The following is a 196,629-nucleotide window of genomic DNA, read 5'->3' as shown; positions in this document are numbered from 1 at the left end:
CCTCCTCGGGCTCGGCCAGCGCCTGCGTGGCGCTTTGCCGCCAGCAAGCCAGCTCGTGCGGGTACACACCGTTGGCGCGGCACCATGCGCTCCTGCCAGCCTCGTCCATCGCAGCGGTCGTCAGCACGGCGTCGAATCGGGCCGCCGCTGTCCAGGCCCGCTCGCGAGCGGGCCTGGACAGCGCATCATTGCGCCAGCGCTCCAGCGTCCCCACTCCCACGCCAACCTCACGTGCAACGTCTTCCAACGCCGCGCTCTCCGGTGGCAACAACCGCGCAACCGCTCTGTCCTTGAATGCTTGTCCGTATTTTGCCAATTCGTTTTCTCATAATCGCCCCCGGTTCATCGATTCTATCGGGGCGACAAGTATTCTGACGCGAGCGGGAAGTTCGCCTGATCGTGCAGATAGTTGAAGCGCCCGTCCCAGCCGAAGCCGCCGACCGGCGCGTGGTCCGTTTCGCTGAGCCGCTCGGACAGGCTCGCCGCCTGCGCATGCGTCCAGATCGGCGTACGGTTCAGCACGTAGCGCAGGCTCGGCACCGCGCGTCTGCCCTGCTGATGCAAGTCCGCGCCGCCCAGTTGCGCGGCGAGACCGTTGGGCGGCCCGTACGCGTGCTCGGGACTGTGGCAGCTCGCGCACGACATCTTGCCCGAGGCCGACAGCGCCGGATCGAAGAACATCAGTTTGCCGAGCGCGGCGGCGTCGCTATAGACGGGCTTCGCATCGGCGGAAGCCGGTGTCGCATTCGACGCAACAGCGGGCGCCGCACCGGCGCCCCCCAGTAACGCGCCGCCCATCAGGGCGGCGAGCGCTATCCGACGCGCGCTCGCGCGCGCCGTGAATCGCATGACAGCAGACAGCATCGAGTCTTTTACAGGTTCGTGAAGATGTCGCTGCCGAACCCCACCAGACCGGCCTGTCCCGCATAACCAAGGTGGTCGAGCTGGAAGATGTCCTCGATGCTCTTCAGCATCGAATAGTGGTTGTACGGCACCGTGGACACCGTGCCCGGCTTGATGAACTTCGAGATCATCACGGCGCCGGTCTGGTCGCGTAGTTTTCGTTTTCGAGCGTGATCACGAAGACGTGGCGAATCTGCTGCTGTCCGGTCAGTTGCAGCCCGCCGGACGAAGAAGACGAGCCGCAGGCGGCCACGATCAAAGCGATTAAAGCCGCGCAAGTGGCCATGACGAGTGCGCGTAGCCCAATGCGGTGTGACATGTTCGTTGCCCTCCGTTGCTGTCTTTTTGTTGCCCTGTCGGGAATGCGGTTTTATTTGTGGGCAGACTTTATGGAGCGCCTATGACATTGCCGTGAAAGTTGACGTTAGTTCACCGATAAAACCATTGGCGAACCAGCGGGTTGCCGACTCGATTCACGCTTCGCGCCGATTTGAGACAATGCGCGTCGGCCGCGCGCATCGTTGCACACCGCCTCAACGAACAACCGATGTTTTCAGCTATGAGCAAGACCGCGTTTATTCCCAGCGTCCCGGGCACCTCGGAGGACGACTTCGAGATTTCGGCGAGCGCGAAAATGGCCGGCTACCGGCGCTTCTTCGGCGTATTGAAGGTGGTGCGCACGACCGACGGCCGCGTGCTGTTTCCATTCGATGGCGCGCCCGAACTGGGCCCACACGCGAGCCGACTCGAAGCGCTCGCGGCCGCGCAGGTGTATGGCGAACACATCGTCGCGAGCGATCTGGCGCGGCCGGAGTTGTAGGATTCGTCGATCACCCGGCGATATGCCGATACGCGAAAAAATACGGGTGGGTCAGCGCACGCGTACCCGGTTTGCCGCGCCGGCCCCCGCACGCGCGGCGAGCACACCACCGAGCACGCCGCCGACATGGCTCTGCCACGACACATCCGGATAGATCGGCAGTACGCCGAACAGCAGGCTCAGACCGTAGCTGCTGACGACGACCAGGGCCACGAGGATCGACACGAGATTGCGCGTGTAGTAACCACGCGCAACCAGGTGACCCGCATAGCCGAACACCAGCCCGCTCGCGCCGATATGCACCGAATACGGCGCGCCGAATAGCCACGCGCAAAGACCGGCGCCGAGCATCGCGCCGATGGTCGCGCGCCAGAAGCCGGCGATGTTCGGCCACGTACACAGCCAGCCGAGTACGACGAGCCCGCTCGTGTTGGCGGCGATGTGTCCGACGCTCGCATGCAGCCACGGCGCGAACAGGATGCCCTGCAAGCCGTCGAGCGAACGCGGCACGACGCCGTGTTCGTTCAGATGCAGGAACGGCAACGCAACCGACAGAAAGAACACCGCCCACATCGAACCGACGAACAGCGCGATCAGCACGACGCGTGACTTCAGCTTTTCGGTTAGCGTGTTGGGAGATGAGGTCTTCATGATGACGAGGCCACGTGGGATGTCGACAGAGGGTAGTCGATGTGGCGTCGTCACGTCGAGGCATCGTGGCAAGACAGATGCCGATGGTGTTTCGTCCGCCGGAGCGCATGCCGGCGCGGCTGATTGCGTGAGCTTGCGGCCCGGTTTGCCGCTACGTCTTCGTCACTCCACCGTCACCGACTTCGCCAGGTTCCGCGGCTTATCCACATCCGTGCCACGCGCACAAGCGGTGTGATACGCGAGCAACTGCAGCGGCACGACGTGCAGGATCGGCGACAGCAAGCCATAGTGCTCTGGCATCCGGATCACATGCAGCCCTTCGCCGTTGACGATCTTCGTATCGGCATCGGCGAACACATAAAGCTCGCCGCCGCGCGCGCGCACTTCCTGGATGTTCGACTTCAGCTTTTCGAGCAGCGCGTCGTTCGGCGCGACCGTCACCACCGGCATCGCTTCGGTCACGAGCGCCAGCGGCCCGTGCTTCAGCTCGCCAGCCGGATACGCCTCGGCGTGGATATACGAAATCTCCTTGAGCTTCAGCGCGCCTTCGAGCGCGATCGGATAGTGCATGCCGCGTCCGAGGAACAACGCATGTTCCTTGCGCGAAAACTCCTCCGACCACGCGATGATCTGCGGCTCCAGCGCGAGCACGCTGTTGAGCGCCGCCGGCAGGTGGCGCAACTGCTTCAGATAACTCGCTTCCTGCTCGTCGTTCAAACGTCCGCGCAGCTTCGCGAGCGTTGCCGCCAGCATGAACAGCGCAACCAGCTGCGTCGTGAATGCCTTGGTCGACGCGACGCCGATCTCGCGGCCCGCGTGCGTGAGGAACGACAACCCGGTCTGCCGCACCATCGCGCTCGTGCCGACGTTGCAGATCGCGAGCGTGTGCTTGTGGCCGAGCCCCTGCGCGTGCTTGAGCGCAGCGAGCGTGTCGGCGGTTTCGCCCGACTGCGAAATCACCACCACCAGCGACTTCGGATTCGGCACCGACTCGCGATAGCGATACTCGCTCGCGATCTCGACCTGAGTCGGAATCTTCGCGAGCGATTCGAGCCAGTACTTGGCGGTGAGCCCCGAGTAGTAGCTGGTGCCGCACGCGAGAATCAGCAGGCTGTCGATGTCCGCGAACACCTGGCGCGCGCCCTCGCCGAAGATCGATGCATCGAACGCGTCGGCCTGCGGAATCGTGTCGGTGATCGCGCGCGGCTGCTCGAAGATTTCCTTCTGCATGAAGTGGCGATACGGGCCGAGTTCGACCGCGCCGCCATAGGCGGCCACCTGGCGCACCTCGCGTTGCGCGGCCTCGCCCTGGCGATCGGCGATGCGCACGCCATCGAGCGACAGTTCGCAGACGTCGCCTTCCTCGAGGAAGATGAAGCGCTCGGTGCTGCCTGCGAGCGCGAGCGCGTCCGATGCGAGGAAGTTTTCGCCGTCCCCGAGTCCGACCACGAGCGGCGAGCCCTGGCGCGCGCCGACCACCGTATGCGGCTGATCCTCGTGCAGCACCGCGATCGCATACGCGCCGTGCAGTTGCGCGATCGCCTCGCGCACCGCGGCGAACAGATCGCCGCGATACAGGCTATGGACCAGGTGCGCGATAACCTCGGTGTCGGTCTGCGAGACGAACTCGTAACCCTTGCCGCGCAGCATTTCGCGCAAGGTCTCGTAGTTTTCGATGATGCCGTTGTGTACCAACGCCAGCGCATCCCGCGAGAAGATCGGGTGCGCGTTGTCGGTGACCGGTGCGCCATGCGTGGCCCAGCGTGTATGCGCGATGCCCGTCACGCCTTCGAGGTGACCGTCGCGCACCTGGCCTTCGAGGTCGGCCACGCGCGCGACGCTGCGCGCGCGGCTCGGCCCGCGAGCGCCGAGCACGGCGACGCCGCACGAATCGTAGCCGCGATATTCGAGGCGTCGCAGTCCTTCGATCAGGACGGGAACGATATTACGTTGCGCAACCGCGCCGACAATGCCGCACATGGTGTATTCCTTTTCAGTGCCGGATTCAGTGAGCGCGCCGCGTGGGCACGCCGTATCGATCAGCTTTTCTTTTTGACAGGGCGCACGTAGCCCGTCTTGCTCGTCTGGGTTTTATCGTTCAACACCAGCGCGTCGGCGGCGACGTCCTTCCACACTGTGGTGCCGGCCGCGATCGTCGCGCCGCGCTGCACGCGCACCGGTGCGACCAGTTGCGTGTCCGAGCCGACGAACACGTCGTCCTCGATCACGGTGCGGAATTTGTTGGCGCCGTCGTAGTTGCAGGTGATCGTGCCCGCGCCGATATTCACGCGCGCGCCGACATCCGCATCGCCGATGTAGGTGAGGTGGTTGGCCTTCGAGCCATGACCGAGCACCGCGTTCTTGATCTCGACGAAGTTCCCTACATGAGACTCGTCTTGCAGCGCCGCGCCTGTGCGCAAGCGCGCATACGGACCGACAACGGCCTTCGCGCCGACTTGCGCGCCTTCGATGTGCGTGAACGCATCGACGCGCGTACCGGCGCCGATACTCGCGTTGCGAATCACGCAGTTCGGCCCGATGCTGACGTTGTCGGCCAGCGTCACACGGCCTTCGAACACGCAGTTGACGTCGATCGACACGTCGCGGCCGCATTCGAGCGTGCCGCGCACGTCGATGCGCGCCGGGTCGGCGAGCGTCACGCCCGCGACGAGTAGTGCGTCGGCGACATTGCGCTGATGAATCCGCTCGAGCTCGGCGAGTTGCTGCTTGCTGTTGACACCGAGCGTTTCCCACTCGTCGTCGGGCTGCGTGGTGACGACTTCGAGGCCGGCTTCGATCGCCATTTCGACCGCGTCGGTCAGATAGAACTCGCCTTGCGCGTTGTCGTTTTTGAGCGCCGCGAGCCAGCCGGCAAGGCGCGCGGTCGGCGCGACGATGATGCCGGTGTTGATTTCGGCGATCTTCATCTGCTCGGGACTCGCGTCCTTCTGCTCGACGATGCGTTGCACGTTGCCGTGCAGATCGCGCACGATGCGGCCGTAACCGGTCGGGTCGTCGAGCGTGACGGTGAGCACGCCGTAGCCGTCCTGGCCGGCACGCCCGGTCAGTGCGCGCAGCGTTTGCGCACGCGTGAGCGGCACGTCGCCATAAAGCACCAGCGTGGGCAACGAAGGATCGAGCAGCGGCAGCGCCTGCTGCACCGCGTGGCCGGTGCCGAGCTGTTGCTCCTGCACCGCGAACTGGATATCGGGCGCGGCGACGGCTTCGCGCACGGCTTCGGCGCCGTGGCCGATCACGACGATCAGGCGGGCGGGCTTCAGCGCGCGGGCGGTGTCGATGACATGAGCGAGGAGCGGCCGGCCGGCCAGAGGATGGAGCACCTTGGGAAGCGCGGACCGCATGCGCTTGCCGGTACCTGCCGCCAAAATGACGATGTTCATGGCGTCGGCAAATAGACGAGTTTGGAGCGGACGATTCTATCATGCTGCACCTGCAAAAAAGGCCGCAGACGCGGCCTCGGCAGGGCTTGCAAGCCAGTGGAAAAGCGCCGGAATGCCGCCGGAACAGGCACTTTTCGCTCGTTACAGGTCGTCGAACTGGACCAGCGAAATGGTCTTCGCACTGGTGAGCGGCGCGCCTTCGCCGCCGCTCGAGCATGGTTCTTCGTCGAACGCGATGTCGCCTTGCGGGTCGGCTTCGCCGCTCGCGCGCAGCCCCGCGAACGCAAACAGCTGGTGATCCATCAGATGCGACGGCACCACGTTCGACAACGCATTGAACATGTTCTCGATGCGGCCCGGGAAACGCTTTTCCCAGTCGCGGACCAGCGCCTTCATTTCCGCGCGCTTAAGGTTTGGTTGGCTACCGCACAGATTGCACGGAATGATCGGGAATTCACGCAGCTCGGCGTACTTCTCCAGATCGGTTTCCTTCACGTAGGCGAGCGGCCGGATCACGATGTTCTTGCCGTCGTCCGATTGCAGCTTGGGCGGCATGCCCTTCAACTTGCCGCCGTAGAACAGGTTCAGCAGCAGCGTTTGCAGGATGTCGTCGCGATGATGGCCGAGCGCGATCTTGGTCGCGCCGAGCTCGCCGGCGACGCGATACAGGATGCCGCGCCGCAGCCGCGAGCACAGCGAACAGGTGGTCTTGCCCTCCGGCACGAGCCGCTTGACGATGCTGTAGGTGTCCTGATTCTCGATGTGAAACGGAATGTCGAGCTGGGTCAGATACTCGGGCAGCACGTGCTCGGGGAAGCCCGGCTGCTTCTGGTCGAGGTTTACCGCGACGATGTCGAAATTGATCGGCGCGCGCTCGCGCAGCCGCATCAGGATTTCGAGCATCGCGTAACTGTCCTTGCCGCCCGACAGGCACACCATCACCTTGTCGCCGTCCTCGATCATGTTGTAGTCGCCGATCGCCTGGCCGACCTGGCGCGCGAGACGCTTGAAGAGCTTGTTGTTCTCGTACGCTTCCTTCTGCTCGCGGCGGGTGAGCGGCGATTTCGGGGCGCGGGCGGCGCTCGGTGCCGCGGTGGCGTCAGCGGCTTCGTTGTCTGCGCTCAGGATTTCCGGTGCGTTCATCGCTCAGTCCTCCTTGATGCGGAAGACTTCGACGCCGACCGCATCGCAGTCCGGATACACGTCCGGCTTTTCGGTCGACACGCGCGCGCCGCGCACCTGCGGATGTTCGAGCATCGCGCGCACGAGGTCGTCGCACAGCGTTTCCTGCAGATGAATATGGCCTTGCGAGACGCGCCTGGCGATCGTCGAGCGCATGAAGTCGTAGTCGACGACTTCGGTGAGCTTGTCGTGCACCGGCGTGGACATCGCGAGCGGCACGAACAGTTCGACGTTGATCACGACGCGCTGCTCGCCGCGCTTTTCGAAGTCGTGCACGCCGATATTGATGTGCACTTCGTAATTGCGCAGAAAAAGCCGGCGGCAATCGGCGAGCCGGGGGTGCGAAAGAGCGGCAAACATGTTCGTTCCAGTCCAAAAAAGCGTGCGGGGCACGCAAAGGGGCGCTTCGCCACACGCGATGGCCGCCGCGAAGGCCGGCCACGCGCGCGTGTCAGGCGCCCGTCAAAAACATCACGTCGCGCGGCAGCGGCACGAGATGCTGCCCGCCGTCGACCACCAGCGTCGTTCCGGTAACGCCGGCTGCATCCGCGAGATACAGCGCGGCGGCGACGATATCCTCGGGCCGCGACGCACGGCCAAGAGGCGTCATACGGTGAGCGGCCTCGAACCCGTGCTGGGTCTGGTCGCCCGATTGCATGGTCAGCCCGGGCGCGAGCCCGACCACCCGGAGCTTCGGCGCGAGCGCCTGAGCGAGCGCGACCGTCGCGGTCTGCAGCGCCGCCTTCGACAGCGTGTACGACAGATAGTCCGGGTTCATGTTGTACAGCTTCTGATCCAGCACATTGATGACGACGCCGCGCTGGCTTTCGTCGCGCAACGCCGCATCGGGCGTCGCGTCGTAGAGCATGCGCGCGAGCACGAGCGGCGCGCCGACGTTCATCGCGGTCAGCTTCAGCAGCAGCTCGTAGCCGACGTCGCGCGCCGTGTCTTCCTCGAAGCGCGACGCGTTATTGACGATGCACGACGGCCGCCCGAGCGCAGCGGCGCAGTCCGGCAGCAGCCGGGCGACCTGCGTCTCGACGCCGAGATCGGCGTGCAGCGCGACCGCGCGGCGGCCCAGCGCGACGATCTGCGCGACCACTTCGTCGGCGTCCTCACGCGAGGCACCGTAGTGCACGGCCACGTCCCAGCCGCGCGCGGCGAAGCCGAGGGCGAGCGCGCGCCCGATGCGGCGCGCGGCGCCCGTAATCAGCACGACGCGGGGCGTTTCGGGCGGCAGTTCAGCCGCGCGGGCAGCGATGTCCGGAGAAACGGTCATTTACAATGCGGGGATGAATCCCAAAGCTCACCAGCCCGATAGTTTACCTGCTCCCGGCCCGAGCGCGCTCGCGCAGTCCGACGCGCTCGTCGCCGAGATCCGCGCGCAGCTCGACGCGGTCGGCGGCTGGCTGCCGTTCGACCGCTACATGGAGCGCGCGTTGTACGCGCCGGGTCTTGGCTACTACAGCGGCGGTGCGCGTAAATTCGGCCTGCGCGCCGACGACGGCAGCGACTTCGTCACCGCGCCGGAATTGTCGCCGCTGTTCGCCGCGACGCTCGCGCGCCCGCTCGCCGAAGCGCTGGAGGCGAGTGGCACGCGCGATGTGATGGAGTTCGGCGCCGGCACCGGCAAGCTCGCCGCGGGCTTGCTCAATGCGCTCGACACGCTCGGCGCCGGGTTCGACAGCTATTCGATCATCGATCTATCGGGTGAGCTGCGCGAGCGGCAGCGCGAAACGATCGCGGCGGCCGCGCCCGCGCTGCTCGCGAAAGTGCGCTGGCTCGACGCGTTGCCGCAGCGCTTCGAAGGCGTGGTGATCGGCAACGAGGTGCTCGATGCGATGCCGGTGCGGCTCTTCGCGCAAAACGGCGGTGTCTGGCGCGAGCGCGGCGTGGTGTGGCGCGACGGCGCATTCGCGTTCGACGACCGGCCCGTCGCGGCCGCCGCGGACCTCGCGCTGCTGACCGAAATCGATGCGACCCGCGAACCGGCCGGCGACGACTACGTGACAGAAACGCACGAAGCCGCGCGCGCCTTCACGCGCACCATCTGCACGATGCTCGCGCGCGGCGCGATCTTGCTGATCGACTACGGTTTTCCGCGCCACGAGTACTACCACGACCAGCGCGCGCAGGGCACGCTGATGTGCCACTACCGGCACCGCGCGCACGGCGACCCGTTCCTGTACCCCGGTCTGCAGGACATCACCGCGCACGTCGAATTCACCGGCATCGCCGAGGCGGGCGTCGAGACCGGCGCGGACCTGCTCGGCTTCACATCGCAAGCGCGCTTCCTGCTGAACGCGGGCGTCACCGAGGTGCTCAGCGAAATCGATCCCGCCGACGCCGCGCGCTTTCTTCCCGCCGCCAACGCGGTACAGAAGCTGCTGTCCGAGGCGGAGATGGGCGAGCTCTTCAAGGTGATCGCGTTTTCGCGTGGACTCGACGATACGCTGCGCGCCTTTTCGAGCGGCGATCGTTCGCATACGCTGTGACTGTGAATCCGCTCTGGCTCGAGGACTCGCGATGATTCGCTGGCTTTTGACGACCTTCGTTGCCGTCGCGGTGCTGTCGTCGTGCTGGCCGTGGCTGAGGAAGCTCGGCATCGGCCGGATGCCCGGCGACGTGACCTTGCGGCTGTTCGGCCGCGAGTATCCGTTTCCGTTCATGTCGACGCTGGTGCTGTCGATGCTGTTGTCGCTGTTGGCGCGGGTGTTGTAGGCGCCGTCGCGCGCTACTTTACGCCCGCGCGACTTCAAGCCAGCGCAGCCTCTACCGCACGCACGCGCTCCTCATGCACGGCGTCCTTGATGCCGGCCGGCGCATCGGCGAGCCGCTGCGCCACTGCCCCTGCATCCACGCCTCGCGCGGCCACCAGTGCGAGCCTCAGCCGCTCGGCCTGCGGGTACTCGCTCATCTCGAGGCCGAGCCGCCCGCGTGCATCCGACTCGCAGGCCTGCAGCGCCTCGGCGAAGCGCGCCGGCTTCCTGATCGCGTCGCTGCGCTCGAGCAGGCGCACCAGAGCCGCCGCCCCCATCTCCATCACGCGATGAATATTGCCGTGTTCGCGCGCGACCAGCAGCGCCAGATCGCGGCACTCGTTCGGCACGCGCAGCCGCTCGCACAGCGGCTTCAGCAGATCGACGCTGCGGCCCTCGTGGCCGATGTGCCGCGGCAGCAGATCCTCCGGCGTGGTCGCCTTGCCGAGGTCGTGCGTCAGCGCCGCGAAGCGCACCGGCAGCGCGTAGCCCTGCTGCGCGGCATGGTCTAGCACCATCATCACGTGGACACCGGTATCGACCTCGGGATGATAGTCGGCGCGCTGCGGCACGCCGAACAGCGCGTCGATCTCCGGCAGAATCCGCGCGAGCGCGCCGCAGTCGCGCAGCACGCCGAACATCCGCGACGGCTTCTTCTCCATCAAGCCGCGCGACACCTCCTGCCACACGCGCTCGGCCACCAGCGCATCGGCTTCGCCCTCGGCGACCATCTCGCGCATCAGCGCCAGCGTTTCCGGCGCGACCGTGAAATCGACGAAACGCGCCGCGAAACGCGCGATGCGCAGAATCCGCACCGGATCTTCGAGGAACGCTGCGCTGACATGGCGAAAAAGCCGCGCCTGCAAGTCAGCCTGGCCGTTGAACGGATCGATGACGGGGCCGGTCAGCTCGCCGTCCGGGCGCACCTCGCGCGCCATCGCGTTGATCGTCAGATCGCGGCGCGCGAGGTCTTCTTCGAGCGTCACGTCGGGCGCATAGAAAAACTGGAAGCCGTGATAGCCGGCCGCCGTCTTGCGCTCGGTGCGCGCGAGCGCGTACTCCTCGTGCGTCTGCGGATGCAGGAATACCGGAAAGTCCTTGCCCACCGGCCGATAGCCCTGCGCGACCATCTGCTCGGGTGTCGCTCCCACCACCACGTAGTCGCGGTCCTGCACCGGCACGCCGAGCAGTTCGTCGCGGACCGCGCCACCTACTGCATAGATATTCATGGGCATTCGTCTTGATAGGCGATCGCGTGCGTTTCGCGGCGCGAGGCGTCGATCCATGCATTGACCGCGGGCAGCTCGGTGAGCCGCTCGACATAGGCGGCTGCGGTCTCCGACAACGCCGGCTTCCACGTGTTGAAGCGCATCGCGACCGGCGCGAACATCGCGTCGGCAATGCCGAATTCGCCGAACAGGAACGGACCGCCGTAGGTCTCGAGGCAGTCGCGCCAGATCGTCTCGATCCGCGCGATATCGGCGAGCGCGCCCGGCGTCGCGTTCTTGCCCGGGAACGACGCACGGATGTTCATCCACATCTTCGAGCGCAACTCGCCGAACCCCGCATGCATCTCGGCGCTGACGCTGCGCGCATGTGCGCGCGCCGCCGCGTCTCGCGGCCACAGCGCGTGTTGCGGGAAGCGCTCGGCGAGCGTTTCGGCGATCGCCAGCGAATCCCACACGGCCTGCCCGGCGTCGTCGATCAGGCACGGCACCTTGCCCGGTCCGCGCGGCGCCTGAGCGCGGATCTTCGCATTCGTGTCCGCTTCGTACAGCAGGATCAATTCCTCGTCGAACGGAATGCCGAAGTGCGTGAGCAGCAGCCACGGACGCATCGACCACGACGAATAGTTCTTGTCACCAATCAGCAGTTTCATACTGGTTATCAGGTAGAGGGAAAGGCTTCAGCGTCCGGCGTTGGCGCGGAACGTGTCGAGTCGCGAACCCGAGGCAGCACCGGTCAGGTACGTCGGCACGATCGCTTCGATGCTGACCGGTTCGAGTCCGAGCTCGGGCGCGAGCGGCCCGCTCAGAATGTTGGCGACCTTCATCGAATCGAGATTGTCGCGCGAAATCACCGGTTCGCCCGGCGCCATTTCGAAGCTCAACGCCTGCAGGCGCGCGAGCGGCTCGGGCAGACGGATGATGCGCGCATGCTTGCCGATCACGTCGCCGCAGTACGAAACCAGGTCTTCGAGCGTGTAGACGGTCGGACCGCCGAGCTCGTAGGTGCGGCCGCTCGCGCCATCGAGATCCAGCACGTTGACGATCGCCTTCGCGACGTCGCCGACATAGACCGGTTGGAACTGCGCGTCCGGCATCGCGAGCGGAATGGCCGGAAACACGCGCTGCAGGAACGCGAACTTGTTCAGAAACGCGTCCTCGGGTCCGAACACGACGGACGGCCGGAAGATCGTCCACCCGACGTTCGCCGCATGCACGGCTTTCTCGCCGTCGGCCTTCGAGCGCGAATACATGCTCGGGCCGTTCGGATTGGCGCCTAGCGCGCTCAGATGAATCAGCCGATGCACGCCCTTGCCTTCGCAGGCGGCGACGATGCGCGTCGGCAGCTCGACGTGCGCATGCGCGAACTCCCGCCCATAGGGCTTGCCGCGTTTGCCGTTCAGGATACCGACGAGATTGATTACGCAATCGGCGCCCTCGACGAAGCGCGCGAGTTGCACCGGATCGAACACATCGGTTTCGAGCACGTCGATCGGCAGCATGGTCAGATGTCGCGCGTTGTAGCGTCGCCGTGTGGCGACGCGCACGTCCTTGCCCGTCTCGACGAGCGCGTTGACGAGGTAGCTGCCGATAAACCCTGAACCGCCGATGACCGCGATGGCTTGATGTCGCATTTTTCGACTCCCTGATGGAAGCCGCGGCAACGGCTGGCGAAGCGCGCCGCAACCTCGAAGCGAGATTGCGGCGCCAAGGCGCTTACGGTGCGATGTAACCCAGGCGCGCCTTCAGCGATTGCGGACGGCCTTCGAACAATGCCGCGTAGTAGACCGTGTTGGACAACACATTTTTCACGTAGTCGCGAGTTTCCTGAAACGGAATCGCCTCGGCGAAGACCGCGCCTTCGACCGGGCGCTGCAGCGACTGCCGCCAGTTGCGCGGACGGCCCGGACCTGCGTTGTAGCCGGCGGTGGCCAGCACGGCGGACCCGTCGAACTGATTGTAGATCATCGCCAGGTAGTTCGTGCCGAGCAGGATGTTGGTGTCGATGTCGTTCATCTGCTCGCGCGACACCGGTCCCAGACCGATCTTCTTCGCGACCAGTTGCGCGGTGGCGGGCATGAGCTGCATCAGTCCGCCCGCGCCGACGCCGGAGCGCGCGTTGATGATAAAGCGCGACTCCTGGCGAATCAGCCCGTACGCCCACTCGACGTCGAGCCCGCTCGACTGCGCGTCCTGCTCGACGATGTTGCGGAACGGCGATAGATAGCGCAGCGAAAAATCGTGCTCGCTCTTCGTGCGGTCCGCGGTGTTGACGGTGCGGTCGTACAGCTCGATGCGGCGCGCGTACTCGGCGGCGGCGAGCAGTTGCCGGTCGGACATGTTGCGCAACGGCCAGTTCCACTCGCGATTGCCTTCGAGCCGCAGGTTCAGACCATAGAAGCGCTGCGCGAGACCGAAGCCCGGCGTGGTGCCGGCTTGCTGCACTTCGGCGTCGGTCACGGTGGTTTTCGGCGGCACGGTGATCTTCTGGCCGAGCTCTTCGAGCGCGAGCTGGCCGTAGAAGTTGAAGTTCGACGCGATCGACTGGAATTCCTGACTGGCCGTGGCCGTGTCGCCGGCCTCCTTCAGCGCGCGCGCGTGCCAGTACACCCACGACGGTTGCTTGCGCAGCGACTCGGGCATCTGCTCGATCGACCAGCGCACCATGTTCCAGTCGCCTGCGAGCAGCGCGCTGCGTGTGCGCCATTCATACGCGGGATTCGACAGCGGCGCGTTGGCCGACAGCCGGAACCAGTCGACCGCGCCAGGCATCTGCTTGAGCGCGCCCTGATAGCCGATCGTGCCCCAGCCGATCGCGCGCTCCGGCGAATTCAGCGACGGCGCGACCGACGCGAACGTGGCCGCGGCCATGGCCGGATCGTTGCGCGCCATGCGCGTGATGGCGAGCAGCGCCAGCTGGTGCGATTGCGCATCCGGTCCGACGCCGCGCGCGAGCAATAGCGGCGGCGTATTGGTCGCCTGGCTGAACAGCACCGGGTCGGGCGGCTGGTCGCCGAGCGCGTCGACGAGCTTGCTGCCGGTGCTCGTGTAGTTCTGCTCGTACGCGAGACGGATTTGCGCCCAGATGTCGTCGGCGCTGAACTGGTGGTTCACGCCGAGCACCGTGATCAGATCGACGCAGCCGTCGCCGTACCACTTCGGCTCGACGAGCAGCGCGCGCGCCGCGTCCGCGACGTTCTCGCCGCGCGACGCGCGCGATTCGAGCGCGTAGCACTTGACCTGAGTGTCGTCGTCGAGCACGAACTTCGCGTACTGCTGGTCGAAGTTGCGCCAGTCGTGACGCGTGCCGAGCACCGTCAGGTAGTCGTTGCGCATGCGATCGGCGATCGCCTGGCCGTCGTACTTCTGCAGGAACGCGAGCACGGGCGCGTCCGGTGCGTCGATGCGCGCATGGCCGGTCGAATCGAACAGCTGCGGCTTGATCTGGAAGTACTCCAGATACGAGGGCGCCGGATAATTCGGGATCATGCTCGCGAGCTGGGCTGCGCGCGCCGCGTCGTTAGTACGCGAGGCTTCGCGAAGCTGGACGAAAATCTGGTCGTCGTTCGTGAGTTGCGAGATCGGAAGGGGCTTGACGGCCGAGGCAGTGCTGCAGGCCACGAGTGCCGCTGCGGCAAGCGCGACACTGGTCGCGCGATATACTCGAAAAAGGCGTTTTGACATCGTTGTTTCTGGAGCGCGAATTGGACCCAAGCATAGCATGCAACCCTGTCCCGGCAACGAAAAAGGCGCTGCGCCGGATGTTGCTGGAAAGCCGTCTGCAAGCGGCTTCCGAGCCGGCGAAGAATGCCGCGCTCGGGCGTCGGATGCTCGACGCGCTGAAGCACTACGCGGTACGCAGCGCGGGATTCTACTGGCCGCTTGCCGGCGAGTTCGACGCGCGCGGCGCGATTGCGCTCTGGCTTGCCGCGGACTCGCACCACGAAGCCAGTCTGCCAATCATTAAAGAACGTGGCGTGGCGCTCGAATTCCATGCCTGGACGCCCGCGACGTCGATGAAAATCGGCCATCACAAGATTGCCGAGCCCACCTCGGGGCGCGTGGTGCTGCCCGAGCTGCTGTTCGTGCCCTGCGTGGGTTTCGACTCGGACGGCTACCGCCTCGGCTACGGCGGCGGCTATTACGACCGCACGCTGGCCGGCTGGCCGGCGGCGCACAAGCCGATCACGGTCGGCATCGCCTACGAAGCGTGCCGCACCGACACGCTGGAACGCGAGGCGCATGACATTGCGCTCGATCTGATCGTCACGGAGGCGGGGTTTCATCCGGCGCTGCCGGGCTGAACGCGGATGCGCGGCGTGCGACGCGCCGGCGCTTGCGCGGTGTCTCCTCGTTACAGCGAAGCCGCCGCGCGCGCCGCCGTGTCGTACAGGCCCGACGCATTGCGCATCAACTGCGCGGCCTCGCCGATCTGCTGGTTGGTCAGGCCGCTTTCCTTGAGCGTCGATATCAGGCAGTTTTCGCGCACCTCGCGATACTTCAGGCATAGTTCGCGCCCCGCGTCGGTTGCGGAAAAGAACACTTCCTTGCCGGTCTTTTCGCTTTTTACGTACCCTCTAGCTACGAGCTTTTTCAACGCGTACGTCGCGACGTGCGTGTCCTCGATGTTCAGCACGAAGCAGATGTCCGCGAGCTTCTTGCGGCGTTCGCGATGGCTCACGTGATGCAGCAGCGACACCTCGATCGCGGTCATGTCCTTGTCGCCGGCCGCCGACATGCAGCGCACCATCCAGCGGTTGAACGCATTGCCCGCCATGATCAGCGCGTATTCGAGTTCCGAGAGTTCCGCGCTGCTCTCGGAGACGAGATGTTCCGACGAAACGATCTTGGTGGGATGACGCGTCATACGAGGTTCCCGTGACGAAAATGGGCTGGAAAAGTGTCGCAAGTGTACGACGATGCTCGCCGCCGACGAGCCTGGCAAAAACGCTTATTGGTAAATCGTCAATATTTTATTGATAATGTACGCTCCAAACGTCGCCGACTCCGTGCCGCGCTGTCCGCCTCATCCTCCGACTCGATCCGGGCCGCCCAGTCATGAGCCAACCACGAATTTTTCCCCTCGGCGATGCCGCGCTCGTCTGCGAAGCACCGCCGCCCGCCACGCTGGAGTGCCAGCAGCGCGTGTGGGCTGCGGCCGAAGCCGCGCGCGACTGGCCGCAGGTGCTCGAAGTCGTGCCCGGCATGAACAATCTGACGCTCGTGTTCGACCCGCTCTCGACCGACGCCGACTCGCTCGGCGAGCAGTTGCTGACGGCCTGGAACGCAGCGGCCGAAGCCGTCGCGCCCGGGCGCGACGTCGAGATTGCAGTGCAGTACGGCGGCGCATTCGGCCCCGATCTGCAGGCGGTCGCCGAATATACGGGCTTGAGCGCGCGCGAGGTCGTCGAACGTCATGCGGGCGGCGTCTACGTGGTGTTCTTTCTCGGCTTCCAGCCCGGCTTCGCCTATATGGGTGGGCTCGACACCGCGCTGCACACGCCGCGCCGCGCGTCGCCGCGGCTCGAGGTGCCGGCGGGCTCGGTCGGCATCGGCGGCGAGCAGACTGGCATCTATCCGGCGGTGTCGCCGGGCGGCTGGCAGCTGATCGGCCGCACCGAGGTGCCGCTGTTCGATCCGGCGCGCCGTCCGCCCACGCTGCTGCAACCCGGCGACCGGGTGCGCTTCACGATCGCGGGGATGCACGCATGATCGACGTGATCCGCGCGGGTCTCCAGACCACGATCCAGGACCTCGGCCGCCACGGCTATCGGCATCTCGGCGTCGCGATGGGGGGGGCGCTCGACCGGCTGTCGCTCGAAGTCGGCAACCGGCTGGTCGGCAACCGCCCCGACGCGGCCGGCCTCGAAATCACCTTCGGCCCGACCGCGCTGCGCTTTTTGCGCGCGACGCGCGTCGCGATCACCGGCACCGAGTTCGGCGCGACGCTCGACGGCAAACCCGTCTATTCGTATTGGAGTCTGCCCGTGCAGGCCGGCCAGGAGCTCGTGCTGCACGCGGCGAAGCGCGGCATGCGCGGCTATGTCTGCGTGGCGGGCGGCATCGACGTGCTGCCGATGCTCGGCTCGCGCAGCACCGACCTTGCCGGCCATTTCGGCGGACTCGGCGGCCGCGCGCTCAACGACGGCGACCGTCTGCCGGTCGGCGCGCCGCAGCAGCGCGGCCACCTCGGCTTCACGCCCGAGGCGCCCGAGTTCGGCGTGAAGGCGCCCGCCTGGTGCAAGTTCGTGCTGGTCAACGAGCCGCTGCGGCGCGGTCGTCATCCGACGGGCGTGCCGTGGGCCATACCGATCCGCGTGCTGCGCGGCCCCGAATACGACAGCTTCACCGCGGATGCACAGCAGTCGTTCTGGTCCGACGAGTGGCTCGTGACGCCGAACAGCAACCGCATGGGCTATCGCCTTGCCGGCACCGAGCTGAAGCGCACGCACAAGACTGACCTGCTGTCGCACGCGGTACTGCCCGGCACGATCCAGGTGCCCCCGAACGGTCAGCCGATCGTGCTGATGAGCGACGCGCAGACCACCGGCGGCTATCCGAAGATCGGCGCGGTGATTCAGGCCGATCTGTGGAAGCTCGCGCAGGTGCGCCTGAACGGTGCTGTCCGTTTCATCCCGACGACGCCCTACGAAGCGCGCCAGGCTTTGCTGGAAGAACGCACGTATCTGCGGCAGATCGATGCCGCGATCGCGATGCATGAAGAGCGTTGCGCGCGCCGGGTGGCGCTCGCGGCGCTGTGACACTGAGTAAAGGAATCCCCATGGAAATCGATCTGAACGCCGATCTCGGCGAAGGCTGCGGCTCCGACGAGGCGCTGCTCGACCTCGTGAGCTCGGCCAACATCGCATGCGGCTGGCATGCGGGCAGCCCCAACGCGATGCGCGACTGCGTGCGCTGGGCCGTGCAGAAAGGCGTGTCGATCGGCGCGCATCCGAGCTTCAACGATCCCGAGAATTTCGGCCGCAAGGAAATGGAGCTGCCGGCGGGCGAGATCTACGCGGGCGTGCTGTATCAGCTCGGCGCGCTGTCGGCGATCGCGCAGGCCGAGGGCGGGCGCATCGCGCATGTGAAGCCGCACGGCGCACTGTACAACCAGGCCGCGCGCGACGCGAAGATCGCTGACGCGATCGTCTCCGCGGTGCACGATTTCGATCCGTCTGTCGCGGTGTTCGCACTCGCCAACAGCGGGCTCGTGAGCGCCGCGCGCAACGCGGGCCTGACCGCGATCGAGGAAGTGTTCGCCGACCGCGGCTATCGCGCCGACGGCTCGCTCGTGCCGCGCAAGGAGCCGGGCGCGCTGCTCGACGACGAGGACGAAGTGCTCGCGCGCACGCTCGTGATGATCCGCGAGCAACGCGTGAAGGCCGTCGACGGACAGTGGGTGCCGTTGAACGCGCAGACCATCTGCCTGCACGGCGACGGCCCGCATGCGCTGGCGTTCGCGCGACGCATTCGCGGCGCGCTCGCCGACGCAGGCATCGAAGTGCATGCGGCGAGCGCCGCGCGCGTTTGAGCGTTCGCAACACCGCCGTCCACACCGCGCGCGTCTAGCCGATCCAGCGCGCGTGACCGATCCAGCGCCCCGCTTCCCCGCGGGGCGTTCGCCAGCTGGGGCATCGATTGCGATGCCCGCTGCAAACCCACGGGTGCCGACACACGCGGATCCGCGGGGCAGGTAAAGAGAGTTCGACGCGGCCGCAGAGCCGCGGCAGCAAGCCGGCGCATGAAGCCGCACGCGCCGGTTCATAACGGCCGCTACCCGCGGCGAAATTGAATGACCTCCTGGAGATCCTGATGCAGACAACTGTCAGTCTATGGCCGCTCATCGGTGTGGCCGTCATCATCGTCGGCTTTCTGTTGCGCTTCAATCCGATGCTGATCGTGGCCGTCGCGGCGATCGTCACCGGTTTCGCCGCGCAATTCCCGCCGGAAAAAATCCTCGCGCTGATCGGCACCGGCTTCATCAAGACGCGCAACATCCCGCTGATCATCCTGCTGCCGCTCGCGGTGATCGGCCTGCTCGAACGGCATGGCCTGCGCGAACGCGCGCAGGCGTGGATCAGCAGCATCAAGGCGGCGACCGCCGGACGTCTGTTGATCGTCTATCTGCTCGTGCGCGAGCTGACCGCCGCGGTCGGCTTGACCGGGCTCGGCGGCCATCCGCAGATGGTGCGTCCGCTGATCGCGCCGATGGCCGAGGGCGCGACCGAGAACCGCTTCGGCAAGATCAGCGACGCGGTGCGCTTCCGGCTGCGCGCGTTCTCGGCCGCAACCGACAACGTCGGCCTCTTTTTCGGCGAGGACATCTTCGTCGCGTTCGGCGCGATCGTGCTGATGACGACTTTCCTGAAGGAAGCGGGCATCGTCGTCGAGCCGATTCACGTCGCCGTGTGGGGCATTCCGACCGCGATCAGCGCGTTCATCGTGCATGGTTTCCGGCTCTGGCTGCTCGACCGCCGGCTCGAGCGTGAATTGCGCGGCAAGGCGCCGGGCGGCACTTCGACCGCGAAGGCGACCGCCGCATCGACGCCGTCGTCGGCCACGCGTGCTACCGGAGACGAAGCATGACCTTCACGATCACCTATCTGTTCTGGTTGCTCGGCATCGTGCTGCTGATCGTCGGCGGCATGATCGTCACGGACCGCGAGCATCCGCGCCGCCTCACCGCGGGCGGCTTCTGGATTCTTTACGCGCTGATCTTCCTGATCGGCGACCGGCTGCCGCCGGCCGTGGTCGGCGTCGCGGTGGTCGCGATGGCGCTGATCGCGGGCTTCGGCGGCGTCACCGCGGGCAAGCCGAAGACGCTGTCGCTCGAAGCACGTCAGGCGAGCGCCGCGCGACTGCGCAACAAGCTGTTCGTGCCCGCGCTGACGATTCCGGTCGTCACCGTGATCATCACGCTCGCGGCAAGCCATCTCGTGTTCGGCGGTGTGCCGTTGATCCAGAAGGCCAACGTCACGCTGATCGGCTTCGGTCTCGGTTGCGTGATCGCGCTCGCGATCGCCTGTGTGATCACGCGCGACACGGTTGGTCAGTCGATGAAGGAAGCGCGCCGCCTCGTCGATGCGCTGTCGTGGGCCGCGGTGCTGCCGCAGATGCTCGGCATGCTCGGTCTGGTGTTTTCGGACGCGGGCGTCGGCAAGGCGGTCGCGCACGTGACCACGTCGTATATCAGCCTCGAGTACCGCTTCGTCGCGGTGGCCGTGTACTGCGTCGGCATGGCGCTGTTCACGATGGTGATGGGCAACGGCTTCGCCGCGTTTCCGGTGATGACGGGCGGCGTCGGCGTGCCGATCCTCGTCGGCGTGTTCCACGGCAACCCGGCCGTGATGGTCGCGATCGGCATGTTCTCCGGCTACTGCGGCACGCTGATGACGCCGATGGCCGCGAACTTCAACATGGTGCCGGCTGCGCTGCTCGAATTACCCGACAAGAATGCGGTGATCAAGGCGCAGATTCCGACGGCGTTGACGCTGCTGGTGATCAATATCTTTCTGTTGAATTTCTTGATGTTTCTGTAGCGGCGTTTATATCGACGAGGTGCTGCCCATCTGACGCAGTACCTCGCCGCCCGAAAGCTGTTGATGTTGAATCAACGGCGGTGCATATGACGCAAATAACCAACGATCGCTAAAAGAGAAACGGCCAACATCAGCGAGACAAAAAAACTGACGCCCACGGCGATGATCGCCTTCCTGTCAGTCGCTTGCGGAATATTTCTGACGAAGCTAACAGGCACTGGATCCAGCACGAGTCGGACTCCTCCGAGAAATGCGCGAGAGGATCGCCTCCCCGGCCTCTGTCTGACAGCCCGAAAGCGCAACAAGGCCTCCAAGAGGCAACCGCGCTCCCCTTCAGAATGCTCCCCGATCTGCCGTACTCCAGTGCTGAGCCTGCATGACCCCCCTATTTCAGCGCGCAGGTCATGCATAACCAGTAAAAGGAGACAAAGTGCAGAAGCCCCACCTCACGATCAGGATTCGGATCCTGCTGATCTTCGGCAGTTGCGTCGCGCTGACCTTCCTCGCCGGCCTCGCGGGCCTCATCGGGCTGTCCCAGTTGAGCGGGGACGCGGCGTCGGCCAGCCGCACGTGGTTCACGGCGCTGATCGCGATGGCCTGGCTCAGCACGGCGATCGCGCTATACGGTGGTCTGCAGTTGCATCGGATCGTGTGCGGCGGCCTGATCCGGCAGCGCAGAAAATTCGAGGAGATCACCGAGACGCTCGACGTGTCGAGGCGCGCGGCGAGCCCGCGCATGGACGAATTCGGCCGCGGCGCCGTCGCGTTCGACGCGCTGTTGCGTCGTATCGAGGAAAGCATCGTAGTCGTGCGTGCCTCCACCGATTCGGTCAGCACCGCGACGCGCGAGATCGCGGCCGGCAATCTCGATCTGTCCGCGCGCACCGAGGAGCAGGCCGCGTCGCTCGAACAAACCGCGGCGAGCATGACGCAGCTCACGGAAACCGTGAAGCACAACGCCGACAACGCGCGTCAGGCGAATACGCTCGCCACCAACGCCGCGAGCATGGCCTCGAGCGGCAACGACGCGGTCCAGGCGATGGCCGCGACGATCGGCCGGATCAGCGGCAGCTCGAGCAAGATCTCGGAGATCACCGGCGTGATCGAGGGCATCGCGTTCCAGACCAACATCCTCGCGTTGAACGCGGCGGTCGAAGCCGCGCGCGCCGGCGAGCAGGGACGCGGCTTCGCGGTCGTCGCGAGCGAGGTGCGCAGCCTCGCGCAACGTTCGGCGGCGGCGGCGAAGGAGATCAAGGAACTGATCGGCTCGTCGGTTTCGATGATCCGCGACGGCTCGACGCAGGCCGTCGAAGTCAGCACCGTAATGGGCCACGTCACGACGGTGATTCGCCAGGTGTCGGACATCGTCGGCGAAATCGCGGCCGCGTCCGAAGAGCAGAGCCGCGGCATCGAGCAGGTCAACCAGGCCGTCAACCAGATGGACGAAGTGACCCAACAGAACGCGGCGCTCGTCGAACAGGCGGCCGCCGCGGCGCAGTCGCTCGAAGAGCAGGCGGCGAAGCTGGCCGGCGTGGTGTCGGCGTTCAAGGTCGGTAACGGTGAGCCGTCGACGGCGCGTGGCGTCACGCCGCAGATGCCGAAGAAGCGCGCGCCTGCTTCGCCGGCAACGCGCACCGCGCCGCCCTCCGCCCTGCCCGCTGCGCGCGACAATGCGCAGCCGAAATCGGCGCCGCTGCCAGCTGTCAATAGAAACGCCCCCGCCAAAACGCCGGCCGCGAAGCTCGAACCGGCGGTCTCGACGTCGTCCGACGCCGACTGGCAAACCTTCTGATCGATCCCGCCGCTACGGCCGCAGTCTCGAACCGACTCAACCCGCCTCAACCACGAAGCCGTGCTGCCGCAACAACTGCAGCACGCCCTTCGGCCCACCCAGATGCAGCGCGCCGATCGCGACGAACAGCGGCTTGTTCGGCGCGGCGAGCTGCAGCATTCTCGCGACGAAGCGGCGATTGCGCTCGTAGACGATCCGGTTGTCGATCGAATTGGAGACGCGCGGGTCGCGCGCGAGCTTCTCCGATTTAGCAGCCTGCCACGCGGCGATCGCATCGGCATCGCCGACCCGCCACAGCCGGTGCAGCGTGCGCACGTCCTCGACGTTCTGCGCGGGCGTCTGCACCAGATCCTGCGCGAGCATCTCCCGCTGCTGCGCGGCCGACAGTCCGGTGAACGCGCGCATCTGTTGCGCGAGCGTTTCGAGTCCGACGATCTTGCCGCGCGTCTTCAGATAGACGTTCTGCAATTGCGCTTCGGTGCCGTATTCCGTTTGCAGACCCGCAGACAGCGAGTCGTAGGTCTCGACCACCAGCGACGCGAGCCACGGCCGCATTTTTTTGATCGCATCGAGCGCGGCCGGGTTGCCGCGCAGCCGCAACGCGAGCTTGTGCCACAGCGGCTCGGGCAGCAGACGCGGCAGGCAGTCGTGCTTGCATACGCCGTACTTCGACACGTCGTCCTGCGACACCAGCAGCTCGTCGGGCGACAGTTCGAGCGCGAGCGTCGGCGACGCGGCGAGCGCCGCGAGGATCGGCGCGCGGAACGGCTGCCCCGCCGGATAGTCGGCGGGATCGCCGACGTGCAGCGTGCCGAGCACGTAGATCGTCGTACTGCCGCGCGTCGCGACATAGAACGGCATGCGCGCCGGTTGCAGACGCACCGGTCCGCTCGCGGTGGTGCCGGGGACCGGAGGCGGCGCAATCGACGGCGGTGGCGTGGCTGGCACCGTGACGGCAGGACGGGCCGCCTGGGCTGGCGCCTTGGCCGCCGCGCCGGCCGCGTGAGCGATGCAGGGTACGGCCGCGCCGACCGACAGCGCGCAGCCTACGCGAAATAAAGCGGACAGCGACGCGGGAAGAAATACGGAGAAAAAGGCGCGCGCGAGCGCATGAACAAACGCGCAGAGAAACGTGCGAAAAAACTTGCCGGCGAACCTTCCAGCAAATGCGCCGCAGGGCGCGGCGCCTCCCAGCGCACGCGCCCCGCGGCGCCGCACGAAGGCGGCTATCCAGCCGCCCTCACACAAGCGGCGCGCAAGACGACGCGCCGCCATCACATCAGGCATCCACGTCCCCCACCTCTTCAGCGCGGTGACAGGAGACCAGGCGGCCATCCACTTCTCGCAGCTTCGGCTCCTCGCTGCGGCAGCGGTCGATCACGTACGGGCAGCGCTGATGGAACGTGCAGCCCGACGGCGGATTCAGCGGCGACGGCATTTCGCCTTGCAGCTTGATCTTGATCGTGCGGTCGGCCTCGAAGATCGACGGGGTCGCCGACATCAGCGCGCGCGTGTACGGATGGCGCGGCTTCGAGAAGATGCGCTGCTTGTCGCCGAGTTCAGCGACGCCGCCGAAGTACATGACCATCACGTCGTCGGCGATATGCTCGACCACCGACAGGTTGTGCGAGATGAACACGTAGCTCGTCTTGAACTCGTCCTGCAGGTCCATGAACAGGTTCAGGATCTGCGCCTGGATCGAGACGTCGAGCGCCGAGACCGGTTCGTCGGCGACCACGATCTGCGGATCGAGGATCATCGCGCGCGCGATCGCCACACGCTGACGCTGGCCGCCGGAGAACATGTGCGGATAGCGCTTCGCGTGCTCGGGCCGCAGGCCGACCGTGCGCATCATCTGCGCGATGCGCTCGGCGCGCTCGGTCGCGCTCATCTGCGTGTTGATCGCGAGCGGTTCGCCGAGCGTCTGCTCGACGGTCTTGCGCGGATTGAGCGACGCAAACGGGTTCTGGAACACCATCTGCACGCGGCGCCTGAGCGCCGCGATCTTCTCGTGATTCGCGCCGGCCACGTCCTCGCCGTCGATCAGCAGGCGGCCCGCGCTCGGCGTTTCGATCATCGTCAGCTGACGCGCGAGCGTCGACTTGCCGCAGCCGGACTCGCCGACTACCGCCAGCGTCTTGCCGCGCTCGAGCGCGAACGACACGCCGTTCAGCGCCTTCACCGTGCCGTGCGCGAACATGCCGCGCTTGACCGTGTAGTAGCGCGCGAGCTGGTCGGCGACGAGCACGTGATCGCCAGTACGATCCGACTGGCGACGGGTTTCGGGTACTGCGCTCATCGGGCGCCTCCTTGCGTGTGAACGTTGGCGTCCTTCTCGAGGTTCAGCGGCTTGATGCAGCGCACGCGCGTGAGCTCGGCGTGCGCGGGCAGCGGCGCGAGCGCGGGGCGGGCCTTCATGCAGTCGTCGACCACGTACTTGCAGCGCGGCGCGAACAGACACCCCTTGGGCCGGTCGTCGCGCCCCGGCACCATGCCCGGCAGCGCCGCGAGCCGCACCGCGCCGACGTTGTGCTCGGGAATCGCAGCCAACAGCGCTTCCGTGTACGGATGATGAGGCGCGGCGAAGATGTCCGGCACCTTGTTCGTCTCGATCACCTCGCCCGCGTACATCACGGCGACGCGCTGCGCGACCTCGGACACCACGGCCAGATCGTGCGAAATCAGCACGAGCGCCATGCCGCGTTCCTTCTGCAGGCGCATCAGCAATTCCATGATCTGCGCCTGGATCGTCACGTCGAGCGCGGTGGTCGGCTCGTCGGCGATCAGCAGCTTCGGGTTGCAGGCGATCGCCATCGCGATCATCACGCGCTGGTTCATGCCGCCCGACATCTGATGCGGAAACGAGCCGATACGGTTCTTCGCGTCCGGAATGCCGACCTGATCGAGCAGTTCGAGCGCGCGTTTGTCTAGCGCGCCGCCGCGCAGGCCCTCGTGCAGCTTCAGCACTTCCTTGATCTGATAGCCGACCGTGTAGCTCGGGTTCAGGCTCGTCAGCGCGTCCTGGAACACCATCGCGATGTCCTTGCCGATGATCTTGCGGCGTTCCCTCGCGGAGGCCTTCAGCAGGTTCTTGCCGTCGAACGTGATTTCGTCGGCGGAGACCTTGCCGGGCGCGTCGATCAGGCCCATCAGCGCCATCATCGTCACGCTCTTGCCCGAGCCCGATTCGCCGACCACGCCGACCACTTCACCGGCCGCCACGTCGAGATTGATGCGGTCGACCGCCGGCAGGCCGCCGAAGTTGACCGCGAGATTGCGGATGGTCAATAGATTGCTCATGATCAGGCCATCCGTTTCAGTTTGGGGTCGAGCGCGTCACGCAGCCCGTCGCCGAGCAGGTTGATCGCAAGCACCGAGATCAGGATGGACAGGCCGGGCATCGTGACGATCCACCATGCGCTGTCGATGTAATCGCGCGCCGACGCGAGCATCGCGCCCCACTCCGCCGACGGCGGCTGCACGCCGAGGCCGAGGAAGCCGAGCGCGGCGGCATCGAGAATCGCCGACGAAAAGCCAAGGGTTGCCTGCACGATCAGCGGCGCCGTGCAGTTCGGCAGCACCTGCGAGAACATCAGCCGCAACGTGCTCGCACCCGCGACGCGTGAAGCGGTCACATACTCCTTCTGCAACTCGCCCTGGGCGGACGCGCGCGTCAGACGCACATAGCCCGGCAGCGCGACGATCGCGATCGCGAGCATCGTGTTGACGAGACCCGGACCGATGATCGCGACCACCGCGACCGCGAGCAGCAGCGACGGCAGCGCGAGCAGCACGTCCATGATGCGCATGATCGGCGTGTCGGCCCATTTCTCGAAGAACGCGGCGACGAGGCCGAGCACGACGCCCGGAATCAGCGCGAGGACCACCGAGACGAAACCGATCCAGAACGACAGCCGCGCGCCGTACATCAGACGCGAAAGGATGTCGCGGCCCGCTTCGTCGGTGCCGAGAATGAACTTCCAGTTGCCGCCGTCGAGCCACGCCGGCGGGATCTTCACGGAGTCGCGGTATTGCTCGATCGGGCTGTGCGGCGCGATCAGCGGCGCGAAGATCGCGATGAAGACCAGCACCAGCACGATGATGCCCGCGCCGACCGCACCGCGGTTGCGCGAGAAGTTCGCCCAGAATTCGCGTGCCGCGATGCCGCGGCCGCTCGGCGGGGTAACCGCTTGGGGGACGGTGTTTTGGATATCAGCCATCGTGATTTACCTCGTATGGCGAATGCGCGGGTTGAGCACGCCGTACAGCAGATCGACGACGAGGTTCACGACGATCACCAGCGTGGCGATCAACAGGATACCGCCCTGCACGACCGGATAATCGCGCCGGCCGATCGCGTCGATCAGCCACTTGCCGATGCCCGGCCATGAAAACAGCGTTTCGGTCAGCACCGCGCCCGCAAGCAGTGTGCCGACCTGCAGGCCGATCACGGTGACGACCGGAATCAGCGCATTGCGCAGCGCATGCACGACGATCACGCGTCCCGGCGACAGCCCCTTCGCGCGCGCGGTGCGGATGTAGTCCTCGCGCAGCACTTCGAGCATCGACGAGCGCGTCATGCGCGCGACGACCGCGAGCGGAATCGTGCCGAGCACGATCGCCGGCAGGATCAGGTGACTGAGCGCGGATTTGAACGCGCCTTCGTCGGTGGACATCAGCGAGTCGATGAGCATGAAGCCGGTCACGTGCGGAATGTCGTATTCGACCGCGATGCGGCCCGACACCGGCGTCAAGCCGAGCTTGACCGAGAACACCATGATGAGGATCAAGCCCCACCAGAAGATCGGCATCGAGTAGCCGGTCAGGGCGGTGCCCATCACGCCGTGATCGACCACCGTGCCGCGCCTCAGCGCCGCGAACACGCCCGCCGGCAGGCCGACGATCAGCGCGAACAGCATCGCGCAGAACGATAGTTCGACGGTGGCGGGAAAGCGCGCGAGGAATTCGCCCATCACGCTCGTGTTGGTGATGATCGAAGTGCCGAGGTCGCCGTGCACGGCGCGCACGATGTAGTGGAAGTACTGCATTGGCAAGGGCTCGTCGAGCCCGAGGCGGTGCATCGCGGCCGCATGCATGGCCGGATCGACGCCGCGCTCGCCCATCATCACTTCGATGGGGTCGCCCGGGATCAGGTGAATCAGCGCGAACGCGAGGATCGTGATGCCGATGAACGTCGGTATCACCATGCCGATGCGGCGCAAAACGAAGCGGAACATGGTTCGCTCCCATGGTACTGGTGATGAAAAAACGCAACCGGCGACGAGGGCTCGTGACCCCGGTCGCCGGACCATTTCGACCAGTTTTCTAACCGTGCGAAAAGTGTACTGTGTTGCGACGTACTGTATTGCGGCCTACTGCGCGAACTTTACGATTACTTGACGCTGACGCCGTCGAAGCGCGCGTAGCCGAGCGGTTCGATGCGCATGTCGACCACCTTCTTGCTGACCGGCTGATAGACGGTCGAGTGCGCGATCGGCGAGAACGGCAGTTGCTGCGCGAAAATACGCTGCGCGTCGCCGTAGATCTTCGTGCGCGTCGCCACATCCGAAGTCGTGCGGCCCTTCTGGATCAGATCGTCGAACGGCTTGTAGCACCACTTCGAGAAGTTGTTGCCGTTGATCGCCTCGCAGCCGAGCAGCGTGCCGAGCCAGTTGTCCGGATCGCCGTTGTCGCCGGTCCAGCCGATCAGCATCGTGTCGTCTTCGCCCGCGTGCGCGCGCTTGATGTACTCACCCCATTCGTACGTGACGATCTTCGCCTTCACGCCGATCTTCGCCCAGTCCGCCTGGATCATTTCCGCCATCAGTCGCGCGTTCGGGTTGTACGCGCGCTGCACCGGCATCGCCCACAGCGTAAGGTCGAAGCCGTTCGGGTAGCCCGCCTTCGCGAGCAGATCCTTCGCCTTGGCCGGATCGTACGAGGCGGCCGGCAGATTCTTGACGAACGACCATTGCGTCGGCGGCATCGGGTTCGTCGCGAGCTGGCCCGCGCCCTGGTAGACCGATTCGATGATCGCCTTCTTGTTGATCGCCATGTCGAGCGCCTGGCGCACTTCGAGCTTGTCGACCGGCTTGTGCGTCACGTTGTACGCGAGATAGCCGAGGTTGAAGCCCGGTTGCGACGGCATGTCGATATTCGGCTCGGCCTTCAGCGGCGCGATGTCGGCCGGGCGCGGATAGCTCATCACCTGGCATTCGTCGCGCTTGATCTTCTGCACGCGCACGCCGGCATCCGGCGTGATCGAGAAGATCAGCTTCGAGATCTTCACCGCGCCCGGCTTCCAGTAGTCGGGATTGCCGTCGAAGCGGATCGTCGCGTCCTTCGTGTAGCTGCGGAAGATGAACGGACCGGTGCCCACCGGGTACTGATTGATGTCGGCGGCCTTGCCTGCCTTGAGCAGCTGATCCGCATATTCAGCCGACAGGATCGACGCGTATTCCATCGCCAGATTCTGGATGAACGGCGCGTTGACTTCCTTCAGCGTGAACTTGACCGTGTACGGGTCGACTTTCTCGACGCTCGTGATCAGCTTGTCGAGGCCCATGTCGGTGAAGTACGGGAACTGCACCGGATACGCCTTGCGGAACGGCTGGTTCGGGTCGAGCATGCGCTGGAACGAGAAGACCACGTCGTCCGCGTTGAATTCGCGCGTCGGCTTGAAGAACGAGGTGGTCTGGAACTTCACGCCATGACGCAGATGGAACGTGTAGGTCTTGCCATCGGGCGACACGTCCCACTTCTCCGCGAGGCCAGGCTCGACCTTGGTGCCGCCGCGTTCGAACTCGACGAGGCGGTTATAGACGGTGAACGTGTTGGCCGTGAAGTCGACGCCCGTCGTGTATTGGGCCGGATCGAAACCCGCGGGACTGCCTTCCGAGCAGTAAACGAGGGTTTTGTTCGGGATCCCAGCGGCCTGCGCGCTCGTGACGCCAAGCAGGGATGCCGCTGCGGCAGCGACGAGCGTGGATATACGCGCGACGCGCAACAGATTGTTTTGCTTCATGTTTCCTCCAGGTTCGGGGCCGGCTTGCGCCAGCGTAGCGGGATATTACTTGAGCTTGGGCCGGCTACCAAGCGGAGCAAAATCCCTCTGTTGACGACAGGAAACACTTCGTGCAAACGTTTTGCCACGGTTGTGTCACGGGCCGGGCGGGCCCCTTCGAGCCGCCCGGCGACGAATGCGGCGCAAAAAAGCGCGCCGCGCCCGCTTATTTCACCCCAACCCCCAGGAATTGCGTCGGCCCGAACGGATCGATCTTGAAGCCTGTCACGTTCTTGCTGATCGGCTGATAGACGGTCGAATGCGCGATCGGCGTGAACGGCACCTGGTCCTTGAAGATCTCCTGCGCCTGGGTATAGGCCTTGGTGCGATCGGCCATGTTGGTGGTGCTGCGGCCCTGCTTGATCAGATCGTCGTAAGGCTTGTAGCACCACTTCGAGAAGTTGCTGCCGTTGACCGCGTCGCAACCGAGCAACACGCCGAGCCAGTTGTCAGGGTCGCCGTAGTCCCCCGTCCAGCCGATCAGCATCGCCTGATGCTCGCCGGCGTGCGCGCGGCGAATGTACTCGCCCCATTCGTACGTGACGATATTCACCTTGACGCCGATCTTCGCCCAGTCCGCCTGCAGCATTTCGGCCATCAGGCGTGCATTCGGGTTATACGGGCGCTGTACCGGCATCGCCCACAGCGTCAGCTCGAAGCCGTCGGGGTAGCCCGCCTGCTTCAGCAGCGCTTTCGCTTTGTCGACGTCGTAGGGCGCGTCCTTCAGGTTCTTGTCGTAACCCCATTGCGTCGGCGGCATCGGGTTCGTCGCGAGCTGGCCCGCGCCCTGGTAGACCGCTTCGATGATCGCCTTCTTGTTGACCGACATGTCGAGCGCGCGGCGCACGAGCACGTTGTCGAGCGGCTTTTTGGTCGTGTTGTACGCGATATAGCCGAGGTTGAAGCCCACTTCGCTTGGCATCGCGAGCGACGCATCGGCCTTCACGGTGGGGATGTCGGCCGGGCGCGGATAGGACATCACCTGGCATTCGCCGCGCTTCAACTTTTGCAGGCGCACGGCCGGATCGACCGTGATCGCGAAGATCAGCTTGCCGAGCTTCGCGACGCCCGGCTTCCAGTAGTCGGGATTGCCGTCGAAGCGGATCGTGTCGTCCTTCGTATAGCTGCGGAAGATGAACGGACCGGTGCCGACCGGGTACTGGTTGATGTCGGACGCCTTGCCCGCCTTGAGCAACTGATCCGTGTATTCAGCCGACAGGATCGACGCGAACGGCATCGCGATCTGCTGCAGGAACGGCGCGTCGACTTCCTTCAGCGTGAAGCGCACCGTGTACGGATCGACCTCCTCGATTTTGGCGATGTTCTTCGCGAGACCGAGGTCGTTGAAATACGGGAAATTGACCGGATACGCCTTGCGGAACGGGTTCTCGAGATCGAGCATGCGTTCGTAGGTGAACACGACGTCGTCCGCGTTGAATTCGCGGGTCGGCTTGAAGTACGACGTGGTCTGGAATTTGACGCCGTGGCGCAGATGGAACGTATAGGTGAGGCCGTCGGGCGACACGTCCCACTTTTCGGCGAGTCCTGGCTCGATGTCCGTGCTGCCGTGCGCAAATTCGACGAGCCGGTTATAGACCGTGTACGAGCCGGCGCTGAATTCGACGCTGGTCGTGTATTGCGCGGTATCGAAGCCCGCCGGGCTGCCTTCGGAGCAGAACACCAGCGTCTTGTCGGGCAGCGTGGCCGCCTGCGACGCGGCGGGCGCGAGGCCGCTCGTGGCGACCGCGAGCGCGGCGAGAGCCGGCAGGCAGAACTGGTGAAGCGCGAACAGCCGGTGTGTCGCAGTCTTTCTTGTCACTGTCATATCGTCCTCCGCACAGCAGCCGGGTTAGCTGCGTTTCGATGATAGACAGCCCAAAAATGAGCTTCAACAGGGACTTACCACGCTATTTGGGACAAATTTGCGACCCATGCCAGACTGGCGGGGACCGCGCGGCCGTTGCGGCCGCGCGGGCATCGCAATTACACCGCGAGCCGTTCGCAGATCGCCTTGGTCGACGTGGCCGCGTTCAGCGTATAGAAGTGCAGACCGGGCACCTTCGCATCGACGAGCCGTTGACACAGAGCCGTCACCACGTCGAGCCCGAACGCGCGGATCGACTCGCGGTCGTCGCCGAAGCTCTCCAGCCGGCGCGCGATCCAGCGCGGCACTTCGGCGCCGCACATTTCGGAGAAGCGCATCAGCTGCGAAAAGTTCGTGATCGGCATGATGCCGGGCACGATCGGCACGTCGACGCCGAGCTGGCGCGCATCGTCGACGAAACGGAAGTACGCGTCCGCGTTGAAGAAGTACTGCGTGATCGCCGAGTTCGCGCCGGCTTTCACCTTGCGCGCGAAGTTTTCGAGATCGTGACGCGGCGAGCGCGACTGCGGATGGTATTCCGGATAACCCGCCACCTCGATCCAGAACCAGTCGCCGAACTCGGCACGGATGAAGCTGACGAGCTCCGACGCATAGCGCAGCTCGCCGACCGCGCCCATGCCCGAGGGCAGATCGCCGCGCAGCGCGACGATATGGCGGATGCCGTGCGAGCGGTACTCGTTGAGGATCGCGCGCAGGCTGTCCTTCGACGAGCCGATGCACGACAGATGCGGCGCCGCCTCGAGCCCTTCCTTCGCCATGTCGACGACGGTATCGAGCGTGCCTTGCTGGGTCGAGCCGCCGGCGCCGAACGTGACGGACACGAACTTCGGTTTGAGCGGCACGAGTTCCGCGCGCGTCGCGCGCAGTTTGTCGATGCCTTCCTGCGTTTTCGGCGGGAAGAATTCGAATGAGAGTTCGATCGGATTCATAGTCAAAAAGGTCAACCGAGACTGCGGTTGCCGAAAATGAGCGCGGACAGTAGCCACGACACGATGCTGTACAGGATCGAGCCGAAGAACGCCGACCAGAAACCCGACACCTCGAAGCCCTTCAGCAGCGACGCGCACAGCCAGAAGCACAGCGCATTGACGACCAGAATGAAGAGTCCGAGCGTGAGGATCGTGACGGGCAGCGTCAGCAGGATCAGCAGCGGCCGCAGCAGCGTATTGATGAGGCCGAGCACGATCGCGACGATCAGCGCGGTACCGAAACTACGGATATGGATCGACGGAACGATGTAGGTGATGATCAGCAGCGCGAGCGCGTTGATGAGCCAGGTCAGCAGCACGGTCATGTAGAACTCCTTGTAAGCACCTGTGCGGAGAAGATGTCCAGCAAACGAAAAGCCGCGCTGGCGAACAAAGCGGCGCATTGCGCGCCGCCCCGGGATCGGACCGTCAAGCTTTTACCGCCGCCCGCGTGGCCGGGCGCGCGAACGCGCGCATCGAGCCGCGGACGGCCGCGTGCTTAATAGCGGTAGTGGTTCGGCTTGAACGGACCGTTCCTGTCGACGCCGATGTAGCCGGCCTGCGCGTCGGACAGCACGGTCAGGTTCGCGCCGATGCGCGCCAGATGCAGACGCGCGACCTTCTCGTCGAGATGCTTCGGCAGCACGTACACCTTGTTTTCGTACTTCGCGCCCTGCGTGAACAGTTCGATCTGCGCGAGCGTCTGGTTCGTGAACGAGTTCGACATCACGAACGACGGGTGGCCCGTCGCGCAGCCGAGGTTCACGAGGCGGCCTTCGGCCAGCAGGATCACGCGCTTGCCGTCCGGGAAAATGATGTGGTCGACTTGCGGCTTGATGTTTTCCCACTGGTACTGACGGGTCGACGCGACGTCGATTTCCGAGTCGAAGTGGCCGATGTTGCAGACGATCGCGTTATGACGCATCGCCTTCATGTGATCGTGGTTGATCACGTGGTAGTTGCCGGTCGCGGTCACGAAGATGTCGGCCTTGTCGGCCGCGTATTCCATCGTCACGACGCGGTAGCCTTCCATCGCCGCTTGCAGCGCGCAGATCGGATCGATTTCGGTGACCCACACGGTCGCGCCCAGACCGCGCAGCGATTGCGCGCAGCCCTTGCCGACGTCGCCGTAACCGGCCACGACCGCGATCTTGCCCGCGATCATCACGTCGGTCGCGCGCTTGATGCCGTCGACGAGCGACTCGCGGCAGCCATACAGGTTGTCGAACTTCGACTTCGTGACCGAGTCGTTGACATTGATGGCCGGGAACGGCAGGCGGCCTTCCTTTTCCATCTGGTACAGACGGTGCACGCCGGTGGTGGTTTCTTCGGTGACGCCCTTGATTGCCGCGAGGCGCTTCGAGTACCACGTCGGGTCGATCTCGAGGTGCGCGGCGATCGACTTGTACAGCGCGACTTCTTCTTCGTTGGTCGGCCTGGCGATCACCGAGCGGTCTTTTTCGGCCTTCGAACCGAGGATCAGAAGCAGCGTCGCGTCGCCGCCGTCGTCGAGGATCATGTTGGCGAACTCGCCGTTCGGCCATTCGAAAATGCGGTGCGAGAACTCCCAGTATTCATCGAGCGATTCGCCCTTGAACGCGAACACCGGCGTGCCGGCCTGCGCGATCGCGGCGGCGGCATGGTCCTGAGTCGAGAAGATGTTGCACGAGGCCCAGCGTACGTCCGCGCCGAGCGCGGTCAGCGTCTCGATCAGCACGCCGGTCTGGATCGTCATGTGCAGCGAACCGGCGACGCGCGCGCCCTTCAGCGGCTGCTGCGCCTTGTACTCATCACGGGTTTGCATGAGGCCGGGCATTTCGGTCTCGGCGATCGTGAGTTCCTTGCGGCCCCAAGCGGCGAGCGACATGTCGGCGACAACGTAATCCAGCTTCTGGGAATCGATGACTGCGGCGTTCATCACGCCCTCCTTTCTAAGAAATTGACTAGAAATGTGACGTGAGCGCGGTTTGAGGCAGCGTTCGGATTCGCGCGATGCGCATTCCATGCTGCCAATTGAAGCCTTCGAGCCTGGCGGGCGGCCGGCGAATGCGGATTCGCGGTACCCGTCGCAACGCTCCTCGAAGACGAACGGCGATTGTAGCAAATCGAGGTGACTTCGGCGCGCGCCGGATGGTGCGGCAGCGCGCTGGTTCAGATCGGCAGCAGCCCCAGCATCGGCGCGAGCAGCACCATGGCGACACCGGCGATCATCATCGTCAGGCTGGACACTACGCCCTCCTCGCTGCCGAGCTCGCGTGCCTTCGCGGTGCCGACGCCGTGCGCGGCCGCACCGAACAGCGCGCCGCGCGCGAGCCGCGTGCGCAGCGGCACGAACGCGAGCACGATTTCGCCGAACAGCATGCCGCAGACGCCGGTCGCGATCACGAACAGCGCGGTCAGGTCCTTCGGCGCGTGAATCCTGTCGGACACCGCGAGCGCGAATGGCGTCGACACCGAACGCGTCATCAGGCTGCGCTGCAAGTCCGGCGACAGGTGCAGCAGCTTCGCGAGCATCAGCGAGCCGCCGACGCCGACCAGAATGCCCACCGTCACGCCGACGGACAGCGAGATCCAGTGGCGCTTCAACAGTGCGCGGTACTCGTAGATCGGCACGGCGAACGCGACCGTCGCGGGGCCGAGCAGCCACATCAGCCAGCGCGTGTCCTCGAAGTAAAGCGAATACGGAATGTGCGCGAATACGACGAGCGCGACGAGCGCGGCCGGCACCGTCAGCATCGGCGTGAGCCACGGCGAGCGCACGCGCGCATACAGCGCCGTCGACGCGAAGTACAGCGCGATCGTCAGTACGAGGCAGCCGGCCGCGATCAGGCGCGAGGCGTCGTCGGCCAACAGCGAAGCAAACGGGAGCGGGTTCATCGGCGCTCGCGCGACAGACTGCCTGCCTTACGCGCAACCTGCACGCGGCGCAGCGCGAAACGCCGTTCGACGCGCGCGGCCTGATCGACAGCGAACGCCACCGCGACCATCACCATCAGGGTGCCGGCGATCACCACCAGCGCGAGGCGCCAGCCGTCCGCGCGGAACAGGCCGCCGTATTGCACGGCGGCGACCGCCGCCGGAATGAAGAACAGCAGCATGTCGGACAGCAGCCAGTCCGCACCGGCCTTGACCCAGCGCGGCGCGATACCGCCACAGAACAGCAGCGCGAGCAGTACGGCGAGGCCGACCACGCCGCCCGGCACCGGCAGATGCAGCCGCCGCACGATGAAATCGGCGCCAATCCACAGCGCCGCGATCGCGGCGCTTTGCACGGCGATGCGTGCGACACGGCCGAAGCCACCCGCGTCCCCACTCGAGCCGCCACCGGCGGGACGCACGGAACGGGCGAAAACTGGCGCGGACATGACATCCCCTGGCTGGCGTGGAAGGTACTTAGTATGGGGCCCGCCGCGCCATAAACAAAATGACTTACAATCATCGAAATCATTCCAAACTGGAATTCTGGAGACCACGCTCATGGAACTCCGCGCGCTGCGCTATTTCGTCGAAGTGGTCCGTCAGCAAAGCTTCACCGTCGCCGCTGAGCAGATGTTCGTCACGCAGCCGACCATCAGCAAGATGGTCAAGTCGCTGGAAGACGAAATCGGCTCGCCGCTGCTGCTGCGCGACGGCCGCCAGATGGTTCTCACCGACGTGGGCCGGATCGTCTATCAGCGCGGCCAGGACGTGCTCGCCGCGCACGCACAACTGCAGGCCGAGCTGAACGATCTCGACACGCTCGGGCGCGGTGAACTGGCAATCGGCATTCCGCCGATGGGCGGTGCGCTCTTCACCCCCGCAATCGCCGCGTTCCGCCAGCGCTATCCGAAGATCGAGCTGAAGCTGTTCGAGCAGGGCTCGCGCGCGATCGAAGCCGCGCTGATCAACGGTGAGCTGGAACTTGGCGGTGTGCTGCAGCCGGTCGACCCCGACAACATCGACGTGCTGCCGATGTCGCGCGAGCTGTTGTGGCTCGTCGCGCGCGCCGGCTCGCGCTGGGATGCGTTGAACGAGGTGCCGCTCGCCCAACTCGCCGATGAGCCGTTCGTGTTTTACGGCGAAAGCCTCGCGCTGAACGACGTCGTGTTGAACGCATGTCGCGCGGCGGGATTTGCGCCCGCGATCGTCGGACGCAGCGCGCATTGGGACTTCATGGCGGCGCTGGTGCTGGCTGGCGTCGGCATCGCGCTGCTGCCCGCGCCCTATTGCCGGCGGCTCGATCCCGCGCAGTTCACCTGCCGCCCGGTCGTCGAACCGGAGATCCCTTGGGAGATGGCGATCGGCTGGCGCCGCAACGGCTATCTGTCGCACGCGGCGCGCGCGTGGCTCGACGTCGCGCGCGAAACGCTGCCGACACACGCCAGCGACGATTTCATACTCGGACCGGGGATCGGCTTTAACGGAATCACAGCGCCGCAAGGAGCTCTGCCACCCTCGGGCGAGTGACGGGCGGCGGCCGGCCGCCGGCCGCGTTACGCCGCTCGCGTTTGCCGACCTCCTCGCAAACGGCGATCAAACCGCCTGCGCCGGCGTGCCACCTGGGTTCGGGGGCGTCACCGTCGCCGACCTCCCCGCTCCGTCTCGCCGGCTCGTCGCGATCAACTCCGCCGCCCGTTCGCCGATCATCACCGTCGGCGAATTGGTGTTGCCGCCGATCAGGGTCGGCATGACCGACGCATCGACGATCCTCAACCCCGTCACGCCGCGCACGCGCAATTGCGGATCGACGACCGAGCGCGCGTCGCCGCCCATCCGGCAGGTCGCGACCGGGTGATAGATCGTGTCCGCGCGCTCGGCGATCGTCTGGCGCAGTTCCGCATCCGATTGCCCTGGCCGCGTGTACAACTCCTCGCCGCCATGCAGCGCGAGCGACGGCGCGCCGAGAATGCGCCGCGCCATCTTCGCGCCCTCGACGAGCAGATCGAGATCGCGCGCATCGCTCAGAAAGCGCGGATCGATCAGCGGCGCGGCACGCGCATCGGCGCTTGCGAGCGTCACGGTGCCGCGGCTATGCGGACGCAGCACGCATACATGCAGCGAATAGCCGTGGCCCCAGTGCATATGGCGGTTGTGATCGTCGACGATCGCCGCGCAGAAATGCAGTTGCAGATCGGGCCGCGCGAGCGTCGGCCGGCTCTTCAGGAAACCGCCCGCCTCGGCGACGTTGCTCGACAGCATGCCGCGCCCGTGTCGCATGAAGGTCACGAATTGCGGCAGCATCCGCGCGATGCCGCGCACCGAGAAACCGGTGGGCTCGATCGACCTCACGCGCTTGTTGATCGTGAAATCGATGTGATCGATCAGGTTCTGGCCGACCTCGGACGCATCGTGCAGCACCTCGATGCCGAGCGAGCGCAGATGCGCGGCCGGCCCGATGCCCGAGCACATCAACAGTTGCGGCGAGTTGAACGCCCCAGCGGCGAGCACGACCTCGGCGCGCGCCGCGAGCGTTTCGGTGCGGCCGGCGCGCACGATTTCGACGCCGCTCGCGCGCTTGCCGTCGAACACGACGCGCAGCACGGTCGCGTCGGCCATCGTGTGCAGGTTCGCGCGCGGCCGGTCGTAGATGTACGCGCGCGCGACGCTGCAACGGCGCCCGTCACGTTGCGTGACCTGATAGAAGCCGATGCCTTCCTGGTCCGCGCCGTTGAAGTCGTCGTTCGCTTGGTAGCCCGCTTCGAGCGCGGCCTGCACGAAGCGCCTGGAAAACGGATTCCTGAAGCGCAGATCGGACACGGTCAGCGGACCGGCCTCGCCATGCCACGCATCGGCGCCGCGCTCGTTGTCTTCGGCGCGGCGGAAATACGGCAGCACCTCGGCCCACGACCAGCCCTCGCAGCCGAGCCGCGCCCATTCGTCGTAATCGAGCGGATGGCCGCGCGTGTAGATCATCGCGTTGATCGCGCTCGATCCGCCGAAACCGCGTCCGCGCGGCTGATAGCCCTGGCGACCGGCGAGCCCCGGCTGCGGCGTGGTCAGGTAGCCGTAGTTGGTCTTCAGTCTATTCGGCACCACGGCCGCGACGCCGACCGGCATGTTCACCAACAGATTGCGCGCGGTATGCGGACCGGCCTCGATCAGCGCGATGGTCGCGTCGGGACAGCTATCCGCCAGACGGCTCGCGAGCGTGCAGCCGCCCGAGCCTGCACCGACGACGATGTAGTCGTATTGCATGCGCTCCTCCTGATGGGCCGCGTGGCTCGCGGACCCTGTCTCGTGCACACTTGTCTACGTGTGTTTTCTGCGCATTGTAGGGAGCGTATTGGGGCTGCGGCGGGTCCCTGACAGAACGATTCCTCTAAACGCCGGCGGCAGCGCGCCCCTATGATGAAAGGCGCGCACGGCCCGCGCGCGGCTTCCAGACATGGCGCGACGCGCGCCCTCCTTCCGGCATGCGGCATCACGCGCGGCGCTCGAACAGATGCGACGAAGCGCATCGCGGATGCCGTCGGCAAAGCGGCGCACAATAGCGAAAGCACGGAGACAGCAGATGGAACGGCACGGCTTCGGCCAGACTCACGAGGTGACGAATCAGGCACCGCCGCTCGCGGACTACAACCTGTTCGCGAGCGACGCCGCTTTGAGCGCGGCCGTCGATCGCGACGGCGCGAGCTGGCATCGCGAGGCGCTGCTGCGACACGGCGCGACGCTGACGACACCCGACACGCTCGCGCTCGCGGAGCTCGCCAACCGCCATCCGCCGGAGCTGGTCACGCATAGTCCGCGCGGCGAGCGCATCGACGCGCTCGAGTTCCATCCCGCGTGGCATGAACTGCTCGCGCTGCTGCGCCGCGAAGGGCTACACGCGCTGCCGTTCGCCGAGCCGCGAAGCGGCGCGATGGTCGCGCGCTGCGCCGGCTACTTCATGCATGCGCAGATCGAATCCGGCTCGCTGTGCCCACTGACGATGACATTCGCGAGCATTCCGGTGTTGCAGCGCGAATCCACGTTATTCGGCACGCTGCGCGACCAGTTGTACACACGCGAGCACGATCCGCGCGACGTGCCGCTCACGCAAAAGCGCTCGGCGATGATCGGCATGGGCATGACCGAGAAACAGGGCGGCTCCGACGTGCGCAGCAACCGGACGCGCGCCCATGCGTTCGACGGTGCCGGCGGACGCGGCGGCGCCTACCGGCTCGTCGGTCATAAATGGTTCTTCTCGGCGCCGCAGTGCGACGCGCATCTGGTGCTCGCGCGCACCGACACGCACGAGGGGCTGTCGTGCTTTTTCGTGCCGCGCTTCGCGCCGGACGGCAGCAAGAACGCGGTGCAGATCCAGCGTCTGAAGGACAAGCTCGGCAATCGCTCCAACGCAAGCAGCGAAGTCGAATTTCTCGACGCGTACGGTGTGATGATCGGCGACGAAGGACGCGGCGTGCCGACCATCATCGAAATGGCGAGCTACACGCGGCTCGACTGCGTGATCGGCAGCGCCGCGCTGATGCGTGCCGCGCTCGTGCAGGCGGTCCATCATGCGCGGCATCGCAGCGCGTTCGGCCGGCACCTTGCCGAGCAGCCGCTGATGCGCAACGTGCTCGCCGATCTCGCGCTCGAATCCGAAGCGGCTACGGTGCTGTTCATGCGTCTCGCGCGCGCGTTCGAGGAATCCGCCGACGCGTCGTCGGCTTCATCGGCCGAACGCGCCTGGCGGCGCATCGTTACGCCTGCCGCGAAGTACTGGGTCTGCAAGCGCGCGCTCGAATTCACCGGCGAGGCGATGGAAGTCTGGGGCGGCAACGGCTACGTCGAAACCGGGCCGATGGCGCGCTTCTATCGCGAGGCGCCGGTCAACTCGATCTGGGAGGGCTCGGGCAACGTGATGTGCCTCGACGTGCTGCGCGCGATGGAGCGCGAGCCGCAGGCCGCGCAAGCGCTGTTCGCCGCCTGGCAGGACGTCGCGCGCGCGCATCCGGCGTTGGGCGCGGCACTCGCGCGCCTCGCCGCGACGCTGAACGGACCGGCCGAACCGCGCGAGGCGTCGGCGCGACGTATCGCGCAGCAGATCGTGCTGATCGCGCAGGCGACGCTGCTCGCGCAGCACGCGCCCGCCGGGGTCGCCGACGCGTTCATCGCGACGCGTCTCGCCGACGGCTGCGGCGAAAGCGGCCGCGTGTACGGCACGCTGCCGGCCACGTTCGATCACGCGGCGATCGTCGAGCGCGCCTTTCCCGCGTAAACGCGGCGGGCACGCAAACCCCGAGCGCACCGCTCGCAACTCCGACTCAACCTCAAACCAATATAAGTGCGCTCGACGCGCACGGTCATCCATCTGGGAGTGGACTCACATGAAGAACGATGTGCCGGAGGTCGCCGCGCTCGAAGCGCTGTTGCGCGATCAACGTCATGCGTATCTGCGCGCGCCCTATCCGTCGTGGGACACGCGCGCGACGCATCTGCGTGCGCTGCGCAAGCTGATGCTCGACAATCGCGACGCGCTCGCCGACGCGATGCACGCGGACTTCGGCAATCGCGCGAAGGAAGAAGTGCTGCTCGCCGAATTCCTGCTCGTGAAGGAAGAGATCGACGCCGCGTTGCGTCACGGCAAGCGCTGGATGAAAGCGCAGCGCCGCCGCACCAACAAGTGGCTGCTGCCGGCGCGCGCGAAGGTGGTGCCGCAGCCGCTCGGCGTGGTCGGCATCATCGTGCCGTGGAATTATCCGGTGCTGCTCGCGGTCGGGCCGTTGATCAGCGCGCTGACGGCCGGCAATCGCGCGATCATCAAGATGTCCGAGCTGACGCCGCGCACCTCGGCGCTATTCGAGCTGCTGATCGGTCAGACGTTCGCGCGCACTCACGTCGCGGTCGTCAACGGCGATGCGGCGCTCGCGGCCGCGTTCAGCGCGCTGCCGTTCGATCATCTGCTGTTTACCGGCTCGACGAAGGTCGGTCACGAAGTGATGCGCGCGGCGGCCGAGCATCTGACGCCGGTCACGCTCGAACTCGGCGGCAAGTCGCCGGCGCTGATCGGCGCGCATGCGCGTTTCGACAACGCGGTCGACAATCTGATCGCCGGCAAGACACTGAACGCGGGGCAGACCTGTGTGGCGCCCGACTACGTGCTGGTGCCGCGCGGCAAGGAGCAGGCGTTCATCGAACGGGCGCGCGTGCGGATGGCGAGGATGTATCCGGACTTCGCGCAGAACCCGGATTACACGTCGATCATTTCTTCGCGGCACTTCGAGCGGCTCGAACGTCTCGCCGACGAAGCGCGGGCTGCGGGCGCGCAATTGCATGCGCTGACCAACGCGACGCCCGACGCGGGGAGCCGGCGCTTTCCGCTGATCGCCGTGACTGGCGCGCCGGACGAATGCGCGCTGATGCAGGAGGAGATTTTCGGGCCGCTGTTGCCGCTCGTGCCGTACGACACGCTCGACGACGCGATCGCGTGTATCAATGCGCGGCCGCGGCCGCTGGCGCTTTATCTCTATGCCGACGATGCGCGGACGATTGAGCGTGTCACGCATGAAACGATCGCCGGCGGCATGGCGGTTAACGAGACGCTGATGCATCTGGCATGTGAGAGTTTGCCGTTCGGCGGGGTCGGGGCGAGTGGGATGGGGGCGTACCACGGGTACGAGGGGTTCGTTACTTTTTCCAAGATGAAGCCCGTGCTCGTGCAGGCGCGCTTGAATGCGCGCGGGTTGATTTCGCCACCGTACGGGAGACGCGTGAACGCGGTGTTGAAGTTGATGATGAGGTTTTGATTTTGCCCCTGGGCGGGGTGAGGCCTTTTTTGTCGTTGTTCTGGCTTTTTTGGCCTTTCCTTGCTTTCTTGTCGGTCTATTAGCGTTGCCCCTGTGCGGGGCGGCACCTTTTTCCGTTGTTCTGGCTTTGTTGGCCTTTCCTTGCTGACTTATCGGTCTATTAGCGTTGCCCCTGTGCGGGGCGGCACCTACTTTCTTTGCTGCTGCAAAGAAAGTAGGCAAAGAAGACAGCTCAAACCGCAAACTCTTAAGCGGGTCCCCTGGCTTGGAGGGGGTAGTGGTGCATCTGGAATCCGTGCTCTCGCACATTCCGCCGTTCGTGACAAAGCCGTCATCCCTCCCACTCCGCACTACGTGCGTCGCGGACGGGTCTGCCAGGGAAACCAATTCGGCTGCGCCTCGGCGATGCGCCGAAATAACCGGTGGTTTTTGAACGGGGTTTCGGCGCGCGTAGCGCCGCCGGAAAAATGACAGCCTTGTCACAAGCGCGGAATGTGCGGGAGCACGGATTCCAGATGCACCACTACCTCATGCAGACCGAGGGACCCGCTTAAGAGTTGGCGGTTTTAGCTGTCTTCTTTGCCTACTTTCTTTGCAGCAGCAAAGAAAGTAGGTGCCGCCCCGCACAGGGGCAACGCTAATAGACCGATAACAAAGCAAGGAAAGGCCAACACCGCAAAGAACAACGACAAAAAAGCGCCCCGCCCTGCCAAAGGGCAAACACACCCCTTCAGTGATCCACAGTACTAGCGCCGCCAGGCACATCCGTAGCAACAACATCAACCACATCCGGCGCGCCAGCGCCATTGCCCGTCTCAGCATCAACCCCACTCTCGAGCCGATGCAACCAGGCCAGCAACTCGGCGACAGCCTGATAAAGCTGCGGTGGAATCCGCGCATCCAGATCGACTTGCATCAGCAGCGACACCATCTCGGGCGCCTCATGCACATAGAGCCCAGCCTCCTTCGCGCGCTGCACGATCATCTCAGCGAGCAGCCCATACCCCTTGGCGACCACACGCGGAGCGGGCTCGCCTCCATGAGCGTCATAAACAAGCGCAGCCGCGCTGCGACGTTGGGTGCGGCTCATCAGATATCCCAATCGAGGTCGTCGCGCGATGCGGCGCCCGACGCCGTCGACGCGGCCACAGCCGCCGACGCCGACCGTGCATACGCGCCCGCGGCCTGCGCACCCGCCGCCGAGGCGCCCGCCGCGGTGGTACCAGGCACACCGCCGCCGATCTCGCGAATCGTCAATCCCTGTAACTCGAGCCCCGCCGCCGTGAGCCGCTGACGGAAACCGTCCCCCTGCATCGCGAGCCGCGCGGCGCCCCGCGGGCTCGCCTGCACGCGCGCGGTCAGCCGCGTGCCGGTCAGCGTCAGTTCGGCATCGACGGTGCCGAGCGTCGGCAGCGACAGCGTCAGGCGCGTGCGCCACGGCTGGTCGTCCTCGCTCGCGAGGCCGCCGCCGCTGCGGTCCCATTCGTCGCCATCCTGCTCGATCGTCCAGTCCAGACGCGCGCCGGGCCACGCCTCGCCGGTCCAGCGGAACTGTCCGGTCGCAAGCAGATCGAGCTGCTGGCGCACGAGCGGCACCGTCGCCGGATGCACCGCCGCCGCCATCGCCTGCGCGCCCTGCGACGAGCCGGCATCGGCCGCCTGAGACACCGCGCTGTGCAGCCCCGCGTGTGTGGACTGGCCATTCAGGTCGGACACCGAGCTGGCCAGCAGCTCGCCCGCGACGAGTCGCGCGGCCTGCGCGGTCAGGATCGACGGCATCGCGTGGATGGCAGGGTTGTTCTCGGCAACGTTCGGCGTGCCGCGTGGCGTTGCCTCGGGGGCTCCGTTCGCCGCAGCGGACCGCGCGCTCGCGTCGCCAGCGTCGGCGCTCCAGTCGGGAGGCAATTGAGAATCTGCGACGAGCTGGTTCTGCGCCTCGTTCGCCAGTTGGGCCGGCGAACGCTGGCCGACCAGCCACGCCGCGAGATGCGCCTCGTAGAACAGGCCGCTGTCGGCGACCGTCTGTTGCAGCGCGGCCGCGAGCGCCGCGACCGGCACTTCGGTCGCCGCCACGCTCGCGGTGGCGGCCGCGGTTGCGTTGGCGGCAGCGTTGGGATTGGTATTGGTGCTGGCAGCAGCGGCGGCATCGCCGGCAGCGAAATTGACTGTCGCGGCACCCGCCGCATCGGTCAGCGGCAAGCTTTCGATGGCGACGTCGAGCGCCGGCGCGGCCGCCCAGATCGGCGCGCGGCCGAGCACCGCCGGTGTGGCCTCGCCGCCTGAGTGCGCAATCGCATTCAGCGTCAGCGCGACGGCCGAGAGCGCGGTTTGCGCGGACGACTGGGGCGCGGGCGTCACGTTCGCAGGCGCGGCAGGAACCGCGGCATCGACGCCGGCCGCGCCGGTCTGCGAGGTGGTCGCGGTTCCCGGCGCGATGCTGAGCAGGCTGTCGATCCGGCTCGACAGCACCGAAGCGAGGGCCGAATCGATTCCGTTCATGCCGGTTCCTTGGTCGCATCGGCGGCAACGCGCGCGATGCTCTGATTGCTCCGATCCTTCAGACGCGTGCGGCGTGCCGCCAGCTCACGCGCGCGCCCGCTCGCGCTCAGCGCGCCCCGTACAACTCCTTCAGCACGCGCGTCGACCGGCCGGCGAACAGCGCCGACAGATGCGCCATGCACGGATTCGCGAGGTCGCGGATCGCGGCGTCGTCGGCGAGGATCTGGCGGATCAGCGTGTACTTGCGCAGGCGTTCGGCCTCGTCGAGCTTGACGCCCACGTCGGCTTCGCGCAGCGCTTCGACCAGTTGCCGATACTCTTCCTGCAAGTGCACCAGGTCGTTCCACAGTGCACGACGGGCCGCCATCAGCATGCGGCAGGACAGCGCCGCGATCGCCTCGTAGCGGGCAAAATATTCTGTGTTCGATGTCATCTCAGGCTTTCCGCGGCTGGCTGTGCTGCCATCCGCGCGATCTCCGGGGCTATCCCGATCCATGCCTCTTCGAGCGTCGCGAGCAGACGGTCCACCTCCACGAGCATCGCCTCGCTCTGATTGATATTGGCTTGCAACAGTCGACGCGCCATATAGTCGTACAAAGCATTGAGCCGTTCGGCGATTTCGCCGCCCACCTCGAGGTTGAGCGACTGCTGCAGCCCGCTTTCGATGATCCGGATCGCCTTGCTGATCGCCATGCCACGCTCGGCCACGTTGCCCTGTTGCAAATGCATGCGGCTTTGCGCGATCGCCTGGCGTGCGCCCTGGTACAGCAACACGATCAGACGATGCGGACTTGCGCCCATCACGGATGTCTCGATACCGACACGCGCATACGCGTTGGCTCCAGCGTGCCCTTGGGAAAACATCGGCGCTCCTCCTCTTATACTGGCTGCGGTTAAGTCGTGGCGTGGCCGCGCGGCGCGTCGACGCGCCGCTCGCTGACCTGTAATTGGGTTATCGGATGCGCGACGACAAAGCTTTAGTCCGGCGTAAGGAGGATCGAAAGCGCCGCTGGGCGGGCACCGGAAACACGGCACGAAGCCGCCGGCGCAAGCGCCGGCAGCGGCATGCCGGATCGTCGGACGGGACTCGTGTGGACCTTCAGGCGGTCCTTCAGGCAGTCCTTCAGGCAGTCCTTCAGGCGGACACGCGCGATCCCGCTCAGATCGACATCTGCGCGATGTCGTTGTACGCGGCGACCAGCTTGTTGCGCACCTGCAGGCCGAACTGGAAGCCGATGTTGGCCTTCTGCATGTCGACCATCACGTCGTTCAGCGACACGTTCGACGCGCCCAGCTCGAACGCCTGCGACTCGCCGATCGCCTTCTGCTGGTCGCCGCTGATCTTGTCGAGCGAAGCCTTCAGCGCCGCCGCGAAGTTGGTGGGCGTCGCCGCGCCGGATTGCTCCGCCGCTGGGGTCGCGTCGCCAGCCGCCTGCGCCGCCATCGCCTGCATCTGTTGCAGCGCCGACGATAGCGCGTTCACGGGCATGGTCATGTTTTCTCCGTTGGATGTGCGATCGGACCGCCGGACGGTGTACCGATCTGGACGAAAGCATAGCAGCGGCTCCTCGCGGAAAGTCCCGAAACTAGAGGGGAAACCCGGCTCTATTCAAGCAATCGGGTTGAGCGGCGCTGCGGATAATTTCAAAAGTGAAAGTCTCTGTCCGTCCGCCCAGCCCCGGCGCGGCATCACGACAGAACGCCAAGGCATTCCCCGGAGAAACCCGACGCATGGATTCGTCAGCCAACTCGTTGATCAACCCCGATGCCCGTATGGGGCTCGCCGGCGCGCAGCCCGCTGCCGGTCAGGCCGGTAGCGGCCAGGCCGGCGGCACTGCCGACCTCGGTGGCCTCGGCGGCCTGGGAGGTATCGGCGGCAATTTCGGCCAGCGTCTGTCCGGACTCGCGCAGATGCGCGGCAACCCGCGCGCGCCGCTCGTGTTCGCGGTCGCGCTGCTGGTGGCGGTCGTCGCCGGCCTGTTCCTGTGGTCGCGCGCGCCCAGCTACAAGGTGCTCTACAGCAATCTGTCCGACCGCGACGGCGGCTCGATCATCACCGCGCTGCAGCAGGCCAACATTCCGTACAAGCTGTCCGAAAGCGGCAGCGCGATCCTCGTGCCGGCCGAGCAGGTCCACGAGATGCGCCTGCGCCTCGCATCGCAGGGGCTGCCGAAGAGTGGCTCGGTCGGCTTCGAGCTGATGGACAACCAGAAATTCGGCATTAGCCAGTTCGACGAGCAGATCAACTATCAGCGCGCGCTCGAAGGCGAACTCGAACGCACGATCGAAGCGATCTCGAGCGTCAAATCGGCGCGCGTGCATCTCGCGATTCCGAAGCCGAGCGTGTTCGTGCGCGACAAGGAAGCGCCGTCGGCGGCGGTGCTCCTGAACCTGTACCCGGGCCGCGTGCTCGACGAAGGGCAGGTCGTCGCGATTACGCACATGGTGGCCTCGGCGGTGCCGGAAATGCCGGTGCGCGGCGTGACGATCCTCGACCAGGACGGCAACCTGCTCACGCAGCCAACCAATGGCAGCGGACTCGATGCGACCCAGCTGAAGTTCCGCCAGCAGATCGAGCGCAACACCCAGCAGCGCATCGACACGATCCTCGCGCCGCTGTTCGGCGCCGGCAACGCGCGCTCGCAGGTCAGCGCCGACATCGACTTCTCGCACAGCGAGCAGACCTCGGAAAAGTACGGCCCGAACGGCAATCCGCAGCAGGCCGCGATCCGCAGCCAGCAGCAGAGCAGCGCCACCGAAATGTCGCAAGGCGGCGCCTCGGGGGTGCCGGGCGCGCTGTCGAACCAGCCGCCGCAGCCGGCCTCCGCGCCGATCGTGGCCGGCAACGGCGCGAGCTCGGTCACCACGACGCCGGTCAGCGATCACAAGGATTCGACCACCAACTACGAGCTCGACAAGACCGTGCGCCACGTCGACCAGCCGATGGGCGGCATCCGCCGGCTGTCGGTCGCGGTGGTCGTCAATTATCTGCGGGTCGTCGATCCGAAGGGTCACGTGACGATGCAGCCGGTCAGCGCCGACAAGCTCGCGCAGATCACCCAGCTCGTGAAGGACGCGATGGGCTTCGACGCGTCGCGCGGCGACTCGGTCAACGTGGTCAACAGCGCGTTTACCACCGAGCTCGACCCGAACGCCGACCTGCCGTGGTGGCGCACGCCCGACATGCTCGCGCTGTACAAGCAGATCGCGACGTACCTCGGCATCGGCGCGGTGGCCCTGTTCCTCTACTTCGTGATGGTGAAGCCGGCGTTGCGCCGCGCCTTCCCGCCGCCGCCCGAGCCGGTTGCCGCGCTGATGGCGCCCGACGAACCGATGCTGCTCGACGGCATCCCGGCCGAGGAGCGCGATGGCGCGGTGGTCGAAATCGAAGCGGATAGCGAGCAGCTCGCGCTCGAAAACGCGAAGCACAAATACGAGCGGAACCTGGAGTTCGCGCGCAGCATCGCGCGTCAGGATCCGAAGATCGTAGCAACCGTCGTCAAGAACTGGGTGTCCGATGAGCGCTGAAGGCGTAGTGAAGAGCGCGCTGCTGCTGATGTCGATCGGCGAGGAAGAGGCGGCGCAGGTATTCAAGTTTCTGGGCCCCCGCGAGGTTCAGAAAATCGGCGTCGCGATGGCCGCGCTGAAGAACGTCACCCGCGAGCAGGTCGACGAGGTGCTGCAGGAGTTCGTGCGCGAGGCCGAGCAGCACACCGGCATGTCGCTCGATTCGAGCGATTACATCCGCTCGGTGCTGACCAAGGCGCTCGGCGACGACAAGGCCGGCGCGATCATCGACCGGATCCTGCAGGGCAGCGACACGAGCGGCATCGAAGGCCTGAAGTGGATGGACTCGGCGGCGGTCGCGGAACTGATCAAGAACGAGCATCCGCAGATCATCGCGACGATCCTCGTGCATCTGGACCGCGATCAGGCTTCGGAGATCGTCGGCTGTTTCACGGACCGGCTGCGCAACGACGTGCTGCTGCGGATCGCGACGCTCGACGGCATCCAGCCGGCCGCGCTGCGCGAGCTCGACGACGTGCTGACCGGCCTCCTGTCCGGCAGCGACAACCTGAAGCGCAGCCCGATGGGCGGTATCCGCACGGCCGCCGAGATTCTGAACTTCATGTCGAGCAACCACGAGGAAGGCGTCATCGAAAACGTGCGCCAGTACGACGCCGAGCTCGCGCAGAAGATCATCGACCAGATGTTCGTGTTCGAGAACCTGCTCGACCTCGAAGACCGCGCGATCCAGCTGCTGCTGAAGGAAGTCGAATCCGAAGCGCTGATCATCTCGCTGAAGGGCGCGGCGCCCGCGCTGCGTCAGAAGTTCCTGTCGAACATGTCGCAGCGCGCGGCCGAGTTGCTCGCCGAAGACCTCGACGCGCGCGGCCCGGTACGCGTGTCCGAAGTCGAGACGCAGCAGCGCCGCATCCTGCAGATCGTGCGCAACCTGGCCGAGAGCGGACAGATCGTTCTAGGCGGCAAGGCGGAAGATGCCTATGTCTGATCCGAACGCCCCGGCAAAGGAAAGCCTCTCGGCCTACCAGCGCTGGGAGATGGCGTCGTTCGACCCGGCTCCACCGGCGCCGCCGCCGGCCGAACCCGAGTTCGACGAGCGCGCGTTCGAAGCCGAACTCGAGCACCGCCGCGAAGCCGCGCATGCACAAGGCGTCGCGTCCGGTCATGTGGCCGGCCAGGCGCTCGGCTATCAGGCGGGCTATGACCAGGGGCACGCGCAGGGTTTCGCGCAAGGCCAGACCGAGGCGCGCGAGGAAGCGATGCGGCTTGCCGCGCTCGCCGAAACCTTCAAGAGCGCGCTCGATGGCGCGCAGCACGCGATCTCCGAAACGCTGATCGCACTCGCGCTCGACATCGCGCAGCAGGTCGTGCGCCAGCACGTGCAGCACGACCCGACCGCACTGATCGCGGCCGCGCGCGAGGTACTCGCGGCCGAGCCCGCGCTCGCCGGCGCACCGGCGCTGATCGTGAGTCCCGCCGATCTGCCGGTCGTCGAGGCGTATCTGCTCGATGAATTGCAAACGCGCGGCTGGACCGTGCGCACCGACGCATCGGTGGAGCGTGGCGGTTGCCGCGCGCAGGCCGGCACCGGCGAGGTCGACGCGGGCATCGACACGCGCTGGCAGCGCGTCGCCGCCGCGCTCGGCAAGGTGAGCACGTGGTGAAGCCGACGCTCGACGAGATCCGCGCGAGCGATCTGACGCCGCTCGAACGCGAGCTCGCCTTGGCGTCGTTCGGCGCCGAGGCGCTGGCCGATGTCGAGTCGGCCGGTATTCCGGAGCCCCCGGATGCGGCATGGCACGCTCCTGCGAGCGCACATCCGGCGACAGGCGCGGCGGCGAGCCGCGAGTCCGCCGCGACGGACCACGCCGCGCGCAGTGCTTGCGCCGCTCACGCTGCGCACGCGCCGTCCTACGATCCCGCGCTCGACATCAATCCCCACATGCAGGCATGGCGCGGCCAGCTCGACGCGCTGCGCGCGCGCAACGCGATCGCGAAGCCGCTGCGCGCGTGCGGGCGTCTCACACGCGCGGCCGGCCTCGTGCTCGAAGCGGTCGGCCTGCGCCTGTCGGTCGGCGCCGAAGTGATGATCGAGTTGCCGCCCGGCAGTTCGCTGCCGATGGCCGAAGCCGAAGTGGTCGGCTTCTCCGGCGACAAGCTGTTCCTGATGCCGACCACCGAAGTGATCGGCCTGTTGCCCGGCGCGCGGGTCTTTCCGCTCGAAAGCGCGCCGATCGCCGACCCGCTCGCGGGCGCGAAGCGTCTGCCGGTCGGCTGGGAATTGCTCGGCCGCGTGCTCGACGCATCGGGCCGTCCGCTCGACGGGCTCGGCCCGCTCGGCACGCAAAGGGACGCGCCGCTGTCCGCGCCGGTCATCAATCCGCTCAATCGCGAGCCGATTCACAAGGTGCTCGACGTCGGCGTGCGCGCGATCAACTCGCTGTTGACCGTCGGTCGTGGTCAACGGATGGGGCTGTTCGCGGGTTCGGGCGTCGGTAAATCGGTGCTGCTCGGCACGATGGCGCGCTACACCAGCGCCGAGGTGATCGTGATCGGCCTGATCGGCGAACGTGGCCGCGAAGTGAAGGAGTTCATCGAACAGATTCTCGGCGAGGAAGGTTTGGCGCGCTCGGTCGTGATCGCCGCGCCGGCCGACGTGTCGCCGCTGTTACGGATGCAGGCCGCCGCGTACTCGACCTCGCTCGCCGAATACTTCCGCGACCAGGGCAAGCACGTGCTGCTGCTAATGGATTCGCTGACCCGTTACGCGATGGCGCAGCGCGAGATCGCGCTCGCGATCGGCGAGCCGCCCGCGACCAAGGGGTATCCGCCGTCGGTGTTCGCGAAGCTGCCGGCGCTCGTCGAGCGCACCGGCAACGGACCGGCGGGCGGCGGCTCGATCACCGCGTTCTACACGGTGCTCACCGAAGGCGACGACCAGCAGGACCCGATCGCCGACTCGGCGCGCGCGATTCTCGACGGCCACATCGTGCTGTCGCGCTCGCTCGCCGAAGCCGGCCACTACCCTGCGATCGATATCGAAGCGTCGATTAGCCGGGCAATGACCGCGCTGATCGACGATAACCATCTGAATAAAACGCGTATGTTCAAGCAGATGCTGTCGCGCTATCAGCGTAACCGCGATCTGATCAACGTCGGCGCGTATTCGAGCGGGCGCGACGCGGTGCTCGATCGCGCGATCGCGCTGTATCCGCGGATGGAAGCGTTCCTGCAGCAAGGCTTTCGCGAGTGCGCGAACTTCCAGCCGAGCATCGACATGCTGAACGCGCTGTTTGCCTAGGGTCTGTTTACATATGGAACGCACGTGCGAATGCCCGCTATCGGCCGCAGGGCAAGGAGTAAGGAGCGCTGCGTGGCCGCGCCACGTGAGCGACGCACGACGCCGCCATGCGGCCGATAGCGGGCATTCCCCTGGAATGAAATTCAGAACTGGGGTTGCCGCGAGAAGGGCCGCTCGCTGCGTCATGCTCCTTGCGAATACGTCGAGTATTCGCGGCGTCGCAGTCCTTGCGAGCGGCCCTTCTCGCGGCAACGCACGTGCGTTCCATATGTAAACAGACCCTGGGGCCGAGGAGGCTGACGATGTCGAAACATTTTCCGATCAAGACGCTGATCGGTCTCGCGCAGGACGACGTGGACGCCGCCGCGCAGCGGCTCGGCCGCGCGCAGCGCGAGCGCAACGACGTACAGGCGCAACTCGATGCGCTCGTGCAGTACCGCGACGAATACTACGCACGCTTCATGGAGAGCGCGCAGTCGGGCATGCCGGCCGGCAACATGCGCAACTTCCAGGCGTTCATCGACACGCTCGATGCCGCGATCGAGCAGCAGCGCAGCCTGCTGGCGGCGGCGAGCGCGCGCCTCGAGGCGGCGAAGCCCGACTGGCAGCGCCACAAGCAGAAGCTCGGCTCGTACGAAGTGCTGCAGGCGCGCGGCGAGGCGGCCGAGGCGAAGGTTGCGGCGCGGCGCGAACAGCGCGACGCCGACGAATATGCGGCGCGGAGTCTGCGCATGCGAGCCGACGGCGCGTGAGGCCTTGCCTCGCGGCCAAAGCCTGACGGCACACCCGTTCGACCGATTCACAGGATTCTTTATGTCGCTTCTTTCACAGATCGGCTCCCAACTGAGCACGCTGCTCGAGACGAGCGGCAATGGGTCGAGCAGCGCGTCCGCGAACGCCGCGGGCTCGAGCCCGTTCGCGCAGACCTTGCAGCAAAGCATCGACCAGCAGAACAGCGCGAATCAACAGCAGACCAGTTCAGCGACGGCGTCGCATGCCTCGGCGCCGAGCGCGCCCAGTGCGCCGCCGCCCGCTTCCTCGCAGCAGAGCGCGAGCGGCAGCCAGAACGGCAACGGCACAACGAGCAACGCGGCCAGCAGCAGCGCGTCATCGCCGTCGTCCACGGCGTCGACGACACCGACGCAGCAGACATCGAACAGCCAGACGACCGCGACGCAAGCCAGGCAGAAAGACACCAAGGCGCAAACCGACGCTGGCGCGCTCGCCGCCGCTGCGGCTGCCGCCCAGGCTCAGGCGCAAGCGCAGGCACAGGCCGTCGCCAACAACGCCGACTCGAACGCCAGCACCACGACCGATGCCGCGAGTTCCGCCGCCGATGCGGTGAGCGCGCTGGCCGGTACGGCCACGAGCGCGCTCGCGGCCACCGCGGCAAGCAGGAAAGGCGCGCTCGATCCGAAGTCGCTGCAGGATGCGTTGCAGAGTGCGCTGTCCGCGCTGTCGAGCGGCCAGGGCGCGGTGCCCGCGGCCGCGCTTGCTGCCGGCGCGGCCGCAAAAGCCGCGAGCGTGTCGAGCACGGCGGGCGGCTTGGGCAGCACGAAAAACGGCCTGAACGGCACGTCGGCCGACAAGACGCTCGCGAGCGGCCTGTTCGGCAACGGCAAGGGTGCCTCGACGACCCACACGACGTCGACGGCGACGGCCGCCGCGACCGCGCTGGCCGATCCGTCGGCAGCGAAGTCGGCCGCCGATGCGTTGAGCGCCGCGGCTGCGACGAGCGGCCAGGCGGACAACCTCGCCTCGGCGCGCAGCGCGTCCGACTCGGCGAACGCCGCGCTGGCCGCGACGCAGGCGGCAGCGAACGCCGCGAGCACGACGGCGGCAGCGCAGAGTACGGGCAATGCGAGCGCGGCCGCCGCCGCGAATGCGTTGACGCCGCAGGTCGGCACGAGCGACTGGGAAGACGCGCTGAGCCAGAAGGTGGTGTTTTTGTCGAATGCGCATTCGCAGAGTGCTGAGCTGACGCTCAATCCGAAGGATCTGGGGCCGTTGCAGGTCGTGTTGCAGGTGGCGGAAAACCATGCGCATGCGCTGTTCGTTTCGCAGCACCAGTCGGTGCGGGAGGCGGTCGAGGCGGCGTTGCCGAAGCTTCGCGAGGCGATGGAGTCGAATGGGATTGGGCTCGGCAGTGCAAGTGTGAGTGATGGGTTTGCGCGGCAGAGCGGGCAACAACAGCAGAGCGCTGGCGCGGGTGGGGGGAATGGGAAGAGGGGTAGTGGTGGGGGTGGTGCCCTTGCAGGGGACAGCTCCAGCGATGCCATCGGTAGTGTTGCCGTGCGGCAGCAGGTTGGATTGGTCGATACGTTTGCCTGAAGCGAGGCGGGGCGCTTTTTTGTCGTTGTTCTGGCTTTGTTGGCCTTTCCTTGCTTTGTTATCGGTCTATTAGCGTTGCCCCTGTGCGGGGCGGCACCTACTTTCTTTGCTGCTGCAAAGAAAGTAGGCAAAGAAGACAGCTCAAACCGCAAACTCTTAAGCGGGTCCCCTGGCTTGGAAGGGGTAGTGGTGCATCTGGAATCCGGGCCGCCGCACATTCCCCGTTCGTGACAAAGCCGTCATCCCTCCCACTCCGCACTACGTGCGTCGCGGACGGGTCTGCCAGGAAAACCAATGGTTTTGCCCGCGCAGCGGGGGCCGTCGGCGGCGCCTCGGCGATGCGCCGAAACCACCAGTGGGTTTTGAACGGGGTTTCGGCGCGCGTAGCGCCGCCGGAAGAATGACTGCCTTGTCACTGGCGCCGAATGTGCGAGGGCACGGATTCCAGATGCACCACTACCTCATGCGGACCGAGGGACCCGCTTAAGAGTTGGCGGTTTGAGCTGTCTTCTTTGCCTACTTTCTTTGCAGCAGCAAAGAAAGTAGGTGCCGCCCCGCACAGGGGCAACGCTAATAGACCGATAAGACAACAAGGAAAGGCCAACAAAGCCAGAACAACGAAAAAAGCCCCGCCCCGCACAGGGGCAACGCTAATAGACCGATAACAAAGCAAGGAAAGGCCAAAAAAGCCAGAACAACGACAAAAAAAAACCCAAAAACCAGAAACAGCCAGAAATAGCCAGAAATAGCCCTTCTTTTCGACCCATAGCGCCGCAGGCAAATCAACAACAATCACCCTAACCCTTACTAGGCCAGCAACAAGCTGGCAAACCAAATGGCAACCACGACCGCCCCGCAACAAGCCGCGCCCGCCTCGCCGGGCCCCATGAAGCGCATCATCCTGATCGTCCTCATTGCGCTGATCGCCGCGGGCGCTGCCGGTGCCGGCGTGTGGTTCTTCATGTCGAAGCGCGCACCCGTCGCCGTATCGGCCGAAGCCGCGCCGGCGCAATCCGCCGTGCCGCTGTTCTTCCCGCTCGAATCGATGACCGTCAACCTGCAATCGGACGACGGCCAGCAACACTTCCTGCGCATCGGCCTCACGCTCAAGCTCGGCGATGCCGCCACCCAGCAGGCGCTCACCGATCACATGCCGGAAGTGCGCAGCCGCATCCTGCTCGCCCTGTCGAACAAGCACCCCGAAGAACTCGCGCCGCTCGAAGGCAAGCGCGCGCTCGCCGAAGAGCTGAAGACGCTGATCACCGAGCCGATCGACAAGGGCGTCGCACCGATCCGCGTGCAGGACGTGCTGTTCACCGAATTCGTCGTGCAGTGACGTGACGTTGTCAAGCGCTGCCATCATCAATCGCCAAGGGACGCACGAGGAATAAGCAATGGGCCACGAAGAGTTCATGTCCCAGGAGGAGGTCGATGCCCTTCTGAAGGGCGTCACCGGCGAATCCGACACGGAATCCGAGCAACACGACCGCACGGGCGTGCGCCCGTACAACATCGCGACGCAGGAACGTATCGTCCGTGGCCGGATGCCGGGCCTCGAAATCATCAACGACCGCTTCGCGCGCCTGTTGCGCGTCGGCATTTTCAACTTCATGCGGCGCTCGGCGGAAATTTCCGTCGGCCCGGTGAAGGTGCAGAAGTACAGCGAGTTCACGCGCAACCTGCCGATCCCGACCAACCTGAACCTGGTCCACGTGAAGCCGCTGCGCGGCACGTCGCTGTTCGTGTTCGATCCGAATCTCGTGTTCTTCGTGGTCGACAACCTGTTCGGCGGCGACGGCCGTTTCCATACGCGCGTCGAAGGACGCGATTTCACGCAGACCGAGCAGCGCATCATCACGAAGCTGCTCAATCTGACGTTCGAGCACTACGCGGCGTCATGGAAGAGCGTGCGTCCGCTGCAGTTCGAATACGTGCGCTCGGAAATGCACACGCAGTTCGCCAACGTCGCGACGCCGAACGAAATCGTCATCGTCACGCAGTTCTCGATCGAGTTCGGCTCGACGGGCGGCACGCTGCACATCTGCATGCCCTACTCGATGATCGAGCCGATCCGCGACATTCTCTCGTCGCCGATCCAGGGCGAGGCGATGGACGTCGACCGACGCTGGGTGCGCGTGCTGTCGCAGCAGGTGCAGGCCGCCGAAGTGCAGCTGAGCGCCGATCTCGCGCAGGTGCCGGTCACGTTCGAACAGATCCTGAACATGCGCAAAGGCGATGTTCTGCCGATCAACATCCCCGAGCACATCACCGCGAAAGTAGACGGCGTGCCGGTGATGGAATGCGGCTACGGAATTTTCAATGGTCAGTACGCGTTGCGGGTCCAGAAGATGATCAGCGCAGCCGACACGATGAAGGAAGGTGGATATGAGTGACCTGAACGCAAAGCCCGAGACCGATCTCGCGGCGGCCGAGCAACTCGCCGCCGGCGAGCTGTCCGCCGCGGAAGACGACGCGGCGATGGCCGACTGGGCAAGCGCGCTCGCCGAGCAGAACGGCAACGACGAAATCAACCCGGCCGCGGGCGCCGTGTTCCAGCCGCTGTCGAAGGCCGCGCCGACCTCGACGCACAACGACATCGACATGATCCTGGACATTCCCGTCCAGATGACGGTCGAACTCGGCCGCACCAAGATCGCGATCCGCAATCTGCTGCAGCTCGCGCAGGGCTCGGTCGTCGAACTCGACGGCATGGCCGGCGAGCCGATGGACGTGCTCGTCAACGGCTGCCTGATCGCGCAGGGCGAGGTGGTGGTCGTCAACGACAAGTTCGGTATCCGGCTGACCGACATCATCACGCCGTCCGAACGCATCCGGAAACTCAATCGATGAAACGTTTGGCAGCGCGCGGGGTGCTGCTCGCGTCGTTTTTCGCGTCCACCGTCGCGCACGCCGCCGACATGAACGCGGTCAACAACGCCGCGAAGATCGCCTCCGGTGTCGGCGCGGGTAGCGCGGTGCCGGCGCTCGGCGTCGGCGCGGTCCTGCAAACCTTCGTGGGGCTCGCGGTCGTGATCGGCCTCGTGTTCGGCTGCGCGTGGCTCGCGCGACGCTTCGGCCTGCAACCGGGCCAGCGCGGCGGTCTTGTGAAGACGGTCGGCGGCGCTTCGCTCGGTGGCAAGGAACGCGTCGCGGTCGTCGAGATCGGCGATACGTGGCTCGTGCTCGGCGCCGCGCCCGGCAACGTGCGGCTGCTGCATACGATGCCGGCGGGTTCCGTCGCGGCCGATACGGTTGCCGCTTCGCCGGCACCGCTTTCCGGCACTTTTGGTCAACGCTTTCGCGACGCCCTGAAAGGCGAAGTGGGCAAACGTTTCAACGCGCACCGCGGCGGGGATCGGTAATGCAGGTCAGTTTCAGGCAGTCAGCTTGGTTCTTCACGCTTACGCGCCGTGCGGGGCGGGTGCTCCCCGCAGCGCTTCAACTCGCGCTGCCGGCACTGCTGTTCGCGCTGCCGACGCTGTCTTGCGCGCAAACCGCCGGCCTGCCGGCGTTCACGACGAGCCCCGGCCCCAACGGCGGCACGACCTACTCGCTGAGCGTGCAGACGATGCTGCTGCTCACGATGCTGTCGTTCCTGCCCGCGATGGTGCTGATGATGACGAGCTTCACGCGCATCGTGATCGTGTTGTCGCTGCTGCGCCAGGCGCTCGGCACGACCACGACGCCGCCGAACCAGGTGGTCGTCGGTCTCGCGCTGTTTCTGACGCTGTTCGTGATGTCGCCGGTGCTCGATAAAGCCTATAACGAAGGTTACAAGCCGTTCTCCGAAGGCACGATGTCGATGGATCAGGCGGTGGCGCGCGGCGTCGCGCCGTTCAAGACCTTCATGCTGCGTCAGACCCGCGAAAGCGACCTTGCGCTGTTCGCGCGCATCTCGCACGCGGCGCCGATGCAGGGGCCCGAAGACGTGCCGCTGTCGCTGCTGGTGCCGTCGTTCGTGACGAGCGAGTTGAAGACCGGCTTCACGATCGGCTTCACGATCTTCATTCCGTTCCTGATCATCGACATGGTGGTCGCGAGCGTGCTGATGTCGATGGGCATGATGATGGTGTCGCCGGCGACGATTTCGCTGCCGTTCAAGCTGATGCTGTTCGTGCTCGTCGACGGCTGGCAGTTGCTGCTCGGCTCGCTCGCGCAGAGCTTCGTCTGATATTTTTTGACTCCTTGTTCCTCAGGCACTCACGATGACACCCGAAGCAGTCATGACGCTGGCCCACCAGGCCATGTACGTCGGCCTCGTGCTGGCCGCCCCGCTGCTGCTCGTCGCGCTCGTCGTCGGTCTGGTCGTGAGCCTGTTCCAGGCGGCCACGCAGATCAACGAAAGCACGCTGTCGTTCATCCCGAAGCTGCTCGCGATCGCGCTCACGCTGGTGATCGCCGGACCATGGATGCTGACCACGATGCTCGACTATCTGCGCCACACGATCACCAGCATTCCGACGCTCGTCAACTGAGCGCCGCTGGCACGCCTGCCCTCCCCACTCCATGTTCACGGTCACCTACGCGCAACTGAACGTCTGGCTGACCGCGTTCCTGTGGCCCTTCGCGCGCATCGCCGCGCTGATCGCGACCGCGCCGGTGCTCGGCAACATGTCGCTGCCCTCGCGCGTGAAAATCGGTCTCGCCGCGTTCGCGACGATCATCGTCGCCCCGACGATCGGCGCGCTGCCGCAGGTCACCGTGTTTTCCGCGGCCGGCGTGTGGATTCTCGTCAACCAGTTCCTGATCGGCATCGCGCTCGGCGTGACGATGCAGGTCGTGTTCCAGGCGATCGACGCGACCGGCTACTTCATCGGCCTCGGCATGGGCCTTGGCTTCGCGACCTTCTTCGACCAGCAGGCGACCGGCTCGGGCGTCGTGATCTCACGCTACATGACGACGATCGCGACGCTGGTGTTTCTCGCCGTCGACGGTCATCTGCAGATGATCGCCGCACTCGTGACGACGTTCCAGTCGGTGCCGGTGTCGGCTAACCTGCTCGCGCCGCACGGTTGGCAAACGCTCGCGAACTGGGGCGGCTCGATCTTCTCGGCGGGGCTGCTGCTCGCGTTGCCGGTCGTCGTCGCACTGCTGATCGCGAACCTCGCGCTCGGCATTCTCAATCGCGCGGCGCCGCAGATCGGCGTGTTCCAGATCGGCTTTCCGCTGACGATGCTGGTCGGCCTGCTGCTCGTGCAACTGATGCTGCCGAACATGATCCCGTTCTTCGTGCGCTTGTTCGATAACGGCATCGATGAGATGGGACGGGTCGCGGCGGCGCTGAGATAACGCCGAAAATCGCGGACATAAAAAAACCGGCTCGCGCCGGTTTCTTTATTGCCCCGCCGGGAGCGGCATCAGCTGTTGATGTACTGGAACAGCGACATGTTCTGGATCTGCACGAACGCTTGCTGCGAAGCCTGCAAGGCCGCCTGCTCCATCGTGTACTTGCTGATCGTCGAGACCATGTCGGTCTGGGTCAGGTCCGCGAGATCGCTTTGCGTTTGCAGTGAGTTGGTCTCCGTAACCGTTTGCAGCGCCTTGACTTCCTGCTCGCGGCCGCCGACCGATGCCTGCACCGCGGTGACGTTGTTCAGCGTGTTGCCAAGCTGCGACAGGCCCATATTCAACGCGTTCTGCAGCTTCGCCGAGGCCGCGGGGTTGCCGCTCACCGGCTGCTGGAGCGCGGCGATCATCGCGTTCAGGTTCGCGAACACGTTGGTGCCCGCCTGGTTGGCCGGCTGCACCGTGAATTTGTCGTTGGCCGCCGGCGTGCCTGTGATTTCGACGGTCTGGCCCGCGATCGTGATGTCCGAGCCCGCCGTGTACGGCTGCGCCGTACCCGCGACGTTGGTCGTCGTGTCAGTGACCGTGTAGGTGAGCGAGCTGCCGCTGCCGCTGAACTGGATCTGGTACGAGTCCGCGTTCCCCGCGTTGGTCGGATCCTTGACCGACACCGCGCCGATCACGCCGCTGCCGGTATTGGCCGGGTCGCCCGAGGCGATCGGCTGCGCGTTGGTCGCGCCGACGCTCATGAACACCGACAGCCCATTGTCACCGGTCGAGACCGCGTTGCTGCCGGTGACCTGCACGGTGCGCGTGCCCGTGTCGCCCGTATAGGTGACGTTGCCGGCCGCATCGGTCGTGAATGCCTGGGTCGAATTCTGGAAACCGGCGAACAGCGCATTGCCCGAGCTGTCGGTCGCATTCGCGGAGGTGACGAGCTGGTCGCGCAGGGCGGTCAGCTGCGCGGCGATCGCCGTGCGGTCGGCGTCGTTCAAACTGCCGTCGCCGGCGCGCAGGCCTAACGTGTTCGCGCTTTGCAACGTCGTGATGACGTTGGAGAGCGTCGAGTCCTCGGCCTGCAACGACGTGAGCGCCGCGTTCTGGTTCGTCGCGTACTGCGACAGCGCGGACGCCGTCGAGCTGAGCTGCACGGCCTGCGCGGCGCCGAGAGGATTGTCGGCGGGCGTGGTCAGGCTCTGGCCGCTCGAGATTTCCTGATAGATCTGCGACAACTGAGCCTGCTGATTGCTCATGTTCGCGACGTTCATGCTGAAGTACTGCTGGGTCGAAATTCGCATGGTTCCGCCTTACGAGAAGATGCCAAGCAAAGTCTGGAACAGCGTCTGCGCCGTCTGGATGACCTTGCTGTTGGCCTGATAGAGCTGCTGGTACTGAAGCAGGTTGGCCGCTTCCTCATTGATATTGACGCCCGACACCGACTGCTGCGCCGACGTGATCTGCGTGACGAGCGTGCTTTGCGCGGTCGCCGAGGTCTGGATCTGCGTGGTCTGGTTGCCGATGTTGTTGACGTAGCTCGCGTACGCGCCCGTCAGCGTCGAGGTGCCGCCGTCGAGCGCCTGCGCCGAAGTCAGGTTCGACAGCAGTTGCGCGTTGCGGCCGTCGTTGGTCGCGCCGGTGTTCGGTCCGATCGTGAACGAGTCGCCGTTGGCGGGCGTGCCGCTAATCGTGACCGTCACGTTGTTCATCACGCCCGCGCTCGCCGAATTGCTCGGGTTGGTGATCGTCAGCGTCGCGCCCGAGCTCGGCGAGTATGGCACCGCGGTCGTCGCCGAGCTGATCGTGTACTGCGTGGACGGCGAGCCGGCGACTGTCACCACCGTGCCGACCGGGAAGCCGGTCAGGCCGGTGCCCGCGGTGTAAGTGATCGTCGAGGTGCCGGTCGGCGCGCTGTAGCCGGCAGATACCGTGCCTTGCGTGATCGTCCCGGTGCCGGTGTTCGACGTCGACGCCGACGCGAGCACCGGCGCCGCGGCCGCGATTGCCGACGCCGACGTGGTGGTCAGCGCGAAGCCGTCGAGCGCGCCGCGGGTCGGTTCGACCGAGAACGAGTCGCCGGCCTTCATCGTGCCGCTCGCGACCGAGAACTGCAGGCCGCCGATCGGATTGGTCAGGTTCGCCGCCGAACCGACGATGCTGCCGGTCTGGTTGTCGGTCAGCGTGTAGCTGCTGCCGTCGTACGACAGCGTGTAGTCGCCCGTGGTCGGCTGGGTCGCGTCGGCGAACGAGACGCCGAGCGTAGCGTTGCCGGTGTTCTGCGAGTTCGCGTACACGGTCGGCGAGCCAACCGTGAACAGCGGGCCGCCCGCGGTGCCGTTCAGCGTCAGGCCGAGTTCGTTCTGCGCATTGACCTGCGCGGCGAAGCTGGTCGCGATCGCGCCGAGTTGCGCCTCGGCCGGATCGAGCGTTTGCGAGCGGAATTGCAGCAGTCCGCCCAGCGTGCCGCCGGACACGCTCGTGTCGGACAGCGTCTGCGGCGTCGGTGTCGGCTTTGCCCCGGCCTGGCCGAGATACTGGACCGACAACTCGCTCGGATCACCCGACGAAGTCGCCGTGCCGAGATTGAAGCTGTTGCCGGCCAGCACGAGCGGCTGTCCGCTCGACATGAACAGGCTATAGCTGCCGTTGTCCTGCACGACCGACACGCCGATCAGCTGGGACAGGTTCGACACCGCCTGGTCGCGTTCGTCGAGCAGCTGGTTCGGCGGCTGGCCCTGGTTGCTCGCCTGCGTGATCTGCGTATTCAGCGACGCGATCTGCGCGGTGTAGGTGTTGATCTGCGTAACAGAGTTGCTCAGCTGCGTGTTGACGCTCGAGCGCAACTGGTCGTACTGCTGGCCCGCCGCGTTGATCTGGTTCGCGAGCGTCTGCGCGTCGCTGATCGCGGTCTGCCGCGTCGACACGCTCGACGCGTTGTTGGCGACGTTCTGCAGCCCTGTGAAGTAACCGCTGATCGCGCTCGCAATCCCGGCGGTCGGACTGCCGACGAGGTTGTTGAGCTGGGTGATCATCGTGTTGTACGCGGTGAGCGCGCTGCTCGACGACTGCGCGTTGTTCAGCTCGGTCGTCAGGTACTGGCTGTACGCGCGCGTCACGGTGTCGGTGGAGACGCCCATCGGCAGGTAGCCGGAGCCGGTATACGTGCCGCCCGTCTCCGAATACACCGGGGTTTCCATCGTATAGCCGGGTGTCGACGCGTTGCTGATGTTCTCACCAGTCGTCGTCAAACCCCATTGGGCCGCGTTGAGTCCGCTAAGGCCGATATTCAACAGATTGCTGGACATGCGTCATCCTGAAGGGCGGCGTCGCAGACATGCCACCGCGTTAGTGGAACATCCTCTTTAACGGCCCGAGGTGCGAAAAATTGAGGGCCATGCCACTTCGTTTGCGCGACGTTGCCGCGCCGTTGCCTCCGACGCGAGTGCAACGTTTGCTTCGTCGGCCAAAGCGTTCGCGCGGTGCCGGGCGCGACGCGCACGGTACCGCGCGTTGGCTCGCCGCTCAGCGCGCCAGCGAGCGGCGCTTCATTTCGAGCTGCGTGATCAGCCGCTGCAGCGTGTTTTCCGCGCTGCCCGGCAGCGACAGGAAACGGAAGCCGAGCTGATAGCGCTGCGTGCCGTTCGGCAGCGCGAGCGAGCGATGCGACACGAGCTGCAGATCGAGCGACAGACGGCCGAGCGCGCCGAGCGTGAGCTCGCAGTCCATCAGGCGCGAGCCCATCGGCAGCGCGGCGACGCGCAGGTCGGTCGTGCGCATCCCGACGCCGCCGAGCGACAGGTCGTGCACCTCGAAGCGGAACGTGTCGCCCTCGGGCAGGCGGCCCGTACACATGAACGGGTCGAGAATCGGCGCGGCGACGCGGAAGTACTCGCGGCGCTGCACGTAGAACAGCACCTCGGGGAAGTCGGCCTCGAACGCCGGCATTCCCTCGAAGCGCGTCTCGCGTGGCGTCGGGGTCGTGAACTCGACGCGCACGCCGTCGGGCGACGCGTGGAACTGGCAGCGCGGCGCGTTGAGCAGCCCCTTGTTCTGATCGGCGAGCGCGCCCCAATCGAAGGTGAAGGTGCGCTCGCGCACGTCGACGTCGAGCAGGCGCGTGACGATCTGCCCGCCCGCATATTCGACGGTGAGGAAATCGCCGCGATTGACGATATTGCGCAGCTGCACGCCGATTTCCAGCGGGTTGCGGCGGCCGAAATCGGAAGCGCTCTCGTTTTGCGGGACGTGCGGCTGACCGTTCGTGTCAGTCAGGCCGTTCGACTGGTTCATATCCATGGGCTTGCCGGTAAGCATGTTCTTGCGGGCACGTGCCAGGGCCTAGCCATGGACTCTGAGGGTCTTCATGCAAAGCCGCAACACACGCGTTCGACCGGACCTTACAGCGCTATTCCGGTATCGGGTCTAACTCGTTAGCGGCAGCATCGAGCCAAAATTTAGGGGCTCAATTTAAATATTCGCCGGAAAATTTCGCGCAAACGTTAAAAGCGTATCTGCCCTATTTTCCGCGACCTTGCTCGCCCCGGACCCTGCGGAGCTTTTTACCGATGCCGGTTTTTCTGCTGCGTTTATCGCCGCTTTTACCGACACCTTTAAAACCGCTTTAATGCCGGTCGCGTGCGTTATTTTTAATCAGCCCATTTTCTGCATGATCGACAGCAGCTTTTTCGCGTAATGCGGATCGGTTGCATAACCGGCGCGCTGCATGCCGTTGGCAAAACCGTTCACGTCGCGCGACGAATTGATCACCTGCGCGTAACGCGGATTGTTCTTCAACATGCTCGCGTAATCGGTCATCGCTTCCTCGTACGAGTCGTACGCGCGGAATTTCTCGACCGTGCGATGCGGCTTGCCGTTCACGTACTCGGTCGTGACCGTCGACACGGTCTTGCCGGTCCAGTCGTTGCCCGCCTTGATGCCGAACACGTTGTGGCTCGTCGAGCCGTCGGCCTTCTTGATCTCGCTCTTGCCCCAGCCCGATTCGAGCGCGGCCTGACCGATGATGAAGCGCGCCGGAATGCCGGTCGCCGCGCTCGCGGCCTGCGCCGGCGTGGCGAGCTTGTCGACGAAGGCGTCGACCTTCGACGAGCTGCCGTCGCCGCGCACCGGCGGCGTCAGCGCGCTATTGGCCGAGTAGGCGCGGCCGAGCCCGAGCTGACCGTTGGCCTGGGCGTTGCCGTAGGCACGCGCGAGCGCGTTGAGCGCCGCGCTCTGGCCTTCGTCGCCGCCGCTACCGCCGCCGAGCGCGTTGGCCATGCCGGCGAGACCACCCGCCGCGCCCGCGCCGTTCGCGCCACCCACCTGCATGCCCTGGTTGCGCATCAGCTGCTTGAGCATCGCGTCGGCGACGCCGATGCCCTTCTTCGACAGCTGCTGCGCCATCTGCTGATCCATCATCGACGTGAACGTCGCCGTGTCGTGCGAATCGAACGGACCGTCCTGCGGCGTTGCATCGCGCATGCTCTTCAACATCATCTGCGTGAACACGGCGTCGAACTGCTGCGCGGCCATCTTCATGCCGGCTTGCGGCGAGGCCTTCGCCTGCGCGCTGAGTGCGCCGAAGCCCTGCACGTCGAGCGCGAACCGGCTGGTCAGATCGTTGGCGGAGTTGACGCTATTGGTCGTATCGGAATTCATCTCGCGTGCTCCTTAGATGATTTCAAGGTCGGCGCGCAATGCGCCGGCTGCTTTCATGGCCTGCAGGATCGACATCAGATCCGCGGGCGTCGCGCCGAGCGCGTTGAGCGCCTTCACCACTTCGGCGAGGTTTGCACCGGCGTTCACGAGTTTCAGCGAGCCGTTGTCCTGCTTCATCTGGATCTGCGACTGCTGCGCGACCACCGTGCGGCCGTTCGAGAACGCGCCCGGCTGGCTCACCACCGGCTGCGTATTGATCACGACCGACAGATTGCCGTGCGCGACCGCGCAGTTCTGCAGCGTGACCATCTGGTTCATCACGATCGAGCCGGTGCGGGCGTTCAGGATGACCTTCGCGGCGGCCTGCCCGGGCCGCACTTCGAGGTTCTGCAATTGCGCCATGAACGAGACCTGCTGCTGCGGATCGGCCGGCGCGCGCAGCTGGATCGTGCGGCCGTCGAGCGCGGTCGCGGTGCCGCTGCCGAACGCGTTGTCGATCGCCGCGACGACGCGCTGCGTGGTGTCGTAGTCCATGTCGTTCAGGTCGAGCTGCATGGTGCCCGCCTGCGACACCGCCGTCGGCACCGAGCGCTCGACGATCGCGCCGCTGGTGATGCGCCCCGCGGCGAGCTGGTTGACCTGCACCCTGCTGCCGTTCGCGCTCGCGCCCGCACCGCCCACGGCGACGTTGCCCTGGCCGAGCGCATACACCTGGCCGTCGGCGCCCTTCAGCGGCGTGAGCAGCAGCGTGCCGCCGCGCAGGCTTTTCGCATTGCCGAGCGACGACACCGTGATGTCGATCGCTTCGCCCGGCCGCGCGAACGGCGGCAGCACCGCGGTCACCATCACCGCGGCGACGTTCTTCAGCTGGATGTTCGACAGCGACGACTGCGAGTTGCTGGAGCCCGCCGCCTGGTTGTTGATCGAGATGCCGAGGTTCGCGAGCATGTTCGCGAGCGTCTGCGTCGTGAACGGCGTCTGCGTGGTCTGGTCGCCGGTGCCGTCGAGGCCGACCACGAGGCCGTAGCCGATCAGCGGGTTGTCGCGCACGCCCTGGATCTGCACGAGGTCCTTCAGGCGCTCCGCGTGCGCCGGCGTCACGGCCGGCAGCGCCGCGCAGGCGAGCGCGACGAACATCAGTGCGCGGCCCGCGCGCGACAGCGTGTCGAAGACAGTACCCATGATCACCACGGCGCCACGTTGAGGAAGAACCGCTGCAGCCAGCCCATGGTCTCCGCTTCGTTGATGTAACCCTTCGCGGAGTATTCGATTTTCGCGTCGGCGACCTGGGTCGAGTACACGGCGTTCAGACTCGAAATCGTGTTGGGATTGACGACGCCCGAGAAGCGCACGAACTCGTTGCCCTGATTGATCAGCATCTGTTTCTCACCGCTCACGATCAGGTTGCCGTTCGCCTGCACGCCGGTCACGGTCACGGTGATCGTGCCGTTGAACGTATTCGACGCGTTCGCGCCGCCGGTGCCGGCAAAGCCGTTGGCGCCGGTCGCGTTCAGGTTGGTCTTGGCGAACAGGCCGCCGAGAAAGCCCGCGGTCGGCACGCTGAAGTTCGTGCTGCCGTTGCGGCTCGCATTCGCGCCCGAGTTCTTCGTCGCGTTGATGTTCTCGGCGATCACGATCGTGATGATGTCGCCTACGTTGCGTGGCCGCTGGTCTTCGAACAGCGGCCGACCCGCGTAGCCCGGGTTGTAGATCGAGCCCGGCGCCTGCGCCTGCGGCGGCATCGGCGGCACCGCGTTCATCGGCTGCTGGGTGATCGGTTCCCTCGGCAGTTGGGCGCAGCCGCCGAGCGCGGCGAGCAGCGTGAGCTGCACGAGCGCCTCGGCCGTGCGCGAATGAACCGGAGTGCGAGTGGAGTGCGACATCATCGTTTACCGCCTTAAATTTCCAGTCCTCAAACCTGCATCTGGCTCAAGGTCTGCAGCATCTGGTCGGAGGTCGTCACGGCCTTGCTGTTGATTTCGTACGCGCGCTGCGTCTGGATCATGTTCACCAGTTCCTGCACGACGTTCACGTTCGACGCTTCCACGTAACCCTGGTTGAGCGTGCCCGCGCCGTTCAGACCCGGCTGCGACACGTTCGGCGCACCCGACGACGCCGTCTCCGCGAACAGGTTCTCGCCCTTGGCGTCGAGGCCGGCCGGGTTGATGAAGGTCGCGAGCTGCATCGTGCCGAGCTGCTGCGTATTGCTCGAGCCGGCCACGGTGATCGACACCGCGCCGTCGCTGCCGATCGTCAGCGAGGTGGCATTGGTCGGGATCGTGATCGCCGGAATCACCTGGTAGCCGCTCGACGTGACGAGCTGACCCTGCGCGTTGGTCTGGAACGAGCCGTCGCGCGTGTAGGCGGTCGTGCCGTCGGGCATCTGCACCTGGAAGAAGCCCCCGCCGTTGATCGCGACGTCCTTCGAGTTGCCGGTCTGCTGCAGGTTGCCCTGCGTGTACAGACGCTCGGTCGCGACCTGTTGCACGCCGGTGCCGAGCTGGATGCCGGACGGCAGTTCGGTTTGCTGCGTCGAGTTCGCGCCCGGCTGGCGGATGGTCTGGTACAGCAGATCCTCGAACACCGCGCGCGAGCCCTTGAAGCCGTTGGTGCTGACGTTCGCGAGGTTGTTCGAGATCACGTCCATCTGCGCCTGCTGCGCATTCATGCCGGTGGCGGCGATATACAGTGAGCGGTTCACTTATGGTTCTCCAATGTCGGGCGGAATTGGCGCTTTAGCGCTTGCTCCGGGCCCATGCAAAGCGGTCTCGGAGCGCGCCTCGTAGGGCGCCCCGTGGCAATCCGTTAGCTGAAGCTGAGCAGCTGGTTGGCGGACTGATCGTTCTTGTCGGCGTTTTCCAGCAACTGCGTCTGCATCTGGAACTGGCGCGCGTTGGTGATCATCGAGACCATCGCGCTGACCGGATTCACGTTGCTGCCTTCGAGCGACGCCGGCGCGAGCGTCACGGCCGGATCGGCGTCGGCGGGGTTGCCGTCGGCGGTGCGAAACAGACCGTCATCGCCGCGCGCGAGCGACTGCGGATCGGGATTGACCAGCTTCAGCTGATCGACGGTGACCACGGCGGTGGGCGGATCGCCCGGCGTCAGCGCCGACACCGTGCCGTCCTTGCCGATCGTGATCTGCGCGCCCGGCGGCACCGATACCGGCCCGCCGTTGCCGAGCACGACCTGATTGGTCGCGTTCACGAGCTGGCCGTTTTCGTCGATGTGCAGATTGCCCGCGCGCGTGTAGGCCTCGTTGCCGTCGGCGGTCTGCACCGACAGCCAGCCCGGCCCCTGAATCGCGACGTCGAGCGGATTGCCCGTCTGCTGGATCGGCCCCGGCGTATAGTCGGCGCCCGGTGTCGACGACAGCACGAAGGTGCGGGTCGTGTCGTCGTTGACCGTGCTGCCGTCGCCGAACGACATCGGCACGGCGCGGAAGGTTTCGAGCTGCGCGCGAAAGCCCGTGGTCGACGCGTTCGCGAGGTTGTTCGCGACGATCGCCTGCTGTTCGAGCGCCTGCGCGCTCCCCGACATCGCGGTGTAGATCAGCCGATCCATGAAGAGGTCCCGTTCGCTTACAGGTTGATCAGGGTCTGGTCGACGGCCTGCTGGGTCTTGATCGTCTGCGCGTTCGCCTGATAGTTGCGCTGCGCGGTGATCAGGTTGACCAGCTCGCTCGTCAGATCGACGTTCGAGTTCTCGACCGCGCCGCCTTGCAGCACGCCGTGATTGGTCGAGCCCGGCGTCGAGATCTGCGCGACGCCCGAGGCAGCCGTCTGGCCGTACTCGTTGTTGCCGAGGTCGACGAGGCCGTTCTGGTTCGAGAAGTTCGCGAGCACGATCTGGCCGAGCGCCGCGGTCTGGCCGTTCGAGTAGTTGCCGGTCAGCGTGCCGTCGGAGCCGACCGTGAAGCTCGTCAGCGTGCCCGCCGCGTAGCCGTCGGTCGACAGGCTGTTGACGCCGTCCTTGCCGCCGTACTGCGTGGTGCCGGCCATGTTCAGCGTGACGTTCTGCGGCGTGCCCGAACCGTCGGTGGTCGGAAGCGACATGGTGAACGCGCCGAGCGTCGCGGTCGCGAGGCCGGTCGTCGCGTCGGTCGTGCTGACCAGCGTGCCCGACGAATTGAAGTTCGCCGTGCCGATCAGGGAAGCGGTGCCGGTCGACGGGCCCGCGTACACGTTCCACGTGCCCGAGCCCGTCTTCGCGAAGTACATATTGACGGTCTGCGAGCCGCCGAGCGTGTCGTAGACGGTCGTGCTCGTCGAGTAGTTGTAGGTCGACGAGCTGCTCTGGTTGAAGGTGGTCGGGTTCTGCGTGATCGTGTAGCTGTCGCTGGCCACCGGCGTGCCGCTGAACGTGATGCTTTCGCCGTTGCCGAGCGTGATCGCGGTGCCGGCCGTGTAGGGCTGCGACGCCGTGGTCGTGCCGAGCGTGTTGTCCGTGACCGTGTAGGTGGTCGGGCTCGTGAAGTTGATCGTGTACTGGTCGGTGTTGGTGCCCGCTGCCGCGTTGGTGATCGTCGCGCCGGTCGTACTCAGCGTGCCGGCGTTGGTGCCGCCCGGCGTCGCGCTCGGCGCGCCGAGCATGATGTCGTCCTGCGCGTTCAGGTTCAGGCCCGCGGTGATCGAGGTGGTCGCCTGCGGCGCGATGTTCGCGGTCGGCACCGTCAGCGGTACGGTCTGCGCGGTGTTGATGATGCCCGAGCCATTGGCCGCGTAGCCCATCAGATCGAGGCCCTGCGCGTTCGTGATGAAGCCGTTCTTGTCGAGCTGAAACACGCCGTTGCGCGAATAGGTCAGCGTGCCGTTGTTCGACATCTGGAAGAAGCCGTTGCCGTTGATCGCGACGTTCAGCGCCTGGTTCGTCGTGGTGAGCGTGCCTTGCGAGAATTGCTGCTGCACTTCGGAGAGTTGCGTACCGATACCGATCTGCTGGCTCGTCGCGGTCGCGACCGAATTGGCGTACATGTCGGCGAATTCCGCGGTGCCGCTCTTGAAGCCGACGGTGTTGGCGTTGGCGATGTTGTTGCCGATCACGTCGAGATCGCTCGACGACGCCGACAGACCGCTCAAACCTGTTTGGTAACTCATGACGTACTCCGTATCTGTGAAGTCGTAACTGAATGGATCCGGACTACAGGATCGCTGCGACGCCGGTCAGGTCGACCGTCGAGCCGTTCGACAGCACGAGCCCCGGCGTGCCGCTGCTCTGCTGGACGACGCTTTCCACCGTCGCGCCGGTGAGCGTGGTAGCCGTTGCCTGCTGGCCGTTGATCGTGCCTGTCGCGGTGATCGTGTAGGTGCCGTCGGCGAGCGTGTTGCCCGCCGAATCGGTCGGCGTCCAGCCAACCGGAATCGTGCCGGCCGACTGCTTGCCGAGATCGAGCGTATTGACGATCGTGCCGGCCGAGTTCTTCACGACGATCTGCAGGTCGCTGACGGAGTTCGCGAGCGTGACGCCGAACTCGTTCGTCTTGCCGCTCGCCACGGTAATCGAGTTGCCCGGTGCGAGCACGGTCGAACCGATCAGCAACGCGGCCTGCGATTGCTGGCCCGCCGACAGCTGCGTCGACAGCGAGGAGAGCGACGTATTGAGCTGGCTGATGCCCTGCACCGTGCTGATCTGGGCGAGCTGCGAGGTCATCTGCGAGCTGTCCATCGGATTGGTCGGGTCCTGGTTCTTCATTTGCGCGACGAGCAGTTGCAGAAAGGTGTTCTGCAGGTCCGCCGCCGACGTGCCCGACGTGCTGCTCGTCGAGCTGGTCGCGCTCGAGCTGCTGCTCGTGCCGTTCATAGTGTCGAGCAGCGTCTGCGAAACGGTCGTGCCGCTGCCGCCGATCGTGGTGTTGGTGGTCAAGGCTCTCTCCTCAGGTTCCGATCGTGAGCGTTTTCAGCATCAGGGTTTTGGCCGTGTTCAGCGTTTCGACGTTGGCCTGATACGAGCGCGAGGCCGAGATCATGTTGACCATCTCCTGCACCGGGTCGACGTTGGGCAGCGTCACGTAGCCGTTCGCGTCGGCGGCCGGATTGCCTGGCTCGTACGCGGTCTTCATCGGCGACGGATCGTCGACCACGCCCGTCACCTGCACGCCGCCGACCTGCTGGCCGGAGCGTGTGCGCGCGCCGCCGAGCGGGCTCACCGCGAACACGACCTGCTTGGCCTTGTACGGCTGACCGTCGGGGCCCGTCGTGCTGTCCGCGTTGGCCAGGTTCGACGCCGTCACGTTGAGCCGCTCCGACTGCGCCGACATTGCGGAACCGGCGACACCAAAAATGTTCATCAGGGATGGCATGTTTCCTGACCTCTCCTGCCGGTTCGCACCGGCTTTACGTTAAGTCCCGTAGCGTTTCTGTTCCTGCGTGCATGCTGCCTGTGTTCAGCTGCTATGCGCCCTGCCTGGCTGCCGTGCGGCGTGCAGGGCTTACGACGAGCCCGACGTGATCGCCGACAGCATCGTCTTGATCTGGTTCGACACGACCGTCATACCCGACTCGAAGTGCACCGTGTTGTCGGCGAACTGCACGCGCTCGGTGTCGACGTCGACCGTGTTGCCGTCGAGCGCCGGCTGCAGCGGAATCCGGTATTGCAGGTTGCCGTAATCGTCGGGGCTGCCGCCCGTCGCCGTCAGCGTGGCCTTGCCGCTCATGTGGCCGGCCTCGGTCGTGTTCATCGACATGCCGCTCGTCACGCCCGCGGGTTGCGTCATCGCGAGCGTCGAGCTGTTCGATGCGGCTTGGCCGGCGGTGCTGCCGCCCGTCTTCTTCAGCGCGCCGGCGAGCGACGACGCGAAGTCGATATCGCGCGCCTTGTAGCCGGGCGTGTCGGCGTTCGCGATATTCGACGACAGCAGTTCCTGCCGGTATGCGCGCACATCCATCGCCTGCCGGCCGAATGCGAATTCGGCATCGAGCTTGTCCAGCATCGGAATCTCCCGAGAACGTTTCCAGGGCCGTCCCGTGTGCGCATCGTGAGCGACACGCGGCGGGTGCGAAGGCCTTTTTGCATGTGATGCATCTTATGGGCCGCGCGCAAGCGGCAATCGGACGAATAACCGGGAAAGGGGGCTTCTATTCAACGTTTGCGCGAAAGCGGGGCTCACTAGAATGCAAGGCGTACCGATGCATTCGATGGAGACCCGCGATGGACCAGCCCACCAACACCTTGCCGCAGCCGGCGAGCGGCACGACGATGCGTCGCGTGGGGGGTGGCCGGGTCGATGGTTCGGAGGGCGCGCTCGCGCAGCCGGTGCCGCGCTCTTTCTCGCGTGGCCTTGCACGTTGCCTGACGCGGGTGTCCGTCAACCTCGCGGTATGGGTTGCGGGCGGCATCGTGTTGCTGCCGGCTACGACCCAGGCGCAGGATGCGGGCGGCCCGATCGTGATTGCCGGGCCCGCCGAGAAAAATCCCGCCGCGCTGAACGATCTCGTGCAACGGATTCAGACGCCGGCGCAGCGCAGCGCGTCGGCGGCGTCGCTCGCTGCGGCGACCGCACAGTCGCTCGGCCGCGCGAGCGGGTCGCGCGACACCGATACGTTCGGGCGTGCCGCGAGCGCAAGCGGCGCGATCGTCATTCCGGGCGCGGGCGAGCCCGCTGCCGCCGCGCCGGCCATCATCCGCACCAACTTCAAACCGGACGCCAACGGCGTCGTGATGATTCCGCCGGCGTCCGGCACTGGGGCGTCGGGCGTCGCGCGCGTCAATGTCGAAGCGGGCCCGGCCGCCAGCGTCGCGAATCAGCGCGTGGTCGCGGCCAGTGCGCCGCAAGGCGACGGTTTCGACAGTCTCGCCGCGCGCGGCGAGCCACCCGTGTTCGGCGCGAATGGCAAGCCGATCTCGGCCGCTGCGGCGCAGCCGGCGCATCCCGGGATCGCGAGAACACCCGCGACGTCGCCTGGCTCGCGCCAACCGGCGACCGTCATTGCACAGAGAACGCCGCAGACCGCTACCGCCGCGACGGCTGCGCAAGCCGCGCCGCTGCCAGGCCAGCAGGACCCGGAAGCGATTCACGCGAGCGCGCTGGCGTTCCTGCAACAGCAGGCCGTCGGCCTGCCCGGCAAGGCCGACATCACTGTCGCGCCCGCGTTTCCGCGCGGCCTCGCCGCGTGCACGTCGCTCGAACCGTTCATGCCGACCGGCGCGCGCCTGTGGGGCCGGCTGACGGTCGGCGTGCGCTGCGCGGGCGAGCGGCCGTGGACCATCTATCTGCAGGCGCGCATCTCGCTGCATGCGACCTACTACCTCGCCGCCCGCGCGATGGCGCCGGGCGAAGTGCTCACGGCCGCCGACCTCGTCGCGCGCGAAGGCGACCTGACCGGCCTGCCGCAGGCGATCGTCACCGACCCGTCGCAGGCGGTCGGCTCGGTCTCGCTCGCGCGGATCGCGGGCGGCATGCCGCTGCGCCGCGACATGCTGAAGAGCGCGTCGGCGGTGGTGTTCGGCCAGACCGTGCGGGTCGTCGCTGCCGGCCACGGTTTCTCGATCTCGTCCGAGGGCAGCGCGATGAACAACGCGTCGCCGGGCCAGCAGGTGCGCGTGAAGACCGCCAACGGCCAGATCATCTCCGGCATCGTCAAGGACGGCGGCACGGTGGAGATCCAGATGTGAGCGGGCTGGCGGCAACGAGCACCGTCGAAACGGCCGGCGCCCCGGCGGCCAGGTCAGACGGACGGGGATTGAAAGGGGTGGATGGCCACCTGGCGGCGAGCCGGGTGTCGAGCGATTGCGCTAAAGTTTTGATCAGCGGTTGCCGTTATCAGGATCAAATCGTTAGGGAAGCCAATCGTGAAAGTCGATCCCACCACCTCTTCAAATCTGCCGTCGTTGAAAGACGCTTTGTCCCGTTCGCAGCAGAGCGACGAAGCCACGCCGGCAGCCAGCACCACCCAGGGCGCGACGAGCACGGCCGCGCCGGCCGCGAGCAGCGCGTCGGGCGACACGAGCGTGAGCCTGTCGGGTCTGGCGCAGCATCTGCGCAGCCTCGCGGCCTCCGGCTCGGCCGACATCGACACCGCGCACGTCGAGTCGATCAAACAGGCGATCAAGGACGGCAAGCTGCAGATCGACTCCGGCAAGATCGCCGACGGCGTGCTGCAGACGGCGCGCGACCTGTTGCAGAACAAAACCTCGTCGACCGGCAACTGATCGGCATTTCGCCGCGCGGTGATCTGCCGGGCGGCGTCCGACCAACCCGGTTCGCGCGCCGTTCGCGAGCCAGTGTGCGTAGCGAGTTGTTGATATGAAAGACGCCCTCGTTGCTACCCTGATCGAAGAATATTCGACCGTCGAGGCATTCGCCTCGATCCTCACTCTCGAAACCAAAGCGCTGACGGCGATCTCGCCGCTGGAGCAGTTGCCGGCGATCGTCGAGAAAAAAACCGAGCTGATCGGCGTGCTCGCGAGGCTCGAAGCCGCGCGCGACTCGCATCTGGCCGAACTCGGCTTTCCGACCGGCTGGTCCGGCATGGAGTTCGCGGCCAGCACCGACGCGCGCGTCGCGACGCAATGGAAGCTGCTGCAGAAAGCCGCGGATCGCGCGCGGCGAGTCAACACCAACAACGGCGAGCTGATCCGCGTGCGGATGGACTACAACGAGCGCGCGCTAAAGGCGCTGCAAGTCAACGTGCCGCGCAAGACGAATCTGTACGGGCCGGATGGACGGGTTCCGGCTTATTCGGGACTTTGATCGGCCCGCCTGCCCGGCCTGCAATCGAGCAATTTACGAAATGAATGAAAAGCCCGTCATCGACGGGCTTTTTCGTTTTCCGCCGCCGCTTTTCCACCCCCTTCCCTGTCCGTTCCGCGCTGCGTTAGCCGTTCGGCTAGCTGGCGCTAGTCCACCTCGTCACGTTGAAATGGTGACTTCGTTCGAGCTTTCGCCAACGCCGCGGCTTCGACGCGGCCGCAATTCGACGGGCGGAATCTTGTTTGCTCGTTAGTTTGTGTAGGCGTGTGTATAATGGAGGGTATGATGTATGAACAGTGCCGAGGTCGTCAAATTGATTCAAGCGAATGGCTGGCAGCTCGTGCGCATAGCGGGCAGTCACCATCATTTCAGGCACGCGCGAAAACGGGGGCTCGTGACCGTCCCTCATCCGAAAAAAGATTTGCCGGCCGGCACCCTGAACAGCATTCTGAAACAGGCGGGGCTCAAATGAAGCATCTGATCTTTCCGATCGCCATCGAACCCGGAGACAACACGCACGCGTTCGGCGTCGTGGTGCCCGATATTCCAGGCTGCTACTCCGCGGGCGACACGCTTGAACAAGCGTATGTGAACGCGAAAGAGGCAATCGAATCGCATCTCGAAACCTTGCTCGACGAAGGGCTGCCGCTGCCCGAGCCTCTCACGCTAGGCGAGCATCGGCGCAATCCCGAGTTCGCGGGGTTCACATGGGGTTTCGTGACGACGCGCAATATTCCGGCGTTGAAGAAGGCGGTTCGCATCAACATCTCGCTGCCCGAGGTGCTGGTGCAGGAAATCGACGCGTATGCGCAGGCGCGCGGTATGTCGCGCTCGGCGTTTCTCGCGCTCGCCGCCGAGCATGAGATGGCGAACGCCTGAGCAACGGCAGGCGGCACAGGCGCGCATCGGCATCGGCGCACCGCCGCATTTGAAAGCAGCGCTTGAAAAACGGCGTGCGGCGCCGCGCTGGCGTCAGTTCGCTTCGGCGTTCGCCCAGGCCATTTCGCGCAGTCGGGTGCGCAGGCGTGCCACGGCCTGGCTATGCAACTGGCACACGCGCGATTCGCTGACTTCCATCACCGCGCCGATCTCGCGCAGATTCATGCCGCGCTCGTAGTACAGCGACATCAGCAGCTTCTCGCGCTCCGGCAAGCGGTCGATCGCTTCGATGAGCGCCGAGCGCAGGCTGTCGTCGAGCAGCGCCGAGAGCGGATCGGAATGATCGACGCAGTAGCGGTCCAGAAAAGGTTCGTCGTCGGCGGAGCGGTCGAAGTCTTCGTAGTAGATCAGTTGGCTGCCATGCAGGTCCTGCAGCATCGACTGATATTCGTCGAGCGGCATTTGCAGGTGCTCGGCGACCTCCGCCTCGCTCGCCGAGCGGCCGAGGTTCTGCTCCACCTTGTGCACCGCGGATTCCACTTCGCGCGACGTGCGGCGCAGGCTCCGCGGCAGCCAGTCGTTGCTGCGCAGCTCGTCGAGCATCGCGCCGCGAATCCGCTGGCTGGCATAGGTCTCGAACTGCGCGCCCTGGTCTTCCTTGTAGCGGCCGGCGGCATCCAGCAAACCGATCATGCCGGCCTGGATCAGGTCGTCGAGATCGACGCTCGCCGGCATTTTCGCGACAAGCTGCAAGCCGAGTCGACGCACGAGCGGTGCGTACTTCGTCAAAACTTCGGCCTGAGAAATCTTTCCCTGAGCGTTGTACATCGTGCTCCCCTTGTCCTTCGTGCACGCCTTTCAAGCGTGATGCGCGGACGGTTGGTCGGCGTGGTGCGCCGCTGTAACTGTCGCAGGCGCCCGCCAGGGCGTTTGCGACGACATCGCTGGCCGCATCGGCCAGTACTGCAATTCGGCGGCGAGATGGCGGAAGTCGCGCGCGGCCGGTGTCGACGGAAACGCGTCGACCACGCAGCGCGACAGCTCGAGTGCCCGTGCGATGCGCACGTCGGCCGCAATGCAGCCGGCGTTTTCCAACGCGACGGTCAGGTAACGGCCGGCCACGCCGGCGAGATTCGCGAACGCGGCCTGCGCGTCGTTGGCGCTTTGCACGTGATTCGCGAGCACGCGCAACTGCGCGATCGCGTGCGCGTAGTGCAAACGCTTGATGCACGCATAGGCCTCGGTGATCGCCTCGCCCAACATGCGCGCGACGATCATCACGTCATGCGCCTGCTTGGCGAGCGGCGACAGATGCCCTTCTTCGTCGAGCTGCGCGTCGATCAGCACGATATCGGCCGAGCCGCCGAGCAGCACACCGAGTTCGGCCTCCGTATGCCCCTCGCGGTTGTTGCGCGAGGCGGACAGCACCGAAAAACCGAGCGCGTGACGCGCGGCGGCGAAATCGACCGGGCTCTCGCCGCGCATCACCGCCGCGAAGTTGCCCGCGCCGCGCAAGCCGCCAAGCATCGCGCTCACCGATTTCTCACCGACGCATTCGTCGATCACCAGCACGTCCTTGCCCTGCTGTGCGAGCGCCGCGGCGAGGTTGACCGCCACGGTCGTATTACCGACGCCCGACGACGCACCCGCCAACGCGATCACGCGCGCGCCGCCGCGCGCGAGCAGCCGCCGCAACCCTTCGGCTTGATCCGAAACGAACTTATCCAAAGCGAACCTCGTGCAGCTCGGCCGTCGAACGTGCGGACAGCGAGGACAGCAAAGCGGGGATGTCGTCGTCGTGCGGCACGAACGGCGAGTTGTCGCGCGGAATGCAGAAGGTGCTCTTGATCAGGAATTTCTTCGTCGCGACGTAAAGGTTCTCCGGCACCTTCTGTCCGGTCGATACGTAATGCACCGGCAGCTTGTAGCGGATCACCGTATCGAGCACGCCGCCGAGGTTGGTCGCTTCGTCGAGCTTGGTCAGAATGCAGCCGGCGAGCGGCTGCTGGTCCGGCGCGCGCTGATACGCCTGCACGACTTCGTTCAACGTGTCGCCGTGGCTCGTCGCGTTGAGCAGCAACAGACGCTGCACCGGCTGGCCGGCGCGGCTTAGCATCGCGATCTGGTCGGACACGAGCCGGTCGCGCTGGCTCATACCGATCGTATCGATCAGCACGATGTGCTTGTTGCGCAACTCCGAGAGCGCGAGCTGCAGATCGGCGCTGTCCTTCACCGCATGCACCGAAACGCCGAGAATCTTGCCGAAGATGCGCAACTGTTCATGACCGCCGATGCGGTAGCTGTCGGTCGTCAGCAGCGCCACCTTGCTCGCGCCGAAGCGCATCACGCAGCGCGCTGCGAGCTTCGCGGTGGTCGTCGTCTTGCCGACGCCGGTCGGCCCCATCAGCGCGAACACGCCGCCGCGCTCCATCAGCGCGTCTTCGTCCTCCATCACCGGCAGGTTCGACTCGAGCACCGAGCGCACCCAGTCCATGCCGCCATCCATCGTGTCGACCTCTTCGGGCAGGTTGTCGACCAGCATCTGCACGAGCTGCGCGGAAAAGCCGGCGGCGAACAGATGCTTGGTGAGCGCGGCGCGTGCGGGACTGCGGCGCTGTCGATCGCCCCACAGCAGACCCGCGAAGTGCTCTTCCATCATGTCGCGCATCGACGACAGCTCGTTCATCACGGTGTCCTTGACGACCTGCTCCATGCGCCCCTTGATCGCTTCGGCGACGGCGGACGGCGTGCGGCTTTCGTCAGTAGCGGACGGCACGGGCGCGATCTTCTGAGCGGCGCGGCGCGCAGCGGCTTCGGCGGCTTCGCGCGCCCAGTCGGGCGTGTCGATCACCGGCGGCACGGCGGCCGGCCGCGCGTCGACCGCGCTGCCGAGGCCTTTGGCGGTCGCCGCGGCGGGCGTCATCGCGGCCGGACGCGCGCTGTATTGGCCGCTCTGTTGCTGCTGCTCGGCCGCGAGGCGGCGCGCGTGATCGATGAGCCACGGATTCGACTCGGCCATCGTGCGCGGCGCGGTGGCTTCGCTCGATGGGATTGCCGGCGGTACCGGCACGCCGGCAGCTTTCAGCAAATCCGCGCGGATGTCTTTCGACAGGCGCGCGGCCGCGGCGCGGGCGCTCGCGCCGGAAGGCGTGGCGGCAGCGGCGAGCGTGGCCGGTGCGTTGAACGATGTGGCCGCGCCGGACGCCGACTGGCTCACGGCGGGCGCGGGGCCTGTCGCGATGGCCGCGGACGCGCCGGTCGCGCCCGGCATCGCCGGGCCGATTGGCGAATTGCCGGGCAACGCGGCGGCGGACGCTGCTTGATTCGCGGACATGCTGAGCGCCTGGCTGGCCGCCGAATTGAGCGCCGAATTGAGCGCCGTCCTGTTCACCGAGCCGGCCATGAAATCCGCAGCCGCATTCGCCGGCTCGATCGCCGGCGTCGCTTCACCACCCGCTTCCGGGCTCGCGCCGAACACCGACGAAAACACGTCCGGCATTGCGCTCGCGTATGGATTCGTCGGCGCCGCGAACAAGCCGCGCGGGGCCAGCGTCGATGCCGCACCTGAGCCCGTGCCGAGCGCCGCGGCCTGCGCGCCTTCGCGGGCTTTCGGCGTGATCGCGGCGAGGTCGCTATCGGCGAGCGCGACGATTTCGACGCTGCCGTCGTCCATCGTGCGATTCGACAGCACGACCGCATCGGGGCCAAGTGCTTCGCGAACGAGACGCAGCGCGTCGCGACTGGTAGCACCGACAAATTTACGAATGTTCAAGCTGGACCCCCGATGAGGTATACGGACTGACGGACCGGCAATACACCGCTTCCCATTGCGATCAATTATTGCGAAAGGCGTCGGGCGACGATCGATGGATAAAGACCGTTAAAGGTGGGTAATTCGCGCGATGGACACACGGCAGACGCATCGTTCGACGAGCCTGGGAGAGCCGTGCCAACGCAAACCGGCGCCCCATTGGAGCGCCGGTTTGCGTTGTATCGACAGCCGCGAGCGAGCGACCTTCGTCAGCCGTGCGCGCCGATCAGATTGACCACCTTGATGTTGCGTGTATCGGGCACTTCCGCATACGAGAGCACCTTCAGCTGCGGCAGGCTGCGGCGCAGGAAGCGCGCGAGCATCGGCCGCAGTGCGTGCTGCACCAGCAGCACCGGGGCGAGGCCAAGGTTCTGCTGACGCGTCATCGCTTTCTGCGTTTCGGTGAGCAGCGTGTTCGCGAGACCCGGTTCGAGGCCCGGGTTCGGTCCGGTCGATAGCGCCTGCGACAGCACCCGTTCGAGGTTCGCGTCGAGGCCCATCACCTGCATGTCGGCGGTCCCGGGGAACCACTGCTGCGTGATCGCGCGGCCCAGCGCGAGCCGCACCGCGGCGGTGAGGTCGTGCGGGTCGGTGAGCTTGGCCGCGTGTTCGGCGAGCGCTTCGAGGATCGTGCGCATGTCGCGAATCGGCACGCCTTCTTCGAGCAGGTTCTGCAGCACCTTTTGCAGCGTGGTGAGCGGCAGCATCTTCGGCACCAGATCGTCGACGAGCGACGCCGTGTCCTTCTGCATCCGCTCGACCAGCGACTGCACCTCGCGGCGGCCGAGCAGCTCCGACGCGTGCGTGACGACGAGGTGATTCAGGTGCGTCGCGACCACCGTGCTCGAATCGACGACCGTGTAGCCGTATACCTGCGCCTGTTCGCGCAGATTCGTGTCGATCCAGATGGCGGGCAGGCCGAACGCCGGGTCCTGGGTCGGCGTGCCCGGCAGCGCGGCCGATACCTGGCCCGGGTTGATCGCGAGCCACTGGCCCGGATACGCCTCGCCCGAGCCGACCTCGACGCCCTTCAACGCGATCCGATAGCCGTTCGGCCGCAATTCGAGGTTGTCGCGGATATGAATGACCGGCGGCAAGAAGCCGATTTCCTGCGCGAACTTCTTGCGGATGCTCTTGATCCGCTTGAGCAGTTCGCCGTCCGAGTTCTTGTCGACGAGCGGAATCAGCCGGTAGCCGACTTCGAGGCCGAGCGTGTCGATCATCGTCACGTCGTCCCAGCTCGCCTCGGCGTTTTCGACCGGCACCAGCGCGGCCGGCGCGACGTCGACGAGCGCCGGTGCGTTCTTGCGCTCCTCGGTGCGCTTCTTTATCGTGCGGCCGAGCTGGATCAGGCCGCCGCCGAGAATCAGGAACGCGAAGTGCGGCATGCCCGGGATCAGGCCCATCAGCACGAGAATGCAGCCGGTGATCATCAGCACGCGCGGGTTCGTGAACAGCTGGCCGGTCAGCTGCGTGCCGATGTCCTCGTTGGTCGCGACGCGCGAGACGATCACGCCGGCCGCCGTCGAAATCACCAGCGACGGAATCTGCGCGACGAGGCCGTCGCCGATCGTCAGCAGCGTGTAGTTCTTGCCCGCCGCCGCAAAACTCATGTCGTGCTGGACCATCCCGACGATCAGCCCGCCGATGATGTTGATCACCATGATCAGGAGGCCGGCGACCGCATCGCCTCGCACGAACTTGCTCGCACCGTCCATCGAGCCGTAGAACTCGGCTTCCTGAGAGATCTCCTTGCGCCGCGTGCGAGCCTGCTCTTCGTTGATGAGGCCGGCGTTCAGATCGGCGTCGATCGCCATCTGCTTGCCGGGCATCGCGTCGAGCGTGAAGCGCGCGGACACTTCGGCGATCCGCCCCGCGCCCTTCGTGATCACCATGAAGTTGATCACCATCAGGATCACGAACACGACGATACCAACCGCGAAGTTGCCGCCCACGAGGAAGTGGCCGAACGACTCGATCACCTGACCAGCCGCGTCGGGACCGGTATGGCCTTCGAGCAGCACGACCCGCGTCGAGGCGACGTTCAGCGACAGCCGCAGCAGCGTCGAGAACAGCAGCACGCTCGGGAACGCGGCGAAGTCGAGCGGCTTCATCGTGTACATGCTGACGAGCAGCACCATCACCGACAGCGCGATGTTGAACGTGAACAGCAGATCCAGCAGGAACGGCGGCAACGGCAGAATCATCATGCCGAGGATCATGCAGATCAGCACCGGCCCGGCGAGGGCGCGCAGGTTGGTGCTGCTCAGCGCATCCGAGCGTCGGGCGAGGAAACCGGCGCGAGCGTTCATGCGGAGGCTCCGTTGTGGTCGTCGCTAGTGGCGTCGTTGGCGTTGTCGTCGGCCGGGTTCAGCGTGTTGGCGGCTTCCTCGGCGGCGTCCTCGTCCGATACGCCGCCCTTGTCGAGTTCGGGCGGCACGTCGAGTTCGGTCGGCGCGACCGGCACGTCGCCGCCTTCGGCCTTGAAGCGGCGCAGTTGATAGACCCACGCGAGCACTTCCGCGACCGCGCCATAGAGCGGCCCCGGAATCTCACGGTTCAGATCGACGTTGTGATAGAGCGCACGCGCGAGCGGCGGCGCTTCGAGCAGCGGCACGTTGTTTTCGGCGGCGATCTCGCGAATCCGCGCGGCTACGAGGTTCACGCCCTTCGCGACCACCTTCGGCGCGCGCATCTCGCCGTCCGTGTACTGCAGCGCGACCGCGAAGTGGGTCGGGTTGGTCACGACCACGTCGGCCTTCGGCACTTGCGCCATCATGCGGCGCCGCGCGATCGCGCGCTGCTGCTGGCGAATCTTGCCCTTGATGTGCGGATCGCCTTCGCTCTCGCGATGCTCACGCTTCACTTCTTCCTTCGTCATGCGCAGCTTCTTGTGGAACGACCACAGCTGGTATGGCACGTCGAGCGCGGCCACCGCGAACATGCCGGCCACCGTCATGCCGCAGCACACCGCGATCAGATGCACGGAGTTGGCGAGCGCGAGATTGAGCGGCTGCGTCGCGAGCGCGAGGAATTGCTCATGGCGATTCCAGATCGCCGTGCCGCCGATCAACCCCACCACCAGCGTCTTCGCGAGCGACATGCCGAGCTGGATCGGTCCGTTGATCGAAAACATGCGGCCGAGGCCCTCGATCGGGTTCAGCCGGTTGAACTTCGGCTCGAGCCCTTTCCCCGACAGCTGCCAGCCGCCCAGCGCCATCGGTGCGAGCAGCGCGGCAAGTCCGGTGACGCCCAGTATCGGCACGAGCGCGTAGAGTCCTTCGCGACCCGCTGAGCCCGCGCCGATCAGCATGCGGCTGGTGTCGAACGCGCTCGCGTGGTTGAAGGTGAGCGACGCACGCAGCATCTTCTGCAAATGCTCGCCGATGCTGCCCGACATGCCCCATACGCCGTAGAACCCGGCCGCGAGCAGCGCGAAGGTCGACAGCTCCCGCGAACGCACGATCTGCCCCTCCTCGCGCGCCTTCTGCAGGCGCCGAGGAGTGGCGGATTCGGTTTTTTCGAGGTCGCTGTCCTCTGCCACAAAGCTCTCCAGTCGGCCGAGGCACGGCGCCTCTTTCCAGTGACAGCGATTATTCCTGCTCGGCGCAAGCGCCGATCGGCGGATAAGGGCGGAGAAACGGGGGTATTTCGACGGATGAGCGGACGGCTCGCGCGTTTGTCACGCAAGCCGTCCGGCATTGGATCGACGTGCGGCTTCAGTAGCCGACGAAGGGGGCGGGGCCGCCGCTCGCGGTCTGATCGAGTTGGTAGTACACGTAGCGGCCGAAGAAGAACGGCAGACCGAGGTCGAAGCTGGCGTTGCCGCCGATCTGGCCGGCGAGAGTGTTGAACGCGTAGTTGCCGCCGTTGGCGAACAGCGTCTGCGCATTCACGATGCCGATGCTCGCGACCGCCGACACGTTGTTCTTCCCGACCAGCGTGACCGTGCGGGTCTGCGCCGACGACGGGCAATAGAAGCCCGCGAACTGGCTGCCGCACAGCGTGAGCGTGCTATCGCTGAAGAAGTACGCGTTCGAGCCGGAATCGAGGAACGCCTGGACGGTCTTGCCGTTGAAGGTGCTGTTGTTGAGGTCGCCGTATGGGTCGGTCGTGAACACCTGCGCAGCGGCAAGCGGGTTGTTCCCCTGCGTGCCGATGCCGAACACCAGTGTGCCGGTCGCCGACGCCTGGCCGGTGTTCGAGACCGGCGCCATCTGCACGATCACGCCGTTGTTGTCGAGTGGGAATTTCGAGACCGGATTGGCGATCTGTTGCGGAATCGGCACCGCGGTGCGCGTGCACGACGTGCCGTTCGGACAGGCGAAGTAGTTGCTGTAGGTCGCCGCGGTCGTCGTGTTCGCGCAGGTTGCGCCGCAATCGGTCAGCGCGGTGCCGATGCCGAGGATGCCGTTCGCGCCCAGATCGGCGGCCGTGTTTTCGGCCGGGCCGCTGCCGCAGCCGCTTGGAACCGTGCTCGCGGCCTTGTCGCCGATGATCTGCAGCGGGATGCTGCTGGTCGTCGTTTCACCGCCGATCGTCACGATCGCGGTGCGCACCGAGCCCCACGTGTAACCGTCCGCGAAGGTCGCGCACTCGGCGAGCTGCGCGCCGTTGCTGCCAATCGTGCTGACCGGCAGCGCGCCGAGCAGCGTCGAATTGAGCGTGGAGCTGACCACGCGCAAGCCGAACGAGCCGGTGTCGACCTGGATATTGTCGATGGTCTGACAGTTGCTGGTCGAGCCTGGCGCGCAGATCCTCACGCTGACGGTCGGGATGTTGATGACACCGGCCACGCCCCGGCCGACCGTGATCGGCACCGTGTTCGACGCGTTCGCGGAGATCGGCTGCTGGGTCGGGCTGGCCGGCAGCGAACCGCCGTTCAGTCCGTTCGAGGTGTTGCTGCCATTGTCGGAACTGGAGTTGTTGTCGCTACCGCCGCCTCCGCCGCAGGCGACGAGCGTCGCCGTGAGCAGCACGGCAAGCGCGGCCTGCATCCAGCTTTTGAGGTTCGCGGTCGTGAGCATGGTTCGCATCGTGGTCCTCGCCGTTACTGGATGTCGGAACCGCTGACGCCGGCCGGCAGCGCGGAGGGCAGCCACGCGACGCCGCTGAATGCGCCCATGTGGCCGCCCGAACGCACCGCCAGCCCGCTGTCGTTGACGGCGACCGGCCCCCGCGCATTGCCGCGCGCGGCCCGCACGGCCTTCACGCCGGCCACGTACTGCGGGAAATAACTGCCGAGCAGATCACTGAGATCGGGCATTTGCGGACCATGCCACGAAATGCCGAATACCGCGCCGCTCGTGCTCAGGTATTCGCGCACCACGGTGCCGTTGCCGAACGTGGTCTCGCGTACCGTGTAGGAAGCGGGTGTGGAAGATGTTGAAGACGCCGCGCTCGATTCAGAACGCATGACACTTTGCGATGTGCCGCTGGCGGGCTGCACCACGCGGGAGGACACCGACGCGTCGGACGGGGCGGTAAGCGGCGCGCTGCCCAGCGCCGCATGGGCGGACTGCGCGGCCGTCAGGGCCAGTAACGAACATGGCAATACGAGCGCCGTGACTCCGGCGCGACCAATACGACTCCACATGAGAAGCTCCTCCCGAGCCGCGGCACGCTTCGCCGACTGCGCGAAGCGGCCGCTTATAGGCAGATGATATGGCACCGCCGCAGCCGCAACGCTGAGGGATCCCCTCACCGGGCGACTACCCGGCGTCGCGCTAGCCGGGTGCCGTACCGCTTTGACATCGTAGTATGCCTGCGGATTCTTTCAGCCGGCGCAAGGCGCGCCCACGCACGCGACTTGCCGACTATTACTAGCAGGAAAACGTACGGAAGATGGGTAGCCGGTACTCATTGAACGCGTGTTTGTCGCAAATCGCGGAGAAACCACCAGCCCGGCGCGCTTGCCGGGCCGAGTCACTTGCTCAGAAACCGAGGCTCGCGAGCAGATCGTCGACCTGCGATTGATCCTGCACCACATCCGTCTTGCCTTCCGGATTGATCTGCGGACCGTTGAGCAGATGCTCCGGGCTGCCCGTCGACGACACCTCCGCCTTGAGAGCCGCGGCGTTCGCCGCGAACTGCTCGCGCCGCTCGAGCGCGATGTTCTCGACCAGCACGCCGAGCAGTTGCTGCTCGATCAGATAGACGACGTCGGTGATCTTCTTGATCACCTGGCCGGTCAGATCCTGGAAGTCCTGCGCGAGCATGATCTCCATCAACTGCGAGTTGGTCGCGCCGGTCGCGTCGGGCACGCCGCGCAGGAAGGTGCGCGTGTCGTTCATCAGCGCGCGCACTTCCTCGCGCTCGATCGGCGCCGCGTACCACTGCTCCCAGCGCGCGTCGAGCGTGCCCGCGTCTTTCTGCAACTGCTCCTGGATCGGCTTCGCGATGTCGATCGCCGACAGCACGCGCTCGGCGGCCTGCTCGGTCATGTCGGCGATGTACTTCAGACGATCGCGCGCATCGGGCACGGCTTCGGCCGCGCGCTCGACGTGCTTGTCGAGCCCGAGTTCGCGCATCGAATCGCGCAGCGTGCGCGTCAGTTGTCCGATGCGGGCAAGGATGCGGTCCGACGCGAAGTCGCCGCTGTCGTTGCCCGCTTCGGCGCCAGGCGTTTGGGTCGGCGGCGTCACGTCAGCTCCCGGCTTTCGCCATTTTCTCGAGGATCTTGTTGAGCTTCTCGTCGAGCGTCGCGGCCGTGAACGGCTTGACGACGTAACCGCTCGCGCCGGCCTGCGCCGCCGCGATGATGTTTTCCTTCTTCGACTCGGCCGTCACCATCAACACCGGCAGGTGCGCGAGGCTCGCGTCGGCGCGGATTTCCTTCAGCATCGCGAGACCGTCGAGGTTCGGCATGTTCCAGTCGGAGATCACGAACTCGTAGCTGCCGCTGCGCAGACGCGCGAGACCGGCCGCGCCGTCTTCCGCCTCGTCGACGTTCGAGTAGCCCAGTTCCTTCAGCAGGTTGCGGACGATCCGGCGCATCGTCGGAAAATCGTCAACCACCAGAATCTTCATTCCCTTATCCATTTCTTTCCCTTTGCTTGATCCATGTTGCGGCGCTCGGCCGCGTCATCCCATCCGGCACGCATCATACCCGCTGAACGCGGTCACCCATCGACGACAAACGCGCCATCACGCGCCGGCTCATGTCCGGCAGCGCGGCGATTTCGTCGGCCGCGCCGAGCGCGATCGCCTCGCGCGGCATGCCGAACACGATGCAACTCGCCTCGTCCTGCGCCAGCGTGTAGGCACCGGCCTTTTTCATCTCCAGCAGCCCGGCCGCGCCGTCGCGCCCCATGCCGGTCAGGATCACGCCGACCGCGTTCTTGCCCGCATGCTGCGCGGCCGAACGGAACAGCACATCGACCGACGGACGATGCCGGTTCACCGGCGGGTCGTCGGACAGATGCGCAATATAGTTCGCACCGCTCCTCGCGAGCAACAGATGCGCATGGCCCGGCGCGATGTACGCGTGCCCCGGCAGCACACGCTCGCCGTGCTCCGCTTCTTTAACGGTAATCCGGCACAAACCATTGAGGCGTTGCGCGAAAGATTTCGTAAAGCCCGGCGGCATGTGCTGCGCGATCAGCACCGCGGGCGCGTCGGGCGGCAGCGGCACCAGCACTTCGCGGATCGCTTCGGTGCCGCCCGTCGAGGCGCCGACGATAACCAGCTTCTCGGTACTCAGCAGCGGGTTGTTGAAGAGCGGCGCGGCGCCGGCCGACGCCTGCGCGGCCTGGCTGGCCGCATGCTGCGCCGGCGCCGCCTGGCGTACGCGCGCGCGGGCTGCCGCGCGAACCTTGTCGGCGAGCTTTTCCGCGTAGTCGAGCATGCCGTCGCGAATGCCGACCTTCGGCTTGGTCACGAAATCGACCGCGCCGAGTTCGAGCGCGCGCAGCGTGATTTCGTTGCCGCGCTCGGTCAGCGACGACACCATCACGACCGGCATCGGCCGCAGACGCATCAGCTTCTCGAGAAAGTCGAGGCCGTCCATGCGCGGCATTTCGACGTCGAGCGTCAACACGTCCGGGTTGTGCTGCTTGATGAGCTCGCGCGCGACGAGCGGATCGGGTGCCGTCGCGACCACCGTCATGTCCGGCTGGCTATTGATGATTTCGGTCATCAGGCTGCGGATCAGCGCCGAATCGTCGACGCACAATACCTTGATCTTTTGCACAGCGCTCACGCCTCCTCTGTGGTTCTGGCTTTGTTGGAATGAGTCGGGCGCGGGTTCGCGCCGAACAGTTCGATTCTCGGCCGCGCGGCGGCGGCGGCCGGCTTCGCGAACAGCTCGACCCGCTTGCGCGCGGCGGCGAGCCGCTCCGCGCGTGCTTCGGCGCTTTGCCGCACGAGCGCCTGTTCGCGCTCGGCGACGCCCGCTTCCTGTTGCAAGCGCAATTTCTTCACCATCACCTGACCGCTGCGCGGCATGAACGCGACCTTGCGCGGGTGCGAGCCCTGCAGGTCCTCGGCGACGATGCGGATCTTTTCGGTGGCCAGATAGCGGCGCACGAACTCGGAGTTGCGATCGCCGATGTTCATCGTGGTCATGCCCGCGAGCACCGCGCCGCCGCCGAACACCTTGGCCTCGAAGCGCTCGCGCCGCCCGCCCGCCTTGATCAGTTCGTTGATCAGCACTTCCATCGCGTACGCGCCGTAGCGCATCGAGTCCGACGCGGCCTGCGCGACGTCGGCGCCGTCGTCGGGCAGCATGAAGTGATTCATGCCGCCGATGCCCGCGGTGCGGTCCTGGATGCAGGCCGCGACGCACGAGCCGAGCACGGTCACGAGCACCATGTCTTCGCTCGTCGTATAGAACTCGTTGGGCAACAGCTTCACGCCGGGGCGCTGGAAGTGGTTGTCGTAGTACAGGTTCGAAGCGATCGGCAGCGTGCTGCTCATGCGGCCACCCCGCTCGATTGATGCGCGTCAGGCGCGTTGGCGCGCGACGGCGCGCGCGCGCCGCCCGCGTCGCGCGTCAGTTCGTAGACGGTCTGGCCGCGCAGCCGGAACGCTTGCGTCACGTACGTGAAGTTTTCCGAATGGCCGGCGAACAACAGGCCGCCCGATTTCATCAGCGGCTCGAAGCGCGTCAGCACCTGCGCCTGCGTCGGCTTGTCGAAATAGATCATCACGTTGCGGCAAAAGATCGCGTCGAACTGCGTGCGCAACTGGTAATCGCGATTGGTCAGGTTCAGTTGCTCGAAGCGCACGAGCGCGCGCACTTCGGGACGCACCTTGACCATCCCCGCTTGCGCGCCCGTGCCCTTCAGGAAGAAGCGCTTCAACCGCTCGGGCGACAGGTGCTTGACCTGGTCGAACTGGTAGACGCCGGCCTCGGCCTTCGCGAGCACCTGGGTGTCGATGTCGGTCGCGAGCACCGACGCCTGGCGCGCGCCGCTGTCGCCGAGCGCTTCGATCAGCGTCATCGCGATCGAGTACGGTTCCTCGCCCGTCGATGCCGCCGAGCACCACACGGACACCGGTTGCGCACGGCGCGGCACGAACTCGGCGAGGATCGGAAAGTGATGGGCTTCGCGGAAAAACGCCGTGAGGTTGGTGGTCAAGGCATTGGTGAACGCTTCCCACTCGGCCGGATCGTTTTCCGCTTCGAGCAGATCGAGATACTGCCGGAACGTATCGATGCCGCGCGCCCGCAAGCGGCGCGCGAGGCGGCTATACGCCATGTCGCGCTTGTGGTCCGACAGCGAGATGCCCGCCCCGCGATGAATCAGGTCGCGGATGCGGGCGAAATCGGCCGCCGTAAATTCGAAATCGCGGCCCGTCTCGACGGACCTGGCCGGCTCTGTGCGGTCAGGTGCTGCCCGCGCGGGGCGTTGTGTTGCGCGCGTTGCCATCATGAAAATTCCTGTCTGCGATATGAGCCATCACGCTCGCCGCCCAGCCGGACTGCCTGGGAGGTAGGAATTGTCGTCGCGGGGTCGCGCCCTCCCGCGAGTACCATCGACATATGGCCGGCTCGCGACACGCGTGCTGTGCGTGCTTCGATGCTTCGCCCATCCGCGGGCGCGATGCCGGTTGACCACATGTCACTCTGCCGTTGCCTAAAACGTTTCCCAGTCCGCGTCCGAGCTCGCCTTCGCCGTGCCCGGCGGAGCGGCGCGCGTGGGCGTGTCGGTCGCGACGCGAGCCGCGGCTGCGGCCGGCCGGGGCTTCAATGCCGGTTCGACGCGTGCGGCCGCGTCGTGCTGCGTCGGGGTCGCCGCGCTCGCCGCGGTTGCCTTCGATTCCTTGCTCGCGCCCACCGGGTTCACCGGAGTCGCCGCGCTCGCCGCTTGCGGTGCAGCCCTGGCGGGCCGCGCGGGCGTCTGTGCAGGCGTCGCCGGGGCGCTCTGACGCGCCGGTGTGCCGGTTACCTTCCAGCCGCCCAGCACCGCCTGCAACTGCCGCGTCTGATCTTCGAGCGACGCCGCCGCGGCCGCCGCCTGTTCGACCAGCGCCGCGTTCTGCTGCGTGACCGAATCCATCTGCACGACCGCGCGGTTGACCTGCTCGATGCCGCCCGACTGCTCTTCCGACGCCGCGCTGATCTCGCCCATGATGTCGGTCACGCGACGCACCGCCTGCACGATTTCGTCCATCGTCGTGCCCGCGCGGCCGACCAGCTCGGAGCCGCTCCTGACCTTGTCGGCCGAATCGCCGATCAGCTCCTTGATCTCCTTCGCGGCGCTCGCGCTGCGCTGCGCGAGGCTGCGCACTTCGCCCGCGACGACCGCGAAACCGCGGCCCTGTTCGCCCGCGCGTGCGGCTTCGACCGCCGCGTTCAGCGCGAGGATGTTGGTCTGGAACGCGATGCCCTCGATCACGCCGATGATGTCGACGACCTTGTTCGAACTGGTCGCGATTTCCTGCATCGTCGTGACGACCTGGCTCACCACGTCGCCGCCGCGCGTCGCGATGTCCGACGCGTTGACGGCGAGCTGGCTCGCCTGGCGCGCGTTCTCGGTGTTCTGCCGCACGGTGCCGGTCAGTTGATCCATGCTCGATGCGGTTTCCTGCAGCGACGCCGCTTGCTGCTCGGTGCGCTGCGACAGATCGGTGTTGCCCATCGCGATTTCGCGCGCGCCGGTGTCGATCGATTCGGTGCCGCTGCGCACTGCGCGCACCATCGTCGCGAGGCTTTCCTGCATCCGCTTGATGCCCGCGAACAGGCGGCCGATTTCATTGTTGCTGAACACCTCGACGGGGGTGGACAGGTCGCCCCCAGCGATCCGCTCGAAACAAGCGGTCGCGTCGTTCAGCGGCTGCACGATGAGACCGCGCAGCGCGAAACGGATGCCGACCACCACCAGCAGCGCGAACACCGTGGTCACGCCGATCAGCATGATCATCAGCGACGCGCTCGACTGCGCGCTCGTTTCCTGATCGGCCACGCTCTGCCGCAACGCCTGGATCACCGCGGCGGCGGCCGCGTCGTAGGCGATGAACATCGGGCTGATCTTCGTGTCCGCGACCGCGTGATACGCATCGGGATTGTTCGCGTTCAACGCGGCGAATTCGACGTCGACGCCGTCGTGCATCACCGTCGTGTGCTTCGCGAGCACATCGTCGAGCAAGGTTTGCTCGACGCCGTGCTTCGGCGCGTCGAGATACGCCTGCCAGCTCTGCTTGCTCTTGCCGAGCAGCTCCTGCGCGCGATCGAGCGCCTTCTTCGCCTCGTCCGCGTTACCGGCGGCCGTCAGCGTGTTGAAGCGGTCGATCGCGATGCGCGAACGCAACAGATACGCCGACGCATCGTCGAGCGCATGAATCGCGACCAGTTCGCCGCGTGCGATGCGATCGAGCGAGCCGCTCGCGCGATTCAGCGCGGTCAGCCCGAGCGCGCCGACCACCACGGTCAGCGTCACCAGAAGAATCCCCACCATCGTCAGCGACGTGCGGATCGACCACCTGCTCAGCATTTTGATGCTCCTTGTGCCGGGTTCCGTTACTGCCTGCGCTCAGACGCCGAGCGTTTCGGTCAGCGACATCTCGGAGCTGGTCATCAGCTTCTCGATGTCCATCAGGATCAGCATGCGGCCGTCGACCGTGCCGAGACCGGTCAGGTATTCGGTCGTCAGCGTCGCGCCGAATTCCGGTGCCGGCATGATCTGATCGACCGCGAGCGTCAGCACGTCCGACACGCCGTCCACGACCATGCCGACCACGCGATGCGCGACGTTCAGGATGATCACGACGGTCTGATGGTCGTACTCGACGCGGCCGAGATGGAACTTGATCCGCATGTCGACGATCGGCACGATGATGCCGCGCAGGTTGATCACGCCCTTGATGAACTCGGGCGCGTTGGCGATGCGCGTCACGTTGTCGTAGCCGCGGATTTCCTGCACCTTCAGGATGTCGATGCCGTACTCTTCCGCGCCGAGCGTGAAGACGAGGAATTCCTGACCGCCGGCGTCCGCCTGCGCGTCGCGGCGGCCATTCGTACCGCTCGCGTTCGCGACGCTCGAATTGATGGATTGGACTTCTGCCACGTTAGCCCCCAAACGGTTGGGATGAATTGAGTTGAAGTTGTGCTGCGATGTCTGTCAGTGCCGCGTTTGCCGCGTGCGTTACGCGAGGCTCATCGCCTGCGCATGCCCATGCGCATGACGCGATTCGCGGTTCAGCGCCGCGACGTCCACGATCAGCGCGACGCTGCCGTCGCCCAGAATGGTCGCCGCGGAAATGCCGTGCACCTTGCGGTAGTTCGTTTCCAGATTCTTCACGACCACCTGCTGCTGGCCGACGAGTTCATCGATCAGCATCGCGAAGCGCCGTCCCTCGGTCTGCATGATCGTGACGATGCCCTGGGTCGGTTCCTGCTTCGCATCCGACACGTTGAACACCTCGTGCAGCGCGACCAGCGGCAGGTATTCGCCGCGCACGCGCACCACGCGCTCGCCGTTGGCGACCGTGTAAATGTCTTCGGCTCGCGGTTGCAGCGACTCCATCACGAAGTTCAGCGGCAGGATGAAGATCTCGTTGCCGACCTTCACCGACATGCCGTCGAGGATCGCGAGCGTGAGCGGCAGCACGATCCGCGTGGTGCTGCCCTTGCCCGCGTGCGACGTGATCTCGACGTGACCGCCCATCGACTGGATGTTGCGCTTCACCACGTCCATACCGACGCCGCGGCCGGACACGTCGGTGACCTGCTCGGCGGTCGAGAAGCCCGGCAGGAAGATCAGGTTCCAGACTTCCTCGTCGCTCATCGTTTCGCTGACCTGCATGCCCTGCTTGGCTGCCTTCGCGAGAATCTTGTCGCGGCGCAGGCCCGCGCCGTCGTCGCTGACCTCGATGACGATGTTGCCGCCGTGGTGCGCCGCCGACAGCACCAGCTGACCGGTGGAATCCTTGCCCGCCGCGCGCCGCGCCTCGACGGTTTCGATGCCGTGGTCGAGACTGTTGCGCACGAGGTGCGTCAACGGGTCGATGATCCGTTCGATAAGGCTCTTGTCGAGTTCGGTCGCCTGACCGAAGGTGACGAGTTCGACCTCCTTGCCGAGTTTCGCCGCGAGATCGCGCACCAGACGCGGGAAGCGGCTGAATACGTAATCCATCGGCATCATGCGGATCGACATCACCGCTTCCTGCAGATCGCGCGCGTTGCGCTCGAGTTGCGCCATGCCGTTGAAGAGCCGGTCGTGCAGCGCCGGATCGAAGGTGCTGGTGGTCTCCGCGAGCATCGCCTGCGTGATCACCAGCTCGCCGACGAGGTTGATCAGCTGATCGACCTTCTCGACGCCGACGCGAATCGAGCTGCCTTCGCCGCCGGCCGCCGCGGCGGCCGGACGGGCCGCCTTGCGGTCCTGATCGGCGGACGCGGCCGAAGCTGGTTTGGCCGCCGCCTGAGCCGCCGCGGGTGCCGCAGGCGGCGGCTCGATGCTGTCCGCCTGAGCGGGCGGGCTTGCGGCCGCAGCGGTGAGGGCCGCCGGGGTCGACGATGCTGCGGGGTCCGTGTGAAGGACCGGCTGCGCCTGCGCTTGCGCCGCGGGAGCGGCGGGCGCGACCTGCGCGGATTGCGCCGGTGTCGGAGCGGCAGCGTCGGGCGTTCCAGGTTCGCCCTGCTGCGCGTCGTCCGCCGGCGCGGTGCCACGGCCGATCGTGATCTGACTTTCGTCGATCACGAAGCAGCACACGGCGATGATGTCGTCGGAAGATACGTCGCTCAAGAGCCACAGCGTAAGATCGCTGCCGCTCTTGGCCTGCCCGACGATGTTGCCCAGGTTGCCCAGCTCTTCGGTGAGCAGTTCCTGGTCTTTCTCTCCCACGCCCCGTAGCGTAATTTTCAGATGTGGGCCGGCGCTGTCGGCCGTGCCCGCGGCTTGTCCGGTCTGTGCCGGTTCGCCGTCGATCCATTCGCCCGCCGCCTGCACCGCCTGTTCGACGACGTGCTCGGGCGGGGTGCCGCCTTGCTGCTGTACCGCGGTTGCTTGTGTTGTTGTTTGGGTTGCCGTCGCCTGCGCGGCTGCCGGCGCGGGGGCGCTCACGGCCGGCGCGGTTTCGGCGCTCGCCGCCGCTGCCGGCGCGCCGCCCATGCGGCTTTCCGCGTGCAGCTGCTCCAGCTTCGCGCAGATCGCGCGCGCCACCGCCGCATCGGGCTCGGCGCTCGCGCGATAGTCGGCGAGCTGGCCGGACAGCACGTCCTTGGTTTCGAGGAACGTGTCGATCATGTCCTTGCGCAGCACCAGCTCGTTGTTGCGCGCGCGATCGAGCAGCGACTCGAGAATGTGCGTGGTCTCGGTGAGCGCGGTGAAACCGAACGTCGCCGCGCCGCCCTTGATCGAATGCGCGGCGCGAAAGATCGCCGCGAGGTCTTCGGGGTCCGGGTGGGCCACGTCGAGATTGAGCAGCAATTGCTCCATCTGCGCGAGCAGTTCGTCCGCTTCGTCGAAGAACGTCTGATAGAACTGTGTGATGTCGAGTGTCATGCCTGGTTCACCGCGAGAGTGCCTGTCTGGCGTGAGTCGCCGTAGAGGCGCGTCGAGAGCTATCTGTACTGTGTCTAAAGGGTGTTGATGACGCGGATCAAGCCGGGTCCGGTTCGGCCAGCGCCGCCACCAGCTCGGTCAGCATGTCCGGGTCGAGCGGCTTTTCGATCCAGCCGGTCGCGCCCGCCGCGCGCGCCGCCTCTTTGAAGGGTTCGCCCGATTCCGTCGTGAGGACGAGGATGGGCGTCGCCTGATAGGCCGGATTTCCGCGCAGCGCGGTGATCAGATCGAGACCGGTCTTGCCGGGCATGTGCTGGTCGGTCAACACGAGATCGAACGCCATCGCGAGCGCGTTTTCGAGCCCTTCGTTGCCGTCCGCCGCGAGCGTGACTTCATAGCCGGCGCCCGTCAGCGTCGCGGCGAGGATCTGCCGCATCGATGCCGAATCGTCGATTGCCAGGATGTGCCTGATCATGAAAACCTCGCTGCGCTTAACACTGGGTCGCCGGGCGGTGCGCGCCGGGCGGGCGCGCGCCGCGGCCCGGCGGCCGCGGTCTGTTACTGGGCCGGTGGCGCCGCCGCCGGCAACTTCGGTGCAGCCGTCACCGGCTGCGCAAGTCTTTGCAGCAGCGGCTTCGAGCCGGCTGCGTCGTCCGACAGGGTCGTCGTCGTGGAGTCGTCGTGATCGAGCGCCTCCTCGGACCTCCTGTTCAACACGATGATGCTGATGCGACGGTTTTCCGGATCGAGCGGGTCCGCCTTGTTCAGGTTCTGCGTCGACGCGAGACCGAGCACGCGCATCACCTTCGTTTCGTCCATGCCGCCCGCGACCAGCTCGCGCCGCGACGCGTTGGCGCGGTCGGCCGACAGCTCCCAGTTGCTATAGCCCTTCTCACCGCCCGCGTACGGCACGGCGTCGGTATGGCCCTGCACGATGATGCGGTTCGGCACGTCGTTCAGCGTGTGGCCGATCTCGCGCAGGATGTCGCGCATGTACGGCTCGACGACGTCGCGTGCGGTCGCGAACATCGGCCGCTTCTGCGAGTCGACGATCTCGATGCGCAGGCCGGTCAGCGTCGAGTCGATGCGGATCTGCTGCTTGAACTGGCGCAGCACCGGGTTCGCCTCGATCGCGGCCATCAGCTTGACCTGCAGGTCGTGCAGACGCACCTGTTCCTGGCGTTCGAGCGCGCCCGTCAGCTGCTTCACGGAGTCGTCGTCGTTGTGCGACGCGGTGCGCTCGGCGCGGCTGCTGCTGCCGTCGGTCGAGCGGGTCACGCCCTGCGCGTCGGTCGAGATGTCGCGACCGCCGCCCTTCAGGATGCTCGAGTCTTCGGCGCTGCGATCGCCGCCCCACAGCGTGATCTTCAACGGCTGGTTGAAGTAGTCGGCGATACCTTTCAGTTGCACGGTGGAGGCCGAACTCAGCAGCCACATCAGCAGGAAGAACGCCATCATCGCGGTCATGAAGTCCGCGTACGCGAGCTTCCACGCGCCGCCGTGATGACCGGACTTTTTCGGCGCGCTGCGCTTGACGACGATTGCGCGGTCTTTGTCCTTGCTGCTCATCGGTTCGGTTCCCGTCGCCTGCTTATTTCGCCTTGACGCGGCGCACGTGCTCTTCGAGCTCGGCGAACGACGGGCGCTCGGTCGAGAACAGCACCTTGCGGCCGAACTCGACCGCGATCGCCGGCGCGTAGCCGTTCAGGCTCGCGAGGATCGTCACCTTGATGCACTGGAACATCTTGGTCGACTCGGTCACGCGCTGCTCGGCGACGCTGGCGAGCGGCCCGATCAGCCCGTACGAAAGCAGAATGCCGAGGAACGTGCCGACGAGCGCCTGCGCGATCATTTCACCGAGCACCGCGGGCGGCTTGTCGGCCGAGGCCATCGTGTGCACGACGCCCATCACCGCGGCGACGATACCGAACGCCGGCATCGCGTCGCCGACCTTGGTCAGCGCGTGCGCGGGCGCCTCGCCTTCCTGGTGGTGCGTCTCGATCTCCTCGTCCATCAGGCTTTCGATCTCGAATGCATTCATGTTGCCGCCGACCATCAGCCGCAGGTAGTCGGTCAGGAACTCGATGATGTGCTTGTCGGCGAGAATCTTCGGGTACTGCGTGAAGATCGGGCTCTTCGACGGATCGTCGATGTCGGCTTCGAGCGTCAGCGTGCCTTCCTTGCGCGCTTTCGCGAGCAGCACGTACAGGAGCCCCATCAGCTCCATGTAGACGTCCTTGTTGTACTTCGCGCCCTTGAACAGGGTCGGAATGACGCGCAGGGTCGCCCGGATCGTCTTCATCCCGTTACCGAGAATGAATGCGCCGACTCCGGCGCCGACGATCATCAGCACCTCGACGGGTTGCAGCAGCGCGCCGAGATGGCCGCCTTCGAGCGCGTAACCGCCGAAAACGGACAACAGCGTCACGAGTGTTCCCACGAAAATCAGCACTGCCGAGCCCTCACAAAAAAGCGACGGTTACCGTCGTTAGTCAGGTTTACGGCACCGGGGCGGAAAACTTTGGGGAAAAAGACGGCGCTCGAGTCCGGTGTAAACCAGAGGCTTGCGCTGCCTCAACGCGTGCTGCTCAGACTTCGGCGGTGACTACGGTATCGAGCGTGGGGGCGGGGCAGCGGGCCTCGTGAGCTCGCGCGTCGGACACTTGCGGCACCTCGGCCGGGACTCCGGCGACGGCGATTTGCCGCTCGGCCCGCGTTTGCGCCGCCTTCTTCGTCTTGCCCGCGCGCGACGGCGGCTGACACAGCCCGCACACGAACCCGTGCTGCGGATCGTGCGCGTGCGCGACGAAGTGGCCGCCGCAGCGGCGGCAGGTGCTCATCTGCAGCATGCCCGAGTCGAAGAAGCGCACCAGCGTCCAGGCGCGCGTGAGACTGAGCACCGGCTCGTCGTCGTGCAACTGCATGTGCTCGAGATACAGCCGGTAGCTCTTCACGATCGATTCGATCGCGCGGCAGCCGCCGTGACCGGCCATGAAACGGTAGATGTTGTAGAACAGCGACGAATGAAAGTTCGGCTGCCAGGTCATGAACCAGTCGGTCGAAAACGGCAGCATGCCCTTGGGCGGCGACACCCGTTTCAATTCCTTGTACAGCTTGACGAGCCGGTCGCGCGACAGGCTGGTTTCCGCCTCGAGCAATTGCAGACGCGCGCCCAGTTCGATCAGCTCGATCGCGAGGGTGATTTCCCGGACTTCGAGTACGACGCTCTTACTGGCCATCAGCCGATCTGCTCGACCGGCTGGCTCGCCATCAGGATCGCCGAATGAGCCTGCGCCATCGCGCTGGACTTGTCCTTGTCCGCGAGGGCGGACAGCACCGCGTGATCGTCGAAGCGGAAGCGGCACAGCATCTGGTTGGACGCCGCGAGCTTGACGGTCTGCGCCAACGACAGATTGGCGAGCACGTCGGCCAGCTGGTCCGAAATACCCATGCGGAACATGCCCATCGGCTTGTCTTCGCGCAGCAGACGCTGGGCGAGCAGCAGATAGGAAAGATTGACTTCCCTGATCTCACTGAGCATATGGCTAGTCGTGCTCATGATTTCCCCCGTTCGTATGCCCGGCTGGTCAGGCCGATTTTTGCGGAAACGTTTGCTCGAACGCGCGCGCTGAATCCGCGCGAATCCGCTCGTCTCTGGTCTTGCAAGCATTGTCTCGAAAGGGGGCACAGCCGAAAATCGGAGAGACACCCCAGCTAGGTGACGGATTAATCCGTCATTTGTGTAGGAATTATTCCTACAACCCGGGTTGCGGCGAGGCACGAATTGGGCCGAATTGATGCGCGGGGCGGGACTGACGATGCGCGCTGGGAATTTATACGGCTGCGGCGTGTACCGGATGGTGAGTTTTCAGAACTTCACCGCCGCACCGTAAAACGGTGGAAAAGAATTATAAGACGTTTTCACCCGGCTGCAATCTGGCTCGGTCAGAGACCTTTCCCGGCTTATCCGACCCTCGGGTCCGCCGCTTGCTACGGTGCATTTCGCCTGTCGAGCCTGGTTGAGTCGGCGGAATTACGCTTCCCGATTATGAGGACCTGTTTGCGGCTCGACCTTGCGCGGCAGCTGTAACGGTCGATGTTTCGCGCTGTAACAACATTAAGCGTTTGAAAAATAACTCGAATTACCGCGGTCGATCCCGATAATGAAGGCTCAGGGATTACCCGATAGCTATTTCGGAGCACCCTCGGGCGGGGCAAACCGCGCCCAACCGTCCGGTCAGGCTGACGTACCACGCGCCATTCAGCCGTCGTACGAAGCCCCGGTAAGTATCAAAAATCCGCATGGGATCCGGGTCGGCGCCACAGCGCCAACTCTGATCGACACAGGAGAAAACGCATGCGAATCGCACAAGTCGCGCCGCTCTACGAAGCTGTCCCACCGAAACTCTATGGCGGCACCGAACGTGTCGTGTCGTATCTGACCGAAGCGCTGGTCGAGCTCGGCCATGACGTCACGCTGTTCGCGAGCGGCGACTCGGTCACGTCCGCCAATCTCGAGGCATGCTGGCCGCGCGCGCTGCGCCTCGATCCGACGATTCGCGATGCATTGGCGCCGCACGTGCTGATGATGGAAAAGGTCCGCAAGATCGCGCACGAGTTCGACGTGCTGCACTTTCATCTCGACTACCTGCCGTTCCCTCTGTTCACGACGATGGACACGCCGTTCGTGACCACGCTGCACGGTCGTCTCGACCTGCCGGAATTACAGCCGGTGTTCGACGCGTTCTCGCATGTGCCGGTCGTGTCGATTTCGGATTCGCAGCGTCTGCCGCTGCAGCAGGCCAACTGGCTCAACACGATCTATCACGGTCTGCCGGACCAGTTGCTGACGCCGCAGCCGCACAAGAAGCCCGAATATCTCGCGTTCCTCGGCCGCATCTGCCCGGAAAAACGCGTCGATACAGCTATCAGGATCGCCGCGCAAAGCGGTCTGCCGCTGAAGATCGCCGCCAAGGTGGACAAGGTCGACATGGAGTACTTCAAGCGCGAGATCGAGCCGCTGCTGTCGATGGCGCATGTCGAGTTCGTCGGCGAGATCAACGAGGCGCAGAAACCCGAGTTTCTGTCGGGCGCGAAGGCGCTGCTGTTCCCGATCGACTGGTCCGAGCCGTTCGGCCTCGTGATGATCGAGTCGATGGCCTGCGGCACGCCGGTTATCGCGTTCAACCGCGGCTCCGTGCCTGAGGTGATCGACCACGGCGTGACCGGCTATATCGTCGAGGACGTGCACGGCGCGGTAGCGGCTCTGCAGCGTCTCGACGAGCTGTCGCGCATCGAAATCCGCGCCCAGTTCGAACGCCGCTTCAGTTCGAAAACGATGGCGCGGAACTATATCGACGGCTATTCCGCCTTGATTGAAACGTCGCGGCGCCCGGTATTGCGCCAGGTCGCGGTCGGCTAGGCGCGCATGAAAACGGCCGGCGCTTTTACGGCTGGCCGTTTTCGGCCCGCATTGAAGCGGCGCTGTGAACCTTCGCTTATAACGCCGCAATAGCGGCGAGTCCGGCATCGGAATCGTTTGCGCGAGCGAAAAACGAAGTCTTTTGGCTGCCGGACGCGAAAAAGCCGCCCTGTATGGGCGGCTTTTTTAATACAGGGATGGTTGCGCTTCCACGGTGGATTTGCGCGCGGCGAATAAGCCAAACAGCAAAGAAACCTTCAGACCGCCTTCACCTCGTCTCACATCAGGTCGGCCGGGCGTCACGCCGAGCCAATCAGAAATCGCTCGCGATTCTTGCCGACGATCCATTTGGGCGGCTTGCCGCGCCCGCTCCACGTATTGCCCGACTTCGGGTCCTGATATTTCGCCGGCAGCGGCGTCTTCTTGGGCGGGCGGCCGCGCTTGGCGGCGACCGCGAAACCGAGATCCTGCGCGGTCAGACCGTATTCGGCGATCTTTTGGCGGATGTCGGCGACGACATTGTCGATTTCCGTGCGTCGCGCTTCTTCTGCCTGTGCCTGCAATTTGGCAATCTGCGCCTTGAGGTCTGCATATTGAGACATTCGGTTCTCCCCTTTTCTAGAACTCATTCGACCGCAGACTAGCTGCAATTATAAAAATTCGCAATGGCGGCTAATACCGGTTTAGCGAATTTTCCTCTGATAATTATTAAAGAGTGTGAATTGTAAAAGCTGCGCTTTATCTCGCAATAGTTTATAAATTTTGTGCGGATTGACAATCTTTGACACTCGATTTGGCGCTGTCTGCCTAGAATTGCGCGCTCAAGGTACGTACTCGCCCGTTTCGATGCGTGCTTCTGAAGTACCCATTCTTTTTAGGATCACCAAAAATGCAGTTGTCAAAGCGCCTCGTTGCCGAATTGGTCGGCACCTTCTGGCTCGTGCTCGGAGGCTGCGGCAGCGCGGTCCTCGCCGCCAACTTCGCCGGGCCGGTTCACGGATTGGGCATCGGCTTCGTCGGCGTGTCGCTGGCCTTCGGCCTGACCGTGCTGACGATGGCTTTTGCGATCGGCCACATTTCAGGCTGCCACCTGAATCCGGCGGTGAGCGTCGGACTGGCCGTCGCCGGCCGATTTCCGGTGCGCGATCTTCTGCCCTATGTCGTCGCACAGGTGGTCGGCGCGGTGCTCGGCGCATTCGTGCTGTCGCTGATCGCGTCGGGCAAGCCTGGCTTCGACCTGGTCGCGAGCGGCTTCGCGACGAACGGTTACGGCGAGCAATCGCCGGGTCACTACTCGCTCGCCGCTGCCTTCATTTGCGAAGTGGTAATGACTGGCTTCTTCCTGTTCGTGATTCTCGGCGCGACCGACCGCCGCGCGCCGGCCGGCTTCGCGCCCATCGCGATCGGCCTGTGCCTGACGCTGATCCATCTGGTCTCGATTCCTGTCACCAATACGTCGGTCAATCCGGCGCGCTCGACGGGCCCGGCGCTATTCGTCGGCGGCGTGGCGATCGATCAGCTGTGGCTGTTCTGGGTTGCGCCGATCATCGGTGCGGTGATCGCAGGTGTCGTCTATCCGCTGATCGCTGAGGATCGCAGCAGCGATGCGCGCAAGCTGGCGCTCGACTGACGGCCAGTTCGACGCGCCGGTCCCGCGATCGTCGCGTAGTGGGCATGAATGGGCGCCTCGGCGCCCATTATTCATTGCGCTCGCCAATGCGATATGAATGCCGCGCCGGCCGCGTGCCGGTGGGCACCGCTGCTAGAATCGGGCGACTTCCCAGCCTCGCACAGGTGCTTTCGATGAACCGTTTCCGCGGATTCCTGCATGGCGTCGCACTGTCGCTCGGCGGCCTGTGCGCGAGCACGATGGCGTTGCCGGCCGCGTCCGCGGCGACGAACACGGCGACCGTCGTTGCAACCGCTGCCCCCGTCGTTGCGGCGGCGGGCGGCAATATCGAAACCCTCGTATTCGTTCGGCACGGCGAGAAACCCACGCAGGGGTACGGCCAGCTAGACTGCCAGGGGCTCAACCGCGCGCTCGCGTTGCCGGCCGTGATCGCCGCCAAATTCGGCAAACCCGATGCGATCTACGCGCCCGACCCCGGCCAGCAAAAAGACGACGGCGGTCATCCGTACTATTACGTGCGCCCGCTCGCGACGATCGAACCGACCGCGATTCAATTCCAGATGCCGGTCCAAACACCGTACGGTTTTGCGCAGATCGACCAGCTCGGCAACGCGCTCGTCGACCCGGCCAATCGCGGCAAGCTGATCGTCGTTGCCTGGGAGCACAAGCTGATCGAGAAGCTGTTGCGGCTGATGTTGAGCACGCATGGCGGTCGCGCGGCCGACGTGCCGAAATGGCAAAGCGACGACTTCGACAGCATTTACATCGTCCGACTCGACTGGCAGAACGGCACGCCGCGCGCGAGCTTCAAACACGATCGCGAAGGGCTCGATGGGCGGGCAACCGATTGCCCTTGCGCGGCCTTGCCGGGAGTGTCGGCATCTTCGGCAGGGGCCGCCTCTTCCGCAACTTCGGCCGCTTCGGCGCCCGCGGCGGATTAATTGAGCAATACAGATGTAAGCCGTGTTTACGTGCGCCGGCGCGGCAAGCGGCGAGCGTGCGCGACGAGCCGCCTGCCGGCTTGAATTGACCGGCCGCAAAGCCCCGTGCGGCGCGGCTGCAAGCGAAGTAAGGTATTTGCGCGCAACGTCCGCGCGAGCGTTTTTTCTAGCTTCGATGACTTCGACGATGCTTGCAGTCCGTAACATCTGGTCGCAGTCCAGCCCGCCTCGAGTGCGTACATTGGTCCTGTGCGACAAACCTACGTCGCCTCACAGGAGAGACCAACATGAAACGCATCGTCACTCACTTGCTGGTTGCTGCCGGACTCGCGGCGGGCGCATGCGGTGTCGCGCAGGCGCATACGGATCTGAGCGTCGGCCTATCGCTCGGCGCCCCGGTTTATGCCGCGCCCGTGAGCGTCTACGCCGCGCCCGCGCCGGTGTATTACGGCGGCTGGGATCATCGCTACCCGCGTGGTGACTACTACCGCGACTATCACCGCGATGATCGCGGCTGGGGTCACGACAACCGTCGCTGGGGTCATGACAATCGAGGCGAGCACCGCGGCTGGCGGGATTGACGAGCGCAAGCAGAGCGCACGCTGCGCGCTGCGCGAGCAACTTTTGCGGCCCGCATCCACGCGAGCGGATGCGGGCCGCTTTCAATCGCAGTGACTACGGTTCAAGATGCCAGTTCGTCGTTGATCGCAAACAGTTTGCGCAGATGATGCGCAACGCCCGCCTCGAAATTGTTGCCGATGCGCGGCACATGCGGCAGACGGGTGATCAGATCGGGATTGGCGTTGTTCATCATGAATGGATGGCCGGCCGTCTCGAGCAGATCGATATCGTTCATGTTGTCGCCGAACGCGACGCAGTGCGACGCGTCGACACCGAGACGCTCGAGCACGATCTGCAGGGCGCGCCCCTTCGACACATTCGCGGTCATCACTTCGAGACAATCCGGCAATGAATACGTCACGTACAGTCGTTCGCCGAAGTCGCGTTCCAGATTGGCGGCCACCTGCGCGAGATCGGCGGGGTCGCCGATATACAGCGCCTTGGCAATGTCGACGCCATCGTGCTTCGGCAGGTCGGTCACTTCGTACGTGAAGCCGGAATCCTGGTGAAATTCCAGCAGATGGGGCGCGTCGCGGTCGATGAGCCACGCCTCGTCTGCAAACAGACTGACGATCACTCGACCATGCGCGCCGACAATTTCGGGCTGCACGAGACGCTGGACGATCGCCGGCGGCAAATCGTCGGCGTGGATCACCGTGTTGCCAGGCGCGTGAATGCGCGCGCCGTTCGACGTGATCAGATACGGATTGATGCCGAGCAGATCGCGGATGCCCGCGACGTCGCAGTAATGCCGCCCGGTGGCGATGACGAACTGCAGCCCGTCGCTTTCGAGCTTGCGCACCGTGGCGACCGTGAACGGGTCTACCTGGTGATCGGCGTTGAGCAGTGTGCCGTCGAGATCCGTGGCGATGACTTTATACATGGTGAGTCCGGCGGCTGAGCCGTCGAGGCAGCGTCAAAGCGGGTATTTTACAGGTCTCCTCGAGCCAGCCGCTGCGCCTCGCGCCGCGCCAGTTGCAAGCCGCCATGCGCCGAATCCGCCCGCGGCTCGCGCAGGCGCGCCTGATACGCCCGCGGCACGTACTTGCGCAACGGCGTACCGAGGCCTCCGCATAACGCGACCGGCAGCGCGCCCGTCGCGTCCAGCGCGGCGATCATCTTGCCGACTTCGACGCCGGCCTCGCCGAGCAGCCGCGTCGCGAACGGATGTGCGCGGTGTTCGATCGCGATCGGTGCGAGCCGCGCGTAGGCAGTCTGATTGGCCGTGCACAGCCACACGACGAGACTGTCGCGATCCCGCGCGCCGGTATGCGCGAGCAGCGCTTGCGTGAGATCGTCGACGGCAACGCGGCCGTCCAGCGCCTGTTGCGCGTGCACGATCAGCCGGAGGCCGAGCCACGCGCCGCTCGCTTCGTCGCCCGATGGAAAGCCGTAGCCGCTGGCCATGCGGAATTCGCCGTCGCTCGCGAGCGAAGCCGCGACGCTGCCGGTGCCGAGTGCGACGATCACGCCGGGCGCGCCGTCGTGCGCGCCGAGCAGGGTCGTGTAGGCGTCGGTTTCGACGGCCAGTCCGGCGAGCCGCGGCGCCTGCTGGTGAAACTCGGCGAGCCAGTCGCGATTGTTGACGCCCGCCAGTCCGCAACCGAGCACGCAGCGCGACCAGTCCAGCGCGACTCCGGCTCGCTGGAACGCTTCGCCGCAGGCGGCCTGAATGGACTGCCATGCGCGCGGGATGCCGAGCCCAAGGCCCGATGGGCCGCTTGCCGCTTGCGCCAGTTCGCGGCCCTGCGCGTCGCCGAGCACGACGCGCGTGCCGGTGCCGCCGCCGTCGACGCCGATCAGAAAGAAGTCGTGGTTCATCGAATCGAATCAGTTCCGTGGGTGAATAACGCTTAGCGTGGCAGGTCAGTTTGAATCGCGCAATTAGCCGATTGGCCAGCTTGCGGCGCACACCGCTTCCGCTATGCTGGCGAACGACATGACCACGCGGGGGCACGACAGTGACACAACGATGCAACTGGGTATCGAGCGAAGCGCTCGCACGGTACCACGACACCGAATGGGGTGTGCCCTCGCACGACGACCAGCACCTGTTCGAGATGCTCGTGCTCGAAGGCGCGCAGGCCGGTTTGTCGTGGTCGACCATCCTCAACAAGCGCATCGGCTACCGCCGTGCATTCGCCGACTTCGACATCGACAAGGTCGCGGCCTTCACGCCGAAGCACGTGGATACGCTCGTCGCCGATGAAAGCATCGTGCGACATCGCGGCAAAATCGAGGCGGCCATCCTGAACGCGCGCGCTGTGCGGCAGATTCAGGCCGAACATGGCTCGCTCGCGAACTTCGTGTGGTCATTCGTCGACGACACGCCGATTCAGAACGAATGGGCTTCGTATAAGCATGCACCTGCGTCGACGGAAGTATCGGACGCGCTAAGCAAGGCGCTCAAGCGCTACGGCTGCAAATTTGTCGGTTCGACGATCTGCTATGCATTCATGCAGGCGGTCGGCATGGTCAACGATCATGAGACGACCTGCATGTGTCGTGAGCGATGCGTGTCGCTGGGCAAGAAGGGGCGTGGTCGGAAGGCGAGGTGAGGCCACGGCGTCCGCGGGAGGCGCAAACGCGTGAATTGGCGCCCTTTCATGCTCGTAGTCGGCCCTTCGTCGGACGACGCACGGCGGATACTCGTCGCCATGCGCTCAGGCGATGCGCGCTCAACAACAAATAACTACCGCCTCGGACGCGGGAGACCAACCATGAAAACACTTAGCTTCCTGACCCACCAGGACATTTACGATCAGTCCGTCACGCATCTGTTCGAATAGAAACGCGCTGCATTGCTACCGAGGGGCGGCGGCGCTTACCGCGGCTATTGCGGCGGCTGCCCGGTCGGCAACCTGATCAAGCTGCGCGATTACATGACCGCAATGGAAGGCGTTCCGGTGCGCTTCATCGGCAAGCCACTGGCCGAAGTGCCCGCTTACATGGATGTCGGCTTGGCCGCGCTGAAAAAAGCGCTGCTTCGCAGCCCGCATCAACGTATACGACCCGGTGACCGTCGCTTTGCTCAGTTGCATGCAAAACGTGCACGACGTGTTCGGCACATGGGAGTGGCACGACCGGCTGGGCTCGATCGCGCGCGAGTTCGGGCTGTCGGCCGAGCGGCTGAGGAGCGCGGCGTAACGGCTGCACGCAGGGGCAAAATCCGACGCCGCAAAAGCAAAACGGCGATGTGGCTTCTTTCGAAGCTCACACCGCCGTTCGGCGTATGTAAAAAGCGTGCTTAGTGCAGCTTTTTCGGCAGCATCTGGCTGCGCAGACGCTTGTGCAGGCGCTTAACAGCTGCTGCCTTCTTGCGCTTGCGAGCCGTGGTCGGCTTTTCGTACGACTGGCGTTCACGCAGTTCAGCGATCAGGCCATTCTTTTCGATTGCGCGACGAAAGCGGCGAATTGCCACTTCGAACGGCTCGTTTTCCTTCAGAAGAATCGTCGTCATGTAATTCCTAACTCAATCACTAGATACGGGTTTAATTGCATGGCGGTAACCGCTCAGGTCACCACTCACGCGCCGGCCCTCCGGTCGCTCCGATTCATGGCCAGTAACAGGCAAACGCGAGGCTGATAAACAACCCCGGCCAAACCACGAATGAAGCGAGAGGCAAAGCGGCCACGGAGGCCGGAAAAGAGAGGTGGGGAGTTCACCGCGGAACGCGGACAGACGTACTGCAAAAGCCGCGTTTGTTGCCGTTTCGCCAACCTTTCATCAACGAAGAACACTGACGAAACAGGCAAAGATCTCAATTCACTCCCAATCATATCAGGAAACTCTCCATCCTACCAGGGGGTTACCGATTGCGCCAGGCTTTTCCCTGGCGCGGATGCCCCCGCGTTGGCGGCCGAGGTGTCCGCCTGATCAGGCGCTCGCTTCGTCCAGCTCACGAATATCGTCGACGGCGAGGGACAGCTGGACGGCCGCGACCAGGCTCTTCAACTGCTGGACCGAGGTTGCACTCGCAATAGGGGCCGTAACGCTTGGGCGCGCAATCAGCCATGCAAGCGCGATCGCGGCCGGCGTGCTGCCGTGCCGTTGCGCGACGCGGTCGAGCGCGCCGAGAATCCGCAAGCCGCGCCCGTTCAGGTATTTTTCGACCCGGCTCCCGCGCGCCTTGCCGGCCAGATCGGCCTCGCTGCGGTATTTGCCTGACAGGAACCCGCTCGCGAGGCTGTAGTAGACGACCACGCCGAGATGATTCGCGAGCGCCACCGGCTCGCTGTCGCTCTCGTATTGCGCGCGGTCGTACAGGTTGTACTCGGGCTGCAGCAACTGATACCCAGGCAGCCCGTGCTCGCGCGATACCGCGAGCGCTTCCTCGACGCGCGCGCCACTATAGTTAGACGCGCCGATCACGCGCACCTTGCCCGCCTCGATCAGCTTCTGATACGCACCGAGCGTTTCGGCGAGCGGCGTCGCGGTGTCGTCGTCGTGGGAGAAATAGACGTCGATGTAATCGGTTTGCAGGCGGCGCAGCGAGTCTTCGACCGCCGCCTGGATATTTGCGGCCGATAGCCCCTTGCGCTGCGGATGCTTCGACACCTTGGTCGCAAGCACGATCCGCTCGCGCTTGCCGCTCTGATGGAACCACTTGCCGAGGATCGTCTCCGACTCGCCGCCCTGGTTGCCGGGCACCCAGGCCGAGTAGACATCGGCGGTGTCGATGAAATTGAGTCCGGCTTCAACGAACGCGTCGAGGATCGAGAAAGAGGTGGCTTCATCGGCCGTCCAGCCGAATACGTTGCCGCCGAACATGAGCGGGGCGACCTGCAACGAGGAAGTGCCGATCCTGCGTAGTTCCATGATGGCTCCAGGTATGAGTGGGCGAACGCAATGCGGGAAATGGGTGGGCGAACCCGGGACGGTTGAGCATACGCCGCCTTGCACTACGTTGCAGCCCCCGGGCACGAAGGCTACGCCGCACGCCTCGCGCTTGAACGCGGTCGATGCGTGGCGCAAAAGATGGCGCAATAGTTTGCGCGCGTCTTAAGTTTATTCAGAACACCGCTGGTGTTCACGAATGCCGCCGGCGGCAGCGTCACGAACAACCGCGACGCGGGCACGCGCTACGTGCAGGTGTCGGTCCCGCGGCAGATCACGATCATCGACAACGGTCAGACGGTGTTCCAGAGCGTGCAGGCAGACGGCTCCGCCTACGTCGCCGCGCCGGGTCCGTCTTGAGCGTCCCGATCTCGAGTACGCCCGAAGGACGGCGACGCGTTCAGCGTGACGCCCGGCAATGCGAGCGCCAACAGGCAACACGCCTGCGGGTACGGCGGCGCTCGATAACGCGCTCACGACGGGCGAGGCGCGGCTCTCCAACTCGTACTCGAACGTGGTCACGATCCTGGCTTCGGTAGGCGGAGGCGTCACAGAAAACCTTCTCGTCCGCGCAGAACCTGTCGCTCTTCCAATACATCAATCCCTGGTGTGGGCGAGAGGCTGGCACACGCCGCCAGGCACACCAGCCTCCCCGCAAGCGCAGCCGCACAGCGCATATTTTTCAAGCGCGCTTCCAAAGCGCCCGCTCAGCCCCTGGTCGTAGCGCCGCTGCCACGCACCCCAGCTCCTCGACACATGCTCGCGCTGCTCCATGCGCTGCCGCCGGAATTGCGCGTCGGTCTCGTTTGGCGGGGCAAGCCGCAACATCACAACGACGCAAACCGGTCGTTGCCGGCGGTCGCGTTGCTCGCGCCGCTCTGGCGGAAGAGGTGGTCGAGCGGGTGCGGGAGAGGTTGGCTAGTTGGCCCTGATTGAGTGCACGCCCATGGCTACGGGATACCAAGGCATTAGCACCGCCGATAGTCTGTCGCCTGAACTATCGCTCTACCCCACGTGCCCGCAACAAAGCTTTAGCTGACCGACCAGGCGCAATGATCACTTCAGGAACGTCGACCACGCCTGGTGTTTGCGGTAGTACTGATCCTCCGCAGCATCCAGTCCGTTGTCCTTGTACCAGGGCAGATGCCTGCACGTGTACCGTCCACCGAAACGCACTGCAGCCAGATGAGTTTCGCGGCGGAAGTACCGTTTGTTGTAGACCGCAAAGGTCGTATCGATCGGCGCGCGAAAGATCGGGTCACCGTTGGCGCTCGCCGCGATCTGCTGTTGCCAGAAGCGTGCTTCCCAGTCGATCAGCCCATAGTTCTTCACGCCGTCCGACTGCATGATGGAGAGTGCTTTCTCGTCCATCAGCGCGGGTTGCGAGATGTCGAGAGCAAAGCCGGCCTTGCCGATTTTCAAAGCTTCCGTGGCGTCTATCAGGTCGAACAGGAAAGTATCGGGCAACTCGGGATTCAGTTCGAGATCGGGATCGGTAATGCAGAAAATGTCCGGCAGCCGGTGATAGATGACGTCTGAAAGCATGAACGCGCGCGGCCCGACATTGTGGTCGAGCCGTGCGACGCTCACCGTATCCTGGATGCTGGCGAGGTAGTCGAGCATACCGGGGGCGCTCGATGCGTTGTCCACGACGATGAGATTGCGCAATCCTCTGCCTTGGAGCTGCGACACCATCCGGCGCAGATATGTGACGTTGTTAAAGGTCGGGATCAGAACCGGCACGTTGGCGATCAGGGCGCCGACTGGATGCCGGTATTGCCGGCTATCCGCCCTGAGCGCTGCCAGCTCGCTCGCTGGCTCAGCCCGGTTGACCGGCGCGATGCGCTCAAGATCGCTCACGTATTGTGAGACTCGGCTCAGTTCCTGGCGGATGTTCCTGTCGTTCGGCAGCAGAGTATTGGCCTTGCGCAAAGGCTCCAGTGCCTCAAAGGGTTTCCCTTGCTGCCGTAGCGACGTCGCCAGCATGTGCCATGCCTTGCCGATTTCTGGCAAGAGCGTGGTGAACTGGCGGGCTACAGCTTCGGCCTCGGCAAACTGCTGCTTGTCGAGCAGGAGCGTGAGCGTATCGACGAATTCACCGGCCAGCGCGGCGCGCTGCTCGGGCGACAGGCCTGCTGGGCTGTCCCCGGCGGTGTGCGCATTGCTGACATGCGCCAGAACCTCGAAATGCTCAGGCTCCAGTCCGTCGCACCACCGCTGCCACATGGTGCGAAACGCGCGCGAGGCGGCGTTGGAGATCGCGCCGGCGTCGATCAGGACCGACTGTCTGCAGTACTCGCGCAGCTCGCCGCGCACTACCGCGAGCGCTTCGGGGTCGGCGGCCAGCGTGGCGCACTTGCGCACGAAGTCGTCCTTGTCCTGCGCAACGAACGCTGAGTCGAGCCCGAGGTGCGAGAGCCATCCCGTGCTGCCGCGGCTCGCCATCGAAACGCCGGGCAGGGTCATGGTGGGCACGCCCATCCACAACGCTTGCATGGTCGTGGTCGAATTGCCGAAGGGCAACGTGTCGAGACAGACGTCGATCAGATTGTGCTGCTGCAGGTAAGTCGGAACATTCCCGCGCTGCAGAAAACCGATACGGCTCAAGTCGATCCCTTCGCTCGCGAACATCCCGTTCAGCTTGGTCATCTGCTCCGGTGCCGTAATCGCGCCGATGAGCATGCGCGATCCTGGCACCTCGCGCAGCACGCGTGCCCAGAGCGCCACGACTTCCGGCCCGATCTTGACGATACGGCTAAAGCTGCCGAAAGTGATGAAGCCGTTATTCAGGGCGGGTAATTCGTTGACGTCCGGCGCGTGTGGGTGCGGCTTGAACGGCGCGAGCGCCGGCAGGAACACGAGCTTTTCCGAAAACTGGCGCTCGAACTGTTCGAGCGGCGTGACGAAACGGTCCGACAGGTAATAGTCGACGGCATCCAGGCCTGTTGTGGCCGGATTGCCGATCCAGCTCGCCTGGACGGGCGCCGGCTTGTGCGCGAAGGCCACGAGCCGGTTGCGGCCGGTATGACCGGACAGGTCGATGAGGATATCGATGCCGTCCTCGCGGATCTTCTGCGCGACTGCGTCGTCGCTCATGAGGAAGATTTCGCTCCACGTCTGAGCATGGGCGCGAATCTGCTCGGTGAAGCCGTCGGTCACCGCGTAGTTCGAATAGATGTGCAGCGACAGACTCGAATCGAGCGCCAGATGCTCCAGCACCGACAGGAAGAAATTCGCAACCGGATGACCGAGCAGATCACCGGAAACAAAACCGACTCGCAGGCGCCGCGACGGATCGCGGTCATTGGTATGCCGGGGCTGACGCGCACGCAGCGGCGCTTCGTGGCGCACTGCAAACTCGCGGAACTCCGCGAATACACTGAGCGCGTCCAGATCGGGCTTGTGCATCAGGTTGAACAGCAGGTTGCTGTGGGTTATCGCCTGCATCGGTGCCAGTTCGAGCGCACGGCGGAAGGCGGTTTCGGCTTCGTCGTACAGACCATGCTTGAGCAGCGAGTAGGCAAGCGCGTCGCACGCGAGGGCGTCGTTCGGCGCCAGTTCCACGGCACGGCGGAGATGGACGATCCCCTCGGCGTACCGGCCCATCTCCCCTAAGGCGGCACCCAAGTTGCGATGTAGCACGGCGCTTTCGGGATATTTTTCGAGCGCCTGGCGGCAATGCGCTTCGGCTTGCTGATACTGGCGGGTGGTAATCAGCCCGTCAGTCAGCATCGTCCGGGCGGCAATGAAGTTGGGAAGCAGGCGGGCGGCGTGCTCGGCCGCCTCGACGGACTCGTTGTAGCGGCCCGTGCGTTGCAGGACACGCCCAAGTTCGTACCAGCATTCGCCATGCGACGGGTATTGATGCGTCAGGCGGCGGGAGACCTTCAGCGCCGCCTCGAGTTTCCCGCTGTTGAAGAGATGCTGGAGCTGGCGCATCTTCTTGAGGCTTGCTCGGCGCGTGTCGAGCTTCACGCGCTTGTCCGTATCGGATGCCGCAGGGGGGCGCGAGTCGCTCCCGCTCGCATCAGCCTGGGAAGCGGGCACGGTCGCAGCCTCGGGCTCCGGCGTGGCCGGGAGCGGCGCTTCTTCCCCATTGATGCGCGCGTACAGCATCTGGACGGCCGCCTCGGGCAGGCCTTGTTGCCGCGCGAGGTCAAGCGCGATCCGCGCCGCCTCGGTCTGCTGGCTGGCGACGAGGGCGTTGATGTAGTAGACCCAGATCTGCCCATTTTTCGGCACCTGCCCGAGCGCCGCCTCGAAATGCGGCACTGCTTCGGAGGGCCGCCCCGTTTGCATGAGCAGCACTCCGAGGTGGTAGTGCGCGTCGGTGTGATCGCTTGCGGCCATTAGGACGGAGGCATAGCGCGCGGCCGCCTCGTCATATTCCTGCTGGCGATGATGTTCGATCGCGCTCTGCATGGCGAGCGCGATGTCGTGATTCTGCTGCGATTCGGCGGCAGGCGTGGCGGTGCAACCCGAAGGGAGGAAGGGGGTCATGACGAAGGCGCGCGTACGCGTCAGGAACTCGGACCGTTGGAATTATGGGGGGCGGGCAATTGCGCCGATCGTCCGAGCTAGCGTCAAAACGGGCGCCAATTTGCCTTCGATGAACTCTCGGGGCAAAGAAACGGAAAAGAAAAAGCCCGCACAGGGCGGGCCAGAGCACGCCATTGCGCCGCGAAGGACGCAATGAACCGTTGCTCCTGCTTCAGTACCGCGCCATGCTCAAATACTGCCCGGCGTTGCGGCTCGCTTGCATGCTCGCCTGATACTCGGCGCCCAGCACCTGCTGCGCGGCCTGCGCGGCCTCGACGATGCGGCTGTCGATCTCGTGGATCTCCTTGAGCCGCACGATGACCTCCTGCGGCTGGGGCGCGCCGAGCGCCGTCAGGAGGGGCGAGCGCTCGTCCGCGAGCTGCGCGGCCCGCTCCCACTCGCCAACAGCGACCGCCAGTTCGAGGTCTTTCGTTATCTGCCAGATGCGCTCGATCGGGGCGACGTTCTGCATGGCTCGCTCCTCGTCGCGCTCAGCTCTTGTTCGTGGCGAGCGCGCCTGCGCTGTTGGTGCCACCGAACAGTTGCGTGAGGTATTGCGAGTTGTTGCTCATCGTTGCCATCAGTGTGTTGAGCGCTGTGAACTGCGCGGTATACATACTGGTGAGCTGAGCCTGCCACGCTGTAAGCGTCGTCTGCTGGTTCGAGAGGCTAGTCAGGTCGGCGTTGATCGCGTCCGTACGGTTTTGAATGATGCCGCCGGACGAGGTGTAGTTTGTGATGCTGTCGTCCAGTTGCGCGGCGATGCCGTTGCTCGAATTGAACAGCGAGGCTACAACCGACTGGTTGTTCTGCAACGCATTGCTAAGCGTCGTGTCGTCGACCGACAGCGTGCCGTCCGCCTGGAGCGTAATGCCGATCGCGGCAAGCGTCGTCTGCGAGGTGCCGCTGCCCACGCCGCCGCTCACGATCTTGGCGAGCTGGTTCTGGATCGTGCTCAACGTGGAATCGCCGATTAGCACGCCCTGCGACGTCGAGTTCGCGTTGTACGCCGTCAGCGCCCCCATCGTCGTGACGAGCGTGTTGTAGAGGCTGACGAAATTGTTGATCGCCGAGGACTCCGCGCTGGTGTTCTGCGCGATCGTGAGCGTCTGCGTGGTGCCGACCGCCGCTGCCGTGAGGTTCAGCGTCACGCCGGACACGGCCGTCGTCACGGAGTTCGAGGAGCTGGTTACGCCCACGCCGCCGAGCGTGAAGTACGCATCCTGGGCGGCCTGCGTCTGGGTCCAGCCTGTGCCGGTAATGGTCGACTGGCTGGGGTTGTAGGTCTCCGGGTTGCCGTTGCTATCGAGAACCGGGTTGCCACTGCTATCCAAAACTTGAGCGGTGAGGTCGCTCGCGCTGGAGATCGCCTTGCCGTTGGTGGTCGTCACCGCGAGCTTGTTCAGGTCGTCGGTCGAGCTCGAATCGTTGATCGCGATGCTGATGCCGCTCGACGCGCCGGTCGAGGTCGATTGCAGCACGAGATGCGCGCCGTCCGCGCCGGTCACCACGGTCGCGACCACGCCGGGATTGTCGTTGGCCGAATTGATCGCCGATGCAATGCCGGCAATCGTGCTGTTCGAGCTATTCAGGGAAATCGTGCTGGTCTTGCCGTTGACCGTCAGGGCCATCGTGGCCGCGCCGGAAGCCAGCTTTTCGGTCGAGCTATAGCCCGTCGAGGTCAGCACTTGCGACGTGGCGACCTGCGCCACATTGAGCGAGTACGAACCTGCCACCGCGCCCGTGCTGGCCGTGGCGGTAACGCCGCTGCCGCTCAAGGTGGACGAGAACGAGTTGAGCGTCGCACCGTCGCTGAGCGGCTCGGCGGCGGCCTGCAACGCGGACAGTGCCGCGGAGAGCGTGCCGTAGGCCGAGATCAGCGTGTTGTCCGCAGTCTGCTCGGCAGCGATGGTCGCGGACTGGCCGGCAGTCTTCGAGTTGACGAGCGCGGTGACGAGCGAACTTGTGTCCATCGACGAATTGGTCGAGCCGCTAATGATCGACTGGGCGGCTGCCTGCACCGTGGCGTTGGCGTCGGCTGTCGTGGTGGCGACTGCACTCGCGATCGCGCTGGTGGTGGATCCGGTTACGGTGGACATGAGGAGGCTCCGTGCGTCGGCAATGCCGGTTAAAGCGATTTAACAAGCGGGGTAACGCGGGAAAAGACAATCGGGAGGCAAGCCTCCCGACGGGTTTGCGTCCGGCGCGCATCGAGCCGCGCGCCGGCTGCCTGCAGTGGGAAGCGCCTTACTGCAGGAGCTTCAGGATCTGCTGCGGCTGCGAGTTCGCTTGTGCCAGCACCGAGATACCGGCTTGTTGCAGAACCTGTGCCTTGCTCAGGTTAGCCGTTTCTTCTGCGAAGTTGGCGTCCTGGATCGACGATTGTGCGGTCGACAGGTCGGTCGACTGAGCTTGCTGCGTCGTGCCGATTGCGCTGAAGCGGTTTTGTGCCGCGCCGAGCGTTGCTTGCAGGTTGTTGACAGCGCTCAGCGCGTTGTCGATGGTCAGCATTGCTGCCGAAGCGCCGTCCTTGGTCGAGATGTCGATCTGCGAAACCGTGTTCGACTGGCTCAGCTTGTCGATGGTCGTGCCCACTGCGGCTGTAACCTTGTCCGCAGCCACGACATTCGCGTCAGTCGTGACGCCAACGTCCGTGACCGCTTCGATGTCGGTCACCATCTGCGCACCGGTTTCGCCAGTCAGCGTGGTATTGCCGTTGGCGTCCGTAGCAGGAGCAGTAGTTGCGGTCTTGAAGATGTTGCCAGCAGCAGCGACATTCAAGGCCTGACCGTTCTGGTCCGTAAGCGTGAAGCCGCCCTTACCGTCGGCAATCACGTTGATCTGCGTGATAGTAGCGTTGGCGTTGGCAGCAACCGCGAGCGTATCCGAAGCATCGCCCGCTGCAGCCGGGATCGTGCCCGCCGTAGTTGCCGTGTAGTAGGAAATCGTGGATGCGTCGGTGATAGCGTTGCCGTTTTGGTCCGTGTACGAAACCGCGTTCTTGGTGGTATCCCACGAAGCCGTGATCGACGTGATGCCCGGAGCCGCCGCAGCAGCGCCCGCGTTATCCAGCGAGACCGAGAACGAGCCGAGCGTGTTGCCCGCTGCCGGAACGCCGCCGCCAATCGAAGCAGCGGACATCGACTGCGAGAGATTCAGCGAGATCGACTGACCGACGTTTGCGCCGACCTGGAACGACACGTTGCCCAACGAGCCGTCGAGGACGTTCATGCCGTTGTACGTCGTTTGCGACGCGATACGGTTGATTTCCGAGACTTGCTGGTTCACTTCCTGTTGAAGTGCAGCACGGTCGTTGTCGGTCATCGAACCGTTAGCTGCTTGCGTAGCAAGCTGGCGGATACGCTGGAGCGACGAAGTCAGCGACGACAGACCCGACGATGCCGTTTGCACCATCGACGTACCATCGTTCGAGTTCGACACACCCTGGTTCAGACCGTTGATCTGGGTCTGCATGATGTTCGAGATCGCAAGACCTGCCGCGTCGTCTGCTGCGCTGTTGATGCGCTTGCCCGACGACAGACGCGTGATCGCTTGCGACAGTGCGCTACCCGAGCCGGTCAGGTTTTGTTGCGCGATGAGCGAGTTGGTGTTGGTGTTGATTCCGAGCATTGAGATTCTCCTAATGGGGCTATCGGCCCAGTAACGGCAGCGGTTCGTTGGCCTGCCGCCTTGTTTGTGATTACGACCCCACCTGGAAAAACTTTAGCCGCCTTGTTGATGCAACCCTCTGGGCTGACGCCCTTCCCTCGCCCGGGTGCAGTGGGGAGGCGCTTTTCAAGATGGGGGACGCCAGGCTTCGCCCTTCCGCAGCTTAAGGCTCGCAGGCGTCGAAGCCACTTCGCGTCGCCATGCTGATTGAGCATCCGATCGCCCTTGATCTGCACCCGGCCTTACGGCTTCGAAAGACAAAGCCCGCGCAGACCGTCATCGGTCGAATTGAACCGAGCTGCCAGCTCAATTCGGGCCGCCACCGCGCGTGCGCATGCCTTAAGCTGCGAATCCACAGCCCCTCTACGACGACCGTGACCGCTACGAGCCCACTTGCCCCCACGCGCCAGCACATTCTGAGCGAAGCCACTGCCCTCAGCGCCACCGGGCAGTTCGCCGACGCACTGGCGCTGCTTGCACCGCTCGTCGGCGCGAAGGCCACGCCCGAGGACGCGGAGCACGCCGATGCGCTCAACCTCGCGGCCATGTGCGCCACGGGTGTGGGCCAGCCCGCGCGGGCGCAAGCTCTATGGTTGCGCTGCATTCAAGCGAAGCCGGATTTCGCCGACGCGTATCTGGGGCTCGGAGCGATGCTCGCGACCCTCAATCAGCTTGCCGAAGCGGAAGCGGTTTACGGGCGGCTTGCCGCGATACGCCCCGATGACGCCGATGTCCACAGCAATCGCGGGATCGTGCTGCACCGTCTGGGACGGCATGACGCGGCCCAGGCCGCGTACCGGGCGGCGCTCGCACTTCGCCCGGACCACGTCGACGCGAACTACAACCTCGGCATCGTGCTTCATGAACAGCGCCGCCTCGACGAAGCGGAGGCGGCCTATCGCACAGCGCTCGCCGTGAATCCGCAATTTGCCAAGGCGAACAACAACCTCGGCAATCTGTTGCGCGATCGCGGCCGGATCGAAGAGGCTGAAGAAGCGTATCGGCAGGCGCTGCTCGCGCACCCGCAATATCCCGAGGCACTGAACAACCTGGGGGCGCTTTACAGGGCGCTCGGCCGGCTCCGGGAAGCCGAGCTGGCTTGCCGCCTCGCGCTTCAGATCCGCCCCGCCTACGCGGACGCGCTCAACAATCTCGGCTGTGTGCTCACCGAACTCAAGCGCCTGGCCGAGGCGGAGAGCGCCTACCGGCAGACGCTCGCGTTGCGCCCCGCCTTCGCCGAGGCGCACTACAACCTCGGCTGCGTCCTGCACGCACTGGACAAACTGGTCGATGCCGAATGCGCGTATCGCGACGCGCTTCGGCTCGCGCCGAACCGCGTCGAAGCGGCCAATAACCTGGGTTGCACGCTGCTTGCGCAAGCGCGCCTGCCCGAGGCTCTCGCGGCGTTTCGCCACGCGCTCACATTGAGCGCCGACATCGCCGAAACACACTTCAACATCGGCAGCATCGTGAAAGAGCTCGGCGACCCGGAGCAAGCCGAAGCCGCCTACCGCCGCGCGCTCGCGCTGCGCCCCGACTACGGCGACGCGAAGTTCCGTCTCGCCACGCTGCTCATCAGCATGGGCCGCTTCGAAGAAGGCTTTCTCCTCTACGAATGCCGCTACGAAATGCCTGGGTTCGCGCATCACGCCACGCAGTCGATGCTGAGGTGTCCGCGCTGGCGAGGCGAGCCGCTCGCCGGCAAATCACTCCTCGTTTGGCAGGAGGATGGACTCGGCGACATGCTGCAGTTCGGGCGTTATCTGCGCCTGTTGAAGGCTCTGGGCGCCGCGCACGTCGCGTTTGCCTGTATGGCACCGCTACACCGCCTGTTCGCCGATGTCGATGGAGTCGACGCCGTGCTCAGTCATGACGAAGCCTCGGCGCGCGCCGGCGATTTCGATTGCTGGATCAGCGCGCTCAGCGCACCGCTGTATCTGGGCACGACGCTCGACACGATTCCGCCTCCCCTGCGCATCACCCTGGCCCCGTCGCGCGTCGAGCATTGGCGTGCGCGCCTTGCCGTGCTGGGCGCGGGACACCGGGTGGGTCTCGTCTGGAAGGGCAACCCGAAACACCACAACGACGTGCACCGTTCGCTACCGTTGCTCAACACACTGGCGCCGCTCTGGAGCCTGCCGGGCGTGAAGTTCGTGAGCCTGCAAAAGGGCGCGGGGGAAGACGAAGCGCTGTCATTCCCTGCGAGCCTCCCGATCCTGCCTCTCGGCGCAGATCTCGAAGACTTCACCGACACGGCTGCGGTTATCTCGCAACTCGATCTGCTGATCTGCGTGGACACTTCGACAGCACATCTGGCAGCCTCGCTCGGCAAACCATGCTGGGTGCTCTTGCCGGCACGCGACGTGGACTGGCGCTGGATGCACGGCCGTGACGACTCGCCGTGGTATCCCAATACGGTTCGCCTGTTCAGGCGAGGGCTGGATGAACCGTGGCCCGCAGTCGCGGAGCGCGTGCGACAGGCCTGCGCTGGATGGTTCGGCGCGTGACATCAACGCCGCGCTTGCGCTGAAGTGAGGCTAGTCACACATGCTGCGAAACACCACGGCAGCGATCGTAGGCGCGCAGAGCACGAGCAGCACCAAGGCATCGAGCAGGCGAACCAGGCGGTGTCGCAGATGGGCCAGATGACGCAGCGGAACGCGGCGGCGGCCAGTTCGTCGCACGAACATGCCGGTCAACTGGTTCAGCAGGCCTCGGATTTCAGGGTGGCTTGAAGCGGCTTCCGGGTTCGCGCAGAAAGTTTTCCGGTCGTCGGCGTTGCTGGGGCGTGATGAGACCGGCAAACGCTGCACACGAAAGACGGCACGCCGCGACGCATCGACTTTTCGATCGAACTCGCGCGCGTCGACGATGGGCTGTTGAAGAAGCGCACCGAGCCCAAGAGGGACGAAACGCAATGAAGCAACCAACGCCCGAATATCACATCACGCTCGACGGCCGCGACCTGACGACGAAGATCGCGCCCGAACTGGTGAGCCTGTCGCTTTCCGAGTCGCGCGGCGACGCAGCCGACATGCTCGATATCGTCGTCAATGATGCAGACGGCCGGCTTGCGATCCCCGAGCGCGGCGCCCTGCTGGGCGTGTCGTTCGGCTGGTCCGATACCGGCGTCGTCGACAAGGGCGCCTTTACCGTCGACGAGGTAGAGCACAGCGGCGCCCCGGATATCCTCACCATTCGGGCGCGCTCGGCCTCGATGACCAAGGACATGGGCGAACGAAAGGAGGCGAGCTGGCACGGCGAAACGCTCGGCCCGATCGTGCGCAAGATCGCCGGCCGGCACAGCCTCAAGCCGGCGATCGCCGACGCCCTCGCGAAAATCGCGATCGCGCATATTGCACACGATTGCCGATGGCGAATACACGATGCAGCTCGACCTGGAGACGCGCGACGATCCGACGAGCGACCGGCACCGCTCGAACTTTCGCAAACCAGGCAAGTAATCGTAGTTACAAAAACCTGTTGCGCGCGCCAGTTTACGTAACCACAATAACCATATGACAACGACACACGACCCAGCTAAAAGCGAAGCCAACGAAGGGGGAAGCACGGCGTTTCCCTGGCGCTCGCTGATGCTATCGATTGGTCGTCGGTATGGTGCGCGCCCGACGACCGCAAGGACTACGGAGAACTGCGCGAAATAGGCTATGCCGTGATCGATGCCCGTCTCTATTGCATCGTTTTCACGCAGCGCGGCGAAACCTTCCGGGTTATCAGTCTGCGCAAAGCCAACAACCGGGAGATTGACCGCTATGAAGAAGCAACCCAAATTGATCCGTAACACGCCAGAAGAAGAAGCCGCGATTGCGCGCGGCATCGCGGCCGACCCTGACACGTTCGAGCCGACCGATGAACAGTTCGCGCAGATGAAGCGACGCGGCGGCCGGCCGAAACTCGCGAATCCGAAAGTCGCGGTAACGGTGCGGTACGACGCCGATATCGTCGACCGGTTCAAGGAAAGCGGCGAAGGCTGGCAAACCCGCAACGCTTTGCGTGACTGGCTGAAAACACACCACGCATAGGCGTTCCGCAAACGATCGTTTTCAGTACAACCTGACAAGGGGGCGCGCAGTGCCCTTTTTGTCGATTCGAATTTCCATAGCGTCAATGCCAGACAAACTCCCCGGAATCGGCCAGACGCTGCGATTTTCGTTATTTACCGGCGACGCGACGGCCTGCGCTGAGTTTTTCCCAGGTGGCTCCGTTTTCGCCCGTGGTAAAGCATTGCTGGCGCAAGCCAGCTTGCAACACGACACTGCCGATCGAGTAGTGATGACCGCCGTACTCGCATTGCGGCGCAGCAGGCAGCTGCGCGGATGCTGCCGATCGCTCCATGACGACGTGTGTCACTGCTGCGAGCGCAGCGATCACTCCACACGCTACAGCAACCGCGCGCCACGGCGTCTGTTTCCCGGGCGCTTGCGCGATGGTCGCCGCCGTCTGAGCAAGGATCGGCGGATCTACTACAACCGGCTTCACGGGAGCGACTGCATTGCTCGCGCCTTCAATGGCATCGTGCCGCGACGTATCGACCGCCTGAACTGGGTTTCGTGATGTTGCCCTGGCCGATGCCGGCTCTGTTGTGCCATTTCGCAACCACACTTCGAGATATGACATTGCACGCTGGTACACGTCGCGCGGCATCTCGTCCATGTTCGGAAACTTGAACACGGTCATCAAGCGCCGATAGACCATCAGCTTGTCGGTCTGCGTCTTGGCTTGGATCTGATACCCCTTGCGTGCGATCGCACTACGCTGACGATCGCTGATGTAACTCGGTTTCGGTTCGTTGTGGATATGCACGCTTACGTTGGATTGAGCGCTATTCGTCTTGACATCGCGGCCTGCAACTTGCCCGATGTTCCCGTTGAATTTCTGTTGCATTACTTTTTATTCTCCAACGCGGCTGGCACGGCACCGGTTGGCGCGATCGTAGCGCCGACCAAGGCGGTTCCTGACCGGGCGCGGGATCTCCGATGCTGCGGTCGACGCGGCGATCACGGCCAGGACGGTCGGCTTTAACGACTGGACCAGCTCGAAGGCGCAGCCCGGCGAAGTCGGCCACGGCGGGCCGGTCGCCGCGTTCATCGTCCGCACACTGAATCCAGGCCACGTCGTCGCCGTCGACATGCGCTATATCGACCCGACAATCAACGGCGGCGTCAAGACGCAGACCCAAGGCGACAAGTCAGGCTACGGCTGGACAGCCGACGTGCAGCGGCTCGACAAGGCAAGGCGCGTGATCGTCGTCGAAAGCGTGTTCGTATGCCACGGCAAACCGGTCTACCAGACCGTGACTGCGGCGTGGACCAAAGCGCTGAAGCGGGCCGGTATCCGTGACTGCCGCTGGCACGATCTGCGCCACACGTGGGCAAGCTGGCATGTGCAGCGCGGCACGCCGTTACAGGTGCTCAAGGAGCTGGGAGGATGGGAAACGCTGGAAATGGTGCAGCGGTACGCGCACCTGTCGGCCGATCACTTGGCGCAGTGGGTGCAGCCGATGACGATGCAAGCCGCACCGCAGTTAGCTGCAATTTAGCTGCAATTCGTGGGGAGTGGGAACGGGTGAATTCGTTGGAACCCTTGTCAGGGTTGGTGCGCCCGGCTGGGATCGAACCAGCAACCCCTGCCTTCGGAGGGCAGTACTCTATCCATTGAGCTACGGGCGCTTCACCACAAAACTGCGGGGAATCTACGCGAAAGCGAGCCAACCAGAACGGACGCGACGCCAACGCGAGAGACCGCAAGGATACCCGGTTTCGGCCGAACCGTCCACAGGACGGCCTCCGACGCCCATCCCAGCGTCTTCCCCGCCCCCTTCCATCGTCCATACCGATCCGGGTAAACGCCTGCTGAACACCGTCCTGGCCCCCTCGCCGCCGCCGAAACCTTGCGTCTATAATCGTCCGTGGCTGATAAAGAACAAGAAGTTGCCGTCGCGCTGTACCGCTCACACACCCACGGAGACGAGACAAGCATGAGCGAAGCACCACACGGAGCCCCGATCAAAACCCCAGCACAGCTCATCGCCGCGGTCATCGCCGGGTTTGCTGTGCCGATCGTCATCATCGTTCTGCTCGCCGTCTACGTCGATAATTCGACGCGCACCGGCGCCGGCACCGACTCTCTCTCCGAAGCCGAAGTCACCTCCCGCATCCATCCGATCGCCCAAGTCGAGATCCGCGACGCCAACGCCCCGCGCGTCTACAAGAGCGGCGAGGAAGTCTACAAGGCGGTCTGCTCGGCGTGTCACGCGTCGGGTGCCGCAGGCGCGCCGAAATTCACCAACACCGCCGACTGGGCGCCGCGCATCGCGCAAGGCTTCGACACGCTGTGGCACACCGCGCTGTCCGGCAAAGGCGCCATGCCGCCGCGCGGCGGCACGAGCCCCGACGACTACAGTGACTTCGAGATCGCGCGCGCGGTCGTCTATATGGCGAACAATTCGGGCGCGAGCTTCCCCGAGCCGGCGCTGCCGGCGGCGGGCGCGGCCGCGGCATCCGGTGCGACAGCCGCATCCGGTGCAGCAGGTGCATCGAATGCGGGCGCGGCCCAGGCCGCCGCGGCGATGGCCGCAATGGCCAGCGTGCCGCAGACTCCCGCCCCGGCAGCAGGTGGCGCGCAAAGCGCGGACGCCTCGCAGGCCGGCAAAGCGCTGTATCAGTCGGTATGCCAGGCCTGTCACGCGACCGGCGTGCTGAACGCGCCGAAGTTCGGCGACAAGGAAGCATGGGCGCCGCGCCTGAAGGACCCGATGGACACCGTCTATAACTACGCGCTGCACGGCAAGGGCGCGATGCCGCCGAAGGGCGGCTCGAACGCATCGGATGCGGACGTGAAGGCCGCGGTCGACTATATGGTCAGCGCGGTGAAGTAAAGCACGCGGCATCGGCCGTCGCTGAAATGAAAAATCCCTGCATGCGCTAACGCGATGCAGGGATTTTTTATGTGCAATCGCAAGCAACCGCAACTGGCGGGCACTTGCAGTCCCGCCCGCTCACGACTTCTGCAACAACGCCTTCAGGCTCGCGAGCCGGTCCTTCGGCGACATCGGCGCTTCTTCCGGTGTCGGCGGCGGCGCATCGTCGAGCAGCATTTCGTTGATGAAGCGCGACGCCTCGCAGACGACCGTCTCCCGCGCCCGCTTGCGCTTCTTGCACCAGTTCAGATGCAGGCTGCGCTGCGCGCGCGTAATCGCGACGTACATCAGCCGGCGTTCCTCCTCGATGCGCGCGTCGTCGATCGGCTCGTCGTCCGCGCCGCCGCGATGCGGCATGATGCCTTCCTCGACGCCGACCAGGAACACGTGCGGATACTCGAGCCCCTTCGACGCATGCACGGTCGACAGCCGCACCGCATCCGGATCTTCCTCGCGGCCTTCGAGCATCGACATCAGCGCGACCGTCTGGATCAGCCCGAGCAGGTTCTTGCCGGTGTCGCCGAAGCCGTCGGCGGTGTCGTAGCCGGTCGTTTCGCTGCCGCTGCCGTGCTCCGGCTCTTCCTTCGTGCCCTTGCGCTTGAGCCACTCGATGAACTCCAGCACGTTCTGCCACTTCGCCTGCGCCTGGCGTTCGTCGAACGCGTCGTACAGATACGCTTCGTAGTGGATCGCCTCCATCAGTTCATTGAGCAGCGTGCCCGCCGCGTCCTTCTCCGCGCGGTCGGTCAGGCGCTGCATGAAGTCGCAGAACGCGCGCATCGGCTCGATCTGACGCGGCGACAAACGCGCCTCGATGCCGCCCATGTAGACCGCCTCGAACAGCGACACCTTCGCCTGACCCGCGAACGAGCCGAGCGCCTCCAGCGTCGTATTGCCGACGCCGCGACGCGGCGTCGTGATCGCGCGGATGAACGCGGGATCGTCGTTCGCGTTGGCGATCAGACGCAGGTACGCGCAGATGTCCTTGATCTCGGCCTTATCGAAGAACGACTGACCGCCCGACAGCACGTACGGAATCCGTTCGCGGCGCAGCACCTGCTCGAAGATGCGCGCCTGGAAGTTGCCGCGATAGAGGATCGCGTAGTCGCGGAAATTCGCGCGCCGCTCGAACTTGTGCGCGGACAGCCGAAACACGACGGACTCCGCCTCGTGCTCCTCGTCGTTGCAGCCCGTCACCGTGATCGTGTCGCCCATACCGTGCTCGGACCACAGCTTCTTCTCGAACAGCTTCGGGTTGTTCGCGATCACGTTGTTCGCGGCGCTCAGGATGCGCACCGTCGAGCGGTAATTCTGCTCGAGCTTGATCAGGTGCAGGTTCGGGAAATCCTTGCCGAGCTGGCCGAGGTTTTCGAGGGTCGCGCCGCGCCAGCCGTAGATCGCCTGATCGTCGTCGCCGACCGCCGTGAACGCCGCGCGCTTGCCGGCCAGGAGCTTCACCAGTTCGTACTGGCACGCGTTGGTGTCCTGATACTCGTCGATCAGCAGATAGCGCAGCTTGTTCTGCCAGCGGTCGCGCACCTGCTCGTTGCTCGCGAACAGTTCGGCGGGCAGGCGGATCAGATCGTCGAAATCGACCGCCTGGTAAGCGTGCAGCGTCGCCACGTAGTTGCGATAGACGATCGCCGCCTGATGCTCGTCCTCGGTCGAGGCGGTCGCGATCGCCTGCTCGGGCATGATCAGGCCATTCTTCCACAGCGAGATGATCGACTGGATCTTGCGGATGAAGCCCTTGTCCGTCGAGCCGACCTGCTCCTGGATCATGCCGAAGCAGTCGTCGGAATCCATGATCGAGAACTGCGGCTTCAGGCCGACATGCTCCGCTTCCTGACGCAAAATCTGCACGCCGAGCGAGTGGAACGTACACACCGTCAGCTGGTTCACGGGCACCTTGCGGCCTTCCTTGCCGGGTGCGGTCAGCGTCTTGCCTTCGAGCAGCTTGCCGACGCGCTCGCGCATCTCCGCCGCGGCCTTGTTCGTGAACGTGACGGCGGCGATGTGGCGTGGCTCGAAGCCCTTCGCTTCGATCAGGTGCGCGATTTTCTGCGTGATCACGCGCGTCTTGCCGCTGCCGGCGCCGGCGAGCACGAGACAGGGACCGTCGAGATAACGGACCGCTTCACTTTGAGCGGGGTTCAGGCCTGCGGACATCGTTTGTGGATGGGTAATACGGTTGAGGGCCGCTGAGGTCGAACCGGCGGGTGGCGCCGGCCGAAGGCCCGGGGCATGCTGCGCGGCGCAGTGCTCGCGAGAGGTGCGATGTTAACATGGCCACTGCGATGACCACCGCGATGACCACCGCGATGGACGCCCTCGTTGGATGCCTCGATGGTTCGGACGCCCCGACGGGCTGCGCGCAAGGCCGGCCGTCATGCTCAGCCCCCAGTCCAGCCCACAAATGCCACAATGATCAGATTACGCGCCGCCGCCGCGGTGGCAAGGCGGCGCGCCGCTCCTCCAGGAAGACTCGCATGTCCGCATCGCTGAGAATTGGATTGATGGGCTACGGCTTCGCCGGCGCGACGTTTCACGCACCGGTGATCGAACACTGCGGACGCGCGAGGGTCGCCGCGATTGCGACCGGGCAATCCGAGCGCGCGCACGCCGACTATCCGCACGCGAAAATCGTCGCCGATCTCGACGCGCTGCTCGCGCTCGACGACATCGACTGCGTCGTGATCGCGACGCCCAACGACACCCACTTCGACCTCGCGCGCCGCACCCTCGAAGCCGGCAAGCACGTGGTCGTCGACAAGCCTGTCACGCTGAGCGCCGCCGACGCCCACACGCTTGCCAATATCGCGCTGGCCCGCGGCAAGCTGTTCGCGCCCTTTCACAACCGCCGCTGGGACGGCGATTTTCTGACCCTGCGCGATCTGCTCGCGCGCGTGGAACTGGGTCGCCTCACGCAGTACGAATCGCATTTCGACCGCTTCAGGCCGGGCGTGCGTCAGCGCTGGCGCGAAGACGTGACGCGCGGCGGCGGTCTGCTGTTCGATCTCGGTCCGCATCTGATCGACCAGGCGCTCGCCCTCTTCGGCGCGCCGAAGACCGTATCGGCGACGGTGCGCACCCATCGCGACGACGCAAGTGCACCCGACTACGTGCACATCCAGCTCGGCTACGACGAGTTCGAGGTCGTGCTGCACGCAAGCGCGTTGACCGCGTTGCCGGGAGCGCGCTTTGCTATCCACGGCACGCGCGGCAGCTACGTGAAGTACGGCCTCGACACCCAGGAAGATCAGCTGAAAGCGGGCCTGCGCCCCGGCGACGCAGGCTTCGGCGCCGGCAACAGCCCCGGCGTGCTGCGCGTGCTCGAAGGCGACGAGGAAGTCGAGTGCGAATTGCCGACCCGCAACGGCGAGTACGCAGGCTTCTATATTGCGTTGGCCGACGCGATCCAGAACCGCGTCGCATTTCCGATCAGCACGCGCGACGCGGTCGACGTGATGACGATCATCGAACTGGCCGCGCGCAGTTCCGAGCAGGGCGTGCGACTGCCGTTCGAGCGCATTCGCTGAGCCCCGCCCCGCTGCGCGTCGACACCGCGCCACCACGAGCTGTGTACCAAAAACGGGACCGCCTTTAGCGCCGCGAAAGCGGTCGGCGCGGGCTTTCCTGACGTGCCGGAAAGGAACATAACGTTACAAATTCGCCCGCTGCCAGGTCAGCGGGCGTTCTTCGTCAGCCGTTGCTAGTGAGGTAGCAACCCAACACGACAACGACTCCGGGAGAATCCATGTCTCGAATCATCCGTGCCCTTGTTGCATGCGCGCTGCTCGGCTCCGTCGCCGCCTGCGTGGTAACGCCCCCGCCGGCGCCGCATCCGGGCCCGACTCCGCAGCAGATCGCGGACCAGCGTCTGCATCAGGTCGACGGCCGCATCGACAATCTCGCGCACCGTATCGATAACCGCGTGAATCAGGGTTATTACCCGCCTCCGCAAGGCGCCGCGCTGCATCACCGTCTCGAGACGATCCGCCAGGAAGCGCATGACATGGCCGCCCAGCATGGCGGCGGTTTGTCCGCGGAAGAACAGCGCGTGCTGAATCAGGAACTGGACAGTGCGGCTCATGCGATCGGCGAGTGAGTCAGCGAGCAAGTGGGCAAACCGAGTCGGCAAACGAGCCGCCTAGTGAACCCCCACTGCCGCTCATCGTGCGGTCACGGATGCACCGGGAGAAGCAACTGAAAAGCGCGGGCACCACGGTCCGCGCTTTTCTTTTGACGCCCCCGACCAGCCACAGTCGGCCCCACACCGCTCCCGGGCCTTTATTTGACAAGCCCCGGCCCGTCGCGTAAATTCGCCGCACGCGTCGGGAGAGCGTGCTGGCAGGCGAAAAATCGCAGGCCGCGCCGCCGAAGGGGCACACCCGCAAACTCTCAGGCAAAAGGACCGACCGCGTCGAAAAACCCGTCTTCCGGCGGCTTTTTCGCACTCTGGAGAGCGGCAGTAGCCATCCGCGTCGCACCTCGTGCACCGCAGGCAGGCTGCCCACCGAAGGGGCGCGCGTTTCACCGTGACGGATCGAGCTCATTGAGCCAGTCGCGGCGGCGCAATCTCTCAGGTATCGAGGACAGAGGGGTCATGCAGAACCACGCTCGCAGGCACACGGCCGCGAGGCAGTGCGCCGCATGGCCTTTTTTGTTTCGCGAGATGCCCGAGGCCCCATGACCGAACTCAAACACACCCCGCTCCACGCCGCTCACCGCGCGCTCAATGCTCGCATGGTCGACTTCGGCGGCTGGGACATGCCCGTCAACTACGGCTCGCAGATCGAGGAACATCGCGCGGTGCGCACCGACGCCGGCATGTTCGACGTGTCCCACATGTGCGTGGTCGACTTCACTGGCGAGCGCGTCCGCGCGTTCTTCGAATACGCGCTCGCGAACAACGTCGCGAAGCTGCAAACGCCGGGCCGCGCGCTCTACTCCTGCATGCTGAATCCGAACGGCGGCGTGATCGACGATCTGATCGTCTATTACTTCGCCGAAGACCACTTCCGCGTGGTCGTCAACGCCGGCACCGCCGACAAAGACATCGCCTGGTTCGGCCAGCTCAACGCGGGCGGCTTCGGTCTCACCATCACGCCGCGCCGCGATCTCGCTATCGTCGCCGTGCAAGGCCCGAACGCACGCGAAAAGGCCTGGCAAACCGTGCCGGCCGCGCGCGCCGCGACTGAAGCGCTGAAGCCGTTCAACGCCGCGCGCGTCGACGGCACGCCGTTCGGCGAGCTGACCGTCGCGCGCACCGGCTATACCGGTGAAGACGGCTTCGAGATCATCGTGCCGGCTACCCACGTCGAAGCGCTGTGGAATGCGCTCGCGGCCCACGGCGTGCGCCCGGCCGGTCTCGGCGCGCGCGATACGCTGCGCCTCGAAGCCGGCATGAACCTGTATGGCCAGGACATGGACGACAATGTCTCGCCGCTCGACGCCGGCCTCGCATGGACCGTCGACCTGGCCTCGCCGCGCGAGTTCGTCGGCAAGAGCAGCCTCGAAGCCGACGGCTCGCGCGCCGCGTTCGTCGGCCTGATCCTGCTGAAGGAAAACGGCAAGGCCGCTGGCGTGCTGCGCGCGCATCAGAAAGTCGTCACGCCGCACGGCGACGGCGAAATCACCAGCGGCACGTTCTCGCCGACCATGCAGGAATCGATCGCCTTCGCGCGCGTGCCGAAGGGCGTGCTGCCGGGCGACACCGTGCACGTCCAGATTCGCGACAAAGCCTGTCCCGCAAGCGTGGTAAAACTGCCGTTCGTGCGCAACGGCAAGGTGCTGGCGGTCTAAGCGGCCGGCGCACGCCCCTACATTCAAACACTACCGAACATACCGTTCAGGAGCATCCAATGAGCATCCCGGCCGAACTGAAATACACCGAATCGCACGAATGGGTCCGCACCGAAGCGGACGGCACGCTGACGGTCGGCATCACCGACCACGCGCAGGAAGCGCTCGGCGACATCGTCTTCTTCGAAGTCCAGGAACTCGGCAAGTCCGTGACCGCGGGCGACACAGTCGCCGTGATCGAATCGGTGAAGGCCGCCTCCGATATCTACGCGCCGGTCTCGGGAGAAGTCATCGAGGCGAACACGACCGTCGCGGACTCGCCCGAAACCGTCAACAGCACGCCGTACGACAGTTGGCTGTTCAAGATCAAGCCGGCCGCCGATGCGTCGCTCGACCGTCTGCTCGACGCCGAGGCGTACGCGAAGTCGATCGGCGCCTGAGTCGCCTTCTGTTTTAACCGTCAGGCGCGGCGCTCGCACAACGAACGGCGCGCCCCGCCGCCAGGAACACCCATGAAGCTCGAACACCCGGATCGTCTGATGAACCGCACTCCTCTCTCGCTCGCCGCGCTCGAAGTGCACGACGCCTTCGCCGAACGGCATATCGGCCCGGATACGGCCGACCAGCAAGCGATGCTCGAAGCACTCGGCTTCGCGTCGCGCGCGGCATTGATCGACGCCGTCATCCCGAAGACGATCCGCCGCACCGAAACGCTACCGCTCGGCCCCTTCGCGCAACCGAAGAGCGAAGCCGAAGCGCTCGCCGCCTTGCGCGAGCTCGCGGACAAGAACCAGGTGTTCCGCTCCTACATCGGCCAGGGCTATTACAACGCCCATACGCCGACGGTGATCCTGCGCAACGTGCTCGAAAATCCGGCGTGGTACACCGCGTACACGCCGTACCAGCCTGAAATTTCCCAAGGCCGTCTGGAAGCGCTCCTGAACTTCCAGCAGATGGTCACCGACCTGACCGGCCTCGCGATCTCGAACGCATCGCTGCTCGACGAAGCGACCGCCGCCGCCGAAGCGATGACGCTGCTGCAACGCGTCGGCAAACCGAAGTCGAACGTGTTCTTCGTTGCCGACGACGTGCTGCCGCAGACCATCGAAGTCGTGAAGACGCGCGCGACGCCGGTCGGCATCGAAGTGAAAGTCGGGCCGGCCGCTGAAGCCGCCGACGCCAACGCATTCGGCGTGCTGCTGCAATACCCGGGCGTGAACGGCGACGTGCGCGACTACCGCGCGCTGACCGAAGCGATCCACGCGGCGGGCGGCCATGTCGTCGTCGCCGCCGACCTGCTCGCGCTGACGCTGCTTACGCCGCCGGGCGAATGGGGTGCGGACGTCGCGGTCGGCAATACGCAGCGTTTCGGCGTGCCGGTCGGCTTCGGCGGCCCGCATGCCGCGTACCTCGCGGTGCGCGACGAATTCAAGCGGCAAATGCCGGGACGTCTGGTCGGCGTAACCGTCGACGCGCAAGGCAACCCCGCGCTGCGTCTCGCGCTGCAAACGCGCGAGCAGCACATCCGCCGCGAGAAGGCGACCTCGAACGTATGCACCGCGCAGGCGCTGCTCGCGATCATGGCGAGCATGTACGCGGTCTATCACGGCCCGCGTGGCCTGAAGACGATCGCACTGCGCGTCAATCGCATCGCCACGCTGCTCGCCGAAGGCGCGAAGCAGCTTGGCTATCAGCTCGTCAACGAAACTTTCTTCGACACGCTCACGTTCGACACCGGCGCACGCACGCAAGCGCTGCACGACGCGGCTACGGCCAGGCGCATCAACCTGCGCCACGTGAGCGCGACGCAAGTCGGCCTGTCGATCGACGAAACCACCACGCGCCACGATCTGGCCGACCTGCTCGCGGTGTTCGCTCAAGCGGCCTTCACGAGCGACGTGCCGCAAGTCGACGCGCTCGACGCCGCGCTCAACGCATCGAACTCTGCGTCGGTGCCGGCCGCGCTCGAACGCACGAGCGCGTACCTGACGCATCACGTGTTCAACCGTCATCATTCGGAAACGGAAATGCTGCGCTATCTGCGCAGCCTGTCGGACAGGGACCTCGCGCTCGATCGCTCGATGATCCCGCTCGGCTCCTGCACGATGAAGCTGAATGCGACGTCGGAAATGCTGCCGGTCACGTGGCCCGAGTTCGGCCAGATCCATCCGTTCGCACCGACCGAACAAACCGTCGGCTACCGCGAGATGATCGATCAGCTCGAAGAGATGCTGGTCGCCGCGACCGGCTATGCGGCCGTGTCGCTGCAGCCGAACGCGGGCTCGCAGGGCGAGTACGCGGGTCTTTTGATCATCCACGCCTATCACGCGTCGCGCGGCGAAGCGCATCGCGATGTCTGTCTGATTCCCGCTTCGGCGCACGGCACGAACCCGGCGTCGGCGCAAATGGCCGGCATGCAGGTCGTGGTCGTGGCATGCGACGCGCAGGGCAACGTCGATATCGAAGACCTGAAGAAGAAGGCCGCGCAGCACGCCGATAAGCTCGCGGCGATCATGATCACGTACCCGTCGACGCACGGCGTGTTCGAGCAGAACGTCCGCGAAATCTGCGAGATCGTGCATGCGCACGGCGGCCAGGTGTACGTGGACGGCGCGAACATGAACGCGATGGTCGGCCTGTGCGCGCCGGGTCAGTTCGGCGGCGACGTCTCGCACCTGAACCTGCACAAGACCTTCTGCATTCCGCACGGCGGCGGCGGACCGGGCGTCGGTCCGGTCGCGGTCGGCGCGCATCTCGCGCAGTTCCTGCCGAACCAGACTTCGTCGGGCTACCAGCGCTCGGAGGATGGCATCGGCGCGGTGTCGGCCGCGCCGTACGGCTCGGCGTCGATCCTGCCGATCTCGTGGATGTACATCGCGATGATGGGCGCGAAGAACCTGACCGCCGCGACCGAAACCGCGATCCTCAACGCGAACTACGTCGCCAACAAGCTCGCGCCGCACTATCCGGTGTTGTACTCGGGCCCCGGCGGCCTCGTCGCACACGAGTGCATTCTCGATCTGCGTCCGATCAAGGACACGAGCGGCATCACCGTCGACGACGTCGCGAAGCGCCTCGCCGACTATGGCTTCCACGCGCCGACGATGAGCTTCCCGGTACCGGGCACGCTGATGGTCGAACCGACCGAGTCGGAGTCGAAGGAAGAGCTCGACCGCTTCATCGAGGCGATGATCGCGATCCGCGAGGAAATCCGCGCGGTCGAGGAAGGCCGCGCGGACCGCGACGACAATCCGCTGAAGCACGCGCCGCACACGGCGGCGGTCGTGATCTCGGACGACTGGAAGCACGCATATGCGCGCGAGACCGCTGCCTACCCGCTGAAGACGCTGATCGCGAACAAGTACTGGCCGCCGGTCGGTCGCGCGGACAACGTGTACGGCGATCGCAACCTGTTCTGCTCGTGCGTGCCGATCGCCGATTACGAGTAAGCAGCGCGAGTCGGCGAGACGTCATGCGCGGCGCTGTGAAGGTCCGTCGGCGTCCGCGAGCGGTCCACCCGCGATCCTGTCGTTGAAAGCCGCAACCGGCTAACATCACACACCGAATCAGCCTAACGAGGAGTTTCGCATGGCGCGAAAGGTGCGATTGATGCAAAGCCGGGCCGAGGCGGCAGGCGTCCGTCCGTGGCGGCCCGCTTACGCGGTGCTGTTGGCCGCAGCGGCCGCGTTGCTGCCGCTGCGCGCGGCGCAGGCCGCGATGAATTTCTGTGCGGCGCCGGCGCTGCAAACGAGCGAGCGCACCAATGCCGACCCCGGCGTCAAGGCGCTCGTCGCCAACGTGCAGGCACATCTGAACGAGCAGCCGCATGCGCTCGCCAAATTGCACACCGAGGGCACGCTGCCGCACGAGGGCATCTACGATCAGAGCGTCGAAGCGGAGAAGGATCTCGACCTGCTGCGCGACGCCGCGCTCGCGTGGCGCGCGACCAGCGACGACCGCTTCCTGAAGCTCGTCGACCGTCTGCTGTACGCGTGGGTCACGACCTATCAGCCGAGCTTCGATCCGATCGACGAAACGCGTTTCGAAGGTCTGATCCTCGCGTACGACATGACCGCGAGCGCGTTGCCCGTCAAAACGCGCAACGCGGCGATGGCGTTTCTGACGAAGCTCGCGAACGGCTACATCGCGCAGATCGACGCGCAGCCGCGGCCGCTCACGGGCACGTTCCGCAACAATTGGCAAAGCCACCGCATCAAGCTGATCGCGATGGCGGCATTCACGCTCGACAACCGCAAGATGATCAACGCCGCGCAGCGGCTGTTCGTCGAGCATATCGGCGACAACATCGCCCCGGACGGCTCGACGATCGACTTCGGCGAGCGCGATGCGCTGCACTACGTGACCTACGATCTGCAACCGCTGGTGACGGCCGCGCTCGCCGCGCGCCGCCACAACCGCAACTGGCTGCAAGAAAAGGGCGCGAACGGCGCGACGCTGCTCGCCGCGCTGAATTGGCTCGTGCCGTTTGCTACCGGCGCTCAGACGCATGAGGAATTCGTGCATTCGAACGTCGCGTTCGATGCAAAACGTCGCGAGGCCGGCTTGCCCGACTATTCGGGTCAGTGGAATCCGAAGAACGCGACGGAACTGTTTCACCTGGCGGCCCGTCTCGACGGACGCTTTACGCCAGTCGCGCTGCAGCTCGCACCGACGCCGCCCGCGTGGCTCGCCGTGTGCTTGCCGCTGCCGGCGCGCTAAACTCTTTATCTATAGGCAGGGAGCAGTACATGGCAGTCAGCGTCTTCGATCTCTTCAAAATCGGCATTGGTCCGTCGAGCTCGCACACGGTCGGGCCGATGCGCGCGGCGCTGATGTTCGTCCAGGGACTCGAGCGCGACGGGCTGCTCGCTTCCACCGCATCGGTGAAAGCGGAGCTGTACGGCTCGCTCGGCGCGACCGGCAAGGGCCACGGCACCGATCGCGGCGTCATGCTGGGCCTGATGGGCGACGCGCCCGACACCGTCGATCCCGAGACGATCGCGCAACGGCTCGAAGCAGTGCGCACGTCGCGCCAACTCGCGCTGCTCGGCACGCACGAGGTGCCCTTCGTGCAGAAAGAGCACATCGCGTTTTATCGTCAGGCGCTGCCCGAGCATCCGAACGGCCTGAAGCTGTTCGCCTTCGATGCGCAAGGGGCAACGCTGCGCGAGTCGACCTATCTGTCGGTCGGCGGCGGCTTCGTCGTGACGGCCGGCGCGCCGAACACGAAGGTATTGAGCGCCGTCGATCAGCTTCCGCATTCGTTCCGTACCGGCAACGAATTGCTCGCGCTGTGTGCGGCGAGCGGCAAGAGCATCGCGCAGCTGATGTGGGAAAACGAGCGCGTCTGGCACAGCGAGGAAGAGACGCGCGCGGGTCTGCTGAAGATCTGGGACGTAATGCAATCATGCGTCGCGCGCGGATGCGGCATCAACAATCCCGATGCCGATGGTCACTTGCCCGGACCTTTCCAGGTGAAGCGGCGCGCGCCGCAACTCTATCGCGCGTTGACCGGCAACCCTGAGCGCGCGTTGCAGGATCCGCTGTCCATGGTCGACTGGATCAACCTGTACGCAATCGCCGTCAACGAAGAGAACGCGGCGGGCGGGCGCGTCGTCACCGCGCCGACCAATGGCGCGGCCGGCATCATTCCCGCGGTGCTGCATTACTACACGCGCTTCATGCCGGGCGCGAACGAGCAGGGCGTGATCGACTTCCTGATGACGGCCGCCGCGATCGGCATCCTGTACAAGCTGAATGCGTCGATCTCCGGTGCGGAGGTGGGCTGTCAGGGCGAAGTCGGCGTCGCATGCTCGATGGCCGCGGGCGCGCTGGCCGCCGTGATGGGCGGCACGCCGAAGCAGGTCGAGAACGCCGCGGAAATCGGCATGGAGCACAACCTCGGGCTCACCTGCGATCCGGTCGGCGGCATGGTGCAGATTCCGTGCATCGAGCGCAATGCGATGGCATCGGTGAAGGCGGTCAATGCCGCGCGCATGGCGTTGCGCGGCGACGGCAGCCACTACGTGTCGCTCGATTCGGTGATCAAGACGATGCGCGAAACCGGCGCGGACATGAAGACCAAGTACAAGGAAACGTCGCGCGGCGGACTCGCGGTAAATATCGTCGAGTGTTGAGTCGTTGAGCGCGGCATTTAATTGCGTGCGATCGCATCGGAAAAGCGCGGGCCCTGCGGCTCGCGTTTTCATTTGCGCGATCGTGTTGCGCGCACGCCGATCGAACAGTTGCGCTGCGCCATGACAACGCCCACGTGCTCGGCGTAAGCTGTCGAAGCGCCCATCAGCCGCTGTTGCACGTTCCGCCGATGTGGCTCCATCCCAACGCACCCACGCACTGCCAGGAGGCTTCTTCGCAATGTCGCTGCCGAATGCTCCCGCTGCCAATTCCGCTTCCAATTCCGTTATCGCTTCCCATACCGCACGCACGACCGGCGCGCGCCTCGTCGTCGAGGCGTTGCTCACACACGGCGTCGAGCGCGTGTTCTGCGTCCCCGGCGAAAGCTTTCTCGCCGTGCTCGATTCGCTGCACGACGAAACCGAGCGCATCCAGACGATCGTCTGCCGTCACGAAGCTGCGGCCGCGAACATGGCCGAAGCGCTCGGCAAGCTGACCGGCCGCCCGGGTGTCGCACTCGTCACGCGCGGGCCGGGCGCGACGCATGCGTCGATCGGCGTTCATACTGCGTTTCAGGACTCCACGCCGATGATTCTGCTGATCGGTCAGTGCGCGCGCGAACATCTCGATCGCGAGGCCTTTCAGGAGATCGACTACCGGCGCATGTTCGGTCAGATGGCGAAGTGGGTCGCGCAGATCGACGACCCGAAGCGCATCCCCGAATATCTGAGCCATGCGTTTCATACGGCCACCTCGGGGAGGCCCGGGCCGGTCGTGCTGGCGCTGCCCGAAGACGTGCTGAGCGACGCCTGCGACGCGGTACCTGGCGCACCCGCTTATCACCGCGTGGCGGCGTCGCCATCGGCCGCGCAGATCGCGAAGCTGCGCGAGTTGCTCGAAGGCGCGCAACGGCCGATGGTGATCGCCGGCGGCAGCGGCTGGACAGCGGCCGCATGTGCGGACCTGCGGCGTTTCATCGAAAACTGGCAGTTGCCGATTGGCCTCGCGTTCCGCTTCCAGGACACCTTCGACAACGAGCATCCGAACTACGCGGGCGACGTCGGTCTCGGCATCAATCCGGCGCTCGCTCAGCGCATTCGCGACGCGGACTTGCTGCTCGCGCTCGGTCCGCGCCTCGGCGAAGCGACGACCAACGGGTACACGCTGCTCGACATCCCGAAGACGAAGCAGACGCTCGTGCACGTGCATCAGGGCGCGGAAGAACTGGGCCGCGTATATGCGGCCGATCTGCCGATCGTCTCGGGCATGCCTGAGCTTGCGGCGATGCTTGCGGAACTGCAACCGTCGTCGTCCGGCAGGCTCGCCTGGGCGGGTGCCGCTGAGGAAGCGCATCGCGCGTATCTGGATTGGCGCAAGCCGCGCCCAATTCCCGGCGACGTGCAGATGGGCGAAGTGATCCAGCAGTTACGCGCCCACTTGCCCGACGACGCGATCCTCACGAACGGCGCGGGCAATTACGCGACGTGGCTGCATCGGCATTTCTCGTATCGGCACTTCCGTTCTCAGCTCGCGCCGACGAGCGGCGCGATGGGCTACGGCGTGCCGGCGGCGCTCGCGGCAAAGTCGCTGTATCCACAGCGCGCGGTGGTCGCGCTCGCCGGCGACGGCTGCTTCATGATGGCCGCGCAGGAGCTCGCGACAGCGATGCAGTACGACCTGCGCGTACTGTTCATCGTCGTCAACAACAGCCAATTCGGGACGATCCGCATGCATCAGGAGCGACACTATCCGCATCGCGTGCATGGCACCGGCCTCACGAATCCGGACTTCGCGGCATTCGCGCGATCGTTCGGCGCGCATGGCGAAACCGTTGAACGTACCGGGGATTTTCTGCCGGCGTTGCAACGCGCGATCGAATCGCAGCTGCCGGCCGTGATCGAAATTCGCATGCCGCAGGAAGCGAGCACGCCCGCGGCGACGCTCGAGATGATTCGTGAGCAGGGGAGGAAGATGCGCGGGCAGTGAAAATCGCCACGTGGCCCGACAGCGTGTCGAACGCGCCGCCCATAAAAAAACCCCGCCACAGCGGGGTTTTCTATTATCAACCGTAGTCAGCAAAAAACTTATTTGCCGCCCACGCTTTGCAGCGTCGTCCACTTGCCATCGACGACCTTGTACAGCGTGATACCGCCGTTCTTAAGATCGCCGCGCGCATCGTACGCGAGGTTGGCCGACGTCACGGCTGGCTTCGACGTCTTGGCGAGGACCGGCAGGTACTTGGCAGGATCGGTCGAGTTCGCGTTCTTCATCGCGGTGAACATCGCCATCGCGCCATCGAACGCGTACGGCGAGTACGTTTGCACGTCTTCGTTGAAGCGCGCCTTGTACTTCTCGACGTATGCCTTGCCGCCCGGCATTTCTTCGAGCGGCAGACCGGCGAGCGAAGCCACCGTGCCGTTCGCCGCATCGCCGGCGAGCTTGATGAAGGTCGGCGTGTGGACCATTTCGCCGCCCATCAGCGGCGCCTTCACGCCGAGCTGCTTCATCTGCTTGACCATCGGTGCTGCTTGCGAATCCGCGCCGCCGTAATAGATCAGATCCGGGTTCGACGACTTCAGCTTGGTCAGGATCGACTTGAAGTCGACGGCCTTGTCGTTCGTGTATTCGCGATCGACGATCGTCGCGCCTGCCGCCTTCGCAGCCTTCTCGAACTGATCCGCAAGACCCTGGCCGTAAGCGGTGCGATCGTCGACGATCGCGATCTTCTTCATGCCGAGGTTCTTCACCGCGAACGCGCCAGCGACCGAGCCTTGCTGCGTGTCGGACGTCATCATGCGGAAGGTGGTCTTGAAGCCCTGCTGCGTGTATTCCGGCGCCGTCGCCATCGCGATCTGCGGAATGCCCGCGTTCGCGTAGATGCGCGAGGCCGGAATCGTCGTGCCCGAGTTGAAGTGGCCGAGCATACCCTTGATGCCGTCGTCCACGAGCTTTTGCGCGACAGTCGTGCCGGTGCGCGGGTCGGCCTGGTCGTCGGCCGAGTCGAGCACGATGCGAACCTGCTTGCCGCCGATCACCGGCTTCGTCGCGTTGAACTCTTCGACCGCGAGCGTGATGCCGTTCTGGAAGTCCTTGCCATAGTGCGCCTGTGCGCCCGTCATCGGACCGGCGAAACCGATCTTCACGTCTTCCGTCGATTGAGCGTTGGCCGTCCCCGCCAGCGACATGGCGGCAACCAGAGCTGCGCCTGCCAGCTGTTTCATTTTGTGTTGCATAGCTTCTCCTTGATACCAGGTGTGGATAAAGCGGTGTCGGGGTCGCCGTGCCGCTTCCTTTCTATTGAAGAAATCGCCGAGGTTCGCTCAACCGATCGTCATCAAATTCGCATTGCCGCCTGCCGCCGCGGTATTCACGCTGACCGAGCGCTCGGTGAGCAGACGCTCGAGCGCGTAGTCCTCGTCGCCGCTCGCGAGCGCACGGGCCGCGACGCCCTGCACCGACACGATCGGCCCCGCGCGCTTCGCGACCTCCTTCACGAGCGCGAGCAGCTCATCGCTGTCGCCTTCGAACAGCACGGCGTCGAACGGCGCGTCGGCGCTCTTCTTCACGCTCGCGTGGGCCTTCAGCGACGCCGGCAATTGCGAAACCAATTGTTCACCGGCCGCGCCCTCGAACAACGCACGATTTCCCGTAGCCAGCGCCGCCGCGAACTGCACGCGCGCGCCGCTCGCCGTCGACGCGATACACAGCACCGTGCCGCGCGGGCCCAGCGTGTACGTATTGCGCTCGCCGGTCGGCCCCGACAGTACCGCGGTCGCGCCCGCCGGCACATGCGACAGATAGCCGTCGCAACGCGCGGCAAGCTGCGGCTCGCGCTCGGCGATCAGCCAGTCGCGCAACGCGCTCAGCGCGGCCGCCGGATTGTCGCCCTGTTCTGCCGCCTGCGCCGCCTGCGGTACTTCGACCACCAGCGCCTGCGCGAGCGACTTCGGCAAACCAGCCGGACGCGTTGCGAGCAGACGCTGCAGATATAACGCACCGCCGGCCTTCGGCCCCGTACCCGACAGTCCTTCGCCACCGAACGGCTGCACCCCGACCACCGCGCCGATCACGTTGCGGTTCACGTAGATGTTGCCTACGTGTGCGCGGCTGATCACGTGCGCGATCGTTTCGTCGATGCGCGTGTGGATGCCGAGCGTCAAACCGTAACCCGTCGCGCGAATCTGTTCGAGCAGCTTGTCGAGCTGGCTGCGGCGATAGCGCACCACGTGCAGCACCGGACCGAACACTTCGCGCTTCAGTTCGTCGATGCTGTCGAGCTCGATCAGCGTCGGCGGCACGAAAGTACCCTGCGTCGCGCCCTCCGGCAGCGGCAGTTGCTCGACCTTGCGGCCCTTGTCGCGCATCCCCGCGATGTGGGCGTCGATGCCGCGCTTCGCGTCCAGGTCGATCACCGGGCCGACGTCGGTCGACAGCCGGTCCGGGTTGCCGAGCGCGAGCTCGCGCATCGCGCCCGTCAGCATGTCGAGCGTGCGGTCCGCGACATCGTCCTGCAGACAAAGAACGCGCAACGCCGAACACCGTTGACCGGCGGAGTCGAAAGACGACTGCAGCACGTCGGCGACGACCTGCTCGGCGAGCGCCGACGAGTCGACGATCATCGCGTTCTGACCGCCGGTTTCGGCGATCAGCGGAATCGGCTTGCCATCCGGATCGAGTCGGCCGGACAGCGTCTTGTTGATCAGACGCGCGACTTCGGTCGAGCCGGTAAACATCACCGCACGCGTGCGCGGATCGGCGACCAGCGCGGCGCCGACCGTGTCGCCATTGCCCGGCAGCAGTTGCACCGCGCCCGCCGGCACGCCCGCTTCGCGCAGAATTCGCACCGCTTGAGCTGCGATCAGCGGCGTCTGCTCGGCCGGTTTCGCGAGCACCGTGTTGCCGGCCGCGAGCGCGGCGGCCACCTGGCCCATGAAAATCGCCAGCGGGAAATTCCACGGGCTGATACAGACCACCGGACCGAGCGGCCGATGCGTGTCGTTCGAAAACTCGTCGCGGATCTGCGTCGAGTAGTAGCGCAGGAAGTCGATCGCTTCGCGGATTTCCGCGACCGCGTTGGCGAGCGATTTGCCCGCTTCGCGCACCACGAGGCCCATCAGCGTGTGCATCTGCGCTTCGAGCAGATCCGCGGCGCGCGCGAGGCAATCCGCGCGCGCCTCGACCGGCGTCGCCTGCCAGATCGGCGCGGCGGCCACCGCATGGCCGAGCGCGGCGCTCACATGCTCCGCCGTCGCTTCGACGACCGTGCCGACGAGATCACGATGGTCGGCCGGGTTGCGCACGTCGCGCCCGGCGCCGACCGCGATCTGGTTGTCTTCGAGCATCGGCGCGGCGCGCCACGGATGATGCGCGCTCGCGAGCAGCGCCGACGACAGCGACGCGAGCCGATGCTCGTTCGACAGATCGAAGCCCATCGAATTGAGCCGTTCCGCGCCATACAGGTTGCGCGGCAGCGGAATGCGCGCGTGCGGCGCGCCGAGCGGCACGATTCTCGACGCTTCCTCGACCGGATCGGCGACCAGCTCCTTGATCGCGACGGATTCGTCGGCGATGCGATTCACGAACGACGTGTTCGCGCCGTTCTCGAGCAGCCGGCGCACGAGATACGCGAGCAGCGTCTCATGCGTACCGACCGGTGCGTACACGCGGCACGGGCGGTTCAGCTTGTCGCGGCCGGTGACTTCTTCGTAGAGCTGCTCGCCCATGCCGTGCAGGCACTGGAACTCGTACTGGCCGGGGTAGTAGTTGTTGCCTGCGAGCTGATAGATCGCCGACAGCGTGTGCGCGTTGTGCGTCGCGAACTGCGGATAGACGGCATCGGGCGCGCCGAGCAGTTTCTTCGCGCAGGCGAGGTACGACACGTCGGTGTAGACCTTGCGCGTGTAGACCGGATAGCCTTCGAGGCCGTCGACCTGCGCGCGCTTGATTTCCGTATCCCAGTACGCGCCCTTCACGAGCCGCACCATGACACGGTGGCGGCTGCGGCGCGCCAGATCGATCAGGTAGTCGATCACGAACGGGCAGCGCTTCTGATACGCCTGCACGACGAAGCCGATGCCGTTCCAGCCTTGCAGCTCCGGATCGAAGCACAGCGCTTCGAGCAGGTCGAGCGAGAGTTCGAGGCGGTCGGCTTCTTCGGCGTCGATATTGAGGCCGATGTCGTAGCGGCGCGCAAGGATCGCGAGCGAACGCACGCGCGGCAGCAGCTCGCTCATCGTGCGCTCCTGCTGCGCGCGCGAGTAGCGCGGGTGCAGCGCCGACAGCTTGATCGAGATGCCGGGGCCCTCGTAGATGCCGCGGCCGCCCGCGGCCTTGCCGATCGCGTGGATCGCCTGCTCGTACGACGCGTAGTAGCGCTGCGCGTCGGCCTCGGTGGTGGCCGCTTCGCCGAGCATGTCGTACGAATAGCGGAAACCGCGCGCCTCGTACTTGCGGCTGTTCGCGAGCGCTTCGGAAATGTTCTCGCCGGTCACGAACTGCTCGCCCATCAGGCGCATCGCCATGTCGACGCCCTTGCGGATCAGCGGTTCGCCGCCCTTGCCGATCAGGCGCGTGAGCGCCGACGACAGGCTCGTCTCGCTATTGGTCGTCACCAGCTTGCCGGTGATCATCAGGCCCCAGGTCGCCGCGTTGACGAACAGCGACGGCGCCTGGCCGACGTGCGATTTCCAGTCGCCCTTGCTGATCTTGTCGCGGATCAGCGCGTCGCGGGTCGCGCGGTCGGGAATGCGCAGCAGCGCCTCGGCGAGGCACATCAGCGCGACGCCTTCCTGGCTCGACAGCGAAAATTCGTGGATCAGCCCTTCGACGCCGCCGCCCTTGCTCTTCGAGCGCAGCGTTTCGACGAGCTTGCCGGCCATCGCCTGCACGTCGCCGGCGAGGTTGACCGGCAGACGCGCCTGGCCGAGCAGGAACGGCACGCACTCGGGTTCGGGGCGGCGATACGCGGCGGTGATCGCCGCGCGCAGCACCGACTGCGGTTGCACGTTCTGCGCAAAATCGAGGAACGGATGGGATGCGCCGTCTTCCTCGTTCTCGACCGCCGCGCCGTCGGCGAGATCGGCCGTGCCGGTCGCGCCTGACAGTTCGGCCGGCAACTGGCCGTGCTCGATCTTTTCGAGGTAGGCGAAAATCGCCTGCTTGATCAACCAGTGCGGGGTGCGCTCGAGGCGGGTGGCGGCATCTTTGAGCCGGGAACGCAGGAGGTCGTCGACCTTGACGCCAAGGGTGGTGCTAGCCATGTTTCCTTCTCTGATATCGGGCGCGAGCCTGGCGAAAGACTAAAAGTTGGGCGAATCGTACGCCTCCAAATAAAAAGGTGCAACCAAATCGGCAGGTTGGTTGCACCCCGTCGGAAGCCTTATGGAACATGGGTTTCCGGGCGGTGACCGACAGTCGGACCGGGGTGTTTTCGATCGGTACTTTCCCTGGCGTGATTCTTTTTGAAATAAGCCTTATCAAACGACTTCGCGCGCCGATATACAGAAGCACGAAGACGGACGGCCCGAAACGTCGGTTTCAGGGCACGCAGAAAAGATAAACGGGGTTCTCGAGGGTTGGTGTGATGGAAAAGTGGCTGGTAATACTGGGCGTCTGGGCGATGTGCGCGGCCTGTGCGGTGTTTTTCATTCGAGGCGCGACAAGGGGCTCGACTCGGCGCGAAGAGGAGCGCAAGCGTGCGAGCGCGGCCTCGCGTGGATCGGCGGGCGATACGCGAAACGCGCTGAACGACTGAGATCAGGAGAGGGCGCGCAACGGCTCATGAAGCCGGATGCGCGCGAATGTGGGGATTCGCGACTGGATTGGCGCGGGGATTTGCGCCTGAAGATCGCTGTTGGATCAGCGCGGCCCGAGCGACGGCGCAACCGGCTCGAACCGCGCACAGACATCGCCGGGCGATACCAACTGGTCATGCAGACCACACAGTCGGCTATCGGCGACGCTCGCGCCGAACCCTGAACTGAACACGGCAAGCCCTGGGATACGCTGCTCGAGCACATCCCGTTCGCTCACGCGATGCCGGCATGCGGCGCAGCAGGGGGCGTCTGCCGCGCTGCTGCGCTCTACGGCGCCTACGTATGGCGCAGCGCCGGCGCCACGATCCATCGAAATCTTCACGGCGTTATCCGAGGCTGTTCCAGTACGACGCGAACACGTGTGCGGACAGCGCGTAACCGATCGCGATATTGACCACCACGCCCGCCGTGAACGCGAGGAACGGCTTCAGACCGGTCGCGGCAAGCGAGCGGAAGCGCGTCGTCAGACCGATGCTCAGGAAGCAGAAGGTGAACGCCCACGTGCGCAGCACCGTGATCGGCGCGACAAACTCCGGCGTGACGACCTTACGGTAATCGGCGAGTGAATAATGGCTCGCGATCCACGTGACCAACGCCGACGCGATCACGAAGCCGATCACGAACTTGGGGAAACGCGCCCAGATCTCACCGGCATTCGCGCGCGCGGCGACGCCGCTGTCCTGCGCTTCCCAGCGCGTCGTCGCGACGATTGCGAGCACGAACGCCCAGATGCCGATCCAGATGTCGCGGCCGACCACCTTCATCAGCGTGAAGGCCTGCAACGACGCTTCCGGCGCGCCGGCGATCGCGCCGCCCGCGTGGCGCGCGAAATCGCCGTAGGCCTGGGCGGCGGCGATGCCCGCGGCGTCGGCGAATTCGGAGGTGCCGATCCAGGCGCCGGCGACGGCCGTCGGCAGTCCGAGCGAGCGCGACGCGAACGGCAGCACGAAGATCATCACGATCGCCCACAGCACGACCAGCGTGATCGCGACCGACGCCTGCTCGCGTTTCGCCCGTACCGCGCCGGCAATCGCGATCGCCGCCGACACGCCGCACACCGCGCCGCCGACACCGAGCACGGCGGCAAAGCGTCGATCGAGTCCGAATGCTCGCGCAACGAGAAAGATCACGAAGAACGTCACCAATGACACGATGCTCGCCTGGACGACCGCGACCGGACCTGCCCACACGAGCAGCGTGAACGGCAGCGTCGCGCCGAGCAGCACGATACCGACCTTGATGTAAAACTCGACGCGCAGCCCGGCCGCGAGCCACTCCGGCAGCGTGAACAGGTTCGACACGAGCAGCCCGAGCGCGAGCGCGACGAGCGGCGGCTCGAGGTTGTACCTGGACGCGTCGACCCATGCGCCGAGCGTCAGAATCAGCGCGGAAGCGACGAACACCACGACGAACGCGGCGAGAAACGCGCCGACGCGCTGCCGGAGCAGGGCGACGCTCGCGCCGAACAGCACCGCGAATGTCGCGAATAGCGCGAGGTAGTTGGGTAGATGCTTGCCGATGTCCTGCGCGGCCTGCGCGACGCTCGACCATTTGGCCGGCGCGACCGCGAGCCACTTGATGCTGCTGCCCGACGCGAACAGTGCCCACGCGATCACGATCACGAGCAGGCCGACGCCCGCGGCGAGCCAGTCTTCGGTCAGCGAAAAGCCGCTGCCTCGTGCGGTTTGCGCGTCTTGTGTACCTTGCCGCTGACCCGGCGTGGCGCCCTCCGGCACGGTGTGATGGGTGTCGCTCATTGCAGATGCCCCGCGAAAGTTGAGTGGCATCGGCGCGAAGTTATTGTCGTTTAGCCCCAAAATGCGCCGATTTGGCGACTATAGGCGAGCGGGATCGCAAAGCGAAACGATCATTCGCTCTATGGATATGACTCAAAGAAGTATGGCGGGCGTCATCTGGCCCGTGGCGTCAGATGTCGAGCGGATCGACCTCGAGGTTCCAGCGCAGCACGCCCTTGAGCGCGCGCAACAGTGGCTGCCACGCGCGCAGCGTAGCCTGCAGCGCCGCGCGCGATGCGCTTTCGATCAGCAGCTGCGCGCGATGCACGTGCATCACCTTGACGATCGTGAGCGGCACTGCGTCGTAGACGGTGACGCGCCCGGCGGCAGGAATCCGCGCAAGTTCGGCGGCGGCCTGCTGCAGAAACGCGAGCGCCGCTTCGAGCGTGCGGCCTTCGGCGCGCAACAGCGCCTGGTAGACGAACGGCGGCAGGTGCGCGTCGCGTCGCTCGGCGAGCGTCGCATTGGCGAAGCCGACGTAGTCATGACGGCACAGCGCGTGATACAGCGCGTGACGCGGATAGCGCGTCTGCACCAGCACTTCGCCCGGCAGACCGGCGCGGCCCGCGCGGCCGCTCACCTGCATCAGCTGCGCGAACAGGCGCTCGCTCGCGCGGAAATCATGCGAAAACAGCGCGGTATCGGCGTTCAGCACGCCAACCAGTGACACGCGCTGGAAATCGTGGCCCTTCGCGATCATCTGCGTGCCGACCAGAATATCGACCTCGCCCGCGTGCACGTCCGAGAACAACGCCTGCGCGCTGCCCTTGCGGCGCGTGCTGTCGGCGTCGATACGCAGCACACGGGCGCCCGGCACCGCGCTCGCAAGCGTTTCCTCGACGCGCTGCGTGCCGCGCCCGAGCGGTGCGATATCGACGTTGCCGCACTCCGGGCACGAGCGCGGGATACGAGACTCCCAGCCGCAGTGATGGCAGCGCAGCGCGCGCTCGGGCTTGTGCAGCACGACGTAGGCGCTGCAGCGCGGACACCCGGCCACCCAGCCGCACGCGTCGCAGGCGAGTTGCGGCGCGTAGCCACGACGGTTGAGGAACACGAGGCTCTGCTCGCCGCGTTCGAGCCGCGCCTTTATCGCGGCGATCAACGGGCCCGACAAACCTTCGATCGATGCCCGCCCGCGCCGGCGCTCGTCTTCGAGATCGATGAGACGCACGCTCGGCAGTGCGGCCTCGGCGACGGCGCGGCGCGACAGCGTGAGCCGCTCGTAGCGGCCCTGATCTGCCTGCCACCAGCTCTCGAGCGACGGCGTCGCCGAGCCAAGCACGACCGGCACGCCGAGTTGCTTCGCCCGATAGATCGCGAGATCGCGCGCCGAATAGCGCAAGCCTTCCTGCTGCTTGTAGGCCGGATCGTGCTCCTCGTCAACGACGATGATCGCCAGCCGCGGCAGCGACGCGAGCACCGCGAGCCGCGTGCCGAGCACGATGCGCGCGCGGCCGGTGTGCGCGGCGAACCAGTTGCGGGCGCGCTCGCCTTCGGCGAGGCCGCTATGCAGCGTGACGATCGCGCTGGCGTCGAGCGCGGCGAAGCGGGCGCGGAACGCCGCCTCGAACTGCGGCGTCAGGTTGATTTCCGGTACCAGCACGAGCGCTTGCGCATCGGGCTTGCCGGCCAGAATCGCGGCGAGCGCGCGCAGATACACCTCGGTCTTGCCGCTGCCCGTCACCCCGTGCAGCAGGAACGGCGCGAAGCCGTGGGCGTCGCGGATCGCTTCGACGGCACTCGCCTGTTCGTCGGTGAGGGTTGGCAGGGCAGGCGCGGGCATGTTCGGCAGCGACGCGGCGGCGGGCACCGTGGCGGCGTCGATCACATCGAGCGTGACCCAGCCTGCCGTCTGCCATGTGTCGAGTGTCGCCAGCGCCTTCGGATGCAGCGCGCGGGCGTCGGCAGCGAGGAGGAAGTCGGCTTGAGCTAGCGCTTGCGCGAGCGCTCGGAGCGCGGTCGCGCGGGCCGGCAAGGCGTCAGGCAATACCGTGCGGCCCTCGGCCGTCAACCGATAGCGCTCTTCCGGCGCGAACAGCCGCGACCAGCGCGACGCGTCGCGCAGCGCCTGCGGCAGCCCCGGCAGCGCCACTTCGCCGAGACCGCGCTGATAGTAGTCCGCGGCGAATGCGGCGAGCGCGAGCCAATGTGTCGACACCGGCGGACACGCCGTGCAGACCTGATCCACATCACGCAGGCGCTCGGCCGGCACGTCGCTGTGAGCGGTCACTTCGCAAACGAGCCCCACCACGTGTCGCTTGCCAAATGGAACGCTGACGAGCGTGCCTACGACAGCCGCCCCGGAGATGTCGCAGCGGTAGTCGAACAGGGTCGGCAGCGGATGGTCGAGCGCGACGCGGACGAACATTTCGTTCACTCGGCGTGGCGCTAAGGATGAGCCGGCACGAGGCCAACTCGCGGCGCGGGGTGGGTCGCATGGGACGCGAAGCCGTAGAAGTTAAAGTAAAACCTTAATTTCACCGCTAAGTTTTGGATTCGACTGAACAATTGCGCTCGGCTCGCGGCCCTGTGGATAACTTTGTTGAGAACTTCGCTTCGACGGGCCGCAAACGGCGCCGCGACGGCCTTGTGTGGGATTCCGCACATTTCCTCACGCGCCCGGCAAACCCTTGCCCGGCAAGGCTCAGATCAAATGCGCCGAGTATGTGCAAGGGTCGGGGCACGATTAAAGTCTCTACCGCGCCGCAGCGTGCGAAGTGTGCATAAGTCAGCTCTTGACTTTCGTAAGACCACCATCTGGCGGCGTATTCGCGGAGCTGCGGTCCTTAGGGCGAGAGCCCAATTCGCTGCAATGCAACAAGAAACGGTAATGATTACACAGTCACGCGGGCGTATGTGCGCCACTACGAATAGCGCGGCTGTGACGATGCACTTCGTCGACCAGTTCAGCAACATGCTCTGGCGGCGTGAACTGTGAAATGCCGTGACCCAGATTGAAAACGTGGCCGGGATGGTTGCCGAAACTGTCGAGCACCGCGCGCGCTTCCATGCGGATCGCGGCAGGCGGCGCAAACAGCACCGACGGATCGATGTTGCCCTGAAGCGCCACCTTGCCACCGACACGCTCGCGCGCCTTGCCGAGGTTCACGGTCCAGTCGAGGCCCACCGCGTCGACGCCGCTCGCGGCGATGTCGTCGAGCCACAAGCCGCCCCCCTTCGTGAACGCGATGACGGGCACTTTTTCGCCGTCGTGTTCGCGCTTCAGCTGGCTGACCACCTGCTCGATGTAGCGCAGCGAAAAGCGCTGATAGATGCCATCGGCGAGCGCTCCGCCCCATGTGTCGAAAATCATCACCGCTTGCGCGCCAGCTTCGATCTGCGCGTTCAGATATGCCGCGACCGAGCGCGCGTTGACCTCGAGAATCCGCTGCAGCAGATCGGGACGCGCGTACAGCATCGATTTGACGGTGCGAAAGTCCGCCGAGCCGCCGCCTTCCACCATGTAGCACGCGAGCGTCCACGGGCTGCCTGAGAAGCCGATCAGAGGCACGCGCTGGCGGCCTTGCGCGTCCTTCAGCGCCGAGCGGATTTCACGCACGGCGTCGGTCACGTAGCGCAGTGTCGCGTCGATGTCGGGCACCGCGAGGCGCGCGACGTCGTCTTCGGTGCGCACCGGACGGGCAAATCTCGGCCCTTCGCCGTTGACGAACTCGAGACCGAGGCCCATCGCGTCGGGCACGGTCAGGATGTCGGAGAACAGGATCGCGGCGTCGAGCGGATAGCGATCGAGGGGCTGCAAGGTGACTTCCGTCGCGAAAGCCGGGTTCTTCGCGAGACCGAGGAAACTGCCCGCGCGACCGCGCGTGGCGTTGTATTCCGGCAGATAGCGGCCAGCCTGCCGCATCAGCCAGATCGGCGTGTAGTCGGTGGGCTGGCGCAGCAGCGCGCGCAGAAAAGTGTCGTTCAGGAGTTGATGGGCCACGTTGCGTGCGACTGAAGAGCTGAGGGCAAAGGAGCATTTTACCGGAGGCGGCTCCGGACATCGCGCGTCGCGGGGTAATGAATGTCGCGACGGCGCGTCGTGGGAAGCGGGCGGGAAGCAGCTCGGACGCACCTCGATCAACTACCGCCCGCCACTGCCCGCACGGGTCAGGGTCGATGTCTTCCGCTGCCCGGGTCGCCCTGGCTGAACGACCGATGTTCAAGCCCGCGCTGCCAAGCTACTATCCGACAGCTTTACCCATGAATTGCACACTACAACACACCACCAGGAGACTCGATGAAGAAGGCAGCACTCGCAATGCTCGGCGCGCTCGCCGGCGTCCTGATGCACGTCGGCGTAGCCAGCGCGCAAAACGCCGCGCCCGCGCCGTCCAGGCTCGACGACATCATCAGCCGCGGCACGCTGCGCGCTTGCACTACCGGCGACTACAAGCCGTATTCGTTCTACAGGGGCGATGGCCAGTTCGAGGGCATCGATATCGACATGGCTGAATCGCTCGCGAAGTCGCTCGGCGTGAAGGTCGAGTTCGTCAAGACGTCGTGGTCGAACCTGATGAACGACTTCGTCGCAAAGTGCGACATCGGCATTGGCGGTGTGTCGCCGACGCTCGAGCGCCAAAAGCATGCGTTCTTCACACAGGCTTACATGATCGACGGCAAAACGCCGATCGTCCGTTGCGACGACGTCAACAAATATCAGACGGTCGCGCAGATCGATCAACCGTCCACACGAGTGATCGTCAATCCGGGGGGCACCAACGAGAAGTTCGCGAAGCAATACTTCACGCACGCAAACGTGACCGTTTATCCGGACAACGTGACGATCTTCAAGCAGATCCTCGCGGGCAAGGCGGACGTGATGGTGACGGATGCTTCGGAAACGCTGCTGCAGCAGAAACTCAATCCCGGCCTCTGCTCGGTGCATCCAGACAAGCCGTTCCAGTATGGCGAGAAGGCCTGGTTGCTACCGCGCGGGGATGTCGCGTTCCAGCAATACGTCGATCAGTGGCTGCATCTCGCTCGAGCGACCGGCGAGTATCAGGCTATCTCGGACAAGTGGTTGAAGTAAGCCGACCGTGTCCGTTGGAGGCCGTCAGTTGCTGAATGATTGCGAGGGCGGCCTGCGCAGGCCTGAAGATTTGGTGCCGGCGATGATGTAACGAAGGGCGATGTCGTCGGGTCGTATAACTGTCCGGTCAGGTCCAAGGTGCAGCGATGCGCCCCTTTCCAATACGCTGCACAAGCGGATTCGCTTTGCTGCATTGCATCACAGGTTTCTCATCGAATTGCGATGTATTTCGGGGCAGGGTCACTGCGCTGGTTCCGCAGGAAATTCGTCGCTCGAACGCTGCGGACGCAACCATTTCACGCTGATGAGTGACCCAATTTCTGCTGCACCAGGCGTCATGAATGGCATCAATTATGCGTATTAAATTGCGGCGTAGTCATCGGCAATAACTACGTTTTAAAGGTTTGATTTTGGCAATAAATCCCGCAGCGCCTTATCTGGCGGGCGTTACAACCTGAAACACTTTGTTACCGCGTTCATAGGGTAATTCGCCCACAATGCCCTCAACGGTTTCAACACGGATGTGGCTGTGTGCGTGGTGTGAGCGGATACGATGCACTTGCCGGTCGGCGCTTGCCGAAGCCCTGTAAAGGGGCATCCCTGCTGGGGCCGTCATCGACGCAGGGGCGTCGTGATAACCGTCCCATCTTTGGTCTCCTCGCGCTAACCCCGTAGCGTGTGGTTTTTAGCGGGCTCCAGGCCCGCTTTTTTTTCGCCTGCTCAAACGTTTGCGCGCGACAAATCCTCGCCGCGCAACTCCTGTTCTATATTTGGCTGCGCAGCGTGCGGCGGCGGCGTCATGCCGTCTTATCCTCTCTGAGTTTCAACTCGCCGATCATCCGTTCGCGCATCACGAATTTTTGCACCTTGCCGGTCACGGTCATCGGCAGTTCATCGACGAAGCGGATATATCGCGGCACCTTGTAGTGCGCAATCTGTCCCTGGCAGAACTGCTGGATTTCTTCTGCCGTCGCCTGTTCGCCGGTCCGCAGCACGATCCACGCGCATACTTCTTCGCCATACCTGGTATCGGGCACGCCGAACACCTGCACGCTCTGGATCTTCGGGTGACGGAACAGAAACTCCTCGATCTCGCGCGGATAGATGTTTTCGCCGCCGCGAATCAGCATGTCCTTCAGCCGGCCAACGATGTTGCAATAGCCTTCGGCGTCGAGCGTCGCGAGGTCGCCCGTGTGCATCCAGCCGTCAACGATACTCTCGCGCGTCTTCGCGTCGTCCCCCCAGTAACCGAGCATCACCGAGTAGCCGCGCGTGCATAGCTCGCCCGTTTCGCCGACCGGCACGATATTGCCGAGCGGATCGACGATTTTCACTTCGAGATGCGGCTGGATGCGCCCGACTGTCGTCGTACGCTTGTCGAGCGGATCGGTCGTCGAGCTCTGGAACGAGACTGGGCTGGTTTCCGTCATGCCGTAGGCGATCGTGATCTCGCTCAAGTGCATTTTCGCGACGACCTTCTTCATCGTCTCGATCGGGCACGGCGAGCCCGCCATGATGCCGGTGCGCAGCCGCGAGAAGTCGTACGAGGCGAAGCTCGGATGGTCGAGTTCTGCGATGAACATCGTCGGAACGCCGTGCAGCGCGGTGCATTTTTCCTCCGCGGTCGCGGTGAGTGTCGCGGCCGGATCAAAGCCCTCGCCCGGAAACACCATGTTCGCCCCGACCGACACGCACGCGAGCACCGCCAGCACCATCCCGAAGCAGTGGTACAGCGGCACTGGAATGCACAGGCCGTCCTGCTCGCTGAGCCGCATCGCCATCGCGATATAGCGCGCGTTGTTCACGACGTTGCGATGCGTCAGCGTCGCGCCCTTCGGATTGCCCGTCGTGCCGCTCGTGAACTGGATGTTGATCGGCTCCCGGCACGACAGCGTCGCGCCGATCGCATCGAGCCGAGTGGCGTCGAACGACGCACGGCCACGCTCGATCACGTCGGAAAAGCTCAGCATGCCTGGCGTCTCCGTGTCGCACATGCGGATCACGTAGCGCAGTTCCGGCAGCCGCGCGGCATGCAGTTCGCCCGGCGGCTGCGTCGCCAATTCGGGCGCGAGTTCCTGCAGCATCTCGAGGTACATCGACGTCTTGAAGCGCTCGGCGGTGATGATCGCCTTGCAACCGGCCTTGTTCAGCGCGTATTCGAGCTCCGCGAGCCGGTAGGCAGGATTGATGTTGACGAGGATCGCGCCGATACGCGCGGTCGCGAACTGCGTCAGCAGCCACTCGACGCGGTTCGGCGACCAGATGCCGACGCGATCGCCCTTCGCGATGCCGAGTGCAAGCAGCCCGGACGCAAGCACATCCACTTCCTGCGCGAATTCGCTCCACGTCCAGCGGATGCGCTGCTCCCGAAACACCACGGCCGGCCGGTCGGGAAAGCGCGCCGCGGTGTCGCGCAGAAGCTCGCCGACGGTCGCTTCGCTCAACGGATTTTCAGTCGACCCGCGCACATACGACAGTCCATCCGCGGGTTCGACGAGCGCACCTTCTCCCGAGCTATGCGTTGCCATGGTGTTGTCTCCGTGAGCGCAAGCGCGCTCGATTGAAATGAATTTGAAATCGATTGTGCACCGGCGCGTATCCGGCCGGCATCAAGTCTTACCCGCACCGCGTCGCATCGACCGCGGCGAGCGGCGACCGTCCGTTTCTCCAACCTCGTGGATTTTGCCGACCTTTACGTAAACGTCAACTAGCTATCAAAAAAAAGCAGCCGCGCAGGCTGCTTTCTTCTACTACGTGCTGCTTTAGTGCTGGCCGCGCAGCTTGCGCAAACGCTGGATTGCCGCGAGTTGCGCCGTCGCGTACGCGAGTTCCGCCTGTGCGGTCGCGTACTCGAGGTTCGAGCCCGTGTTCTGCAGCGCCTCTTCCGCACGCTTGCGTGCGTCTTCGGCCTTGGCTTCGTCGAGATCCTTGCCGCGGATCGCGGTGTCGGCGAGAACCGTCACTGCACCCGGTTGGACTTCGAGGATGCCGCCGGCGACGAACACAAACTCTTCTTCGCCGTTTTCAACTTCGATGCGCACCGCACCCGGACGGATCCGCGTGATGAGCGGCGTGTGGCCCGGCAGAATGCCGAGTTCACCCGCTTCGCCTGGCAGCGCGACGAACTTCGCCTGACCCGAGAAGATTTCCTCTTCCGCGCTGACGACGTCTACTTTAATGGTTGCCATATGTGTCGACTCCTGTCGACGGGAGTTAGCGCTTGAGTGCTGACTCCCGTCCCATGCAAGGCGGGTTGAGCGTAATCAGAGACGCTGGCTTTGCGCAACACTACCGTTTTGGCAGCCGTGATGCGCGAGGTCGGCGCCCGCTTCGTTACACCCGACCTTTACTGGATCTTCTTGGCTTTTTCGAACGCTTCGTCGATCGTGCCGACCATGTAGAACGCTTGCTCCGGCAGGTGGTCGCATTCGCCTTCGACGATCATCTTGAAGCCACGGATCGTTTCCTTCAGCGGCACGTACTTGCCCGGCGAACCCGTGAACACTTCAGCGACGTGGAACGGCTGCGACAGGAAACGCTGAATCTTACGAGCGCGCGCGACGGAAAGCTTGTCTTCCGGCGCGAGTTCGTCCATGCCCAGAATCGCGATAATGTCGCGCAGTTCCTTGTAGCGCTGCAGCGTTTGCTGCACGCCGCGCGTGATCGAGTAGTGCTCTTCGCCGATCACGTGCGGGTCGATCTGACGCGAGGTCGAATCGAGCGGGTCCACCGCGGGGTAGATACCGAGCGAAGCGATGTCACGCGACAGCACGACGGTTGCGTCGAGGTGGCCGAAGGTCGTAGCCGGCGACGGGTCGGTCAAATCGTCTGCAGGGACGTACACGGCCTGCACCGACGTGATCGAGCCAGTCTTGGTCGACGTAATACGCTCCTGCAACTTACCCATTTCTTCAGCCAGCGTCGGCTGATAGCCCACTGCCGACGGCATACGGCCGAGCAGTGCCGACACTTCGGTACCGGCCAGCGTGAAACGGTAGATGTTGTCGACGAAGAACAGCACGTCGAGGCCTTCGTCACGGAAGTGCTCGGCCATCGTCAGGCCGGTCAGCGCGACGCGCAGACGGTTGCCCGGCGGCTCGTTCATCTGGCCGTACACCAGCGCGACCTTGTCGAGAACGTTCGAGTCCTTCATTTCATGATAGAAATCGTTCCCTTCGCGGGTACGCTCGCCCACACCGGCGAACACGGAGTAACCGCCGTGTTCCTTCGCGATGTTGTTGATCAGTTCCATCATGTTCACGGTCTTGCCCACGCCGGCGCCACCGAACAGACCCACCTTACCGCCCTTCGCGAACGGGCAGATCAGGTCGATAACCTTGATGCCGGTTTCGAGCAGCTCGGTCGACGGCGACAGTTGGTCGAACGCCGGAGCCTTCTGGTGGATCGCACGCGTGGTTTCGCTCGAGATCGGGCCGGCTTCGTCGATCGGACGGCCAAGCACGTCCATGATACGGCCGAGGGTCGGCTTGCCGACCGGCACGCTGATCGGGTTGCCCGTGTTCTTCACGATCGTGCCGCGGCGCAGACCATCCGAAGCACCCAGACAGATGGTACGGACCACGCCGTCGCCCAGCTGCTGCTGGACTTCGAGCGTCAGTTCCGAACCTTCCAGAATGAGCGCGTCGTAGATCTTCGGCATGGTTTCACGCGGAAATTCCACGTCGATCACCGCGCCGATGCACTGTACGATCTTGCCTTCTACCAAAGCAGTGGTACTCATCGCTTTTCCTTTAGATACTCAATTCTTCACTCGCGCAAAGGCGCAGTTTCTCCGATGGGTGCGCCGCTCGGGCGCACACGCAACGACCTGCCTGACCGGGGTCAGACGGCCGCCGCTCCACCGACGATTTCCGACAGTTCTTTCGTGATCGCGGCCTGACGGCTCTTGTTGTAGACGAGCTGCAGATCGTTGATGACCGTCTTCGCGTTGTCCGAAGCGGCTTTCATCGCGACCATGCGGGCCGACTGCTCCGATGCCATGTTTTCCGCGACGGCCTGATAGACCAGCGCTTCGACATAACGCACCAGCAGTTCGTCCACCACTGCCTGCGCATCCGGCTCGTAGATGTAGTCCCACTGCGTGCTCGGCGTCGTACCGTCTTCTTCCGTGCGCTCGAACTGGTCCGCCGACAATGGCAGCAGCTGCTCGATCACCGGCTCCTGCTTCATCGTGTTGACGAAGCGCGTGTACGCGAGGTACACCGCCGAAATCTTCCCTTCCGAGTACAGGTCGAGCTGCACCTTCACAGCGCCGATCAGTTTTTCCAGATGCGGCGTATCGCCCAGTTGCACGACGTTCGACACGACTTTCGCCTGCAGTCGGTTCAGGAAGCCCAGACCCCTGCTGCCGATCGCGGTTGCCTCGATCGTCTTGCCCTGGCCTTCCAGTTCCTTGAACTTCTGCAGCGACGCACGCAGCACGTTGGTGTTCATCCCCCCGCACAGACCTTTATCAGTCGTGACGAGGATGATGCCGGCCGCCTTCGCGCCTTCGTTCGACACCATGAACGGGTGACGATACTCCGGGTTCGCACGGCTCATGTGCGCGGCGATATCGCGGACCTTGTCGGCATACGGGCGAGCAGCGCGCATGCGCTCCTGAGCGCGGCGCATCTTCGATGCGGCCACCATCTCCATCGCTTTCGTGATCTTGCGCGTGTTTTGCACGCTCTTGATCTTGCCGCGAATTTCCTTCATTCCAGCCATTGCTTGCTCCTTTGTCGGCCCGAGTTAGCGCTTTAGCGCTTACTCGGGTCCCATGCAATGCGGCCGAAGTAGCGCGGGAGCATTCGCATGCGGCCCGCGCCGCTTCAAGGTCCGTTTATGCCTTGCGGATCACTCGCGGATCAATAAGCGCCGGACTTCTTGAAGTCTTTGACGGCCGTGTGCAGCAGGCCTTCGTCGTCCTTCGAGAGTTCCTTGGTATCTTCGATACGCTTGACCAGGTCAGCATGGCTCGACTTCAGGTGGTCGCGCAAGCCCTTTTCGAACGGCAGGACTTGAGCAACTTCGAGGTCGTCGAGATAGCCGTTGTTCGCCGCGAACAGCGACACAGCCAGTTCCCACACTTGCAGCGGCTGATACTGCGGCTGCTTCAGCAATTCCGTCACGCGGCGGCCGCGCTCGAGCTGCTTGCGGGTCGCTTCGTCGAGGTCCGATGCGAACTGCGCGAACGCAGCGAGTTCGCGGTACTGCGCCAGGTCGGTACGGATACCGCCCGACAGCTTCTTCACGACCTTCGTTTGAGCCGCGCCACCCACACGCGACACCGACACGCCAGCGTTAATTGCCGGGCGGATACCTGCGTTGAAGAGGTCGGTTTCAAGGAAGATCTGGCCGTCGGTAATCGAGATCACGTTCGTCGGAACGAATGCGGTCACGTCGCCTGCCTGCGTTTCGATGACCGGCAGTGCCGTCAGCGAACCGCTCCTGCCCTTCACTTCACCATTGGTGAACTTCTCGACGTACTCTTCCGAGACGCGAGCAGCACGCTCGAGCAGACGCGAGTGCAGATAGAACACGTCACCCGGGTAAGCTTCACGGCCCGGCGGGCGGCGCAGCAGCAGCGAGATCTGACGGTATGCCCAAGCCTGCTTGGTCAGGTCGTCATAAACGATCAGCGCGTCCTGGCCGCGATCGCGGAAGTATTCGCCCATCGTGCAGCCGGCGTACGGTGCGAGGTACTGCATCGCAGCCGATTCCGAAGCCGAAGCGGACACGACGATCGTGTATTCCAGCGCGCCGGTTTCTTCCAGCTTGCGCACCACGTTCATGATCGACGAAGCCTTCTGGCCGATCGCGACGTAGATACAGAAGAGGTTCTTGCCCTTCTGGTTGATGATCGCGTCGACTGCGACTGCGGTCTTGCCGCACTGACGGTCGCCGATGATCAGCTCACGCTGGCCACGGCCGATCGGCACCATCGCGTCGATCGACTTCAGACCGGTCTGGACCGGTTCCGAAACCGATTTACGCCAGATCACGCCCGGAGCAATCTTTTCGATTGCATCGGTCTTCTTCGCGTTGATCGGGCCTTTGCCGTCGATCGGGTTGCCGAGTGTGTCGACCACGCGGCCGAGCAGTTCCGGACCCACCGGCACTTCCAGAATGCGGCCCGTCGTCTTGACGATGTCGCCTTCCGAAATGTGTTCGTATTCACCCAGAATCACGGCGCCGACCGAGTCGCGCTCGAGGTTCAGCGCGAGACCGAAGGTGTTGCCCGGAAATTCGAGCATTTCGCCCTGCATCACTTCCGACAGGCCGTGGATACGCACGATACCGTCGGTCACGGAGATCACGGTGCCCTGGTTGCGAACGTCTGCGCTCGCGTCAAGGCCCTGGATCCGGCTCTTGATCAGCTCGCTGATCTCAGAGGGATTGAGTTGCATTATTCGCTCCTGATAGTCAATTCTGTTGCGTGCCAGCCGCTAAAACGCGAAGCGCTTCAGGCCGTCAGGGCCGTTTGCATGCTGGCGAGCCGCGCGCGGACCGAGGTATCGAGCACTTCGTCGCCGACCGTCACGCGTACGCCGCCGATCAGCGAGTGATCGACTTCGACCGTCGGCTTCAGCTTGCGCTTGAACTTGCGTTCGAGGCTTGCGACGAGTTCGTTCAACTGCGCACCTTCGAGCGGGAATGCGCTGACGATCAGCACATCTGCTGCCCCCTCGCGGGCGTTCTTCAACTCTTCGAACTGCGAGGCGATTTCCGGCAGCAGCTGCAGGCGATGGTTGTCCACCAGCATCTGCACCAGATTCTTCGCTTGCGCGTCGTCCTTGAGCGGCGACTTGACCGCGGCCAGCAGCAGATCGCTTACCTGGGCACGGCTCACTTTCGGGCTCGAGGCGATCGACAGCACTTCGGGCAGACGCGCAACCTGTGCCAGCTCCTGCACGAGCGTGGACCAGGCGGCGATGTCACCAGCTTCGGCCACGCCAAACAGCGCTTCTGCGTACGGACGGGCGATGGTTGCAAGTTCGGCCATGATCAGAGCTCGGCTTTCAGTTGATTCAGCAGGTCAGCATGAGCCGCCTGGTCGACTTCGCGCTGCAGGATCTGTTCAGCGCCCTTCACAGCGAGTGCAGCAACTTCGCCACGCAGCGCTTCGCGCGCCTTCACGACTTGCTGATCCGCGTCGGCCTTCGCCTGCGCGATGATGCGGGCGGCTTCCGCCTGCGCCTGAGCCTTGATTTCGTCGGCGACCGCGACAGCGCGCTTTTCAGCGTCGGCAATGCGTTGCTGGCCGTCGTTGCGAGCCTGAGCCAGTTCCTGGTCGACGCGCTTGTGAGCGGCTTCGAGTTCCTGCTTGCCCTTTTCCGCGGCGGACAGACCGTCGGCGATCTTCCTCGCGCGCTCGTCGATGGCGTTGATCAGCGGCGGCCACACGAATTTCATCGTGAACCACGCGAGGATCAGGAACACGACCATTTGCGCAAACAGGGTTGCGTTGAGATTCACGGTGTTTCCTTAAACGTTGCTAGTTCGGAAAGTGAAACGGCAAGGCGCTCATCGATTCTGCTCGATCAGCGCCCCAGTACCCGTTCCGCCCTGCGCCTTTACCTGTTATAGCTCAGGCGCAAACCTCCGAGGAACCTCAGCCTGCCAGCTTCGAGAGCAGCGGGTTCGCGAACGCAAACAGCATTGCCACACCAACGCCAATCAGGAACGCCGCATCGATCAGACCAGCCAGCAGGAACATCTTGGTTTGCAGCGGGTTCATCAGTTCCGGTTGACGGGCGCATGCTTCGATGTACTTGCCACCCATCAGACCGATACCGATACAGGCGCCGATAGCACCCAGGCCGATGATGATGCCGATACCGATGGCGGTCAGACCCTGGATGTTGGCGATGAAAGCTTGCATGATCACTCCTTTGTGAAAAGTCTTTTAGAACTGGTTGGAACTGGGATTTGAAAAACTACGATTCTTTGCCGACAACGCAGGTTAATGCGTGTCGTGTGCCTGGCCGATGTACACCAGCGTCAGCATCATGAAAATGAACGCCTGCAGCAGAACGATCAGGATGTGGAAGATTGACCACACTGTGCCGGCGACCACGTGGCCGATGAAGCCAAGCACCGTCGTGTCCGCGCCGAAGCTCCAGAGGCTGCCGAGCAGGGCAATCAGCAGGAACAACAGTTCGCCCGCGTACATGTTGCCGAACAACCGCATGCCGAGCGAGACCGTCTTCGCGACGAACTCGATGATGTTCAGTGCCAGGTTCGGGATCCACAGCAGCGGATGCGCGCCGAACGGAGCGGACAGCAGTTCATGCACGAAGCCGCCAGCGCCCTTGATCTTGAAGTTGTAGTAAATCATCAGCACGAACACGCCGAGCGCGATACCGATCGTGCCGTTCAGGTCGGCGGTCGGCACGATGCGGTGGTGCGGGATGGCTTCGGACAGACCCAGCCAGCCGATCACACGGCCCGGCAGGTCGACGGGAATGAAGTCGAGTGAGTTCATTAGCGCGACCCAGACGAACACGGTCAGCGCGAGCGGCGCGATGAAGGTGCGCGAGCCGTGGATCATGGCCTTCGATTGATCCTCGACCATTTCGACAAGCATTTCGATCGCGCATTGGAAGCGACCCGGCACGCCGGCCGTTGCCTTGCGGGCTGCCAGATGCAGCACGAAGATCGTGACGAGGCCGCACACGATCGACCAGAAAAGGGTGTCGAGATTCCACACATGGATGTCGAAAATCGACGTCTGGTGTGCGGTGGAAAAGTTCTGCAAGTGGTGCGCGATGTACTCGGACGGATCCATTGCGCGCGTGCCTTCGCTAGCTGCCATATCGTTAAAGCCACCCAAATTGTCGAAAATCGTTCGAGGCCGCTCCCGCCGGAACACTGTGTGCGGGAACACGCCGGGTGCGGGCCCTGTCTCACCCGCACACCTGTGCCGGCGCTGCGCGCCGGCCTTAAATTCTTTTTGCTGCTGTTTTTTGTGCTGCTACCTTAGCGCCACGCCAAGGCGATCCAGTAAGTCTTCAGGGCGATGAGGTAGGTCACGAGCAGCGGAATCCAGCGTACGTCGTGATACCAGAAGGCGATTGCGACAAACATCGCAATGGTTGTCCCCATCTTGAGTGCTTCGCCGATCATCCAGCTCATCACGGTCTCGGCGCCGCCCTGCTTTTTCAGTCGTGCCGCGAACAACGCGCCCGGCACCCAGCAGATCGCCCCCCCGAGGAACGCGGACAGCGCAGCAGCGCCAGGCGGCTTGTAGAACAGCCACCACAACAGCGTTGCGACCAGGGACAAAACCATTTGCGCTGCGACGACCCTGAACGGCGTTACGCGCGATGGACGACCCACGCCGGGACCAAACAGCTTTTCCGCCTCGGCCCGCGTGAGCGGAACGATATTGTTATCTTCCTGCGCGTCATCCCACGCTTCGGCCGGATCGAACTGCCGACTGGAGGACATCTCGGGTGCGGAGCGTTCAGCGCGGTGTCTGTCGTCACCATTCTCCGGCGACAGATTCGACGTTTTGACCGCCATCGCAATGTTCCGAAAGTCTCGTTCAGCCCGCGAGTTTACGCAGCGCTTACGGGGTTGCCGTGCAATTAAATCCGGGCGATTGTAAGCGATAGTTGCAGGCAATTCAAGACTTTAGGCCAGCCTATAAGCGCGTGAAACTTCCCTTCACGATGCGGTAAAACGTACGCTAACGACGCGAAACACGTCAAATGTAAGGCGGGCGGGGGGCGGCAAAACCCGTGCGGGTGGTCGCGTGGATCGAAGCTCGTTGGCAGTGCGCTCCGACGCAGCGGCAGACGTCTCGAAAATGCAACAAATGCCTCCTTTTTAAGGGCTGAACGGGATAGCTCTTCTAATGAGCTGAATCAGCCTCACCGCAAATTTCGATGATGATCGGGTCGCTTTTGATGGCGGCTCGTCAGGATGATTATCGAGTGAATGCGGAGCGTCTGAAGCTAGGATTCCTGATTATTCGTGCATCGGTTGTTTTGGAATCCACAATAGTCGCTCGCACCGAGGTAGACCAACTCGCGGCAGTGCTCATGCACAGGCCGCCAGCCGTTCACCACTCTTGCCTGCTGAGCGCCAATCTGTGCTCAGACGTTCGCGTTCCCGCGCAAACGAACCAGAATGCCTTCCAGCGCGTCGAGATCGCCGAAGTCCACCAGCACCTGGCCGCGACCGCGTCGGCCGAGCTTGATTTTCACCGTAGCGGACAGCAGGTCCGACAGTTCCTCTTCCAGGCGTCGCGTGTCACGGCCGCCGTCCGGATTCGCGCGGGCCTTGGCCGCCGGCGTCACCTTCGTGGTCATCGCAACCAGCTTTTCCGTCTCGCGCACAGACAGGCGCTTGTTGACGACCTGGTTGGCCAGCGTGATCTGCGTCGCGGCATCGACGGCGAGCAGCGCGCGAGCGTGGCCCATGTCGAGATCACCGGCGAGCAACATCGTCTGTACCGGTGTCGCAAGGTTCAGCAGACGCAGCAGGTTCGACACCGCGCTGCGCGAGCGGCCCACCGACTCTGCCGCCTGCTCATGCGTGAAATTGAATTCGTCGAGCAGGCGCTGGATACCCTGGGCCTCTTCGAGGGGATTCAGATCCTCGCGCTGGATGTTTTCGATCAGCGCCATCGCCGCGGCGGCCTGGTCGGGCACGTCCTTCACAAGCACCGGCACCTCGTCGAGGCCCGCAAGCCGCGCCGCGCGAAAACGCCGCTCCCCCGCGATAATCTCATAGCGGTCCGCCGCGATCGGACGCACGAGAATCGGCTGCATCAGCCCTTGCGCGCGGATGCTCGCCGCAAGCTCCTGCAGCGCGCCTTCGTCCATGCGCGTGCGCGGCTGGTATTTGCCCGCCTGCATCTTGCCGAGCGGCAATACATTCGGCGCGCCGTCGATCACCGCTGCCTCGGTGATATCGGCGGTGCCGCCGAGCAATGCCTCCAGACCGCGGCCCAGTCCCTTCTTTCTTGCTACTGCGTTCATCGTGCTTCCTCGATCCGCTTAGGATGCCTGGGGCGCGTCATTCAGCGCGCGCACCCGCTCAATCATTTCGACGCCGAACTGCACGTACGCCTGCGCGCCTCGCGACGCCCTGTCGAACACCACACCGGGCAGCCCGTAGCTGGGCGCCTCGGCCAATCGCACGTTGCGTGGAATCACCGCGTCGAAGACCTTGTCGCCGAAGTGCTCTTTCAATTGATCCGAGACTTGCTGTTGCAACGTAATGCGCGGATCGAACATGACGCGCAGCAGACCGATCACCTTGAGGTCGCGATTCAGATTCGCATGGACCTGCTTGATCGTGTTGACGAGGTCGGACAGCCCTTCGAGCGCGAAGTATTCGCACTGCATCGGAATGACGACGCCGTGCGCGGCGCATAGTCCGTTGAGCGTCAGCAGTGACAAAGCCGGCGGGCAATCGATCAGCACGAAATCGTACTCGCCCTCGACCCCGGCGAGCGCCGCCTTCAGTTGACGCTCGCGATTCTGCATGCTGACGAGTTCGACCTCGGCGCCCGCGAGCTCACGGTTCGCGGGAAGCACGTCGTATCCGACCGCCTCGGGCCGTACGCGCGCATCGGCCACCGACACGTTGTCCACGAGCACCTCGTAGACCGTGTTCGTACATTCGGCCTTGTCGATACCGCTGCCCATCGTGGCGTTCCCTTGCGGGTCCAGATCGATGAGAAGGACTCGCTGTCCCTGCGCTGCCAGGCTCGCGGCCAGATTGACTGTGGTGGTCGTCTTGCCGACGCCGCCCTTCTGGTTCGCAACGCAGAAGATTTTTGCCATCGTTGGTGTGTCCCTTTTGCTGCTTGGATGAAGTGAAAATCGTTGAGGGTGTTGACAGGCCGCGGCGGCCGTCAGCTTTCGGGGTCCACTCGCACCTCGATCAGATGCCGCTCGGCGTCGAGCGACGGCACGTTCAGCCGGATGATCTGTTCCACGTGAGCGCCCGCCGGCAGACGCGCGATTTCGGCATCCGGCCGCATACCCTTCATCGCCCAAATTGCGCCCTGCTCCGCAACCAGATGACGGGCCAGTGTAACGAAATCCGAGAGTTCTGCGAATGCGCGCGAGACAATTACGTCGAACTTTGCCGGTACTTCGGCGCCAGGCCGCAGCGTCTCCACCCGACCGGTCACAACCGACAGGTTCGCGAGGCCCAGTTCCGCCTTCGCCTGCGACTGAAAGGCAGTCTTCTTATGGACAATGTCGTTCGTCGTGATGGTCCAATCGGGCAGCACGATCGCGAGCACGATGCCCGGCAGCCCCCCGCCCGAACCGACGTCGAGCACCGACGACGGCCCGCGCGGCGCCAGGTGCGGCACGATCGATAGCGAATCGAGAATGTGCTGGATTAGCATCTGCCGCGGATCGCGGATCGCTGTCAGGTTGTAGACGTTGTTCCACTTCGCGAGCAGCGTGACGTAATCGAGCAGCTTGCGCTGCTGCGCGTCGCCGAGTTCGAGACCAAGTTCACGGACACCGTCCGCCAGCAATGACGCCAAGGCCTGCTGGTCGACTCCCCTCTGCGCTGCCGTCATTGAATCACCGGCGTGCCGTCGGCGCCGGGCTCGGCGGACTTCGACGGACGACGCCCGAGGCCGCGCTTGAGATGGACCATTAGCAGCGAGATCGCGGCAGGCGTGATGCCCGAAATACGCGACGCCTGTCCGATCGTTTCCGGCCGGAACTGCATCAACTTCTGGCGAGCTTCGAACGACAGCCCACGTACCTCGGTGTAGTCCAGCCCTTCAGGCAGACGCGTGTTCTCTTGCGCCTCGTTGCGTTCGATCTCACCGGCCTGCCGGTCGATGTAGCCCTGATATTTGACGCCGATTTCGATCTGTTCCTTGATTTGCGCGAGCAGCACGGGGTCTTCCGCAAGTGCTTCGGGCGCGCCGCAAGTGCCGTCACGCAGCCCGCAGACGCCGTCGTAGCTGACGCCCGGACGACGCAGCAGGTCCGCGAGACTGTATTCGTGGTCGATTGGCTTGCCAAGCAAGACGGTCGCCTCTTCTGCCGGTAAGGTCTTAGGATTGACCCAGGTTGAACGCAAGCGCTGTGTTTCACGTGAAACAGCGTCACGCTTGCGACTGAAGGCGTCCCAGCGGGCGTCATCGACCACGCCGAGTTCGCGCCCGATCTCCGTCAGCCGCATATCGGCGTTGTCTTCGCGCAAGCTCAGACGGTACTCCGCGCGGCTCGTGAACATCCGGTATGGCTCGGACACCCCGCGCGTGACTAGATCGTCCACGAGCACGCCGAGATAAGCCTGGTCGCGACGCGGACACCATGCTTCCTTGCCTTGCACGAACAGAGCGGCGTTGATGCCGGCCAGAGTGCCCTGTGCAGCTGCCTCTTCGTAGCCGGTCGTCCCGTTGATCTGTCCGGCGAAGAACAGGCCACTGATCACCTTCGTTTCCAGGGATGCCTTTAGGCCACGCGGATCGAAATAGTCGTACTCGATCGCATAGCCCGGGCGCAGGATATGCGCATGCTCGAGCCCGCGCATGGAACGCACCAGCTCGAGCTGCACGTCGAAGGGCAGGCTCGTCGAGATCCCGTTCGGATAGAACTCGTTGGTCGTCAGACCTTCCGGCTCGAGGTAGATCTGATGCGATTCCTTCGACGCAAACCGGTGAATCTTGTCCTCGATCGACGGGCAATAGCGTGGCCCCACCCCCTCGATCACGCCCGTGTACATTGGCGAACGATCGAGACCGCCGCGAATGATGTCATGTGTCCGTTGATTCGTATGCGTGACCCAGCACGGCACCTGGCGCGGGTGCTGCTCGACACGCCCGAGGAACGAGAACACGGGCACCGGGTCCAGATCGCCGGGCTGCTCTTCGAGCTGCGAATAGTCGATCGTGCGACCGTCGATTCGCGGTGGCGTACCGGTCTTGAGCCGGCCCTGCGGTAGCTTCAGCTCTTTCAACCGCGCCGACAGCGAAACCGCAGCCGGGTCGCCCGCGCGTCCGCCGGTGTAGTGGTTCAACCCCACGTGAATCTTGCCGTCGAGGAACGTGCCCGCGGTTAGCACCACCGCGCGCGACCGGAAACGAATACCCACTTGTGTGATGGCGCCGACCACGCGGTCGCCCTCGACCATCAGATCATCGACGGCCTGCTGAAATAGCCAGAGGTTCGGCTGATTTTCTAGACGATGGCGGATCGCCGCCTTGTACAGCACGCGGTCGGCCTGAGCGCGCGTCGCGCGGACCGCCGGTCCCTTCGACGAATTCAGGATCCGGAACTGGATGCCGCTTTCGTCGGTAGCGGCCGCCATGGCGCCACCCAGCGCGTCGACCTCCTTGACCAGATGGCCTTTGCCAATGCCGCCAATCGACGGATTGCAGCTCATCTGACCGAGGGTCTCGATGTTATGGGTCAAAAGCAGCGTTTTGTTGCCCATGCGCGCCGACGCCAAAGCAGCTTCGGTGCCGGCATGACCGCCACCGACGACGATTACGTCAAATTCTGTGGGAAAAAGCATCGCGGGATCTCACGCCAGATCGTCGCGTGAGCCTTCAAAAGAAATGTATGGGCGAATTATAACGGCTTCAGTTGCGGCCCGAATTTCGTCCGAATGATGAAACAATAAAAAAGCGGTGTGTTTCACGTGAAACACACCGCGTCCAGGGACAGCGATCTGCGAAATAAGTGCAGGCTTATGCGACCTTTTTGGCAAGACCGAGATAGGTTTCGATCACCCGGGGATTTTGCGCGAGGTCGGTTGCCGGTCCTTCCAGCGCCAACTCGCCGGTTTCCAGCACGTAGCCGTAGTCCGAGATCTGCAATGCAGCGCGCGCATTCTGCTCGATCAGCAGCGTCGCGACGCCCGTCTGCCGCAAAGCGCTGATGATGTGAAAGATTTCCTTCACGATCAGCGGCGCGAGACCAAGGCTCGGCTCGTCCAGCATTAGCAGATCGGGCTTGCCCATCAGGGCGCGGCCGACCGCGAGCATCTGCCGCTCGCCGCCGGAAAGCGTGCCGGCCGCCTGCTTGCGTCGCTCCTTCAGCCGCGGAAACAGTTCGAACACCGGTTCCAGCTGATCGAGAAAGTTACGCTCCCCTGCTCGCTTGCGCCGGTAGGCGCCAAGCAGCAGATTGTCCTCGACGGTCATCGAAGCGAAAAGCTCACGCTTTTCCGGCACCAGGCACATTCCAAGCGCAACGCGTTTTTCGACCGGCATCGCGCTGACGTCGTCGCCCTGATAGGAAACCGCGCCTTTCGCATGACCGGACGTCGGCAACGCGCCCATGATCGCATTCAGCAGCGTCGACTTTCCCGCGCCGTTCGGGCCGATCACGGAGACGATCTGCCCCGCCCGCACCTTGATCGCCGCATTGTGCAGCGCTTCAACCTTGCCGTAGCGGACGGACAAATGGCTCACTTCGAGAATCGGTCCCGCTGCCGCCACGCCGGTCGTTGTCATGTCGTCCATCATTCCACCCCACCCAGATACGCTTCGAGCACCGCCGGATCCTGCTGGACTTCCTGCGGCAGGCCCTCAGCGATCCGCGTGCCGAACTCCATCACCACGAGCCGGTCCGTCAAATTCATCACGAAATCCATGTCGTGCTCGACGAGCAGCACGCTCATCCCTTCTGTCTTCAGTCTGCGCAGCAGTTCGGCGAGCTGAAGCTTTTCCTGATACCGCAGACCAGCGGCCGGTTCATCGAGCAATAGCAGAGTCGGGTCGCAGCACAGGGCGCGCGCAATTTCGAGAATCCGCTGTTGACCAAGCGCCAGGCTGCCCGCTTCGTCATACATGTGCTGTTCGAGGCCGACGCGGCGAATCTGCCGAGCGGCTTCGGCCATCAACCGCTGCTCTTCGGAGCTGTTCAGCCGCACGACACTGCGCCACACGCCCGCATGGCCACGTAGATGCGCACCGATCGCGACGTTCTCGAGCACGGTCATACCCGGCAGCAGCTTCACGTGCTGGAACGTCCGGCCGATGCCGCGCTTGACGATTTCACGCGAACTCAGCGCATCGATGCGCTCGCCGCGGAACGTGATCTCGCCGCTTGTCGCCTGCAGCACACCGGTCACGAGATTGAAGGTCGTCGACTTGCCTGCGCCGTTCGGTCCGATCAGCCCGATGATCTGCCCTGCTTTGACCTCGAAGCTGACGTCGTTCACCGCGACGAGACCGCCGAACTGCTTGCGCGCCTTGTTCACCGTCAGCAGGTCTTCGCCGGTCTGTGGCTTGTTGCGCTGCGGCAGAGGATCCGCGTGATCGGCGAGATGCGCCCGCGGGCCACGCGGGAAAAAGCGCGCGACGAACGGCCAGACGCCCTGCCGCGCGTACTGCAGAAGCAGCACCATGATGATGCCGAACACGATCACTTCGAAGTTGCCGTTCTCGCCGAGCAGTTTTGGCAGCAGCGTCTGCAAATAATCTTGCAGCACGGTCAGGATCGCCGCGCCGAGCACCGCGCCCCAGACGTGCGAGACGCCGCCCACCACCGCCATGAACAGGAACTCGATGCCGTGATTCAGTCCAAACGGCGTCGGATTCACGGCGCGCTGCAAGTGCGCGTACAGAAAACCCGAGACCGACGCAAGCACTGCCGCATAGACGAAAATCACGACGCGCATCCAGCCGGTGTTGACGCCCATTGCCTCGGCCATCAGACCACCGCCGCGCAACGCGCGGATTGCGCGACCCGGCCGGCTATTAAGCAGATTCTGAACAGAGACGACCGCACCGAGCACGACCACCCAGATCAGGTAATAGATATGGCGGCCGGACTCGAGATTGATCCCAAAAACATTCAACACCGGGATGCCGTTGATGCCGTCGTACTTGCCGAGCATGTCGAGATTGCCGAACAGGTAGAACAGCGCGAGCCCCCACGCAATCGTGCCGAGCGGCAGAAAGTGGCCGGATAGGCGCATCGTCACGAGACCGAGCATCAGCGCAACCAGCGCAGTGACGATCACGCCCGCGATCAGTGCGAGCCACGGCGACACGCCGAAGTTCGTCGTCAGATATGCGGTTGCATACGCGCCGATGCCAACGAACGCGGCCTGCCCGAAGCTCGTCATCCCGCCGATGCCGGTCAACAGCACGAGGCCGATCGCGACGATCGAATAGAGACCGATGTAGTTCAGCAGCGTGACCCAGTACTCGGGTACATGGATCGGATGCGGCAGAACCGGCAAAGCGAACAGCACCACGAGGAACAACCAGAAGAACTTCTTTTGCATGATTCGTTTCATCGTGTCACTCCTCTTCCTCTTCGGCGTGCGGGCTCGCAAGACTGCGCCACAACAGCACCGGGATGATTAACGTGAACACGATCACTTCCTTATAAGCACTAGCCCAGAACGACGAATACGACTCCAGCAGACCAACGAGAATCGAGCCGGCCGCCGCCAGCGGATAGCTGACCAGACCGCCGATGATCGCGCCCACGAAGCCCTTCAAACCGATCAGGAAGCCCGAGTCGTAGTAGATCGTCGTGAGCGGCGCGACGAGGATGCCGCACAGTGCGCCGAGCCCCGCCGCAAGCGTGAACGCGAGACGTCCCGCCTGCGTCGTGCCGATGCCGACGAGCCGCGCGCCGAGCCGGTTCACCGACGTCGCGCGCAACGCCTTGCCCGAAATCGAGCGATCGAAGTACAGATACAGCGCGCCGATCAGCACGGCCGCGGTGCCGATCACCCACAGGCTCTGTCCGGAGATCGACAACGTGCCGATGTTGAACGTCGCATCGGAAAACGTGTTGGTGCGCGAGCCTTCGGCGCCGAACATCACGAGGCCGAGACCGACCATCGCGAAATGCACGGCCACCGCGACGATCAACAGCAGCAGCGTGGTCGCCTCCGCGATCGGTTCGTAGGCAAGGCGATACACGAACGGACCCATCGGAATCACGATCAGCAGCGTCAGCGCGATCTGCACGATCATCGGCAGCGGCTGCAGGAAGATGCCGCGCGTGAGCGCGTAGACCGCGATCGGAAACAGCAGGTACTTCCCCGCCAGCACGGGCAGCGTGCGCGCCGCATGACGACGCCGCTCAGCGTGCCGCAACACGGTCGCCGTCTCGACGACGAAGCATGCCGCGCCCATCGCCATCAACAGCCAGCAGGTGGCCGGAAACTTCTGCGTTTGCAGTGCGGCGAGCGTCAACGCACCGTACGAAACGAACTCCCCTTGCGGGATGAAGATCACCCGCGTGACGGAGAACACCAGCACCAGCGCAAGCGCCAGCAGCGCGTAGATCGCGCCGGTCGTGATGCCGTCCTGCGCGAGGATCGCCGCAATTGATAGATCCATACTTCCTCGTCCTGAAGCGTCGAAATCGAAAAACCGGGAAACAGTCGCGACGGCGCGGTGCGAAGCCGGCCATCGATCTGCATGTCTGAAAAGACAACCGCCGCGCCGGGACGCGGCGCGGCGGTCGATGCCATTGTCGTCGAACACAATGGCAATGCGGCGTCATGCACCGCATGATTGCGCGAGAGGCGCGTACCGCTACTTGTTTTTGTAAATAGTCTTAGTTGTTCTGCAACTTCCACTTGCCGTCGACGATCTGCACGATCACGCGTGCGCGCTGGTCGAGGCCGTTGTGGTCGTTCGCGGTGGTGTTCATGATGCCGTGCGACACTGGCAGCTCCTTGATGTTTTCGAGCGCGTTGCGCAGCGCCACGCGGAACTCCGGCGTGCCCGGCTGGGCGGTCTTCAGCGCGACCGGAATCGCAGCCTGCAACATCTGGCCGGCATCCCATGCGTGGCCGCCGAAGGTCGCGACCGAACCCGCGCCATAAGCCTTCTCATAGGCGTTCTTATAGGCTTCCGCCGACTTCTTCACCGGGTTCGAATCCGGCAATTGATCGACGACGAGAATCGGACCGGCCGGCAGCAGTTCGCCTTCGCAATCCTTGCCGCACACACGCAGGAAGTCGTTGTTCGCGACCCCGTGAGTCTGATAGATCTTGCCCTTGTAGCCACGCTCCTTCAGCGTCCTGGCCGGCAGCGCCGACGGCGTGCCCGAGCCCGCGATCAGCACCGCGTCGGGATTCGCGCCCATCGTCTTCAGCACCTGGCCCGTCACCGATGCATCGGTGCGGTTAAAGCGCTCGTTCGACACGATCTTCAGGTTGTGCGCTTTCGCGGCGGCGTCGAACGTCGTGTTCCAACTGTCGCCGTATGCGTCCGAGAATCCGATGAAGCCGACCGTCTTCACGCCGTGATGCTGCATGTAATCGGCGATCGCTTCGGCCATCAGGCTGTCGTTCTGAGGCGGTTTGAATGCCCATGCGCGCTTCGCATCCATCGGCTGAATGATCGCGGCCGATGCCGCGAGCGAGATCACCGGCGTCTTGCCCTCAGCGGCCGGATCGAGCATCGCGAGCGAATTCGGCGTGACGGTCGAGCCGATGATCGCGTCGACGTGGTCTTCGTCGATCAGCTTGCGCGTGTTCTGCACGGCCTTGCTGGTGTCCGACCCGTCGTCCAGGATGATGTACTGCACGCTCTTGCCGCCGATCTCCTTCGGCAGCAACGCAATCGTGTTCTTTTCAGGAATCCCGAGCGACGCGGCGGGCCCCGTCGTCGACAACGTGACGCCGATCTTCACCTGCGCGAATGCAGCCCCCGCCCCGCACATCAGCGCCATCGCGATGCCGGTGCGTACCCAATGCCTTGTCTTTTTCATTGCGAGTCTCCAAACGCTTTGAAAAGCGCCTATCTGTAAACCGGCTTGCTGGGCCGGGTGTTTGAATCTAGTGAGCGGGTTCAGGTGTGCCAAGCATGGTTTTCCCTGCTCGGCGCGCATAGCTTCCCCCGCTGCGTCGGGTACCGCTCCTCTCGCGTCGCGCGAGTGCGCATTCGCGTCATACGCCGCGTTTCTGTGCCGCGGCTTTATTCCAACCAGGCATTTCATAAACCACTAATATGTTAGTAGTTTGCGTTCTGCATTATCGACGGTCAAGAGAGCGTGCGCCAAATGCGGGTTTGTCCTGAAGCAGCGAAACCACATTCTTGCGCGATGCGGACACCTGGCCCGGGTAATAAAAAAGACGCGTCAACTGCACGCGTCTTTTTCGATGAGGTCCCATGGCGCAGAGCCTTCGCTCAGTCGCCGGCGAGCTTCCACTTGCCGTCGACGATCTGCACCATCACGCGCGCCCGCTGATCGAGGCCGGCATGGTCGTTCGCGCTCATGTTGAAGATGCCGTGCGACGCGGGCAGATCTTTCGTGCCTTCGAGCGCGGCACGCAGCGCCTCGCGGAATGCCGGCGTGCCTGGCTGCCCCTTCTTCAACGCGAGCGGGATCGCATGCTGCAGCAGCAGACCCGCGTCCCATCCGTGACCGCCGAACGTCGACACCGACCCCGCGCCATACGCCGTTTCATACGCATGCTTGTACGCGAGCGCGCTTTTCTTCACCGGATTCCCCTCGGGAAGTTGCTCGGCGACCAGCAGTGGGCCAGCGGGCAGCCACGTGCCTTCGCAATCCTTGCCGCACACGCGCAGGAAGTCGTTGTTCGCGACCCCGTGCGTTTGATAGTACTTGCCCTTGTAGCCGCGCTCCTTCAGCGTTTTCTGCGGCAGCGCGGCCGGCGTGCCCGCACCGGCGATCAGCACCGCGTCCGGGTTCTGCGACATCATCTTCAGCACCTGGCCCGTGACCGATGCATCGTTGCGCGCGAAGCGCTCATTCGCGACGATCTTGATCTTCGCGAAGTCAGCGGCTTTGCTGAATTCCTTGAACCAGCTCTCGCCGTACGCGTCGGAAAAGCCGATGAACGCGACCGTTTTCACGCCGTGATTGGCCATGTGCTGCGCGATCGCCGTGGCCATCAGAATGTCGTTTTGCGGCGTTTTGAAGACCCATCCACGCTTCGCGTCCATCGGCTCGACGATGCCCGCGGCCGCGGCCAGAGAGATCATCGGCGTCGAGGTTTCGGCAGCGATGTCGATCATGGCGAGCGAGTTCGGCACGACTGTCGAGCCGATCAGTGCATCGACGTGGTCTTCGCTAGTGAGCTTGCGGGCGTTCTTGACCGCCTGGGTGGAATCGGTTGCGTCGTCGAGGACGATGTAGTCGATCTTCTGGCCCGCCACTTCTTTCGGCAGCAGCGCGATCGTGTTCTTTTCGGGAATGCCGAGCGATGCGGCCGGTCCTGTTGCCGACACGGTGACGCCGATTTTCACGTCCGCGAATGCATGGCCGCTCCAAGCAGCCGAGACCCCTGTGGCGACCAATGCCGCGCTGATCCAACGCAATGCCGACTTCATCCTGCTCCTCTATTAACCCCGTTATTCAATTGCAATTAAATTCGCGGATTTAATTGCCAACCCAGTGGTCGGTGAACAGCGAGTGTAGCGGACGCAAGCGCCGTGCTGCAAGCGTTTCGCAGGCTTGTGATGTTTACCTGCAGCGGCTGGCGGAGAGTAAAAAATGGCGCGTAAAATAGCCGGGCGATCGCGTCAAAAATTCGATAAACACAAATAAAAAAGCGCTGTTGGATATCAATCCAACAGCGCTTTCTTCTGGGCACTGAGTGCCTCACTTGTCTCCTCGTTCTCCACCTGCAAATTCGTGGTGCATCAGAACTGCATGAAGATTAAACGACCACCCCAACAGTCACAACTAGCAATTACCCTAGTGGTGCACTGCGGCACCGGATTGGGGCGCGGAGGGCGCATTTCGTCACACGGTTTGCCACAGGTTCGCCCGAGTCCCTGATCCAGCGGACCTTCAGCACGAGCCGCAATTAGATCGGACGTCGAAGCAATTTCGTATCGCACTGCATCAAGCGAGCGACCACGCGGGCGGGATCAAACCGCCACTCTCAAGCCCGCAACGGTCGCACTCGCGCGACGATCTCACCGACGATGCCGCGCCGGAACGCCAGCACACACGCGATGAAAATCAGCCCCGTGACGATCGTCACCGATTCGCCGAGCGAGCGGAACCAGTCGATGCCGGTCATCGACGCGAGTGCCGCGCCGATATCGCCGAGCCTGTCTTCGAGCGACACGATCAATGCGGCGCCGAGCAACGGCCCGAACAGCGTGCCCATGCCGCCCACCAGCGTCATCAGGATCACGAGGCCGGACATCGTCCAATAGGCATCGCTCAGCGTTTCGAAGCCCTGCACCAGCACCTTCAGCGAACCCGCGAGACCCGCAATGCCGGCCGACAGGATGAATGCGAGCAGCTTGAAACGGTCGGTGTCGTAGCCGAGCGACACCGCGCGCGGCTCGTTTTCCTTGATCGCGACGAGCACCTGCCCGAACGGCGAATGCACGATCCGCACGATCAGCAGGAAAGCCGCGACGATCACCGCGAGCACGACGAAATATAGCGCGACGTCCGAAGAGAGATCGAGCACGCCGAACAGCTCGCCCCGCGGCACGCCTTGCAGACCGTCTTCCCCGTGCGTGAACGGCGCCTGCAGGAACACGAAGTAGATCATCTGCGCGAGCGCGAGCGTCACCATCGCGAAGTAGATACCCTGACGGCGAATCGCGAAGAAGCCGACGACGAGCCCAAGCAGCGTCGCCGCCGCGGTGCCGCTCAGCACGCCGAGCTCCGGCGAAAAGCCGAGCGTCTGCATCGCATAGCCGGTCACGTAACCGGCCGACGCGAGAAACATCGCATGACCAAAGGACAGCAAGCCCGTATAGCCGATCAGCAGATTGAAGGCGGCCGCGAACAGCGCGAAGCACAGCACCTTCATCACGAAGAGCGGATAGATGCCGAGCACCGGCACCGCGAGCAGCACGATCAGCAGCAGACCGTAGAGCACCTTTCTCTGCATCATTTTTCCCTGCCGAAAAGACCCGCCGGACGCACGAGCAACACGAGCGCCATGATCACGAAGACGACGGTCGCCGACGCCTCGGGGTAGAACACACGCGTGAGTCCTTCGACTACGCCGAGCATCAGGCCGGTCAGGATCGAGCCCATGATCGAGCCCATGCCGCCGATCACGACCACCGCGAACACGGTGATGATCATCGACTGGCCCATCAGGGGCGAGACCTGAATCACCGGCGCGGCAAGCACGCCGGCAAACGCCGCGAGCGCGACGCCGAAGCCGTAGGTCAGCGTGATCATCAGCGGCACGTTGACGCCGAACGCCTCGACGAGCTTCGGGTTTTCGGTGCCCGCGCGCAGATACGCGCCAAGCCGCGTCTTCTCGATCACGAACCATGTCGCAAAGCACACGACCAGCGACGCGACCACCACCCATGCGCGATAGTTCGGCAGATACATGAAGCCGAGATTGGTCGCGCCCGACAGCGCCGACGGCACATCGTACGGCTGGCCCGACGAGCCGTAGATCGAATGGAACACGCCCTCGATGACGAGTGTGAGGCCAAACGTCAGCAACAGGCCATACAGATGATCGAGCTTGTAAAGCCAGCGCAGCATCGAGCGCTCGATCGCGACGCCGACCAGCCCGACGATCAGCGGCGCGAGCACGAGCATCACCCAGTACGGCAGATTGAAATACGACAGCCCCATCCACGCGAGCATCGCCCCGAGCATGAACAACGCGCCATGCGCGAAGTTGATCACGTTGAGCAGGCCGAAAATAACCGCCAGCCCGAGGCTCAGAATCGCGTAGAACGAGCCGTTCACGAGCCCGAGCAGAAGCTGGCTCAACATCGCCGGTAGCGGAACGCCAAAGATGTCCATTGAAGCCCTTAGCCCTTCAAGCCATCGTCAAGGTGAGATCGGTGACGCACGATCCGGCCGGCACGCGACGAGCGGCGACGCTGCCCGTCGCGTGCGGCATCCGAAACGGTCATCCGCCAGCACGTGCCCCTGCAGCGCCGGCGGTTCTCTCAGGTCTGCGCGGTCCTCGACCGCTTACTGCGCCCGCGCTTACTTCCACAGCGCGCAGCGGGTCTGCGCCTTGGTCGTGAAGACCTGATCGCCCGGAATCGTCGCAGTGATCTTGTAGTAATCCCACGGCTCCTTCGATTCGGCCGGCGTCTTCACCTGCATCAGGTACATGTCGTGGATCATGCTGCCGTCCTGACGGATGTAGCCCTTCGCGTAGAAGTCGTCGATCTTCGTCTTGTGCAACTGCGCCATCACCTTGTCCGGATCGGTCGAGCCCACCGCCTGCACCGCCTTCAGATAGGTCATCGTCGCCGAGTAGTCGGCAGCCTGCAGGCTCGACGGCATCTTCTTCATCTTGTCGAAGTAGCGCTGCGACCACTTGCGCGAGTCGGCATCCTTGTTCCAGTACCAGCTGTCGGTCAACACGAGACCTTGCGTCGTTTCGAGACCGAGGCTGTGCACGTCGTCGATGAACATCAGTAGCGCGGCGAGCTTCATCGTCTTGGTGATGCCGAATTCCTTCGCGGCCTTGATCGCGTTGATCGTGTCGCCGCCCGCGTTCGCGAGGCCGAGGATCTGTGCCTTCGACGCCTGCGCCTGCAGCAGGAACGACGAGAAGTCCGACGCCGACAGCGGATGACGCACCTCGCCGAGCACCTGGCCGCCGTTCGCCTTCACGACCTCCGAGGTCGCTTTTTCGAGCGCCTTGCCGAATGCGTAGTCTGCCGTCAGGAAGTACCAGGTCTTGCCGCCCTGCTTCGTCACGGCCGAGCCCGTGCCGTTCGCGAGCGCGGTCGTGTCGTATGCGTAGTGGATCGTGTACGGCGTGCATTGCTCGTTGGTCAACGTATCGGCGCCGGCGCCGACGCTGATATAGACCTTGTGCTTCTCGCCCGCGACGGTGTTAGTCGACAGCGCGGTCGCCGAGTTCGTGCCGCCGATCACCATGTCCACGCCGTCGCGGTCGAACCACTCACGAGCGCGGGATGCCGCGATGTCCGCCTTGTTCTGGTGATCCGCGTACAGCACCGTGATCGGCTTGCCGTTGACCTTGCCGCCGAAGTCGGCGACCGCCATCCGGATCGCTTCAAGACCGCCCTGCCCGTCGATATCCGCGTACAGCCCCGACATGTCCGTGATGAAGCCGATCTTCACGGCATCGTCGGCCGCTTGCGCGCTGCCCAGCGTCAGTGCGGTGCCGGCGGCGACTGCGAAACAGAGTGAGGCAATTCGCGCGAGTGGGTTCTTTTTCATGCATGTCTCCTGGTTCTTCGCTTGTGGTTATCAGAGGCAGTCGGGCGCGCGTGTGTCCGTGTCTATACGCCCAGTAAATCGTGCAGCACCGGCATCTTGCCTTCGAGCTCGCTAGCCCCGAAATGCTCGACGATCATGCCGTGCTCCATCACATAGAAACGATCCGCGAGCGGCGCGGCGAAGCGGAAGTTCTGCTCAACCATCACGATCGTGTAGCCGCGCGCCTTCAGCGTAACGATCATGCGCGCGAGCGTCTGCACGATCACGGGCGCGAGCCCTTCCGAGATTTCGTCGAGCAGCAGCAGATTCGCGCCGGTGCGCAGAATCCGCGCGACCGCGAGCATCTGTTGTTCGCCGCCCGAGAGCCGCGTGCCCTGACTCATGCGCCGCTCGTGCAGATTCGGGAACATCGCGTAGATTTCCTCGAGCGACATCATGCGCGCCTTGTCGCCGACGGGCGGCGGCAGCAGCAGATTTTCCTCGCACGACAGGCTCGAAAAAATGCCGCGCTCTTCCGGGCAATAGCCGATGCCGCAATGCGCGATGCGATGCGTGGGCAAGCCGACCGTTTCGCGTCCGTCGATACGGATCGAGCCGGTACGGCGACCCGTGAGGCCCATGATCGCGCGTAGCGTCGTGGTGCGGCCCGCGCCATTGCGCCCGAGCAGCGTCACGACCTCGCCGCGGCCGACCGACAGATCGACGCCGTGCAGAATGTGGGATTCCCCGTACCAGGCTTGCAGTCCCGCGATTTCCAGCGCGGGTGCGCCGCTGTTCGTTTCGTTCGCTTCGAGGCCTTCGCGCTCGACCGTCGTATTCATGCGTGGGCTCCGGCGAGCGCCGCGTCGGCGCTGCCCATGTAGGCTTGCATCACGAGCGGATTCTTCGACACTTCCGCGTAGCTGCCCTCGGCGAGCACTTCGCCCCGTTGCAGCACGGTGATCGTGTCGGAGATACCGGCGATCACATTCATATTGTGTTCGACCATCAGGATCGTGCGTCCGGCCGACACTTTCTTGATCAGCGCGGTCACGCGATCGACGTCCTCATGACCCATGCCTTGCGTGGGCTCGTCGAGAAGCATCAGTTCCGGCTCCATCGCGAGCGTGGTCGCGATTTCGAGCGCGCGCTTGCGGCCGTACGCGAGCTCGACCGTCAACACATCGGCGAAATCGGTCAGGCCGACCTGGGTCAGCAGATCCATCGCGCGATCGTTCAGACGGCGCAACGTACGCTCGCTCTTCCAGAAGTGAAACGCGGTGCCGAGCGAGCGCTGCAACCCGATGCGCACGTTCTGCAATGCCGTCAGATGCGGAAATACCGCGGAAATCTGGAACGAACGGATGATGCCGCGCCGCGCGATCTGAGCTGGCCGTTCGCCGGTGATATCGACACCGTTGAAAACGATCTGGCCCGCAGTGGGTTCGAGAAATTTGGTGAGCAGATTGAAGCAGGTGGTCTTGCCCGCTCCATTGGGGCCGATCAGCGCATGGATCGAGCCACGGCGCACGCGCAGGTTCACGCCGTTCACGGCGACAAAGCCTTTGAACTCGCGGGTGAGGCCGCGCGTTTCGAGAATCGTATCGCCGAGAATCATGTTCCCTTCCATACGGAGTAAGGCGAAGCACTACGATCTTTCCGCGCGAAGCTCTGCGCGACTTGTTGTTTTTGCGGCACCCCTTGCCGCTCCTTGGCGTGCTGCACCAATCCGTACGGTAATCCATGGCGTGGCACGCAGCATGGCTGCCATTGTCGCGCCAATGATGCAGCGCAATCATTGGGATTTGCACTTAGGGAACGAGGCCCGCGCCGTGCGTATGTGACGCGCGGTTCACACGCTTCACGTACGCGGCGGAAAACCTGACCGATGCGCTCACCGAGTCATGTCACACAGCTGACATCGACGCGGCAACACCGGTATGCGCGGCCATGCTGCCGCTCACGCGCGCGCGACGATCCTCGCGGATCATGTCGCTGGCGCGCTCGGCGATCATCAGCGTCGGCGAATTGGTGTTACCTGACGTGATGTTGGGCATCACCGACGCATCGACGACACGCAAGCCCTCGACTCCGATAACTCGTAGCCGGTTGTCGACGACCGCGGAGGGATCGTCGGTCGTACCCATGCGGCAGGTGCCGACCGGATGGAAGATCGTCGTGCCGACCGCGCTCGCGGCCTGCTGCAATTCTTCTTCACTTTGATACTGGAGGCCCGGCAGGATCTCCCGCGGCTGATAGCGCGCGAGCGCGGGCGCCGCGACGATGCGACGCGTCAGACGTAGCGCGTTCGCGGCGACGTGGCGGTCGTAGTCGGTCGACAGATAGTTCGGCGCGATCGACGGTGGCGCGCAAGCATCGGCCGACGCAATATGAATGCTGCCGCGCGACGTGGGGCGCAGCTGACACACCGAAGCCGTGAACGCATTGAAGCGATGCAGCGGTTCCCCGAAGCGATCAAGCGACAAAGGCTGCACGTGATACTCGAGATCGGGTCGCGACAGCGAGCGATCGTCGGCGTCGGACTTCGCGAACGCGCCGAGTTGCGACGGCGACATCGACATCGGTCCGCTCTGAAACAACGCGTACCGCATGCCGATCATCAGCTTGCCCCACCAGTGCGCGGACATCGTATTCAGCGTGCGCACGCCCTGCACCTGATACGCCATGCGCAGTTGCAGATGGTCCTGCAGATTTTCACCGACACCGCGCAGATCCTGAACGACCTCGATGCCGAGATTCTGCAGACGCGCGCCATTGCCGACACCGGACAATTCGAGCAGTTGCGGCGAGTTGACCGCGCCGGCGGAAAGGATCACTTCGCAACGCGCTTTGGCGAGATAGTCGACCTCGCCGCCACGATATTCGACTCCGGTGCAGCGGCGGCCATCGAACACGACACGCTGCGTGTGGGCACCGGTGATGACAGTGAGGTTCTCCCGCTTCAATGCGGGCCGCAAAAATGCCTTCGACGCATTCCAGCGAATGCCACGCTTCTGGTTGACGTCGAAGTAGCCGACACCGGTGTTATCGCCGCGATTGAAATCGTCGGTGGCGGGGATGCCGGTTTGCTGCGCGGCTTGCGCGAACTCTTCGAGAATCTTCCATTTGAGGCGCTGCTTCTCGACGCGCCACGGTCCGCCCGCGCCGTGCGCTTCGTTGGCACCGCCGTGGTGATCCTCGCTGCGCCTGAAGATCGGCAGCACAGCGTTCCAGGACCACGTCCTGTCATTCGTCACACGCGCCCACTCGTCGTAGTCTTCCCGCTGACCGCGCATGTAGATCATGCCGTTGATCGACGAACTGCCGCCGAGCACGCGCCCGCGCGGATACGACAGCGTGCGGCCGTTCAGACCCGGCTCGGCCTGGGTCTTGTACAGCCAGTCCGTGCGCGGATTGCCGATGCAATACAGGTAGCCGACCGGCACGTGAATCCAGTGATAGTCGTCCTTCCCCCCGGCTTCGAGCAGCAGCACGTGGATGTCGGGATCTTCGGTGAGCCGGTTCGCCAGCACGCAGCCGGCGGTACCCGCGCCGACGATGACGTAGTCGAACTCGCCTTCGAGTCGCCGCGCGGCGCGAGGCGTACTGTCGGTATGACTCATCGTTCAACCTCCTAAGCATTTTTGCGGCGCACGCGTGGCTGCTCGATCGCTTCCCACGCGTGCGCCGCGAAGCGCTTTTATTGCGCTTTTATTGCGCTTTTATTGTTTTCCTGGCGCGCTTGCCGACTCGATGCCGCGCAAAGCCGCCAGCTTATTTGGCGACCGGCATCGTGAATTCGGCGCCCTTCGCGATGCTGTCAGGCCAGCGCTGCATGATGCTCTTGTAGCGCGTGTAAAACCGCACGCCTTCCTCGCCGTACGCATGATGATCGCCGAACAGCGACTTCTTCCAGCCGCCGAACGAATGCCAGGCCATCGGCACCGGAATCGGCACGTTGATGCCGACCATGCCGATCTCGATCTGCCGGGAAAACGCGCGTGCAATGCCGCCGTCGGACGTGAACAGCGACACGCCGTTCGCAAACTGATTCGCGTTGATCAGTTCGACTGCGGAGGCGGAGTCGGGCACGCGCACGACGCATAGCACCGGTCCGAAAATCTCCTCGCGGTAGATCTTCATGTCGGGTAACACGTCGTCGAACAGCGTGCCGCCGAGGAAGAAACCCTTCTCGTGCCCCGCGACCTGATGACCGCGCCCATCGACGACGAGCTTCGCGCCCGCGGCGACGCCAGCGTCGATATAGCCGAGCACCTTGTCGCGATGCGCGCCGGTGACGAGCGGCCCCATCTCGGCCGCCGCTTCCATGCCGTTGAGGATCTTCAGGGTCTTCACGCGCGGCGTCAGACGCTCGATCAGCTCATCGGCGATATGCCCCACCGCGACAGCCACCGAAATCGCCATGCAGCGCTCGCCGGCCGAGCCGTAGGCGGCGCCGATCAGGGCGTCGACGGCCTGGTCGAGATCGGCGTCGGGCATTACGACGAGGTGATTCTTGGCACCGCCCAACGCCTGCACGCGCTTGCCGTGCTTCGTGCCTTCGGTGTAGATGTATTCGGCGATCGGCGTGGAGCCGACGAACGACAGCGCGCTGACTTCCGGATGCACGAGCAGCGCGTCGACCGCGACCTTGTCGCCGTGCACGACGTTGAACACGCCATCCGGCAAGCCCGCTTCCTTCAGCAGTTCGGCGAGCCGGTTCGACGCGGACGGATCGCGTTCGGACGGTTTCAGCACGAAGGTGTTGCCGCACGCGAGCGCGACGGGGAACATCCAGCACGGCACCATCATCGGGAAATTGAACGGCGTGATGCCCGCGACCACGCCGAGCGGCTGCCGCAGATTCCAGTTGTCGATGCCGCCGCCAATCTGATCGGTGAAATCGGTCTTCAGCAGACTCGGGATGCCGCACGCGAATTCGACGATCTCGATGCCGCGCATCACCTCGCCCTTGGCGTCGGAAAACACCTTGCCGTGCTCGCGCGTGATCAGCTCCGCGAGCTCATCGTGATGACGGTCGAGCAGTTCCTTGAACTTGAACAGCACCCGCGCGCGTTTGAGCGGCGCGGTTTCGCTCCAGGCGGGAAACGCGGCTTTGGCGGCAGCGACCGCGGCGTCCACCTCGGCGACGCTCGCGAGCGGCACGCGCGCGCTGATGCTGCCGAGCGCCGGATTGAAGACGTCGCCGAAGCGCCCGCTCGTGCCTTCGACCGTCTTGCCGTTGATGAAATGGCTCAGCGCGCGTGCACTCGCCGCGCTGCGTGCGGCTTCGTCCTGCGCGGTTGCGTCGGAATATGTCTCGCTCATCTCGTTCCTCTTTCCTGTGAAATCTTCCGCTTCGCGCTCGATGCCGCGCGCACAAGCGTGCTGAACACCAAGCGTACGGCCCTTACGAGCGACAAATCCAATGAGTAATGCTCAACTGCGCTATAAGCCGCGCTAATATCAGCATATGGATCTGACTCTCCTTAGGGCCTTCGTCACCGTCGCACGCGAGGGCAACCTTACGCGTGCCGCGGTGCAACTGCATCTGACCCAACCTGCCGTCAGCCTGCAAATCAAGCACTTGCAGGAGACGCTCGGCGTGACGCTGTTCACGCGGACTTCGCACGGGCTCGCGCTGACCCGCGACGGCCAGGCGCTGCTGCCGCATGCCGAACGCGCGCTCGGCGCGGCAGCCGACGTGCAGCGGGCGGCGCAGACGCTGCGCCAGGAAGTACGCGGGCGTCTGCGCATCGGCACCATTCTCGACCCGGAGTTTTTGCGCCTCGGTGGTTTCCTGAAGCAGCTCGTCGAGACCTGGCCGCAGATCGAAACCGCGCTGCGCCACGGCATGTCGGGCTGGGTGCGCGAACAGATTCGCGCGGGCGAGCTCGACGTCGGCTATTACATTGGCCTGCCCGCCGACGACGAGACGCACGACGGCGCCACGTTTCACGCGGTCACGCTCACGCATTTCCAGTATCGCGTGCTCGCGCCGGCGGGCTGGAAAGATCGCGTGAAGGGTGCGCGAGACTGGCGCTCGCTCGCGGCGCTGCCATGGATCTGGACGCCACCGGCGTCCGCGCACAACCGGCTGCTGTCGCGCTGTTTCGGCGAAGCCGGTGTGAAGCCGGTCAAGGTGGCCGAGGTGGACCAGGAGCCGTCGATGCTCGATCTGGTCAAATCGGGCGTCGGTCTCACGCTTGCGCGCGACGCAACCGCGATCGCGGAGGCGCATGCGCACGCGCTGACGATCGTCGATGGCATAACGGTACCGACGCAGCTGAGCTTCATCACGCTCGACGAGCGCAAGGACGAGCCAGCGATCGCGGCGGCGTTGAAGCTGATCGAACAGCAGTGGGCGATTTGAGCGGGGACGGTCTGACGCGTTGCGATATGAGCCTCGCTAATGCCCGCCCTCTCCCACTTGTCCGCCGAGCTGAAACCGCTCCGTCACGAAGTTTTTGCTAGATTAGCGGTTTGCGCTCGCGCAGCGCCCTCGCAGCTTTCCGTTCCGCCTGGCTTCGTCTTTCTCGGCGGCCTCCGCCCGGCAACACCAGCAACTCCGGAGCCGCCGCTCACTTCCCCCATCCACAGGAGCCTGACATGGCACGCAACATCGAAATCAAAGCCCGCGCCCAGCATTTCGACCAACTGCGCGAGCGCGCCGCACAGCTCGCGACGGACGCGCCGCTGATCTTCCGCCAGCAGGACTTTTTCTACGACGTGCCGCGCGGCCGCCTGAAGCTGCGCCAGTTCGACGACGGCACGCCGGCCGAGCTGATCTTCTATCAGCGCGACGACCGCGACGGCCCGAAGGCGTCGTACTACACGCGCAGTCCGGTGACGAATCCCGAAGCGATGCATGCGCTGCTCGCGACCGCGCTGACCACGCGCGGCATCGTCTCGAAAGAGCGGCACGTCTATCTGAGCGGACGCACGCGGATTCATCTGGATCGCGTCGACGGTCTCGGAGATTTCGTCGAACTCGAAGTGGTGCTCGCGCAGGACGACGACGAAGAAGGCGGCCACGCGGAAGCACAAGCGATGTTCAAGAGCCTCGGCGTATCGGAAGCGGATCTGGTGCCGGTCGCGTATGTCGATCTGCTGAATGCCGACGACGAGCCGCAACGGGCGGCATAGAGATCCCGTCACCGCAGGGGCCGCGGCAAGGCATGCGCGGCTCCCTCTTCCTGTCAGTCGGCACTGCCGGCAACGGCTTCGAACCGTCAAACCGCCGCCGCCCCCGGCGCCAGATGCCCGAGCGGCAACGGCCCATTGCGCTTGAACGTGGTCAGCACGATATTCGAGCGCACGCTATCGACACCCGGCACGCGCATCAGCTTCTTCATTACGAAGGTCGACAGGTAATTCAGATCCGGCGCGACGATGCGCAGCAGATAGTCGGCATCGCCGACGACCGCGTGACATTCGAGCACTTCGGGCAGCAAGTCGATCTGCTGCTGAAACTGCTCGATGATCGAATCGCCGTGATGCTTCAGCTTCAGGCTCGTGAAAGCGGTAACGCCGAGCCCAAGCTTTTCGGGCCGCAGCACGACGCGATAGCCATCCACCACGCCGACCTGTTCCAGCCGTTGCAGGCGTCGCCCGATCTGCGACGGCGACAGCGGCACCTGCTCCGCCAACTGCTGATGCGTGGCGCGGCCGAAGCGCTGCAGCACGTCGAGCAGCGCGAGATCGAAGTGGTCGAGTTCAAGCATGGCGAAATCCCGCATTAATTTGTCATTTCACGCACGATTATTGCATATTAACCCGCTTATACGCGAAACTTGCGCCCCTTTCGCGCGTGCTCCGCTCTACACTCGCATACACCAATTTCATGCAATCCGTCTTGCAGCAGCCTCGCCATGCCCACCAGCACCGCCAAACTCAAGGAACAGTTCAACGCCGGTCTCGGGACCCGCGCCGACTTCACGATCGATCAGCCGCTTGAGCGCTACGGCACGGTTGACCATGCGGTCTGGCGACAACTGTACGCGCGCCAAACAGCCTTGCTCGAAGGCCGTGCCTGCGATGAATTCTTCGCGGGCGTCGAGCCCATCAGCCTGCCGGCGAGCGAGTTCGACGAGCGAGGTAACACCATGATTCAGAAACTGACTTCCGACGAGCGAACCCGGCAACTGGCGAAACTGAATCGCTGGCAAAGCGTGGCTGAGCGTGATGCGATTCGCCGCGCGTTCGAGTTCGCCGACTTCAACGAGGCCTTCGGCTTCATGACGCGCGTCGCGATCAAGGCGCAGGAGATGGACCACCATCCCGAGTGGTTCAACGTGTACAACAAGGTCGACATCACGCTGTCCACCCATGAAGCGAACGGCGTGACCGAACGCGACATCGCGCTTGCCGCATTCATCGACGGGATTACTATGTAATACAAATAATTACGGGCCTTTATGGGTGTTTATGCATAACTCGCCGCGTAATCAGGCGACCATGAAAGGACAATGCAGGCAATTCCCTAGGCAAACCTTCAGTTCTACAGGCTATTCTTAAGTTGAACGTAAGCTTCCCAGGCCTGCCTTGCAATCGGGTCGAAACGATCGAGTGATAGCGACTGCTGACGCTGTACAATCAGCAGCGCATACGGCTTGGAGAGCGCGCTTGCCTCCTTGCACAGAACGTGTTCGTCGCCGCTTGAAGGTGAGCGGGTGCGCCAGAAGTTGATCGCGGCTTCCAGTTCGTGAATGCTGATCTCGGACATGACTTCGTGATGGCTGGCACGGTGCTTCGATTCGGCTCGACAGCTGCTTCGTGGCGCGTCTGCCGCCGCTTCGCACGCTGGCTGTGTAGCAGGCGCCCCGGCGAACCGCTTGCCCAAACGCCTAAACCCATTGTACTTGAGCGAAATCCATGCGACTCCTTCTGATCGAAGATGACCGCCCCATCGCACGCGGCATCCAAAGCAGTCTCGAACAAGCCGGCTTCACCGTCGACATGGTCCATGACGGCATCTTTGCCGAGCAGGCCCTCACGCAAAATCGCCACGAACTCGTGATCCTCGATCTGGGTCTGCCGGGCATCGACGGCATGACGCTGCTGTCGCGTTTCCGCCAGAGCAACCGTCACACGCCGGTGATCATCCTGACCGCGCGCGACGAACTGAACGACCGCGTGCAAGGCCTGAACTCGGGCGCGGACGACTACATGCTGAAGCCGTTCGAGCCGGCCGAGCTCGAAGCGCGTATTCGCGCGGTGATGCGCCGCAGCGGTCCGCACGGTGACATGCCGCGTCCGGAAGTGTCGCTGGGCGGCGTGCGGCTGTCGGGCGTCGATCGCCGCATCTTCAACGACGACAAACCGCTCGAACTGTCGCCGCGCGAATTCGCGGTGCTCGAAATGCTGCTGCTGCGTCATGGCCGCGTCGTCAGCAAGGCGCAACTACAGGATCATCTGACACACTTCGGCGGCGACCTCGGCGATACCGCGATCGAAGTCTACGTGCACCGCGTGCGCAAGAAGCTCGAGAACTGCCGTGTCGAAATCGTCACCGTGCGTGGCTTTGGCTACCTGTTGCAGGAAATTCGCCAGGCCGCATAATCTTCGTGAAGGCCGCACATTGCGTCGCGGCCTGACGGCCCCGCAGCGGCGCCGCGCATCGGCTGTGCCCGGGGCGCCTTGTGCCGGGCCCCGGGCCGTCTCAAGGCGCCTCGCGCCATTACTACCGCAGTTGCCACCGCAGTCACAACTTTCCCGCGCGTTCGATCATGCACCAGCCGGCCGCCAATAGTCTGCGCCGCACGCTGCTGCGGCGCCTCGCTGCGCCCCTGTCGCTGCTTGCGCTGATGAGCGGCCTGATCGCTTACTGGCTCGCATGGCAGTACACGCAGCACGTGGTCGACCGTTCGCTCGCGGACCTCGCGACCGCGATCTCCAAACAGATCCAGATTGCCGGACCGGAAGCGCCGATCACGGTGCCGCCGCTCGCGCAGGCGATGTTCTCCGACCCGGTCGAACATCTGGTCTACCGGATCAGCACCGGCGACACCGAAATCGCCGGCGACCACAATCTGCCGCTGCAAGGCACCAACGTGCGCCGCATGCATTACGCGTACGTGTTCGAGACGCAGCACGAAGGCGTGACCGTGCGGGTCGCTCAGGTGCGCGTCGATCAGCCGAGCGGTAATCCGATCGTCGTCGAAGTCGGCCAGCCCGTGCATCACCGCTTCCGCATCGCCGCCGAGTTCCTCGTCGCGATCATGATGCCGTTATTGCTGCTGCTGCTAGCCGGCTGGGTGATCGTGTGGCGCGTCGTCAATCAGCAGCTCAATCCGCTGACGGCGCTCGCCGATTCGCTGAACCGGCAAACGCACACGTCGCTCGAGCCGGTCGACGAAACCTATGTGCCGGTCGAGATCCGTCCGCTGACGGGCGCGCTGAACGCGTTGCTCGATCGTCTGAAAGCCGCCCTCGATGCGCAACGTAAATTCATCGCCGATGCCGCGCATCAGCTGCGCACGCCGCTCACCGCCGTGAAGCTGCATGCGGAGCAGGCGGTCGTCGCGCGCGATCCGCAGCAGACGCTCGCTGCCGTGCGCGAACTGCGCTCCGCGGCCGATCGCGCCGTGCGGCTGTCGAATCAATTGCTGTCGCTCGCGCGCGCCGAGCCGGGCGAACAGGCGGCGCGCTTCGTCAATGTCGACATGGCCGCGCTCGCGTTCGACACCGGCGCCGAATGGGTGCCGCGCGCGCTACCGGTACACGTGGACCTCGGCTTCCAGCGCCTCGACGATCCGTCCAACGATGACCCGCTGATGGCAGGCGGCAACCCTGTGCTGCTCCATGAAGTGATCGCGAATCTGCTCGATAACGCGCTGAAGTATGTGCCGCCGTCGCGGGCCGACGGCGGGCGTATCACGGTCACAGTTTCGCAGACGCTGATCGACGATCTGCGCATGGCCGAGATCGTCGTCGAAGACAACGGGCCGGGCGTGCCGCGTTCGCAGCAGTCGGATCTGTTCAAGCGATTCTTCCGCGGCGACGGGCAGACCGAGGCGGGCGTCGACAGCGGCGCGGGTCTGGGCCTCGCGATCGTCCACGACATCATGGTGCTGCATCATGGCAGCGTGCATTACGAGGACGCACCGGAGGGCGGCGCACGCTTTATCGTCAGGATTCCGTTGCTGCCGCCCGGTGCGTCCGCAGGCGCTGCCACCGCCAACGATGCCAACGGACGGCGCGCCACGAAAAAACCGGCGCACTCGGCGCCGGTCGATTTGTAGAAGGTTTGCCCGGCTGCCGCGGCGGCGTTCGCCTCAGCGCTTCGATCAGCGCAGACAGCTACCGCCGCGCACCGACCCGCGGCTCATTTCTTCTTCGATTTCTTCGCCGATTTGCTCGACTTTCCGCCCTTGTCGGCGCCTTTACCCGACTTGCCGCCGCCCTTGCCCTTCTGCGGCGGCGCCAGCATCGTGCCGCGGCACTTGCGCGCGCCGCAGCGGCATTCGTATTCCTTTTTCAGCCTTTTCGTCTGACGCGCGTCGATCACGAGGCCGTAGTCGTAAAAGACTTCCTCGCCCTCCGCGATATCGCGCAGCGCATGCACGTACACGTGTCCGTCGATTTCCTCGGCTTCGCAGTTCGGCGCGCATGAATGATTGATCCAGCGCGCGCTATTGCCGTTCACCTTGCCGTCGATGACCTTGCCGTTATCCAGCGCGAAATAAAACGTGTGATTCGGTTCAGCCGGATTATGCGGATGGCGGCGCAACGCTTCTTTCCAGGTAATCCGCTCGCCCTTGTATTCGATCAGTCGCTCGCCGGCCGCGATCGGTTCGAGAGCAAACACGCCTTTGCCGTGCACACCCGAACGGCGCACGGCGATCCTGCGTGAATTCATTGAATGAATCCTTGTGAAGAACTGGGGAATCAAATCTGGCAATCGTCAGGCGCGTCGTGCGCGCGGCTTTTTTCTGACGCGAATAGCAAACGCGGCGCCCTGAAAGCGCCGCGTCGACTTGCGACGCGCACCGCGCCACAACCGGCATCCTACACGTTGTCCACGGCTTCCTTCAACCGTCAGCCAATGCGTTCGTTCAACGTGCGACGGGCCTCACCGTTGACCAAACGAAATGTCGCCGAACAGCGCTTTCTGCTCACGCGGTTGTGAACGCCAGTACTGCGGCGGCGCTTCGACGGTCGCACCGAGGTTAGCGGCGGCGTGCCACGGCCAGCGCGGGTTATAGAGCAGCGCGCGAGCCAGCGCGATCAGATCGGCATCGCCCGCTTCGATCAGCTGCTCGGCGTGCAGCGGATCAGTGATGAGTCCGACGCCGATCGTCGTCAGACCGGTTGCGTGCTTGACCGCCTTCGCGAACGGAATCTGATAGCCCGGCTCGAGCGGAATTCGCTGCAGCGGCGAGACACCGCCCGACGACACGTCGATCCAGTCGCAGCCGCGCTTTTCCAGCTCGTGTGCAAACGCGATCGTGTCTTCGAGCGTCCAGCCGCCTTCGACCCAGTCCGTCGCCGACACGCGCACGCCGACCGGTTTGTCGGCAGGAAATCCGGCACGCACGATGTCGAAGATTTCGAGCGGAAAACGCATGCGGTTTTCGACCGAGCCGCCGTAGTCGTCGGTGCGCTGATTGGCGATCGGCGACAGGAACTGATGCAGCAGATAGCCATGGGCGGCATGCACTTCGAGCGCATCGATGCCAAGACGCGCGGCGCGCCGCGCGGACGCGGCGAACGCCTCGCGAATCCGGTTCAGGCCGACGACATCGAGCGCGAGCGGTGGCTCCTCGCCCGGCTTGTGCGGCAGCGCCGACGGCGCATGCGGCAGCCACCCGCCTTGCGATACCGAAATCAGCTGGCCGCCTTCCCACGGCACGTGGCTCGATGCCTTGCGGCCCGCGTGCGCCAGTTGCATCGTCACGTTGACGTGCGAATGCTTGCGGATCGCGGCCAGCACCGGCACGAGCGCCTCTTCGGTCGCGTCGTCCCACAAGCCGAGATCGCCGGGGGTGATGCGCCCGTCCGGCTCGACGGCGGTTGCTTCGATGCACAGCATGCCCGCGCCGGACAGCGCGAGACCGCCGAGGTGAATCATGTGCCATGCGGTCGCTTCGCCGCGTTCGGCGGAGTACTGGCACATTGGGGAGACGACGATACGATTTGGAAGCGTCACGCTACGCAGCGTGAGCGGAGAGAAAAGCGCGCTCATGGATTACGCCCAGTGAAAGCCCGAGAGCGATCGAGAATAGCACCGCACGCGGTTTACTGCATGAACGTGGCACCCGGCTGGACGCTTGCGTGGCCATTCGGCTAGCCATTCAGGCTTGCGTCTCGACGCGATCGAGCCATTCGCCGAACATGCGGCGCGCGGCGGCTTCGAGCACGGGACCGTATCGGCCGGTGTCGGCACGCAACCGACGTGCGTCGATGCCGTGGCCCGCGAGTTCGTTCGCATTCCCTATCAGCCAAGGTTCGAACCGATCGGTGCGGATCTCGGGATGACACTGCAAGCCCAGTACGTGATCGCCCCATGCGAAGGCCTGATTCTCGCAAGCCGGGGTCGATGCCAGACGGGTCGCGTTGGCCGGCAGATCGAAGGTGTCGCCGTGCCAATGCAGCATCGAGGTATGAGCGCCATCGAGATGACGCAGCGGCGAGGCGCGGCCGGCATCGGTCAGCGTGAGCGGCGTCCAGCCGAGTTCGGCCTGAGCCGCGGGGTAGACGCGCGCACCGAGCGCCCGCGCGAGCAGTTGTGCGCCAAGGCAGATACCGAGTGTTGGCAGACCGGCCGCGATGCGTTTTTCGATCAACGACAGCAGCGGCGCGAGCGTGGGGTACAGCGCGTCGTCGGTAGCGCTGATGGGGCCGCCCAGCACGACCATCAGCGACGCGGCAACCGGATTGGGCGCCTCGATACGGGCAACGCCCACATCGAGATAACGGACCGGACGCCCGCGCTCGCCGAGCACGAGCTCGAGACTGCCCAGATCCTCGAAGTGCACATGGCGGATGGCGAGTACTTCCCGATTCATCGGCCTGCCCTATCTTCAGGTTGACTAACGACCTGCCGCCAACGACTTTATCCTTGCACGGCACCAGCCGCCAGGCAGGCGGCGCATACCGCCCGCCGTCGCCGGCCAGGCCATGTTAGCGGATTGCCCAGGAAGACGCCGGTTATTGGGCGAAGATCTTCCAGGTCTTCTTCTGGGTGGCGGCGTCCGCCGTTTCATGCACGGAGCAGTCGAGACGCACATCGGTGTCCAACATGTTCAGGTCGAGCAGCGCGCAGTAATGCGGCGTCTTCTTCGGATTCTTGCTCGGCTGGAAATGCGTGCAGCTCAGGCACATACGATGCAACGGAATCGTGTTTTGCGCTTCGAGCTGATAGATGGTCTTGAGCAGCGTGCGATAGAACACGGACTGCTCGTCCTCGCGCAGCGTACCGACCGCCTTCGAGAGGAAGTCCGGCCATTGCGCGGCGCGTTTGGCAGCGGTGCGCCCACGCGAGGTCAGACGTACCGCGAGCGCGCGACCGTCGTCGAGTGCGCGACGCTTTTCGACGAGGCCCTTGGTCTCGAGCGTGCTGACCGCATCGCTGGTGGTCGCGGCAGTCAGCGCCGTTTCACGCGCGATTTCGCCGAGCCGCATCGGCCCCTTACGTTGCATCAACAGCACGAGGATCTCGCCCTGGGTCGGCGTAAGGCCCGCGCCTTCCGCCCATTCCCAAGCCTGGCTTCGCATCGCCGTGCTCAATCGCAAGAGGCTGTGGGTCACTCGCCCGGCTGCCTGTTCTCCGTATACGCCTTCGCTCATAATCTTCGATTCGTTTATTTACCGCTTTGGTGCAATGCCGGCGGCTGCCTGCCGGAGTACACCCGTTGCGTGTGTGGGGTAGCTTCGTCCAACCGCGGATGAAACCGTTTGTACTATCTCAAAAATACACCGTCTTGGAAGCCGAAGGCGGCGAAAAACGACATTCTATGCGACAGCGGCTAATCGTACAGCTAACTTATCCAACGCGAGCTGTGGATAAGCAGGGGAAAACGTTTGGACAGCCTGTGTACCGTTTTGCAACAAGCACTTGCAGCGTGTTGAACGTTTCCTCGGTTGCGCTTGCCAGGCGTGGCCGGAGCCGGTTTTACGAGCCCAGTTATCATTTCCCCAGCGCGTTGACTTTGCAGGAAATTATTCAGTTGTCCACAGCCTTTGGCAATGCCTGCTTACGACTACTACGCTGGTATACGTAAGCTTTCGAAAAACCTGAAGGGTTGCGCGCGCGAAAAACCATAAAAATTTTCTTACGAAAAAAAACCCGCACGCGGCGGGTTTCGTCGGAACGTCGCGTAGCTGGCGCACGCAAACGGTTTCATCAAGTCTTCGCGACTAGGCGCGCCATTGCAGACACTGCTGGCGTACCGCTTCGTGCAAGGACTTTTCCTGCGCAAACACACTGCGCAGCCACGTCGCGTCGTTGACCTGACCGCGCGCGATCGCGCCGACTTCGGCCAGCGCATTCACCGAGCCGAGCGCTTCCGCATGCGGTCCGATCTGTTCGAGCGTTTCGAGAATATCTTCGGAAATCGTCTTGCGTTCACCGGTTTGCGGATTGATGCAGATGCCACCGAGTCCGAAGCGGCAGGCTTCGAAACGGTTGAACGTGTAGACCAGATAGTCGTCTTCCTGCGGCATGATCGGCTTATCGAGCAACAAATGACGCGCGAGCGTCTGGATGTAGCAGGCGATCGCCGCGGCGCGATCCACCGAAAACGGCGTATCCATCACGCGGACCTCGATCGTGCCGAAGCCCGGCTTCGGACGGATATCCCAGTAGAAATCCTTCATGCTGTTGACCACGCCCGTGTGGACCATCTTCGAGAAATACTCCTCGAAGCTGTCCCACGTCAGCACGAACGGCGCGCGGCCCGACAGCGGAAACGCGAACACGGAATTCAGACGTGCCGAATGAAATCCGGTATCGACGCCCTGTACGAAAGGCGACGACGCGGACAACGCAATGAAATGCGGGATGAAGCGCGACATCGAATGCAGCAGATACAGCGCGCTGTTCGGATTCGGGCAACCGATGTGCACGTGCTGGCCGAACACGGTGAACTGCTTCGCGAGATAGCCGTATAGCTCGGAAATATACTGAAAGCGCGGCGTATCGACGATCTGCCGCTCGCTCCATTGCTGGAAAGCATGGGTGCCGCCACCGCACAGACCGACGTTCAGATGATCGGCCGCGGACACCAGCGTGTCGCGAATCTTGCGCAGATCGCTGACCGCCTGTTCGTGCGACGTGCAGATGCCGGTCGACAGCTCGATCATGCTTTCGGTGATTTCCGGCGTGATATTGCCGGGGATTTTTTCGTCCTTGATGAGGCGCAGCAGATCCGTGCCGGCTTTGGTCAGATCATAGTCGTGCGTATTGACGATCTGCATTTCGAGTTCGATCCCGAACGTGAACGGTTTCGAGTCGATGAAGGGTTCGAGTGACATGGCGTCCCCTGAGTCAGGTCGTTTGAGGCGAAAGAATTGAAAGACGGGTTCGTGAAACGCGCATGGCAGCGCATGCGCGTTTCACGCTTACCCCTCGCGCCGCTCGGCGACGAGCGCGAGGCTGCGATAGACGAGCCACGGCCCGAGAATCTGCAGCACGAAAATCGAACACATAGCGATTGCGCGCAACTGCGGATCGAAGTTCGGATACAGGTTGTACGTATCGTCGACGAGCAGATACGCGAGCGCCGACATCGGTGACAAGGACAGGCCGAGCGCGATGCCCTGCTTCAAGTTCAGGCCGCTCGGCTTCGCGAACGCCAGCACGCCGACCAGCTTCGCGACGAGGCGAGCAACGATCAGACCCAGCGCAGCGACTCCGCCCAACGCGATGTGCTTCCATTCGAACGACGTCAGCGTCAGCACGAACAGGATCACCGTCAGCAGCCAGCCCGCGGTGCCGAAATGCTCTGGCCACAACTGCGGACGCACTTCGTGATTCTTCACGATGATGCCCGCGGCGAGCAGCGCGAGAATCGTCGACAGCTTGAACAGATGCGCGATCGCGATCGCGAGCAGCACGAGACCGAACAGCGCCACGAACGAATGCTCGTCCTGCATATTCAGGCGCCGATAGAAGAACGTGCAGGTGCGCGCGAGCAGATACGCGAGCACGAGCGAGCCGACCAGCAGGTACAACGGCTGCAGGATGGTCGCGAACACGTTGCCGTAAACCTCCTGGTGCAGCCAGCTCGACACGAGCTTTTCGATCACGACCGCGTACATGCTGTTCAGCGCGGTCAAGGTCAGAAGACGCTGCGTGACCTGGCCTTCGGCGCGTAGTTCGGTTTTGAGCTGGATCACCATCGCGGGCGATGTCGCCATCGCGATCGCGGCGAGTACGGTCGCGACCATCAGCGGCACGTGCAGAAACAGCAACACGGGCAGCACCAGCACGAAAGTCAGCGTGGCTTCGGCGACGCTCGACAGAATCAGCCACGGATTACGGCGGATCCAGCGCAGATCGAGCCGGCTGCCGAGTTCGAACAGCAACAGGCCGAGCGCGACGTCGAGCAGCGGCCGTGCGGCGCTCGCGGAATTCGCATCGATCACGCCAAAGCCTGCCGCGCCGGCCACGAGTCCGATCACCGCATAGCCGGAAATGCGCGGTAAACGCCACGCGCGAAAGCAAAGCTCGCCGCACAGACCGGCGGCAAGCAATGCAAGACCCGCCCAGAAAATGGCGTCGGGCGAAAGCGGCCACGCTGGCAAAAACGAAAACGCCGAATTCATCGTAATGGGTTCTCCTTGGCAGCAACGGCAGACGACACGAACCGGCGCACACGCACGCCGTCACGAGCGCACGGGGAGCGCACGTTGTCGCAAGCGCTTCGCGAAATCAGCGTTGCGAGGTTTCAATGATCGGATGATCGGAACGCGCCACGGCCGCGAAGAACCGCACGGAGTCGGGCACATACACGGGATGCGGCAGTAGCAACAGGCACGCTGAAGGAACGCCGTCGACCTTGAATCAGATTCTGTTTGACCGGCACCGTTCCATTGCTGCGCGTGCCGTCAGTTGCTGTGGCACGACGCGGAAAAACGGGGATTGTGCCATAGCTTTTTCCGGGTTAACCGAAAAGACGTTAACTCGCAGGCAAAACGGTAAAAAAGAACGTTATTTTCCCGGTGAACGGAAAAAGCGACCTTTTTTCGAGATATCGCGTCAGTTTCGACCACGTCGCGAACGGCGAATCCGCTCCCGGGCGTTACCGCTGCTTTGGTGATTTCGATGCGCGGTTTTGTCGTTAACGCAGCGCGTCGAGCGATCCGTTTTACGCGAACTCGAACGAAATTCGCTAGCCCGATAGGCGGGGCGTTAGCCCCCGTCTTTGCTGTTTACTGGTTTACCGTATGTATACGTAGTAACAGTTAACAAGCTGCCTCGGTTTCTGTGGATAACCTATGTTTACCGAAACAAATCATCGAGTTCCCGGCCGCATAACCGGATGCACAGCATGTGCGGCGGCCGCCGGTATACGCGAGCAACTTTTCGCGCTTTTTCGCGATGTCCCAGTTACCCCGTTTACGTCCACAACGGTTCCACACGACTTGCGCCGGTTAACCGCGCGCTTATCCACAGGTCGCAGTGGATAAGCCGGAACCTGGTTTACAGGACGGGCGGAGTTAACGTGCCGGGCGCAGAGATAACTTCGCAATGGTCGAAGCCGGTTAACCGATCGTTCCCTGTCGCAAGGACCGCAGCAGAAAACGCCCAGGGTCGATGTCTTCCGCGAGATCGCGTTCGAGCGGCCACGGCTCGCCTTCGATCTGCGAGGCGATCAGTTCAGCGCCGAGCGCGGCCCACACCAGCCCGCGAGAACCATAAGCGAATGCGCCGTACAGCCCGTCGAGGCGCGGCAGATCGAGCGGCCATGCGCCGCGCAGGCGGGCAGCATCGCGGGCGGCAGCGGCTTCGTCGGCGAGCTGGCCGATCATCGGCATGCGATCCGAGCTCACGCAGCGAAACGCAACGCGTCCGGCGAGCGAGGTCAGCGGCGCGGCATCGAGTGCGCTTGCGAACGACGGCAACATCTGCGCGACGCGCTCGATATTCTCGCGATGACCGTCCGCGCGCAGCGACGTGTCGGGGTCGTCGAGTTCATAGGTCGCGCCTGTCAGCGTGACATCGTTCGCGAGCGGCACGGCGTAGCCCTCGCCGATCACCGGCAGCGCGAGCGGCGCGACGGTACCCGCCGGCAGCAAGCTCAACTGCCCACGAATGCTGCGTGTCGGCGCATGACGCAAGCCAGCGATGCGCGCAGCTTCATGCGCACCAGCGACGATTACGACCGGCGCTCGCGCGACTACCTTTCCCGCGATATCGAAGACGGTCCACTGATCGCCGGAACGTTCGAGCCGCGCGACGTCGACGCCGAAGCGTCGTTCGAGCAAGCCGCCTGCCGATGCGAATTGCGCCGCGCACAGCGAAGCCGGATCGATCCAGCCGCCGCGCGCAAAGAACCAGCCGCCACGCGCGAGCGGCACACCGGCGAGTCGTTCGGCATCGGACGCGCACACCGGCATCACGTAGTCGGACGGATAGCGGAACGCGCCGATGGCCTCGCCGATTGCGCGCGCCTCGTCGTCGTCCGCGGCGATCTGCAGCAGACCGCGATCGCCGCGCGCGAGCCGATGCCCTGCACCTTCGAGCGCGGCCCAACGATTGAGCGCGTACAGAAAGCCCGCCCGCGTGACGCGCGACGCGACGCTGTCGTCGCGCGAAATCATTGGGTGGAATACGCCGGCTGGATTGCCAGACGCATCTCGTGCAACCGACGCATGCCGCTCGAGCGAAGTCACGCGCCAGCCGCGCGCCGCAAGCCGCTCGATCACCGCGCAGCCGGCCAGTCCCGCACCGATCACGACCGCGTGTCGTTCGTCGTGCCAGAACGGCGCGGGCGGCTCATAACGGCGCACACGCCAGCGCGGCGCGAAGCGGCCGACCAGCATCGCGCGTTTCCAGCCGAAGCCGTCGACCTTGCGATACTCGAAGCCGCATTGCGTCAATGCGCGTTTGACGTCGCCCGCGCTGCTATAGGTGGAGAAGGTCGCGTCATCGCCCGCGACGCGCGCGAGCGCCTTGAAGATCGCCGGGCCCCACAGCTCTGGATTTTTCGCGGGCGCAAAGCCATCCAGATAGAACGCATCGGCACGCAGCCGCAATGTGGGCAGGCTGTCGAGCGCATCGGCGAAGTTCAACGTCAGCACGACGCGGCCGCCTTCGAATTCGAGCCGGTGCGTGCCGGGCACGAGCATCGGCCAAGCGTTCGCGAGCGTGTCCGCGAGCCCGGCGATCAGCGGATCGGAGATTGTCGTTGCGTGAACGCGGCGCAGATCGGCGGCGCTAAACGGATGCTTCTCGGTCGACACGAAATGCAGCCGCTCGCAGCGAGCCGGATCGGCGCGCCATGCGGCCCACGTGACGAGAAAGTTGATGCCGATGCCAAAGCCGGTTTCGAGCACGGTGAACGTACGGCGGCTCTGCCATCTTTCGGGCAATTCGTTGCCGCGCAGAAAGACGTAGTGAGCCTGCTCGAGCGCGCCGACGGCGCTGTGATAGATGTCGTCGTAGTGTGGTGAAAAGGGGCTGCCGTTGTCGCGGAAAGCGAGGACGGCGGGGATCAGCGGATCGGTCATGCGCGACGGGAAAACACGCTCAAAAGGTCGCTCGAAAGAGCGGGTTCGATGGTTCGAGCCGGCGCGCGCTGCGCGCGAGTCGCCGTAAAAGACCCATCAGGACGCATTCAGACGCTTTGCTGCGTTGGCAAAAACCAACGCTAACCCCGCCAGGACTGGGTTTCAGCCCTCGTTTAGGGGGTGCTGAGGGGCAAAATTTCGATTTCCTTGCAAGAACGGCCCGAAAACCGTGCAATTCCTCGAAACCCTTATCCTGATTGGGTTTGCGCTGCGCTATCATAGCAAGCGCCGCGAAGGGAGCGGCAGCACGGCCGCCGGACAGGGTTTTGTCCGGCGCGGGAGATCGTCAGGATCAGGGCCGCAGCTGCTCGACGGCGCGGTGCGCGCACGTATAATCGGCGCGGTCGCGCTGTTCGTATCAACCTAAACTCAGAAAGGAACCTTAATGAACAAACAGGAACTGATCGACGCTGTCGCAGGACAGACGGGCGCCAGCAAGGCTCAAACCGGTGAAACGCTGGACACGTTGCTTGAAGTGATCAAGAAGTCTGTGTCGAAGGGTGAGGCGGTCCAGTTGATTGGCTTCGGTAGCTTTGGTTCGGGCAAGCGCGCAGCGCGTACGGGTCGTAATCCGAAGACCGGCGAAACTATCAAGATCCCGGCTGCCAAGACCGTCAAATTCACGGCAGGCAAGGCGTTCAAGGACTCGGTCAACAAGCGCTAGGCAGATTCCTGCCGGGCAGTTGACACCCGCGAGAAAAACCCGCCAGTGGCGGGTTTTTTTTCGTCCAGTGCGCCCAGCATGGGCGCACTCCTGCGGGTGCAAGTCCCGCCATAAGCTGGTCACAGCGAATGAAGTGAAGCGCAACTGCATGAGGGCGACC

General features: G+C 64.6%; 171 protein-coding genes, 1 tRNA gene, 8 pseudogenes and 3 riboswitches. Of the genes and pseudogenes, 60 read left to right on the top strand and 120 right to left on the bottom strand.

Features of this window, described 5'->3' with window-relative positions; translation table 11 throughout:
* The 4 genes and pseudogenes from HDG37_RS24200 to HDG37_RS24185 all read right to left on the bottom strand — a co-directional run.
* Window positions 1–316, bottom strand: a pseudogene (locus HDG37_RS24200) (IS3 family transposase); the annotation flags it as partial.
* A 62-nt stretch (window positions 317–378) separates the two neighbouring features.
* Window positions 379–849 (bottom strand): annotated as a pseudogene (locus HDG37_RS24195) (cytochrome c peroxidase); the annotation flags it as partial.
* Window positions 850–872: 23 nt separating this feature from the next.
* Window positions 873–1,052 (bottom strand): annotated as a pseudogene (locus HDG37_RS24190) (alkaline phosphatase family protein); the annotation flags it as partial.
* Window positions 1,034–1,222, bottom strand: a complete 189-nt coding sequence (locus tag HDG37_RS24185) for a hypothetical protein (protein WP_184051926.1) — start codon at window positions 1,220–1,222, stop codon at window positions 1,034–1,036. The gene HDG37_RS24185 and the pseudogene HDG37_RS24190, both read right to left, overlap by 19 nt.
* A gap of 240 nt (window positions 1,223–1,462) precedes the next feature.
* Here HDG37_RS24185 and HDG37_RS24180 point away from each other — a divergent pair, with 240 nt between their 5' ends.
* Window positions 1,463–1,723, top strand: a complete 261-nt coding sequence (locus HDG37_RS24180) for a DUF6723 family protein (protein ID WP_090805534.1) — start codon at window positions 1,463–1,465, stop codon at window positions 1,721–1,723.
* Between the two features lie 51 nt (window positions 1,724–1,774).
* On the opposite strand, the gene HDG37_RS24175 is transcribed toward HDG37_RS24180, so the two are convergent.
* From HDG37_RS24175 to HDG37_RS24150, 6 genes are all read right to left on the bottom strand, one after another.
* A complete protein-coding gene (locus HDG37_RS24175) occupies window positions 1,775–2,374 on the bottom strand; it encodes a rhomboid family intramembrane serine protease (RefSeq protein WP_090802595.1) in 600 nt (199 codons plus the stop codon).
* Window positions 2,375–2,536: 162 nt separating this feature from the next.
* Window positions 2,537–4,354 carry a glutamine--fructose-6-phosphate transaminase (isomerizing) gene (gene glmS / locus HDG37_RS24170; RefSeq protein ID WP_184051903.1) on the bottom strand — a complete coding sequence of 606 codons (1,818 nt, stop codon included), beginning with the start codon at window positions 4,352–4,354 and terminating at the stop codon, window positions 2,537–2,539.
* A gap of 59 nt (window positions 4,355–4,413) precedes the next feature.
* Window positions 4,414–5,775: a bifunctional UDP-N-acetylglucosamine diphosphorylase/glucosamine-1-phosphate N-acetyltransferase GlmU gene (glmU, locus tag HDG37_RS24165; RefSeq protein WP_184051901.1), complete on the bottom strand. Its 1,362-nt coding sequence runs from the start codon at window positions 5,773–5,775 to the stop codon at window positions 4,414–4,416.
* Window positions 5,776–5,916: 141 nt separating this feature from the next.
* Window positions 5,917–6,918: a tRNA 2-thiocytidine(32) synthetase TtcA gene (ttcA, locus tag HDG37_RS24160; RefSeq protein WP_184051899.1), complete on the bottom strand. Its 1,002-nt coding sequence runs from the start codon at window positions 6,916–6,918 to the stop codon at window positions 5,917–5,919.
* 3 nt (window positions 6,919–6,921) lie between these two features.
* Window positions 6,922–7,317, bottom strand: coding sequence for a dihydroneopterin aldolase (locus HDG37_RS24155; protein ID WP_090802589.1), 396 nt, complete (start codon window positions 7,315–7,317; stop codon window positions 6,922–6,924).
* 91 nt (window positions 7,318–7,408) lie between these two features.
* Window positions 7,409–8,236: an SDR family oxidoreductase gene (locus tag HDG37_RS24150; RefSeq protein WP_184051897.1), complete on the bottom strand. Its 828-nt coding sequence runs from the start codon at window positions 8,234–8,236 to the stop codon at window positions 7,409–7,411.
* 13 nt (window positions 8,237–8,249) lie between these two features.
* Between HDG37_RS24150 and HDG37_RS24145 the strand changes: the two genes are divergently transcribed.
* Window positions 8,250–9,452 carry a class I SAM-dependent methyltransferase gene (locus HDG37_RS24145; RefSeq protein ID WP_184051895.1) on the top strand — a complete coding sequence of 401 codons (1,203 nt, stop codon included), beginning with the start codon at window positions 8,250–8,252 and terminating at the stop codon, window positions 9,450–9,452.
* A 31-nt stretch (window positions 9,453–9,483) separates the two neighbouring features.
* Entirely contained in the window at window positions 9,484–9,678 is a 195-nt protein-coding gene (locus tag HDG37_RS24140) for a DUF2905 domain-containing protein (protein WP_018418711.1), read from the top strand.
* Between the two features lie 34 nt (window positions 9,679–9,712).
* Here the strand turns inward: HDG37_RS24140 and HDG37_RS24135 are convergent, their stop codons facing one another.
* The 4 genes from HDG37_RS24135 to HDG37_RS24120 all read right to left on the bottom strand — a co-directional run bounded on the left by HDG37_RS24135 (window position 9,713) and on the right by HDG37_RS24120 (window position 14,626).
* Window positions 9,713–10,945, bottom strand: a complete 1,233-nt coding sequence (locus HDG37_RS24135) for a multifunctional CCA addition/repair protein (protein WP_184051893.1) — start codon at window positions 10,943–10,945, stop codon at window positions 9,713–9,715.
* Window positions 10,942–11,595, bottom strand: a complete 654-nt coding sequence (locus tag HDG37_RS24130) for a glutathione S-transferase family protein (protein WP_184051891.1) — start codon at window positions 11,593–11,595, stop codon at window positions 10,942–10,944. Before HDG37_RS24130 ends, HDG37_RS24135 begins: the two co-directional genes overlap by 4 nt.
* A gap of 27 nt (window positions 11,596–11,622) precedes the next feature.
* A complete protein-coding gene (locus HDG37_RS24125) occupies window positions 11,623–12,576 on the bottom strand; it encodes a complex I NDUFA9 subunit family protein (protein ID WP_184051889.1) in 954 nt (317 codons plus the stop codon).
* Between the two features lie 82 nt (window positions 12,577–12,658).
* Window positions 12,659–14,626, bottom strand: coding sequence for a lytic transglycosylase domain-containing protein (locus HDG37_RS24120; protein ID WP_184051887.1), 1,968 nt, complete (start codon window positions 14,624–14,626; stop codon window positions 12,659–12,661).
* A 77-nt stretch (window positions 14,627–14,703) separates the two neighbouring features.
* Here HDG37_RS24120 and HDG37_RS24115 point away from each other — a divergent pair, with 77 nt between their 5' ends.
* Window positions 14,704–15,246, top strand: a complete 543-nt coding sequence (locus HDG37_RS24115; RefSeq protein WP_260334968.1) for a 5-formyltetrahydrofolate cyclo-ligase — start codon at window positions 14,704–14,706, stop codon at window positions 15,244–15,246.
* Window positions 15,247–15,296: 50 nt separating this feature from the next.
* Here the strand turns inward: HDG37_RS24115 and HDG37_RS24110 are convergent, their stop codons facing one another.
* Window positions 15,297–15,809 carry a winged helix DNA-binding protein gene (locus tag HDG37_RS24110; RefSeq protein WP_018418717.1) on the bottom strand — a complete coding sequence of 171 codons (513 nt, stop codon included), beginning with the start codon at window positions 15,807–15,809 and terminating at the stop codon, window positions 15,297–15,299.
* A 191-nt stretch (window positions 15,810–16,000) separates the two neighbouring features.
* Here HDG37_RS24110 and pxpB point away from each other — a divergent pair, with 191 nt between their 5' ends.
* The 5 genes from pxpB (at window position 16,001) to HDG37_RS24085 (ending at window position 20,484) form a co-directional block, all read left to right on the top strand.
* On the top strand, window positions 16,001–16,654 hold the full coding sequence (pxpB, locus tag HDG37_RS24105) for a 5-oxoprolinase subunit PxpB (RefSeq protein ID WP_184051885.1): 654 nt from the start codon (window positions 16,001–16,003) through the stop codon (window positions 16,652–16,654).
* The gene (locus HDG37_RS24100) at window positions 16,651–17,703 is read left to right on the top strand and encodes a biotin-dependent carboxyltransferase family protein (protein ID WP_184051883.1); all 1,053 of its coding nucleotides are present in this window, start codon (window positions 16,651–16,653) and stop codon (window positions 17,701–17,703) included. Before pxpB ends, HDG37_RS24100 begins: the two co-directional genes overlap by 4 nt.
* Window positions 17,704–17,723: 20 nt before the next feature.
* The gene (gene pxpA / locus HDG37_RS24095) at window positions 17,724–18,476 is read left to right on the top strand and encodes a 5-oxoprolinase subunit PxpA (RefSeq protein WP_184051881.1); all 753 of its coding nucleotides are present in this window, start codon (window positions 17,724–17,726) and stop codon (window positions 18,474–18,476) included.
* Between the two features lie 281 nt (window positions 18,477–18,757).
* Window positions 18,758–19,531: a DUF969 domain-containing protein gene (locus HDG37_RS24090; protein WP_184051879.1), complete on the top strand. Its 774-nt coding sequence runs from the start codon at window positions 18,758–18,760 to the stop codon at window positions 19,529–19,531.
* Entirely contained in the window at window positions 19,528–20,484 is a 957-nt protein-coding gene (locus HDG37_RS24085) for a DUF979 domain-containing protein (RefSeq protein ID WP_184051877.1), read from the top strand. Before HDG37_RS24090 ends, HDG37_RS24085 begins: the two co-directional genes overlap by 4 nt.
* A gap of 71 nt (window positions 20,485–20,555) precedes the next feature.
* Here HDG37_RS24085 and HDG37_RS24080 read toward each other — a convergent pair whose 3' ends face one another.
* Window positions 20,556–20,714, bottom strand: coding sequence for a hypothetical protein (locus HDG37_RS24080; RefSeq protein ID WP_184051875.1), 159 nt, complete (start codon window positions 20,712–20,714; stop codon window positions 20,556–20,558).
* 614 nt (window positions 20,715–21,328) lie between these two features.
* Here HDG37_RS24080 and HDG37_RS24075 point away from each other — a divergent pair.
* Window positions 21,329–22,276: pseudogene (locus tag HDG37_RS24075) on the top strand (methyl-accepting chemotaxis protein); the annotation flags it as partial.
* Window positions 22,277–22,312: 36 nt separating this feature from the next.
* On the opposite strand, the gene HDG37_RS24070 reads toward HDG37_RS24075, so the two are convergent.
* The 12 genes from HDG37_RS24070 to HDG37_RS24015 form a co-directional block, all read right to left on the bottom strand.
* A complete protein-coding gene (locus tag HDG37_RS24070) occupies window positions 22,313–23,563 on the bottom strand; it encodes a TraB/GumN family protein (protein ID WP_184051922.1) in 1,251 nt (416 codons plus the stop codon).
* The gene (locus HDG37_RS24065) at window positions 23,556–24,575 is read right to left on the bottom strand and encodes a peptide ABC transporter ATP-binding protein (protein WP_184051871.1); all 1,020 of its coding nucleotides are present in this window, start codon (window positions 24,573–24,575) and stop codon (window positions 23,556–23,558) included. The genes HDG37_RS24070 and HDG37_RS24065 overlap by 8 nt, the downstream gene beginning before the upstream one ends.
* Window positions 24,572–25,576 (bottom strand): ABC transporter ATP-binding protein, encoded by a 1,005-nt coding sequence (locus HDG37_RS24060; RefSeq protein WP_184051869.1) that lies wholly within the window; start codon window positions 25,574–25,576, stop codon window positions 24,572–24,574. Before HDG37_RS24060 ends, HDG37_RS24065 begins: the two co-directional genes overlap by 4 nt.
* Before the next feature lie 2 nt (window positions 25,577–25,578).
* Window positions 25,579–26,496: an ABC transporter permease subunit gene (locus HDG37_RS24055; protein WP_090802566.1), complete on the bottom strand. Its 918-nt coding sequence runs from the start codon at window positions 26,494–26,496 to the stop codon at window positions 25,579–25,581.
* A gap of 6 nt (window positions 26,497–26,502) precedes the next feature.
* The gene (locus HDG37_RS24050; protein ID WP_090802564.1) at window positions 26,503–27,513 is read right to left on the bottom strand and encodes an ABC transporter permease subunit; all 1,011 of its coding nucleotides are present in this window, start codon (window positions 27,511–27,513) and stop codon (window positions 26,503–26,505) included.
* 155 nt (window positions 27,514–27,668) lie between these two features.
* Window positions 27,669–29,300, bottom strand: a complete 1,632-nt coding sequence (locus HDG37_RS24045; RefSeq protein ID WP_184051867.1) for an ABC transporter substrate-binding protein — start codon at window positions 29,298–29,300, stop codon at window positions 27,669–27,671.
* 205 nt (window positions 29,301–29,505) lie between these two features.
* Window positions 29,506–31,164: an ABC transporter substrate-binding protein gene (locus HDG37_RS24040; protein ID WP_260334967.1), complete on the bottom strand. Its 1,659-nt coding sequence runs from the start codon at window positions 31,162–31,164 to the stop codon at window positions 29,506–29,508.
* Between the two features lie 158 nt (window positions 31,165–31,322).
* Window positions 31,323–32,153, bottom strand: coding sequence for a methylenetetrahydrofolate reductase [NAD(P)H] (gene metF / locus HDG37_RS24035; protein WP_184051918.1), 831 nt, complete (start codon window positions 32,151–32,153; stop codon window positions 31,323–31,325).
* A gap of 11 nt (window positions 32,154–32,164) precedes the next feature.
* Window positions 32,165–32,518 carry a phage holin family protein gene (locus HDG37_RS24030; protein WP_090805530.1) on the bottom strand — a complete coding sequence of 118 codons (354 nt, stop codon included), beginning with the start codon at window positions 32,516–32,518 and terminating at the stop codon, window positions 32,165–32,167.
* Window positions 32,519–32,691: 173 nt separating this feature from the next.
* Window positions 32,692–34,110 (bottom strand): adenosylhomocysteinase, encoded by a 1,419-nt coding sequence (gene ahcY, locus HDG37_RS24025; protein ID WP_184051865.1) that lies wholly within the window; start codon window positions 34,108–34,110, stop codon window positions 32,692–32,694.
* Between the two features lie 33 nt (window positions 34,111–34,143).
* A riboswitch (S-adenosyl-L-homocysteine riboswitch) is annotated at window positions 34,144–34,278 on the bottom strand.
* A 65-nt stretch (window positions 34,279–34,343) separates the two neighbouring features.
* Complete coding sequence (locus HDG37_RS24020; protein ID WP_184051863.1) at window positions 34,344–35,069, bottom strand: LrgB family protein; 726 nt, start codon at window positions 35,067–35,069, stop codon at window positions 34,344–34,346.
* Window positions 35,066–35,557 carry a CidA/LrgA family protein gene (locus tag HDG37_RS24015; protein WP_184051861.1) on the bottom strand — a complete coding sequence of 164 codons (492 nt, stop codon included), beginning with the start codon at window positions 35,555–35,557 and terminating at the stop codon, window positions 35,066–35,068. Before HDG37_RS24015 ends, HDG37_RS24020 begins: the two co-directional genes overlap by 4 nt.
* A 112-nt stretch (window positions 35,558–35,669) precedes the next feature.
* Here HDG37_RS24015 and HDG37_RS24010 point away from each other — a divergent pair, with 112 nt between their 5' ends.
* Window positions 35,670–36,638 (top strand): LysR family transcriptional regulator, encoded by a 969-nt coding sequence (locus HDG37_RS24010; RefSeq protein ID WP_090802554.1) that lies wholly within the window; start codon window positions 35,670–35,672, stop codon window positions 36,636–36,638.
* Between the two features lie 66 nt (window positions 36,639–36,704).
* Here the strand turns inward: HDG37_RS24010 and HDG37_RS24005 are convergent, their stop codons facing one another.
* Complete coding sequence (locus HDG37_RS24005; protein WP_184051859.1) at window positions 36,705–38,366, bottom strand: GMC family oxidoreductase; 1,662 nt, start codon at window positions 38,364–38,366, stop codon at window positions 36,705–36,707.
* A gap of 316 nt (window positions 38,367–38,682) precedes the next feature.
* Between HDG37_RS24005 and HDG37_RS24000 the strand changes: the two genes are divergently transcribed.
* A complete protein-coding gene (locus tag HDG37_RS24000; protein ID WP_184051857.1) occupies window positions 38,683–40,371 on the top strand; it encodes an isovaleryl-CoA dehydrogenase in 1,689 nt (562 codons plus the stop codon).
* A gap of 109 nt (window positions 40,372–40,480) precedes the next feature.
* The gene (locus HDG37_RS23995) at window positions 40,481–41,899 is read left to right on the top strand and encodes a coniferyl aldehyde dehydrogenase (RefSeq protein ID WP_184051855.1); all 1,419 of its coding nucleotides are present in this window, start codon (window positions 40,481–40,483) and stop codon (window positions 41,897–41,899) included.
* 730 nt (window positions 41,900–42,629) lie between these two features.
* Here HDG37_RS23995 and HDG37_RS23990 read toward each other — a convergent pair.
* From HDG37_RS23990 to fliE, 5 genes are all read right to left on the bottom strand, one after another.
* Complete coding sequence (locus tag HDG37_RS23990; protein ID WP_184051853.1) at window positions 42,630–42,989, bottom strand: EscU/YscU/HrcU family type III secretion system export apparatus switch protein; 360 nt, start codon at window positions 42,987–42,989, stop codon at window positions 42,630–42,632.
* Entirely contained in the window at window positions 42,989–44,398 is a 1,410-nt protein-coding gene (locus HDG37_RS23985) for a flagellar hook-length control protein FliK (protein ID WP_184051851.1), read from the bottom strand. Before HDG37_RS23985 ends, HDG37_RS23990 begins: the two co-directional genes overlap by 1 nt.
* Before the next feature lie 106 nt (window positions 44,399–44,504).
* On the bottom strand, window positions 44,505–44,831 hold the full coding sequence (locus tag HDG37_RS23980) for a flagellar protein FliT (protein ID WP_184051849.1): 327 nt from the start codon (window positions 44,829–44,831) through the stop codon (window positions 44,505–44,507).
* Complete coding sequence (fliS, locus tag HDG37_RS23975; protein WP_090802543.1) at window positions 44,828–45,262, bottom strand: flagellar export chaperone FliS; 435 nt, start codon at window positions 45,260–45,262, stop codon at window positions 44,828–44,830. The genes HDG37_RS23980 and fliS overlap by 4 nt, the downstream gene beginning before the upstream one ends.
* Window positions 45,263–45,557: 295 nt before the next feature.
* Window positions 45,558–45,893, bottom strand: coding sequence for a flagellar hook-basal body complex protein FliE (gene fliE, locus HDG37_RS23970; RefSeq protein WP_184051847.1), 336 nt, complete (start codon window positions 45,891–45,893; stop codon window positions 45,558–45,560).
* A gap of 236 nt (window positions 45,894–46,129) precedes the next feature.
* Between fliE and fliF the strand changes: the two genes are divergently transcribed.
* The 6 genes from fliF to HDG37_RS23940 all read left to right on the top strand — a co-directional run bounded on the left by fliF (window position 46,130) and on the right by HDG37_RS23940 (window position 53,555).
* Window positions 46,130–47,926: a flagellar basal-body MS-ring/collar protein FliF gene (gene fliF, locus HDG37_RS23965; RefSeq protein WP_184051845.1), complete on the top strand. Its 1,797-nt coding sequence runs from the start codon at window positions 46,130–46,132 to the stop codon at window positions 47,924–47,926.
* Entirely contained in the window at window positions 47,916–48,911 is a 996-nt protein-coding gene (gene fliG / locus HDG37_RS23960; protein WP_018418745.1) for a flagellar motor switch protein FliG, read from the top strand. Before fliF ends, fliG begins: the two co-directional genes overlap by 11 nt.
* Complete coding sequence (fliH, locus tag HDG37_RS23955; protein ID WP_176078844.1) at window positions 48,898–49,587, top strand: flagellar assembly protein FliH; 690 nt, start codon at window positions 48,898–48,900, stop codon at window positions 49,585–49,587. The genes fliG and fliH overlap by 14 nt, the downstream gene beginning before the upstream one ends.
* Entirely contained in the window at window positions 49,581–51,224 is a 1,644-nt protein-coding gene (gene fliI / locus HDG37_RS23950; protein ID WP_184051843.1) for a flagellar protein export ATPase FliI, read from the top strand. Before fliH ends, fliI begins: the two co-directional genes overlap by 7 nt.
* Window positions 51,225–51,526: 302 nt before the next feature.
* Complete coding sequence (gene fliJ, locus HDG37_RS23945; RefSeq protein ID WP_018418748.1) at window positions 51,527–51,976, top strand: flagellar export protein FliJ; 450 nt, start codon at window positions 51,527–51,529, stop codon at window positions 51,974–51,976.
* 61 nt (window positions 51,977–52,037) lie between these two features.
* A complete protein-coding gene (locus HDG37_RS23940) occupies window positions 52,038–53,555 on the top strand; it encodes a flagellar hook-length control protein FliK (protein ID WP_184051841.1) in 1,518 nt (505 codons plus the stop codon).
* A 412-nt stretch (window positions 53,556–53,967) separates the two neighbouring features.
* On the opposite strand, the gene HDG37_RS23935 is transcribed toward HDG37_RS23940, so the two are convergent.
* The gene (locus tag HDG37_RS23935; protein ID WP_184051839.1) at window positions 53,968–54,351 is read right to left on the bottom strand and encodes a hypothetical protein; all 384 of its coding nucleotides are present in this window, start codon (window positions 54,349–54,351) and stop codon (window positions 53,968–53,970) included.
* Window positions 54,352–54,390: 39 nt separating this feature from the next.
* On the opposite strand from HDG37_RS23935, the gene fliL reads away from it, so the two are divergent.
* Genes fliL through fliR form a run of 7 tightly spaced genes read left to right on the top strand, consistent with a single transcriptional unit; the run spans window position 54,391 to window position 58,844 of the window.
* Complete coding sequence (gene fliL / locus HDG37_RS23930; RefSeq protein WP_184051836.1) at window positions 54,391–54,891, top strand: flagellar basal body-associated protein FliL; 501 nt, start codon at window positions 54,391–54,393, stop codon at window positions 54,889–54,891.
* A gap of 58 nt (window positions 54,892–54,949) precedes the next feature.
* The gene (gene fliM, locus HDG37_RS23925; protein WP_184051834.1) at window positions 54,950–55,948 is read left to right on the top strand and encodes a flagellar motor switch protein FliM; all 999 of its coding nucleotides are present in this window, start codon (window positions 54,950–54,952) and stop codon (window positions 55,946–55,948) included.
* The gene (fliN, locus tag HDG37_RS23920) at window positions 55,941–56,405 is read left to right on the top strand and encodes a flagellar motor switch protein FliN (RefSeq protein ID WP_018418752.1); all 465 of its coding nucleotides are present in this window, start codon (window positions 55,941–55,943) and stop codon (window positions 56,403–56,405) included. Before fliM ends, fliN begins: the two co-directional genes overlap by 8 nt.
* The gene (fliO, locus tag HDG37_RS23915) at window positions 56,402–56,917 is read left to right on the top strand and encodes a flagellar biosynthetic protein FliO (protein WP_184051832.1); all 516 of its coding nucleotides are present in this window, start codon (window positions 56,402–56,404) and stop codon (window positions 56,915–56,917) included. The genes fliN and fliO overlap by 4 nt, the downstream gene beginning before the upstream one ends.
* Window positions 56,917–57,726 (top strand): flagellar type III secretion system pore protein FliP, encoded by an 810-nt coding sequence (fliP, locus tag HDG37_RS23910; protein WP_184051830.1) that lies wholly within the window; start codon window positions 56,917–56,919, stop codon window positions 57,724–57,726. The genes fliO and fliP overlap by 1 nt, the downstream gene beginning before the upstream one ends.
* Window positions 57,727–57,760: 34 nt before the next feature.
* A complete protein-coding gene (fliQ, locus tag HDG37_RS23905) occupies window positions 57,761–58,030 on the top strand; it encodes a flagellar biosynthesis protein FliQ (RefSeq protein WP_090802525.1) in 270 nt (89 codons plus the stop codon).
* A gap of 31 nt (window positions 58,031–58,061) precedes the next feature.
* Window positions 58,062–58,844 (top strand): flagellar biosynthetic protein FliR, encoded by a 783-nt coding sequence (fliR, locus tag HDG37_RS23900; protein WP_184051828.1) that lies wholly within the window; start codon window positions 58,062–58,064, stop codon window positions 58,842–58,844.
* Window positions 58,845–58,912: 68 nt separating this feature from the next.
* Here fliR and flgL read toward each other — a convergent pair whose 3' ends face one another.
* The 12 genes from flgL to flgB all read right to left on the bottom strand — a co-directional run bounded on the left by flgL (window position 58,913) and on the right by flgB (window position 71,421).
* On the bottom strand, window positions 58,913–60,139 hold the full coding sequence (flgL, locus tag HDG37_RS23895; protein WP_184051826.1) for a flagellar hook-associated protein FlgL: 1,227 nt from the start codon (window positions 60,137–60,139) through the stop codon (window positions 58,913–58,915).
* A 9-nt stretch (window positions 60,140–60,148) separates the two neighbouring features.
* Window positions 60,149–62,143 carry a flagellar hook-associated protein FlgK gene (gene flgK, locus HDG37_RS23890; RefSeq protein WP_184051824.1) on the bottom strand — a complete coding sequence of 665 codons (1,995 nt, stop codon included), beginning with the start codon at window positions 62,141–62,143 and terminating at the stop codon, window positions 60,149–60,151.
* Window positions 62,144–62,360: 217 nt separating this feature from the next.
* On the bottom strand, window positions 62,361–63,134 hold the full coding sequence (locus tag HDG37_RS23885; protein WP_184051822.1) for a flagellar brake protein: 774 nt from the start codon (window positions 63,132–63,134) through the stop codon (window positions 62,361–62,363).
* A 354-nt stretch (window positions 63,135–63,488) separates the two neighbouring features.
* Window positions 63,489–64,493, bottom strand: a complete 1,005-nt coding sequence (flgJ, locus tag HDG37_RS23880; RefSeq protein ID WP_184051820.1) for a flagellar assembly peptidoglycan hydrolase FlgJ — start codon at window positions 64,491–64,493, stop codon at window positions 63,489–63,491.
* Window positions 64,494–64,505: 12 nt separating this feature from the next.
* On the bottom strand, window positions 64,506–65,675 hold the full coding sequence (locus tag HDG37_RS23875) for a flagellar basal body P-ring protein FlgI (RefSeq protein ID WP_311541541.1): 1,170 nt from the start codon (window positions 65,673–65,675) through the stop codon (window positions 64,506–64,508).
* Window positions 65,676–65,677: 2 nt separating this feature from the next.
* Entirely contained in the window at window positions 65,678–66,376 is a 699-nt protein-coding gene (flgH, locus tag HDG37_RS23870) for a flagellar basal body L-ring protein FlgH (protein WP_184051916.1), read from the bottom strand.
* 29 nt (window positions 66,377–66,405) lie between these two features.
* Window positions 66,406–67,194, bottom strand: coding sequence for a flagellar basal-body rod protein FlgG (gene flgG, locus HDG37_RS23865; RefSeq protein WP_184051818.1), 789 nt, complete (start codon window positions 67,192–67,194; stop codon window positions 66,406–66,408).
* Between the two features lie 104 nt (window positions 67,195–67,298).
* Window positions 67,299–68,057 (bottom strand): flagellar basal-body rod protein FlgF, encoded by a 759-nt coding sequence (gene flgF, locus HDG37_RS23860; protein ID WP_184051816.1) that lies wholly within the window; start codon window positions 68,055–68,057, stop codon window positions 67,299–67,301.
* Window positions 68,058–68,074: 17 nt separating this feature from the next.
* Entirely contained in the window at window positions 68,075–69,589 is a 1,515-nt protein-coding gene (locus tag HDG37_RS23855; protein ID WP_184051814.1) for a flagellar hook protein FlgE, read from the bottom strand.
* 43 nt (window positions 69,590–69,632) lie between these two features.
* Complete coding sequence (locus HDG37_RS23850; RefSeq protein ID WP_184051812.1) at window positions 69,633–70,355, bottom strand: flagellar hook assembly protein FlgD; 723 nt, start codon at window positions 70,353–70,355, stop codon at window positions 69,633–69,635.
* A gap of 10 nt (window positions 70,356–70,365) precedes the next feature.
* The gene (flgC, locus tag HDG37_RS23845; protein WP_026225509.1) at window positions 70,366–70,791 is read right to left on the bottom strand and encodes a flagellar basal body rod protein FlgC; all 426 of its coding nucleotides are present in this window, start codon (window positions 70,789–70,791) and stop codon (window positions 70,366–70,368) included.
* Window positions 70,792–70,920: 129 nt separating this feature from the next.
* Window positions 70,921–71,421 (bottom strand): flagellar basal body rod protein FlgB, encoded by a 501-nt coding sequence (flgB, locus tag HDG37_RS23840; RefSeq protein WP_184051810.1) that lies wholly within the window; start codon window positions 71,419–71,421, stop codon window positions 70,921–70,923.
* Between the two features lie 218 nt (window positions 71,422–71,639).
* Here flgB and flgA point away from each other — a divergent pair, with 218 nt between their 5' ends.
* From flgA to HDG37_RS23815, 5 genes are all read left to right on the top strand, one after another.
* Window positions 71,640–73,103 (top strand): flagellar basal body P-ring formation chaperone FlgA, encoded by a 1,464-nt coding sequence (gene flgA / locus HDG37_RS23835; RefSeq protein WP_184051808.1) that lies wholly within the window; start codon window positions 71,640–71,642, stop codon window positions 73,101–73,103.
* 177 nt (window positions 73,104–73,280) lie between these two features.
* Window positions 73,281–73,640 (top strand): flagellar biosynthesis anti-sigma factor FlgM, encoded by a 360-nt coding sequence (flgM, locus tag HDG37_RS23830; protein ID WP_184051806.1) that lies wholly within the window; start codon window positions 73,281–73,283, stop codon window positions 73,638–73,640.
* Window positions 73,641–73,734: 94 nt separating this feature from the next.
* The gene (locus HDG37_RS23825) at window positions 73,735–74,181 is read left to right on the top strand and encodes a flagella synthesis protein FlgN (RefSeq protein ID WP_184051804.1); all 447 of its coding nucleotides are present in this window, start codon (window positions 73,735–73,737) and stop codon (window positions 74,179–74,181) included.
* Between the two features lie 289 nt (window positions 74,182–74,470).
* Window positions 74,471–74,653, top strand: coding sequence for a type II toxin-antitoxin system HicA family toxin (locus HDG37_RS23820; RefSeq protein WP_184051801.1), 183 nt, complete (start codon window positions 74,471–74,473; stop codon window positions 74,651–74,653).
* Window positions 74,650–75,060 carry a type II toxin-antitoxin system HicB family antitoxin gene (locus HDG37_RS23815; RefSeq protein WP_090802498.1) on the top strand — a complete coding sequence of 137 codons (411 nt, stop codon included), beginning with the start codon at window positions 74,650–74,652 and terminating at the stop codon, window positions 75,058–75,060. The genes HDG37_RS23820 and HDG37_RS23815 overlap by 4 nt, the downstream gene beginning before the upstream one ends.
* Before the next feature lie 93 nt (window positions 75,061–75,153).
* Here the strand turns inward: HDG37_RS23815 and HDG37_RS23810 are convergent, their stop codons facing one another.
* The 20 genes from HDG37_RS23810 to flhD all read right to left on the bottom strand — a co-directional run bounded on the left by HDG37_RS23810 (window position 75,154) and on the right by flhD (window position 97,378).
* Window positions 75,154–75,888: an RNA polymerase sigma factor FliA gene (locus HDG37_RS23810; protein ID WP_184051799.1), complete on the bottom strand. Its 735-nt coding sequence runs from the start codon at window positions 75,886–75,888 to the stop codon at window positions 75,154–75,156.
* 30 nt (window positions 75,889–75,918) lie between these two features.
* On the bottom strand, window positions 75,919–76,788 hold the full coding sequence (locus HDG37_RS23805; RefSeq protein WP_184051797.1) for an AAA family ATPase: 870 nt from the start codon (window positions 76,786–76,788) through the stop codon (window positions 75,919–75,921).
* Complete coding sequence (flhF, locus tag HDG37_RS23800) at window positions 76,781–78,832, bottom strand: flagellar biosynthesis protein FlhF (RefSeq protein WP_184051795.1); 2,052 nt, start codon at window positions 78,830–78,832, stop codon at window positions 76,781–76,783. The genes HDG37_RS23805 and flhF overlap by 8 nt, the downstream gene beginning before the upstream one ends.
* A gap of 248 nt (window positions 78,833–79,080) precedes the next feature.
* On the bottom strand, window positions 79,081–81,183 hold the full coding sequence (gene flhA, locus HDG37_RS23795) for a flagellar biosynthesis protein FlhA (protein WP_184051793.1): 2,103 nt from the start codon (window positions 81,181–81,183) through the stop codon (window positions 79,081–79,083).
* Complete coding sequence (flhB, locus tag HDG37_RS23790; protein WP_184051791.1) at window positions 81,180–82,415, bottom strand: flagellar biosynthesis protein FlhB; 1,236 nt, start codon at window positions 82,413–82,415, stop codon at window positions 81,180–81,182. Before flhB ends, flhA begins: the two co-directional genes overlap by 4 nt.
* Before the next feature lie 175 nt (window positions 82,416–82,590).
* Window positions 82,591–83,907, bottom strand: coding sequence for a DUF3443 domain-containing protein (locus tag HDG37_RS23785; RefSeq protein WP_184051789.1), 1,317 nt, complete (start codon window positions 83,905–83,907; stop codon window positions 82,591–82,593).
* A gap of 14 nt (window positions 83,908–83,921) precedes the next feature.
* Window positions 83,922–84,467 carry a DUF2844 domain-containing protein gene (locus HDG37_RS23780; RefSeq protein WP_184051787.1) on the bottom strand — a complete coding sequence of 182 codons (546 nt, stop codon included), beginning with the start codon at window positions 84,465–84,467 and terminating at the stop codon, window positions 83,922–83,924.
* Window positions 84,468–84,804: 337 nt separating this feature from the next.
* A complete protein-coding gene (gene cheZ / locus HDG37_RS23775) occupies window positions 84,805–85,515 on the bottom strand; it encodes a protein phosphatase CheZ (protein WP_184051785.1) in 711 nt (236 codons plus the stop codon).
* Window position 85,516: 1 nt separating this feature from the next.
* On the bottom strand, window positions 85,517–85,912 hold the full coding sequence (gene cheY, locus HDG37_RS23770; RefSeq protein ID WP_018418782.1) for a chemotaxis response regulator CheY: 396 nt from the start codon (window positions 85,910–85,912) through the stop codon (window positions 85,517–85,519).
* A 61-nt stretch (window positions 85,913–85,973) separates the two neighbouring features.
* Window positions 85,974–87,062, bottom strand: a complete 1,089-nt coding sequence (locus HDG37_RS23765; protein WP_184051914.1) for a chemotaxis response regulator protein-glutamate methylesterase — start codon at window positions 87,060–87,062, stop codon at window positions 85,974–85,976.
* A gap of 5 nt (window positions 87,063–87,067) precedes the next feature.
* Window positions 87,068–87,787: a chemoreceptor glutamine deamidase CheD gene (cheD, locus tag HDG37_RS23760; protein WP_184051783.1), complete on the bottom strand. Its 720-nt coding sequence runs from the start codon at window positions 87,785–87,787 to the stop codon at window positions 87,068–87,070.
* Window positions 87,784–88,746 (bottom strand): CheR family methyltransferase, encoded by a 963-nt coding sequence (locus HDG37_RS23755; RefSeq protein ID WP_184051781.1) that lies wholly within the window; start codon window positions 88,744–88,746, stop codon window positions 87,784–87,786. Before HDG37_RS23755 ends, cheD begins: the two co-directional genes overlap by 4 nt.
* A gap of 204 nt (window positions 88,747–88,950) precedes the next feature.
* Entirely contained in the window at window positions 88,951–90,807 is a 1,857-nt protein-coding gene (locus HDG37_RS23750; protein WP_184051779.1) for a methyl-accepting chemotaxis protein, read from the bottom strand.
* 39 nt (window positions 90,808–90,846) lie between these two features.
* Window positions 90,847–91,380 carry a chemotaxis protein CheW gene (locus tag HDG37_RS23745; RefSeq protein WP_090802480.1) on the bottom strand — a complete coding sequence of 178 codons (534 nt, stop codon included), beginning with the start codon at window positions 91,378–91,380 and terminating at the stop codon, window positions 90,847–90,849.
* Between the two features lie 78 nt (window positions 91,381–91,458).
* Window positions 91,459–93,819, bottom strand: coding sequence for a chemotaxis protein CheA (gene cheA / locus HDG37_RS23740; RefSeq protein ID WP_184051777.1), 2,361 nt, complete (start codon window positions 93,817–93,819; stop codon window positions 91,459–91,461).
* Window positions 93,820–93,916: 97 nt separating this feature from the next.
* Entirely contained in the window at window positions 93,917–94,294 is a 378-nt protein-coding gene (locus HDG37_RS23735) for a response regulator (RefSeq protein ID WP_018418789.1), read from the bottom strand.
* An 83-nt stretch (window positions 94,295–94,377) separates the two neighbouring features.
* A complete protein-coding gene (motB, locus tag HDG37_RS23730; RefSeq protein WP_184051775.1) occupies window positions 94,378–95,388 on the bottom strand; it encodes a flagellar motor protein MotB in 1,011 nt (336 codons plus the stop codon).
* 22 nt (window positions 95,389–95,410) lie between these two features.
* Complete coding sequence (gene motA / locus HDG37_RS23725) at window positions 95,411–96,271, bottom strand: flagellar motor stator protein MotA (protein WP_090802475.1); 861 nt, start codon at window positions 96,269–96,271, stop codon at window positions 95,411–95,413.
* A gap of 136 nt (window positions 96,272–96,407) precedes the next feature.
* A complete protein-coding gene (gene flhC / locus HDG37_RS23720; protein WP_184051773.1) occupies window positions 96,408–97,058 on the bottom strand; it encodes a flagellar transcriptional regulator FlhC in 651 nt (216 codons plus the stop codon).
* Window positions 97,058–97,378 (bottom strand): flagellar transcriptional regulator FlhD, encoded by a 321-nt coding sequence (flhD, locus tag HDG37_RS23715; RefSeq protein WP_090802472.1) that lies wholly within the window; start codon window positions 97,376–97,378, stop codon window positions 97,058–97,060. The genes flhC and flhD overlap by 1 nt, the downstream gene beginning before the upstream one ends.
* A gap of 798 nt (window positions 97,379–98,176) precedes the next feature.
* Here flhD and HDG37_RS23710 point away from each other — a divergent pair.
* Window positions 98,177–99,241, top strand: a complete 1,065-nt coding sequence (locus tag HDG37_RS23710) for a glycosyltransferase family 4 protein (RefSeq protein ID WP_184051769.1) — start codon at window positions 98,177–98,179, stop codon at window positions 99,239–99,241.
* A gap of 299 nt (window positions 99,242–99,540) precedes the next feature.
* Here the strand turns inward: HDG37_RS23710 and HDG37_RS23705 are convergent, their stop codons facing one another.
* Window positions 99,541–99,843: an H-NS family nucleoid-associated regulatory protein gene (locus HDG37_RS23705; RefSeq protein WP_013090908.1), complete on the bottom strand. Its 303-nt coding sequence runs from the start codon at window positions 99,841–99,843 to the stop codon at window positions 99,541–99,543.
* A 287-nt stretch (window positions 99,844–100,130) separates the two neighbouring features.
* Here HDG37_RS23705 and aqpZ point away from each other — a divergent pair, with 287 nt between their 5' ends.
* The 3 genes from aqpZ to HDG37_RS23690 all read left to right on the top strand — a co-directional run bounded on the left by aqpZ (window position 100,131) and on the right by HDG37_RS23690 (window position 102,393).
* Complete coding sequence (gene aqpZ / locus HDG37_RS23700) at window positions 100,131–100,871, top strand: aquaporin Z (RefSeq protein ID WP_184051767.1); 741 nt, start codon at window positions 100,131–100,133, stop codon at window positions 100,869–100,871.
* Between the two features lie 173 nt (window positions 100,872–101,044).
* Window positions 101,045–101,812: a histidine phosphatase family protein gene (locus tag HDG37_RS23695; RefSeq protein WP_184051765.1), complete on the top strand. Its 768-nt coding sequence runs from the start codon at window positions 101,045–101,047 to the stop codon at window positions 101,810–101,812.
* A 287-nt stretch (window positions 101,813–102,099) separates the two neighbouring features.
* Window positions 102,100–102,393: a PXPV repeat protein gene (locus tag HDG37_RS23690; RefSeq protein ID WP_184051763.1), complete on the top strand. Its 294-nt coding sequence runs from the start codon at window positions 102,100–102,102 to the stop codon at window positions 102,391–102,393.
* Window positions 102,394–102,494: 101 nt separating this feature from the next.
* Here the strand turns inward: HDG37_RS23690 and HDG37_RS23685 are convergent, their stop codons facing one another.
* Together HDG37_RS23685 and HDG37_RS23680 are read right to left on the bottom strand one after the other, a co-directional pair.
* Window positions 102,495–103,316 carry a Cof-type HAD-IIB family hydrolase gene (locus HDG37_RS23685; protein ID WP_184051761.1) on the bottom strand — a complete coding sequence of 274 codons (822 nt, stop codon included), beginning with the start codon at window positions 103,314–103,316 and terminating at the stop codon, window positions 102,495–102,497.
* A 47-nt stretch (window positions 103,317–103,363) separates the two neighbouring features.
* Window positions 103,364–104,254, bottom strand: a complete 891-nt coding sequence (locus HDG37_RS23680; RefSeq protein ID WP_184051759.1) for a BadF/BadG/BcrA/BcrD ATPase family protein — start codon at window positions 104,252–104,254, stop codon at window positions 103,364–103,366.
* A 140-nt stretch (window positions 104,255–104,394) separates the two neighbouring features.
* On the opposite strand from HDG37_RS23680, the gene HDG37_RS23675 reads away from it, so the two are divergent.
* Window positions 104,395–104,991: a DNA-3-methyladenine glycosylase I gene (locus HDG37_RS23675; RefSeq protein ID WP_184051757.1), complete on the top strand. Its 597-nt coding sequence runs from the start codon at window positions 104,395–104,397 to the stop codon at window positions 104,989–104,991.
* Window positions 104,992–105,153: 162 nt separating this feature from the next.
* Window positions 105,154–105,580 (top strand): annotated as a pseudogene (locus HDG37_RS23670) (hypothetical protein).
* Between the two features lie 100 nt (window positions 105,581–105,680).
* Here the strand turns inward: HDG37_RS23670 and rpsU are convergent.
* Both rpsU and HDG37_RS23660 read right to left on the bottom strand, forming a co-directional pair.
* Window positions 105,681–105,893: a 30S ribosomal protein S21 gene (gene rpsU / locus HDG37_RS23665; RefSeq protein ID WP_006050883.1), complete on the bottom strand. Its 213-nt coding sequence runs from the start codon at window positions 105,891–105,893 to the stop codon at window positions 105,681–105,683.
* 417 nt (window positions 105,894–106,310) lie between these two features.
* The gene (locus HDG37_RS23660; protein ID WP_184051755.1) at window positions 106,311–107,252 is read right to left on the bottom strand and encodes an aldo/keto reductase; all 942 of its coding nucleotides are present in this window, start codon (window positions 107,250–107,252) and stop codon (window positions 106,311–106,313) included.
* Between the two features lie 207 nt (window positions 107,253–107,459).
* On the opposite strand from HDG37_RS23660, the gene HDG37_RS23655 reads away from it, so the two are divergent.
* Window positions 107,460–107,630, top strand: a complete 171-nt coding sequence (locus tag HDG37_RS23655) for a hypothetical protein (protein WP_184051753.1) — start codon at window positions 107,460–107,462, stop codon at window positions 107,628–107,630.
* 696 nt (window positions 107,631–108,326) lie between these two features.
* On the opposite strand, the gene HDG37_RS23650 is transcribed toward HDG37_RS23655, so the two are convergent.
* The 4 genes from HDG37_RS23650 to HDG37_RS23635 all read right to left on the bottom strand — a co-directional run bounded on the left by HDG37_RS23650 (window position 108,327) and on the right by HDG37_RS23635 (window position 115,439).
* Window positions 108,327–111,770 (bottom strand): tetratricopeptide repeat protein, encoded by a 3,444-nt coding sequence (locus HDG37_RS23650; RefSeq protein WP_184051751.1) that lies wholly within the window; start codon window positions 111,768–111,770, stop codon window positions 108,327–108,329.
* A 211-nt stretch (window positions 111,771–111,981) separates the two neighbouring features.
* Window positions 111,982–112,281 carry a flagellar protein FliT gene (locus tag HDG37_RS23645; RefSeq protein ID WP_184051749.1) on the bottom strand — a complete coding sequence of 100 codons (300 nt, stop codon included), beginning with the start codon at window positions 112,279–112,281 and terminating at the stop codon, window positions 111,982–111,984.
* 19 nt (window positions 112,282–112,300) lie between these two features.
* Complete coding sequence (gene fliD / locus HDG37_RS23640) at window positions 112,301–113,908, bottom strand: flagellar filament capping protein FliD (protein ID WP_184051747.1); 1,608 nt, start codon at window positions 113,906–113,908, stop codon at window positions 112,301–112,303.
* Window positions 113,909–114,056: 148 nt separating this feature from the next.
* Window positions 114,057–115,439 (bottom strand): flagellin, encoded by a 1,383-nt coding sequence (locus HDG37_RS23635; RefSeq protein ID WP_184051746.1) that lies wholly within the window; start codon window positions 115,437–115,439, stop codon window positions 114,057–114,059.
* Window positions 115,440–115,852: 413 nt separating this feature from the next.
* On the opposite strand from HDG37_RS23635, the gene HDG37_RS23630 reads away from it, so the two are divergent.
* Entirely contained in the window at window positions 115,853–117,985 is a 2,133-nt protein-coding gene (locus HDG37_RS23630) for a tetratricopeptide repeat protein (RefSeq protein ID WP_311541534.1), read from the top strand.
* Between the two features lie 30 nt (window positions 117,986–118,015).
* Here HDG37_RS23630 and HDG37_RS23625 read toward each other — a convergent pair whose 3' ends face one another.
* Entirely contained in the window at window positions 118,016–118,396 is a 381-nt protein-coding gene (locus HDG37_RS23625) for a hypothetical protein (RefSeq protein WP_184051742.1), read from the bottom strand.
* Between HDG37_RS23625 and HDG37_RS23620 the strand changes: the two are divergent.
* The 3 genes and pseudogenes from HDG37_RS23620 to HDG37_RS23610 all read left to right on the top strand — a co-directional run.
* A pseudogene (locus HDG37_RS23620) lies at window positions 118,396–118,836 on the top strand (phage late control D family protein); the annotation flags it as partial. The gene HDG37_RS23625 and the pseudogene HDG37_RS23620 overlap by 1 nt on opposite strands.
* A gap of 222 nt (window positions 118,837–119,058) precedes the next feature.
* Window positions 119,059–119,280, top strand: a complete 222-nt coding sequence (locus tag HDG37_RS23615) for a BrnT family toxin (RefSeq protein WP_184051912.1) — start codon at window positions 119,059–119,061, stop codon at window positions 119,278–119,280.
* A complete protein-coding gene (locus tag HDG37_RS23610) occupies window positions 119,252–119,521 on the top strand; it encodes a BrnA antitoxin family protein (RefSeq protein ID WP_184051738.1) in 270 nt (89 codons plus the stop codon). Before HDG37_RS23615 ends, HDG37_RS23610 begins: the two co-directional genes overlap by 29 nt.
* Before the next feature lie 130 nt (window positions 119,522–119,651).
* Here the strand turns inward: HDG37_RS23610 and HDG37_RS23605 are convergent, their stop codons facing one another.
* Window positions 119,652–120,383: an alpha/beta hydrolase gene (locus HDG37_RS23605; protein ID WP_184051736.1), complete on the bottom strand. Its 732-nt coding sequence runs from the start codon at window positions 120,381–120,383 to the stop codon at window positions 119,652–119,654.
* Between the two features lie 61 nt (window positions 120,384–120,444).
* Here HDG37_RS23605 and HDG37_RS23600 point away from each other — a divergent pair.
* A pseudogene (locus HDG37_RS23600) lies at window positions 120,445–120,756 on the top strand (hypothetical protein); the annotation flags it as partial.
* Window positions 120,748–121,038: pseudogene (locus HDG37_RS23595) on the top strand (tyrosine-type recombinase/integrase); the annotation flags it as partial. The pseudogenes HDG37_RS23600 and HDG37_RS23595, both read left to right, overlap by 9 nt.
* Before the next feature lie 54 nt (window positions 121,039–121,092).
* On the opposite strand, the gene HDG37_RS23590 reads toward HDG37_RS23595, so the two are convergent.
* A tRNA-Arg gene (locus tag HDG37_RS23590) sits at window positions 121,093–121,168 on the bottom strand.
* A 308-nt stretch (window positions 121,169–121,476) separates the two neighbouring features.
* On the opposite strand from HDG37_RS23590, the gene HDG37_RS23585 reads away from it, so the two are divergent.
* Window positions 121,477–122,376 (top strand): cytochrome c5 family protein, encoded by a 900-nt coding sequence (locus HDG37_RS23585; RefSeq protein WP_184051734.1) that lies wholly within the window; start codon window positions 121,477–121,479, stop codon window positions 122,374–122,376.
* 120 nt (window positions 122,377–122,496) lie between these two features.
* On the opposite strand, the gene HDG37_RS23580 is transcribed toward HDG37_RS23585, so the two are convergent.
* Complete coding sequence (locus HDG37_RS23580) at window positions 122,497–124,587, bottom strand: UvrD-helicase domain-containing protein (RefSeq protein ID WP_184051732.1); 2,091 nt, start codon at window positions 124,585–124,587, stop codon at window positions 122,497–122,499.
* A 320-nt stretch (window positions 124,588–124,907) separates the two neighbouring features.
* Between HDG37_RS23580 and HDG37_RS23575 the strand changes: the two genes are divergently transcribed.
* The 8 genes from HDG37_RS23575 to HDG37_RS23540 all read left to right on the top strand — a co-directional run bounded on the left by HDG37_RS23575 (window position 124,908) and on the right by HDG37_RS23540 (window position 136,344).
* On the top strand, window positions 124,908–125,957 hold the full coding sequence (locus HDG37_RS23575; protein ID WP_184051730.1) for an oxidoreductase: 1,050 nt from the start codon (window positions 124,908–124,910) through the stop codon (window positions 125,955–125,957).
* A gap of 218 nt (window positions 125,958–126,175) precedes the next feature.
* Entirely contained in the window at window positions 126,176–126,526 is a 351-nt protein-coding gene (locus HDG37_RS23570) for a hypothetical protein (protein WP_184003121.1), read from the top strand.
* Between the two features lie 217 nt (window positions 126,527–126,743).
* Window positions 126,744–126,846: riboswitch (glycine riboswitch) on the top strand.
* A gap of 20 nt (window positions 126,847–126,866) precedes the next feature.
* Window positions 126,867–127,027: riboswitch (glycine riboswitch) on the top strand.
* 80 nt (window positions 127,028–127,107) lie between these two features.
* Complete coding sequence (gene gcvT / locus HDG37_RS23565; RefSeq protein WP_184051728.1) at window positions 127,108–128,223, top strand: glycine cleavage system aminomethyltransferase GcvT; 1,116 nt, start codon at window positions 127,108–127,110, stop codon at window positions 128,221–128,223.
* Window positions 128,224–128,282: 59 nt separating this feature from the next.
* Window positions 128,283–128,663 (top strand): glycine cleavage system protein GcvH, encoded by a 381-nt coding sequence (gene gcvH, locus HDG37_RS23560; RefSeq protein ID WP_184003117.1) that lies wholly within the window; start codon window positions 128,283–128,285, stop codon window positions 128,661–128,663.
* A 72-nt stretch (window positions 128,664–128,735) separates the two neighbouring features.
* A complete protein-coding gene (gene gcvP, locus HDG37_RS23555) occupies window positions 128,736–131,672 on the top strand; it encodes an aminomethyl-transferring glycine dehydrogenase (RefSeq protein ID WP_184051726.1) in 2,937 nt (978 codons plus the stop codon).
* Window positions 131,673–131,811: 139 nt separating this feature from the next.
* On the top strand, window positions 131,812–132,942 hold the full coding sequence (locus HDG37_RS23550) for an alginate lyase family protein (protein ID WP_184051724.1): 1,131 nt from the start codon (window positions 131,812–131,814) through the stop codon (window positions 132,940–132,942).
* A gap of 29 nt (window positions 132,943–132,971) precedes the next feature.
* Window positions 132,972–134,360: an L-serine ammonia-lyase gene (locus tag HDG37_RS23545; protein WP_090802417.1), complete on the top strand. Its 1,389-nt coding sequence runs from the start codon at window positions 132,972–132,974 to the stop codon at window positions 134,358–134,360.
* A gap of 238 nt (window positions 134,361–134,598) precedes the next feature.
* On the top strand, window positions 134,599–136,344 hold the full coding sequence (locus HDG37_RS23540) for a thiamine pyrophosphate-binding protein (RefSeq protein WP_184051722.1): 1,746 nt from the start codon (window positions 134,599–134,601) through the stop codon (window positions 136,342–136,344).
* Between the two features lie 98 nt (window positions 136,345–136,442).
* Here the strand turns inward: HDG37_RS23540 and HDG37_RS23535 are convergent, their stop codons facing one another.
* The 5 genes from HDG37_RS23535 to hemE form a co-directional block, all read right to left on the bottom strand.
* The gene (locus HDG37_RS23535; RefSeq protein WP_090802413.1) at window positions 136,443–137,591 is read right to left on the bottom strand and encodes a branched-chain amino acid ABC transporter substrate-binding protein; all 1,149 of its coding nucleotides are present in this window, start codon (window positions 137,589–137,591) and stop codon (window positions 136,443–136,445) included.
* A gap of 87 nt (window positions 137,592–137,678) precedes the next feature.
* The gene (putA, locus tag HDG37_RS23530; RefSeq protein WP_184051720.1) at window positions 137,679–141,617 is read right to left on the bottom strand and encodes a trifunctional transcriptional regulator/proline dehydrogenase/L-glutamate gamma-semialdehyde dehydrogenase; all 3,939 of its coding nucleotides are present in this window, start codon (window positions 141,615–141,617) and stop codon (window positions 137,679–137,681) included.
* 881 nt (window positions 141,618–142,498) lie between these two features.
* The gene (locus HDG37_RS23525) at window positions 142,499–143,929 is read right to left on the bottom strand and encodes a YeiH family protein (protein WP_184051718.1); all 1,431 of its coding nucleotides are present in this window, start codon (window positions 143,927–143,929) and stop codon (window positions 142,499–142,501) included.
* Window positions 143,930–144,098: 169 nt separating this feature from the next.
* Window positions 144,099–146,336, bottom strand: a complete 2,238-nt coding sequence (locus HDG37_RS23520) for a primosomal protein N' (RefSeq protein ID WP_184051716.1) — start codon at window positions 146,334–146,336, stop codon at window positions 144,099–144,101.
* Window positions 146,337–146,810: 474 nt separating this feature from the next.
* Window positions 146,811–147,911 carry a uroporphyrinogen decarboxylase gene (hemE, locus tag HDG37_RS23515; protein ID WP_184051714.1) on the bottom strand — a complete coding sequence of 367 codons (1,101 nt, stop codon included), beginning with the start codon at window positions 147,909–147,911 and terminating at the stop codon, window positions 146,811–146,813.
* A 297-nt stretch (window positions 147,912–148,208) separates the two neighbouring features.
* Between hemE and HDG37_RS23510 the strand changes: the two genes are divergently transcribed.
* Window positions 148,209–149,000 (top strand): transporter substrate-binding domain-containing protein, encoded by a 792-nt coding sequence (locus HDG37_RS23510; protein ID WP_184051712.1) that lies wholly within the window; start codon window positions 148,209–148,211, stop codon window positions 148,998–149,000.
* 797 nt (window positions 149,001–149,797) lie between these two features.
* Here the strand turns inward: HDG37_RS23510 and HDG37_RS23505 are convergent.
* The 26 genes from HDG37_RS23505 to HDG37_RS23380 form a co-directional block, all read right to left on the bottom strand.
* Complete coding sequence (locus HDG37_RS23505; protein WP_184051710.1) at window positions 149,798–151,528, bottom strand: AMP-binding protein; 1,731 nt, start codon at window positions 151,526–151,528, stop codon at window positions 149,798–149,800.
* A 234-nt stretch (window positions 151,529–151,762) separates the two neighbouring features.
* Window positions 151,763–152,188, bottom strand: coding sequence for a F0F1 ATP synthase subunit epsilon (locus HDG37_RS23500; protein WP_008917918.1), 426 nt, complete (start codon window positions 152,186–152,188; stop codon window positions 151,763–151,765).
* Window positions 152,189–152,346: 158 nt separating this feature from the next.
* Entirely contained in the window at window positions 152,347–153,741 is a 1,395-nt protein-coding gene (gene atpD / locus HDG37_RS23495) for a F0F1 ATP synthase subunit beta (RefSeq protein ID WP_184036913.1), read from the bottom strand.
* A 101-nt stretch (window positions 153,742–153,842) separates the two neighbouring features.
* On the bottom strand, window positions 153,843–154,727 hold the full coding sequence (gene atpG, locus HDG37_RS23490; protein WP_184036910.1) for a F0F1 ATP synthase subunit gamma: 885 nt from the start codon (window positions 154,725–154,727) through the stop codon (window positions 153,843–153,845).
* 140 nt (window positions 154,728–154,867) lie between these two features.
* Window positions 154,868–156,409 carry a F0F1 ATP synthase subunit alpha gene (atpA, locus tag HDG37_RS23485; protein ID WP_184051708.1) on the bottom strand — a complete coding sequence of 514 codons (1,542 nt, stop codon included), beginning with the start codon at window positions 156,407–156,409 and terminating at the stop codon, window positions 154,868–154,870.
* A 56-nt stretch (window positions 156,410–156,465) separates the two neighbouring features.
* Window positions 156,466–157,005: a F0F1 ATP synthase subunit delta gene (locus HDG37_RS23480; protein ID WP_184051706.1), complete on the bottom strand. Its 540-nt coding sequence runs from the start codon at window positions 157,003–157,005 to the stop codon at window positions 156,466–156,468.
* 2 nt (window positions 157,006–157,007) lie between these two features.
* On the bottom strand, window positions 157,008–157,478 hold the full coding sequence (locus HDG37_RS23475) for a F0F1 ATP synthase subunit B (RefSeq protein ID WP_090802394.1): 471 nt from the start codon (window positions 157,476–157,478) through the stop codon (window positions 157,008–157,010).
* 136 nt (window positions 157,479–157,614) lie between these two features.
* The gene (gene atpE / locus HDG37_RS23470) at window positions 157,615–157,884 is read right to left on the bottom strand and encodes a F0F1 ATP synthase subunit C (RefSeq protein ID WP_007180033.1); all 270 of its coding nucleotides are present in this window, start codon (window positions 157,882–157,884) and stop codon (window positions 157,615–157,617) included.
* A gap of 81 nt (window positions 157,885–157,965) precedes the next feature.
* On the bottom strand, window positions 157,966–158,817 hold the full coding sequence (atpB, locus tag HDG37_RS23465; RefSeq protein ID WP_026225522.1) for a F0F1 ATP synthase subunit A: 852 nt from the start codon (window positions 158,815–158,817) through the stop codon (window positions 157,966–157,968).
* A 164-nt stretch (window positions 158,818–158,981) separates the two neighbouring features.
* Window positions 158,982–159,527 (bottom strand): ATP synthase subunit I, encoded by a 546-nt coding sequence (locus tag HDG37_RS23460; RefSeq protein ID WP_090802391.1) that lies wholly within the window; start codon window positions 159,525–159,527, stop codon window positions 158,982–158,984.
* A gap of 575 nt (window positions 159,528–160,102) precedes the next feature.
* Window positions 160,103–160,990 (bottom strand): ParB/RepB/Spo0J family partition protein, encoded by an 888-nt coding sequence (locus tag HDG37_RS23455; RefSeq protein ID WP_090802389.1) that lies wholly within the window; start codon window positions 160,988–160,990, stop codon window positions 160,103–160,105.
* Window positions 160,991–161,008: 18 nt separating this feature from the next.
* A complete protein-coding gene (locus HDG37_RS23450; RefSeq protein WP_090802387.1) occupies window positions 161,009–161,800 on the bottom strand; it encodes a ParA family protein in 792 nt (263 codons plus the stop codon).
* Window positions 161,801–161,871: 71 nt separating this feature from the next.
* Entirely contained in the window at window positions 161,872–162,555 is a 684-nt protein-coding gene (rsmG, locus tag HDG37_RS23445; protein ID WP_184051704.1) for a 16S rRNA (guanine(527)-N(7))-methyltransferase RsmG, read from the bottom strand.
* Window positions 162,552–164,510 (bottom strand): tRNA uridine-5-carboxymethylaminomethyl(34) synthesis enzyme MnmG, encoded by a 1,959-nt coding sequence (mnmG, locus tag HDG37_RS23440; RefSeq protein ID WP_184051702.1) that lies wholly within the window; start codon window positions 164,508–164,510, stop codon window positions 162,552–162,554. Before mnmG ends, rsmG begins: the two co-directional genes overlap by 4 nt.
* 175 nt (window positions 164,511–164,685) lie before the next feature.
* Window positions 164,686–165,462 carry an ABC transporter ATP-binding protein gene (locus tag HDG37_RS23435; RefSeq protein WP_184051910.1) on the bottom strand — a complete coding sequence of 259 codons (777 nt, stop codon included), beginning with the start codon at window positions 165,460–165,462 and terminating at the stop codon, window positions 164,686–164,688.
* Window positions 165,462–167,246: an ATP-binding cassette domain-containing protein gene (locus HDG37_RS23430; RefSeq protein ID WP_184051700.1), complete on the bottom strand. Its 1,785-nt coding sequence runs from the start codon at window positions 167,244–167,246 to the stop codon at window positions 165,462–165,464. Before HDG37_RS23430 ends, HDG37_RS23435 begins: the two co-directional genes overlap by 1 nt.
* A gap of 4 nt (window positions 167,247–167,250) precedes the next feature.
* Entirely contained in the window at window positions 167,251–168,306 is a 1,056-nt protein-coding gene (locus tag HDG37_RS23425; RefSeq protein WP_184051698.1) for a branched-chain amino acid ABC transporter permease, read from the bottom strand.
* Between the two features lie 220 nt (window positions 168,307–168,526).
* The gene (locus HDG37_RS23420; protein WP_184051695.1) at window positions 168,527–169,687 is read right to left on the bottom strand and encodes an ABC transporter substrate-binding protein; all 1,161 of its coding nucleotides are present in this window, start codon (window positions 169,685–169,687) and stop codon (window positions 168,527–168,529) included.
* Between the two features lie 419 nt (window positions 169,688–170,106).
* Window positions 170,107–171,273: an ABC transporter substrate-binding protein gene (locus HDG37_RS23415; protein WP_184051694.1), complete on the bottom strand. Its 1,167-nt coding sequence runs from the start codon at window positions 171,271–171,273 to the stop codon at window positions 170,107–170,109.
* Window positions 171,274–171,830: 557 nt separating this feature from the next.
* Window positions 171,831–172,802 carry a branched-chain amino acid ABC transporter permease gene (locus tag HDG37_RS23410; RefSeq protein WP_184051908.1) on the bottom strand — a complete coding sequence of 324 codons (972 nt, stop codon included), beginning with the start codon at window positions 172,800–172,802 and terminating at the stop codon, window positions 171,831–171,833.
* Window positions 172,802–173,686, bottom strand: coding sequence for a branched-chain amino acid ABC transporter permease (locus HDG37_RS23405; RefSeq protein ID WP_184051692.1), 885 nt, complete (start codon window positions 173,684–173,686; stop codon window positions 172,802–172,804). The genes HDG37_RS23410 and HDG37_RS23405 overlap by 1 nt, the downstream gene beginning before the upstream one ends.
* Before the next feature lie 189 nt (window positions 173,687–173,875).
* Window positions 173,876–175,090 (bottom strand): ABC transporter substrate-binding protein, encoded by a 1,215-nt coding sequence (locus HDG37_RS23400; protein ID WP_184051690.1) that lies wholly within the window; start codon window positions 175,088–175,090, stop codon window positions 173,876–173,878.
* Between the two features lie 62 nt (window positions 175,091–175,152).
* Window positions 175,153–175,911 carry an ABC transporter ATP-binding protein gene (locus tag HDG37_RS23395; protein ID WP_184051688.1) on the bottom strand — a complete coding sequence of 253 codons (759 nt, stop codon included), beginning with the start codon at window positions 175,909–175,911 and terminating at the stop codon, window positions 175,153–175,155.
* Window positions 175,908–176,687, bottom strand: coding sequence for an ABC transporter ATP-binding protein (locus tag HDG37_RS23390; RefSeq protein ID WP_018418872.1), 780 nt, complete (start codon window positions 176,685–176,687; stop codon window positions 175,908–175,910). Before HDG37_RS23390 ends, HDG37_RS23395 begins: the two co-directional genes overlap by 4 nt.
* A 289-nt stretch (window positions 176,688–176,976) precedes the next feature.
* On the bottom strand, window positions 176,977–178,692 hold the full coding sequence (locus tag HDG37_RS23385; protein ID WP_184051686.1) for a GMC family oxidoreductase: 1,716 nt from the start codon (window positions 178,690–178,692) through the stop codon (window positions 176,977–176,979).
* Window positions 178,693–178,843: 151 nt separating this feature from the next.
* Complete coding sequence (locus HDG37_RS23380; RefSeq protein WP_260334966.1) at window positions 178,844–180,397, bottom strand: CoA-acylating methylmalonate-semialdehyde dehydrogenase; 1,554 nt, start codon at window positions 180,395–180,397, stop codon at window positions 178,844–178,846.
* A 145-nt stretch (window positions 180,398–180,542) separates the two neighbouring features.
* Between HDG37_RS23380 and HDG37_RS23375 the strand changes: the two genes are divergently transcribed.
* Window positions 180,543–181,442, top strand: a complete 900-nt coding sequence (locus HDG37_RS23375) for a LysR family transcriptional regulator (protein ID WP_184051684.1) — start codon at window positions 180,543–180,545, stop codon at window positions 181,440–181,442.
* A gap of 236 nt (window positions 181,443–181,678) precedes the next feature.
* Window positions 181,679–182,215: a class IV adenylate cyclase gene (locus HDG37_RS23370; RefSeq protein ID WP_184051682.1), complete on the top strand. Its 537-nt coding sequence runs from the start codon at window positions 181,679–181,681 to the stop codon at window positions 182,213–182,215.
* Between the two features lie 86 nt (window positions 182,216–182,301).
* Here the strand turns inward: HDG37_RS23370 and HDG37_RS23365 are convergent, their stop codons facing one another.
* On the bottom strand, window positions 182,302–182,793 hold the full coding sequence (locus tag HDG37_RS23365) for an Lrp/AsnC family transcriptional regulator (RefSeq protein WP_090805519.1): 492 nt from the start codon (window positions 182,791–182,793) through the stop codon (window positions 182,302–182,304).
* A 381-nt stretch (window positions 182,794–183,174) separates the two neighbouring features.
* Here HDG37_RS23365 and HDG37_RS23355 point away from each other — a divergent pair, with 381 nt between their 5' ends.
* Window positions 183,175–183,465: a 4a-hydroxytetrahydrobiopterin dehydratase gene (locus tag HDG37_RS23355; RefSeq protein ID WP_184051905.1), complete on the top strand. Its 291-nt coding sequence runs from the start codon at window positions 183,175–183,177 to the stop codon at window positions 183,463–183,465.
* Window positions 183,466–183,569: 104 nt separating this feature from the next.
* Here HDG37_RS23355 and HDG37_RS23350 read toward each other — a convergent pair whose 3' ends face one another.
* Window positions 183,570–183,794, bottom strand: coding sequence for a DUF3717 domain-containing protein (locus tag HDG37_RS23350; RefSeq protein WP_090802357.1), 225 nt, complete (start codon window positions 183,792–183,794; stop codon window positions 183,570–183,572).
* Between the two features lie 149 nt (window positions 183,795–183,943).
* On the opposite strand from HDG37_RS23350, the gene HDG37_RS23345 reads away from it, so the two are divergent.
* Together HDG37_RS23345 and HDG37_RS23340 are read left to right on the top strand one after the other, a co-directional pair.
* Entirely contained in the window at window positions 183,944–184,630 is a 687-nt protein-coding gene (locus HDG37_RS23345; RefSeq protein ID WP_013090980.1) for a response regulator transcription factor, read from the top strand.
* Window positions 184,631–184,797: 167 nt separating this feature from the next.
* Window positions 184,798–186,312 carry a sensor histidine kinase gene (locus tag HDG37_RS23340; protein ID WP_184051680.1) on the top strand — a complete coding sequence of 505 codons (1,515 nt, stop codon included), beginning with the start codon at window positions 184,798–184,800 and terminating at the stop codon, window positions 186,310–186,312.
* A gap of 83 nt (window positions 186,313–186,395) precedes the next feature.
* Here HDG37_RS23340 and HDG37_RS23335 read toward each other — a convergent pair whose 3' ends face one another.
* The 7 genes from HDG37_RS23335 to mnmC form a co-directional block, all read right to left on the bottom strand.
* Window positions 186,396–186,929: an SET domain-containing protein gene (locus HDG37_RS23335; RefSeq protein ID WP_184051678.1), complete on the bottom strand. Its 534-nt coding sequence runs from the start codon at window positions 186,927–186,929 to the stop codon at window positions 186,396–186,398.
* Window positions 186,930–187,142: 213 nt separating this feature from the next.
* Window positions 187,143–188,255, bottom strand: coding sequence for an NADH:flavin oxidoreductase/NADH oxidase (locus HDG37_RS23330; RefSeq protein ID WP_184051676.1), 1,113 nt, complete (start codon window positions 188,253–188,255; stop codon window positions 187,143–187,145).
* Window positions 188,256–188,364: 109 nt separating this feature from the next.
* Window positions 188,365–189,078 (bottom strand): glutamine amidotransferase, encoded by a 714-nt coding sequence (locus HDG37_RS23325; RefSeq protein WP_184051674.1) that lies wholly within the window; start codon window positions 189,076–189,078, stop codon window positions 188,365–188,367.
* Window positions 189,079–189,220: 142 nt separating this feature from the next.
* Window positions 189,221–189,859, bottom strand: coding sequence for a MarR family winged helix-turn-helix transcriptional regulator (locus HDG37_RS23320; RefSeq protein WP_184051672.1), 639 nt, complete (start codon window positions 189,857–189,859; stop codon window positions 189,221–189,223).
* 570 nt (window positions 189,860–190,429) lie between these two features.
* The gene (locus HDG37_RS23315) at window positions 190,430–191,545 is read right to left on the bottom strand and encodes a YbdK family carboxylate-amine ligase (protein ID WP_184051670.1); all 1,116 of its coding nucleotides are present in this window, start codon (window positions 191,543–191,545) and stop codon (window positions 190,430–190,432) included.
* Window positions 191,546–191,632: 87 nt separating this feature from the next.
* Window positions 191,633–192,838: a cation:proton antiporter gene (locus tag HDG37_RS23310; RefSeq protein WP_184051668.1), complete on the bottom strand. Its 1,206-nt coding sequence runs from the start codon at window positions 192,836–192,838 to the stop codon at window positions 191,633–191,635.
* Window positions 192,839–193,777: 939 nt separating this feature from the next.
* A complete protein-coding gene (mnmC, locus tag HDG37_RS23305) occupies window positions 193,778–195,745 on the bottom strand; it encodes a bifunctional tRNA (5-methylaminomethyl-2-thiouridine)(34)-methyltransferase MnmD/FAD-dependent 5-carboxymethylaminomethyl-2-thiouridine(34) oxidoreductase MnmC (RefSeq protein WP_184051666.1) in 1,968 nt (655 codons plus the stop codon).
* A gap of 445 nt (window positions 195,746–196,190) precedes the next feature.
* Between mnmC and HDG37_RS23300 the strand changes: the two genes are divergently transcribed.
* Window positions 196,191–196,469: an HU family DNA-binding protein gene (locus tag HDG37_RS23300; RefSeq protein ID WP_018418891.1), complete on the top strand. Its 279-nt coding sequence runs from the start codon at window positions 196,191–196,193 to the stop codon at window positions 196,467–196,469.
* Window positions 196,470–196,629: the final 160 nt, after the last annotated feature.

Origin of the sequence: Paraburkholderia sp. MM5384-R2 (assembly GCF_014201025.1) — a bacterium.
In the GTDB taxonomy this organism is placed as follows: Bacteria; Pseudomonadota; Gammaproteobacteria; order Burkholderiales; family Burkholderiaceae; genus Paraburkholderia; species Paraburkholderia tuberum.
Note: the sequence above shows the minus strand (reverse complement) of the source record. Positions and strands in the feature narration are given on the sequence as shown.

What these genes read in the sequence shown, in the direction of transcription:
- HDG37_RS24185 (WP_184051926.1), bottom strand. Translation starts at nt 1,222, where the DNA reads ATGTCACACCGCATTGGGCTACGCGCACTCGTCATGGCCACTTGCGCG.
- HDG37_RS24180 (WP_090805534.1), top strand. Translation starts at nt 1,463, where the DNA reads ATGAGCAAGACCGCGTTTATTCCCAGCGTCCCGGGCACCTCGGAGGAC.
- HDG37_RS24175 (WP_090802595.1), bottom strand. Translation starts at nt 2,374, where the DNA reads ATGAAGACCTCATCTCCCAACACGCTAACCGAAAAGCTGAAGTCACGC.
- glmS (WP_184051903.1), bottom strand. Translation starts at nt 4,354, where the DNA reads ATGTGCGGCATTGTCGGCGCGGTTGCGCAACGTAATATCGTTCCCGTC.
- glmU (WP_184051901.1), bottom strand. Translation starts at nt 5,775, where the DNA reads ATGAACATCGTCATTTTGGCGGCAGGTACCGGCAAGCGCATGCGGTCC.
- ttcA (WP_184051899.1), bottom strand. Translation starts at nt 6,918, where the DNA reads ATGAACGCACCGGAAATCCTGAGCGCAGACAACGAAGCCGCTGACGCC.
- HDG37_RS24155 (WP_090802589.1), bottom strand. Translation starts at nt 7,317, where the DNA reads ATGTTTGCCGCTCTTTCGCACCCCCGGCTCGCCGATTGCCGCCGGCTT.
- HDG37_RS24150 (WP_184051897.1), bottom strand. Translation starts at nt 8,236, where the DNA reads ATGACCGTTTCTCCGGACATCGCTGCCCGCGCGGCTGAACTGCCGCCC.
- HDG37_RS24145 (WP_184051895.1), top strand. Translation starts at nt 8,250, where the DNA reads ATGAATCCCAAAGCTCACCAGCCCGATAGTTTACCTGCTCCCGGCCCG.
- HDG37_RS24140 (WP_018418711.1), top strand. Translation starts at nt 9,484, where the DNA reads ATGATTCGCTGGCTTTTGACGACCTTCGTTGCCGTCGCGGTGCTGTCG.
- HDG37_RS24135 (WP_184051893.1), bottom strand. Translation starts at nt 10,945, where the DNA reads ATGAATATCTATGCAGTAGGTGGCGCGGTCCGCGACGAACTGCTCGGC.
- HDG37_RS24130 (WP_184051891.1), bottom strand. Translation starts at nt 11,595, where the DNA reads ATGAAACTGCTGATTGGTGACAAGAACTATTCGTCGTGGTCGATGCGT.
- HDG37_RS24125 (WP_184051889.1), bottom strand. Translation starts at nt 12,576, where the DNA reads ATGCGACATCAAGCCATCGCGGTCATCGGCGGTTCAGGGTTTATCGGC.
- HDG37_RS24120 (WP_184051887.1), bottom strand. Translation starts at nt 14,626, where the DNA reads ATGTCAAAACGCCTTTTTCGAGTATATCGCGCGACCAGTGTCGCGCTT.
- HDG37_RS24115 (WP_260334968.1), top strand. Translation starts at nt 14,704, where the DNA reads ATGTTGCTGGAAAGCCGTCTGCAAGCGGCTTCCGAGCCGGCGAAGAAT.
- HDG37_RS24110 (WP_018418717.1), bottom strand. Translation starts at nt 15,809, where the DNA reads ATGACGCGTCATCCCACCAAGATCGTTTCGTCGGAACATCTCGTCTCC.
- pxpB (WP_184051885.1), top strand. Translation starts at nt 16,001, where the DNA reads ATGAGCCAACCACGAATTTTTCCCCTCGGCGATGCCGCGCTCGTCTGC.
- HDG37_RS24100 (WP_184051883.1), top strand. Translation starts at nt 16,651, where the DNA reads ATGATCGACGTGATCCGCGCGGGTCTCCAGACCACGATCCAGGACCTC.
- pxpA (WP_184051881.1), top strand. Translation starts at nt 17,724, where the DNA reads ATGGAAATCGATCTGAACGCCGATCTCGGCGAAGGCTGCGGCTCCGAC.
- HDG37_RS24090 (WP_184051879.1), top strand. Translation starts at nt 18,758, where the DNA reads ATGCAGACAACTGTCAGTCTATGGCCGCTCATCGGTGTGGCCGTCATC.
- HDG37_RS24085 (WP_184051877.1), top strand. Translation starts at nt 19,528, where the DNA reads ATGACCTTCACGATCACCTATCTGTTCTGGTTGCTCGGCATCGTGCTG.
- HDG37_RS24070 (WP_184051922.1), bottom strand. Translation starts at nt 23,563, where the DNA reads ATGCCTGATGTGATGGCGGCGCGTCGTCTTGCGCGCCGCTTGTGTGAG.
- HDG37_RS24065 (WP_184051871.1), bottom strand. Translation starts at nt 24,575, where the DNA reads ATGAGCGCAGTACCCGAAACCCGTCGCCAGTCGGATCGTACTGGCGAT.
- HDG37_RS24060 (WP_184051869.1), bottom strand. Translation starts at nt 25,576, where the DNA reads ATGAGCAATCTATTGACCATCCGCAATCTCGCGGTCAACTTCGGCGGC.
- HDG37_RS24055 (WP_090802566.1), bottom strand. Translation starts at nt 26,496, where the DNA reads ATGGCTGATATCCAAAACACCGTCCCCCAAGCGGTTACCCCGCCGAGC.
- HDG37_RS24050 (WP_090802564.1), bottom strand. Translation starts at nt 27,513, where the DNA reads ATGTTCCGCTTCGTTTTGCGCCGCATCGGCATGGTGATACCGACGTTC.
- HDG37_RS24045 (WP_184051867.1), bottom strand. Translation starts at nt 29,300, where the DNA reads ATGAAGCAAAACAATCTGTTGCGCGTCGCGCGTATATCCACGCTCGTC.
- HDG37_RS24040 (WP_260334967.1), bottom strand. Translation starts at nt 31,164, where the DNA reads ATGACAGTGACAAGAAAGACTGCGACACACCGGCTGTTCGCGCTTCAC.
- metF (WP_184051918.1), bottom strand. Translation starts at nt 32,153, where the DNA reads ATGAATCCGATCGAACTCTCATTCGAATTCTTCCCGCCGAAAACGCAG.
- HDG37_RS24030 (WP_090805530.1), bottom strand. Translation starts at nt 32,518, where the DNA reads ATGACCGTGCTGCTGACCTGGCTCATCAACGCGCTCGCGCTGCTGATC.
- ahcY (WP_184051865.1), bottom strand. Translation starts at nt 34,110, where the DNA reads ATGAACGCCGCAGTCATCGATTCCCAGAAGCTGGATTACGTTGTCGCC.
- HDG37_RS24020 (WP_184051863.1), bottom strand. Translation starts at nt 35,069, where the DNA reads ATGAACCCGCTCCCGTTTGCTTCGCTGTTGGCCGACGACGCCTCGCGC.
- HDG37_RS24015 (WP_184051861.1), bottom strand. Translation starts at nt 35,557, where the DNA reads ATGTCCGCGCCAGTTTTCGCCCGTTCCGTGCGTCCCGCCGGTGGCGGC.
- HDG37_RS24010 (WP_090802554.1), top strand. Translation starts at nt 35,670, where the DNA reads ATGGAACTCCGCGCGCTGCGCTATTTCGTCGAAGTGGTCCGTCAGCAA.
- HDG37_RS24005 (WP_184051859.1), bottom strand. Translation starts at nt 38,366, where the DNA reads ATGCAATACGACTACATCGTCGTCGGTGCAGGCTCGGGCGGCTGCACG.
- HDG37_RS24000 (WP_184051857.1), top strand. Translation starts at nt 38,683, where the DNA reads ATGGAACGGCACGGCTTCGGCCAGACTCACGAGGTGACGAATCAGGCA.
- HDG37_RS23995 (WP_184051855.1), top strand. Translation starts at nt 40,481, where the DNA reads ATGAAGAACGATGTGCCGGAGGTCGCCGCGCTCGAAGCGCTGTTGCGC.
- HDG37_RS23990 (WP_184051853.1), bottom strand. Translation starts at nt 42,989, where the DNA reads ATGAGCCGCACCCAACGTCGCAGCGCGGCTGCGCTTGTTTATGACGCT.
- HDG37_RS23985 (WP_184051851.1), bottom strand. Translation starts at nt 44,398, where the DNA reads ATGAACGGAATCGATTCGGCCCTCGCTTCGGTGCTGTCGAGCCGGATC.
- HDG37_RS23980 (WP_184051849.1), bottom strand. Translation starts at nt 44,831, where the DNA reads ATGACATCGAACACAGAATATTTTGCCCGCTACGAGGCGATCGCGGCG.
- fliS (WP_090802543.1), bottom strand. Translation starts at nt 45,262, where the DNA reads ATGTTTTCCCAAGGGCACGCTGGAGCCAACGCGTATGCGCGTGTCGGT.
- fliE (WP_184051847.1), bottom strand. Translation starts at nt 45,893, where the DNA reads ATGACCATGCCCGTGAACGCGCTATCGTCGGCGCTGCAACAGATGCAG.
- fliF (WP_184051845.1), top strand. Translation starts at nt 46,130, where the DNA reads ATGGATTCGTCAGCCAACTCGTTGATCAACCCCGATGCCCGTATGGGG.
- fliG (WP_018418745.1), top strand. Translation starts at nt 47,916, where the DNA reads ATGAGCGCTGAAGGCGTAGTGAAGAGCGCGCTGCTGCTGATGTCGATC.
- fliH (WP_176078844.1), top strand. Translation starts at nt 48,898, where the DNA reads ATGCCTATGTCTGATCCGAACGCCCCGGCAAAGGAAAGCCTCTCGGCC.
- fliJ (WP_018418748.1), top strand. Translation starts at nt 51,527, where the DNA reads ATGTCGAAACATTTTCCGATCAAGACGCTGATCGGTCTCGCGCAGGAC.
- HDG37_RS23940 (WP_184051841.1), top strand. Translation starts at nt 52,038, where the DNA reads ATGTCGCTTCTTTCACAGATCGGCTCCCAACTGAGCACGCTGCTCGAG.
- fliL (WP_184051836.1), top strand. Translation starts at nt 54,391, where the DNA reads ATGGCAACCACGACCGCCCCGCAACAAGCCGCGCCCGCCTCGCCGGGC.
- fliM (WP_184051834.1), top strand. Translation starts at nt 54,950, where the DNA reads ATGGGCCACGAAGAGTTCATGTCCCAGGAGGAGGTCGATGCCCTTCTG.
- fliN (WP_018418752.1), top strand. Translation starts at nt 55,941, where the DNA reads ATGAGTGACCTGAACGCAAAGCCCGAGACCGATCTCGCGGCGGCCGAG.
- fliO (WP_184051832.1), top strand. Translation starts at nt 56,402, where the DNA reads ATGAAACGTTTGGCAGCGCGCGGGGTGCTGCTCGCGTCGTTTTTCGCG.
- fliP (WP_184051830.1), top strand. Translation starts at nt 56,917, where the DNA reads ATGCAGGTCAGTTTCAGGCAGTCAGCTTGGTTCTTCACGCTTACGCGC.
- fliQ (WP_090802525.1), top strand. Translation starts at nt 57,761, where the DNA reads ATGACACCCGAAGCAGTCATGACGCTGGCCCACCAGGCCATGTACGTC.
- fliR (WP_184051828.1), top strand. Translation starts at nt 58,062, where the DNA reads ATGTTCACGGTCACCTACGCGCAACTGAACGTCTGGCTGACCGCGTTC.
- flgL (WP_184051826.1), bottom strand. Translation starts at nt 60,139, where the DNA reads ATGCGAATTTCGACCCAGCAGTACTTCAGCATGAACGTCGCGAACATG.
- flgK (WP_184051824.1), bottom strand. Translation starts at nt 62,143, where the DNA reads ATGTCCAGCAATCTGTTGAATATCGGCCTTAGCGGACTCAACGCGGCC.
- HDG37_RS23885 (WP_184051822.1), bottom strand. Translation starts at nt 63,134, where the DNA reads ATGGATATGAACCAGTCGAACGGCCTGACTGACACGAACGGTCAGCCG.
- flgJ (WP_184051820.1), bottom strand. Translation starts at nt 64,493, where the DNA reads ATGAATTCCGATACGACCAATAGCGTCAACTCCGCCAACGATCTGACC.
- HDG37_RS23875 (WP_311541541.1), bottom strand. Translation starts at nt 65,675, where the DNA reads ATGGGTACTGTCTTCGACACGCTGTCGCGCGCGGGCCGCGCACTGATG.
- flgH (WP_184051916.1), bottom strand. Translation starts at nt 66,376, where the DNA reads ATGTCGCACTCCACTCGCACTCCGGTTCATTCGCGCACGGCCGAGGCG.
- flgF (WP_184051816.1), bottom strand. Translation starts at nt 68,057, where the DNA reads ATGGATCGGCTGATCTACACCGCGATGTCGGGGAGCGCGCAGGCGCTC.
- HDG37_RS23855 (WP_184051814.1), bottom strand. Translation starts at nt 69,589, where the DNA reads ATGAGTTACCAAACAGGTTTGAGCGGTCTGTCGGCGTCGTCGAGCGAT.
- flgC (WP_026225509.1), bottom strand. Translation starts at nt 70,791, where the DNA reads ATGCCATCCCTGATGAACATTTTTGGTGTCGCCGGTTCCGCAATGTCG.
- flgB (WP_184051810.1), bottom strand. Translation starts at nt 71,421, where the DNA reads ATGCTGGACAAGCTCGATGCCGAATTCGCATTCGGCCGGCAGGCGATG.
- flgA (WP_184051808.1), top strand. Translation starts at nt 71,640, where the DNA reads ATGGACCAGCCCACCAACACCTTGCCGCAGCCGGCGAGCGGCACGACG.
- HDG37_RS23825 (WP_184051804.1), top strand. Translation starts at nt 73,735, where the DNA reads ATGAAAGACGCCCTCGTTGCTACCCTGATCGAAGAATATTCGACCGTC.
- HDG37_RS23820 (WP_184051801.1), top strand. Translation starts at nt 74,471, where the DNA reads ATGAACAGTGCCGAGGTCGTCAAATTGATTCAAGCGAATGGCTGGCAG.
- HDG37_RS23815 (WP_090802498.1), top strand. Translation starts at nt 74,650, where the DNA reads ATGAAGCATCTGATCTTTCCGATCGCCATCGAACCCGGAGACAACACG.
- HDG37_RS23810 (WP_184051799.1), bottom strand. Translation starts at nt 75,888, where the DNA reads ATGTACAACGCTCAGGGAAAGATTTCTCAGGCCGAAGTTTTGACGAAG.
- flhA (WP_184051793.1), bottom strand. Translation starts at nt 81,183, where the DNA reads ATGAACGCTCGCGCCGGTTTCCTCGCCCGACGCTCGGATGCGCTGAGC.
- HDG37_RS23785 (WP_184051789.1), bottom strand. Translation starts at nt 83,907, where the DNA reads ATGCGAACCATGCTCACGACCGCGAACCTCAAAAGCTGGATGCAGGCC.
- HDG37_RS23780 (WP_184051787.1), bottom strand. Translation starts at nt 84,467, where the DNA reads ATGTGGAGTCGTATTGGTCGCGCCGGAGTCACGGCGCTCGTATTGCCA.
- cheY (WP_018418782.1), bottom strand. Translation starts at nt 85,912, where the DNA reads ATGGATAAGGGAATGAAGATTCTGGTGGTTGACGATTTTCCGACGATG.
- cheD (WP_184051783.1), bottom strand. Translation starts at nt 87,787, where the DNA reads ATGAGCAGCACGCTGCCGATCGCTTCGAACCTGTACTACGACAACCAC.
- HDG37_RS23755 (WP_184051781.1), bottom strand. Translation starts at nt 88,746, where the DNA reads ATGATGGCAACGCGCGCAACACAACGCCCCGCGCGGGCAGCACCTGAC.
- HDG37_RS23750 (WP_184051779.1), bottom strand. Translation starts at nt 90,807, where the DNA reads ATGCTGAGCAGGTGGTCGATCCGCACGTCGCTGACGATGGTGGGGATT.
- cheA (WP_184051777.1), bottom strand. Translation starts at nt 93,819, where the DNA reads ATGACACTCGACATCACACAGTTCTATCAGACGTTCTTCGACGAAGCG.
- HDG37_RS23735 (WP_018418789.1), bottom strand. Translation starts at nt 94,294, where the DNA reads ATGATCAGGCACATCCTGGCAATCGACGATTCGGCATCGATGCGGCAG.
- motB (WP_184051775.1), bottom strand. Translation starts at nt 95,388, where the DNA reads ATGAGCAGCAAGGACAAAGACCGCGCAATCGTCGTCAAGCGCAGCGCG.
- flhC (WP_184051773.1), bottom strand. Translation starts at nt 97,058, where the DNA reads ATGGCCAGTAAGAGCGTCGTACTCGAAGTCCGGGAAATCACCCTCGCG.
- flhD (WP_090802472.1), bottom strand. Translation starts at nt 97,378, where the DNA reads ATGAGCACGACTAGCCATATGCTCAGTGAGATCAGGGAAGTCAATCTT.
- HDG37_RS23710 (WP_184051769.1), top strand. Translation starts at nt 98,177, where the DNA reads ATGCGAATCGCACAAGTCGCGCCGCTCTACGAAGCTGTCCCACCGAAA.
- HDG37_RS23705 (WP_013090908.1), bottom strand. Translation starts at nt 99,843, where the DNA reads ATGTCTCAATATGCAGACCTCAAGGCGCAGATTGCCAAATTGCAGGCA.
- aqpZ (WP_184051767.1), top strand. Translation starts at nt 100,131, where the DNA reads ATGCAGTTGTCAAAGCGCCTCGTTGCCGAATTGGTCGGCACCTTCTGG.
- HDG37_RS23695 (WP_184051765.1), top strand. Translation starts at nt 101,045, where the DNA reads ATGAACCGTTTCCGCGGATTCCTGCATGGCGTCGCACTGTCGCTCGGC.
- HDG37_RS23690 (WP_184051763.1), top strand. Translation starts at nt 102,100, where the DNA reads ATGAAACGCATCGTCACTCACTTGCTGGTTGCTGCCGGACTCGCGGCG.
- HDG37_RS23685 (WP_184051761.1), bottom strand. Translation starts at nt 103,316, where the DNA reads ATGTATAAAGTCATCGCCACGGATCTCGACGGCACACTGCTCAACGCC.
- HDG37_RS23680 (WP_184051759.1), bottom strand. Translation starts at nt 104,254, where the DNA reads ATGAACCACGACTTCTTTCTGATCGGCGTCGACGGCGGCGGCACCGGC.
- rpsU (WP_006050883.1), bottom strand. Translation starts at nt 105,893, where the DNA reads ATGACGACGATTCTTCTGAAGGAAAACGAGCCGTTCGAAGTGGCAATT.
- HDG37_RS23660 (WP_184051755.1), bottom strand. Translation starts at nt 107,252, where the DNA reads ATGGAACTACGCAGGATCGGCACTTCCTCGTTGCAGGTCGCCCCGCTC.
- HDG37_RS23650 (WP_184051751.1), bottom strand. Translation starts at nt 111,770, where the DNA reads ATGACCCCCTTCCTCCCTTCGGGTTGCACCGCCACGCCTGCCGCCGAA.
- HDG37_RS23645 (WP_184051749.1), bottom strand. Translation starts at nt 112,281, where the DNA reads ATGCAGAACGTCGCCCCGATCGAGCGCATCTGGCAGATAACGAAAGAC.
- fliD (WP_184051747.1), bottom strand. Translation starts at nt 113,908, where the DNA reads ATGTCCACCGTAACCGGATCCACCACCAGCGCGATCGCGAGTGCAGTC.
- HDG37_RS23635 (WP_184051746.1), bottom strand. Translation starts at nt 115,439, where the DNA reads ATGCTCGGAATCAACACCAACACCAACTCGCTCATCGCGCAACAAAAC.
- HDG37_RS23610 (WP_184051738.1), top strand. Translation starts at nt 119,252, where the DNA reads ATGAAGAAGCAACCCAAATTGATCCGTAACACGCCAGAAGAAGAAGCC.
- HDG37_RS23605 (WP_184051736.1), bottom strand. Translation starts at nt 120,383, where the DNA reads ATGCAACAGAAATTCAACGGGAACATCGGGCAAGTTGCAGGCCGCGAT.
- HDG37_RS23585 (WP_184051734.1), top strand. Translation starts at nt 121,477, where the DNA reads ATGAGCGAAGCACCACACGGAGCCCCGATCAAAACCCCAGCACAGCTC.
- HDG37_RS23580 (WP_184051732.1), bottom strand. Translation starts at nt 124,587, where the DNA reads ATGTCCGCAGGCCTGAACCCCGCTCAAAGTGAAGCGGTCCGTTATCTC.
- HDG37_RS23575 (WP_184051730.1), top strand. Translation starts at nt 124,908, where the DNA reads ATGTCCGCATCGCTGAGAATTGGATTGATGGGCTACGGCTTCGCCGGC.
- HDG37_RS23570 (WP_184003121.1), top strand. Translation starts at nt 126,176, where the DNA reads ATGTCTCGAATCATCCGTGCCCTTGTTGCATGCGCGCTGCTCGGCTCC.
- gcvT (WP_184051728.1), top strand. Translation starts at nt 127,108, where the DNA reads ATGACCGAACTCAAACACACCCCGCTCCACGCCGCTCACCGCGCGCTC.
- gcvH (WP_184003117.1), top strand. Translation starts at nt 128,283, where the DNA reads ATGAGCATCCCGGCCGAACTGAAATACACCGAATCGCACGAATGGGTC.
- gcvP (WP_184051726.1), top strand. Translation starts at nt 128,736, where the DNA reads ATGAAGCTCGAACACCCGGATCGTCTGATGAACCGCACTCCTCTCTCG.
- HDG37_RS23550 (WP_184051724.1), top strand. Translation starts at nt 131,812, where the DNA reads ATGGCGCGAAAGGTGCGATTGATGCAAAGCCGGGCCGAGGCGGCAGGC.
- HDG37_RS23545 (WP_090802417.1), top strand. Translation starts at nt 132,972, where the DNA reads ATGGCAGTCAGCGTCTTCGATCTCTTCAAAATCGGCATTGGTCCGTCG.
- HDG37_RS23540 (WP_184051722.1), top strand. Translation starts at nt 134,599, where the DNA reads ATGTCGCTGCCGAATGCTCCCGCTGCCAATTCCGCTTCCAATTCCGTT.
- HDG37_RS23535 (WP_090802413.1), bottom strand. Translation starts at nt 137,591, where the DNA reads ATGCAACACAAAATGAAACAGCTGGCAGGCGCAGCTCTGGTTGCCGCC.
- putA (WP_184051720.1), bottom strand. Translation starts at nt 141,617, where the DNA reads ATGGCTAGCACCACCCTTGGCGTCAAGGTCGACGACCTCCTGCGTTCC.
- HDG37_RS23525 (WP_184051718.1), bottom strand. Translation starts at nt 143,929, where the DNA reads ATGAGCGACACCCATCACACCGTGCCGGAGGGCGCCACGCCGGGTCAG.
- HDG37_RS23520 (WP_184051716.1), bottom strand. Translation starts at nt 146,336, where the DNA reads ATGTTCGTCCGCGTCGCGCTCGACCATCCGCTGCCGACCCTGTTCGAC.
- HDG37_RS23510 (WP_184051712.1), top strand. Translation starts at nt 148,209, where the DNA reads ATGAAGAAGGCAGCACTCGCAATGCTCGGCGCGCTCGCCGGCGTCCTG.
- HDG37_RS23505 (WP_184051710.1), bottom strand. Translation starts at nt 151,528, where the DNA reads ATGGCAACGCATAGCTCGGGAGAAGGTGCGCTCGTCGAACCCGCGGAT.
- HDG37_RS23500 (WP_008917918.1), bottom strand. Translation starts at nt 152,188, where the DNA reads ATGGCAACCATTAAAGTAGACGTCGTCAGCGCGGAAGAGGAAATCTTC.
- atpD (WP_184036913.1), bottom strand. Translation starts at nt 153,741, where the DNA reads ATGAGTACCACTGCTTTGGTAGAAGGCAAGATCGTACAGTGCATCGGC.
- atpG (WP_184036910.1), bottom strand. Translation starts at nt 154,727, where the DNA reads ATGGCTGGAATGAAGGAAATTCGCGGCAAGATCAAGAGCGTGCAAAAC.
- atpA (WP_184051708.1), bottom strand. Translation starts at nt 156,409, where the DNA reads ATGCAACTCAATCCCTCTGAGATCAGCGAGCTGATCAAGAGCCGGATC.
- HDG37_RS23480 (WP_184051706.1), bottom strand. Translation starts at nt 157,005, where the DNA reads ATGGCCGAACTTGCAACCATCGCCCGTCCGTACGCAGAAGCGCTGTTT.
- atpE (WP_007180033.1), bottom strand. Translation starts at nt 157,884, where the DNA reads ATGCAAGCTTTCATCGCCAACATCCAGGGTCTGACCGCCATCGGTATC.
- atpB (WP_026225522.1), bottom strand. Translation starts at nt 158,817, where the DNA reads ATGGCAGCTAGCGAAGGCACGCGCGCAATGGATCCGTCCGAGTACATC.
- HDG37_RS23460 (WP_090802391.1), bottom strand. Translation starts at nt 159,527, where the DNA reads ATGGCGGTCAAAACGTCGAATCTGTCGCCGGAGAATGGTGACGACAGA.
- HDG37_RS23455 (WP_090802389.1), bottom strand. Translation starts at nt 160,990, where the DNA reads ATGAACGCAGTAGCAAGAAAGAAGGGACTGGGCCGCGGTCTGGAGGCA.
- HDG37_RS23450 (WP_090802387.1), bottom strand. Translation starts at nt 161,800, where the DNA reads ATGGCAAAAATCTTCTGCGTTGCGAACCAGAAGGGCGGCGTCGGCAAG.
- rsmG (WP_184051704.1), bottom strand. Translation starts at nt 162,555, where the DNA reads ATGACGGCAGCGCAGAGGGGAGTCGACCAGCAGGCCTTGGCGTCATTG.
- mnmG (WP_184051702.1), bottom strand. Translation starts at nt 164,510, where the DNA reads ATGCTTTTTCCCACAGAATTTGACGTAATCGTCGTCGGTGGCGGTCAT.
- HDG37_RS23435 (WP_184051910.1), bottom strand. Translation starts at nt 165,462, where the DNA reads ATGGACGACATGACAACGACCGGCGTGGCGGCAGCGGGACCGATTCTC.
- HDG37_RS23430 (WP_184051700.1), bottom strand. Translation starts at nt 167,246, where the DNA reads ATGAAACGAATCATGCAAAAGAAGTTCTTCTGGTTGTTCCTCGTGGTG.
- HDG37_RS23425 (WP_184051698.1), bottom strand. Translation starts at nt 168,306, where the DNA reads ATGGATCTATCAATTGCGGCGATCCTCGCGCAGGACGGCATCACGACC.
- HDG37_RS23420 (WP_184051695.1), bottom strand. Translation starts at nt 169,687, where the DNA reads ATGAAAAAGACAAGGCATTGGGTACGCACCGGCATCGCGATGGCGCTG.
- HDG37_RS23415 (WP_184051694.1), bottom strand. Translation starts at nt 171,273, where the DNA reads ATGAAGTCGGCATTGCGTTGGATCAGCGCGGCATTGGTCGCCACAGGG.
- HDG37_RS23410 (WP_184051908.1), bottom strand. Translation starts at nt 172,802, where the DNA reads ATGCAGAGAAAGGTGCTCTACGGTCTGCTGCTGATCGTGCTGCTCGCG.
- HDG37_RS23405 (WP_184051692.1), bottom strand. Translation starts at nt 173,686, where the DNA reads ATGGACATCTTTGGCGTTCCGCTACCGGCGATGTTGAGCCAGCTTCTG.
- HDG37_RS23400 (WP_184051690.1), bottom strand. Translation starts at nt 175,090, where the DNA reads ATGAAAAAGAACCCACTCGCGCGAATTGCCTCACTCTGTTTCGCAGTC.
- HDG37_RS23395 (WP_184051688.1), bottom strand. Translation starts at nt 175,911, where the DNA reads ATGAATACGACGGTCGAGCGCGAAGGCCTCGAAGCGAACGAAACGAAC.
- HDG37_RS23390 (WP_018418872.1), bottom strand. Translation starts at nt 176,687, where the DNA reads ATGATTCTCGGCGATACGATTCTCGAAACGCGCGGCCTCACCCGCGAG.
- HDG37_RS23385 (WP_184051686.1), bottom strand. Translation starts at nt 178,692, where the DNA reads ATGAGTCATACCGACAGTACGCCTCGCGCCGCGCGGCGACTCGAAGGC.
- HDG37_RS23380 (WP_260334966.1), bottom strand. Translation starts at nt 180,397, where the DNA reads ATGAGCGAGACATATTCCGACGCAACCGCGCAGGACGAAGCCGCACGC.
- HDG37_RS23375 (WP_184051684.1), top strand. Translation starts at nt 180,543, where the DNA reads ATGGATCTGACTCTCCTTAGGGCCTTCGTCACCGTCGCACGCGAGGGC.
- HDG37_RS23370 (WP_184051682.1), top strand. Translation starts at nt 181,679, where the DNA reads ATGGCACGCAACATCGAAATCAAAGCCCGCGCCCAGCATTTCGACCAA.
- HDG37_RS23365 (WP_090805519.1), bottom strand. Translation starts at nt 182,793, where the DNA reads ATGCTTGAACTCGACCACTTCGATCTCGCGCTGCTCGACGTGCTGCAG.
- HDG37_RS23355 (WP_184051905.1), top strand. Translation starts at nt 183,175, where the DNA reads ATGATTCAGAAACTGACTTCCGACGAGCGAACCCGGCAACTGGCGAAA.
- HDG37_RS23350 (WP_090802357.1), bottom strand. Translation starts at nt 183,794, where the DNA reads ATGTCCGAGATCAGCATTCACGAACTGGAAGCCGCGATCAACTTCTGG.
- HDG37_RS23345 (WP_013090980.1), top strand. Translation starts at nt 183,944, where the DNA reads ATGCGACTCCTTCTGATCGAAGATGACCGCCCCATCGCACGCGGCATC.
- HDG37_RS23340 (WP_184051680.1), top strand. Translation starts at nt 184,798, where the DNA reads ATGCACCAGCCGGCCGCCAATAGTCTGCGCCGCACGCTGCTGCGGCGC.
- HDG37_RS23335 (WP_184051678.1), bottom strand. Translation starts at nt 186,929, where the DNA reads ATGAATTCACGCAGGATCGCCGTGCGCCGTTCGGGTGTGCACGGCAAA.
- HDG37_RS23330 (WP_184051676.1), bottom strand. Translation starts at nt 188,255, where the DNA reads ATGAGCGCGCTTTTCTCTCCGCTCACGCTGCGTAGCGTGACGCTTCCA.
- HDG37_RS23325 (WP_184051674.1), bottom strand. Translation starts at nt 189,078, where the DNA reads ATGAATCGGGAAGTACTCGCCATCCGCCATGTGCACTTCGAGGATCTG.
- HDG37_RS23320 (WP_184051672.1), bottom strand. Translation starts at nt 189,859, where the DNA reads ATGAGCGAAGGCGTATACGGAGAACAGGCAGCCGGGCGAGTGACCCAC.
- HDG37_RS23315 (WP_184051670.1), bottom strand. Translation starts at nt 191,545, where the DNA reads ATGTCACTCGAACCCTTCATCGACTCGAAACCGTTCACGTTCGGGATC.
- HDG37_RS23310 (WP_184051668.1), bottom strand. Translation starts at nt 192,838, where the DNA reads ATGAATTCGGCGTTTTCGTTTTTGCCAGCGTGGCCGCTTTCGCCCGAC.
- mnmC (WP_184051666.1), bottom strand. Translation starts at nt 195,745, where the DNA reads ATGACCGATCCGCTGATCCCCGCCGTCCTCGCTTTCCGCGACAACGGC.
- HDG37_RS23300 (WP_018418891.1), top strand. Translation starts at nt 196,191, where the DNA reads ATGAACAAACAGGAACTGATCGACGCTGTCGCAGGACAGACGGGCGCC.